Here is a 219,590-nt window from a genome sequence, read left to right as displayed (position 1 = left end):
ACCACGGCGCTGCGCACCTTCGCGCGGAAGGAAGGCGACAAGTACATCGTCAACGGCCAGAAGATCTGGACCAGCCGCGCCGAGCACTCCGACCTGATGCTGCTGCTGGCCCGCACCACGCCGCGCGACCAGGTGCAGAAGAAGACGGAGGGGCTTTCCACCTTCATCGTGGACATGCGCACCGTGCTGGGTAAGGGGCTGACCATCCGGCCGATCCGCACCATGATGAACCACAACTCCTGCGAGGTGTTCTTCGACAACATGGAGGTTCCGGCGGAGAACCTGGTTGGCGTCGAGGGCAAGGGCTTCCGCTACATCCTGGACGGGATGAACGCCGAACGGCTGCTGATCTCCGCGGAGTGCATCGGCGACGCCAAGTGGTTCATCGAGAAGGCCGTGAGCTACTCCAAGGAGCGGGTACTCTTCGGCCGCCCGATCGGAGCCAACCAGGGCGTGCAGTTCCCGATCGCCAAGGCTTACGCGCAGATGCGCGCGGCGGAGGCCATCGTGCAGAAGGGCCTGGGCAAGTTCGAACGCGGCGAGAACTGCGGCGAGGAAGCCAACATGGGCAAGATGCTCGCCGCGGAGGCGAGCTGGGCGGCGGGCGAGGCCTGCGTGCAGACCCATGGCGGCTTCGGCTTCGCCGAGGAATATGACGTCGAGCGCAAGTATCGCGAGACACGGCTTTACCAGGTGGCGCCCATCAGCACGAACCTGGTTCTGTCCTATCTCGGCCAGCACGTGCTCGGCATGCCCAGGAGCTACTAAGGATGGGAAAGGCAGGCAAGCCGCTCGAGGGGCTGCTCGTCGTCTCGATGGAGCAGGCGGTGGCGGCGCCGACCTGCTCGGTGAAGCTGGCCGATGCCGGCGCGCGCGTCATCAAGATCGAGCGCGCGGAGGGCGATTTCGCGCGCGGCTACGACAAGGCGGCGGCGGGGCAGGCCACCTATTTCGTCTGGCTGAACCGGGGCAAGGAGAGCGTCTGCCTCGACATCAAGCAGCCGGAGGACAAGGCGCTGTTGCAGCGGCTGGTGGCGAAGGCGGATGTGTTCATCCAGAACCTCGCCCCCGGCGCCATGGCGCGCGCCGGCTTCGGCAGCGCGGAGTTGCGCAAGCGGCACCCGCGGCTGATCACGGTCGACATTTCCGGCTACGGCGAGAGCGGCGACTACGCCACCATGAAGGCCTATGACCTGCTGGTGCAGGCGGAAAGCGGCCTCGCCTCGATCACCGGACACCCGGCGGGGCCAGGGCGGGTGGGCGTCTCGGCCTGTGACATCGCCTGCGGCACCATGGCGCATGCCGCCGTGCTGGAGGCATTGATCGAGCGAGGCATCACGGGGGAGGGAAAGGCCGTCGCGGTTTCCCTCTTTGATGCCATGGCGGATTGGATGAACGTGCCGCTTCTCTACTTCGAGGGCACGGGCAAGGCGCCGGAGCGGGTGGGGCTGGCGCATCCCTCCATCTGCCCCTACGGCGCCTTCGCCACCTCCGATGGCGCGCTGGTGCTGATCTCGATCCAGAACGAGCGGGAATGGGCGCAGTTCTGCGCGGGGTTCCTGCAGGAGCCTGACCTGCCGAAGCGCGAGGGGTTCCGCTCCAACGTGGAGCGCGTGGCGCATCGGCCGATGGTGGATGCGCATGTCGCAGCCACCTTCGCCAAGCTCACGCGCGACGAATGCGCGGCGCGGCTGCGTGCCTCCAATACCGCCTATGGCTTCGTCAACGACATGGCGGCACTGGTCTCGCATCCGGCGCTGCGGCGGCTCTCGGTGGAGACGCCGAACGGCAGCGTGGCGGTCGCCGCCCCGGCGGCGCGCTTCAACGATGGCGCGCCACGCAGCTATGGCGCGGTGCCGGCGCTGGGACAGCACACCGAGAGCGTGCGAAGGGAATTCGCGGGCTGACCGGACCGGCGGGAGGGAGGCGGTGCCCCCTCTCGCCGCGTATTTCAGCCGAGGTCCATTTTCAGGCCCTCCTTTCGGACAACGCCGCCCCACTTCGCCGTTTCGGCGCGAACAAAGGCGGCATACTCCTCCGGCGTGCCATAGGCGGGTACGCCGCCCATTTCGGCAAAGCGCTGCCTCGTCGCAGGCATTTCCAGCAACGCCTTGATCTCGGCGTTCAGCGCGTCCACCGCGGCGCGTGGCGTGCCGGCCGGATAGAAGGCGCCGAACCAGGTGTTGACGTCGTATTCCGCCAGTTCGGGAAGCGTCTCGCGCAGGGCCGGAAGATCCGGCATCTGGAAGCTGCGGTCGGCGCTGGTGACGCCAAGCGCGCGCACCCGGCCATCCTTGATCTGGCCGACCGAGCTGGTCAGGTTGTCGAAGCCGAAGTCCACGTCGCCGGCCATCATCGCCGTCATCGCCGGGCCAGCGCCGCGGTAATGGATGGCAGTGGCCTGCGTGCCGGTGAGCTGGTGGAACCATACGCCGGCCAGATGCGGCGACTGCCCCGGGCCGGAGGTGCTGTAGTTCAGCTTGCCCGGGTTCCCCTTCAAATGGCGGATGAACTCCGGCACCGTCTTCACCGGCAGGGAAGGGTGCACCATCAGCACGTTCGGGCCCCGGATCATGTTGGAAACCGGGATGAAGTCCTCGGCCTTGTAGGGCAGATTGCTGAACAGCGAATAGGCGATGGCCTGCGGGCCAATGTTGCTGATCAGGATCGTATGGCCATCCGGCTTCGCACGCATGACCTCGGCAGCGCCCAGCGTGCCGCCGGCACCGGACTTGTTCTCCACCACGGCAGGCTGGCCCCAGCGCTGCTGCAGGTGCGGCGCCAGAAGGCGGCCCATGATGTCGGTGGTGCCGCCAGCGGCGGCGGGAATGACGATGCGGACAGTCTGGCTCGGGCGCCAGGCAGGCTGCGCTCCGGCGCGGCGCTCCATCATCAGCCCGCCCATGGCGAGGGTTCCGGCGCCCAGCAGGGCGCGGCGCTTGAAGTGGATCACGGTTCGAGAGTTCCTCCTTGCCGCTCGCCTCACTGTCGGCGTCGAGCGCTGGAAGGAATTGAGCCTCATCCGGCCCAGCCTGTCATCCCTGATTCGGAATGCTATTCGGTATTCTGCAGCATTGCGCTGGCCGGGAACAGCGCACGGGCGGCAAAGCCGGCAACCTCGCGCAGTTCCCGCCCGAGTTGGCCGAAGATCTCCGGCGAATGCTGCCCGGCGATGGTGATGCCGCTCAGCCCGAAGCGCGGCTGGCCGTGCTGATCGGTGATCAGCGCGGCGATGGTGATGAGACCGCGGTAGAGCTGCCCGTTGTCCAGGCTCCAGCCGCTCTCGCGCGCCGCCTCGACGTCGGCGAGATACGCCTCGAAGCTGGGCGGTGCCTGCCAGCGCAAGGTGGCGAAGCGCCGCCGCAGCTCGGCCTGCGGAAGGTCGAGCGCGGCGGCGACGCAGCGGCCGACGGCGCCCACCAGCATCGGCAGGCGCAACCCGAGCCGCATCTCGACGCGCACGGCGGTGTGGCTGTGCGCCCGGTCGATCAGCACGATGTGCCCATCCTCCGTGACGCGCCAGAGCACGATCAGCATGTCGTAGTTCAGCGCCAGCCGCTCCAGCTCGGGCCGGATCAGCTCGGCATGGCTGACGCCGAGGAAGCCCGCCGCCAGCTCGGCCACCGCGAGGCCGAGCGAATAGGTCTTGTCCTGCTCGCGGAAGGCGACGAAGCGGGCCCGCGTCAGTGTCCGCAGGATGTTGAAGCAGGTGCTCGGGCTGATTCCGGTGCCGCGCGCCACCGCCGCCACGCCCAGCGGCCCCGTGGCCGCGGCCAGGTGCTGCAGGATGCGGATGGCATGAATGACCGCGCCGACGTCCCGCTGGCTGGACGGATCGCGCTCCCCTGCGGATGCCTGCGTATCCATTCGATATTCCGATTGCTTTCCTGAATACGGAATGTAGCCTGCCGCGCATCGGGCGCAAAGCGTGATGCCCTGCGGGGCGCTGGAGGGGACATGGCCGAACTGGCTGACGGCGCGCCGATGCGCGTCATCGAGGAGCGTGACGGTGCGGTCCTTCTGCTGACAATCGACTACCCGGCGCGGCGCAATGCGCTGGCCCCGGCGCTGCGGCAGCAGATGCTGCGGATCATGGATCGGGTGGAGGGGGATCCGGAGATCCGCGCGGTGGTCGTCACCGGCGCGGGCGGCACCTTCTGTTCCGGCGGCGACCTGTCGGGCATGGATGTTCGCAGCCCCCTGCAAGGCCGCGAGCGGTTGCGCGCGGCGCATGAGATGATCCGGCTGATGGTCGCCGGATCCACGCCCGTCATCGCGGCGGTCGAAGGCTGGTGCGCGGGTGCCGGCCTGTCGCTGGCCTGCGCCTGCGACACGGTGGTCGCGGCGGCGGACGCCAACTTCATCGCCGCCTTCGGCAAGGTCGGGCTGATGGCCGATCTTGGCTTGGCCTATACCCTGCCGCTACGGGTGGGGCATGCACGGGCACGCGAAATCCTGCTTTATGGCGAGCCGATCGCCGCCGAGGAGGCGGCGCGGATCGGCCTCGTGGACCAGCTCGCGCCGCGTGGCGCGGTCCTGGATGCCGCCATGGCGCGGGCGCGCATCGTCGCCGCGCAGGCGCCCACCGCCGTCGCGCTGACCAAGCAGATGCTTGCGGAAGGGCTGGATGCCGCGCTGAACCAGGAGCGCCACTACCAGTCACTGCTGTTCCTGACGCAGGATCATGTGGAGGGAAAGGCCGCCTTCTTCGGCAAGCGCCCTCCCTCGTTCAAGGGAGAGTGATGCAGGCGGGCGCCGCTCTCGCCTGGGGGAGAGGCTGGAGCGAGGCAGCGGCAGCCGCAACCTGTGCTGCGGCCGCCGGTTATCGCAGCAGGCGCCATTCGGCGCGGTTCAAAGCCAGCACAGGAATTTTTCACATGGCCGGCATCAAGTCCATCGACGACCTGTTTCTGCATACGCTGAAGGACGTCTACTACGCGGAGCGGCAGATCCTGAAGGCGCTTCCGAAAATGGCCAAGGCGGCGCAGAACGAGCAGCTTCGCGACGCCTTCATGCATCATCGCGAGCAGACCCAGACGCAGATCGAGCGGCTGCAGCAGGTGTTCGAGGCACTCGGCAAGCGGGCGCAGGGCATCACCTGCGAGGCGCTCAACGGCCTTGTCGAGGAGTGCGAGGAACTGCTGGACGAGGCGAAGGAGCCCTCGCCGGTGCGCGACGCCGGCCTGATCGCAGGCGCGCAGGCCATCGAGCACTACGAGATGGCGCGCTATGGCGCGCTGGTCGCCTGGGCCAAGGCGATCGGGAAGAAGGATATCGTTCAGCTTCTTGAGGAGACGTTGAACGAGGAGAAGCAGACCGACACGCTGCTGAACGATATGGCGAACAAGCAGATCAACCCGGCCGCCGCCAAGGCTGCCTGACAGCCGCCCTTGCCGCCGCTTCGCGCCGCACGGTCCAGCCGTGCGGCGCAACGCGTTTCAGGGCCGGCGGTAGGCCGAGCCATCCTCCGCGCGGGCGGCATGGCCGACATACCGGCCCTTCTTCGGCACCGCGACCGAATCGAAGTCGCGCGCCAGGTGGTGCAGCGCCTCGCGCATCCCGCTGCCCTTCAGCGCCTGCCCATGGCCCGTGAGCAGGCTCTCCGGCTCCAACGCGGCGAGCCGCCGCGCGGAAGCCCGCGCGGACTCCCAGTCCGGCGTGAAGTATTTCGGCGGTCCGTGCAGCTCGGTCTGTTGCGTCACGGCGCCATAGGCAGCTTCCTGGGCGGTGGTGATCACGGCGTCGCCGGCCAGCAGCAGGCGGTCGTTCTCACGCCAGAGCGAGACATGGCCGGGGGCATGGCCCGGTGTGTGCAGCCAGCGCCAGCCCGGCATGGGCGGAACGCTGCCATCCTCCGGCAGCGCGCGCAGCCTGCCGGCCACATCCACTGGGCCACGGGGAAAGGCCGGGGAGATCAGCGCCATCACCCCGCCGCCCACCCAGGGGTCCGGCGGCGGGTAGGAAGCCTGGCCGTTCAGATAGGGATGCTCCAGCGGATGCGCGTAGACCGGCACCTGCCATGCCTCGGCCAGCGTGGCCAGTGCGCCGGTGTGGTCAAAGTGGCCATGGGTCAGCACGATGGCGGCGGGCGCATGGTCGCCGAAGCGCTCCGCCGCGGCCCGCCGGATCAGGCCGGCCGTACCCGGAAGGCCGGCATCCACCAGCACCCAGCCCGGCGCGCCCGGCTGCCCCCAGAAGGCGACGTTGACGATGGCAAGCCGCTTATAGGCGAGATCCGGAGCAACCTCGCGGGTGCCGTCGTCCAGAACCGCACCGGTGGCAGCCGCCTCGTCAACGGGGATTTGCTGGGTCATCGGCAGGCTCCTTGTGCTTTCCACCAACCTCCCGCGCCCACGGCGGTTCCCGCCGCCACAAGGAAAGGGGCCCGGGGAGGATCCCCAGGCCCCTGCCGGAGCGTGCGATGGCAGCCAGGACGCCGTTCGGGCGCCCCGGCTCTCCGTCAGAAGGGCGGCCGCGTGGGACGGGGCGGCACCGAGCCGGAGGGCGGCGGCGTCACGGAGGCGGCGGGAGAGGTGGTCGAGACGGGCTTCACCTCGGCCCGCTCATTCTTCTCCGCCTTTTCCGTGCTCGTGCCTTCTCCGCTGGCCGTCTCGATGCCGTTCTTCGCTTCCTCTTTCAGCCCCTGCGCCGTGTCCGTGGCAGTCTTCTTCACCTCGGATGCGGCGCCGGTGACGACATCGGCCACCTTTTGGACGGACAGGTCGCTCTTGCGCAGCTCGTCCTGCGAACGATCATAGGTTTCCTGGAGCTTTTCCTTGCCGCGCTCAAGGTGCTCGCCAGCGGTTTCCTTGACCTGCTCGTAGCCTTCCTGCACCGCCTCGGTGACGCGGTCGGCAGCGGCGTCGCTGGCCTCGCCCATCAGGCGGTCCTCGGTCTGCGTGCGCGGCAACAGAGCGCCGAGCGCGGCGCCCAGGGCCAGCCCCAGCGCCCCGAAGAGCAGCGGCTGTTCCTGCGCGACGTAGTTCAGCCCGCCGCGTGCGCGGTCCGCCAGCATGGCGGCCTGGGACGAGGCGGCATCATAGCCGCGCGCCATGCTGTCCGTTGTATCGTGGTAGGTGGCGCGTACGGCGCGGCCTGCGCTGGTCAGCCCCTCGGAAGCCTGGTCCGCCAGGCTGGAGGCCGTGGCGCCCGCGCGTGACGCGGCATCGCCCACCGCGCCCGCAGCGCGGTTCGCTGCGTCCGCCCCTGCGGAATAGGCGCTGGAGGCAGTGTCGCTCACCGCGCCCGTTGCACGGCTGGCCATGCTGCTGCCGGCCGCATAGGCGCTGGAGGTGGTGTCGCGCACGGTGCCGGCACCGGAGGCCGCGCGGTCGCGCATCCCTGCCATCGTGCTCCGCGCGCCTTCGCCGGCATGGCGGGCCGCCTCGCCGGCGCGGGTGCCCAGGCCCGGAACGGAGCTATGCGGCGGCGGCGGCAGCAACGCCTGATGCGGTTCGGGCGCGCGGGTGGCCGGGTAGGTCACCGGGCGCTTGCCGCTGGAAAGCATCATCCAGCCGAGCCCGACGCCGACGAGCAGAAGCGGCAACGGGTTGTCGCGCACCGAGCTGCCGAGGTTGCGCATCAACTCCGGCCCGCCGGATTCACGGGCATAGTCCACCAGCTGGTCCATCACCTGGCCGGGGGACATGCGCTCCCGCAGCGCCTCGATGGTATCGGTGACGCGGGCCCGGGTGCGCTCGACATCCTCCTCGATCTCGGCGGGGGACTGGCCATTCGGGTTCGTGGTCTCGCTCATCGCACCTGTTCCTTGGCTGCCGACGCGTCACGGGAGAGCTGCGTCACGGTCCGTTGCGGGGTGAGGTTCGCGGCCTTCAGGCGGTTCAGCCCGGTGCGCAGCAGGATGTAGCCGATGATCGCGACGACCACGCCGACGATCAGCCCGGATACCCAGACGGACAGGCCGAGATAGACAAGAAAGGCGACCACCGCGTGCAGCAGCACGATGAGCGCCGCCAGCAGCAGCGCGCCGCCGGCGGCGATGCTGCCGGCCGAGGCGCCGACCTGGCCGACCTTCTCGCCCATCTCGGCGCGCGCGAGCTGTACCTCCTTGCGCACCAGGGTCGATGTCTGGTTGACAAGGTCGCCCAGCAGGTCAGGGACCGAGCGATTTGCTTCCGGCATCATCACGGCGTTCCTCCGGTCGGGCCCGGCATGCTGCCGGGGCTTGCGGTGCCCGGCTTGTGCGCGGCGGCGCCGCCCAGCGTGGCGGCGGGCATGGTGGCTGGGCGGAGCTCGCCGCTTTCCGCGGAGCCCTTCCGGTCGGTGCCGTCCGGCACCCAGCCTGGCGCCATTGTCGGGCTGCGGTTCGTGTCCGCGGCTGCGTAGGCGGGACGACCCGCGCGGTGCGCCATGCTCCCGCTTCCTGCCGTGCTGCGCGGCGGGTAGGTGTCGCGGGCGGAGCTGCGGGCGAACCGGGTCAGGGCGAAGCCCGCCACCATCGCCGCCCCGAAGAAGGCCACCGGCTGCCGGCGCGCGAACTCGTTCACCTCACCCACGAGGTCGCCGACGCTGCGCTCGCGCAGGGCGGTGGCGAGGCTGTCCACCGAATCCGCCGCGCTGCGCACGTGCCGCGCGATCTCCGGCGAGGCATCCTCCAGGTCCTCGGCAACGCGCCGCACGGCATCAGCCAGCTGGTGGCCCTGCTCGGCGCCCGCTTCCTTCTGCTGCTCGACCGCCTGTTCAGCTTTCGCCCGTGCGGTGGCGGCAAGGTCCTCCCCTTCAGCGCGCACCGCCTGCAGGGTTTCGCCCGCCTGATCGCGGAGGTTGCGTGCGGTTTCCCCGGCCTTTGCCTGAGTTTCGGACGCCGCCGCCTGAAGATCCGCCCTCGCATCGCGTGACGGCTCGCGGCGTTCTCCTGGCAGAGTAGGCTGATCACTCATGGCTCGCCTCCTGTCTTGTTCTGCTAAGCAGGCGCGACCTTGCGCACCCTCTCCAATCGGTCCGGCACATGGCTTAGCCATGGCCTGTCGGTCTGGATGCTTCGACAACACCGGGAGAGCGCATCGGTTCCGCTGAAACAGCGAGGTTTCTGCCGAAATGCGGTGGCCGGGCTGGTAGCCCTGGCGGCCAGGCGTGGCGCCTCATCTCCCTGCTTCGGTCGTGTCGCGCCTTGCCGATGGTCGGCCATGGCATCGGCCAAGCAGGAACCGCGCCCCGATCCTGCAGCCTGTTCCGCAAGGAACGGTGGATCGATGCGCGAAGCGCCGCCCCGCGGGCCTGAGATCCGCGCCTTGTGGCAAGCGGGCTGGACAGGCCGTGGCTCCCCCCCCTGGCTCCTCCCCCTGGCTCCCCCCTCCAGGTTTCACCGCCCGGCCCAGCATCAAAGGCCGGCAACGCGCCGGCGCAGGTGCTCCTGGGTCCGGGTGCGCCACGCGTGCGGGGTCCTGAGGCTGAGCTGGCATGGCTTCGCTCGCGCCCAGGAGGCGCCGGCGCGGACCGCATGCCCTGGCTCAAGCCGGATGGCTCGCCTTCCGAGCGGTTGTTCCGCACCTCGTTCCCGGAAGGCCTGACCGCGCGCACCCCCGCGGCCATCCGCGCCTCTGGCCGGCGTCGAAGCGCCACCCGCTGCACCCCGCGACTGCCCAAGGCCGGAGGGGCTGAGACTTGCCGCCGCTCTCGCAAGGCCCGGCGCGACGCCGGGCGAAGCAGGGGCGGATTCTGGGCGCCACTGCTGCCGGCCACCTCGCCCGAAGCGAGGCCAGCCCGAGCGACGCTTCCCAAGCGGGTCCCGGTGATTACCGGAAATTGCTACGCGCAAGACGCAGGGGGCAGGGAAACCTCCCGCGGCTTTCGGGAAGGCCGGCTACATCTTCTCCTTGGTGCCGCGCGCGATCAGCCACCAGTTCACTGGAAACGTGGTGGCGAAGCCCAGCACCATCGCGATCTGCATCATGAACCAGTAGGCCCACTGAGTCGGATCCGACTCCGGAAAGATCCAGGCGTGGAAACCCATCCAGGCGAACATCCCGACCTCGTAGGCGATCAGCGACAGCGTATCGACCTTGATCGCCGCCCAGATCCCCTGCCGCAGGCCGAGCCCACGCATGGGTGCGATGGTGAAATACTGGAAGGCGACGCCGAACAGGTAGGCCAGCACGAAGGCGAAGAGAAACTTGCCGAGCAACTCGGATCCGAACAGCGTGAAGCCGATCGCGAAAACCAGCCAGTCGCCCAGGAAATCGCCAAGGGCGCAGCCGGCGCCGCAATGCGTTGCCCCGCCGAAGGCGAACTCGCCCATGCTCTTGCGATCCTTCGGCTTGCGGCCGATGAGCCAGTAGAAGGGAAGGCCCAGCGGACCCCAGTAGAGCGCCGTCAGTGGCCAGACCACTTCCATGATCCACATCTTCTGCCGGCGCCCCAGCACGAAGATGTCGAGCGCCACATAAAGGGCGCTCAGAATGGAGAGGCTGCAGTAGTAGAAGGCGAGGGTTTGTAGCCAATCGGGGGGCATGAAGATTCCTCTCGGACGATGCACGCTGCGCGGAGCGCATGGCCTGATCAGCCCCGCGGGCAGGCACGGGGCTGCCACGGCGGCCGGGTGCATCGCCGCCGGGGACTCCTTCTGCCATGGCCCGCGGCGCGGACGCTGCGCACCCGGACCTCCCCAACGCACCGCCATCGCCCGATGGAGCGGTCCCGCGCACCCCTGCGGAAGCCAGGATATGCGAAGCGGTTTCGTGGCAAGGCGGTAATGAACCTCAGCGGGACGTGAGTCCGCGGCAGGACCATCGCCGCAGAAGCGTCCGGGCAGAGCAACCCCGGCGGCAACACGGCGTCTATTCGGCAGCCTTTGAGGAAGGCGGGCGGGAGCGGTGCGCCGGCGCCGTGGCCGCTTCGCGACCCCGCAGGGGCATCTCATCCAGCCCTTCCGGCTGCCCGAGCGAACCTTGCGGACGCTTCTGTCGGCGAGGCATCGGCACAGCCCCCAAGCCAGAGGGAACAGCATGATGATCGCGGAACCCTGGCTGCTGGTCTTCTGCGCCTTTGGCCTGCTGGTTGCGCTCGGCACCACCTCCGGGCTGCTCAACACCCGCCTGAGTGTTTCGGAGCCGCTGGCCTGCGCGCTGGCCGGAATAGCGCTGGGGCCGGTCGGCCTCGGGCTGGTCCACCTCGATCCCGGCACAAGCGAGCAGGCCGCCACCATTCTGCGCGAGGCTGCGCGCGTTGCGCTGGCGCTCGCCGTCACGGCCGCCGCCATCCGGCTGCCCCAGGGCTGGCTGTCGGCGCACTGGCGGGGCCTGGCGGTTGCGCTGGGTCCGGGGATGCTGGGCATGTGGCTCGCCAGCACCGCCGTCACCAGCCTGACGCTGGGCCTGCCGGTGGTCACCTGCTTCCTGATCGGCGCCGCCGTCGCGCCCACTGATCCGGTGCTCTCGGCCCCTATCCTGAACGGGCGGCTGGCGCGCTGGGCCATGCCGCGGGAGTTGATCAACGCGCTGAATGCCGAGAGCGGGATGAATGACGGGCTCGCCTTGCCGCTGGTCATGCTGCCCATCCTGCTGCTCGGGCATGGGCCGGAGGACGCGGGACTGGAATGGGTGGTGCACGTGCTGCTCTGGGAGGTCGGCTGCGCCGCCACCGTCGGGGTCGTCGTCGGGTGGCTGGTGCGCAGCGGCCTGCTCTGGGCCGAGGCGCGCCCGGACGCGGACCGCGCCTCGCTGGTCACGGTGGCGCTCGCCCTTTCGCTGGCAACGCTGGCTGGCGTGCGGCTGCTGGGCGGTGACGGCATCCTGGCGGCCTTCGTCGCCGGCGCGGTGCTGAACAGCGGCATCCCCTCGGAGGAGATCGCGGAACGCCAGGAACGCTTCAACGAAGCTTTCGGCCGCTTCTTCGACCTGCCGGTGATGATCCTGTTCGGCGCCGTGATTCCATGGCAGGACTGGGCCGGGCTCGGCTGGCGCGGCATCGCCTTCGCGGTGGGTATCCTCCTGCTGCGCCGCCTGCCGGTCTGGCTGATGCTCCGACGCTTCATGCCCTGGACGCGGGCCCGCCCCGAGGCGCTGTTCGGTGGCTGGTTCGGGCCGATTGGCGCGGCCGCCCTGTTCTACGCCATGGAAATCCAGGACCGGACGGGGCTGCAGACGATCTGGCCGGTGGTCAGCCTGGCGGTGGGCGCCTCCATCCTGGCGCACGGGATCACGGGCACGGTGTTCACCCGCATGTTCGGCCACTGGCAGCGCCGCGCCTTCCAGGCGGAACCTGGCGAGTAGCAGCCGGCCTCGGCGGTGTTTTGATACCTCACGCGCCCATTATATATGCATGCAGGCGCCCAGCCTGTCGGGCCTCGTGGCCGTGGCGTCTGGCCTGCGGCACCGGAAGAAAGCGATGGAGTCGGTCACCGGAAGCATTCCCCCCAGGGCGGCCGTGCCCCTTGCACGGAGGGCGGCGCAGGCGGCCAAAGCCGCGGGCATGCTGCGCCTGGTGATCCTGCGCCTGCTGATCGCGGGGAGGGAAGCTGCGGCCGGTGCCCTTGTCGAGCGCGCGGGCCTGTCGCGGCAGGCGCGGTCGCAGCGCCTTGCCAGGCCGTGGGAGGATGGATTGGTGGCAACCCGTCGCACCGGCACCACCATCCGCTCCGGCATCGCCGACCCGCGCGTGGCCAGGATCATCGCGACCCTGCACGACGCCTTCTGCCTGCCGGCCCCTTGAGCCGGCCGCCGCGTCCGCCGGAACCGCCCGCCCTCGCGGCGGCCGCGCCCGCGCTGCACCGTGCCGGGCTGCTGCAAGCCGCCGCCGCGTTGCTCTGGGTGCCGCAGGCGGCGCTGCTGGCGCTGGCGGTTGCGCGCCTGGCCAGAGGGGAGGGAATGGCTGGCGTGCTGGTCCCGGCCGCCCTGCTCGGGTTGGCCGGGCTGCTGCGCGCCGCGCTCGACGCCATGGGTGGCCGGATGGCCTTCCGCGCCGCAAGGTCCGCGCTTGCCGGGCTGCGGCATGACGCGCTGAGAGCCCTGGCGGCGCGCTCGCCGCTGGACGCGGGAAGGCCGGCCTCCGGCCTTGCCGCGGCGGCGCTGGCCGAGCAGGCCGAGGCGGTGTTGCCCTACCTGCTGCGCTACCGGCCCGCACGCCTGCGCGCGGTTCTGGTGCCGCTCGTGCTGCTGCTCGCGGTGGTCACGCAATCCTGGATGGCGGCGCTGATCCTGCTCTTCGCCGCGCCGCTGATCCCGCTCTCCATGGCACTGGTCGGCCTGCGCGCGAAGGAGGCGAGCGAGGCGCAGATGCTGGAAGTCGGCGGCATGAACGCGCTGCTGCTCGACCGCCTGCGGGGCCTGCCCACCATTCGCGCCTTCGACGCCGTGGAAGCGACGGCCGGACGTCTGCGCGCGGCGGCGGAGGCGCTGCGCGGCCGCACCATGGCGGTGTTGCGCATCGCCTTCCTTTCTTCCGCCGCGCTGGAGCTGTTCTCGGCGCTCGGCGTGGCGATGGTGGCGGTCTATGTCGGCTTCCACCTGCTGGGCATGCTGCCCTTCGGCACCTGGAGCGGATGGCTCGGGCTCGGGCCGGCGCTTTTCGTGCTGCTGCTCGCGCCCGCCTTCTTCGATCCGCTGCGCGACCTCGCCGCCGCCTGGCACGACCGCGCGGCGGGCGAGGCGGCGCTGGAGGCGCTGGCCCGGCTGGCCGCGGCGCCCACACTGGCGCTGCCAGGAGCGGGCGTCGACCCGGATCCCTCCACCGCAGCCACGCCGCCGCTGGCGCTGGCCGTCTCGGCGCTGGTCTTCCGCCATGGCGCGGCGGCGCGTCCGGTCCTCGACGGCTTCGCCATGCAGGTCGCCGCGGGCGAGCGTGTGGCGCTGTTCGGACCGAGCGGCTGCGGCAAGTCCACCCTGCTGGCCTTGCTTGCCGGCCTGGCGCTGCCGGAAAGCGGAAGCATCGCGCTCGGAGAAGTGGCGCTGACGGCGGAGAGTGCCGCCGTGCTGCGCGGCAGGATCGCCTGGGTCGGCCAGCAGCCGCATGTCTTCGCCGCCTCCCTGCGCGACAATGTCCGGCTCGGCCGCGCCGGGCTGGACGCGGCGGCGCCTATCGCCCGCCTGCTGCCCGCGCACGACCCGGCGCGCCGGGTGGGAGAGGGCGGCCTCGGCCTGTCCGGTGGCGAGACCTTGCGCCTGGCGCTCGCCCGCGCCATCGCCGCTCCGACGGTGGGCGTGATCCTGGCCGACGAGCCGACCGCGCACCTGGACCGCGCCACCGCCGCCGACGCCACCGAGGCCCTGCTGGCCGCCGCCGCGGGACGGACCCTGGTGGTGGCAACGCACGACCCCGTGCTTGCCGCCCGCATGGACCGCATCGTCAGGATGCCGGCATGAGCCGGTGGCGCGGCTTGCTGGACGTGCTGCGCCTGTTTCTTTCGGGACGGCGCGGGCGGCTGTTCCTGGGTGCGGTGCTTGCCGCCGTGACGGTGCTGGCCGGGGTGGCGCTGCTCGGCCTTTCCGGCTGGTTCATCACGGGAACGGCGCTGGCCGGCGCGGGAGCCGCAATCGCGCATTCCTTCGATGTTTTCCGCCCTTCCGCCGGCATCCGCTTCCTGGCGCTGACGCGAACCGCCGCACGCTATGGCGAGCGCCTGGCGACGCATGATGCGACGCTGGCCCTGCTTGCCGCCCTGCGCGAGCGGCTGTTCCGCGGCTACGCCGGCTCCGGCGCGGGACGGAGCCTGCTGGCGCGTCCCTCCAGGTTGCTCTTCCGCCTGACCGCCGAGGTGGACGCACTGGACAACCTTTACCTGCGCGTGCTCGTGCCGGGCGTCGCGGCGCTGGTGACGGCCTTGGCAACCGGCTACGGCCTTGGCCTGCTGGATGGCCGGCTCGGCCTGGGGCTGCTGCTGGCGCTGCTCCTCCCGGGCCTTGGCCTGCCCATCGCCCTGGCACGGGCGGCGGAGCGCATGGCGCGCCGCCGGGCATCGGCGCTGGAAGCGCTGCGGGCGCGTGGCATCGACGTCGTCGCTGGTCAGGCTGACCTGCTGATGGCGGGGCGGCTCGGCGCGCAGGTGGCGGCGGCCATGGCTGCCGAGCAACGCCTTGCCAGGGCGGACGACGAACTGAACCGCATGGAGACGACCGCCACCGTCGGCTTCTCCGTGAGCGGAACGCTGATCCTGACCGCCGCGCTGGTCGCCGCCGCCGGGCTGGTCGAGGCAAGCACGATCTCCGTTCCGCAGGCGGCTCTGGTGCTGCTGGTGGCCATGGCGGCGCTGGAGCCCTTCGCGGCCTTGCGGCGCGGGGCGCTGGAACTCGGCCGCACGGCCTTGGCCGCGCGGCGGCTGGCGCCGGCGCTGGAAGGGGAGCGAAGGCCGCCGCGCGTCGACGTGCCGCCAGGCGGAAAGGCGCTCTGCCTTCGGGAGGTGACCTTTCGCCATCCCAGCGCCGCGGAACCGCTTTTCGCCGGGCTTTCCCTCGATGTGGCGTGTGGCGAGCGGGTGGCGCTCATTGGCCCGAGCGGCGCCGGCAAGTCCACGCTGCTGGCGCTGCTGCAGGGAGAGGCGGCGCCCCAGTCCGGCGAAGTGGCGGCCGCGCGCCGCGCCGTGCTCGGCCAGCGAACGGAACTGTTCCAGGACAACCTGCGGGGCAACCTGCTGCTGGCGAATCCGCAGGCCGACGACGCGCGGCTCTGGCGGGCCCTGGAGGAGGCGCAACTCGCCGAGGTCGTGCGCGCCCTTCCGCAGGGGCTCGACACGCCGCTGGGCGAGGGCGGCGCCGGGCTCTCCGGCGGCCAGCGCCGCCGCCTCGCCCTGGCACGGATGCTGCTGCGCGATGCCCCCTTGTGGCTGCTCGACGAACCCACGGAAGGGCTTGATGCTGCGAACGCGAAGGCGATCCTGACCTGGATCAAGGCGCGCCCGCGCGGCATCGCTATCTTCGCCGTCACGCATCTGCGGCGAGAGGCCGAGATCGCCGACCGCCTGCTCCGCCTGGAGGAGGGGCGGCTGGTGGCGGGATGGCGGCGCGGCGAGCCCGGCTTTGACGCGGCGCTTGCCGCGCTCCGCCCCGACTGACCCCAGCGCCGGCCGCGACGGGCCGACGCCATCCCGCGCGGCCCGGGCATTGGCTGGGGAGCCGGCTTCGGGCCGGCGAGGACCGGCATGGAATCCGACGTCGTCCCGCTGTCGCGGCGGCAATTCGCCATGACGGCGCTGCACCACCTTCTCTTCGTCCTCCTGATGCTCGGCCCGTCCGCCGTCATCGGCATTATGGAGAGGGTGGATGTCGTGACGGGCCGGGTGATCTGTCGGGATGTGACCAAGTTCTAAAGCACGTGGTCCGGCATCAACTTCGTGCTCGGCGTGGCCCCCGGCATCACCATGGAATTCAGGTTCGGCATGAACTGGAGGCACGACAGCGACCATGTCGGCGACATCTCCGGCGCCCCGCTGGCGCGGCGTTCGATGGCGTAGGCGGCCTCTTTCGGCCTGCTGCCCTCGCTTTTCGTCGCGATGCTGGTGATGGGTGGCGTCGCCTCACTTTCCTTCAAGCCGGAAGGCGCAATGGCGCAGCGGGCACGGGGCTATGGCTCGCTGGCCGCGCTGGCGATCATCCTGCTCGCCGCGCCGGTGCGGGGCTTCCTCGGTGTGCTTCTGGTTTTCCCCGGCCTCCCGCCGGACGCCGTCTTCGCCGTGCTCAATGCGCTCTGGTTCGACCTGCATGAGAGCGGGCCGGTCGAGTCGCCGCAGGACACGAACTGAAAAAGTCGGCGAGAGGGATTTCCACCAGACCCCCGTCGTCTCGTTGTCAGTTTGGCGCCGCGCATCCCGCCCGCGCGGGAAACCCGAAGAAAAAGGAAGGGATCGACCGTATACACTCGATGGGGGAACTCATTCCTGCGGGCATTCCCTATCGTGGCGGAACGACAGGCCCGCCGTAACGGCTCGCCGGCACCGGCACCCCCAGGTGTTCGCGCAGCGTGCGCCCGCTGTAATCCGTGCGGAAGAGACCACGCCGCTGCAGTTCCGGCGTCACCATCTCGGCGAACTCTTCCAGGCCGAGCGGCAGCACCGCCGGGCAGATGTTGAAGCCATCCGCCGCCTCCGCCTCAACCCAGGCCTCCATCTCGTCCACGATCTGCTTCGGTGTGCCGATCAGGATGCGCGAGCCGAAGCCGGCGGCGATGGTGGTGTAGAGCTGCCGGATGGTGAGATCGTCGCGTCGCGCCAGGGCCAGCAGGTTCTTGGCGATGCTGCGCACCTTGGGGTCGTTCGGCTCGGGCACCGGGCCATCGAGCGGATAGGCCGAGAGGTCGCCCATCTGGCCATAGAGATAGGAGAGGCCCAGCTCTGGCGCGACCAGCGCGTTCAGCAGGTCGTACTTCTCGCGCGCCTCGGCCTCGGTGCGGCCGATGAAAGGGGTGATCCCCGGCATGATCTTCATCCCCTCCGGCGCGCGGCCGTGGCGGGCGAGGCGGGCCTTCAGGTCGGCATAATAGGACTTTCCGGTCTCCAGGTCGTGCGGCACGGCATAGACCACCTCGGCGCTCTCGGCGGCGATCTCCATGCCGGCCTCGGAGGCGCCGGCCTGCACCAGCACCGGGCGGCCCTGCGGGCTGCGTGCGACGCTCAGCGGTCCCTTCACCTTGAAGTGCTTGCCCTGGTGGCTCAGCACATGCAGCTTGGCCGGGTCGAAGAAGACGCCGCTTTCCTTGTCATGCCGGAAGGCGTCGGCGTCCCAGGAATCCCACAGGCCCTTCACCACCTCGACGAATTCGGCGGCGCGCTCGTAGCGCGTGCCGTAGTCCAGGTGCTGGTCCCGGTTGAAGTTCTGCGCCTCGGCATCGGACCAGGAGGTGACGATGTTCCACCCCGCGCGCCCACCGCTGATGCGGTCCAGCGAGGCATATTTGCGGGCGATGTGGAAGGGCTCGTTGTAGGTGGTGGAGGCGGTGGCCACCAGGCCGATATGCGTCGTCGTCGCGGCGAGGGCGGAGAGCAGCGTCAGCGGCTCCAGCTCGGCGGTCTGCGCGGAGCGGCAGAGCGAGCCTGGCGGATCGTCCTTGGCGCGGATGCCGATGCCGTCGGCCAGGAACACCATGTCGAACTTCGCCGCCTCGGCGGTGCGCGCAACATGCAGGAAGTGGCTGAAGTCGGAGGCTGCGCCGGGATCGGCCGCCGGATGCCGCCAGGCCGCGGCATGGTAGCCGAGATAGCGCATCGACAGCCCGAGGCTGATGGGCTTGCGGGTGCTCATGCGGGTATCCTCACATCGCGGGCCACGCTGCCGTGCACGGTGCCGAGCAGCGCGCGGGTGTAGTCGTGCTGCGGAGCCTCGAAGACCTGCTCGGTCGGGCCGATCTCCAGCAGCTTGCCGAAATGCATCACGCCGATGCGGTGGCAGAGGAAGCGCGCCACATGCAGGTCGTGGGTGATGAAGATCATCGCGAGGTTGCTGCGCGCCTGAACCGCGCGCAGCAGGTTCAGGATCTGCGCGCGCACGGAAACGTCGAGCTTCGAGACCGCCTCGTCCGCCACGATCAGCTCCGGCTTCAGCGCCAGGGCGCGGCCGATGGCGGCGCGCTGCAACTGGCCGCCGGACATCTGGTGCGGGTAGCGCTCCGCGAAGGCGGCGGGCAGCCCAACCTCATCCAGGATCTGTGCGACGCGCTCCGGCAGTTCCGCCCGGGTGCAGAGCCGGTGCAGCTTCAGCGGCGTGGCGACGGCGGTGCCGATGGTCTGGCGTGGATTGAAGGAGGAGAGCGGGTCCTGGAACACCATCTGCATGGCGCGGCGGTGCGGCCGCAGCGCCGCCTCGGAGAGATGCGTCAGGTCCAGCCCGCGCAGCAGAATGCGGCCGCCGGCAGGCTCGTGGAGCCGCAGCACCGTCTTGCCCAGCGTCGTTTTGCCGCTGCCGGATTCACCCACCAGGCCAAGGATCTCGCCAGGCTGCACGGTGAGGCTGACACCATCCACCGCGCGCAACTCGCCGCCGGGGCGGTGCGGGTCGGCGAAGCGGACAAGCAGGTTCTCGACCTGCAGAAGGGGCTCAGGCATCGAGCAGGCACCGGATCTGGCGGCCAGGGCCGACCTCGCGCAACGGCTGCGGCGCCTCGCAGCCATCCTGCGCCCAGGTGCAGCGCGGCCGGAACACGCAGCCCGAGGGACGCGCGCCCGGTGCCGGCAACTGCCCGGGAATTTCCGCCAGTTGCTCGGCCCGCGCAGCAAGGGCGTTGGCGGTGGCGATCAGGCCACGGGTGTAGGGGTGGCGCGGCGCGGCCAGCACCTCCGCCGCCGGGCCGCTCTCCACGATGTCCCCAGCATACATCACCGCCAGCCGGTCGCTGATCTGGGCGGCGATGCCGATGTCGTGGGTGATGAAGATGAAGGCCGCCGAGAGCCGCTTCCGGAGGTCGGCGAAGAGCGCCAGGATCTGCTGTTCGACGATGTTGTCGAGATTGGTGGTGGGCTCGTCGGCGACGATCAGGCCCGGCTCCAGCGCCACCACCATGGCGATGAGTGCGCGTTGCAGCATGCCGCCGGAAAGCTGGTGTGGGTAGCGTTCCAGCACCGCCTCCGGCCGGGGAATGCCGACATCCGCCAGCAGCGCCTTGGCGCGCGGCCGCCATGGACCTTTGGCGCCGAGCCGGTCCAGCGCGGTGCGCAGGTGCCATCCGATGCTCTTGGCCGGGTTGAAGGAGCCAACCGGGTCCTGGAACACCATGGCCATTTCCCGCCCGCGATAAGGGCGGAACTCCCGGTCCGGCAGGCTGGCAAGGTCGCGGCCGCGCCAGACCAGAACGTCAGCCTCCGCCTTCAGCCCCTCGGGGAGGAGGCGCAGCAGCGCGAGGCAGGTCACCGTCTTGCCCGAGCCCGATTCACCGATGATGCCGAGCGTCTCGCCGGGCCGCAGCGTCAGGTCGACGCCGCGCACCACCTCCAGCGGCCCCGCCTGGACGCGGAGGTTGCGCACCTCCAGCAGCGGCGCACTCATGGGCCCGCCGCCTTGCGCAGGCGGGGGTCCGTCAGGTCGCGCAGTCCGTCGCCCAGCAGGTTGAGGCCGAGCAGCGCCACGGAGACGACCAGGCCCGTCAGCGTCAGCACCCAGGGTGCGCGCTGGAAGTACTCGCGCCCGTCGGCGAGGATGGTGCCGAGCGAAGGCGTCGGCGGCTGCACGCCCAGGCCAAGAAATGACAGCCCCGCCTCCATGACGATGCCGAAGGCGATGCCGATGCTGGCCTGCACCAGCAGGGTGGAAAGGATATTGGGCAGGATCTCGAAGGGCAGGATGCGCGCAGGGCGCTGACCCATCAGCCGCGCCGCCTGCACGAAAGGTTCCGGCAGCAGCGCGCGCGTCAGATTGCGGGAGAGGCGGGCGAAAATCGGCAGGTAGGTCAGGGCGATGGCGATGATGACGTTCTGCACGCCGAAGCCGAGCACCACCATCATGAACAGCGCCAGCACAAAGCTTGGGAAGGCGAAGAGCAGGTCGCAGCCCGCCATCAGGATGGCCTCGTAGGTGCCGCCCCGCCAGGCGGCGCTCATCCCCAGGGCAACGCCCAGCGCGGCGCCGGCCAGCACGCCGCAGGTGCTGATGAGCAGGGAGACCTGCCCGCCGCTGAGCACGCGGGAGAGCACGTCCCGCCCGAAGGAGTCGGTGCCCAGCCAGTGGATGGCGTCGGGAGGCGTGAGAACATTGATGAAATCCATCTCCTCCGGCGCGAAGGGCGTCAGCCAGGGGCCGGCCAGGATGCCGAAGAGCACCAGCAGGGTGATCAGCAGCCCGGTCAGCAGGGTGCGGCTGCGCAGGGCGGAGCGGAGCAGCCCGCCCATCAGGCGCGCGCCTTGGGATCGAGGCGCATGCAGAGGAAGTCCACGAAGAGGTTGGTCAGCAGCACGATGACGAGGAAGGTGAGGGCGCAGGCCTGGATCACCGGGTAGTCGCGCCCGAAGGCGGCATCCACCATCAGCGAGCCGAGGCCGGGAATGCCGAAGACGCGCTCGATCACCACCACGCCACCAAGCAGGTAGCGCACCTGCAGGCCGATGATGGTGACGTAGGGGATCAGCGCGTTGCGCAGGATGGTGTGCAGGAAGACGAACGGGCCGGAATGCCCCAGCGAGCGCGCCACCTGCACGTAGGGCCGGTGCATCACCTCCAGCAGCGAGGCGCGCAGCACCCGGGAGAACACCGCCGCCATGGGCGCCGCGATGGCCAGCGCCGGCAGGAAGCCGGAAAGCAGCGCGCCGGGAAGGGATTCCGCCGGCGCGGTGAAGCCGTAGGAAGGAAAAAGCGGGAAGTTCAGCGCCAGAAAGAAGACCAGCACATAGCCCAGCCAGAAATCCGGCATGGAAACACCGAGCACCGCGAAGGAGGTCATCACCGTATCCGCCGCCTTGCCGCGCTGCAGGGCCGCGACGGTGCCGACCACCAACGAGATCGCCGCCGCCAGGACCAGCGCGTAGAGGCCGACGAAGGCTGTCACCGGCAAGCGGCTGGCGATCAGCTCGCCCACCGGCACGCCGCCCGCCAGGGTCAGCGAGCGGCCGAAGTCGCCCTGCACCGCGCCGGTGATCCAGGCCAGGAACTGCACGGGCAACGGCTTGTCCAGGCCGTGCGTGTGGCGGAAGGCCTCGACCAGTTCGGGGCGCGCGTTCTCGCCCAGCGCGGCGAGCGCCGGGTCGCCGGGCGTCGCCTTCATGGCGAAGAACACCGCCAGCGCCCCTGCCAGGACGGTCAGCAGCAGAATGCCGGCGCGGCGGAGCGCCCTGCGCAGGGCTGGTGATGACAAGGCGGCTTATCCGAGCGTGACCGACCCGAACTGGTCGCCGTAGTTGGAATAGGGAAGCTGCGTGAAGCCGCTCACGTTGGCGGCCAGCAGGTTATGGACGTTGGAGCAGAACAGCGGGACCACCGGCATGTCCTCGATCCAGAGGTTCTCGCTCTCGCGGTACAGCGCGCCGCGCCTGGCCGGGTCCAGCTCGCGCCGGGCCTTCACCAGCAGCTCGTCGAGCTTCGGGTTGCTGTAGCCGGCGAAGTTGCGCCAGCCCTCGCTGTGCAGCAGGTCGTAGGAATACTCGTCCGGGTCGATCATGCCGAGCCAGCCCCAGGTGCCGGCCTGGTAGTCACCGCTGCGGATGCGGGAGAACACCGTGTTCGCCTCGTTGACCTCGACGGTGAGCTGGGTGCCGAGCACCTGGTTCACCTGCGCCGCCACCACCTCGCCAATGCGCTTCCACCAGCCGGAGCCCCAGGTCAGGATGGTGCCCTTGGTGCCCGGCCCGTACTTGGATTTCGCCAGCTCCTCCTTGGCACGCTGCGCGTTGAAGCTGGAGAGCGGCTTCGGCGCGGGGTCGTAGGAGGCGGTGAGGGAGGGGGGAATGAGACCCGGCGTCGCCACGCCCTCGCCAAACAGGACGATGCGCACCAGCACGTCACGGTTAATGGCGAGCGAGACGGCGCGGCGGAAATGCACGTCGTCGAAGGGTGGCTTGCGGTTGTTCAACGTCAGGAAGCGGGTGTTCAGTCCCGGCTGCTTCAGGACCTTCACCTCGGGCCGCTTCTCCAGGTTCGGGATGTCGGCGAAAGGTGCGGTGCTGGTCAGGTCCACCTGCTTGCCAAGCAGGGCGGTGACGCCGCTGGTTTCCTCGGCGATCAGCGGGATCTCCACCTCCGGGATGCGGCCCTCGCGGCCATCGAAGGAGCCCGCGAACGCGGTGAGCTTCAACGCCTGGTTCGGTTGCCAGTCGCGCAGCATATAGGCGCCGGTTCCAACCGGCTTGCGGCCGAAGCCTTCCGGATTGGCGCTGAAGGCGGCGCGCGACAGGATCTGCGTGCCGGTGCGGGCGTTGCTCAGAAAGGTCAGCAATGGCGCGAAGGGTGCCTTTGTGCGCAGCCGCACCGTCAGCGGGTCCGGCAGCTCGATGCTGTCGATCGCGGAGACCTTGCTGCGGTTGGGCGACTGGGTGCTCTCGTCCATCAGGCGTTCGAGCGTGAACTTCACGTCGTCGGCGGTCAGGGTGCTGCCATCGTGGAACCTGACGCCCTGGCGCAGGCGGAACTCCAGCGCACCGTCTTCGCCGACCTTGAAGCTTTCGGCGAGGTCCGGCACCGGGCGCATCTGCGCGTCCAGCTTCAGCAGCCCGTTGTAAAGCGCCCAGATGACGTAGAACTCGGGGATCAGGGCGGCCTTGGCCGGATCAAGCGTGTTGATGACGCCGTAGCCGGTGATTGCGGCCCGCAGGGTGGCGGGGGCGGCCAGCGCCGCGCCGTGTGGCCAGCCAAGGCTCGCGGCGGCGCCGAAGCCTGCGCCGGCCGCCAGGATGCCGCGCCGGGAAAATCCGGCGCCACGCGATGACCCGATCATGTGAAGCCCCTGCCAGATTGTTCGTGTTTCGGATTTCAGTATACATCGTGAAATGCAATCTGGTGCAAGCATCGAAGTTCGGGCAAATTCTGCCCCAGGGTTGGGGATGCCTGCGCTTTGATGCCTCGCTGCCTGCAATTTCAGCATACCGAACGGCTTGCCGGCCATGGCTGACGACATCTTCTCCCGGCCTGAGGCGATACCCGCCCGCGGGCCTGATCTTTATGCGGGAATGAAGGCCGAGATCACCTCGCTCCGCTTCCCGCCGGGGACCCAGTTGCAGGAGGTGGCCCTGGGCCAACGCTTCGGGGTCAGCCGCACGCCGGTCCGCGAGGCATTGCAGCGGCTGCTGCGCGACGGGCTGGTGGAGCGCTTCGGCCGCTTCTACCGTGTTATCCGATTGACGGAGACCGAGGTGCGCGAGCTGTGCGAGCTCCGCGAGGCTCTGGAATGCATGGCTGTGGAACTTGCGGTCGTCCGCCAGCCAGGCTGCACCGGTAGGCTATCGGCGCTGATCGCCGCGCAGGAAGCGGCGCTCGGGCGCGAGGATTTCGACGCCTTCAACGACCTCGACGGCGAGTTCCATCTGCGCATCGGCCAGGCTGCCGGCAACACGGCGCTGCTGCGGCAGGTCGAGACCCTGCGCGACAAGGCCTGCCTGGTGCGCGGCATGGAGCAGCGCCGCCCGCACTGGACCGGGCGCGTCATCGCCGAGCACCGGCGCATCGTCAACGCCATGGAACGCCGCGACGCCGCCATCGCCGCCGCCGAGATGCGCTACCACATCCGCAGCGTCATCGCGCTGCGGCCGCCCGCCTGACGAAAGGGACACGCCCCGCATGACCTCGCCCCATCCCGCGGCACCGGAGGCCGCCGATGTCGCCATCGTGGGCGGCGGCATCGTCGGCTGCGCCACGGCGCTGGAACTGGCGCGCCAGGGCTTGCGCGTCGCGCTGTTCGAGCGGGGGGAGCCCGGGCGGGAGCAGTCCTCCCGCGCCTGGGGCTTCGTGCGCCAACAGGGCCGCCACCCGGCCGAGCTCCCGCTGGCGGCGGAGGCCAATGCGCTCTGGCAGGAGCTGACGGCGCAATACGGTGCCGCCGCCACCGGCTTCGAGACGGGCGGCATCCTGACTCCCGCCGAAACGGCCGAAGACGAGGCGCGGATCGTCGCCGCGCACCACGATGCCAGCGGCTTCGGCCTTCGCACGCGCATTCTCTCCGCCGCGGCATTGCGTGAGAAGCTGCCGCAGCTCGCCGGCTCCTGGCGCGGTGCCTTGCTGACCGACGGCGACGGCTATGCCGAGCCTGCCCTGGCCACCGGAACCATCGCCGCCGCCGCGCGCGAGGCGGGCGTGCGCTTCCACAGCCACGCACCTGTGCTGGATGTCAGCCTGCGAGCCGGCGCCGTGGAAGGCGTCGTGACGGCCGCGGGGCTGCACCCGGCCGGTGTGGTGGTGCTGGCCAACGGCGTTGGTGCCGCTTCCCTGGCGCGGCGCCTCGGCTTGGGCATGCCGGTGCAGGTGGTGCGCTCCACCGTGGCGCGCACCGTGGCGGCGGCGCCTTTCACGCGGCTGGCCATGTGGGGGCCGAAGGTGGCCTACCGGCCGCGGCCGGATGGCAGCTTCGTCATCGGCAACGGCTATCGCGGGGTCGGCGGCGATTACGACATCACTCCCAACTCCGTCCGCCACATCATGCACTTCCTTCCGGCCTACCGGCGCAACTGGCGCCTGCTGCGGCTGAGCCTGGGGCGGGAGTTCACGGCGCAGCTGCGCGCCACCGGCAGCGCCGCCGCGCCGGAACCGCCGCCGAACCGCCGCAAGGTGGCGCACAACCTCGCGGCCTTTCGCGCGCTTTTTCCCCATCTCGGCGCTCTGCCGCTGGACACCGCGTGGGCGGGGCGCATCGACCTGACGCCCGACGTCATCCCGATCATGGACCGGCCCTGGCCGGAGCGCGACCTCTACATCGCGGCCGGGTTTTCCGGCCACGGCTTCGCCCTGGCTCCGTCGGTGGGCAGGCAGATGGCCGGCTGGATCACGCGGGGACGTCCTGCCCTCGACCTTTCGCCCTTCCGCCTTTCGCGGTTCACGGATGGCGGCGCCACCTACGCAAGGCATTCTCTCTAAGCGCGGGGAAGCGAGGTCCCAGGCCTCCCCTCCTCCTGCCAGTTTTCCAACCGCCCGCCCGCGAGGCGTCGAAGGGCCGGTCGCACCAAGGCGGATCTGGCGCCTGGTGACCCTGGCGGCGCCGCCGTCAGGCATCGCCGACCAGCCGCATCCCCGAGGTCCTGGCGGAGAAAGGTCAGATGGACCCGGAGGGCGCGGTTGTGGCGCGGCGCGAGGCGGCGACGCTGAAGGCGCGGCTCCGTGCCGCCGCCGCGATGGGGGAGGGCGCGCGCTTCAACTGGCTGGCGGCGCCGGGTGCCGGCCCTTCGCCTTCGACATTCTCGCCACCTCCGCATGGGCCGAGGCGCGTGGCCTACCGCTGGAGGCGGTGGGGACGGCGGTGGCCAGCGCTCATCGTCGTGCTGGAGATCGCCCACCTCTTCGGCATACGATATCGGCCCATCACCTCGCGGGCCTGGCGGGGAGTGCTCGGCACCCGCGCGGTGCTGATCGGGGCAGGCACCCTTGTCGTGCTGCAGCTCGCCTTCACCGGCCCGCGGGCGCTGCAGACACGGTTTTCCATGCGGCCGCTCAACCCGCCGGCCGATGGCCTGCCCTTCCTGGCGAGCGGCGCCCTGCTGCCGGTGCTGCTGGAAGCCGAGACGCACCGCCGGCGGCGGCTCGCCCCGCGCCGGCGGTGAAACGCAACCGGAGCCGAGGGAGAGACCCGCGTGGATGTCGCCGTCTTCAGCACCAAGCCCTATGACCGCCGCTTTCTCGACGCCGCCAATGCCGCCGGTGGCGGGAAGCACCGCCTGACCTATCTGGAGGCGCGGCTCGCGCCTGACACGGCGGTGCTGGCGCGCGGCGCCCGTGCGGTCTGCGCCTTTGTCAACGACCGGGCGGACGCGGCGGCGCTGGAGGCCTTCGCGGGCATGGGCGTGCGGCTGCTGGCGCTGCGCTCGGCGGGCTTCAACCACGTGGACCTCGCCGCGGCGCGGCGCCTCGGCGTCACGGTGGCGCGCGTGCCGGCCTATTCGCCCGAGGCGGTGGCGGAGCACACGGCGGCGATGATCCTCGCGCTCAACCGCAGCATCCACCGCGCCTACAACCGCGTGCGCGAAGGCAATTTCGCGCTCGACGGGCTGCTCGGCTTCGGCCTGAAGGGCCGCACCGTCGGCATCGTCGGCACCGGGCGCATCGGCGTGGCGGTGGCGCAGACCATGCTCGGCTTCGGCTGCCGCGTGATCGCCCAGGATCCTTATCCCGACGCCGCGGTGGAGGCCCTGGGCGTCACCTACACCGGCATTCCCGAACTGCTCGCCGCCTCCGACATCATCACGCTGCACTGCCCGCTGACGCCGGAGACGCACCACCTGATCGATGCCGACGCGGTGCGGCGCATGCGGCGCGGCGTCATGCTGATCAACACCAGCCGCGGCGCCATCGTGGATACGCGCGCGGTCATCGCCGGGCTCAAGCTCGGCCAGATCGGCTATCTCGGCCTCGACGTCTACGAGGAGGAGGCCGACCTGTTCTTCCAGGACCTTTCCGGCAAGGTGATCCAGGACGACATTTTCGCCCGCCTTCTCACCTTTCCCAACGTGCTCGTCACCGCGCACCAGGCCTTCTTCACCGCCGAGGCGCTGACCGCCATCGCGGAGACCACCCTGGCCAACATCACCGCCTTCGAGGAAGCCGGACGCGCGCTGCACGAGGTCTCCACCGAGAAGCTGGCATGAACATGCGCGGCCGGGCCCTCCTCGTGGCCCTGGCGCTGCTGTTGCCCGGACCGCTGCCACGCTCCATCGCCGCCGAGCCCGCGCGCACCGCGCTGCTGCTGTCGGTGGAAGGCGGCATCGGCCCCGGCGTCGCGGGCTACGTCGAAGCCGGGCTGGCGCGGGCGGCCGGGGAGGGGACGGCGCTGGTGGTGCTGCGCCTGGACACGCCGGGCGGGCTGGATGCCGCCATGCGCCGGATCGTGCAGGCGATGCTGGCCTCGCCCGTGCCGGTTGCCGCCTGGGTGGCGCCGCGTGGCGCGCGGGCGGCCAGCGCCGGGCTGCTCATCCTTTCGGCGGCGCAGGTCGCCGCCATGGCGCCGGGCACCGCGACGGGCGCGGCCACCCCGGTCCTGCTGGGCGGCGGACAGGAAGGCGACCGAGACCCGATGCGGGCCAAGCGCGTCAACGACGCCGCCGCCTATGCCCGCGGCCTCGCCGAGTACCACGGCCGCAACCCGGACTGGCTGGAGAAGGCGGTGCGCGAGGCGGCCAGCGTCCCGGCCGAGGAAGCCGTGCGGCTCGGCGTCGCCGACTTCGTTGCCGCCGACCTTCCGGCCCTGCTCGCCACGATGGAGGGGCGGCGCGTGCGGATGCCGTCGGGGCCGCTGGTGCTGGAAACCTCCGGCCTCGCCGTGGAGCGCCTCGATCCCGGCTGGCGCGACCGGCTGCTGACGGCGATTTCCGACCCCAACATCGCCTATCTGCTGCTGATGATCGGCCTTGGCGGGCTGATCCTGGAAGTGGCCGCGCCCGGCTTCGGCCTGGGCGGGGTCGTCGGCGGCATCGCCCTGCTCCTGGGCCTCTTCGCACTCAACCTGCTGCCCGTGGACCTCACCGGCCTGGCGCTGATGGCCCTGGGGGCAGCCATGCTGGTGGCCGAGGCCTTCATTCCCGCCTTCGGCCTGCTCGGCTTCGGCGGCCTGGCCGCGCTGGTGCTTGGCGCCGTCATCGCCTTTGATTTCGGCACGCCGGGCTTCGCACTCTCGCCCGTGGTGGTGGTTTCTTCCGCCGCCCTGCTTGCGCTGCTGCTGGCCGCCACGATGTGGTCGGTGTTGCGCGCCCGCCGGCGGGCGGTGCGAACGGGTGCGCAGGGAATGATCGGCGCGGCCGGCCGCGTGCTGGAGTGGTCCGGCCGGAGCGGCACCGTGCTGGTCCATGGCGAGCGCTGGTCGGCCAGCGCCCCGGCGGCGCTGGCGCCGGGTCAGCCGGTGCGGGTGATGGCACGCCAGGGCCTGCGGCTCACGGTGGCGGCGGACGCCGCCGAACAGGAAGGAAAGACCCCATGATCGGCGACGCGGCGAATTTTGCGCCCTATCTCATGCTGTTCCTGCTCGTGCTGGCGCTGCTCTGGGCGGGCATCCGCGTGCTGCGGGAGTACGAGCGCGGCGTGATCTTCACGCTCGGCCGCTTCTCCGGCGTGCGGGGGCCGGGGCTGATTCTGCTGATCCCCGTCGTGCAGCAGATGCAGCGCGTGGATCTCCGCACCGTGGTGATGGACGTTCCCAGCCAGGACGTCATCTCGCGCGACAACGTCTCGGTGAAGGTCAATGCGGTGGTCTATTTCCGCGTGGTGGACGCCGACCGCTCGATCATCGAGGTGGACGACTACATGGCGGCGACAAGCCAGCTCGCCCAGACCACGCTGCGCTCGGTCCTTGGCAAGCACGACCTCGATGAGATGCTGGCCGAGCGCGACAAGCTGAACCGCGACATCCAGGAGATTCTCGACACCCAGACCGATGCCTGGGGCATCAAGGTCGGCAACGTCGAGATCAAGCACGTGGACATCGACGAGAGCATGGTGCGCGCCATTGCCCGCCAGGCCGAAGCCGAGCGCAACCGGCGCGGGCGCATCATCGATGCCGAGGGCGAGCTGCAGGCGGCGGAGAAGCTGGTGCAGGCGGCGCGCACCCTCGCCGCCGTGCCGGAGGCGATGCAGTTGCGCTATCTCTCGACGCTGCAGGGCATCGCGGGCGAGCGGAACTCGACGGTGGTGTTTCCGGTCCCTCTGGAACTGCTGCGAGGCCTGGGCAGCCTGGTCTCGGCTGCCCAGCCGGGCGCCGCCGGGGCTGGCAGGCGCGCCGCGCAACCGGACGCATGATGCGTCCAGAGAGGTGATGGCCGGCGGGCGGGTGGCTTTGATGCAGATCAAACCCCCGCCATCGCTCCCGTGCTGCATTCCGCCCGAAATGGTCAAAGCGGAAGGAAACGCGCGATGGCGCCTGCCCGGACAGATCCTCATCGCAACAGCCTTCCGTTGGAGCGCGATGCCGCCACCCGGCTCCAGCATGAGCTGCGGCAGGGGCTTGTTCAGCGGCTCGGATGCCGTACGGGTCCGCAGGAGAACCGGTGTGGCCCCGTTTCCCGGCAGGGGCGGGAGGAGGCCCATCGGCTCGGCCGATGAGCCTGACCCGGTCATTCCGGCAGGGATGTCCATCGGCGGCTGCGCTGGCAGGGGCAGGGCTGCGGCCGCTTTTCGTCACGCCAGGCCGCTTTCGAGATGCCGGCCCTCGAAGACGGGCGCATCTGCCTGCATCGAATCGCTCGGCATCCGGGATGTTCCGCAGGCCGGCGCGGAGAATGCCTCGCGCGGGGGAGATGGCGCTCCGCCCGGGCGGCGATGGCCGTCCTGAACCCGGCGACCCGCCCAGGGGAGAAGAGGCAGGCCTCAATCCATCCAGAGGCCGCGGCTGCGGTGCCAGTGCTCGACCGATTCCTCGGGGTACTCGCCGAAGCGGGCATCCTTCGGGCCGAACTGCGGCTCCACCCAGGGAGCCTTGGAGTTCAGCATCAGGTGCACCGAGCTGGGCGGCTCCGGCAGGGCGGAATCGATCGCCGAGGCGAAGGGATGCACCAGGTCCGGCCACTGCGCGTCATACATCCAGAGCGCGCTGGCGCATTCCGGGCAGAAGTGCCGCTCGCCGCCGCTGGTCTCGCAGTGGCCGCCCTCGTCGCAGATGCGGGCATGGTAGACGGCGGTCTTGCCCTTCACCTTCAGGGTGCCGGCATCGCCCATGATGTTGATGGCGTAGCCGCCTCCGCCCGCCGTCTTGCGGCAGATGCTGCAGTAGCAGCGCTGATAGGGATAGGGAGAGTAGCTCGCCACCGTGAAGCGGACGGCGCCACAGTGGCAGGAGCCTTCCAGGAGCATGGGCATGGGCGGATTTCCTCCTTCCTCGGGCGCGGGCTGGCGGTGCAACGCCGGCGACATGGCCGGGTTCCGCTCGCCAGGGCCCTCAAGATCACGCTGGCCTCTTGCCCAAGGATCGGGGCATCCGTATTCCTTTGGACGGAACGATATGCCGCAGCAGGGGACCCCCGATGGCCGAGGCGACTCATGAGATCGATTTCGTGGAAGTGAAGGCCGATGACATCCTGGCCGAGCGCGCGCGGGGCTGGGACCAGTTCACCACGGCCGCCAAGTGGGGCATCGGCGCCATCATCGTGCTGCTGCTGGCGATCTATCTCTTCTGGGGCTGAACCGCCCCGCACCGCCGCGAGCCCGCGGGCCGGCATGAAAAAAGGCGGCCCCGTCCGGGGCCGCCTGTTGCGTGCTTGAGGCGGCATGAGCCTCCCCGCACGCGCTCCTCAGCCGACGATCTCGGTGCCGGAGAAAAAGAAGGCGATCTCGGTCGCCGCGTTCTCGGCGCTGTCCGAGCCGTGCACGCTGTTGGCCTCGATGCTCTCGGCGAACTCCTTGCGGATGGTGCCCTCGGCCGCGTTGGCCGGGTTGGTGGCGCCCATGATCTCGCGGTTCTTGGCCACCGCGTTCTCGCCCTCGAGCACCTGCACAACCACCGGGCCGGAGGTCATGAAGCTGACCAGGTCCTTGTAGAACGGGCGCTCCTTGTGCACCGCGTAGAAGGCGCCGGCCTGCGCCTCGGAGAGCTGCAGGCGCTTCTGGGCGACGATGCGCAGGCCCTGCTCCTCGAACTTGGCGTTGATCTTGCCGGTCAGGTTTCGGCGGGTGGCATCCGGCTTCAGGATGGAGAGGGTGCGCTCAATGGCCATGGGGGCTTTCCTTCGCGATGCGGGCAGACGCGCGCCGGATAGGCGGGGATGCGCCGCAGCGCAAGGGGGAACGCGGCCCGCAACCCCGCTCCGGCCCACGCTTTAACCGGCCACCTCCGCCCCCGCCGGGCGGGGAGCTGGAGGGGAGCGCCGGATGTCGCGCAGAACGGTTTCGGTGGTGGTCCTGGCGGTGTTGCTGGTGCTGCTGTTCTGGCAATTGCCCGAGGTGCCGCTGCTGGTTTTCGCGGCGGCGCTGATCGGGGTCTTTCTTTATTCCGGGAGCAGCCTGCTCCGGCGCGTGGCGCCGGTGCCGCATGCCGTGGGCGTGCTGGTGTTCATCCTGCTGCTGCTGCTCGCCGCCGCCGCCTTCGCCTTTCTGGCCGCGGAACCGCTGGCCGAGCAGTTCAACGAGCTTTGGCAGCAGGTACCCCAGGCCCTGGGAAGCCTGACCGAGCGCCTGTCCCGGTATTCCTGGGGCCAGGAGATCCTTCGGCGGTTCCAGCCGCAGAACCTCTCCCTGCCCGCAGGCACCGGCACCTCCACGGCCTTTACCGCCATCAACACGACCTTCGGCATCCTCGGCAATGCGGTGCTGGTGTTGTTCCTGGGCGTCTATTTCGCCGTGGACCCCGGGCTATACCGGCGCGGCATCGAGCTGATGGTGGCGCCCTCCCTGCGGCCAAAGGCGCATAACGTCGCCGTCGAGGCCGCGCACACGCTGCGCGGCTGGCTTGGCGCGCAGCTTATCTCGATGACGGCGGTCGGGTTGCTGACGGCGCTTGGCCTCTGGATCATTGGCATCCCGCTGGCACTGGTGCTGGGCGTCATCGCCGGGCTGCTGGCCTTCATTCCCACCATCGGGCCGGTGATGTCGGCTGTGCCGGGGCTGCTGGTCGGGCTGTCGGAAGGCCTGTCGGGCGTGCTGCTCGTGGCGGGCGTCTACCTCGTGGTGCAGACCGTGGAGAGCTACCTGCTCACGCCCTATGTCCAGCGGCGGAGCGTCGACCTGCCGCAGGCGGTCACCATCATTGCGCTGGTCGGCTTCGGGCTGCTCTACGGCTTTCTCGGCATGATGCTCGCCACCCCCCTGGCAGCGGTGCTGCTGATGCTCGTCAACCGCCTCTATGTGGACGACTATCTCGAACGCGAGACCGCCGAGGAATGGCGGCTGCCCGTCAGCAAGTCCTGAGCGGCGGGAGCGGGCGGCGGCGGCCGGCTTGCTGGGAGCATGGCGGCGGACCTGGTGCGCCCCTGGCTGGGGTCTTCCACCGCAACATTCCCGCAAGGCGCATGGCCCCACGCAGAAGCCGCACCGGTGGGCGCCGCGTCTGCGAGATCAGAGGAACCAGGAAGTAGGAATTCAGAGGCAGCCAAGGAGAGAAACCAAAAATTACAATCCATGGTTGCAGTACAAATTTTTGCTTCAATGTCTATTTTACTTAAACTTTGCTCGGATATCGAATGACGGCCTGCCTAGAATGGTGCAGCCAGCGCTTGGGCGGAAGGCACCCGTTTGGGCTGCCCCAGGGTTGAGGGTGTGAGCAAAAGGACCGCCCTAAGCGTCGCAGATGGCTGTTGCGAAGCGAAGGATCGTGCCATGCAAGCCACTACGCCTTTGGGAACATTGATCGACGTCCCGGAATCAGACGAGGATGACGCCGCGGTCTTCAATGCTGCCGACATCGCCGGTGCTGTGCAGCACTACAAGCGCGAAGGCTACGTGGTCATTCGCGGCCTGCTGACGCCTGACCTCTGCGACAGGGTCCGCCAAGGCTACCGGGACGAGGTGCGCCCGTCCAAAACACCGATCCTCCGCCAGAAAAACATGCGCTACGAGCGGAACCGCTTTGACGAAGACGGTTTTCTCGCCAATCCGATCTTCAATGCGCAGGACCTCGAGAGCCGGCGCTTCGGGAGCTTCAAAACGGCCGCGCTGGACGCCGTGACCAACCCCGGCGTCGCGGCGCTCACCGCCGCCCTGCTGGGAACCCCGCGCACCAAGGTCATCCAGACCATGTTCTTCGAGGCGCCTGCGGGCACCTGGGCTCATCAGGACAGCTATTACCAGGATAGCGGTGCCGGCATCGGCCGCTGCACGGCGGGATGGTTCGCGCTGGAGGACATCGATGCGGGGGCGGGGCGGTTCTATGTCTGCCCGCGCAGCCACAGGCTGATGCCGCTGCTGCGGAACGCAGGAGAGCTTGATTTCGCCACCGGGCACCAGCGCTACCAGCGTGCGGTGCTGGAAGCCATCAGGCGGTACGAGCTCCGCTGGCATGCGCCCTGCCTGCGCAAGGGCGACGTGATCTTCTGGTCCTCCCTGACGGTGCATGGAAGCCTGGGCGCCGAGCGGCGAGGCGTTTCCCGCACCTCGCTCACGGCGCACTTCCTGCCGGAGGCGGATGAGATGCTGCAGTTCCACACCCGCATCCGGCCGCAGAAGCTGCTGCCGCACAACGGGATGGCCGTGGCGCGCCTGCACGATCAGGACGAGTGGCGGAACCGGATGGTGCGGCTGGCCGCCTCCAGCGCGCCGCGCGCCTATGCCGTGGTCCGGAAGACCGCCATGCGCGCGCTTTTTGCGGTGGGAAAGATGCGCAAGGGGCAGCACGCCGCGCCGATCCTGCCTCCCGACGCCATCGCCTGACGGAGCGGCGAGCGTCCAGCAGGGCTGGCGGGATGGACTGGGGCCGGCCTCCGCCCGCCACGCTGGCGCCTTCATCTGGAGGCCGCCCGCGCCTCGGCACGGGGTTCCGCCTCCATGCGCCGCTCTCCTCCGCCGGATCCCGCTGCGGCGAGGCCTTCCGCTCTGCCTGAGGCTGGCCGCCGCGGGGCTCGCCTCGGGCTGGCGCCTCAGCGCAGGATGTAGTTGGTGGTGAAGGTCAGCGTCGTGCTGTTCTGCTGCTCCACCATCTCCGGCGGGAAGGCGGGCCCCATCTGGTCCCGGAACAGGGACAGGCTGGCGGAATCCAGCCAGCGCGAACCGGAAGAGGTGGTGACGCGCACGGCTGAGATGCGCCCGTCCTTCTCGACGGTGACACGCAGCACCACCGCGCCGTCCTCCCCGGCCTGAACCGCCGCCCGCGGATAGAACATCCGCCGCTGCACCCATTGCTGAAAGGCGCTGCCCCAGTCCAGCGATGGCTTGGCGCCGGAGACATAGGAGAGCGGCGAGCCGATCGTGGGGCTGTCGCGCCGCGGCATCAGCGAGCGTTCAGGCACGGACCCGATGGCCATGTCCACCTGCCCGCCCGGCGGCGGGCGCCGGCGGGGCGCCGGCTGCGGGGCCTGGAGCATGGGAATGCTGCGCCCAAGATCGACCGTGCCGGCAAAGGGCGAGGCAGGGCGCGGGGGTGCCGTCGGCTGGGGCGGCGGTGGGGGCGGCGGGTTCAGCTCCAGCGGTGTTGGCGCCGTAAGTTCCGGAGGCGTGTCCAGTTCCGGCATCGGCTCTGGTGCCGGGGGCAGGCTGGCCTCGGGTGCCTGCGGCAGTGGTGGCGCGGGCGCGGGCGCGGGCGCGGGCACAGGAGCAGGCGCAGGAGCGGGCTGCGGCGGTGCTTCCACGGGCGGGGGCGGCGCTTCGGTGGCCGGGGCAGGCGCAGGGGGCGATGCGGCGGCGGGCGGCGGGGGAGGCGTCGCGGGAGGCGCCTGCGCGTCCGGCGGCTCCTGCGGCGCGGGAGCCTCGGCGGCGGGCGCGGACGGCGCCTCCTGCGGCGGCGTCTGGCTCTCGAACACCACCTCCACGCCCTCCGACATGCCGGGCGAGGGCAGTTGCCGCGGCCGGCCCCACAGCACCAGCGCAACAAGCAGCGCCAGATGGAGCGCGAGCGAGATCCAGGCAGCCGGGCGCCGCCAGGAGCGGCGTGGCCTTCGTGGTCCGCCCGGGAAGAGGGGCGGGGCGGAGGCGGTCAGGCTCATGCGTGAGGGCGGAACGGCAAGGAGGGTGGGCTTTCGGTGGGCGGAGCCGCGAGCCTGCGGCCGCCACAACCTAGGCACTTCGGCCAGGCAGGACCAGGGCGGCGGGCACGGGCCCGCCCGGCCTTTCCGAATGTGGTGCTTTCCGCCGGGGGCGCATCTGCACTACATCCGGAGGGCCATGACCGTTCTCGCCATCCGTGACCTGACCATCCGCATCGCCGGCCGACCCCTGCTGGAAGGGGCCGAGCTGATGGTGGACCCTGGCCGCAAGATCGGGCTGGTCGGGCGCAACGGCGCCGGCAAGTCCACCCTGCTGCGCGCCATCACCGGCCAGTTGCAGCCGGATGGCGGCGAGATCCGCCTCGCCGCGCGCGCCCGCATGGCGCATGTGGCGCAGGAGGCGCCGGGCGGCAGCCAAAGCCTGCTGGAGACCGTGCTGGCCGCCGACACCGAGCGCGCCGGCCTGCTCGCCCGGCTGGAGACGGAACGGGATGGCGCGCATCTCGCCGAGATCCACGAGCGGCTGATCGCCATCCGGGCCGACAGCGCCCCCTCCCGCGCCGCCACGGTGCTGGCGGGCCTCGGCTTCGACGCCGCCGCGCAGGAGCGGGCGGTGGGCGAGTTCTCCGGCGGCTGGCGGATGCGCGTGGCGCTGGCCCAGGCGCTGTTCCTGGAGCCGGACATCCTGCTGCTGGACGAGCCGACCAACCACCTCGACCTGGAAGCGACCCTCTGGCTGGAGGGCTGGCTGGCCCGCTTCGCCGGCGCCGCGGTGGTGGTCAGCCACGACCGTGGGCTGCTGGAGCGCTGCGTGGATGCCATCGCGCATCTCGACAAGCGCCGGATCACCCTCTACCCCGGCGGCTACGACAACTTCGTCCGCATCCGTACCGAGCGCGCGGCGCAGCAGGTGGCGCAGAACGAGAAGATCGCCGCCCAGCGCGCCCATATGCAGGCCTTCGTGGACCGCTTCCGCGCCAAGGCCACCAAGGCGCGCCAGGCGCAGTCCCGCCTGAAGGCGCTGGAGAAGCTGCCGCCCATCGAGGCGGTGGTGGAGGACGCGCCCACCCGCTTCGCCTTTCCCGAACCCGCCGAGCTGGCGCCCCCCATCGTCGGCCTCTCGCACGTGGACGTCGGCTATGACGGGCGGCCCATCCTGCGCGGGCTCGACCTGCGGCTCGACCAGGAGGACCGCATCGCCCTGCTCGGCGCCAACGGCAACGGCAAGTCCACGCTGGCGAAGCTGCTGGCCGGGCGGCTGGAGCCGATGGCGGGCGAGATGCACCGGGACCGCCGCCTCAAGGTCGGCTACTTCGCCCAGCATCAGGCGGAGGAGCTGGACCTCTCCGGCACGCCGCTGACCCATATGCAGGCGGCGCTCGGCGCCAAGGCCACCGAGACCCAGTGCCGAGCCCAGCTCGCCCGCTTCGGGCTGGACGAGGAGCGCGCCACCACAGGCATCGGCGCGCTCTCGGGCGGCGAGAAGGCCCGGCTTCTGCTCGCCCTCTGCACCCGCGAGGCGCCGCACCTGCTGATCCTCGACGAGCCGACCAACCACCTCGACCTCGACGCGCGCGAGGCGCTGGTCAAGGCGCTGGCCGAGTTCGGCGGCGCCGTGGTGCTGATCACCCATGACCCGCACCTCGTCACCCTCGCCGCCGACCGGCTCTGGCTGGTGGCCGATGGCCGCGTGACCAGCTTCGACGGCGACCTCGACGACTACCGCGCCTTGCTGGCCGAACGCGCCCGCGCCGCCCGTCCCGCCGCCGAGGCCACCGCCACCCGCCGCGACGAGCGCCGCGAGCGCGCCGAGAACCGGCAGGCGCTCGCCCCCCTGCGTCAGCGCATCGCCAAGGTGGAGACGGAAATGGCGAAGCTGCAGAAGGAGGCCGCCCTGCTGGAGAAGAAGCTTGGCGACCCCGACACCTATGCCCGCTTCAAGGCCGAGGACATCGCCTGGGCCACCCAGCGCCAGGGCGCCATCGCCAAGCAGGTCGCGGCCCTCGAGGAGGAGTGGCTGGACCTGCAGGAGAAGCTGGAAGCGGCGTGACGCAAGGCCGGGGGCNGCAGGAGAAGCTGGAAGCGGCGTGACGCAAGGCCGGGGGCAGGAATTCCCCCGGACCCCCATCTTCTTTTTGCCGGTTCGATGCTGCGCGGCCGGGAAGCGCCTCCAGAGGCCAAGTGGTTTGCCAGCAAACCTTCTCGGCGGGCCAGGAAGCGGCTAAGTAGGGCGCAACAACAACGCTGGTGCCGGCGCGCCAGGTGAGGAGGCGTCCATTCCCCTGGAATGGAGACGCTGATGGCCTTGGCGACACCCCGCGCTTCCCGATTCGCCGAACTGGCCCTGTGCCTCGGCGCCCTTTCCCTCGGCGTCAGCGAGTTCGCGGCCATGGGCCTGCTGCCGCAGATCGCGGCCGACACCGGCGTGAGCATGCCGAAGGCGGGACTCACCATCAGCGCCTATGCGCTGGGCGTGGTCCTGGGGGCGCCGCTGCTTGCCCTGGCCTTCGCCCGCTGTCCGCGCAGGCTGCTGCTGGTCGGCCTCGCGCTGCTGATCGCCTTCGGCAACCTGGCCAGCGCCCTGGCGCCGAACTTCCTGGGCGCCTTCGCCGCCCGTCTGGTCGCGGGCCTGCCGCATGGCGCCTATCTCGGCACCGCCGCCATGGTGGCCGCCTCCCTGGCGCCGCCGGACCGGCGGGCCAGCGCGGTGGCGCGGGTCATCCTCGGCCTCAGCATCGCCAACCTGATCGGCGTGCCGCTCGCCACCTGGATCGGCCAGCTCGCGAGCTGGAGGGCGGTGTTCGGCATCGTGGCGCTGATTGCGCTCGTCACCGCCGCCCTGATCCGCCTCTGCCTTCCCGTGATCGGCGCCGGGCCGGGCATCGGCGTCCGGCGCGAGATCAGGGCCATGCTGCGCCCGCAGGTGCTGCTGGCGCTCGGCACGGCGGCCATCGGCTTCGGCGGCATGTTCGCGATCTACAGCTACATCGTGCCCACGCTGACGGAGGTGACCGGCATCGCCAAAACGACCGTGCCCATCCTGCTGGCTGTCTTCGGCCTCGGCATGATCGCCGGCAATATGGCCGGCGGCTGGCTTTCGGACCGCGGCGTGATGCGCGCCATCGGCATGATGCTGGCCCTGAGCGTGGTGGCGCAGTTCGGCTTCCTCTTCACGCCCTTCAGCCTGCCGCTGGTCACGGTCAACATCTTCCTGATCGGCGCCACCAGCATGGGGCTCGGCCCGGCATTGCAGACGCGCCTGCTGGACGTGGCGCCGGATGCGCAGATGCTCGCGGCCTCGCTGAACCACTCGGCCTTCAACCTTGCCAACGCGCTCGGCGCCTGGCTCGGCGGCGTGGTGATCGCGGCCGGCTTCGGCTGGACCTCGACCGGGGCGATCGGTGCGGTGCTCACCCTGGCCGGATCCGCGGTCTTCGCCGCCTCCCTGGTGCTGGAGCGATCGGAGACGGCCGCCGCCACCTTCGAGGCCTGCTGACGCGCCGGCCAAGCCGGGGCGCCCTCCGACGGGCACCCCGGCTTTCTCCTCACACCGCCTCGTCCGCCGGCAGGTCCGCCAGCTCGCCGACCGTGATCGGCTTGTAGGGCGCGCGCGGACGCAGCACCCCGGCCTCCTCCATGCTGATGCCGCGCGTCCCGGCGATCAGCGCCGCGACGGTGGTGCCGCACATCCGCCCCTGGCACGGCCCCATGCCGGCACGCAGATAGGCCTTGGCCTGGTTCGGCCCGGTGGCGCCGAGCCGCGCCGCCTGCCGCACCTGCCCGGCGGTGATCTCCTCGCAGCGGCAGACGACCGTGGCGTCATCCGCCGGCGCCAGCACGGTGGGCGCGGGGGCGTAGAGCCGGTCGAGGAAGGGCCGCAGCGCCAGGGCGCCGTCCCGTGCCTGGCGATGCGAGGCGGCGCGGCGGTCGCGCTGCTCGGCCGGGAGCTTGCCGACACGGTGCGCGGCGTCCAGCGCGGCCAGCGTGCCGCCTTCCACCGCCGCCTGCCAGCCGCCGATGCCGCCGCCATCGCCCGCGACGGCGATGCGCGGATGGCTGCTGGCGCCCCATTCGTCCAGCGTTGGCCGCCAGCAGAGCTGCGCGCCGTCCCAGTCATGCGCCAGCCCGAGCGCGCGGGTGATGTGGGTCGAGGGAATCACACCCTCATGCAGCAGCAGCGTGTCGCAACCGGTGCTGCCGCCGTCCCAGGTCACGCCGCGCAGCGCGCCGTCGCCCTCGGCGCGCAGGTTGCGCACGCCGCGCACCACCTTCATCCCGGCGCGGCGGGCCTCCAGCATCAGCGTGGCGCCCTTGGCCAGCATGGCGCGGCCGCGCCAGAGCCCGCCGGCCCGCATCGCCTCGCGCAAGGCGCCGTGCGGGGTGGTTTCCAGCAGCAGGGCAGGGGCTGCCCCGGCGCGGGCGAGCTGCGCCGCCAGTAGCCAGAGCAGCGGCCCCTGGCCGGCCAGCACGGTGCGGCCCTTGGGCACGGCGCCGGCCTGCTTGAGCAGGATCTGCGCCGCGCCGGCCGTCATCACGCCGGGCAGCGTCCAGCCGGGGATCGGCACCGGGCGCTCCTGCGCGCCGGTGGCCAGCAGCACGCGCCCCGCCGTGATCGTCTCGCTGCCGCGCGCGCCGCGCAGGGAGAGCAGGCCGGTCTCGGCATCCATGTGCCAGAGCGTGGTCTCCGGCCGATAGTCGATGTTCGGCATGGCGCGGAAGCGGCGGGCCAGGGCGGCGCCGTCGCGCGCGTACTCGCCGGTCAGCGCCGGGTCGGCGGCGGCGGCTTCCACCGCGCGGAAGATCTGCCCGCCGGGCGCCGCCTGCTCGTCGATGATGGCCACGGAGAGGCCCAGCCCGGCCGCCTCCAGCGCGGCGCTCATGCCCGCCGGGCCGGCGCCGATGATGGCGAGGTCGTAGGAAAGGCTCATGCCGCCCCCTCCGGGCGATAGGCCTCGCGCGCACCACGCTGCGGGCGGATCTGCATGCCCGGCCGCACCGTCACCATGCAGGACTGCCGGTTGGCCACCCCGTCGATCTCGGCGAGGCAGTCGAAGCAGATGCCCATCATGCAGTAGGGCAGGCGCGGCGCGCCGGTGACGGGCGTTTCGCGGATGGCGGGCAGCCCGGCCAGCAGCACGGCGGCGGCGGCGGAAGCGCCCTCGGGGACGCGGACCGGGGTGCCGTCCACCAGCACTTCCACGGTGGCGGGGCGGATGTCAGGCCGCTGAGCGAACATTGAAGCGTCTCGCGCTGAAGGGGGCCATTCCGGGCTCCAGGGCGCCGGCGGCGATCATCGGCGCCAGGCGGTTGGCATGGGTGCCGGCCAGCGTCACGCCGCTGTGGCAGTTGGCGGTGAAGGCGCCGGGGAAGCGTTCGGACTGGTCGTAGATCGGCAGCCCGTCCGGCGCCATGACGCGCAGCGCCGACCACGCCCGCACGAGGTTGAGGTTGGCGATCCAGGGGAAGGAGAGCACGGCGCGTTGGGCGATCTTGCGCATCACCTCGGGCGACTGGCCGAGGTTGAAGCCGGCATCCTCCTTGCTGTCGCCCAGCATCAGGGAGCCTTCCTCGGTCTGCCGGATGGTGGTGGTGGGCATGGGCAACACGGTCTGCGTGCGCTCCGTCACCAGGATCTGGCCGCGCTCCGGCCGCACCGGGGCTTCGAGCCCGAAGCGGGGGGCGAGGTCGGCGTTGCCCAGCCCGGCCGCCAGCACCACGCGCGGAGCGCGGTAGCGCTGCCCGGCGGCCTCCACGCTGAAGTCGTTCGGCGCGGCGCTGCTGCCTTCAACGCGGGCGTTGGGCTGGTAGGTGCCGCCGGCGCCGGTGAAGCCGGTGTGCAGCGCCCGCAGCAGGTAGAGCGGGCTGGCATGGCCGTCATAGGGCGTCCAGCTCATGCCGACGACCTGGGGGCCGAGACCGGGCAGCATGTCGCGCGCCTCGGCACCGCGGACCATGCGGTATTCCAGCCCGAAGTTGCCGGCCTCGCGCTGCAGCCGGGCCATGTACTCGCCGCGCTTCCCGAACTCCTCCTCGGAAAGGCAGAGATGCACGCCGCCGGGCTGCTGCAGCCCGGTGCCGATGCCGGTGCGTTCTTTTAGCTCCGCCGCCAGCTTCGGCCATTCCTGCGCGGAGCCGCGCGTCCAGCGCTGGTAATGCGGCGCACCGAGGCCCTTCGACTGCACCCAGACCAGCCCGAAATTGCCGCGGCTGGCGCGGAAGGCGATGTCGCCCTCGTCCAGCAGCAGGGTGGCGAGGCCCTGTCGCTGCAGGCCATAGGCGATGGCCGCGCCAACCAGGCCACCTCCGATGACGATGGCGTCGAAGCTCTGGCGTGTCATGCGCGGCGCTCCCCGGTCAGCAGCCGGTCGATGGGGTAGAAGCGGTCCAGCACCACCAGCACCACCGCTGTCACCGCGATCAGCGCGGCGGAAACGGAGGCGACCAGCGGGTCGGTCATCTGGTCGATATAGGTGAAGAGCCGCACCGGGAGCGGCGTCGCGCTGGGCGAGGCGAGGAACAGGCTCACCGTCAGCTCGTCGAAGCTGGTGATGAAGGCCAGCGTCCAGCCGCCGGCGACGCCGGGCAGGATCAGCGGCAGGGTGATGCGGCGGAACACGGCGAGGCGGCCGGCGCCGAGGCTCTCGGCGGCACGCTCGATGCGCGGGTCCAGCCCCGCCAGCGCCGCCGTCACCAGCCGCGCCATGTAGGGCACCACCACCACCAGATGCGCCGCCGCCAGCGCCACGAAGGAGCCGACCAGCCCGAGCCCGGCGAAGAAGCGCAGCAGCGCCACGCCAAGCACCACATGCGGGATCATCAGCGGCGAGGCGAGCAGGGCCATCAGCGCCTCCCGCCCCGGGAAGCGGAAGCGCACGATGGCCAGTGCCGCCGGCACCGCCACCAGGGCCGCCAGAGTGGCGGTGACGAAGGCCAGTTGCAGGCTGAACCAGAAGCTCTCCAGGAAGCGCGGGTTGTCGCCGATCGCCCACCACCAGCGCAGCGAGGCGCCGCCGAAGGGCATGGCCAGGAAGCCCTTGTCGGTGAAGGAGACCAGCACCACCACCACCAGCGGCGCCAGGATGAAGGCGATGAACAGCAGGTGGAAGCCGATGGCCACCGCGCCGTTGCGGTCGTTGCGCGGCATCTCAGCCCACTCCCAGGCGGCGCAGCGCGCGGCGCTCGACAAGGCGCGTCCAGAGCAGCGTCACGGCGAGGATGGCGAGCAGCAGCAGCACGGCGATGGCGGCGCCAAGCGGCCAGTTCAGCGTGTTCAGGAACTCCGTGTAGGTCATGCTGGAGACCACCTTCAGGCGCCGCCCGCCCAGCATGGCCGGGGTGGCGAAGGCGGAGGCGGAGAGGCAGAAGACCATCAGCGCACCGGCCAGGATGCCGGGCATGATGTTGGGCAGCACCACGCGGCGGAAGGCGGTGAGGCGGCCGGCGCCCAGGCTCTCGGCGGCGCGGGCGAGGGCGGGATCGAGCCGCCCCAGGCTGGCCCAGACCGCCAGCACCACCAGCGGCACCATCACATGCACCAGGCCGAGGATGATGGCGAACTCGGTGAACATCATGCGGAAGGGCGCGCCGGGCACGCCGAGCGCGCGAAGCCCCTGGTTGATCAGCCCGTTGCCGCCGAGCAGCACCATCCAGCCGAAGGTGCGCACCACCACCGAGACCAGCAGCGGCCCGACCACCACCAGCAGCATCAGCCCGCGCCAGCGCGGCGCCATCCGGTGGATGATCCAGGCCTCCGGCACGCCGATGGCGAGGCAGATCACGGTGACGATCACGGCGATGCGGAAGGTTCGCGCCAGCGCCTCCAGGAAGAGGGAGTCGGTGGCCAGGGAGGCGTAGTTGGCGAGGTCCCAGCGCGGGATGATGCCCTTGTCGAAGTCGAAGCCCTGGAAGCTGAGCAGCGCGATGCCGCCGAGCGGCAGCAGCAGCGCCACGCCCAGCGCCAGCACCGCGGGCGCCGAGAGCGCGGCGGGGGCGAAGCGGGAGGCGCTCATGCCACCGCCTCCAGCCGCCGCAGGCTGTGCGCGTCCCAGTCCAGCGCCACGGCGGCGCCCTCCTCGGCGGGCGGGGTGCCGGTGTTCTGCACCGTCACCAGCATGTCGCCGCAGGGGGTCTCCACCCGCACCAGCCAGAAGCCGCCGAGAAACACGCGCGAATGCACCATGCCGGGCAGGCCGGGCTGGCCGGCGGGGAGGATGCGCAGCCGCTCCGGGCGGATCGCCAGCGCCACCTCGCCGCGCAGCGCGGCGAGCGGCGCGGGGAGGGGGAAGCGGTGGCCGGCGGCTTCCGCCGCGCCGCCATCGAGCTTCGCCAGCAGCCGGTTCGAGCGGCCGAGGAAATCGGCCACGAAGGGGTCGGCCGGCGCGTCATAGGCGCGCCAGGGCGCGTCGATCTGCACGATGCGGCCGCCCTGCATGACGGCGACGCGGTCGCAGAGCGCCATCGCCTCCTGCTGGTCATGCGTGACCAGGATGGTGGTGACGCCGACGCGCCGCTGCACCTCGCGCAGCTCCACCTGCATCTCCTCGCGCAGCTTGGCGTCGAGGTTGGAGAGCGGCTCGTCGAGCAGCAGCAGGCGCGGCTCGATCACCAGCGCGCGGGCCAGCGCCACGCGCTGCTGCTGGCCACCGGACATCTGGCGCGGGAAGCGGTCGGCCAGATGGGTGAGGTGCACAAGATCCAGCGCGCGCGCGACGCGGGCTTGCCGTTCCGGCTTCGGCACGCGGCGCATCTCCAGCCCGAAGGCGACGTTCTCCGCCACCGTCATGTGCGGGAACAGCGCATAGGACTGAAACACCAGCCCGATGTTGCGCTTGCTGGCGGGAATGCCCGCCAGCGCGCGGCCTTCGAGCAGGATCTGGCCGGCGCTCGGCGCCTCGAAGCCGGCGATCATCTGCAGCGTGGTGGTCTTGCCGCAGCCGGAGGGGCCGAGCAGGCCCAGGAACTCGCCCTGGGCCACCCGTACCGAGACGTCGTGCACCGCCTGGACGGGGCCGTAGCTCTTGGCCACCCCGTCCAGCACCAGGAAGTCGCTGGTGGAGGCAGTCGCCACCCTCAGCGTTCCACCTCGCGCTGCCAGCGGCGCGTCCAGTCCATGCGGTTGGCGTTGATCGTCTCCCAGTCCATCGCGATCAGCTTGCTCACCTGGTCCTCGCCGTAGATCACCGTGCTGGCCACCTCGGGCGACAGCTTGGTGTTCTTGTTGGTCGGGCCGGAGCCGTATTCCTTGGAGAAGATCGCCTCCACCTCGGGCGAGACGAGGTGCGCGACGAATTTCTGCGCCAGGTCGGGGCTGGGGCTGCCTTCCACCGCGCAGGTCGCGGTCATCAGCGCCACGCCGCCCTCCTTGGGGGCGATGAAGCCCATGGGGAAGCCGGCGAGCTGCATGGCGCGGGCGCGGGACGAGCCCCAGACCGCCATCCAGATCTCGCCGGACTGGAACATCTCGCTCATCTTGCCCGGGCTGCTCTCATAGGCCAGCACGTTCGGGTTCACCTTCTGCCGCATGGCGCGGAAGCCGGGGTCGATGTTCTTTTCCGAGCCGCCGTTGATGCGCGCCATCATGACGAGCGTGTGCACGCCATAGGTGTTGTCGATGCCGGGAATGGAGATGCGCTGCTCCAGGTCGGCGCGCTCCAGGTCCTTCCAGCTCGTCGGCGCCGGCAGGTTGCGCTCCTTGAACAGCTTCTCGTTCCAGGCAAGGCCGGTATAGCCGAAGCCGGTGCCAAGCGCCTTGCCGCCGCCGAGCACGGCGATCGGGTAGAGCGCGTCCTGCGCCGCCTTGTCCGTCACCTGCTGGCAGAAGCCGAGGCTGATCGCCTGGTACATCGGCCCGTCGTCGAGCACCACCACGCCGATCTGCTGGTTGCCCTTCTGCGCCTGCAGCTTCGCCAGGCTGTCGGTGGAGTTGCCGGCCAGGTAGTCCACCTGGACGTTGTTGGCCTTCTCGAAGGGCGGGATCACCTGCTCCCGCATCACCTTCTCGTAGCTGCCGCCATAGGCGGCGACCACCAGGCGCTGCTGCGCCAGTGCCGTGCCGGCCAGTTGCGGTGCGGCCATCAGGCCGAGCAGCGATGCCGCCGCCAGGAGCGCTTTTCTCATCTTCCCAGGTCCTTGCTCACCCTTTGCGGACGGGAGGAGCGTGGCATCTGCGCCGCCCGCGCAAGGCGCGGCCGTCCGTGTGCTGTGCCATTCAGGCTCCGGTCCCGCCCGGATGCCGGCAGGCTGGCATCCGTTGCCACCGCCGCGCAAATGCATAATTCTCCCGGTTTCATTCCTTCCGGTAGCGAAGTCGCACCACATGACGCCTGCCCGTCTCCGCCAGCTCGAAGCCTTCCTGGCCGTGCTGCGCGCCGGATCGGTGGGCGCGGCGGCGGAGCGGCTTTCGCTCTCGCAGCCGGCGGTCACCAAGCTGCTGCGCGCGCTGGAGGAGGAAACCGAGCTCGCCCTGTTCGACCGCAGCCGGCGCCGCCTGCACCCAACGCCCGAAGCGCGGCGCTTCGCGGCCGAGGTGGAGGGACTCTTCGCCGCCGCCCGCCGCGTGGAGCAGGTGGCGAGCGACATGCGCAGCGCCGGCGTCGGCGAATTGCGCGTGGCCAGCCTGCCGCTGCTCGGCGCCGAGCTCCTGCCGCGCCTGCTGGCCGGCTTCGCCGGGGCGCAGGGGCATCCGCGCCTGTCGCTGACGGTGGTCAGCTCGCACGAGGTGGTGGAACTGGTGCAGGCCGGCCAGGTGGAGCTCGGCTTCACCCTGCCGATGCCAGGACTGGCGGCGCTGGAGGTGGCGGCGCCCTTCCGTATGCCGGCGGTGCTGCTGCTGCCGCCGGGCCACCGCCTGGCAGGCCGGCGGGAGGTCGCGCCGCGCGAGCTGGAGGGGGAGCCCTGCGTCTCGCTCGGCCGCCAGTACCGGCTGCGCCATCTGGTGGACGAGCTGTTCGAGCGCCATGGCGTGACGCGGCGGATGGTGGCGGAGACGCAGAACGCCCAGGCCACCTGCGCCATGGTCGCGGCCGGGCTCGGCTTCACGGTGACCGATCCGGTGTCCGCCGCCGCGCAGGCTGGCCGTGCCGCGGTGCTGCGCCTGGTGCCCACGGCCGTGTTCCATATCCATGTGCTGGCACCGCCAGGCCGGCCACTTTCGCTGCTGGCGCGGCATTTCCTGGCCGGCGTGACCGCCGGGCTGGCGCCTTACGGCGTGCAGCCCGCCGGCGGGCGGCGGGGCGCCGTGGCGGGCCGGGCGCAGCGGGCGGCCCGGAGCGGCGATCCGTGACCCCGGCGCCGTCAGCGTCCCGCGAGAATTTCCGTGATGCGGTCGGCCAGGACATCCATGGCGAAGGGCTTGACGAGCAGGTGCATGCCCGGCTCCAGCCGGTCCGCGCTGAGCGTCGCGTTCTCGGCATAGCCGGTGATGAACAGCACGCGCAGCTCCGGCAGGAGCTGGCGGGCCGCATCCGCCAGCTGGCGACCGTTCATTCCGCCGGGCAGCCCGACATCGGTGACCAGGAGATCGATCGCAGGGCCGGATTGCAGCGCCTCCAGGCCGGAGGCGGCGTCGCCCGCCTCGATAACCACATGGCCCAATTCCTTCAGCACCTCGCCGGCCAGCATGCGGACCGTCGGCTCGTCATCCACCACCAGCACGCGCATGCTGCCCTGCGCATGCGGCGCCGCAGGGCGGCGGGAGGGCTTCATCTCCTCTTCCGCCACGCCTCCCCGGTAGCGCGGCAGGTAGATGCAGACCTGCGTTCCGGCGCCTGGCTCCGAGGCGATCCGCACCTGGCCGCCCGACTGGCGGGCGAAGCCGTAGATCATGGAGAGGCCCAGCCCGGTGCCCTGGCCCAGCGGCTTGGTGGTGAAGAACGGGTCGAAAGCGCGCTGCAGGACTTCCGGACTCATGCCGGTGCCGGAATCGGCGACGCGGATCACGACGTACTCGCCCGGCTGCATGTCGTGCTCCCCGGCATGCGAAGCGTGAAGGCTGGTATTGCTCGTCTCAAGCGTCAGGCGCCCGCCATCGGGCATGGCATCGCGGGCGTTGATGCAAAGGTTGAGGATGGCGTTCTCAAGCTGGCTCGGGTCGCAGAGCGTCGGCCAGAGATCGGGCGCCAGCCTGGAGCACAGCGCGATCTCCGGCCCGACCGTGCGCTGCACCAGGTCCGCCATGTCGCCAATCAGGCGGTTGGGATCGGTCGGCTTGGGATCAAGCGTCTGGCGGCGCGCGAAGGCGAGGAGCCGGTGCGTGAGCGCCGCCGCGCGCGAGGCGGCGCCCCGCGCGGCGGCGACGAAGCGCTGCAGGTTGTGCACCTGGCCGCGCGCCACCTGTACCTCCAGCAGCTCCAGGCTGCCCATGATGCCGGTCAGCAGGTTGTTGAAGTCGTGCGCGAGCCCGCCGGTGAGCTGGCCGAGCGACTCCATCTTCTGTGCCTGGAAGAGCTGCTCGCGGGACTGCTCCAGCTGCAGCTGCGCTTCGCGCCGCTCGGTGAGGTCGCGGGTGATCTTGGCGAAACCGAGCAGCCGGCCGTTCTCGCGGATGGCGTCGATCACCACGCCTGCCCAGAAGCGGGTTCCGTCCTTGCGCCGCCGCCATCCCTCCGCCTCGTAGCGCCCTTCGCGGCGGGCGGTGTCGAGGGCGCGCCAGGGCAGGCCGGCGCCGACATCCTCGGGCAGGTAGAAGCGCGAGAAGTGCTTGCCGATGACTTCGGCGGCGCCATAGCCCTTGATGCGCTCGGCGCCGGCGTTCCAGCTGGTGACGCAGCCCTCGGGGCTCAGCATGTAGATGGCGTAGTCCGTCACGCCCTCAACAAGCAGGCGGAAGCTGCGCTCGTTCTCCAGCGCCGCCAGTTGCGCCGCATGCTGCTCGGTCATGTCGCGCGTGATCTTGGCGAAGCCGACGAGCTGCCCCTCCTGCAGGATGGGGTCGATCACCACCATCGCCCAGAAGCGGCCGCCATCCTTGCGGCAGCGCCAGCCCTCGGCGGCGAAGCGGCCCTCCCTCACCGCGGTTTCCAGGGCCCGGCGGGGAAGGCCACTGGCCCGGTCCTCGGGCAGGTAGAACCGCGAGAAGTGGGCGCCGATGATTTCCTGGGCCGTGTAGCCCTTGAGCCGCTCGGCGCCCGGATTCCAGCTCATCACATGCCCTTCCGGATCGAGCATGAAGATGGCGTAATCCACCACCGCCTGGATGAGCATCTCGTAGGTCGTGGGCGCGTGAGGCGGCGCGCGCAGCGTCATGGGCTTGCCGGCCTCGCTGCCGGGGCCGGTGACGGCGCCGCCCGGAGCCGGCGGGGGGCGGCCACGGCGCCGCGCGACCGGAGACCGCCGGCCCGGCACCGCGCCCTGCCCGCCGGCCCGGCAGGCTCAGTCAGGACGCAACGCAAGCTTGTAGCCTTCATGGCTGCCGATGAAACCCAGCTTCTCATAGAAGCGATGTGCGCCGGCGCGGCTCTTGTCGGTGGTGAGCTGGACGAGGCCACAGCCGCGCGCCCGGCTCTCCGCGATGGCCCAGGCGATCATGCGCTGGCCGAGGCCGTTGCCGCGCCGCGATGCGGCGACGCGGACGGCCTCGATCTGCCCGCGCCATGCGCCCGCGCGGGAGAGTCCGGGGATGAAGGTGATCTGGAGGGTGCCCACCACCGCTTCGCCCTCGGCCGCGACCACCAGCATCTGGTTCGGGTCGGCCTTGATGGCTTCGAAGGCGGCCAAATAGCGCGGGTCCGGCGGGGTGCTCACCATCTCCCGCCCGCGGCCGAGCGCGTCCTCGGCCAGCAGCGCGATGATGGCGGGGAGGTCGGAAAGGTGGGCCGGCCGGAACGAGACCTGTTGCATCCAGCAAGAATATTCCCTTGGGCCGATCCACGCAAAGCCCTCCCTGCGCGGCGGGATTGCCGGGGTCAACAAGCCGCCCCTTTGCGCCTAAGATCACACGGTCCGGAGAGGCGGCGAGGAGGACCAGGCTCGTGCAGCTGCGATGCGTCGAATGCGGCCAGACCCATCCGCCCACCCTGCGCTACGCCTGCGCCATGTGCGGCGGCATCCTGGAGGTGGCGGGCAGTAGTGGCCTCGCGCCGCCGGCCGGTCCGGCGCTGGCCAACAGCATGTGGCGCCATGCCGCCCGGCTGAGCGTCACCGAGGCCGCCGCCATTGTCTCGCTGGGAGAAGGGGCGACGCCGCTGCTGAGGGCGCCCCGCGTCGGACGCGCCATTCCCGGCTTCAGGGGCGAGGTCTGGCTGAAGGACGAGACGCGCAACCCTTCGGGCTCGTTCAAGGACCGGCTGGTCAGCGCCGCCATCAGCAAGGCCATCGAGCTCGGTGCGAAGGGGGTGGTCTGCGCTTCCTCCGGCAATGCCGGCGCCTCGGTTGCGGCCTATGCGGCGCGGGCGGGGATGGGCGCGATCATTGTCGTGCCGGCGCACACGCCGGCCGGCAAGGTGACGCAGATCGCCGCCTATGGCGCCATCCTGCTGCTGGTGGAGGGGCACTACAGCCGCTCCTACGACCTCGCCGCGGCCCTGGCGGAGCGGCACGGCTTCGCCAACCTGACCACCACCTTCATCAACCCCTACGCGGTGGACGCCCTGAAGCTGGTGGGGCTGGAGCTGATGGAGCAGCTCGACGGCACGGCTCCCACCCATGTGCTGGTGCCCACCGGCAGCGGCCCGCTGGTCAAGGGCGTGGTGCAAGGCTTCGCGGAGGCGGGCGCCTGGCCGCGGGCCGTGGCGGTGCAGGCCGAGGGCTGCGCACCGATCGTGCGCGCCTTCGAGGCCGGCGAGGCGAAGGTCACCGCCTGGGGCATGCCGACCACCATCGCCTCCGGCATCAGCGACCCGCTGATCGGGTATGAGCGGGATGGCAGCTACACCCTGCGGCTGGTGCGCGAGACCGGCGGACTGGCGGTGGCCGTGAGCGACGACGATCTGCGCGAGGCCATGCGGCTGCTGGCGCGCGGCGAGGGCGTCTATGCCGAGCCGACCGGCGCCAGCCCCATCGCCGCGCTGCGCCGGCTGGTGGCGGAGGGGCGGATCGCCGCCGATGCGCGGGTGGTCTGCATGGTCACCGGGCACGGGTTCAAGGATGGCAAGGCTTACCAGGAAATGCCGGCGCGCACCTATCCGGTGCCGGCGCCGGAGGATGTGGCGGCGGTCGCGCGGCTCTGCGAGCGCGCCATGCGGGAGAGGGATTGAAGCGAGATGCGCATCACCGTTCTGGGGGCCGGCGTGATCGGCGTCGCCAGCGCCTATTGGCTGCAGCAGGCCGGGCACCAGGTCACGGTGCTGGAGCGGCGCGAGGGGGCCGGACTGGAGACGAGCTGGGGCAACGGCGCCATCATCCACGTTTCCTCCGTGCAGCCCTGGGCGGCGCCGGGCGTGCCGCTGAAGGTGCTGAAGTGGCTGGGGCAGGAGGAGGCGCCGATGCTGCTGCGCCTTTCCGCCGTGCCGCGCATGTGGCGCTGGGGCCTGGGCTTCCTCGCCGCCTCCCGTGCCGCGACGCACGATGCCGGCGCGCTGGCCAACCTGGAGCTGGCGCTGCTTTCCGCCCGCTCGATGGCCGAGATCCGCGAGGCGACCGGCCTGCGCTACGACGACGCCCGGAACTGCGTGATCAAGACCTTCGCCACCACCGCGGAATGGGACGCCGCGACCAGGGCGCATGAGGCGCTGGCGCCCTATGGCCTCGTCACCGAGCGGCTGGACCGCGCGGCCTGCGTGGCGCGGGAGCCGGCGCTCGGGCCGGTGCAGGAGAAGCTGGCCGGCGGCCTGTTCTTCCCGCAGGACGAGGTGGGGGATTGCAACAAGTTCAGCCATGGCCTCGCCGCCTGGTGCGCCGCGCGGGGCGCCACCTTCCACTACAACACCACGGTGCGCGACATCGTGCTGCGGAACGGCCGCGTGGCGGCGGTGGACAGCAGCGCCGGCGAGATCGAGTCGGACGCGGTGGTGGTGGCGCTGGGCAGCCATTCGCCGCAGATGCTGCGCCGGCATGGCATCGCCGTGCCGATCTATCCGGTGAAGGGGCTTTCGGTGACGGCGCCGCGCAGCGTCTGGCCGGAGGGGCCGCGCAACGCCATTCTGGACGACGGCCGGAAGTTCGCGCTGACGCCGCTCGGTGACCGCTACCGCATCGTCGGCTCCGCCGAGGTGGCGGACTACGACACCACGCCGTCACCGCTGCGGATCGGCGCGCTGATGCGCAGCGTCGCCACCCTTTTTCCGCAGCTGGAAGGCGCGGACTCGGCGCCCGGGGCGGTGCGCTGGGCCGGACTGCGGCCCATGGTGCCGAACGGCATCCCCCGCATCGGCGCCACGCGGGTGCCAGGCCTTTTTCTCAACACCGGCCACGGCCATACGGGCTGGACCATGGCCGCGGGCTCCGGGCGCCGCCTGGCGGGGATCATCGACGGGCGGTCCAACGCGAACGTCGCGGCGGCGTGACAAATGGCCGATTTCTTGCTCCCCTCTTCCCCAAGGACGTGCCGGTGAAGGCATGCCGAGGGGCAGAAGGGGATTCACGATGGACACCAAGGACAACAAGACCACCCGCATGGAGCGGCGCGGCCTGTTCGGCATCGGCGCCGCCGGCGCGGCGCTGGGCGGTGTCGCCGGTCTGATCGGCGCGCGGCCCGCCCGGGCGCAGACCGCCGGAAAGAGCAAGCTGCAGGTGGTGAAGGAGCGCGGGCACCTCATCGTCGGCACCGGCAGCACCAACCCGCCCTGGCACTTCGAAGGCGCCGACGGCAAGCTGCAGGGCATGGACATCGACCTGGCCAGGCTGCTTGCCAAGTCGCTCTTCGATGATCCGAACAAGGTCGAGTTCGTGCTGCAGGGCTCGGATGCGCGCATTCCCTCCCTGGTGACGGACAAGGTGGATATCGTGGTCCAGTGGATGACGATCACGCCGGGCCGCGCGCAGCAGGTGGAGTTCACCTATCCCTACTACCGGGAAGGCGTCGGCCTGATGGTGCTGGCCCGGGGCGGCAAGTACAAGAACTTTGACGAGTTGAAGAAGGCCGGCAAGGACCTCACCGTCGGCGGCATGCAGAATGTCTTCCTGGAGGAGTGGATCCACAAGGCCCTGCCGGATGCCAAGGTGGATGCCTTCGAGAGCCCGGACGCCACCCTTCAGGCCCTCAACGCCCGGCGCGTCGATGCCTACATGGCCGATCAGTCGGCAATGCGCTGGCTGATGCAGCAGGCCCCTGGCCGCTTCGTGGACGCCGGATACGGCTGGATGCCCAACTCCTACGCCTCCGCCGTCAAGCCGGGCGACCCGGTGTGGCTGAACTGGGTGAACACCGTCTACAAGGAAGCCATGATGGGGGTGGATTTCGACTACTTCGCCGCCTCCTACAAGAAGTGGTTCGGCATCGAGCTGCCGACGCCGAAGGTGGGCTTCCCCACCGAGTTTTCCTGATCGCCCGCGGCCAGGGAGGGCACCGCCTTCCCTGGAGCCCACCCGCCGGGGTGGCAGCGCCACCCCGGACCCTGCCATTCGTGGGTGCGCCGGACAGGACATGATCGACTACCATTTCGACTGGGGCGTGATCAGCCGCAACGCCGACAACCTCGTCAACGCCCTGCTGCTCGGCCTCGGCCTGGCTGTCGTGTCGCTCGCCATCGGCTGCGTCATCGGGCTGGTCACCGCCTATGCGCGCGTCTCCGGGCGCATCTGGCTTTCGGCGCCGATGCGCGCCTATGTCGAATTCATCCGCTGCACGCCGTTGCTGCTGCTGATCTTCTTCGTCTATTTCGGCCTGCCGGAATTCGACATCACCTTCCTCGACAAGACCGAGAGCTTCATCCTGACGCTCTCGCTCTATGCGGGCGCCTATATGAGCGAGGTCTTCCGCGCCGGCCTCGCCTCCATTCCCAAGCAGTATGTGGAGGCGGCCAAGGCGATCGGCCTCAGGCCCTGGCAGCGGCAGCGCTACGTGGTGCTTCCGGTGATGTTCCGCATCACCCTGCCCTCGGTCAGCAACAACCTGATCTCGTTGTTCAAGGACACCTCCCTCGCGGCCGCCATCGCGATCCCGGAGCTGACCTTCACCGCGCGGCAGATCAACGCCAATACCTTCCGCGTCATGGAGGTCTGGTTGACGGCGAGCGCGATGTACCTGGTCACCTGCTACACCATCGCCACCCTGCTGCGCCTGATCGAGCGCCGCTACGCCAGCATCCGCTGAGGGGAGAGGAAAGGCATGTTCGACACCTCGATGCAGCCTGGCACCTTTCTCTTCGAGGCCTGGCAGGCGCGCTGGTCCCTGATGAGCGGGCTGGGCGTCACGATGAGCAGCTCGGTGCTGACCATCATCATCGCGACGATCATCGGCACCATCTTCGGCGTCGCGCTGTCCTATGGCTGGTGGTGGCTGCGCGCGCTGATCCGCCTCTACGTGGACCTCCTGCGGGGCATACCCGTGCTGGTGCTGATCCTCTTCACCTATTACGGGCTGGCGCTGTTCGGCATCAACGTGCCGGCCTTCTGGGCGGGGGTGATCGCGCTTTCGGCCTTCGCCACGGCGCATGTGGCGGAGAACCTGCGGGGCGCCGTGCAGTCGGTTCCCGCGGGGCAGATGGAGGCCGCCAAGGCGATCGGGCTGCGCTTCGGCCAGCGCCTGCGCTACGTCATCGTCCCGCAGGCCTTCCGCCGGATGCTGCCGCCCTGGGTGAACACGGGCCTGGAAGTGGTGAAGGGCACGACGCTGCTTTCCGTCATCGGCGTGGTGGAGCTGCTGCTTTCCACCCAGCAGGTGGTGGCGCGGAACTACCTGATCATCGACTTCTATCTCCTGGCGACGGTGATGTACCTGGTGATCAACCTCATCATCGCCCAGCTCGGCGCGCTGCTGGAGCGCCGCTTCTCCTACCTGCGCTACTGAACGGAGCCGCACCCATGAGTGACCAACCGCTGTTGCAGGCGCGCGGCGTGCGCAAGAGCTTCGGCAAGACCGAGGTGCTGAAGGGCATCGACCTGGAGGTGCGGCAGGGGCAGGTGGTCTCGCTGATCGGCGCCTCGGGCTCCGGCAAGACGACTTTTCTGCGCTGCGTGAACCTGCTGGAGGAGCATGACGGCGGCGAGATCCTGCTCGATGGCGACCCGGTCGGCTACCGCATGGAAGGCGGCAGGCGCCGGCGCCTTTCCGAGGCGCGCGTTTCCGCCCAGCGGGCACGGATCGGCATGGTGTTCCAGCAGTTCAACCTCTTTCCGCACCTGACGGCGGAGGAGAACGTGATGCTCGGCCTGACCAAGGTGCTGGGCAAGGGCCGCGCGGAGGCGCGGGAGATCGCCTCCGGCTGGCTGGCCCGCGTGGGGCTGGCGGAGCGGCGGGCGCACTACCCCTACCAGCTCTCGGGCGGCCAGCAGCAGCGGGTGGCGATGGCCCGCGCGGTGGCGATGGAGCCGCGCCTGCTGCTGTTTGACGAGGTGACCTCGGCGCTGGACCCGGAACTGGTGGCGGAGGTGCTGGGCGTCATGCAGGACCTCGCGGCCTCCGGCCAGACCATGCTGGTGGTGAGCCACGAGATGCTTTTCGTCCGCGAGGTTTCCCACCACGTGGTCTTCATGGACCAGGGACGCGTGGCGCAGGAAGGGACGCCGGCCGAGGTGTTCGAGAACCCCGCCAGCGAGCGGCTGCGGAGCTTCCTCGGGAGGTTCCACGGGTTGCTGGGCGGACGTGCCGAATAGGCGTGCGGGTGCCAAGGCGAGGCCCCGGCCCGCTGGCGGGCGGCCGGGGAGGTGCCCGCCGGCGCGGCGGCTGGCCTGAAGATGGCGGGCTGGCCGACGGAAGGCTCCCTGCCGCCGGCCGGCCCCTGGGTCAGATCCGCTTTGCCGGCTTCGGCCGGTGTTCCGAGATCCACATCAGCACGAGGCTCAGTATGGCCGCGCAGAAGGCGGTTATGATGTGGAACTCCAGCACCGCCGCAAGGGCGCCCAGCAAGGCGAGCAGGCCGACGAACCTCCAGGGGGATTGCGCGATGAAGGCGCGCAGGGGAGCGAAAATCGCCCAAAGGGGTGCCAGGAGGGTGGACATGAGGGTTGTCTCCGCGTGTGGCGAGATCGCCACGCCCGGAATTCCATCACGATTCCAAAACAGTTATCGGTAAAATTACGGATACTTCATCCGATGGGGCAGCCCTCCTGCCCGCGCGCAGAAAAGGCCCGGGAATCGCTTCCCGGGCCTGAGGCTCACTCACATGCGGGCGCGCCTACTGCCCCGACGGCTTCACCCCCATGGCGACGGTGTATTCATCCGCCCGCGCCACATAGGTCATGCCGCCGCGCATCGCCCAGATGTTCTTCTGCATGTGCAGCGTAATCAGCGCGACGTCGTCCATCGCCACCCGCATCGCCTGCTTGAAGATGTCCTCGCGCTTCTCGTCGTCCGGCGTGCTGAGACCCTTCTCCACCAGCGCGTCCACCTCCTTGTTGGAGTAGCCGCTGAAGTTGACGGTGCCGAAGCCCTTCTCGGGGATGCGCGTCGTCAGGTTGCCGCGCAAGGCGGTGGAGGGCTCGCCCGCCGTCGCCCAGCCGATCAGCATGACCGAGAGGTCGTTCTTGGCCTGCCGCTGCGCCAGCACCGCGAAGGGGATGGCGTCCACCGTCGTCTTGATGCCCACGCGCTGCCACATCTGGCCGATGGCCTGGATGATCTGCGCGTCGTTCACGTAGCGGTTGTTCGGGCCGATCAGGGTGATGTTGAAGCCGTTCGGGTAGCCTGCCTCGGTCAGCAGCTTCTTGGCCATGTCCGGGTCATAGGCCGGTGGCTTGATGTCCTCGGCATAGCCATTGGCGCCGGGCGGCATCATCTGGCCGGCCGGCAGCGCCGCGCCCTGCATCACGCGGTCCACGATGCCCTGGCGGTTGATGGCGTGGGAAAGCGCCCTGCGCACCCGCAGGTCGCGCAACGGGTTCTTGTCCAGCGGCTTGCCGTTGTGGTCGGTGATGTAGGGCGAGACGTCATGCGCCACGTCCATCTTGAGGTAGATGCTGCGAAGGCTCGGGATCTCGGAAAAGCTGATGCCCTGGGTCGAGCGCAGTCGCGGCATGTCATTCGGCGGAACGACGTCGATGAACTGCACGTCGCCCGAGAGCAGGGCGGCCACGCGGACGCCATCATTGGTGATGAAGCGGTAGTTCACCTGCGCCCAGTGCGGCTTCTCGCCCCAATAGGCGTCGTTCCGCTTCATGATCACGCGGTCGTCCGGCGTGAAGGAGACGAGCTGGTAGGGGCCGGTGCCGATGACGGCCTTGCCGTTGTTGAAGTCGCCGGTCGAGACGTTGTCGCCCACGGAATGGGAGATGATGAAGACCTGGCTGAGGTCCTGCGGCAGCAGGGGATAGACGCCGCGCGTCTTGAACCGGATGGTGTGGGGATCCACCACCTCGGAGGATTCGACCCCCTTGGTGTAGATGGCGAAGGAGCCCGGGCTGTTGATGACGTTCGGCACCCGCTTCAGGGTGAAGATGACGTCCTCGGCCGTGAATTCATCGCCGTTGCTGAACTTCACGCCCTTGCGGAGCTTGAACTCCCAGGTGGTGTCGTCGAGCAGCTTCCAGGATTCCGCCAGGCCGGGAACGAGCTGCGCCTTGGCATCGCGTCCCACCAGCTTATCGAAGAAGTGTTCCGCCACCATGTTGTTGGGGGATAGCGTGTGGTAGTGGGGGTCGAGCGATGTCGGGGGGGCGGCCACCGCCAGGTTCAGGGTCTGGCTCGCCTGGGCGGCGGCCTCGCGGGAACCGCCCATGGAAAGCGGCAGGGCGGCCAGGAACGGCAGCGCCAGGCAGGACCGGCGGCGCAGCGGGGCGTGGGTGACGGTACGCAGCAAGACGACGTCTCCGGAAAGAGAGGGTGTGAAGGCATCCCATGCGGCCGCCTGTGCCCGGCGGCTCACGGCAGGATTGCTGCATGGGGCGCGGCGCAGGTCAACTGGCTGCGCGCGGTTTTGGCCCGGGGCGGAGCCGCGGCGCATCCCGGCGTGCGGCACGGCCTCGGCCGTGACATCCAGGGAGCCGGCGCCGGGCGCCCGGCCGGCCTGCCCGGTGGGGAGGTGATTCGAGCATGACCAATCCCAACACCTTCGAGGGCCGCCCCGAGAAGATGGCCCGCTGGGATGCGCGCTACATCGGCCTGGCGCATCATATCGCCCAGTGGTCGAAAGACCCGCGCGCCAAGGTGGGCGCGGTGCTGGTGAACCAGGCCCAGGCGCGCATCGTCGCCACCGGCTTCAACGGCTTCCCCTCCAACGTGGAGGACAGCGCCGAGCGGCTGGAGAACAAGGCGCGGAAGCTGCAGATGATCCTGCACGCGGAGCAGAACGCGCTGCTTCATGCGGGACACGACGCACGCGGCTGCGACGCCTATGTGGTGGGCAAGCCGGTCTGCAACGTCTGCGCCACCTTGCTGATCCAGTCGGGCGTGCGGCGGGTGGTGGCGGCGGCCCCGCGTGAAGGCACCAGCTCCTACTGGGACGGCGTCGGGCTGCTCGCCATCGAGATGCTGCGCGAGGCCAATGTGGAGTTCGCTCCGATCACCGAGGCGCAGATGCAGGTGCTGGGGCTGGATGCCGTGGAAGCCCGGCGGTCGCTCGACCCTTTCGCCGCCCACCAGGCCGAATTCGACTTCGGTGGCGCGCCCCCTGCCGGCGAGGAGGGCTGAGCCGGCGCCTCATCCCCGGCTCTGGTCGTAGTGAAATTCGGGCCGCTGCCTGAGCGTCTCGGCATTGCTGCCGGGCAGCACCCAGCGCTCGCTGTGCTGCAGATCCTGGAACGGGATCGCCACCAGCCGCTCGCCGATCCCGAACAGGCCGCCGCTTGAGAGAACGACCGTCAATCCGCCATCGCGGGTGAAGAGCAGGTCCTTCACCGAGCCCAGCTTGTTGTTTTCCGAGCTGTACACGTCGGCGCCCATCAGGTCGCTGGCGCGCCAGCGGAGGTTGTCGGCGGAGACCGTGGGGGAGGCGGGCAGAGGCGGGCCGGGCTGGCGCAGGGCCTCGGACGTCACGCTGGCCTCCGGCCGGTCGCGCTGCTGCGCCGCGGCGGGGCTGGCGGCGAATGCGGCCACGGCGAAGGCCAGGCAGGGAAGGGCAAGGCGCGGGATCATGGCGCGGGGGCCTCCCTCCAGGGGATGTCCGGTTGGGCGAAGGGCCGGGAGGGCGAGGCCCGCGGCCGAAGCCGCGAACCTCCCTCCCGGGCGGCTTAATCGTTGGTGTGCTCGGCGTACTTGAACTCGGGCCGGTTCTTCAGGCTGTCCTGGTTGGCGCCGGGCAGCATCCAGTGCTCGCCGTGCTGCAGGTCGCTGTAGGGGACGGAAACCAGCTTCTCGCCGATCCCGAGGAAGCCGCCCACCGAGATCACGGCCTGCATGTCGCCGCCGTTGCCGACCAGCAGGTCGTCGATCTCGCCGATTTTCTTGTTGTCGGCCCCGTAGATGTCGGCGCCGATCAGCTTGCTGGCGCGCCAGGGCTTGGAGGAGCTGGTGCTGGTGGCGGCGCTGCCCGCGCCGGTGCCCATGCGCCCGGCCTGGCCCATGGTGCCCGTGCCGGCGGCGGAGGAGCCGCCGGTCATCGGCGTGGTGGTGCTCGGGGGCGTGCTGTTCGCGCCGGGAGGGGTCTGGGTGCCCTGCGCCCAGGCGGGCGCGGCGGCAAGCAGGGCCAGGGCGGCGAGGGTCGGGGCGATGCGGCGTGTGGTCATGGCTGGCGACCTTTCTTGGAGGGCCCGGCCGGGGGGCGCGGGCATCTCTTGGGGGGACTCGGCGCGTGGCGCGAGCGTCGCAACAACCCTTGAAGGGGGCGGGAGGTTTCCGGCGCCGGACGCGCCGCGGGGTGGGTTTTACGGCGCCGCCGCGCTATATCCCGGCCACCCCCCGAGAGATGGCGTTTGGAGTGACGATGTCGGAGCAGCTTGTGGAGACCGCGACCAGCCAGACGGCCGCCGAGGCCGGCCGGCGGCGTACCTTCGCCATCATCGCCCATCCGGACGCCGGCAAGACGACGCTGACCGAGCAGCTTCTTCTTCTCGGTGGCGCCATCCAGATCGCCGGCGCGGTGCGCGCCAAGGGTGAACGCCGGCGCACCCGCTCGGACTGGATGAAGATCGAGCAGGACCGTGGCATTTCCGTCGCCACCTCCGTGATGACCTTCGAGTATGCCGGTCAGATCTTCAACCTCCTGGATACCCCCGGCCACGAGGACTTCTCCGAGGACACCTACCGCACCCTCTCCGCCGTGGACGCGGCCGTGATGGTGATCGACGCCGCGAAGGGCATCGAGGCGCAGACACGCAAGCTCTTCGAGGTCTGCCGCCTGCGGGACATCCCCATCGTCACCTTCATCAACAAGATGGACCGCGAGGCCCGGGAGCCGCTGGAGCTGCTCGACGAGATCGAGAAGACCCTGGCGCTGGACGTGACGCCCGCCACCTGGCCGATCGGCTCCGGCCAGCAGTTCGCCGGCGTCTATGACCGGGACGAGGCCAAGCTCCGCCTGCTGCGAGAGGGCGGCGAGCAGGACGTGGCGCTTTCCGGACCGGAGGACGGCCGCATCGACAGCCTCCTGCCGCATGGCCAGGGCGACGTGCTGCGCGAAGGCATCGAGCTGGCCTCGGTCTATCCGGACTTCGACCTCGCCTCCTTCCGCGAGGGGCACCTGACGCCGGTCTATTTCGGCTCGGCGCTGCGCGGCTTCGGCGTGAAGCACCTGCTGGACGGCCTGGCGCGCTTCGCGCCCCCGCCTTCGGCACGCAGCGCGGATGCCCGCATGGTGGAGCCGGAGGAGGAGAAGCTGACCGGCTTCGTCTTCAAGATCCAGGCCAACACCGACCTGCAGCACCGCGACCGCGTGGCCTTCCTGCGCGTCTGCTCCGGCCGGCTGCGCAAGGGCGCCCGGCTGAAGCAGGTGCGCACGGGCAAGAGCATCCCGGTCAACGCGCCGCTCTTTTTCTTCGCCAAGGAGAGGCAGGTCGCGGAGGAAGCCTGGCCGGGGGACGTGGTGGGCATCGCCAACCACGGCGTGCTGCGCATCGGCGACACGCTGACGGACGGCGAGGAGCTGAACTTCCAGGGCGTGCCGAGCTTCGCACCCGAGATCCTGCGCCGCATCCGGCTCGACGACCCGATGCTGGCCAAGAAGCTCCGCAAGGCGCTGGACCAGCTCGCCGACGAGGGCGTGGTGCAGGTGTTCCGCCCGCTGGACGGTTCGCAGCCCGTGGTCGGCGTGGTCGGCCAGCTTCAGCTCGACGTGCTGAGCAGCCGCATCCAGGCGGAATATGGCGTGCAGATCAGCTTCGAGCCGACCTCCTGGTCAACCATGCGCTGGATCGCGCCCAAGGAGAATGGACAGGACCGGGCGGTGCTGGAGCGTTTCCTGCGCACGGCTCCGAGCCAGATGGCGGAGGACCACGACAGCCAGCCCGTCGCCTTCTTCACCTCCGACTGGGGGCGGCGGCGCTCCGAGGAGGAGTGGCCGCAACTGCGCTTCCTGGCGCTGCGCGAGCAGCACGCCGTCGCGGCGGACTGACGCCGCCCGCGCTCCCGTGACCGGGGACGGAGTGGCTCAGGCCAGCCGCGGCGCGCCTTTCACGGCGCCCGGTCGGCGGAGCCCTCCGGCGGGGTGAGGTCGCAGAAAAGGCCCGCGGGCGCATGGGAATGGCGCTCCGGACGATGCACGATGGCGCGGGTGCGCCCCGCGCCGGAGAGGGCGCCGGCGGGGTGTCGAAGGATGGCCGGCTCGCATGCATCCGGCGCCGGAAATCACCGGAGCGGGTGGTTGAGCAGAAGGACGTCCTCTCTCCCCTATGACGCCGCCGCCGCGTCGGCTGTTCTCGCGCGGTATTCGGCCGCCGGCGTTGCGGGCGAAGAGGTCCACCTCGGCCAGGCATTCCGAAATGGCGGCCATGCCCGAGTGGCGAAGGCCGCGCCTCTCAGACGCTGGCGAGCAGGCCGGCGAACAGCCGCGCCCGCGGCACAAGGCTCGATACCAGCACATGTTCCTGCAAGGTGTGCATCCCGCCGCCCTGCACGCCCAGCCCGTCCAGCGTCGGGATGCCCATGGCCCCGGTGAAGTTGCCGTCCGAACCGCCGCCGGCGCTGGCATGCGGAAGCGTCAGGCCGAGCTTCGAGGCCAGGCCCTGCGCGGCGCGGTAGAGCGCCATGGTGTTGGCATCGGGTTCCCAGACCGGGCGGGTGACGCCGCGGGTCACCTTGAGCGTCACGTCGCCGCTGGTGCCGGAAAGGGCGAGCATCCGCTCCACCGCCTGGTCGAGGTCAGACTGGCGCTTCGCCATGGTCAGCGCCTCGGCATCGCAATGCGTGGCCACGCAGTTCACCCATTGCCCGCCGCGCACCACCCCCACCGAGAAGGTGGCGGCGTCGGTCGTCATGTCCTCGATGGCCAGCACCTGCCGGCACATCTCGCGGATGGCGCTGCGCCCCTCCGCCAGCGCGGCGCCGGCATGGCTGGGCCGGCCCGTGGTGCGCAGGTTGAAGCGGGCGATGGCGTAGCGGCCGGTCACCACTCCCCCGTCCGGCCGGCCAGGCTCGGGCACCAGCACGACCTCGTGCCGGCCGGCCTCGGCCTCGATCAGGTCGCGCGTGGAAGGGCTACCGACCTCCTCGTCGCTGGTAAGCAGGAAGGTGACCGGGCGGCGCAATGCGATACCGGCCTGGATGATCGCGGCCATCGCCTGCATGGCGATGTAGGTGCCCCCCTTCATGTCGCAGATGCCGGGGCCGAAGCAGCGCTCGCCTTCCAGCCTGAAGGGCAGGGCGCCGAGCGTGCCGACCGGGTGCACGGTGTCCAGATGCGCCAGCACGAGGATGCCCCCTTCAGCCTCGCCGTCGAGGTGCGGGAAGCGGGCGCGCACGCAGTCGCCAAAGCCCATCCGGCCGGGAATGCGCTCGATCCGGGCGCCAAGCAGCGCCAGGTCGCGGCTGGCCAGCGACATCATGCGGTTGACCGCCGCGGCATCGAAGGTGGGGCTTTCGCACTCCACCCAGGGGCGCAGCCCGTCCAGCAGCACGCCCGCGTCGAAAGGCAGGTCCAGGGCGCGCTGCGCCTCGCGCTGATCCGGCGTAAGGATCTCTTGCTCCATCGTGACGCTCCCATAACTTCCTTGGGGGGCTGCCGGGCGCCAGCCCGCTGAATGGCGTTGCGGCTAGCCTGCTGCCATGTCGCGGGATCGGCAAGGGGCCACGCGCGCAAGCGGGATGACGACAATCGGGTATCCTCTGCTAAACCCTTGGCCCAATGACCGAAGCGACCCCCCCGCGGCGTATCGCGCCGCAGACCGGCCCGCATCTCTGGAGCGGCGCCGCTCTCTCGCCGGCCGACTGGATGCTGCCGCTGGGCGGTGAGATCCGGGCCGAGATCGAAGCCGCCCCCGGCCTGCCGGTCCCGCGTCTGGACCCGCTGCTCGGGCAGATGGCGGAGCGGCTGGCGCATGGCCCGGGCTTCTGCCTGCTGCGCGGGCTGCCGCTGCCGGAGGAGCCGGCGGCGGTGCTGGGGCGGCTGGGCAGCCGCATCGGCCACCCCGTGCATGTCGCGCCCTCCGCGGGCCCGTACTACACCGAGCCTTGCGACGCGCTGCTGCTGCTCTGCCGCGAGGCGGGCGAGGTGGTGCTGCACTCCGCCGCCGCCCTGCACAACCAGCTCCTGCGCGCCGACCGGGCGGCACTGGAGGTGCTCTACCGTGCGCGGCAGGTCGGCACGGCGCCCGCGCTGCCGGTCTTCGCGGTGACGCAGGGCGTCTTCGCCGCGCGCTGCGACCACGCCGCGCTCGACCCCGCGGCTCAGTCGGCGCTGGCGGCGCTGGAGGAAGCGGCCGCTGCGCCCGGGCTGGCGCTGCGCATGGTGCTGCACCCCGGCGACCTGCTCTGCGTGAACCCCTTCCTGGTCTGGGCGTCCTCCACGCGCGGCCTGGCCACGCTGGCGCTGGTGACCGAGCCTTCCCGCCTCTCCGAGGGACCCTTCGCCGCGCTGCGGCCAGCGGAAGCCTGAGCGCCATGCGCATCCTGGTCGCGAACGCGAACACCACCGAAGCCATCACCACGCTTTGCGCCGAGGCGGCCCGCGGCGCGGCGGCGCCGGGCACCACCATCATCCCCGCCACGCCGCGCTTCGGTCCCGCCGTCATCGCGACGCGCCTGGAGAACGCCATCGCTGGCCACGCGCTGCTGGAACTGCTGGCCGGGCATGCGGGACAGGTGGACGCGGCGGTGCTGGCGGTCAGCCATGACACGGCGCTGGAGGCGGCGCGGCAGCTCATGCCATGCCCGGTGGTCGGCATGACGGAGGCGGCCTGCCTGACCGCCTGCATGGTCGGCGCGCGCTTCGGCCTGGTGACGCTCGGCGGGGTCGAGACCTATCGGGAGCTGATCGGGCGGCATGGCCTCGCCGCGCGGCTGGCCGGGCTGGAAGGCGTGGCGGCAACGCCCCAGGACGCGTTGCGCGACCCCGCGGCGGTGGAAGTGCTGGTGCTGGAGGGCGTCGGCCGGCTGGTGGCGGCGGGTGCGGATGCGGTGGTGCTGGGCGGTGCCGCCCTCGCCGGCATGGCGGCGCGGCTGGCCGCGCCTGTGCCGCTGCTGGACGGCATCGCCTGCGCGGTGAAGCTGGCGGAGGCGCTGGTCGGGCTGGGACTGGCACGCCCCAGGGCGGGTAGCCTGGCCCCGGCGCAGGGGCGGGTGAGCACCGGGCTTTCGCCGGCGCTCGCGCGGCTGTTGCGCGGCGCCTGAGGCGCCGCGCGGGAGGGGCTCAGTCCAGCTTGGCGCCGGAGATGCGCACCACCTCCTGCCACTTGGTGTTCTCCGCCTGGATGAAGCGGTCGAACTCGGCGGGGCCGAGCGGCCGCGGCTCGCTGCCGACGTCGCGCAGGCGGGTGACCACGTCCGGCTTCCTCAGGATGTCGAGGATGTGGTTCGACAGCCGCTCGACGATCGGGCGCGGAGTGCGGCCCGGAGCCTGGACACCGAACCACGCCTCCGCCTCGAAGCCTTCAATGCCGCTTTCGGCCACCGTGGGCACGTCCGGCAGGGCGAACCAGCGCCCCTTGCTGGTCACCGCCAGCGCCCGCAGGCGGCCTTCCTGGATGTGCGGCAGATAGGGCGGGATGTTGTCCACCGCGAGATCCAGCCGGCCGGCGAGCAGGTCCGGGATCACCGTGGCGCTGCCGCGATAGGGCACGTGGGAGATGTTGACCTTGGCGCGGGTCTTCAGCAGCTCGGCGCACATGTGGCCGGAGGTGCCGTTGCCGGGAGTGCCGTAGTTCAGGTTGCCCGGCTCGGCGCGCGCCATGTCGAGCAGGTCCTTCAGCGTCTTCGCCTTGCTCTCCGCCGGCACGGTGATCACGTTGGCCAGCGAGTTGGCCAGCGCCAGGTTGGTCAGGTCCTTCGCCGGATCGTAGGGCAGCTTGGAATAAAGGTACTGGTTGATGCTGGCGGTGCCGATCGTGCACATCAGCAGCGTGTGGCCATCCGGGTCGGACTTCGCCACGGCATCGGAACCCAGGATGCCGCCGGCGCCGGGACGGTTGTCCACCACCACCGGCTGCCCGAGCAACGGCGAAAGGTGCTCGGCAATCACGCGGGCGGTCACGTCGGTGGCGCCACCGCCGGGGAAGGGCACCACAAGGCGGAGCGGCCGGTTCGGAAAGGCAGGCTGCGCCCGCAGCAGGGCCGGGGCGGCGAACAGGCCAGCGCCGGCGGCCAGCACGAGACGGCGGGAAGAAAGCAAGGCCGGATCCTCTGAAGATGTGTCTTGCAGAGGTGCCTAGACGTTGGCGTGCTGCGGTGCAACCCGGCGGGGCGGCGGTCCTGGAAGCGTGCCCGATACTGCCGCCCCCCGCGCCGGGGGCGGCAGCGCCGCGCCGCTCAGTCCACCTTGGCGCCGGACCGTCGGACCACCTCGGCCCACTTCTTCACCTCGGCCTGAACGAAGGCCTCGAAGGCCGCCGGGGTGGTGCCGCCATCGGGCGTGAGGCCAGGTTTCATGCCGCCGAGATCGGCGAGCTTCGCCCAGGTCTCCGGCTCCTTCACGACAGCATCGATCTCGGCGCCCAGCTTCTCGATGATCGGCCGCGGCGTCTTCGCCGGTGCCTGCACGCCGAACCAGCCTGTCGCCTCCACGCCGGGAAAGCCGGCCTCGGCCGTGGTGGGCACGTCCGGCAGGGCGGGGCTGCGGGTGGCGGTGGTGACGGCCAGCGGGCGCAGCCGCCCGTCGCGGATATGGCCGATTGCGGAGGGCAGGTTGTCCACGCCCACCTCGACGCGGCCTGCCATGATCTCGGCCAGCATCGGCCCGGCGCCGCGGAAGGGCACGTGCGTCATCTGGATGCCGGCTTCCATCTTCAGCAGTTCGCCCGTCATGTGCAGCGAGGTGCCGGCGCCGGAGGAGCCGTGGTTCAGTTCGCCGGGCTTCTTCTTCGCCAGCGCGACCAGTTCGGCCAGCGTCTTCACCGGCAGCGAGGGCGTGACGAAGATGACGTTCGGCACCTTGATGAGCAGGCCCACGGCGGCGAGGTCCTGCGGCTTGTAGGGCATTTCCTTGCCATACAGCTCATAGTTGATCGCGCCCGAGGAGACCGTCTGCATCAGGATGGTGTAGCCATCCGGATCGGCCTTCGCGACAACGTCGGACCCGATGTTGCCGCCGGCGCCACCACGGTTCTCCACCGGGAAGGGCTGCCCGAGGCGCTGCTGCAGGCGGGTGGCCAGGATGCGTGCGGCGATGTCGGTGGTGCCGGCGGGCGCGAATGGCACCACGAAGCGCACGGGGCGGCTCGGCCAGCTGGTCGTGGCGCCGGGCTGAGCCAAAGCCGTGCCAGGGCGCAGCGCCGGGGCGAGTGGCAGGAGGGCGGCGGCGCCGAGCAGGGCACGGCGATGCAGCAGGGTCATCGGGTCGTCTCCTTCCGGGCGGCGCGGGTCTCGATCGCCGGCGCCTCGTCCGGATGGCCTGTTCCTGCCGCATCCCGCCAAGGTTCGGCAAGACATCCCGGTGCCGGTGCCGGTGCCGGTGCCGGTGTCGGTGCCGGCGGCGGCGGGCGCAGCGCCACCGCCTGCCTGGCCGCATCCCAGCGCCAGCAGGGCGCCCCGGCGGCGAGCCGGATGCCGCCGAGCCGGCGCGCGGGCGGGCGCAGTGGCGGCCGGTCGCGCCTCCTGGCCAGGCGGCACGGCCCGCCTCGGTCAAACACCGCTCCTCCCGCGCCCAGGTGATAGCCCCGCAGGTGACCCCTGCCGCGCGGCGCGCGCCAGGTCCTTGGCGCCCTTGCGTCGCGGGTCGAGATCGAGGCGGAACGGGAGCGCGGCGCGCGGAAGGGGCGCTTTAGTCACGGCGAGGGCCCGCTTTCTCAGGTCCGTGTTCGCGCGCGGACCGAAAAGGGGCGTCGCAGGAGGGTCCGCCAGGGCCGAGCGTCACGGGGGCAACCCTGACCCGGGCCGGGCGCCAGGAGCAGCCCGATCCTGGCCGCCTGTCAAGTGGCAGGAGCCGAAGGGTCCGGGGGGTGGAGACCCCCGGCCCTCCTTGCCTTACCGGACGGGATGAACGCCCATGGCCGTGGTCTGTTCGTCCACGCGCGGCGTGTAGGTCAGCCCCCGGCGCAGACCCCAGACGCTCTTCTGAGTGTGCAGCGGAATCACCGCGACGTCCTCCATGGCGACGCGCATCGCCTCCTGCAAAAGCTTCTCGCGCGCCTCGTCATCGAAGGTGGCAAGGCCGCGGTCGGTGATCTCGTCCATCTTCCCATTGGCGTAGCGGCCGTAGTTGGCGAGGCCGCGGCCGGGCTTGCCGCGCGAGCCCAGCACGGCGCGCAGCGAGGTGGAGGGCTCGCCGGTGCTGTTGCTCCAGCCCAGCAGGTAGGCCGAGGCGTCGAAGCGGTTCAGCCGGCCGATGACGGTGGCCAGCGGCTGCGCGTCCACGCTGGTCTTGACGCCGATGCGGGACCACATCTGCGCCACCACCTGCTGGATCTGCTCGTCATTGACGTAGCGGTCGTTCGGGCCGCGCAGGGTGATGGTGAAGCCGTTGGGATAGCCCGCCTTGGCCAGCAGCTTCCTGGCGCGCGCCGGGTCGTAGGGCGGCACCGGGATCGAGGGGTCATGGCCGAAGGCGCCTGGCGGCATGAACTGCCCGGCGGCGACGGCGGCATCCTCCATCACCCGGCTGACAATGGCGGGGCGGTTGACGGCAATGGACAGCGCCTCGCGCACCCGCCGGTCCTGCAGCGGGTTCTTGTCGAGCTTCTCGCCATTGGGTCCGCTGAGGTCGGGCGAGCCGTCCTCGCGGAACACGTCGAGCCCGATGAAGATCAGGCGCAGGCTGGTGCCCTCGACGACGTTGAGCCTGTCCTCCTTGCGCAGGCGCGCCAGGTCGGCGGTGGGCACGTTGTCGATCATCGCCACGTCGCCCGAGAGCAGCGCGGCGACGCGCGAACCGGCCTGGGTGATGATGCGGTAGTCCACCTTCGCCCATTGCGGCTTGCCGCCCCAGTAGGCGTCGTTGCGCGCCATCTCCACCCGGTCGTTCGGGCTGTAGGAGACGAAGCGGTAGGGCCCGGTGCCGATCGTCGCCTTGCCGCTGTTGAAGTCGGAGGAGGGTGGGTTCTCGCCCAGCGAGTGCGGCAGGATGAAGATCTGCGCGAGGTCGTTGGGCAGCAGCGGGTAGGGCGTGTTGGTCTTGAAGCGGACCGTGCGCGGGTCCACCACCTGCACGTCGCTGATCGCGCGGGTATAGACGGCGAAGGAGCTCGGGCTCTGCACCTGCGGCACGCGCTTCAGCGTGTAGGCGACATCCTCGGCCGTCAGCTTCTCACCGTTGTGGAAGGTGACGCCGTCGCGGAGCTTGAACTCCCAGGTGGTGTCGTCGATCAGCGTCCAGGATTCGGCGAGGCCGGGATGCAGGCGCGAGTTCTCGTCGCGCTCCACCAGCGCCTCGAACATGTGCGCCGAGAGCATGATGTTCGGCGTCAGCGTGTAGTAGTGCGGATCGATGCTGGCCGGCGGCGCGCTCACGCCCATGGACAGCGCCTGCGCCAGCGCCGGGCGTGCCGCCGCCGGCGCCAGGGCCAGCAGCGCCGCCCCCAGCAGGGTGGCCTTCATCCGGCTCATGCGCGCTCCTCCCGGGACCAGCCCAGCTCCTCCTGCACCAGGCTCGCCCAGTAGGCGGCGCCGAGAGCCAGGGCCTCGTCGTTGAAGTCGTAGAGCGGGGTATGGACGTTGTGGAAGCTGCCGTCCGGGTTCACCCCGTTGCCGATGCGCATGAACACGCCCGGCTTCTTCTGCAGCATGAAGGCGAAGTCCTCGCCGCCTGTGCTCATCGGGAACTCGCCGACCTTCGCCTCGCCAACCAGCGCGCCGGCGGCGGCGACCGCCACCGGCACCTTCTCGGCGGCGTTGACGGTGGGCGGGCAAAGCGCGTCGTAGGCGAATTCGGCGGTGGCGCCGTGCGCGGCGGCCAGGGTCTCGGCCAGTTCCTGCAGGCGGCGCTTGATCACCGCCTGCGCCTCCGGGCGAAAGTAGCGGGCGGTGCCGCGCACCACCACCTTGGCCGGCATGACGTTGGGCGAGCCGAAGGTGCCGCCCTCGACATGACCGACGGAAAGCGCCGCGCTCTCGGTGGGCTTCAGGTTGCGCGGCAGGATGGTCTGCACGGCCAGCAGGAACTGGCCGAGCACCACCGTCAGGTCCGAGGCCAGGTGCGGCGCGCCGCCGCCATGCCCGCCATTGCCGTTGAAGGTGACGGTCCAGAAGTCGGCGCCCGCCAGGATCGGGCCGGGGCGCGTGGCGAACTCGCCCACCGGCAGGCCGGGCGTGTTGTGCATGCCGTAGACCGAATCCACGGGGAAGCGGTCGAACAGCCCGTCCTTGATCATCGCCGGCGCGCCGGTGCCGGCCTCCTCGGCGGGCTGGAAGATGAAGTGCACCGTGCCGCCGAAATCCGGGTTCCTCGCCAGGTACCTGGCGGCGCCGAGCAGCATGGTGGTGTGGCCGTCATGCCCGCAGGCATGCATCTTGCCCGGCACCTCGGAGGCATAGGGCAAGCCGGTCTGCTCCTGGATGAACAGCGCGTCCATGTCGGCGCGGAGCCCGATGGCGCGCTGCCCGGGCCGCTTGCCCTTCAGCGTGCCGACGACGCCGGTCTTGCCGATGCCGGTCTCCACCTCCAGCCCCCATTCGCGCAGCTTGCCGGCCACCAGGGCGGCGGTGCGGACCTCCTCGAAGCGGGTCTCGGGGTGGCGGTGGATGTCCCGCCGGATCTCGACGAGTTCGGGCTCGAAGGTCTTGATGTCGTCCAGGATATCCTGTCGCACGGCGCGCGGTCCTCGGCGTGGAGAAAGCAGGCAAACTGATCCGCCGCCGCGACCGGGTCAACCCGCGCCAGGCGCGATGTTGGACAGGCGTCCATCATGGTGGATATACCGCCGCGTCCGAGGGAGCCATGCCATGCCCGAGATCCACGACGCCGCCGAGGCCGACCTGCCCGCCATCCTGGCCATCTTCAACGGGGCCATCCGCAGCACCACCGCGGTCTGGCACACCCAGGAGACGACGCTGGAGGCGCGCCGCGCCTGGATGCGGGAACGGCAGGGGCGCGGCCTTCCGGTGCTGGTGGCGGTGGAGGCCGGCACCGTCCGGGGCTTCGCCTCCTATGGCGACTTCCGGCCCTTCGCCGGCTACGCGCTGACGGTGGAGCACTCGGTCTATGTCGATCCGGCCGCGCAGGGGCAGGGCATCGGCCGCGCCCTGCTCGCCGCCCTGGTGGCACGGGCCGAGGCGGCCGGGCTGCACGTCATGGTCGGCGGCATCGAGGCAGAGAACCAGGCCTCCATCCGGCTGCACCGTGCGGCCGGCTTCACGGAGGCAGGGGTGCTGCGGCAGGTCGGGCGCAAGTTCGACCGCTGGCTGGACCTGCTCTTCATGCAGAAAATCCTCTCCGCCCCGGGGCGATGAGAAAGGCCCGGGGATGGAACTCCCCGGATGCCCATCTCGCTTCCTCGGCCTCAGGCGCCGCGGGTGAAGAGCGGGTCGTTCTCCAGCAGGATAGGCTGCCCATGCGGGGTGGCATGCGCGGCGCGGTCCCAGGCCGCCTGGCGCTGCGCCAGCAACGCGGCGCCGGCCACGCCCTTGCGGGCCACCATTGTTTCCAGGGCCAGGAGCCAGTGCCGGTAGTAGGTGTCGCCGAGGTCCGGGTCACCCTCGGCCTGCGCGGCGCGGATCGCCTCCCCCAGGCACTCCGCCCATTCGCTCCAGGTGAACAGGCCCCGCTGGTGCAGCGCCACCGTCATGGCGAAGGCCGAGGCTTCCCAGGGCTCGCGGAACACCGGCTCCTCGGCGCAGCGGGGCAGGGGAGCGACCGGCTCCAGCGCTGCCGTCATGGCGTTAAGCGGCTTCAAGGTAGCTTTCCCAGGCGTCGATGGAAACGGAAAGGCTCGGATCGGCTCCTTCGCCCCACAACTCCGGCCCGGTGAAGCGGACCGTGTAGAGCCATTGCGGGTGCTCGCCCTGCCGGTGGGCGTTGGTGTCGGGAAAGACAAAGACGCCGCGCACCGCCTCCACCACGCCCTGCTTGCCCCGGGCGTAGCGGGGCAGGCGGGTGTGATGCGCCGGGTGGAACACCCTGGTCCGCACCGCCGCACCAACGGCGAAGGCGGCGGGCGCCTCGGCCGGGCGCGCATACTGCGTGCCGGCAGCCAGGGTCCTGGCCACCTCCCCGGCATGCAGCACGCGCGGCACCGGCCGCGCGGGCGCCTCCGCCTGTCCGTCGCGGAGTTCCTCGCGGCTGACCAGCCCGTCCGCCAGGAGCTGGTTCGCCAGCGCCTTGGTCCAGATCTCATAGTAGGAGGAGGACAAATACTCGGCCGGCGGCAGGGATTCCCGCGTGTGCCGCATCGTGTCGATGTTCCACACGCCCATCGCCCCTGTGGCGAGGGTGATGGCCAGCGCCCGCTTCTCCCATTCGGCGTGGAAGCGCAGCTCCTCCGGCTCCGGCGTCACCGGGCCGAAGCCCATCATGCCGCCGAGATCCTGCGCGCCGTTCATGCCGCCACCCCGCCAGGCGCCCGGGCCAGTCCGGTGCCGATCATGGAGTCCCGCGTCACGAGGTCGGCCAATGCCTCCTCGCTCCAGCCCTCGGTGCCGGCGGGGCGCATGGGCAGCACGAGGTAGCGGATCTCGGCGGTGGAATCCCAGACGCGGAGGCGCGTCCCCTCCGGCAGGGTGACGCCGAAATCCGCCAGCACGCCGCGGGGGTCGATCACGGCGCGGGAGCGGTAGGCCGCGCTCTTGTACCAGACCGGCGGCAGGCCCAGCACCGGCCAGGGATAGCAGGAGCACAGCGTGCAGACGACGAGGTTGTGCTCTTCCGGCGTGTTCTCGACCGCCACCATGTGCTCGCCCTGCCGCCCGCCGAAGCCGAGCGAGGCGATGGCCGCCGTGGCATCCCGCCGCAGCCCGTCGCGGAAGGCGGGGTCGGCCCAGGCCTTGGCCACCACCCGCGCGCCGTTGCGAGGGCCGATGCGCGTCTCGTAGGTCTCGATGATGGCGTCAAGCGCGTCCGGCTCGACATAGCCCTTCTCGACCAGCACCGATTCCAGCGCGCGGACGCGCAGCGCCGTGTCCGAGAGCTCGCTGTGGTCGTGTTCGTGATGGTGCCCGTGCGGGCCGTCATCGGAAGCGTGCATGGCGGGAGCCTCCCGGCGCGGTGGGTCTCTGCCCCCCACTCTACCAGCCCTGCCGCCTTCGTCCATCGCGCCCGGCAGGCGGTTATTCCGGCGGGTAGATGTCGCGGCAGGCGTGCCAGGTGGCATGCCCGATCAGCGGCAGGGCGATGGCGAGGCCGAGGAACAGGGGCACCATCGCCAGGCCGGTGAACAGCACGATCAGCCCTGCCCAGAGCGCCATGGCGCGCCAGTTCAGCATCACCCCGTGCCAGGAGGCGATGATCGCCTCCGGGGTGGAGATGTCGCGTTCCACCAGCATCGGGATGGCGAGCGCCGAGATGCCGAAAGCCAGGGCCGCCAGCAGGAAGCCGCTGCCGGTGCCGACCAGCAGGAACGGCAGCAGCTTCTCGGCGCGAAGCATGGCCAGCGGCAGGGTCTCCAGCGGCGGCGCGAAGCCCGGGCCGAAGCAGAGCGCGAAGATCAGCCCGGCCAGTTGCACCCAGAACAGGTGCAGAAGCAGCAATGCGACGCCCATGAAGGCGAGTTGCCCGCCATGCCGGCGGAAGCCCTGCATCGCCTCCGCCCAATTCGTCTCCAGCCCCGCCTCCCGCCGGCGGGAGACCTCGTAGAGGCCGGCGGCGAGCAGGGGGGCGACGAGAAAGAAGCCGGCACTCAGCGGCAACACCAGCCACAGGGTCTGCAACCGCTGCGCCAGGAGTGCCAGCGCCCAGCCGGCAAGGGTGAGCGCCGCGCCGTGGGTGAGGCTGATCGCGGGCGAGGCCCAGAGGTCGTTCCAGCCGGCGGCGAGCCAGGCCCAGGGGCGGTCCTGCGCCACGCGGCGCGGTTGTGCGGCGGCGCGAAGAACGGGCGTGGCCTGGCTTTGCATGGCGATGACCTCCCTGCGGCTCCCGTAACCTAATGCAACCGGGCCGCTGAAAACTTGATCCGCGTCAAGGACAGGCCCGTGCCGCCTGGGCTTCCTTGCGCGCAATCCCGTGCATCGGCCTCGCCAAGCGCGGCCGCTGAGGGGCGGATTCCCCCACGACCAGACCGGAGACATCCCCGATGCCCGAAGGAGGCCACGCCGCCAGCCTCGCCGCACAGACCGGCGCCTGGCGGCAGGATTCGTACGTGGACGGGCCGATCCGCGCCATGGCGGTCGCCACCCTGTTCTGGGGTGTGGTGGGCTTCCTGATGGGCGTGCTGATCGCCTCGCAGCTTGCCTTCCCGCTGCTGAACCTCGACCTCGAATGGACCACCTTCGGCCGGCTGCGGCCGGTGCACACCAGCGCGGTGATTTTCGCCTTCGGCGGCAACGCGCTGATCGGCACCAGCCTCTACGTCGTGCAGCGCACCTGCCGGGCGCGCCTGTTCGGCGGTGAGGAGATGGGCTGGTTCCTCTTCGCCGGCTACAACTTCTTCATCGTCATGGCGGCGCTCGGCTACGTGCTCGGCGTGACGCAGGGCAAGGAGTACGCCGAGCCGGAATGGTACGTGGACCTCTGGCTGACGGTGGTCTGGGTCGCCTATCTCGTGGCGTTCGGCGGCACCATCCTGCGGCGCGAGGAGCCGCATATCTACGTGGCGAACTGGTTCTACCTCGCCTTCATCGTCACCATCGCCATGCTGCATATCGGCAACAACTTGGCGCTGCCGCTGCCCGGCCATGCCAAGTCCTACGGTCTCGCCTCGGGCGTGCAGGACGCGATGATCCAGTGGTGGTACGGCCACAACGCGGTGGGCTTCTTCCTGACCGCCGGCTTCCTCGGCATGATGTACTACTTCATCCCGAAGCAGGCGGAGCGGCCGGTCTATTCCTACCGCCTCTCGATCATCCACTTCTGGTCGCTGATCTTCCTCTACATCTGGGCGGGCCCGCACCACCTGCACTACACCGCGCTGCCGGACTGGGCGCAGACGCTGGGCATGGTGTTCTCCGTCATGCTGTGGATGCCCTCCTGGGGCGGCATGATCAACGGCCTGATGACCCTCTCCGGCGCCTGGGACAAGCTGCGCACCGATCCCGGCCTGCGCTTCTCCGTCACCGCCGTCGGCTTCTACGGCATGAGCACCTTCGAGGGGCCGGTGATGTCGGTGAAGGCGGTGAACAGCCTCTCGCACTACACCGACTGGACCATCGGCCACGTGCATTCCGGCGCCATGGGCTGGGTCGGCTTCATCACCTTCGGCGCCATGTACTGGCTGGTGCCGCGGCTCTGGGGAAGGACCGAGCTGTACTCGAACAAGCTCGCCGCCTGGCACTTCTGGGTCGCGACGCTCGGCATCGTCCTCTACATCACCGCGATGTGGGTGTCCGGCATCATGCAGGGCCTGATGTGGCGCTCCTACGACGAGCTCGGCTTCCTGCAGTACTCCTTCGTGGAGACGGTGGCGGCCATGCACCCCTACTACGTCATCCGCATGCTGGGCGGCGTGCTCTACCTGAGCGGCGCGCTGCTGATGGTCTACAACCTCTGGCGCACCGTGACGGCGCGGGCCGAGGAGGCGCCGCTCGCGCCGCCGCTCCCCGCCGCCGCCGCCGTGCCGGCCGAGTGAAGGAAACGGGCCGATGTTCCGCCGCTTCAGCCACGCGCTGATCGAGAAGAACCTGATCCTGCTCGGCGTGCTCACGCTGATCACCGTCTCCATCGGCGGGCTGGTGCAGATCGTGCCGCTCTTCGCCGTGGAGACCACCATCGAGCGCGTGCAGGGCATCCGCCCCTACACCCCGCTGGAGCTGATGGGCCGCAACATCTTCGTGCGCGAGGGCTGCTACACCTGCCACAGCCAGATGATCCGCCCCTTCCGCGACGAGGCGGAGCGCTACGGCCACTACAGCCTCGCGGCCGAGAGCATGTACGACCATCCCTTCCAGTGGGGCAGCAAGCGCACCGGGCCGGACCTGGCGCGCGTCGGCGGCCGCTATTCCGACGACTGGCACGCCGCGCATCTGCGCAGCCCGCGCGCCGTGGTGCCGGAAAGCGTCATGCCGCCCTACGCCTTTCTCGACCGTCCGCTCGAGTATGGCGACATCCAGGACCACCTGCGCGGCCAGCGCGCCGTCGGCGTGCCCTACACGGATGCGATGATCGCCAGCGCCAGGGCCGACCTGGAGGCGCAGGCGAAGCCGGACGAGGACCCCACGGCCTTCTCGCGCCGCTATGCCCGTGCGCGGCAGGCCGCCTTCGACGGCAACGGCCGCGACATCACCGAAATGGACGCGCTTATCGCCTATCTGCAGATGCTCGGCACGCTGGTGAAGTTCGGCGACGTCACGCCCGAGAGCGTGCGGCAGCAGTGAGGAGGGATTGATGGACCTGTTCGCTCTCTATCCGCTGCTGAAGGCCGCCTGGGTGGTGTGGTTCTTCGCGCTGTTCAGCTTCATCCTGTTCCGGGTGCTGCGTCCCGGCCGGCGCCAGGCCTACCAGATGCTGGCCGACATCCCCCTGCGTGACGAGGCGCCGCGCGCGCGGCAGCCGCAACGGAGCATCTGACGATGCCGACCAAGATCGAGAAGGATGCGGTCAGCGGCACGCTGACCACCGGCCACGAATGGGACGGCATCAAGGAGCTGAACACGCCGTTGCCGAAATGGTGGCTCTACGTGTTCTACGCCACCATCGCCTTCGCCGCCGTGTGGGTGGTGCTCTATCCGGCCCTGCCCATCCAGGGCGCCACCGGCCTCACCGGCTGGACCGCGCGCGGCGCCATCGAGCAGGAGATGGCCGAGCACGCGGAGCGGCTCGAGCCCCGGCTGGCTGCCATCCGCGATGCGGCGCCGCAGGAGATCCTGGCCGATCCGGAACTGCGCAACTTCGCGCTCGCCGGAGGCCGCGTCGCCTTCGCCAACAACTGCGCCGCCTGCCATGGCGCGGGCGGGCAGGGTGCGCAGGGCGGCTTCCCCAGCCTCGCCGACGACGACTGGCTCTGGGGCGGCAAGCTCGCCGACATCCGCCAGACCATCGCGCACGGCATCCGCAACGCCGAGGACGAGGCGGCGCGCACCACCATGATGCCGCGCTTCCTGGCCGACGGGCTGCTGAGCGCGGCGCAGGTGAACGAGGTGGCCGAGCACGTGCTGAGCCTCTCCGGCCGCGCCACCGATGCCGCCGCGGCGCGGCGCGGCGCCGCCGTCTTCGCCGAGAACTGCTCCAGCTGCCACGGCAATGACGGCCGCGGCAGCCGCGAGCTGGGCGCGCCCGACCTGGCCGACCAGATCTGGCTCTATGGCGGGGACAAGGCGGCCGTGGTGCAGTCCGTCTCCTACGCCCGTGCCGGGGTGATGCCGGCCTGGGGCGGGCGCCTGGACCCGGCGGTGGTCAACATGCTGACCGTCTATGTCCATTCCCTTGGCGGTGGCGAGCCGGAGTAAGGCACGATGAGCCGGATCGACCCCGGGGGTGTGGCGCACGTCGCCGGCGGCGAGGCGGGCTCGCTCTACGCCGCCGGCCAGAAGGTCTATCCCAAGGCGGTGCATGGCCCCGTGCGCCGCGCCAAATGGGCGATCCTGGCCGCTTGCCTGGCGCTCTACTACCTCGTGCCGTGGCTGCGGTGGGACCGTGGCGCGGGCATGCCGGACCAGGCGGTGCTGGTGGACATCGCCAACGCCCGCATCTTCCTGCTCTGGATTGAGATCTGGCCGCAGGAGATCTACTTCCTCACCGGCCTGCTGGTGCTGGCGGCGATCGGCCTCTTCGCCGTCACCAGCCTGTTCGGCCGCGTCTGGTGCGGCTTCGCCTGTCCGCAAACGGTCTGGACCGACCTCTTCCTCTGGGTGGAGCGGCGCATCGAGGGCGACCGCAACGCCCGCATGAGGCTGGATGCCGCGCCGACGACGCGCGGCAAGGCGCTGCGCAAGCTGGCGAAGCACGCCGCCTGGCTGGTCATCGCGGCCGCGACCGGCGGCGCCTGGATCATGTACTTCCAGGACGCCCCGACGGTGACGCGGGACATCCTGACCGGCGGCGCCAGCCTGGAGACCTATGTCTTCTTCGGCCTGTTCGCCGGAACGACCTACACACTGGCCGGCTGGGCGCGAGAGCAGGTCTGCACCTACATGTGCCCCTGGCCACGCTTCCAGGCGGCGATGCTCGACGAGAACTCGCTCGTCGTCAGCTATCGCGGCTGGCGGGGCGAGCCGCGCGGCAAGGCCAAGGCCGCGGGCGTCGGGGACTGCGTGGATTGCCGCGCCTGCCTGCATGCCTGCCCGACCGGCATCGACATCCGCGATGGCCAGCAACTCGAATGCATCGGCTGCGGCCTCTGCATCGACGCCTGCGACGAGGTGATGCGCAGGCTGAGCCGCCCGGCTGGCCTGGTCGCCTTCGAGACGCTGGCCAACCTCGCCGCCAGCGAGGCCGCCACCGCGGGGATCGCTCCCGGCCCGGCGCGCCAGGTCCGCGGGATGAAGGCGCGCCAGCCCGTCCGCTTCTCCCGCCCGCGCACCTGGCTCTATGCCGGCGTGCTGGGGGCGGTGGCGGCGGTGATGCTCGGCGCCTTCCTGCTGCGCCCGACGGCGACGCTGGCCGTGTTGCGCGACCGCGCGCCGATCTTCGTCCGCCTCTCCGACGGCGGCATCCGCAACGCTTATACGCTGAAGCTGGAGAACCGTACCCGCCCCGATGCCGCCCTCGCGCTGGTGTTGGACGCACCGGAAGGCTTCCGGCTCGTGGTGCAGGACAGCGCCGCCGATGCCGAAGCCCGGCCGTTGCTGGCGCTGCGGCAGGATGGCATCACGCAGTGGCGCGCGCTGGTCACCGCGCCCGCGGGTGCCGGCCTGCCGGAAAGCACGCCGGTCCGCTTCCGGCTGCTCGATGCCGCGGGCCATACGGTGCTGGCCGAGCGCAGCGTCTTCCTGGCGCCGAAATGAGGAAAACGCCGATGTCCGTGCTCCTGCCCGCCCAGCCCCGCCGCAGCGGCTGGATTCCCTGGGCCTTCGCCGGCGGCATGGGCGTGGTGCTGGCGGTCAACGCAGTGCTGGTCTGGGCGGCGGTTTCCACCTTCACCGGCGTCTCCGTCGGTCACGCCTATGACCGTGGGTTGGCCTACAACGACGTGCTCGCCGAGACCGCGCGGCAGCAGGCCCTCGGCTGGCATGCCAGCGTGGTGCTGGATGTGCGCACCCTCGTCGTCTCCGTCCAGGACGAGGACGGGAAGCCGGTGGCCGGCACGATCTCGGGCGTGCTGGTGCGGCCGGTGGAGGGCACGCGCGTGCCGCTCGGCTTCAGGTCGGTCGCACCGGGCCAGTTCCGTGCCGCCGCCGAGGTGCCGAGGCACGGGCAGTGGGAGGCGCAGCTGCGGCTGACCGGCCAGCAAGGCGACCGGTTCGACATCCGCGGGCGGGTCTTCGTTCGGTGATTGCGCTGGGTCGCATCCAGCCCGGCGGTGAAGAGGGCGACGCCGCTGGCGTGTCTTCGGCTCCCGCCGCGGCCTGCGCCCACTGCGCTGCGCCGTTGCGGGCCGGCGCGGCCTCTCGTTTCTGCTGCGCGGGCTGCGAGGGCGCGCATGCGCTGGTGGCCGGGCTCGGCCTCGATGCCTTCTACCGGCGGCAGGAAACCGCCGCCGGCACGCTGCGCCCGCCCGAGGCACCGCCGGAGACCGATTTCGCCGCCCTGGCCCGCCCCGGGAAGAGCGGCGAGCACAGCCTGGAACTGATGGTCGCCGGACTGACCTGCGGCGCCTGCGTCTGGCTGGTGGAGCAGGCCCTTGCCGCCGGTCCGGACATGCTGCGCGCCCGCGCCAGCCTTTCGGCCCGGCGCCTGACGCTTCTCTGGCGCGGCCCCGCCGCGCGCGCCAACGACTTTGTCGCGCTGATCGCCCGGCTTGGCTTCCGCGCCGCGCCCTGGTCGCCCGCCTGCCTGCGCGCCACCGAGGACGCCGAGGGGCGCGAACTGCTGCGCGCGCTCGGCATCGCCGCCTTCGGCATGATGAACGTCATGCTGGTCTCGGTCGCCGTCTGGGCCGGCGCGGACATGGGCGAGGCGACGCGCGCCCTGATGCACTGGCTGGCGGCGCTGATCGGCCTGCCGGTGGTGCTGGTGGCGGGCATGCCCTTCTACCGCTCGGCCTGGCGCACGCTGCGCGCCGGGCGGCCGAACATGGACCTCGCCGTTTCGCTTGGCGTGCTGGCCACGGCGGCCATGTCGCTCTCCGAGACGCTGCGCAACGGCGCCTATACCTGGTTCGACGGCGCCACGGCGCTGCTGGCCCTGCTGCTGGCCGGCCGCGTGCTGGACCGCGCCGCCCGCCGCCGCGCCCGCCAGGCGGTGGCCGAGCTGCTGGCCCTGCAGGAGGGCACGGTGCAGCGCCTGACGCCCGATGGCCGCGCCGAGCATGTGCCGGTGGCTGCCATCCGCGCCGGGGAGCGCGTGCTGGTCGCCGCCGGGGAGCGGCTGCGGCTGGACGGCGTGCTGGAAGGGGAGGAGGCGCTGCTCGACACCGCCGCCACCACTGGCGAGAGCCTGCCGCGCCGCGTTCCCGCGGGCGCGCCGCTGGCGGCGGGCGGCGTCAATCTCGGCAACCCCTTCACCCTGCGCGTCACTGCCGCCGCCGCCGACGGCTCGCTCGCCGCCATGGCGCGGCTGCTGGAGCGGGCGGAGCAGGCGCGCGGCCGCTTCGTCTCGATCGCCGACAAGGCGGCGCGCCTCTACGTGCCGGCCGCCCATGCGGTGGCGCTCGGCACCTTCCTGGGCTGGTGGCTCTGGGCGGGCGTCTCCTGGCAGGCGGCCCTGGTGCCAGCGGTGGCGGCGCTGATCATCACCTGCCCCTGTGGCCTCGCCATCGCCGTGCCGGCGGTGCAGGTCGTGGCCGTGGGCGCCCTGTTCCGCCGCGGCGTGCTGGTCACCTCGCCGACCGCGCTGGAGCGGCTGGCCAGCGCCGGGCATGTGGTCTTCGACAAGACCGGCACGCTGACCGAGGGCCGCCCGGTGCTGCTGGATGAGCCCGGCCGGCCGGCCTCCGCCCTGGCCGAGGCCGCCTCGCTCGCCCGCGCCTCCCGCCATCCGCTGGCGCGCGCCCTGGTCGCCGCCTGCCCCGATGCGCCGCCGGCTCCCGCTGGGGTGGTGGAGGTGCCGGGCCAGGGGATGCGCCGCGGCACGACGCGGCTGGGCAGTGCCCGCTTCGCCGGCGTGGCGGGGAGCGACGAGGGGCTGACGCTCTGGCTCGCGCGACCCGGCCTCTCCGCCGTGCCCTTCCGCTTCGCCGACCGCCTGCGCCCCGACGCGGCTCCCGCCGTGCGGGCGCTGCGTGACCTCGGCCTGGAGCCGGAGCTGCTTTCCGGCGACGGCCCGGATGCCGTCGAGGCGGTGGCCGAGGCGGCGGGCATCGGACCCTGGCAGGCCCGCGCGACGCCGGCGGGCAAGGCCGAGCGCATCGCCGCGCTGGCCGTCGCCGGCCGGCGGCCACTGATGGTGGGCGATGGCATCAACGACGCGGCCGCCCTGGCGCTGGCGCATGTATCCGCCGCGCCGCAGGGCGCCACCGACCTCGCCCAGACGGCCGCCGACCTGGTGCTGCGCGGCGAGGAGCTTGCCGTGCTGCCCTTCGCCGTGCGCGTGGCGCGGCGGGCGCAGCGGCTGGCGCGGCAGAACATCGGCCTGAGCCTGATCTACAACATGGTGGCGGTGCCCTGCGCCGTGCTGGGCTACGCCACGCCGCTGATCGCGGCGCTGGTGATGGCCTCCTCCTCCCTCCTCGTCATCCTCAATGCCCTGCGGGCGGGAAGGGCGCCGGCATGAACGCGCTGCTGCTGCTGGTGCCGATCGCGCTGCTCCTCGGCCTGCTGGCGCTGCTGCTCTTCCTTTGGACGCTGCGCACCCGCCAGTACGACGACCTGGACGGCGCCGCCGCCCGCATCCTGTTCGACGACACCCACCCCAAGCGAGGCCGCCGATGAGCCCCACCCGCGTCTTTTTCGTGATCTTTTCCGGGCTGATCGCCCTGGTCGGCCTGCTCGGCGCCGGCACCTCGGTGGAGGGGCCCTTCACCCTGTTCTGCCTGTCGCTGTTTCTCTTCGGCGTGCTCTTCGCCCTGTTCCTGGTGAAACGCAGCTTCGACGAGGCCGAAACCGCGCCGCGCGCCTGACCGGCCCGGCCGCCATGCGCGGCGCGTCCGGCAAGGCGCGGGGAGATGGTCCCTCCCAAATCCCCGCCGCCGCGACCGGACCCGTCGCGGGCGCGGCCGCATCCCTCCCTTGGCGATTTGGCAACCCTTTTGTCGTTGACGCCGCACGGCCGGCCCCCCAAGTTCCCGTGCCCTTTCCGCAACCTGGGAAAACCCGACTGATGCCTGCGATCACGTTGCCCGACCAGTCCGTCCGCGTCTTCGACGGAGCCGTGACGGGCACCACCGTGGCCGCCGCCATCGGGCCGGGCCTCGCCAAGGCGGCGCTGGCCATGAAGGTGGACGGCAAGCTGCGCGACCTCGCCGCGCCGATCGAGCAGGACGCCGAGATCCGCTTCATCACCCGCAAGGACCCCGAGGCGCTGGAGCTGATCCGGCACGACGCCGCGCATGTGCTCGCCGAGGCGGTGCAGGAACTCTTTCCCGGCACCCAGGTGACGATCGGCCCCGCCATCGAGAACGGCTTCTACTACGACTTCGCGCGCAACGAGCCCTTCAAGCCGGAGGACTTCCCGGCGATCGAGGCCAAGATGCGCGAGATCGTCTCGCGGGACGCGAGCTTCCAGCGGGAGGAGTGGCCGCGTGACGAGGCCATCCGCTTCTTCGAGGAACGGGGCGAGCGCTACAAGGCCGAGCTGATCCGCGACCTGCCGGAGAGCGAGGTCATCTCGATCTACCGCCAGGGGTCCTGGCTCGATCTCTGCCGGGGGCCTCACATGCGCTCGGCCGGCGATGTCGGCACCGCCTTCAAGCTGATGAAGGTGGCCGGTGCCTATTGGCGCGGCGACCACCGCAACGCCATGCTCAGCCGCATCTACGCGACCGCCTGGCGCGACCAGAAGGAACTGGACGCCTATCTCCACCAGCTGGAGGAGGCGGAGAAGCGCGACCACCGCCGCATCGGCAAGGAGATGGACCTGTTCCACCTCCAGGAGGAGGCGGCCGGCAGCATCTTCTGGCACCCCAAGGGCTGGCGCCTCTACACCACGGTGCAGAACTACATGCGCCGGCGGCTGGACGACGCGGCTTATCAGGAGGTGAAGACCCCGCAACTGGTGGACCGCCGCCTCTGGGAGGCCTCCGGCCACTGGGAGAAGTACCGCGAGCACATGTTCCTCGCGACCGTCGACGACGAGTCGGAGAAGGACCGCGTCCTGGCGCTGAAGCCGATGAACTGCCCCTGCCACGTGCAGATCTTCAACCACGGCCTGCGGAGCTACCGCGAGCTGCCGATGCGCATGGCCGAGTTCGGCTCCTGCCACCGCTACGAGCCCTCGGGCGCGCTGCACGGCATCATGCGGGTGCGGTCCTTCACGCAGGACGACGCGCACATCTTCTGCACGGAGAACCAGATCGCCGCCGAGACCGTGGAGTTCGTGGCGCTGCTCTCGCGGATCTACCGCGACTTCGGCTTCGAGAGCTTCCGCGTGAAGTTCTCGGACCGGCCGGAGAAGCGGGCGGGCGACGACGCGACCTGGGACCGCTCCGAGGGGGCGCTGAAGGAAGCCTGCCGCATCGCCGGCGTGGAGTACGAGCTGAACCCGGGGGAGGGCGCCTTCTATGGCCCGAAGCTGGAGTTCGTGCTGCGGGACGCCATCGGCCGCGACTGGCAGTGCGGCACGCTGCAGGTGGACTTTGTGCTGCCTGAGCGGCTGGACGCGGTCTATGTCGGCGAGGACGGCGCCCGCCACCGTCCGGTCATGCTGCACCGTGCGATCCTGGGCAGCTTCGAGCGTTTCCTCGGCATCCTGATCGAGGAGCATGCCGGGCGCTTCCCGCTCTGGCTGGCGCCGACCCAGGTGGCCGTGGCCACCATCGTGGACGAGGCCGCCCCCTTCGCCCGCGAGGTGGCCGCCGCCTTGCAGAAGGCCGGGCTCTCGGTCGAGCTGGACCTGCGCAACGAGAAGATCAACCGCAAGGTGGTGGACCAGATCGAGGCGCGCGTCCCGGTCCTGGCGGTGATCGGCCGGCGCGAGGCGGAGGAGGGCAAGGTGGTGCTGCGCCGCCTGCCCGGGCGCGAGCAGGTGACGGTGACGCTGGCCGAAGCGGTGGCCACCCTTGCAGCGGAGGCCACGGCGCCCGATCTGAAGCCCGTTGTAGAGGTTGCAGCGGCCTGACCGCTGTACCATAAGATAGACCCAAACCGTTTCGTTCCAACAGCGACAGGAGCCGACTCTGGCCCGAGGCCCTATTCCGAACCAGCTGCCCGCCCGCGATGGACCGCGGGTCAACGAAGATATTCGCGTCCCGCAGGTCCGCCTGATCGATCAAGACGGCGAAATGATCGGCGTGATGAGCGCGCGCGAAGCGCTGTTGCGCGCCTATGACCTGGGCATGGATCTTCTGGAGATCAGCCCGAATGCCGTGCCCCCGGTGTGCAAGATCACCGACTACGGCAAGTACAAGTACGAGCAGCAGAAGAAGGCCAACGAGGCCCGCAAGAAGCAGAAGATCGTCGAGATCAAGGAAATCAAGGTTCGTCCGAACATTGATGACCACGACTACGACGTGAAGATGCGCGCGGCCAAGTCCTTCATCGAGGAAGGCGACAAGGTGAAGGTCACCCTGCGCTTCCGCGGCCGTGAAATGGCCCACCAGGATCTGGGCGTGAAGGTTCTGGAGCGCATCCGCACCGAGCTGGCCGAGATGGCCAAGGTCGAGCAGATGCCGCGCCTGGAGAACCGCCAGATGATCATGGTGCTGGCGCCCAAGTAAGCGGGCCGGGCCGGAGGTCGCCCTCCGGCCAAGCGCGCTGGCGCGGCTTCTTCTTCCGCCCATGCTTCGGTCCCGCCCATGCTTCGGTCCCGGCCGAGGCATGCACCGCCAGCGGCTGCTATGATGCTCCTTCCATCAGGAGGTGAGCCTTCCATGAACCGCCTTTCCACCTGCTTTCGGACCCAAGGCCCGGATTGGGCCTCCACCGCGCCCAGGTCCTGGCGCGCGCGATGATCGCCGTCATTTTCGAGGTCTGGCCCGCTGAAGGGCGCCGGCAGGACTATCTCGACCTTGCCGCGGCCTTGCGAACGGAGCTGGAAAGCACCGAGGGCTTCCTGGGGGTCGAACGCTTCTCCAGCCTGAGCGAGCCGGGCAAGCTGCTCTCCCTCTCCTTCTGGCGTGACGAGGCTGCTCTCGTCGCCTGGCGCAACCGGCCTGCCCACCGTGCCAGCCAGGCCGCCGGCCGCGGAGGCGTGTTCGCGAACTACCGGCTGCGCGTGGGTGCCGTTCTGCGGGACTATGGCATGGGCGAGCGCGACGCGGCGCCAACGGACAGCCGCGCCGCGCTCGGCGCCTGAGGCGGGCTCAGCCCTCCGCCGGCGCCGCGCCGCCCTTGCGGTCGGGGAAGCGGAGGTCGAGACCGCGCGCGCGCCAGCCGGCCTCGATCAGCGCGCGGTCGGTCAGGCCGGCCGGGTCGGCCTTGCGCGGCGCGAAGGCCAGGGCGGGCGCGCGCTCCCGCCGCCAGATGCCGAGCAGCCGGCGCAGCTCGGTGAGGGGCACCGTATGGTCGTCCACCCGCAGGTCGAGGTCGGGAAAATCCTCGGTGGTGACCAGCTTCATCGCCGCCGACTGCCGGCCGCGGCGGTCGCCGCCGGCCGCCTCGCCGGCATCGAGCGCCAGCATGAGGCGCTCCGGCAGGGGCAGGGAGGCGGCGGAGGCGAAGGTGGCTGCCGTCTCGCCCACCACCGCCGGGCCGGACAGCATGTTGCCGGCGACGCTGAAGCCAGGGCCGGACTGGCTGCCCGCCCATTCGACGCAGCTCGCGCCGGTCCAGGCGGCGCTCTTGCCGTGGCGGTCCACGGCATGGATCTGCCGCAGGTCGCGCCCCTCGTCGCCGGCAAGCGCACCCTGGATGGCCGCCGCGGGGGAAAGGCCGCGCGCCATGCCGTCCAGCACCGCAGGGCCGAGGTAGCGATTGGTGAAGGACTGGGTGGAGACGGCGCCCACGCCGGCCCGGACGTAGGGACAGGAAGCCCCGACGGCGAAGGCGCAGGTGGTCACCGCCACGGCGAAGGCGCCGCTCTCTGGGTCATGCGCCACGATCGACCAGGTCATCGCCGACGGATTCCTTCCGGTTGCACGCCGCCAGGGTGGCGGCAGCCGCCCGGCGGGATCAAGTGGGCGCCCGCCGCAACTCTGTTGCGCGGCGCGAAAGTCTTGTCTTGGGCACGTTGTTGTGGTGCAAGCTGGCCCATGGCCGACCTCTCCTCCCACGACCGCATCCTGATCCTCGACTTCGGCAGCCAGGTGACGCAGCTGATCGCGCGCCGCGTGCGCGAGTCCGGCGTCTATTGCGAAGTCTGGCCCTTCACGGCCGATGCCGCGCGGATCCAGTCCTTCGCGCCCAAGGGCATCATCCTCTCGGGCGGGCCGGCCAGCGTGGCGGAGGAGGGCAGCCCCCGTGCCCCGCAGGTGGTGTTCGGGATGGACATTCCCGTGCTCGGCATCTGCTACGGCCAGCAGACCATGTGCGCCCAGCTCGGCGGCACCGTGGCACGGGGCGATCATCAGGAATACGGCCGCGCCTATGTCGAGGTGCGGGAGGCCTGCGCCCTGACGCGGGACGTATGGTCCCCCGGCGCGCGCGAGCAGGTCTGGATGAGCCATGGCGACTATGTCTCGGAACTCCCCGAAGGCTTCCGCATCGTCGCCACCAGCGAAGGCTCGCCGCTGGCGATGATCGCCGACGACGCCCGGCACTTCTACGGCATCCAGTTCCATCCCGAGGTGGTGCACACCCCGCATGGCGCCCAGCTCCTGAGGAACTTCACCCATGGCGTCTGCGGCTGCGGGGGAGACTGGACCATGGCGGCCTTCCGCGCCGAGGCCATTGCCCGCATCCGCGCGCAGGTGGGCGAGGGGCGCGTGGTCTGCGGCCTTTCCGGCGGCGTGGATTCCTCGGTGGCGGCGGTGCTGATCCATGAGGCGATCGGCGACCAGCTCACCTGCATCTTCGTGGACCACGGCGTGATGCGTGCGGGCGAGGCGGAGCAGGTCATTCGCACCTTCCGCGACCGCTTCAACATCAAGCTCGTGCACCGCGACGCCTCGGATCTTTTCCTTGGCCAGCTCGAAGGCGTCACCGACCCGGAAAAGAAGCGCAAGACCATCGGCCGGCTGTTCATCGAGGTTTTCGAGGAGGAGCAGGCGAAGATCGGCGGCGCCGAGTTCCTGGCCCAGGGCACGCTCTATCCGGATGTGATCGAGAGCGTCTCGGCCACCGGCGGCCCTTCCGTCACCATCAAGTCGCACCACAATGTCGGCGGCCTGCCGGAGGATATGCGGATGCGGCTGGTCGAGCCGCTGCGCGACCTGTTCAAGGACGAGGTGCGCGCCCTTGGCCGCGAGCTGGGCATGCCGGAGGAGATCGTCGGCCGGCATCCCTTTCCGGGGCCGGGCCTGGCCATCCGCATCCCCGGCGAGGTCACGCGGGAGAAGGTGCAGATCCTGCAGAAGGCCGACAGCATCTTCCTGGAGGAGATCCGCGCCGCCGGCCTCTACGACGCCATCTGGCAGGCCTTCACCGTGCTGCTGCCGGTGCGCACCGTGGGCGTGATGGGTGATGGCCGCACCTACGACCAGGCCTGCGCCCTGCGCGCCGTCACCTCGACCGACGGCATGACGGCCGATGTCTATCCCTTCACCATGGAGTTCCTGACCCGTGTGGCGGGGCGCATCGTGAACGAGGTGCGCGGCATCAACCGCGTGACCTACGACATCACCTCGAAGCCGCCCGGCACCATCGAGTGGGAATGAGGGGAGGACCGGCGGCAACCGCGCCGGCCTTCCTTCGCTGCCCGCGGTCGGCACCCGCTTTCCCGCGGCGACAGTTCCGGCGCGGCGAAGCGAGCCTGGGAGAATGCGGGGCCTTCGGGGCCTCGCTCGTGCCTTTGGAGAGTTCGGCCACCCCGCGCGCCTGACGGCCGCCGATGGCGCAGTGATACCGCCCGGCGCGGCGGCTCAGCTTTCCGGCCGCAGCCGTTCGGCCACGACGATGCCGACCGCGCCCGCCAGCATCAGGGCCGCCATCGGCCGCGCGGTACCGTCGGCGAAGTGGCTCAGCAGCACGCCGCTGGTGCCGGCGACGCTGAACTGCAGCGTTCCCATGAGCGCGGAGGCGGAGCCTGCCTGGATGGCGTGCCGGCTGAGCGCCCCCACGGCGGCGTTCGGCATCACCAGCGCGCAGCAGGACATCGCCACGAAGACGGGTGCGATGACGGCCAGCCAATGCGTCGGGCCGCTGAAGGCGATCGCGGTGAGCGCCAGGGCCGCCGCCAGGATGACGATGCCGGCCAGCCGCACCAGGCGCCGCGGCCCGAGGCGCAGCAGCAGGGGCGGGTTGAGCTGCGAGAAGAGGATGAAGCCGGCGGCATTCACGCCGAACAGGATGCCGAAATGCGTCGGCGCCATGCCGAACATGCCGACGAACACCGCTGCCGAGCCGCCGACATAGGCGAACATGAGAAACATGGCGGCGCAACCCATCGCCACATGGGTCAGGAAGCTGCGCTCGCGCAGGATCTGCAGGTAGCGCAGCAACTGCGCGGCGGCGCCGAGGCGCAGGCGGCGCTCGGCGGGGAGGGTTTCCGGCAGCAGCCGCCACACCAGCAGAAAGGAGCAGACGGAATACACGGCGCCGAACCAGAAGATCGGCCGCCAGCCGCCCACCGAGAGCATGAGGCCGCCCAGGCTGGGCGCCAGGATCGGCGCCGCGCCCATCACCAGCATCAGCTTGGACATCAACCTGGCGGCCGCGTGCCCGTCGGCCAGGTCGCGCACCACCGCGCGCGGCAGCACCATGCTCGCCGAGCCTCCGAAAGCGGCGACGCAGCGGAAGAACGCCAGCATCTCGATGCTTGTGGAGAGCGCGCAGCCGGCCGAGCCCAGCATGTAGACAGCCAGCCCGGCAAGCAGGGGGCGGCGCCGGCCAAGCCGGTCCCCCAGCGTCCCCTGCACCAGCTGACCCACGGCGAGGCCGAGGAACCAGGTGGCGAGGGTCAGCTCGGCCGAGCCGGCTGCCGTGCCGAAGCCGGCCTCGATGGCCGGAAAGGAAGGCAGGTACATGTCGGTGGAGAGCGGCCCGATCGCTGTCAGGAAACCGAGCAGCAGAGGTAGCCAGGCAGGCATGAACAGATCCGGCGAGGGGATGTGGCGGGGCAGGCGCAGCGACGTGCCGCGGTGCAGCGACGCCCAAGGATGAAGGGAGAGGAGCGGCATCGCCAGGGGCCGAGGGGCACAGTTGAAGGAGGCTTGGTGACCCGCTCAGGGGGAAGATCAGGTTCGAGAGGAGAACGATAAGCAAGAAAGCCGCAGCTTTGCCGCTTTGCCGCGCAAGTTCCGCGCCTTTCTGCTCTCCGCAACGTCGTTTGGTCCTTGCGGAAGCGGTTTTGTCCCTGAACACTGCGTTTCCTGCCGGTCTGCCATGCCGGCCTGACAACACAGGGAGAGCACCGTGTTCCGTTCCGTGCTTGCCGCCGCCGGCGGGGCCGCCGCCACTGCTGGGCTCGTTGTCGCCTCCATGCTGGTCTGCGCCAGCCCTGCGGCCGCGCAGTCTGCCCCTGCGCAGTCTGCGCCTGCGCAGTCCGCCTCCGAAACGTTGAACGCCATCCGCAGCCGGGGCACGCTGCTTTGCGGCGTGGCCGGGCAGGTGGCGGGCTTCAGCGCCCCCGACAGCCGCGGCGAGATGCGCGGGCTGGACGCGGATACCTGCCGCACCGTTGCGGCCGCCATCTTCGGCGACGCGAAGAAGGTGCGGTTCATCAACACGACCACGCAGAACCGCTTCACCGCCCTGCAATCGGGCGAGCTGGACATGCTGGCGCGCAACACCACCTGGACGCTCGGCCGCGAGGGAGCGCTCGGCCTGGAGTTCGCCTCGGTCAATTTCTATGACGGCCAGGGCTTCATCGTGAAGACGAGCTCCGGCGTCACCTCGGCGAAGCAGCTTGCCGGCGCCAGCATCTGCGTCCAGCCCGGCACCACCACCGAACTGAACCTGGCCGACTACTTCCGCACCCAGGGCCTGCAGTTCACGCCAGTGGTCATCGAGACGGTGGAAGAGGTGTACAAGGCGTTCATCGCCGGCCGCTGCGATGCCTACACCACCGACTCTTCCTCGCTCGCCGCCTTCCGGATGAGCCAGGGCCCGAATGCCAGCCAGTATCTGCTGCTGCCGGAGATCATCTCGAAGGAGCCGCTCGGCGCCGCGGTACGCAAGGGCGACTGGAAGTTCTTTGATGTTGTCCGCTGGACCCATTTCGCGACACTGATCGCGGAAGAGCTGGGCATCACCAGCAAGAACATCGACAGCTTCGCCGACAGCGACAACCCCGACGTGCAGCGCTTCATGGGCAAGACCGGCGACCTTGGGAAGATGCTCGGCCTGCAGCCGGACTGGGCCGTCAACGTCATCCGGCAGGTCGGCAACTTCGGCGAGATCTGGGAGCGCAACATCACGCCGATGGGCGTGCAGCGCGGCATCAACAACCTCTGGACCAAGGGCGGCCTGCAATACGCCCCGCCGATGCGCTGAGGGAGAAGGGCCGGGGAGGGGAGGCTACCCTTCCTCCGCCGCTCAGCCGCGGGGCGGGTGCGCGGCCAGGATGACGTCGAAGCGCTCCCGCCGCAGCCGCTCGTAGTGGCGGCGGTGGAAGCCGTCGATCTCGTCGAGCTTCGCCTCGGTGAGCGGCAGGAAGTCGTAGGTCTCGCTGCCGGCGATCCGCATCCGGTCGAAGCCCATGTTGCGGAAATGCTCGGGCGAGAAGGAGTTGCCGCGCTCGCCGATGTAGCGCCCGAAGGAGACGGTGGTCATCAGCCGGCTCAATCCGAGCTCCAGGCAGGCGATGCTCTTGGCCGCGTCCTGCGACGAAGCCTCGGTGGCGATGCTGAGTGGCCGGTAGAGCTCGAAGATCTGCCGGTGCGGCCTGTCGTTGTAGTCCAGGTCTCCGAGCAGCGCGTAATAAGGCGCGAGCCACTGCATGATCCGCAGCCAGGCGTGGCGCCGCAATCCGAAGCCCCAGTGGTGCTCCAGCGGGATGTACTTCACTTCCGGGCCGGGATAGTCGCGGCGGTGATCGCCATAGGCGGCGAAGTAGGCGACCCGATCGAAAGCGGCCGTGCGCAGGCGGAGCGCCTCCAGCGCGTACAGGTACCAGGGTCCAAGCTCCAGGTCGTCCTCGAAGAAGTAGCCGAGCTCCGCGCCCAGCTCCTCGAACACCAGCCGCTCGCCGCGCAGGATGTTGCGGGCCACTCCCAGGTTGTGCCTGCTTTCCCGCACCTGCCCTCGCGGGAAGTACCGGCGGAACACCGAGATGCTCTCGTCGATCGCCTGCGCATCGCCATGGCGCCGGCCCGTCCGCGCGGAGGTGGCGCCGTCCTGCAGCAGCCAGATTCTCCCCGGGTCGAAGCGCACGCCACGCTGGTCGGCGAGGGAGGCGCAGACACGTTCCAGATAGCCCGGCCGGTCGAAGGAATAGAGGATGATGGGCGTATCGATGTCGTGCATGCGGCTCACAGGGTCGGCGCGCGGCGGAATCCGGGGTCGGCCGGAGGATCGGCGAAATCCTCATCGATGGACTCGACGCGGGCAAGAGGAGGACCGGCGCGGCAGGCGGTCAGCAGGGCGCCCACAGCCGCCGCGTCGCCAGCCACCAGTGCCTCGACGCTGCCGTCGGCACAGTTGCGAACCCAGCCCTGCACGCCAAGACGCGTGGCTTCCCGCACCATCCAGTCCCGGTATCCGACACCATGCACCCGGCCGCGGATGCGGACCCGCTTGGCGTCCATCGTCATCTCCCTAGCGGCATGTCAGGCGCGGGCAAGCGCCAGAAGGCGCCCGGCGAGCTTCACATCCTTCACCACAGCCTCCTGCCGCGCCACTGCTTCCTCGTCCACGCCCCACAACTCCTGCTGAAAAGCCTCATCCAGGAAAGCCAGGCGGCAGGCCTCCTCCGCGTCCACCCTTTCCCGCGCCAGCGCCAGCCCCAGCACGACGCTGCCGAGGGCGGGCACGGCGACACCCAGCGCCGCCAGCTCCAGCACCGGCAACTCCGCCAGCGCGGCGCGCAACGCGGCCAGGGCTTCGGGCGCCTGCGCCACCGGCATGACCCCGGTGGTGGTCCGCATGGGAGCGTCAAGCTGCAGGGCGGCCCAGTCCAGCAGTGGCTGCCACGCCTCGGCCTGGCGGGCGGCCAGGGGTGGTTCCTGGGCGCGGTAGCAGAGCAGGTCGGTCTCGCCATATTTGGCGATCGCGGCGACGCTGGGCGCCGGGTCGGGCGCCATGCGCTCCAGGGCGGTGGTCACCACGCGGGTCAGCGGCACCTCTTCCAGCCGCATCTCGCCGCCCTGGGCACCGCCGGCCTCCTGCCATTCCAGGGCGATGGCCTCGGCCAGGGGAGCGCGCGGCAGCACCAGGCCTCCCCGGCCCGGCAGGCGCAGGGGGCGCCCATCCAGCAATACGGTGTAGCCGCCTTCTACCGGTGCGGCGGCAGCCCGGTCCCAGAAACGCTTCATGACCGGCTTATGTGGCGGCGGGATGGCTTCGCCAAGAGGGAGTCACTCCGACTCGTCGCGATCGTATTTCAGCATCTGCAAGCCCCTGAGGGTGGCGATGGTGGCGGCCGAGAGAACAACCGCCACGGCATAGGAGTGCAGCGCCGTGGCCACGCCGATGGCCCCCGTGACCCAGAGGCCCGCGGCGGTGGCCGTGCCATGCACCCGTTGCCCACTGCGAATGATGGCACCACCGCCGATGAAGCCGATCCCGGTGATCAGCCCTTCCATGACCCGCGCGGTGGCGCCGGCATCGCCGGAAATCAGCGGCTCGGCGGCCTGCAGGAAGCCGCAGGACGCCAGCGCCACCAGGGGGAAGGTGCGAATGCCCGCGCTCCGGTCGCTTCGCTCCCGGTCCCAGCCGATGGGAAAGGCCAAGGCATAGGCGATCAACAGATCGCGTGCCTGGCCGAGAAGGGTGGGTTCCTCCAGCACCATGCCGCCTCCGCCCTCTGCCGCAAACCAGGAATGCAGAACGGATTGCGCGGGCTGGGAGTTGCCGGACGACGATCTGGGGCGGTCCCGCCGCGCCGTGCTTCGCGGTATGGTTGAGCTTTCGTAAATCCGCCGGACGTGTAGATTAATCCGGCTGCAACACGACAGGCCGCGATGCGCAACGATTCGCTCAATATCGATGCCCTTTCCTCGCAGATCGACACCAAGGGGCCGGCCTACACCGCGCTGGCGGACACCATCTGGGGTTTCGCCGAGCTGCGCTTCGCCGAGCACCGTTCCGTCGCGGCGCAGATCGCCACATTGGAGGCCGAGGGCTTCCGCATCACCCGCAGCGTCGCCGGCCTGCCCACCGCCTTCATGGCCGAGGCGGGCGAGGGCGGCCCGGTGATCGGCTTCCTCGGCGAGTTCGACGCGCTGGCGGGCCTCTCGCAGCAGGCCGGCTCGGCCGAAGCCGCGCCGCTGGAGCCGGGCGGCAGCGGCCATGGCTGCGGCCACAACCTGCTCGGCGCCGGCGCGATGCTGGCCGCCGTCGCGGCCCGCGACAGCCTGGCCGCCGAGGGCCGCCCCGGCACCATCCGCTACTACGGCTGCCCTGGCGAGGAAGGCGGCTCGGGCAAGACCTTCATGGCGCGCGAAGGGGCCTTCAACGACCTGGATGCCGCCATCTGCTGGCATCCCGGTACCTATGCCGGCGTGATGTCCAGCCTCACGCTGGCCAATTTCCAGGTCTATTTCCGCTTCAAGGGCCGCCCCGCCCATGCCGCGGGCAGCCCGCATCTCGGCCGCTCGGCGCTCGACGCCGTCGAGATCATGAACATGGGCGTGAACTACCTGCGCGAGCATATCCCCTCGGACTGGCGGGTGCACTACGCCATCACCGATGCCGGCGGCGTCTCGCCCAACGTGGTGCAGGCGCAGGCCGAGGTGCTCTACCTCATCCGCGCGCCGAAGGTGGCGCAGGCGGAGTCGCTGTTCGCCCGCGTCCGCCGCTGCGCCGAGGGGGCGGCGCACATGACGGAGACGCAGCTCACCGTCAGCATCGACAAGGCCTGTTCCGAGGTGGTGCCCAACACGGTCCTGGAGATGACGATGCACGAAAACCTCCGCCGCATCGGCGCGCCGCGCTTCGACGCCGCGGACCTCGCCTTCGCCGAGGCGATCCGCGCCAGCCTGACGCCGGAGGACATCGAAAGCGGGGTGGAAAGCTTTGGCGCCCCGCCCGAGACCGGCGCGCAGGCCCTGCCGGAGGAGATTCTGCCCTTCGACGGCACCTCGCGCTTCAACGCCGGCTCGACCGACGTGGGCGACGTTTCCCGCATCGTGCCGACGGTGCAGTGCTGGGGCGCCAACTACGCCATCGGCACCCCCTTCCACACCTGGCAGATGGTGGCGCAGGGCAAGAGCCCGGCGGCGCACAAGGGCATGCTGCACGCCGCCAAGGCGATGGCCGCCACGGCGCTCGACGCCATGCGCGACCCCGAGCTGCTGGCCCGCGCCAAGGCCGAGCTGCAGCGCCGCACCGGCGGCAAGCCTTACACCTGCCCCATTCCGCCCGAGGTGAAGGCGCCACCGCTGCGCGCGGCCCGGAGCGCCTGACATGCTGGCCGGCGGACTGGACTCGCACCTTCTGTCGGCCACCTTCCCCGCCGTGACGATCTGCCCGGCGGGCGAGGGGCACCTGGCGGGCATCAGCGCCATCTTCAACGAGGTGGTGGCCACCAGCACCGCGGTCTACACCGAGCAGCCCGAGACGCTGGAGCAGCGCCTCCAATGGTGGCGCCAGCGCCGCGCGCGAGGCTTCCCGGTGCTGGTGGCGCTCGGGTGCCACGACAGCGACGTGCTCGGCTTCGCCAGCTTCGCCGAGTTCCGGGGCAACTGGCCCGGTTTCCGCCATACCGTCGAGCATTCCGTGCATATCCGCACGGATACGCGGGGACGAGGCGTGGGCTGCGCGCTTGTCACGGCGCTGGAGCATGAGGCGCGCATGCTCGACAAGCATGTGATGGTGGCGTCGGTGGACGCGGCGAACGCGCCCTCGTTGCGGATGCACGAGAAGCTCGGCTTCCAGCGCGTCGCCCTGATGCCGCAGGTCGGCTGCAAGTTCGGCCAGTGGCTCGACCTCGTGCTGCTGCAGAAGCGGCTGGGCGACACGCCGCCGCGCTGAGGCCCCCCTCCGCCTACCGCACCTCCGGCACCTTGGCCCAGACCCATGCGAGATTGGCGGCCAGCAGCACGGCGGTGACAAGAAACACCCAGTTCAGGCCCAGCGTGGCCGCGATGGCGCCGCCCGAGAGCGGCCCGAGCGACTGCCCCAGGAACATCGCCGAGGCGGTGACGCCATAGACCGAACCCCGGTCCCCTGCGGGCGCCAGGCGGCCGACCAGCGCATTGGCGGTGGGCAGGATGCCGCCGATGAACAGCCCCAGCGCGAAGCGCGCCGCGACGAAGCTCCAGTAGTCCGGAACGAAGGCCTGCGGCGCGCTGGCCAGGGCGGCGCCGCCCAGAGCGATCAGCAGCACGCGGCGATAGCCCAGGACGTCCGACCGGCGGCCCAGGAAGGGGGAGGCGATCAGGTCCGCCACGCCCGTCACGGAAAAGGCGAGCCCGCCCAGGGTGGCCAGGGCGGGCACCGGGCCGGCCAGTTGCTGCACATAGAGCGTCACCACCGGCTGCACCGCCTGCACGCCGAACTGCGCGAGCAGCAGCACGACAAACAGCGGCAGCAGCCCCGGCGAGCGCGCCAGGATCGCGAAGCTCTGGAGCAGCGACGCCTTGCTGGCACCCGCCTTGGGCGGGCTGAACCGCTCCTTCACCAGGACCAGCGCCAGAACGCCGCACAGCGCGCATATGCCGGAGGTGAACACGAAAGGCATCCGGTAGGAGCCGGTGACGTCGGCGACGAAGCCGCCCAGAAGCGGCCCGATCAGCGTGCCCACGAGCTGCCCGGTGCTGAGCCAGCCCAGCGAGTAGCCCAGGCGATTGGGCGGCACCTGGCTCGCGACCAGCGAGATGGTCGCCGCGTTGAACCCGGCGAAGACGCCCATCAGGGCGCGCAGCCCCATGAACTGCCAGACATTGGCGGCCAGGCTCATCAGGCCGATGAAGAGGGCGATGGCGAAGCAGGAGCGCAGCACCATCAGCTTGCGGCCCCGCCGGTCCGCCACCCGGCCCCAGAGCGGGGAGGCGAAGGCGGCGACCAGCGGCGTCACCGTCGAAAGCACGCCGGCCCACATGTTGACCGCCGCCTCCCCGCGCACTCCCAGCTCGGGCAGGAAGAGCGGCATCACCGGGCTCAGCACGGTGAAGCCCATATTCATGCCGAGCTGGATGCCGATCATCAGGAACAGGGTGCGCTGCCAGTTGGGCGCGGCGGCTTCGGCGGGGGGCGCTTCCGGCGCGGGACTCCGCGGGGCGTCGGCCCCTCTGGCATCAGCGTTCATCGCTTCTGCTTCCGCCCGGGCCGGCGGAAAGTAAAGCGGCCACGCATCAGGTCGGGAGAGGGCCGGCGGCATGGCCGTCCGCCCCGCCAGCGAGAACCTGGCAGCGAAGCGGAGCCGGGGGAGGCGCCTCCCCCGGCCTCGCGTCAGCTTCCCCGCTTCGCCTCGCGGCGGCGGCGGTGGAGGATGAACTCGGTATAGCCGTTGGGCTGCTTCGCGCCCTCGAAGACGAGGTCGCACGCGGCCTGGAAGGCCGGCCCCTCGAAGCCGGGTGCCATCGGGGTGTAGGCGGGGTCGGTGGCGTTCTGCTGGTCCACCACGGCCGCCATGCGGCGCAGCGTGTCGCGCACCTGCGACTCGCTGACGATGCCATGGCGCAGCCAGTTGGCGATGTGCTGGGCGGAGATGCGCAGGGTCGCGCGGTCCTCCATCAGGCCGATATCATTGATGTCCGGCACCTTCGAGCAGCCGACGCCCTGGTCCACCCAGCGCACGACATAGCCGAGGATGCCCTGGCAGTTGTTGTCCAGTTCCGCCTGCACGTCGGCCGGCGACCAGTTGCTGTCGCTCAGCGGGATGGTCAGCAGGTCGTCGAGCTTCGCGCGCGGGCCACCCTTGGCGATCTCGGCCTGCCGGGCGGCGACGTCCACCGCGTGGTAGTGCAGCGCGTGCAGCGTGGCGGCGGTGGGGGAGGGCACCCAGGCGGTGCTGGCGCCGGCCCTGGGGTGGCCGATCTTCTGCGCCAGCATGTCGGCCATCCGGTCCGGCGCCGCCCACATGCCCTTGCCGATCTGGGATTTGCCGCGCAGCCCGCAGCCCAGGCCGGCATCGACGTTCCAGTCCTCGTAGGCCTTGATCCAGGCGGCGCCCTTCATGTCGTTCTTGCGCAGCACCGGGCCGGCTTCCATGTCGGTGTGGATCTCGTCGCCGGTGCGGTCGAGGAAGCCGGTGTTGATGAAGGCGACGCGCCCCTTGGCGGCGGCGATGCAGGCGCGGAGGTTGACGGTGGTGCGTCGCTCCTCGTCCATGATGCCCATCTTGAGCGTGTTCCGCTCCAGGCCGAAGGCGTCCTCGATGCGGCCGAAGAGCTCATCCGCCCAGGCCACCTCCTTCGGCCCGTGCATCTTCGGCTTCACGATGTAGACGCTGCCGGCGCGGCTGTTCATCCGCCGGCCCTTGATGTCGTGCAGCGCGATGGCGACGGTGGTGAGCGCGTCGAGGATGGTCTCCGGCGTCTCCTTGCCGCCCAGCGTCACGGCGTCGGTCATCATGTGGTGGCCGACGTTGCGCACCAGCATCAGGCTGCGGCCAGGCAGCGTCAGCGTGCCGCCCTCGGGGGTGGTGTAGCTGCGGTCCGGGTTCAGGCGACGGGTGAGGGTGCGGCCGTCCTTCTCGAAGCTGGCCTCCAGGTCGCCCCTCATCAGCCCGAGCCAGGCGCGGTAGACCGCCACCTTGTCCTCGGCATCCACCGCGGCGACCGAATCCTCGCAGTCCATGATGGTGGAGACGGCGGATTCCAGCAGCACGTCGGCGATGCCGGCCGGGTCCTCGCGGCCGATCGGGTGCGCCTTGTCGAGCTTGACCTCCAGGTGGAGGCCGTGGTTGCGCAGCAGGATGGCGGTGGGTGCCTCCGGCGTGCCGGTGAAGCCCGCGAACTGCGCGGAGTCCCGCAGCGCCGTGGCACCGCCCTCCATCAGCGCCACCACCAGCACCCCGGCGACCACGCTGAGCCCCCCCACATCCGCCCAGGAGCCGCCGATCAGCGGCGCGGCCTCGTCGAGCAGGGCGCGGGCGCGGGCGATCACCTTTTCGCCGCGGGCGCGGTTGAAGCCGCCCTTGCCCCCTGCGCCCCGCGCCAGGTCGCCGTCCTCGGGGATGGCATCGGTGCCGTAGAGCGCATCATAGAGGCTGCCCCAGCGGGCGTTGCCGGCGTTCAGCGCGTAGCGGGCGTTGTTCACCGGCACCACGAGCTGCGGTCCGGCGATGCTGGCGATCTCCGGGTCCACATTGGCGGTGGTGACACCGACCGCGCCGGGATCGGGCAGAAGGTAGCCGATCTCCTCCAGGAAGGCGCGGTAGGCGGCGCGATCCACCGGTCTGGCCGGGTGCTTGCGGTGCCAGTCGTCGAGCCTGGCCTGCAGCCTGTCGCGCTCGGCCAGCAATTCGGCGTTGCGCGGCGCCATCTCGGCCAGGATGGCGCGGTAGGCGTCCCAGAAGGTTTCCGGCGCGATGCCCGTGCCCGGCAGCGCCTCGCCTTCAATGAAGGCCTTCAGCGGCGGTGCCACGTCCAGCGCCCTGGTCCTTCGCTTATCGGCCATCGGTCTCTCCCTGCCGCATCCGGCCGGCAGTTAACCCGCAAATGGCGGTGGAAGCCACAGGGGCAGGCCGGGCAGGGGATTGCCGTCGCGGCGCAACGGGTGGACCCTCGGCCCGTCGAAGCTGTTCGAGGACCGTCCCGATGCCGATCTCCTGCACGCCGCCGCCCTTCACCACCCAGCACTGGCAGGTGACCAAGCCGGCCGCGCGCGGCGCCCGGGGCATCGTCGCCAGCCAGAGCCGGGCGGCCGCAGAGGCGGGGGTGGCGGTGCTGGAGGCCGGCGGCAACGCGGCGGACGCGGCCGTCGCCACCGCCTTTGCGCTCGCCAGCATGGAACCCTGGAACTCCGGCCTTGGCGGCATCGGCTTCGCGGTGGTGCACAAGGCCGGCAGCCCGAACGCCGAGCTGGTGGATTTCGGCCCCGTCGCCCCGGCCGCCAGCAACCCGGCCGACTACCCGATGACCGGCAGGATGAAGCAGGACCTCTTCGCCTGGCCGGAGGTGGAGGGCGACCGCAACATCCATGGCCCGCTCTCCTTCGCCATCCCGTCCTCGGTTGCGGGATACGCCACCCTGGCCGAGCGCTTCGGCAGCGGCATCCCGCTGGCCGAGCTGCTGGGCCCGGCCATCGCCCTGGCGCGGCGCGGCCTGGCGCAGGACTGGTACACCACGCTGAAGGTGGCGAACTCCGCCAAGGTGCTGAAGCTCTATCCGGAGAGCGCGCGCATCTACCTGCCGGACGGGCTGCCGCCGGTCGCCCCCTACCAGGGTGCGCCGGGCTTCTTCACCCAGGGCCGCCTGCCCGAGACGCTGGAGCGCCTGCGCGACGCCGGCTGGCGCGACTTCTACGAAGGCGAGATCGCCGCCTCCATCGCCGCCGACGTGAAGGCGATGGGCGGCCGCCTCTCCGCCGCGGATCTGCGCGACTGCCAGGCTCGCATCCGGCCGGCGCTGTCGATCCCCTGGCGGGATGGCATCACCCTGCAAGGTGCCGGCGGTCTGACGGCGGCGCCCACCCTGGCGCGCGTGGTGGAGGAGATGGCGCGGTTCGACGCCCCCTTGAGGCCCGACGCCGCCTGGTTCAGCGCGCTCGCCCGCACCATGCGCAACGCCTATGCCGAGCGGCTGGAAGGGCTGGGCGCCGCCAGCACCCCGCCCGAGCCCTCCGAGACCTGCACCACCCACCTGACGGTGGTGGACGCCGCGGGCAACATGGTGGCGATGACCACCACACTGCTCTCCTCCATGGGCAGCCGCGTGGTGCTTCCGGGCACGGGCGTGCTGATGAACAACGGCATGATGTGGTTCGACCCGCAGCCGGGCTCGGCCAATGCCATCCGCCCCGGTGCCCGGCCGCTGTGCAACATGTGCCCGGTGACGGTCTCGGACGGGAAAGGGCCGGTGATGGCGCTGGGCGCCTCGGGCGGGCGGCGCATCCTGGCCTCGGTGTACCAGATGCTGGCCTTCAGCCTGGATTTCGGCATGGACCCGGTGGCGGCGGCGCACCACCCGCGCATCGATGTTTCCGGCCCGGAGGGCGCCACCGCCGATCGCCGCCTGCCGGCCGACGTGCTGGCGGCGCTGGAGGCGCAGGGCAGGCTGGCGGTGGTGGAGCACGCCGTGCTGCCGGTGAACTTCGCCTGCCCCAACCTGATCCGGAAGGAGGCCGAAGGCTTCGCCGGCATCAGCGACGTGATGACGCCCTGGTCGGCCGCCATCGCGGCGCACTGACGGTCCGGCGCGGGGAGGGCGCAGCCTTCCCCGCTTCAGGCGCCGGGCGCGGCCGCTGCCAGGCCCAGCCGCGCGCTCATGGCCGCCCAGTTCGGCGGCGCCAGCAGGTCGGCCAGCGTCCTGCCGTCCAGCACGGCCATGAAGGCGCCGAGCGCCTCCCCCAGCAGGGATTGCAGCCGGCAGGCATTCACCAGCGCGCAGCCCGCGCCCTCCGCCGACTGGAAGCAGGCCACCAGCGCCATGTCCTCCTCGGTGAAGCGCACCACGTCGCCGACGCGGATCTGCTCCGGCGGCCGCGCCAGTTGCAGTCCGCCACCGCGCCCGCGCACCGTCTCGATGAAGCCGCCGCGGCCAAGGTTGTGCACCACCTTCACCAGATGGTTTTCCGAAATGCGGTGCGCCGCCGCGATCTCCCGGATGGAGACGCGGCGCCCCGGCCGCAGGCCGAGATAGATCAGCGCGCGCAGGGCGTAATCGGTGTGCAGGGTCAGGCGCATTGAGAAGATGTAGCGCCTTTACATCTTTTCGCCAGGGTGCCTATAAGGTGCATCGTTCATACACCTTATGGAGCGGATGATGCCCCGCCAGCTCAGCGACACGACGGTTTCCCTGGTGAAGGCGACGGTGCCGGCGTTGCAGGCCCATGGCCTCGCCATCACGCGCCGCATGTACGAGCGGATGTTCCGGAACGAGGCGATCCGCGACCTGTTCAACCAGTCCCACCACGGAGAGACGGGCTCGCAGCCCAAGGCCCTGGCGAACGCCGTGCTGGCTTATGCGCAGAACATCGACAACCTCGGCGTGCTGACCGCGGCGGTGGAGCGGATCGCGCAGAAGCATGTCGGGCTGAACATCCTGCCCGAGCACTATCCCTACGTGGCCGAGGCGCTGCTCGGCGCCATCCGGGACGTGCTGGGCGATGCGGCGACGCCGCAGATCCTCGAAGCCTGGGGCGAAGCCTACTGGTTCCTCGCCGATGTGCTGATCGGGCGTGAGGCGCAGATCTACGCGGAGCACGCCGCCGCCCCCGGCGGCTGGGCCGGCTGGCGCGACTTCGTGGTGCGGGAGAAGGTGCGGGAGAGCGAAACCATCGCCTCCTTCATCCTGGCCCCCGCCGATGGCGGCGCCGTGCTGCGGCACCGGCCGGGTCAGTACCTGACCTTCTGGCTGGAAGTTCCCGGCCATGCGCCGCTGAAGCGCAACTACAGCATTTCCTCCGCGCCGGACAGCCGGCAATACCGCATCACCGTGAAGCGGGAGCCGATGGGCCTGGCCTCCAACTGGCTGCACGATGCGGTGCAGCCTGGCGCCCGGCTCAAGGTTGCCGCCCCGGCCGGCGAGTTCGTGCTGCCGGAGGGGGCGGAGCGCCCGGTGGTGCTGCTGAGCGGCGGCGTTGGCCAGACCCCGCTGATGAGCATGCTGGAAGCCCTTGCGGCGGCGCCCCGGGCGAGGCCTGTGCAGTTCGTGCATGGCACGCTGTCCGGTGCGACGCACGCCCTCGGCGCGCGGGCGAAGGCGCTGGCCGCCGCCTCGGGCGGCGCCATCCGCACGGTCGCCTTCTACGAATGCCCGCGGCCACAGGACGCGAGGGGCGCCACCTTCGACCTGGAGGGGCGCATCACCATGGATTGGCTGCGCGACAACACGCCGCTCGCCGAGGCCGACCACTTCCTGTGTGGCCCACGGCCCTTCCTCTCCGCCTTCGTGGGCGGGCTGCGGCAGGCCGGCGTGCCGGCCGGCCGGATCCACTACGAGTTCTTCGGGCCCGCCGACGAGCTGCTCGCCGCCTGACATCCCCCTGGCCCCGGAGGCGCGCGCCTCCGGGGCCTTCCGCCGGTCAGGCCGTGGCGAGCAGCACCACGCCGGCCGAGATCAGCCCGATGGCGGCGAGCTTCTGCAGCCCGAGCGCCTCCCCGAAGGCGAAATGCCCGATCAGCGCGACGATGATGTAGGAGGCGGCCGTGCAGGGCAGCGCCACGCTCATCGGCAGCTTGCGGAGGGCGACGATGTAGAGCATCGCCGCGCCGCCGTAGAAGCCGAGGCCGACGATGGTCTGCCAGCGGAACAGCTGGTGCAGGAAGTTTCCGCCGCCAAGCGTGCCCGCCTTCAGCAGGATCTGCCCGCAGAGCGAGGTGCAGATGGCGGCGGCGAGCACCAGCCAGGAGAGCATCATGCGTCCGGCGCCTGCTGCGGCCGGACCAGGGCCTCCTCCTGCGGCGCGCCGGTGCCGACGACCTCGCGCACCACCCCCTGCGGCTTGCCGTTGGCCGAAAGGAACGCGCGGCCGACATACTCGCCAAGCACGCCCAGGATCAGGAACTGCACCCCGGCCAGCAGCAGCATCATCGTCATCATCGAGGCCCAGCCGGACGGCGTGTCCTGCGTCAGGGCCTCGATGATGGTGAACGCGGCCCCCACCATGCCGAGCACGCCCATGCCGACCCCGGCGAACATCGCCAGCCGCAGCGGCAGGAGGGAGAAGTTGGTGGCGAGGTTGAGCCAGAGCCGGATCAGCCGGCGCAGCGTGTAGTTGGAACGGCCTTGCGCGCGCGCCAGGTGCATCACCTCGATGCTGTCGATGCGCTGCGTCACCTGCATGATCAGCCCGTCCACGTAGGGATAAGGGCCGGCGTAGCGCGCGACCTCCCGCGCCACGAGCGCCGACATGCAGCGGAAGGAGGAGAGATAGAGCCCCTTCGGCTTGTCCATCAGCTGGTCCGCCACCCAGTTGGCGAAGCGGGAGCCGAGATTGCGCCAGGGCTCGTGCTTCTTTTCGCCGTAGCGGGTATAGACCACGTCCCAGCCACCCAGCCGGGCATGGTCGTAGAGCCGCACAACCTCCTCCGGCGGGTTCTGCAGGTCGTCATCCATGGTGATGACGTAGCGCCCGCGCACATGCCGGAGCCCGGTCATGACGGCGTTGTGCTCGCCGAAGTTGCGGGCATGCTCGACATAGGTCAGCGGCACGGAGGCGCTGGCGGCGAGCGCGCGGCAGACCTCGCCGCTGTTGTCGGGGCTGCCGTCGTTGACGAGCACGATCTCGAGGCCGCCCGCGGGCTTCAGGGCGGAGAGCGCCGCAACCAGCTGGCCCACCGTGTCCGCGCCGCGATAGACCGGCACGACGATGGACAGGCCGATGGCGGCGGCGGGCTCGGGTGGAGAGAGAAACGTCATCTGCGGGATTCTCTACGGAACGGGTGCAGCCGTTTGCGGGCGGAAAGCGACGGCGAGCACCGATCCGCCCGCTGGAAAGCCCAGGCCGCGGCGGGCCAGGGCGGCCTCCATCTCGGTGGTCCGGAACAGCAGGGAATCGAGCCAGGGCCGAAACACGGCGACGTCGCTGGCGGCGTCTTTGCCGCGTGCGAGCAGTTTGCGCTGCGCCACCATCAACGGCAACAACAGGCTGTTCCAGTAGCCTACCTGGATAGGGGTCAGCCCCGCGCCATCCAGCAGCGCGCGGGCCTCCCGCGCCGTGTAGCGGCGGGAATTGTGCACGCGGCGGTCATGCGCGGAGTGCAGCCAGCGGAAGGCCGGCAGGTTCAGCACCAGCAGCCCGCCCGGCTGCAGGACGCGCCGCATCTCGGCCAGCGCCCTCGACTGGTCCACCGCATGGTGGCAGAGCACGTCGAGGCTGGTCACCGCGGCGAAGGCGGCATCAGGAAAGGGCAGGGCGGCGGCGTCCCCCGCCGCGACGGCGGCGCCGGACTTCGTGGCCGCGCGGCGCGCGGCGCGCGGGTTGTATTCCAGCCCGTGCAGCGCCTGGCCGGGAAAGGCCTGCGCCAAGTGGCGGAGCAGGCCGCCCGTGCCGCAGCCGACATCGAGCCACGGTCCCGCAGGCGCCGCCCCGGTGCGCAGCATCGCTTCGATTCGGGTGCGGAGGGCGCGGTACCACCACATTCCTTCCTCAGCCGAATCCATCAGGTCGTATTCGAGAGGATCCACAACATTGCTTGTGGCAGCGCCCGATCCTCGCCGCAATGGGATTGCAGAAGGCGGGTGCCAGGAGAAGGATGGCCGGTCCGTTCATGAAGCATCCGATGCAGTCCGCCGCGGGGGAGCAGGCCCTGCCCAACCCTGCCCTGGCGCTGCCGGCGCCACTCTCCCAGGCGGAGGCGCGCCGCGCCCGATTCGCGATGGTCCTGGCGCTGCTGCCGGCACTCGCCTTTCTGGGAACGGTGCTGGCGCCGCCGCTGAACCACGACGTCGCCGCCGTGCTGGACTTCACCGCCCGCATGTTCGGGCGGGAGCGGCTCTACGGGGACCTGATCGACGTCAATCCGCCCTTGATCTTTCTGCTGAACCTGCCCGCCGTCTGGCTGGCGCAGTGGACGCCGCTCACCGCGCCGCAGGCGCTGCGCCTGCTGCTGCTGGCCTTCTGCGCAATCGTCTGGGGGCTCTGCGCGATGCTGCGCGCCCGGCCGCAGGCGGCGGCCCGGCGCGAGGGGCCGGCGGAGCGCGCCGTGCTGGCCGCCTTGCTGCCCCTGCTGATGCTGGGCGCCGGCTACGACTTCGGCCAGCGCGAGCAGATCATGGCGGCCGCCGCGCTGCCCTATCTCTTTCTGGCCGAGCGGCGGATGGCCGGGGTGGCGACGCACCCGGCGCTTCTGGTTCCCGTCGCCCTTGTCGCGGCGCTGGGCTTCGCCCTGAAGCCGCATTTCCTCGCGGTGCCGGCGCTGGTCGAGGCGCTGGTCCTTCTTGTCCTTCTGCCCCAGCGTGGGGCCGCGGCCCTCCGTGACCCCGTGCCATGGCTGCTAGCCGCCGTCTGGGTGCTCTACCTCGCCGCCATCCCGCTCTTTTTCCCCGCTTATTTCGGCCGGGTCCTACCACTGGTCTGGGATTGGTATGTCGGCCTGGGCGGCGGCGACTGGTGGGAGGTGATGCTGACCGCCACCACGGGCAGCGCCACCGTCTTCGCGCTGGGCCTGGTCGCCCTCGCGGCCCTGGCGCCGCGGCTCGGCGGGCTGCCCCGGCTGGCGGCGGCGGCCACGCTGGGCGGGCTGGCGGCGGCGCTGGTGCAGCACAAGGGCTGGAGCTACCACCTTGTCCCGGTCTGGACATGGGGCGGGCTGGGCTGCGGCGCGCTGCTGGCCCGTGGCGCCGACCGGGCGCTGCCCGCCGCCACGGCCCACCGCGCCGCGCCGCTGCTGGCCGCCGGCATCAGCTTGGCCTTCGCCCTGTTCACCCTGCGGGGCGGCGACGCGCCCTGGACCGAGTTCGACTACGCCGAAAGTCGCGGCGGGAAGCTCGCCGCCTGGCTGGAGCACGAGGCGCGGGGCGAGCGCCTCCTGGTGCTCTCGCCCGACATTCCCGGCGTCTATCCGGCGGTGAACTATGCCGATGCGAAGCTGGTCCTGCCCTTCATGAGCACCTGGCTGCTGCAGGCCACCTACCAACACTGCGAGCCCGGTGCGCCCCGCTACCGGGAGCCCTGGGCGATGAGCCGGGCGGAGTTCCTGGTCTACCGCACCGTGGCGGAAAGCCTGGCGCAGGGGCGGCCGGCCGTGGTGATGGTTTCGCGCTGGAGCGGCATCCCCCCCTGCAACGGCGAATTCGACATGCTCGCCTATTTCAGCCGCAATCCGCTTTTCGCCGAGGCGTGGCGGCATTATCGCCCCGCAGGCGAGATTGACGGCTATATGCTCTTCAAGCGGGAGGAAGAATGATGCCCTACCAGGATTATCTCGGCCGCACCGAGACGCGCGAGGACCGGGTGGATCGCCGTCTGGTGGAGGGTCTCGCCGCCACGCTTTCCCGCCCCGTGCCGGAAGGCGCGCTGCCGCCGCTCTGGCACTGGATGCTGTTCCAGGACTGGCGGCCGGCCAGCGGCCTGGGGCCGGACGGCCATCCCGAACGCGGCGGCTTCCTGCCGCCGGTGCACCACCTGGAGCGGCGCATGTGGGCCGGCGGCAGGCTCAGCTTCCTGGGCGACCTGCGCACCGGCGACCAGGTGCGCCGCACCAGCACCATCCTGCGCATCGAGAGCAAGACCGGCGGCAGCGGCGAGTTGGTCTTTGTCACGGTGAAGCACGGGCTGGAAGGTCCGCGCGGCCCGGTGCTGGAGGAAGAGCACGACATCGTCTATCGCGGCGCCGGCGGAACGGCGGTGCGTGCCGCGCCGCCCGCGCCGGACTGGCCCGACGCCCGGCGCGCCCTGGTGATGCCGGACTCCGTGCTGCTGTTCCGCTATTCCGCGCTGACCGGCAACGGCCACCGCATCCATTACGACCATCCCTATGTCACCCAGGTCGAGGGCTATCCCGGGTTGGTGGTGCACGGCCCGCTGCAGGCAACCTGGCTGGCGCAGCACGCGCTGGACGTGGCGGGCGAGGGCGCGCGGCTGGCGCGGTTCCGCTTCCGCGGCCAGCGCCCGGCCATCGGCGGCGACCCGCTGACGCTGATGGCGCGCCGTGAGGAAAGCCGCATCCTGCTGGAGACCCGCGATCCCAGCGGCGCCACCTGCCTTGCCGCCGAGGCCGAGCTTGTCTGACCGACAACCTGCCGCGCCGGCGGCGGCTCCCGCCCTTGGGGCGGCGCTGCCCGGCGCCTTGCCGGCGCTCGACGACGCGGTGCGCGGCATCGCCCTGGTCGCCCTCGGCTACGCCGTCGTCGCCTGCGCCGATGCCTCGGTGAAGTGGGCGCTGCCGCAGGTCGGCCCGGCGGCGGCGATGATCTGGCGCGGCGTGTTCGGCGCCCTCGCCATCGCCATGCTGGCCCGCGGCGCCTCGCTGCGGCCGGTGAACCTGCGGCTGATCAGCGCGCGCTCGCTGCTGCACTGCGGCGTCACCGTCGTGTACTACATCGCCTGGGCGGGCGGCATGCCGCTGGCGAGCAGCTATGCCGTCGCCGCCGCCGCGCCGCTGCTGATGACGCTGCTGGCCATCCCGCTGCTGGGCGAGGCGGTGGGCTGGCGGCGCTGGACCAGCACGGCGGTGGGCTTCGGCGGGGTGCTGATCATGCTGCGCCCGGGCGGCGCGCTCTGGGGCTGGCCGGCGGCGATGCTGCTGGCCGCCGTCGGGCTGATGGCGCTGACCCGCATCTGGACCCGCCTGCTCGCGCGCACCGACAGCCCCGCCACGATCGCCTTCTGGCTGCTGCTGGCGCATGTGCCGGTCGGGCTGCTGCTGCTGCCCGCCTTCCCGCCGCCCGTCCTGCTGCCTGGCGCGCCTGTCGTGGCGGCGCTGGTCTTCCTGGGCTGCGTCAATGGGCTGGCCCATTTCCTTTTCGCGCGGGCCTTCGCGCTGGCGCCGGTCTCGGTGCTGGCACCCTTCGAGTACACCACCCTGGTATGGGGGCTGGTGCTGGGTCTGGCCATCTGGGGCGAGTTCCCGGCGGCCGGCACGCTGCTCGGGGCGGCCATCGTGATCGCCGCCGGGCTCTACAACCTGCACCGCGAGCGGGTGCGCGCCCGGACGGCACGCCGCGCCGCGACGGTGGGGGATGGCACGCACCGCTGATGCCGCTCCGCCACGATGTCCGCCGCGGTGCCCTGCTGATGCTGGGCGCCACCGCGCTTTTCACCCTGATGAACGCCCTGATCAAAGGCCTGGGGGACCACATCCCCTTTCCGGAGATCATGTTCTTCCGCAACCTGCTGGCCCTGCCGGTGGTGGCGGTGATCGCCTGGCGCCGCCATGTCACGCTGCGCACGCGGCGCTTCGGCGGCCATCTCACGCGCGCCATCACCGGGCTGTGCTCGATGGCCTGCTCCTTCTTCGCGCTGACCATCCTGCCGCTCGCCGAGCAGACGGCGCTGACCTATTCGACGCCCCTTTTCGTCACCATCCTCTCCATCCCCTTCCTCGGGGAGCGGCCCGGCGTGCATCGCTGGGGAGCGGTGGTGGCCGGCTTTCTCGGCATCCTGGTCATCGCGCTCGGCCAGGGAGCCTTCCTGGACGGCGGTTCCACCGGCTCCGGCATTCCCTCCTGGCTGCGCTGGGCGGCCTTCATCGCCGCCGCCTCGAACGGCTTCTTCTCCGGCCTGACCACCATGCTGGTGCGGCAGCTTTCCGGCACCGAGGCCAGCAGCACCATTGTCATGTGGCAGTCGCTGCTGATGACCGCCATCACCTTTCTGGCGCTGCCCTTTGTCTGGGTGACGCCGAGCATGGGGGAACTGCCGCTGCTGATCGGCCTCGGCCTGCTCGGCGGCCTGGCCCAGGTGCTCTCCACCGAGGCTTACGCAAGCGCCCAGGTTTCGGCGCTTGGCCCGTATTCGTACAGCGCGCTGCTCTGGGCCATCCTGCTGGGCTGGCTGGTCTGGGGCACGGTGCCGAGCGTGACCATGCTGGCGGGCGGGGCATTGATCGTCGGCGCCGGGCTCTACATCCTGCACCGCGAGATGCGTCGGAGGTCGGCATGAGCATTCCCTTTCTGAAGGACGACCCGCTACCGACCGGCGCGGTGGAGGAGCTGGGGCGACCCGGCGGGGTCCGGCTGCGGCGCATCCGCTGCGGCAATCCCGGCCCCTTCACCTTTCTCGGCACCAATACCTACCTGATCGGCGAGCGGGAGGTGGCGGTGCTCGACCCCGGCCCGGAGGATGCCGCCCACCGCGCCGCCTTGCGCACCGCCCTGGGAAAGGATCGGATCGGGCATATTGTGGTGACGCACACCCATCGCGACCATTCGCCCGGTGCCGCCGCGCTGAAGGCGCTGAGCGGTGCGCCCACCTACGGCTTCGGCCCGCACCAGACCCCGCCGGACGCCGAGTTGCGCGGCGGCGACCACGACTTCATCCCCGACCGGCGCCTGGCCGATGGCGACCTGTTGGAAGGTGCGGGCTGGCGGCTCCGGGCGCTGCATACGCCCGGCCATTGCGCCAACCACCTCTGCTTCGCGCTGGAGGGCGGCGGGGTGCTGTTCTCCGGCGACCACGTGATGAGCTGGTCCACCAGCGTGGTCAGCCCGCCGGACGGAGACATGGCCGCCTACATGGCCGGGCTCGCCCGCCTTTCAGCGCGGGAGGAGCAGTTGTTCCTGCCCGGCCACGGCGCCCCGCTGCCCGATCCCGCCCCCTTCACCCGCGCCCTGCTGGCGCATCGCGAGGCCCGCGAGGCGGCCCTGCGCGCGGCGCTCCAGCAGCATGGCCCGGCCAGTGTGGAGGCGCTGGTGCTGCGCCTCTACAGCCCGATCGACCCGCGCCTGCTGCCGGCGGCGGGACGCAGCCTGCTGGCGCATCTGCTGAAGCTGGAGGCGGAGGGCGCCGCCCGCCGGATGGGCGAGGACTGGGCGCCTGCCTGATGGCGGCGGCCGCGCCCCGGTGCAACCGGCTGGTGGCAGGGCCATTGCTGGAGGGTGTTTGGCCGCGGCGCCCGCGGTCCCTCTGCAACGGAGTTCCGCCGCATGCCACCCCGCGCCCCTCTGCTGGCCTTGCTGGCCCTGCCGCTCCTCTCCACGGCGGCGCTGGCCCAGCGCACCCTGCCGGACCCCAGCTACACCGTGATCAACAACACCGGGCAGACGCTGGAAATGCTCTTCGCCAGCCCGGTCGGCAGCCATGACTGGGGGCACGACCGGCTGGGCAGCGAGCCGGTTCCCTCCGGCACGAGCCGGCTGGTGCGGCTCGACCCGCGCGACGGCTGCCGCTACGACCTGCGCGCCGTGTTCCGCGACGGCACGGTGCAGGACATGCGCAACACCAACACCTGCGCCGCGCGGTCTTACCGGCTGGGCCCCGCGGCGCCACCGCCCGAGCCGCGCCTCGAACTTCGCAACGCCGGCCGCGAGCCGATCGTCGCCGCCTTTGTCTCGCCCGCCGGGGCGGGGGACTGGGGCATGGACCAGCTCGACGTGCACCCGCTTCCACCGGGCCGCAGCTTTCGCCTTGAGCTGCCGCCCGGCGCCTGCCGCTATGACGTGAAGGTACTCTATGCCGACAGCGCCAGCGAGGAGCGGCGTGGCCTTGACCTTTGCGCCAGCCCGGCGGTGCGCTTCCCATGAGGGCGGCGCGCCGCCTTCGCTGACAACAAGAACCCTGGAGGAGAGGCGGCGATGAAAGTGTTCCTGACCCACACGGAGGCGGCGTTCCCCCGCTATTACGGGGAGCGCGCGCTGGCGGCGCTGCGGCAACACGCTGAGGTGGTGCGCAACACCACCGGCCGCGTGCTGGAGGGTGCCGCCCTGGCCGAGGCGGCGGCCGGCTGCCAGGCGATCGTGGCGGACCGTGCCACGCCCGGCCAGGCCGCCACCTTCGCCGCCGCGCCGGACCTCGTCGCCTTTCTGCGCTGCGCAGTGGATATCAGCACCATCAACGTGCCGGCCGCCTCACGGCATGGGGTGCTGGTGACCCATGCGACGCCCGGCTTCACCGAGGCGGTGGCCGAGCTGGGCCTCGGCATGATGCTGGACCTCGCCCGCGGCATCTCGGAGGCGGTGGTCGCCGGCCGGTCGGGTCAGGCGCCCCAGCCGCGCCAGGGCCGGCAGCTGACCGGGGCCACGCTCGGGCTGATCGGCTATGGCCGGATCGCGCAGCGGCTGGGGCGGCTCGGCCAGGCCTGCGGCATGCGCGTGCTGGCCCATGATCCCCACGTGTCAGGCTTCAGCGAGGACGTCACCGGGGCGACCCTGGAGGAGGTGCTGGCGGAAGCGGATTTTGTTGTCTGCCTCGCCGTCGCCTCGCCGGAAACGGCGGAGATGATGAACGCCCGCACCTTCGGCCTCATGCGCAAGGGCGCCTTCTTCGTGAACCTCGCCCGTGGCGGGCTGGTGGACGAGGCGGCGCTGGAGGCGGCGCTCGACTCCGGCCATCTCGCCGGCGCCGCGCTGGATGTCGGCTCCGCGCCCGACCAGATGCCGCCCCCGCGGCTGGCGCGCCGGCCCGACGTGATCGCCACCCCGCATGTCGGCGGCCTGACGCGGGAGGCAACCGAGCACCAGGCGATGGACACGGTGCGGCAGGTGGCGGCCCTGGCCGAGGGCCGGCTGCCGCAGGGCGCCGCGAATGCCGACGCGGCGCACCGGCTGGAGCGGCTGCGGCAAGCATGAGCGGGGAGCGGAGAGGGATGGCGGATCCGGACGTGCGCGGCACGGCGGGCTATGGCGAAAACGCCGACGCCCTGGTGAAGCAGTACGAGGGCATCTCCTTCCACGACGTCCACCGCCAGGTGGCGCACCTGCTGCCCGAGCCGCCGGCGCGGGTGCTGGACGTCGGCGCCGGCACGGGGCGGGATGCCGCGGCGCTGGCGGCGAAGGGCTACACCGTCACCGCCGTGGAGCCGACGCGCGAGTTGCGGGAGCGGGCCCTGGCCTTGCATCCGGAACCCGGCATCGAGTGGCTGGACGACAGCCTGCCCGACCTCGACGCGCTCGCCGACCGGGCGGCGGCGTATGACGCGGTGATGCTCACCGCCGTCTGGATGCATCTGGACGAGGCGGAGCGGGCGCGGGCGATGCCGCGGGTCGCGCGGTTGCTGCGGCCGGGCGGGGTGATGATCCTGTCGCTGCGGCATGGGCCGGTGCCGGCCGGTCGCCGCATGTTCGAGGTGTCGGTGGAGGAGATGACGCGCACCGCCGCGGCCGAGGGCCTGGAGCGGGTGCTGCACCTGGAGCGCAAGGACGGGTTGTTCAACCGCGCCGAGGTGAGCTGGACGCGCCTCGCCTTCCGCAGGCCTGGCTGACGGATGTCGGGGTCCGGGGTGGTTCAGCCACCCCGGCGGGTGGGTTCCAGGGAGGGCGCCGCCCTCCCTGGCCTGCCTTCAGGCCGCCTTCCCCATGGCCACGGCCTTCCACACCACTTCCGGCGTGGCCGGCATGTCGAGCTGGGTGACCCCATCGGCGCTGAGCGCGTCGATCAGCGCGTTCATCACCGCCGGCGGCGAGCCGACGGCGCCCGCCTCGCCCGCGCCCTTCACCCCGAGCGGGTTGGTTTCGCAGGGGATTTCCATCAGCTCCACCTCGATATCCGGCAGGTCGCCGGCACGGGGCAGGGCGTAGTCGTTCAGGCTGGCGGAGAGAAGCTGCCCGCTCTGCGGGTCATAGGCGGTGCGTTCGAACACCGCCTGGCCGATGCCCTGCGCCACGCCGCCATGCACCTGCCCGCGCACGATCAGCGGGTTCAGCGCGTGGCCGACATCGTCCACCACGATGTAGCGGGCAACCGCCACCTCGCCGGTGTCCGGGTCCACCTCCACTTCGGCGATATGGCATCCGTTGGGGAAGGTGTGGGCGGGGATGGCGGCGATCTCGGCGGCGTCGAGCAGCGTCACCGTCTCGCCCTTCGCGGCGCGCTCGCGCTGAGCGGCGGCCAGTTCGAGGATGCCGATGGCGCGGTCGGTGCCGGCGATGGTGAAGCGGCCGCCGCCTGAGCCTGTGGGGGCGAACTCGATGTCGGCCGGCGCCGCCTCCAGCACCTCGCCGGCGGCCTGCTTGCCCTTCTCGATGACGCTGGTGGCGGTGGCGAGCAGCGCCGCGCCCTCGGAATAGAGGCTGCGCGCGCCGCCGGTGCCGCCGCCGCTCGGCAGGCCGTCGGAATCGCCCTGCAGCACGCGGATCTTTTCCATCGGAATGCCCAGCTCGTGGCTGGTGATCATGGCATAGGCGGTCTCGTGGCCCTGGCCGGTGGACTGGGTGCCGACCAGCACGTCCACCATGCCGTCCTCGGCGAAGCGCATGGCGGCGCGCTCGGAATCGTCGCCGCCGGTGGCCTCCAGGTAGTAGGCCATGCCGATGCCGCGGCGCTTGCCGCGCCTCGTGGATTCGGCGCGGCGCGCCTCGAAGCCGGCCCAGTCGGCCTTGTTCAGCGCCGCGTCGAGCACGGTGGAGAACTCGCCGGAATCGTAGGTCTGGCCGACCGGCGTCTTGTGCGGCATGGCCGAGGCGGGAACCATGTTGCGCTTGCGCAGCTCGATGCGGTCAACGCCGATCTCGCGCGCGGCGGCGTCGATCAGCCGCTCGACGAGGTAGTTGCTCTCGGGCCGCCCGGCGCCGCGATAGGCGTCCACCGGCACGGTGTTGGTCAGGATGCCCAGCACGTTGGCGTAGATGGCCTGGAAGCCATAGACGCTGGCCAGCACCTTGGTGCCGGCGCCGGTCGGGATGAAGGGCGCGAAGGTGGAAAGATAGCCGCCCATGTCGGCGATGTTGCGGGTGCGCAGCGCCAGGAACCTGCCGTCCTTGTCCAGCGCCAGCTCGCCTTCCGTCAGGTTGGCGCGGCCCTGGGTGTCGGACTGGAAGGCCTCCATGCGCTCGGAGACCCACTTCACCGGGCGTTGCAGCTTGCGCGCGGCCCAGCAGCACAGCGCGTATTCGCCGTACATGTAGAGCTTCATGCCGAAGCCGCCGCCGACATCGGGCGTGATGACGCGGAACTTCTCCGGCGGCAGGTGGAACACGGCCTTGCCCAGCAGGTCCTTCACCAGCCAGGAGCCCTGGGTGCCGGCATGCAGGGTGAAGCGCTCGCTGGCGGCGTCGTACTCGGCGAGCGCCGCGCGGGTCTCCATGCTGTTCACGACGATGCGGTTGTTCACCACCGTCAGCTTGGTGACGTGGGCGGCCTGGGCGAAGAGCGCGTCGGTCTGTGCCTTGTCGCCGGTCGCCCAGTCGAAGCAGACGTTCTTCGGCGCGCCGTCCCAGATCTGCGGCTGGTCGGCGTCCATGGCATGGGCCAGGTCGGTGCAGGCGGGCAGGATGTCGTAGTCCACGAGCACCGCCTCGGCGGCGTCACGCGCCTGCTGGTAGGTCTCGGCGACAACGAAGGCCACGGGGTCGCCCACATGCTTCACGGTGCCGACGGCCAGGCCGTAGCGTGGCGTCTCGGCGCGCGGCGAGCCGTCGCGGTTCTTCAGCGGGATGGCGCAGGGGATCTGGCCAAGGCCGTCGTCCAGCCAGTCCTGGCCGGTGAGCACGGCATGCACGCCGGGCATCGAGGCCGCGGCGGCGCTGTCCACCGAGAGGATGCGGGCATGGGCGTGCGGGCTGCGCAGCAGGTAGGCGTGCAACTGGCCGGGCACCGAGATGTCATCCGTGTAGCGCCCGCGCCCCTGCAGCAGGCGGGGGTCCTCGATGCGCCGCACCGGCTGGCTGAGGCCGAATTTCGCCATGGGTCTAGCTCCCCGGATGTTTCCCGGCGCCATCATTGGCCATGCCGGCGGTGAGGGGAAGGGGGAGGGCCGCCCTTCCACGCTCTCTCAGCGATGCACGAAGATGGGGCAGGGCATGTGGCGCAGCAGCCGGCCGGTCGAGGAGCCCAGGAAGAAGCCGCGCAGGCCGGTGTTCTCGTAGGCGCCCATCACCATCAGGCGGGGCCGGCCGTCGGTGGCCTCGGCGACCAGCAGGTCGGCCGCGTGCTCGCCCGCCACGCCGACGGCGCTGGCCTCCACGCCGTGCCGGCTCAGGTAGTCGGCGCCCTCCTCGGCGATGCGCTTCGCCTTCGCGCGGTCCTCGTCGCAGCAGAAGACCTTGGCGTGCGCCTCGCCCTCGGGCTTGAGCAGCGCGTAGAGCTGCAGCGCCCGCATCGCCGGCACCGAGGCGTCGTAGCCCACCAGCACCATGCCTGCCGGGTCGTAGTCCGCCATCTCCCGCCGCGGCGGCACCACCAGCAGCGGCCGGGCGCCGTGCCGCAGCAGCGCGTCGATCACCGGGGCGACGCCGTCCTCGGTGGCCTCCTGGCCGAGCGTGCAGTCGCGCCCGATCACGATCAGGTCATGCCGGGCGCTGGCCTTCAGCAGGGCCGGCTCCGGCGCGTCCTCCAGGCGCAGCGTTTCGAAGGGGAGGTCGCCGGCGGCGGCGGAGAAGGCGGCGAGGGCCTTCCGCGCCGCCTCCTCGGCGCGGCGGGCCAGCGCCTCGTTGCGGTGCTCCATGAAGGCGGCGCCGCCGACCGGCACGGGGCCGTGGGCATCGCGCGTGTGCGGCAGGTCGAGCACCGCGGCGGCGGTAAGCTTGACCCCGCCGCGCCGCGCCAGCGAGATGGCGAGGTCGCGCGCCGCCGCGGCGCCCGGCGTGTCGTCCAGCGCAACCAGGATGCTGCGGATCATCGGTGCCTTCCCTCTTCCTCAGGCGTGACTCGGCGCGATCCTACACCGGGTCGTGGCGCCGGCAGAAATCCTCGGCGGAGAGGGTGCGGATCTCGCACAGGGCCTCGCGCAGGCGGGCGTCCGGCCAGGTCCACCAGGCGATGCGCTTGAGGGCCGCCTGGATCCCGGGTGGGAAGCGGTAGCGCAGCACCCGGCCAGGATTGCCGACCACGATGGCGTAGTCCGGCACGTCCCTGGTCACCACCGCGCCGGCGCCGATCGCCGCGCCGGTGCCGACCGTCACGCCGGGGAGGATGATGGCGCCATGCCCGACCCAGGTGTCCGGCCCCAGCGTCACCGGCTTCGCGCGGCGCCAGTCGAAGAAGCCGGCCTCGTCATCGCCCAGACCATAGGCGCTGGCGCGGTAGGTGAAATGGTTCAGCGCGACGCGGTCGAGCGGGTGGTTGCCGGGGTTGATCCGCACCTGGGCGGCGATCGAGCAGAATGGGCCGATGGTCGTGTAGATGATGTCGCTGTCGTTCACGACATAGGCGTAGTCGCCCATGCTGCACTCGGCGAGGTGGGTGCGTGCGCCGACCTCGTTGAACCGCCCGAAGGTGCAGTCGCGCACCCGGGCGGTGGGGTCGATGAAGGGCGCCTCGCCGAGCTGCTTGCGGGCGGTGTCGGGGTCTTGCTGCATGCGCCGCCGTTGCCACGCGGGCGATGACGGCCGGATGGCAGCGGCGTGACATGCGCGTGACGGCTGCGCTCAGTGCCCGGGATGCGGGTCCACCGGCGCATCGGCGGGGGTGACGCCTTCGGTGTCCTCCGGCCGGCCGCGCAGCATGTGATAGACGATGATGGCGCCGAAGGTGGCGGTGCCGATGCCGCCCAGCGCGAAGCCGCCGAACTTCAGCGTCAGGTCGCCCGCGCCGGCGATCAGCGCCACCGCCGCGGTGACGAGGTTGCGCGGCTGCGAGAAGTCGGTGCGGTTCAGCACCCAGATCCGCCCGCCGGTCGCCGCGATCAGCCCGAACACCACGATGGCGACGCCGCCGATCACCGCGCCGGGAAGGGTCATGATCAGAGCGCCGAACTTGGGCGAGAAGCCGAGCAGGATGGCGAACAGCGCCGCCGCCACGAAGACGAGGGTGGAATAGATCCGGGTGACGGCCATGACGCCCATGTTCTCGGCATAGGTGGTGACGCCGGTGCCGCCGCCGCCGGCCGAGACCATGGTGGCGATGCCGTCGGCCAGGAAGGCGCGGCCGATCAGCGGGTCGAAGTCGCGGCCGGTCATGGCGCTCAGCGCCTTCACATGGCCGAGGTTCTCCGCCACCAGGATGATGGCGATGGGGGAAATCAGCACCATGGCCGGCCCGCTGAAGACCGGTGCCTCGAAATGCGGCAGGCCGAGCCAGGCGGCGGCGCGCACGCCGGAGAAGTCGATCGGCGCGCCGAGGCCCAGCAGGTTGGTGCAAACGAGGTAGAGGAGATAGCCGCTCACCGCGCCCAGCAGGATCGGCAGGCGCCGCGCCATGCCCCGTCCCCAGACCGAGATCAGCGCCACCGCGGCGACGGTGAACAGGCCGATGGTGGTGTCGAAGGCACTGCCGGAAATGCCCTTCACCGCGACGGGGGCCAGGTTGAGCCCGATGGCGGCGACGATGGCGCCCGTCACGGCCGGCGGCATCAGCCGCTCCACCCAGCCGGTGCCCGCCACCTGCACGACCAGGCCGATGGCCGCATAGACCAGCCCGGCCGCCATGATGCCGCCCAGCGCCACGGGAATGTTGGGGTTTGGCCCCGCCCCGGCATAGGCCGTCGCGCCGATCACCACGGCGATGAAGGCGAAGCTGGAGCCGAGATAACTCGGCAGCCGCCCGCCGGTCAGGGCGAAGAAGATCAGCGTGCCGATGCCCGAGAAGAAGATGGCGGTGTTCGGGTCGAAGCCCATCAGGATCGGCGCCAGCGCGGTGGAGCCGAACATGGCGACGACGTGCTGGATGCCCATGACCAGCGTCTGCGGCCAGGGCAGCCGTTCATCGGGGGCGACCTCGCCCGAGGTCTTCAGGGTCCAGCGGGTGGGGAAATAGCCCATGCGTTGCGGCTTTCATGGCGAGCTGGCGGGAGTTGGGCGCCCTTGAGCGCCGGGAGCGGCGGCCTGTCAACCACGCTGGGTTCCACGAGGGGTGGTCGCCAGAAACAGGGCGGTGCCGACCAGCACCGTGCCGCCGAAGAACGCGATGGCCGCGCCCGGGCCGCCCGAGGCCCCCACCGGCCCGGAGGCCGCCTGCAGCACCGCCCCGCCCAGGAAAAAGGAGAGGTTGGTGGCGGAGAGCGCCTTGCCCGCCTGGTCCGGCGGCACCGCCGCGCGCGTCATGGCGAAGAGCAGCGGCTGGATCGAGATCGCCATGCCGAAGGCGAAGAGCAGCGCCGTGTCGGCGGACACCGGCAGCATGGAAACCCCCGTGAGCCGTGACAGCCAGCCCCCCGGCGCGCCGCCCGCCACCAGCAGCAGGAGCAGCCCGGCCAGCGCGTGGCCCAGGGCGAGCAGGGTGCGCCGATGGCCGAGGCGGCGGTCCAGCACCCCCGCCAGCGCGGGACCGGCGATCAGCGAGAGGGTCATGAGGAACAGGGCGTTGCCGGCGGCGATGCGGTCCAGCCCCTTCACCTCCATCAGCCAGGGGCCGCCCCAGAGGCCGCGCACGCCGATGATGACGGCGAAGGAGGCGAAGGCGAGCAGGACGATGCCCCGCAGCCTGCGGCTCACGCTGAGCCCGAGCACCACGCGCGCATCCGTCAGCAGGCTGGGATGGGGGCCGTCGGCCGGGGCGGGGGCAGGCACGGCCAGCCGCACCAGCAGCGCCACCACGACAGCCATGGCAGCCGCCGCCCAGAATCCGGCGCGCCAGCCATGGTGCTCCACCAGCCAGGCCAGCGGACTGGCGGAAAGCAGCATGCCCACATTGCCGAGCGCCTGGATCAGCCCGGACCACAGGCCGAACTGCGCCGGGGTGAGCAGCTTCGCGGCCAGCGTCATCGGGCAGAGCAGCATGCCGCAGCAGCCGAGCCCAAGGACGACCTGCGCCAGCAGGAACCCCACCGGCCCGCCCACCAGCGCCGCCAGCACCGAGCCTACCGCCACCGTCGCCAGCAGCACCAGCGAGACGGGGCGGACTCCGAAGCGGTCCAGCGCCACGCCAAGGGGGATCTGCCCGGCGGCAAAGGCGAAATGGTAGGCGCCCGTCAGGCTGGCCAGCCCCTCGGGAGCGACATGCAGGTCGCGCGTCAGCACGTCGGCGGCAATGGCCGGCAGGGTGCGCAGCATGTTGGAAAGCATGTGGCCGAGGGCCAGCACCACCAGCGGCGCCATGAAGGCCGCCGATCCCTCGCGGGTGTTCATCGAGTCCGTGTCCGTTTCCGTCCCGCTGCGGGTTTGGCCCGGCCGGGCGTGGCGGCCAAGGGAAGAAAGGCCGAGGGAAGACATGCCGAGAGAAGGCACTCCCCCGGACCCCCTTCTTCTTTTTGTTGGAGAGGGCTGTCGAAGGACGTTAAAGAACGAGGATGGGGATGTGGGGGAATTCCTTTCCCCAGCCATTTTCTCGTCAGACTGCGCTCCGCTCCGGCGGAAGTCCCCGCCAGCACCACAGGCTGAGCAGCAGGATGCCTGCCGCGGAGCCCAGGAAGGCAAGCTGGTACCCGCCATGCGCCAGCAGGGCGCCGAAGGCGATGGAGCCGACGCCCTGGCCCAGGAACAGCGCCATGGAGAAGGCGGACATCGCGGTGGCGCGCGCCTCGGGCAGCACCTCGGTGGCGCGAGCCTGCAGCACCCCGTGGAACATGAAGAAGAACAGGCCGAGCAGCACCTGCGGCACCGCGACCATGGCCCAGCCCGGCGCCAGGGCGATGGCCAGCAGCGCCACCGACAGCAGCCCGCCGCCCAGCATCAGCAGCCGGATCTCGCCAAGCCGGCGCACCAGCCGCGCGGCGAGGCGCGTGTAGAGCAGCGAGCCCAGCCCGAAGCCGGCCACCACCAGCCCCGCCTGCCACGGCTCAAGGTGAAAGCCCTGGATGAGGTAGGAACCGATAAAGGGGAAGGCGCCGCCGAACAGCAGCGCTCCGTCGAGGAAGGCGACGGCCAGCAGCCGCCGCGCCGCCGGGCGGCGCAGCAGCATCCGATGGGTGGCGAAGCCGAGCTGCGCCTGGCCGGCTACCCCGGCGCGCCACAGCGAGCCCCCCAGGCGAAGCATGATGCCGATGCCGGTCAGCGCCGCCAGCGCGCCCACCAGCAGGAAGGCGCCGCGCCAACCCACCGCCTGCCCGACGCTGCCGGAAACCGGCCCGGTCAGCAGTTGCGAGAGCACGATGCCGGTCAGGAAGCGGCTGATGGTTGCCTGCCGCTCCTCGTAGGGCACGTTGTCGCCGATCCAGGCCATGGCGAGCGGGATGATGGCACCGCCCAGCGCTCCGGTGAGGGCGCGCAGCGCCACCAGCTGCCCCAGCGTTCCCGCCACGGCGCAGACGCCCATGGCCAGCCCGTAGAGCAGCACGCCCAGCACCAGTACGCGCAGCTTGCCGAACCGGTCGCCCAGTGGGCCGAGCAGCACCTGGCAGAGGCCGTAGGGAATGGCGAAGCTGGTCACCAGCACGGCCACCTCGGCCACCGTCACGCCCATGTCGTGTGCGATCAGCGGCAGCAGAGGGTCGAGCAGGCGGATGCCGCAGCCGGTGACGAAGCCGGCGGCGGCGAGCAGCGGCAGGACGGCGAGCGGCGCCTGCGCGGCGGCCGCCGATGCCGTCCCCCCGGCGCTCACGCCGCGTGGGCCTTGGCCGTCCCGGGGGCCGTCCCGGAGGCCGTCCCAGGGGCTGTCCCAGGAGCTGTCCCGGGGGCTCCCTTAGGGGCCGCCTCGGGGCGGGCGGCGCGGCGGCGCTCGCTTTCCGTCTTGAGCTGGCCGCAGGCGGCCAGGATGTCCCGCCCGCGCGGCTTGCGGATGGGCGAGGCGTAGCCCGCCTCCATCACGATGTTGGCGAAGCGGTGGATCGCGTTGTTCGAGGAGGTCTCGTAGGGGCTGCCGGGCCAGGGGTTGAACGGGATCAGGTTCACCTTGGCCGGCAGGCCCTTCAGCAGCCGCACCAGCTCGCGCGCATCGGCCTCGCTGTCGTTCACGCCCTTCAGCATGACGTATTCGAAGGTGATCCGCCGCGCGTTGGAGGCGCCGGGATAGCGGCGGCAGGCCGCCATCAGCTCCTCGATCGGGTATTTGCGGTTCAGCGGCACGATCTCGTCGCGGATCTCGTTGCGCACCGCGTGCAGCGAGACGGCGAGGCCGACGCCCAGCTCCTCCCCGCACCTGTCCATCATCGGCACCACGCCGGAGGTCGAGAGGGTGATGCGCCGGCGCGAGAGGGCGATGCCCTCGTTGTCCATGACGATGCGCATCGCCTTGGCGACGTTCTCGTAGTTATAGAGTGGCTCGCCCATGCCCATGATGACGATGGTGGAAAGCAGGCGCGGCGTGCCGTCGGTCGGGCTCGGCCACTCGCCATAGGCGTCCCGCGCCGCCATGAACTGGCCGACGATCTCGGCCGCGCCCAGGTTGCGCACCAGCTTCTGCGTTCCGGTGTGGCAGAACCGGCAGGAGAGGGTGCAGCCGACCTGCGTGGAGATGCAGACGGCGCCGCGGTCCTCCTGCTCGTCCGGGATGTAGACGGTCTCGACCTGCTGGCCGTCGCGGAAGCCGAACAGGAACTTCCGGGTGGCGTCGGTGCTGGTCTGCTCGGTCACCACGCCGGGCCGGCCGACCACGAAGCGCTCCGCCAGCTTCGCCTGCATCGGCTTGGCGATGGTGGACATCCTGGCGAAGTCGGTCACGCCCTGGTGGTAGATCCAGTGCCAGAGCTGCTTGGCGCGGAAGGGCTTCTCGCCGATGGCGACCATCTCCGCCGCCAGCTCCTCCCGCGAGAGGCCGACCAGATCGCGGCGGCCGTCCGGCAGCGTGGCGGCGGGCGGCGCGAACAGCGCGGCCTTGGCCAGGATGCGGGCGCGCTCGGCCTCGGAAAGCTCGGCCGGGGAGGCGGGGGCGGGGGTCTGGGTCATGCTGTTTCCTGGATCACCGGCGGCCGGCCGGGCACTCCTTGCTGATGGCCTCGTAGGCGGCGGTGAAGCCCGAGAGCGAGAAGGTATCGGTGGCGGTGCCACGACCCTGCGGGCCGGTGCCCTTGGCCACCGCGTTGGCTCCCGCCTTGAAGGCCCCGACGGCCTTGCCGCCGTTCCGCGCGAAGGCATTGTCCTGCGCGGTGTAGAAGTCGAGCTCGGTGTCGCCGACGTTCACCGTGACCTCGGCCTTGGGTGCATAGGCATAGCCCGAGCGCAGCGCCACCTGGTCCCGGCCCTGAGGCCGGTGCGTCACGGTGAGCATCACGTTCTGCCGGCTGCCGGCGCCCTCCGCCTTGCTGGCGCGCGTGAAGGCGTAGCAGACCTTGCTCTTGCCCTCCGTATATGTGGCGGCGGTCCAGTCCTGGAAGGTGCCGAGCGCCTGCGGGCGCTGCGCCAGGGCGGGGGCCGCGCTCATCACGGCGATGGGCAGGGCAAGCATCATCACGAAGGGGAGGAGCCGGTTCATGCGCGTCACATAAGGGTTATGAGTGCGGTGCCGCAACCGCGCAAAGCCGTGGCCGGCTGCGCGGGGGATGCAGATGTGATGGCACCCCGCCCGTGGCAGGGAAAGGGGAAAGAGGCCGGTGGCCGGTTACCGCGGCGGCGGCCAGAGCACCTTGTCCGCGTAGTTGCATTCCGTCCGCGCCACGCAGTGCCAGCATTCCGGCAAACGCGCCTTGCAGATGTAGCGCCCATGCAGGATCAGCCAGTGATGGGAATCCCGCAGCAGGTCGGGCGGCACCCGCTTCATCAAGCCTTCCTCCACCTCGCGCGGCGTCTTGCCCGGGGCCAGACCCGTGCGGTTGCCCAGGCGGAAGATATGCGTGTCCACCGCCATCGCCTCTTCCCCGAAGGCGACGTTCAGCACCACGTTGGCGGTCTTGCGGCCGACGCCGGCCAGCGCTTCCAGCGCCGCCCGGTCGGCGGGCACCTCGCCGCCATGCCGGTCCAGCAATTGCTGCGAAAGCGTGATCAGGTTGCGTGCCTTGGCCTTCCACAAGCCGATGCGGCGGATGTGCTCCGCCACGCCCTCCTCACCCAGCGCCATCATCGCCGCCGGGCTGTCCGCCACCTGGAACAGCGTGGCCGTGGCCTTGTTGACCGCGACGTCGGTGGTCTGGGCCGAGAGCATCACCGCCGCCAGCAGCGTGTAGGGGCTGGTGAAGCGCAACTCGGTTTCGGGCTTCGGGTTGGCGGCGGCCAGGGCGCGGATGAACCGCTCCGCCTGTGCCGCCGACATCTTGCGCGCGCGGCGCGGCGCCTCGGCGGTGCCATGCGGCGCCTTGCGCGCGGCGCGCCGGCGGAGGGTGGGCGCGGCCGACCCGGGCTTATCCGGGCCTGCGGCAGGAAAGGGGGCGGGTGGCTTCATGACCGGCGAATCGACATTCTGACGATGCCCCATCTGTGCTGCGGGCTGGAACAGCCTATGTTCTCCCACAATGCCAGCAACCCCTGAACCGCGCCCCGCCGATCCGGTGCTGTTCGAGGCGGTCAGCACACCGCCCCGCAGCCTGCGGCCGACCGCCTTCGTGGTGCTGGGCGCCCTCTGCGCGCTCTGGGCCATCGGTGGCGGCCTGCTGTTCGTGCTGATGGGCGCCTGGCCCGTGCTGCCCTTCCTCGGGCTGGAGTCCGGCCTCGTGCTGCTGCTGGTCTGGCTGCACCACCACTGGTCCGGCCGGACCTGGGAGGTGGTCTCGCTGACCCCGGCACGCCTCCTGATCCGCCGGGCCGATTGGCGCGGGCGGCGCGAGGAGGCCTCGCTCAATCCTTACTGGGCGCGTGTGGAATGGTCGGAGCGCAGCGGGCTTGCGCTGGTGCAGCGCGGCCGGCGGGTGGAAATTGGCCGCTTTCTCTCCGAGGAGGAGAAGCAGGACCTGGCGGCGGCGTTGCGCACCGCGCTGGCCGCTTACCGGCAACCGGAGTTCGACAATCCGCAGCTGCGCGAGGCCGATTAAGGGCGCGCGGCGCCGGAAAACCGCCGCATCGCGGCGGCGTTCTTCCTGCGAGGCCTTTCTTCCGGAGTATACAGGATGTCCCGTGCGTCGAATTCCGGCCCGCGCTTCGTGCGTCATGCGGGGAATGTCGTGACCCTGCTGACCTCCGCGCGGCAGGTGATGGATGCCAGGCTTTCCGCCGAGGAGGCGCAGGCGCGGGGCTCCCTCGCCACGGCCCTGGAGGTCGGCCGCATGGTGCCCGAGAAGGTGCTGGCTTTCTCCGCCTGTGGTGCGGCCATTGCGCAGGGTGCGGCCGAGCTGTCCCAACGCGCGATGGACTATGGCTGCGCCGAGATGGAGGCCGCGCATCGCGCCATGCTGCGCGCCGCCGCCAGCCCGACGCCGATGGGCTGGATGGCGGCACAGACGGAGTGGCTGATGGGCAGCATGAACCGTGCGGCCAGCTTCGGCATGGGCTTCAGCAATGCCGCGCTGGGCATGGCCGAGCGGTCGCTTCGGCCGGTGAGCCGAACCGTCTCGGGCAATCTGCGCCGTTTGCGCTGAGGCGCCGGCCCGCGCCGCGCAGCGGGGCTGGCGGCCGCGGGCCGGGCCGTTGCGCAGGGAGGCGTGCCCTGGAGGATGGGCGCGATCCCGCGTGCTGGCCGGATCACCGCCCCTGCGGCGTGGCAGCCCGGCGATCGAACGGCCGCGGCGGCGCATGGGATGGGCCGAGCGGCCACGCAATGAAAAAGGGGCGCCGGGATGGTTCCCCGCGCCCCCTTCCGCCGCTCAGGCAGGAAAGGCCGGCCTAGCCAAGCCGCTCGCCGTGCAGCGAGACGTCGAGGCCTTCCCGCTCGGACTCCTCGCTCACCCGCAGGCCCATCACCACGTCGATCGCCTTCAGGATGATGAACGTGCCGATGGCGGTGAAGGCCATGGTGGCCAGCACTGCGTAGAGCTGCAGCATGAACTGCCCGAAGGACCCCGCGATGCCGTTCGGCGAGGCCGGGGTGGCGGAGAGCGGCCCATAGGCGAAGATGCCGGTCAGCAGCGCACCGGCGATGCCGCAGATGCCGTGCACGCCGAAGGCGTCCAGGCTGTCATCGTAGCCGCACCAGTGCTTCAGCGCCGTGGCGCCCCAGAAGCCGGCCAGGCCCGCGATCACGCCGATCACCAGCGCCGCGCCCGGCAGCACGAAGCCGGCCGCCGGGGTGATGGCCACCAGGCCCGCCACCGCGCCGGAGATCGCGCCCAGCACCGAGGGCTTGCCCTTGGTGATCCACTCGGCCGCCGCCCAGGCCAGGGCCGCGGCGGCGGCGGCGAGCTGCGTCACCAGCATGGCCATGCCCGCGCGGCCGCCCGCCGCGCCGGCGGAGCCCGCGTTGAAGCCGAACCAGCCCACCCAGAGCAGCCCGGCGCCGATCACCGCCAGGGCCAGGTTGAACGGCGCCATGTTCTCGGAGCCAAGGCCCGTCCGCTTGCCCAGCACCAGCGCGCCCACGAGGCCGGCGACGCCGGCGTTGATGTGCACCACCGTGCCGCCGGCGAAGTCCAGCGCGCCCAGGCCGAAGATCCAGCCGTTCGGATGCCAGACCCAGTGGCAGATCGGGCTGTAGATCAGCAGCGACCACAGCACGGTGAAGACGCAGAGCGAGGAGAACTTCAGGCGGTCCGCCATCGCCCCCGTGGCCAGTGCCGGGGTGATGATGGCGAAGGTCATCTGGAACATGATGAAGACGGTTTCGGGAATGGTGAAGGCCACCGCGCCGTCGCCGCTGCCGAGCGTGAAGGGACCGTCCCAGCCTTCGGCGATGCCGGCGAGGAACAGCCGCGAGAAGTCGCCCACATAGGCGCCGCCCTCGCCGAAGGCCAGGCTGTAGCCCGCCACCATCCAGACCACGCTGACCAGCGCCGCCAGGAAGAAGGACTGCATCATGGTGGCAAGCACGTTCTTCTTGCGCACCATGCCGGCATAGAACAGCGCCAGGCCCGGAATGGTCATCATCAGCACCAGGGCGGTGCTGGTCAGCATCCAGGCGGTGTCGCCGGCGCTCACCGTCGCCGCGTCCTGCGCGCTCGCCGGGGCTGCGAGGAGCAGCGCCGGCAGCAGCGCGGCCGCGCGGCCAGCCCAGGGAACGATTCCGCGGGTGATCTCCCGCTTGGCAACAGCTCGTGCGATCGCTCGCATCATCCTCGTTTCCATTGTCTTCTGATGAAGGCTGAGCGGCATCACAGCGCCGAGCTGTCGGTCTCGCCCGTGCGGATGCGCAGCGCGCGCTCCACGTCGAGCACGAAGACCTTGCCGTCGCCGATCTTTCCGGTGCGCGCGGTGTTGGCGACGGCCTCGACCACCGCATCGACCATGTCGTCCGGAACCACCACCTCGATCTTCAGCTTCGGCAGGAAGGAGACGTGGTACTCCGCGCCGCGATAGATCTCGGTCTGGCCCTTCTGCCGGCCGAATCCCTTCACCTCGGTGACGGTAAGCCCCTGCACGCCGAGTGGGGTGAGCGCCTCGCGCACCTCGTCCAGCTTGAAAGGCTTGATGATCGCCATCACGAGCTTCATATGCCGCGCCCCCTTCTCTTCCGCCTAGCCGGGAGGGCTGATGCGAGCGCCGTGCCAGACCGGCTTTCCCAGCCGCGAAAAGCCAAGCGCAAGCTTTCACGATCCCCTCATGCACAAAATTTAGGCGATTGCCTCCGGGTCCGGCGGCGGGTGCCCTTCCTGCCGGGAAGCTGCCGGGGCAGAATGGCGCCATGAGCCCAACTCCCCTGTCTTCCCGGCGCGAGGTCGCTGTTTGCATCGTCGGCGCCGGTCCCGTCGGCGCCACGCTTGCCGCCACGCTCGCCGCCTCGGGCGTGCCCACCGCCGTCGTGGATGCCGCGCCCTTGCCGCCCATGGAGCTGCCGGAGTTCGACGGCCGCGCCTATGCCATCGCCTTGACCAGCCGGAACCTGCTGGAGGCCGGCGGCATCTGGGGGCATTTGCCCTGGGCGCCGGGGCCGATCACCCGCATCCGCTGCGCCGACGGGCTGCCGGGGGAGCGGCCCAGCCGGATGGCGCTGCATTTCGATGCTGCGGAAACCGGCATGGGCCCTTTCGGCTGGATGGTGGAGGCGCGGGCGCTGCGCATGGCGCTGAACGAGCGGATGAGGGAGCTGGCCCATCTTTCCATCCACGCGCCCGCCCATGCGGAGGTGACCCGTGGCCCGGAGGGGGCGGAGGTGCGCCTTTCGACCGGGGAGCTCATCGCCGCGCGGCTTGTGGTGGGTGCGGAGGGACGCCGCTCGCCGTTGCGGCAACTGGCGGGCATCGGCGCCGCGACCCTCGACTACCGCCAGATGGGTCTGGTCGGCGCCGTGGCGCACGAGCTGCCGCACGAGCAGCTGGCCTTGGAGCAGTTCCTGCCCAATGGCCCCTTCGCCCAGCTTCCGCTTGCGCCGACACCCGAGCACCCGAATGCCTCCGCCATCGTCTGGTCGGAGAAGCGGGCCATCGCCGAGCGCATGCTGAAGCTGCCGGATGCCGAGTACGGGCGCGAGATCCAGCGCCGCATGGGCGACCATCTCGGCAGGGTCACCCCGATCGGCCGCCGCTGGTCCTACCCGCTTACCGCCATGCACGCGATGCGCTACACCGATGCCCGCCTCGCCCTGGTGGGTGACGCGGCGCATGGCATTCATCCGATCGCGGGGCAGGGGCTCAACCTCGGCTTCCGCGACGTCGCCACCCTGGCCGAGCTGGTGATCGCGGCCCATGCGCGCGGCGAGGATGCCGGCGGGGCAGGGCTGCTGGCCCGCTACCAGGCGGCGCGCCGGCCGGATGCGCTGCTCATGCTCGGCGCCACGCACGCCCTGGAGCGGCTGTTCGGCAACAGCCTGCCACCGTTGCGGCTGGCCCGCCGCCTCGGTCTCGCGGCGGTGGAACGGATGCCCGCGCTGAAGGGCTTCTTCGCCCGGCGGGCCATGGGCTTCGGCCCGGTGACGGGCGGGCTGATGCTTGGCCGCCCCGCCGGGGAAGGCGCCGGCCTCCCTCCGGGGTGACGCCGCCACCCCGCCGGCGCGCGCGGGTCACTCGCTGAACAGCAGGCCGTCAATCAGGCTGCGGAGAAGGTTCACGCCCTCCTGCACGCCTTCCAGGCGCAGCGGCCGCCCGTTCTCGCTGCCGCCGGCCTTCGGGAAGGCGGCGCGGTCCTGCCCCAGCTCGGCGGCGGAAAGCTTGCCGTCGCCGTCGTAGTCCAGGCTCTCCATGGCGAACCGCGCCAGCGCCACGCCGGCCAGCACGCCGCCGCCGCCCGCCGCCGCCAGGTTTTCCGGCCCGGCGTCATCGGCCGCCGCCAGCACCCAGGTCATGCCGCGCACCAGCCGCGCGATCTCGGCCACGGACAGCAGGCGGTCGCCGGAGATGTCGCCTTCCGCCACCACGGCCTTCACGCAGTCGCCGACATTGGCGCCCGGCACGCCGCAGGCGGCCTCCAGCACTTCCAAGGAAGCAAGAAAGGCAAGCCCCTCGCCGTGCAGGGCGGCAAAGGAAGGCGGCGGTGCCGGACAGCGGTGCCAGGCCTGGACCGGGGTGGCGCCGGGAAGCTGGTCGTCGCGCAGCTTGGCGTCGGGCTCGGCCGTCTCCAGCTTCCCGGCATCGCCCCGCAGCAGCACCCGGGGTGCTTCCGCGCCGCGCCCGGTGCCCATGTGCCAGCCTTCCAGCGGGCGCGCCTCGGCGAAGCGGATCAGCCGCGCCGGCCCGTCCGCCGGCAGCCGCGCCACGGCACGCGCGGTGAGCTGCAGCATGGCCGTGGGGGCGATGCATTCGCCGGCGAACCAGGCACCTCGCAGCGGCGCGGCAATGGGCGGCATCTCGGCCGGCGCGGCGGCCGCCCCTTGGGCCGGCACCTGGGCCAGCGCGGAGCCGAGCGGCAGCAGCACCGCCAGCAGGCCGGAAAGCGGGAAGCGGGTCATGGCAGGGCCACCTCGGTGCCGGAGCAAAGGTCGAAACGCGGGCGGTCGATCTCCTGGCCGTTGCGGAAGACGACGCGCAGGTGCCCGGTGCAGCCCACCGCCTCGGGCGGCTGGAAGTCCAGCGTCTCGCCGCGGCCGAGGACGGTGCTGCCGAGCCGGTCCGGCCCGCGCGGCGCGCCGACCGGGTCCACGTAGATCTGCACGATCGGCGCCGGGCCGAGATTGCGCAGCCGTACGCTGCCTTCGCGTGGCGGCCCGGGTTCCACCGGTCCGGCGCCCTGGTCGAGCCGTTCCGCCAGCGTCCAGCCCGGCCGCAGCACGACGAGGCCGTTGTCGCAGATGTTGAGGCCACGCCGCTCCTCGGCGCCGCCATTGGCGAAGACCACCCGCAGGTCGATCTCGCAGGCGCTGCGCAGCACCAGCTCGGCGCGCCCGCCGCGCTCCAGCGGCGGAGCCTCCAGGCGGTTCCCACCCCAGTCGCTGTCGTCCACGCCGGAGGCGTAGACCTCCTGCAGCGGCGCGGGCTCGCGGTTCACCAGGATGAAGCTGCGCTCCGGCTGGCGTGGAATGCCGCTGCCGTCGAACACCACGCGCGGCTGCGTGCACAGGTCGGTGTTGAGCTTCTCCTCGGCGGTCTCGTCGTCATAAACGGCGCGCAGGTCCACCTGGCAGGTCCGGCTGCGCAGCCGCAGGCGCAGGCGGGCGCCGGGCTCAATGGTTGCCGAGCCGAGCCGATCGGTGCCCCAGCTCGTCGCCCCGGCGCGCTCGGCGCCGGGCGCGCCGGTGGCGGCGTAGAGATTGCGGATCGCATGGTCGTTGCCGTTGACCACCTCGGCCTCGCGCCAGGGGATGGAGGGGTCGCCGAAGGCGACGCGGCTGCGCCGGCAGAGGTCCACCCGGCGGCGCTCCTGCACCGAATCGTCCTCGAAGACGGCGGTGACGTCGTAGAGGCAGGCGCGGGCACGGCCGAGGCGCAGGGTCACGCTGCCCTCCGCCGGAACCGTTTCGGAGGCCAGCCGGTCGGGCCCGCGCTGCGGCGCGCCAGCCGGCATCGCGTAGAGCTCGCGCATCGCGAGGTCGGTGTCGTTCACCACGGTCGCCTCGCGCAGGGGCAGCGAGGGGTCGCCAAAGACGACGCGCCCGTTGCGGCAGATGTCCACGCCGCGCTTCTCCTCCTCGCTGCCGTCGGCCAGGACCGCCCGCAGGTCGAAAAGGCAAAGGCGCTGGCGGCCGAGGGAGACGCGCAGGGTGGCGCCGTTGGGCAGGGTGTCGCCCTCCAGCCGGTCGGTGCCCGGCTCGACGCTGCCGGCGGGGGTCACGTACAGCTCGCTCAGGCTCAGGCCGAGTTCGTTCGCCACCACCACCTCGCGCGTGGCGGGGCGCTGCGACGCGGCCGAGGGTACGGAGGCGCGGGCGGGGGGCTGTTGCGCCAGGGCGGCGGGAAACAGCGCCGCCGGGGTGAGGCCTCCTGTCCATGGTGCGGAGAGCAGAGCGAGCACCAGGCCCAAGCGTAGTCGCATCCAGAAACAATCCCCTTGCCGCCTCCAGAATGCGAGCGGCCATGGTGCGGCGCAAGCATTGCGCAACCTACGGAATAGACATTTGCGATTTGCCGACCGCCTCGCTATCGCGCAACTTCTGCCAAGGTAAAGAACCGTCCGAGGAGACGATCATGCTGCGCCGCCACCTCCTGTCCGCCGCTGTCGCCGGCGCCGCGCTGCCCCTGCTGGGGCGTTCCGCCCTGGCGCAGCAGCAGCAGCGCTTCGCCTCCATGCACGCATTCATCCCCGCCGGCCCGGGTGGCGGCTGGGACGGACTCGGCCGTGCCATCGAGCAGATCGCCCGCCAGGCCGGCATGGTCGGCAGCTTCCAGTTCGAGAATGTCGGCGGCGCCGGCGGCACGGTCGGGCTGCCGCGCTTTGTGGGCCAGCGCCGCGGCGACGGCAACAGCTTCATGGTCGGCGGCGCCGTGATGGTGGGCGCGGTGCTCGCCAACAAGACGCCGATCGGGCTGAAGGACGTCACGCCCCTCGCGCGGATGACCACCGAGCCGGGCATCATCGTCGTTCCCGCCAGCAGCGACCTGAAGACGCTGGAGGATTTCCTCGCCGCGCTGAAGAGCAACCCCGGCGCCACCTCGGTGGCCGGCGGCAGCGCCGGCGGCGTCGACCACATCCTGCTCGGGCTGCTGCTGAAGTCGCAGGGCCGTTCGGCGAAGGACGCGTCCTACGTCGCCTTCGCCGGCGGTGGCCCGGCGCAGGCGGCCATCCTCGGCGCGCAGGTGAAGGCCGGCATCTCCGGCGTTTCCGAATTCGCCGAGCAGATCAAGGCAGGCCGGATGCGGGCGCTGGCCACCAGCGGCGACCAGCGCAGCCTGCCCGACGTGCCGACCCTGAAGGAGAAGGGCGTGGACATCGTCCTTGGCAACTGGCGCGGCGTGTTCGGCCCGCCCGGCCTGAAGGCCGATGAAAAGACGAAGCTGGTGCAGTTCTTTACCGACCTGCACAACCTGCCGGCCTGGAAGGAACTGCTGGACCGCCAGGGCTGGGAGGACGCCTTCCTTGCCGGCGACGCCTTCGAGGCCTTCCTGAAGCAGGACGAGAAGGCGACCGCCGAGGTGCTGAAGGAAGTCGGCCTGATCTGACGGCCCTGGGCGGGAGAGCCGGAATGATGCGCGTGAAGCCCGGTGCGGGGCCCGACCTGGCGGTCGGATTGTTCGTGGTGCTGCTTGGCCTGCTCTGCCTTTGGCAGGCGGCGGCGATTCCGGTCACCCCGCTCTATGCGCAGGTCGGGCCGAAATTCATGCCCTACCTGGTGGGCGCGCTGGTTGTCGCGGTCGGGCTCGGCCTGACCGCGGTGGCGCTGCGCGGCGGCTGGTCGCGCGACCTGGAGGAGATGGCCGAGGCGCCGGCCACCAACTGGCGCGCGCTCGGCCTGCTCGGCGCCGGCCTGGTGGTCAACCTGCTGCTGATCGACACACTCGGCTTCGTCTTCGCGGCCACCGCGCAGTTCGTCCTGGTGGCGGCGGCCTTCGGCAGCCGCCATCCGCTCCGCGACCTGCTGATCGGCGTCGCCGTGACCTTCGGGGCCTTCCTGGCCTTCGACAAGCTGCTGGGCGTCAACATCGGCGCCGGCATCCTGGAAGGGATCCTTTGAGACCATGGATGTCTGGTCCGGCCTCTCCTTCGGCTTCAGCAACGCGCTCACCATCACCAATCTCGGCTGGGCGCTGCTGGGCTGCTTCCTCGGCACCGCGATCGGCGTGCTGCCGGGCATCGGCCCGGCGCTGACCATCGCGCTGCTGCTGCCCATCACCTTCAAGGTCAGCGCGACAGGCGCCTTCATCCTGTTCTGCGGCGTGTTCTACGGCGCGATGTATGGCGGTTCCACCACCTCCATCCTGCTCAACACGCCCGGCGAATCCGGCTCCATCATCACCGCGCTGGAAGGCGCCAAGATGGCGCGCAACGGCCGTGCCGGCCCGGCGCTGTTCACCTCCGCCGTCGGCAGCTTCGTGGCCGGCACCATCGGCACGCTCGGCATCTCCTTTCTCGGCCCGATCGTGGTGGAACTGGCCCTGAAGCTGGGGCCGGCCGAGTATTTCTCGCTGATGGTGCTGTGCTTCGTCACCGTCTCCGCCGTGCTCGGCGGCTCGGCGCTGCGCGGGCTGACCTCGCTCGGCTTCGGCCTGATGATCGGCCTCGTCGGGATCGACCTGCAGACCGGCCAGCCGCGCCTGACCTTTGGGGTCACGGAACTGCTGGACGGCGTGGACGTGGTGCTCGTCGCCGTCGCGCTCTTCGCCGTGGGCGAGACGCTCTACCTGGCCTGGCGGCACGTCGAGGGCAAGCAGGAGGTGCGCGAGGTCGGCAAGCTGATGATGTCGCGCGAGGACTGGAAGCGCAGCATCGGTCCCTGGCTGCGCGGCGCGCTGCTCGGCTTCCCCTTCGGCGTGATGCCGGCGGGAGGCACCGAGATGCCGACCATGCTGAGCTACTTCGCCGAGCGCAAGCTGGTGCGCGCCAAGTACCGCGAGGAGTTCGGCACCACCGGCGCCATCGAGGGCGTCGCCGGCCCGGAGGCGGCCAACAACGCCGCCGCCGCCGGCGTGCTGGTGCCGATGCTCACCCTCGGCCTGCCCACCTCGGCGACCGCGGCGATCATGCTCTCGGCCTTCCAGTCCTACGGCATCCAGCCGGGGCCGCTGCTCTTCGTGACGCAGGGCGAGCTGGTCTGGACGCTGATCGCCTCGCTCTACATCGCCAACATCATGCTGGTGGTGCTGAACCTGCCGCTGGTGGGCCTCTGGGCGCGCATCCTGAAGATCCCAACGCCGCAGCTCTATGCCGGCATCCTGGTCTTCGCCACGATCGGCACCTACGGCATCAGCAACAGCGTGGTGGACCTGGCGCTGCTCTACGGCATCGGGGTGGTGGCGATGTTCATGCGGCGCTTCGATTTCCCGCAGGCGCCGGTGGTGATCGGCATGATCCTCGGCCCGATGGCCGAGCAGGCGATGCGCCAGGCGCTGACCATCAGCCAGGGCGACTGGACGACCTTCATCACCCGGCCGATCTCGCTCTGCATCCTGATCCTGGCGCTGCTGGCGCTGCTTGGGCCGCGGCTCTGGACGATGGTGGCACGGCGGATCTGAGGGCTCCGCGCTGCCCGCCGGCGCGCGGCGGCAGGGAGGGAAGGACCGAGGTCCGGGGGAATTCCTTCCTCCGGACCTTTTTTTCATTGCGCAGGCACCAGATAGCCCGGCGCCGCCGCAAGCCACCGCGCATAGTCGGCATAGGCTGCCTCGGGAAGGAACGCCGGCGCATAGCCGAACTCGCCGCGCATGCGCCCGATGTCCTCCACCGCGCGGGGCCCATCGTCGTGAAAGGGCACCGTCACTTCGGACGGGTCCGCCGACTGCCGCCAGCGAAACCCGGGGTAATGATGCGCCAGGGTCTCCGCCCAAAGCAGGATGCGCGCACCCCATTCCACGCCTGAGGAGATGTTGTAGACGGGCCAGCGCGGCTGCGGCGCGTCGAGCAGCAGGAGCAGCCCGCGCGCGAGGTCGCGCGCATAGACCCAGGGGCGGGGAAACAGGGTGGCGGGCAGCACCGCCGCCTGGCCGCGCAGCGCCGCGACCGCGAGATGCATGTGCGGCGTCAGCAGGTCGCGCAGGCCGGTGTCGCGCTCCCAGGGACCGAAGACGCCGCCGATGCGGGCGCAGACCAGGTCGAGGCCCCAAAGCTCACGAAGCCGCAGCGCCATCCGTTCGCCGGCGTATTTGGTGATGCCGTAGACCGAGATCGGCACCGGCGGAGTGCTGTCCTCCCGCATCGGTCCTGGCAGGCGCTGGCTCTCGCCATAGACGGCGATGGAGGAGGGAAAGACGATCCGCCCCACCCCCGCATCGCGCGCGGCGCGGAGCTGGTTGACCGCGCCGATCAGGTTCACCTGGAGGATCGTCTCGGTCTGCTCGGCCTCGCGCCGCGGCCCGGCCGTGATGGCGGCGAACGGGAACATGGCGCTCACCCTGTGCCGGGCAAGGACGGCAGCGAGGGAAGCGGTGTCCAGCACATCGCCCTGCACGAGGTCGAGCCGGCCGGGCAAGGGGGCGAAGGCGGCGCCGGCGGCGGGCGGCAAGGCTTCCCGTCCGTAGACGAGGACATGCTCGCCGCGGGCCAGCAACGCCTCAACCAGGTTGAGACCGACGAAGCCGGCGCCGCCGGTCACGAGAATGGCCATGGTCGCCCCCACTGCACGCTGTTTCGCTCCGGTGAGGATCCGGCTCGCGGGCGGCGGGGGTCAAGGGGGCGCCCTTCGCGAACAGGGTTCCGCCGCGGGATGCGGCCACCTTGCTCGTTGGCCGGCGGATCGGGAAGGTGCTCAGGGCCAGTGCCGCTGGGCGCGGCCGGAAAGAGGCTGCCCTTCCGGCCTGGAGCGGCCTTGCCCGCGTCCAAGGCCAGATCGGAAGGGGGGCGCAGGGCGCCCGGAAGCCCAGGGGATCCTGCATGGATCCTGCATGGATCCTGGATGGGTCCTGCACGTCCAGGCCGACGGCCGCGCCTCAGGGGTGTTCCAGGCCAGAGGACAGGGTGGCCGCGCCATAGCGGGCGGCCTGGTTCCGCACCACGGCGCCGCGGCCATGCACCACCCGCGCAGGGGCGGGAAGGGCGGCCAGCCTGCCTGCGGGCGCCAGCAGACCCCCGCAGACGCGCCGGCGGAGGGGTGCCGCCATGCCGTTACTTGCCGAGGGCGCCGGCGATCCAGTCCTTCATGGCGCTGCGCGGCAGGGCGCCGACCTTGGTGTCCACCGGCTTGCCGTCCTTGAACAGGATCATGGTGGGAATGCCACGCACGGCATAGTCGTTCGGCGTCATCGGGTTCTCGTCGATGTTCACCTTCGCGACGGTGAGCTGGCCGGCATAGTCCTTGGCGATCTCGTCGAGGATCGGCGCCACCATCCGGCAAGGGCCGCACCATTCGGCCCAGAAGTCCACCAGCACGGGGCCGGAAGCCTCCAGCACATCCTGCTTGAAGCTGTCGTCGCTGACGGCCTTGGTGAGTTCGCTCATGTCCATTGTTTCCTCAGGGCGCCCTGGAAAGGCGCGTGGGTTCGGCCATGGAGAGTTGTGTGGCGTGAGCGCCGGGTCAAGCGTGGCGCGATGCGGCGCTGCCTTGCGCCCGCCGCGCCCGTCCTGCCGCCTGCACCAGGCTCAGGAGCGCCGCCTAATGCCCGTAGCCGGGAAGGCCGCGCCGCAGCGCATCCATGCGGCCATCGCGGGTCACCTCCCATAGGGGATTGTCCACCGAAAGCCGCTGACCGCCGTCGCGCTGGATGGGGCGGATCAGGGCGGTGCCGGCGGCGCGGCTCTGCCGGCCGAAAAGGTCCAGCGGAATGCGCACGTAGAGGCCCTTGTCGAAGGAGCCTTCTCCGAACTCGGCGGCGGAGACGTTGGTGAAGGTGGCGAAGCCGCCCACCTCGATGCCGGAGTCGAAGCGGCGGCCCAACTCGATGGTGGCGCCCCAGTCGCCGGCCAGGTAGCGGCCGGCGCGCAGGATTCCGTAGAGGTTCCAGACCGGGAGGTCGGCGTAGAGAGAGACATGGCCCGTCGCGACCGAGTAGTCGCGGAAGCCGAACTTTTGGTCGTAGTCGCGCTGCCGCACCCAGTTCAGGTCCAGGCCCAGGGCGAAGGCGCGGTCATGCGGCCGCCAGAGCACCTCCCCCGAGGCGCCGCCGAACATCGGTTCCAGGTATCCCGCCGTGGTGCGGGCAAAGACGTCCGGGGCAAGGTTCCAGATCCGCTCGGCGTAGAGGGCGGCGATCGCCGTTTCGCCCTCGCGGGCATACTCGGCATAGTCGGTGCGGACATGCGGCAGCACGCTGTCCGACGGCAGGCCGCCCGACAGGTTGCCGAACAAGGCCTGCTGCAGCGCGCCCGCCACGGCGAAGCCCGCGCCCAGCTCGATCCGCGCCCCCGCCGCGACCGAAGCCTGCCAGCGCAAGGTGCGGGAGGGGTCGCCAAGCTGCAGGTTCAGGCGCGGCGCCACCTCCCATTCCCAGAAGGGGCCGGGGTTGCGCAGGGTGCCGGGCGCGAGGTCGCCAGTGGCTGGCAGCAGCCGGGTGCCCAGCCAGGCCTCCTCCGGGCTGCCCTGGCCGGCGGCGATGGCCTCCAGCGCGCCGCGCGGCACGTCGAGCACGGCCACCTCCACCCCGGCCTGCCACCAGCGCAGGCGAAGCATGCCGGTCTCCGCCGGCAACACGCCGTTGGTGGCGCGCAGCACGCGCGCCGCCACCTGTGGCAGGGTGCGGAAGGCGCCGCCCTCGATGGCGATCTCCGCCACCACCCCCTCCTGGCGGTAGGCGAGCGGCCGAAAGCCGGCAGCGGCCAGCGCATCGAACACGGCCCGAGCCCGCGCGGCCTCACCAGCGGGGACTTCCGCGGCGCGGACGGGCATTGGCGGCGGTGCCGGTGGCGGGAGGGAAGGGGGTGCTGCGGGGTCCAGCCGCAGCGAAAGGCGGAACAGCAGGTCCGTGCCGTGCACCCAATGCAGCCCGGCATCCAGCCATTCGTTGGTCCATTGCAGGCCGAAGTTGAAGCGCGACTCCGCCTCGCCGCGCAGTCCCTGGAGGCGCGCGGGGTAGCCGCCGCGCTCGTCGCGCAGCGCGTCGCCCGACCATTCGGCCTTGGCGCGGAGTCCCTCCACGCGGCCCCAGGGCGTCTCGACGCCGGGCACCGACCACTCCACCCCGGCGAAGGGAGCCATGTCCTCCCCGCGGAACCAGTTGAGCTGAACGGTGCCGCCGCGCCCGACGTCGCGCGGGCGGCTGGCGAAACGGTCGTCGAGCGAGGCGAAGGGGTTGTTCCATTCGCCGCCCGTGCCGAGCCGGCCCCAGCCCAGGCCGGCCGTCAGGTCGAGCCCCCACCAGCGCTTGGAGGCGACGATGTACTCGCCGGAGTAGAGGCCGGTGCCGATGAAATCCTGCAGCCCGACCGCGACGGCGGGCAGATAATCGCTCTCCTGCAGCAGGCGCAGCTTGAGGTCGAAGGCGCGGTCGGTGGTCATGCCGGAGCCGGCGGTGGCGTCCAGCCGCTCGGTGAGGCGGAAGGTGGTTTCAAGGAAGGGCAGCGCCTGGAAGTTCAGGAACCAGAAGCGGCGCTGGTGGCGCAGGGCGGCGCCGGCCTCCAGCGTGCCGTCCTCGCGCATCCGGGCGTTGCGGGTCTCGACCAGCCCGACTCCACCGAAGTCGCTGCCGGTGGGCGGGATTTCCTCCGCACGCGCCGTGGCGATCCCGGCCAGCAGCAGACCGGCGAACGCGGTGGCTGAAGCGGCCTTTCTGGCTGCTCTCGCTGGTTGAGTCACGGTTTCGTGCTTCTAGGCCAATGCCGGAAGCTTCGCCAGGAAATTACGGCGCTTCGCGGCAAGGCGCCGCCCGGGGTGGCACTGCCATCCCCGTGGCGCTCCAGGGGCGGCGCCCCTGGGCCTCCGAACTAATCCATGCGGCGGAAGGTCAGGACGAGCACGTCGCGGTGGCCCGGGCGGGCGGGGTCGAGCGGCATCACGGGCGTGACGCCGTGCCAGACGCGATGGTCGTCGAGCATGACGCTGTCCAGCGGGTCCTGCAGGGTGAAGGTGGCCGCGTCCTCGTCGCGTCCGTCGATGCGGATGCCCGTGACACCGCCCGCGACGTTCTCGCGTCCAACCAGGGTGACCAGCACGAAATCAACGCCATCCCGGTGCATGCCTTCGGGGGTCGGCTTTCCAGCCTCGTCCGGGCGCGCCTGGATGCGGAACTGGTGCATCTCGACATGCCAGGCGGTGCCGGGGCGCAGCGCGTCGAAGATGGCGCGTGCGCCGCCGAGCAGCGCCGACAAGGCCGGGCCACCGCCCGTTTCTGGCGAAACCGGCTCGAACCAGCGCTGCACGCCACCATTCAGCGGGTTGTAGTCGAGGCCCTGATAGTGCGGCTGATGCGGTTCCCGCTCCAGTGCCGGGTCGCCGGCACGCAGCCGGAACACGGCATGGCGGCGCAGGCGATAGCGGCCGCAGTCGGCCATGTAGGTGTCGGGGCGCAGATCGTTCCAGGAGGCGGCGAACTCCGCCCAGGCGCCGCCGCCGAGACGCTCGCCCGCCGGGTCGAAGAAGCGCCGCGCCACCGCCGCCGGCAGCGAGACGAAGCCTTCTCGGGCGATGGCCTCGACTGGTTCCGGAAGGGAAATGCGGGAATTCATGGTCGTGTCGCCTGTTGAAGGAAACGCAGCAGTGCTGCCATCTCGTCGGGATTGTCCAGTACCTGCACGGGCATCCGCGTACCGGGCAGCACCACGTCCGGGCCGTGGGTGAAAAGCTCGGCCACGCCCTCCGGTGTCCAGACGCGATCACCGCGGCGAAGACGCTCGGAGTAGGGGTAGCCCGGCACGCTCCCCATGCGGCGGCCGAACAGCCCGGCCAGATGCGGGCCAGCCTTCAGGTCCGTCTGCCCGGCGGCGGGGGCGCTGAGGCTGTGGCAGGCGCCGCAGGCACGAAAGGCCCGTGCGCCGGCCTCGTCCAGTTCCGCCAGGCCCTCCGGCGGCGGGGGTGGCGCGGTGTCCATGGCGGTGCCGCGCCGCATGTCGAAGGCGCGCAGGCGGCGGTCGGCGCCGCCGGCGAAAAGCCGGCCGCCGTCTGGGCTGAAGCCGAGCGCCCACACCGCCTGGCCGGCGGAGGGCAGGCTGTGCCGCAGGCGTCCCGCAGGCAGCGTCCAGACGGAAATGTCGCCGGCCGGGCCGGCGGCGGCCAGCAGCGTGCCATCGGCGGAAGCGGCGAGCGCGGCAAGCGGCAAGCGGCCCGCCTCCAGCCGCCGCAGCGTGCCGTCGGGCGCCAGCAGCCGCACCACGCCGTCCACCCCGGCACTGGCCAGGGTGCCATCCGGCAAGGCGGCCAGCGCGGTCTGCGGCAGGCCGAACGCAGCGAGGGCGAGGGGGGCGGCGCCCGCCGGCCAGCCGCGCAAGGTGCCGTCGGCACCTGCCGTCACCGGCAGGCCGTCCGCGCGGAAGGCGGCGGCGGTTACCTGGCCGGCATGGCCCTCCAGGACCCGCACGCCGCCATCCGCCAGATTCCAGAGGCGTGCCGTGCCGTCCCAGGCGGCGGAGAGGAGAAGCCCGTCCCGCGCCGCCAGCGCGGCGATGGCGGACTGGTGGCCCTCCAGCACGCGCTCGGGGGAGGGCGCGCCGGCAACAGGCCAGAGTGCGATGCGGCCTTCCGTGTCGCCGCTGGCGAAGCCGCCGCCGGGAAGCGCCACCAGCGCCTGCACGGCGCCGCGGTGCCAGCGCGAGACCTGCAGCGGCCGCGACAGATCCGCAGGCCAGACGATCACGGCCTGGTCGAAGCCGCCCGAGGCGAGCCGGGCACCATCCGCCGCGACGGCCAGCGCCCGCACGGGCGCACCATGCAGCGGCACCTCCTGTGCCGGCGCGGGAACCGTGGCCAGGGCCAGCAGCAGCGCCAAATATGGCTGGAGCCTGAACATGAAGGCCAGCATGGAGCGCCAGGGCCGCAGTGAGAAGGGGCGCGCCGCCTCAGCGGCCGCGCGGGTGGCGCCCCCGGAACGCCATGGCCAGGGCGGCGACACCCAGCAGCACGAGCATGCCCAGGGGCGGCGTGGAGAATCCCTCCGGGTCCCAGAGCGGCAGCGCAACCATCAGGCCGAGCGTGACCGCGACCAGCAGCAGGTAGTTCAGCATGGCGTTCAGCCCAGATGCTTCTTGAGGAAAGGCAGGGTGCGCTGCAGCGCCTCCTGTGTCGCGGCCGGGTTGTAGGAGGCCCGCTCCTCGCAGGCGAAGCCATGCCCCGCGCCCGGATAGACAAAGACTTCGACCCCGGGCTGGGCGGCCCGGATGGCGTCCACGTCGGAGAGCGGAATGCCATGGTCCTCGGCGCCGAAGTGCAACTGCACGGGGCAGCGGGGCTTCTCGTCCCTGGCCGCGGCGATGCCGCCGCCGTAGTAGCCGACCGCGGCGGCGAAGCGCTGGCTGCGCGTGGCGCCGTGCCAGGCCACGGTGCCGCCCCAGCAATAGCCGATGATGCCCAGCCTGGCGTGCTGCGGCAGGCCGAGCGCGGCGGCCTCCACATCCAGCAGCGTGCAGGCGGGGTCGATGCGGCCGCGCAGCGCCCGGCCCTGCTGCACGTCCTCCGGGCCGTAGCCCAGCTCGACGCCAGGTTCGGCGCGGTCGAACAAGGCGGGGCAGACCACCGCGAAGCCCTCCTTGGCGAAGCCTTCGCAGACATGGCGCATGTGGTGGTTCACGCCGAAGATCTCCTGCACCACGACCAGGGCGCGGGAGGCATCCTCCGGCCCGGTGCGCCAGGCGGAAAGACGATGGCCGTCGGCGGCGGCGAGTTCGATCTGCATGCGGGCCCCTCGATCGTCCGGTGCTGCGTTCCTCCCGGCGGCAGGACGATTTCCCGCGGGCCGGTTCCGCCCTATCCTCCGAGCATGGCAGAGATCGTCAACCTCAACCAGCGGCGCAAGGCGGCCGCCCGGCAGGCGGAGGCCCGGCAGGCCACTGCCAATCGCGTAAAGTTCGGCCGCAGCAAGGCGGAAAAGGCGCGCGACGCCACGGTGGAGGCGCAACGTCGGGCATTGCTGGACGGCGCGCGGCGGGAAGCGCCGCCCCCGCCCGGAGAGGCGCCGGAGAAGGGCTGAGATCGCGCGGGCCGCCCGGCCTCAGGCGGGCTGGGCAGGCTTGGCCGCGGCCGGCTCGCTGCGCGGAGGCTGGGGCGGCGCGGGCGGGCAGGAATGGACCGGCTTGGCGGGGGTGGCCCCCGCGGCCGGCGCCGAAGGATCCGGTGCCGGCATTCCGCGCAGCACGGCATAGAGGTTGGCGCGGCTGACGGGCTTCGCCAGGCAGCCGTCCATGCCGGCGGCGCGGCAGGCTTCCTGGGCCTCCTCGGAGAGTTCGCCGGTCAACGCGATGATGATGGTCCGCGGCAGGCCAGGCTCCTGCGCCTCCTGCTTCCGGATGCGGCGGGCGGTCTCCACCCCGTCCATTCCCGGCATTTGAAGATCCATCAGCACCAGCTCGGCGCCGCGCTCGGCGAGCAGCGCGAGGGCGGCCTCGCCGCTGGCGGCCTGCCGCACGACATGGCCGCCACTCTGCAGCAGCGCCTGCACGACCATGCGGTTCACCGCGACATCGTCCACCACCAGGACGTCCCGCACCGGGGCCGCTGCCGGAGCCGCCGCGCCGGTGGCTTCCGCGGGCGCATGCGGCAGCGACAGATGCACCCAGAAACGGCTGCCCCGCCCCTCGGGACCGGCATCCACGCCGAGCGTGCCCTGCATGGCCTGCACAAGGGCGGCGCTGATGGCGAGGCCCAGCCCATAGCCCTCCTGCGCCGCTTCGCGGGCGGCGCCGGGCAGCCGGGTGAAGTCGCGGAACAGCAGGGCACGCTGGGTGGCCGAAATCCCCGGCCCGGTGTCGGTCACCGCGAGGCGCAGGCTGCCATCCGGCCAGCACTGCATCGACAGGCACACCTCGCCGCCTCGGGGCGTGAACTTCACCGCATTCGCCAGGAGGTTCAGCAGGATCTGCTGCAGCCGCCGGCCGTCCCCGCGCACGTTCGCCGGCAGGTCCGGGGCGATGTCCGTCCGCAGCCGGATGCCTTTCCGGGCGGCTTCGGGGCGAACCAGCGCCAGCGTGTTCTCGCGCAGGACGCCCAGCGGGACGGGCGCCTCCTGCAGGGTCAGGCGGCCCGCCTCCACCAGCGCCAGGTCCAGCACGTCGTTCACCAGCGCCAGCAGGTGCTGCCCGGCCTGCGCGATCACCGCGACCTGCTCCTGGGCCGAAGGCTGCAGGCTGCGGTTCTCCGAAAGCACCTGGGAAAGCCCGAGCACGCCGTTCAGGGGCGTGCGCATCTCATGGCTCATCCAGGCCAGGAAGCGGGACTTGGCGGCACTGGCCTGCTGCGCGGCGTCCCGCGACGCGGCGGTCGCTTCCAGCAGCTGCCGCTCGCCGCGCTCCCGGAACAGGGCCAGCAGGGCGAAGCTGGTGCCCACGCCGTGCAGGATGGACTCCAGGAGGATGATCTGCACCCAGACGTTGTCCGGCAGGACACTGGTCCGGGTCCAATCCGCCTGCAGGAGCATGACGGGAATGCGCAGCAGCGTCAGCCCGCCATGGAGAGCGAAGCCGCCGGACAGCAGCATCCGGCAGGCCAGCCCTTCAGGCCGGCCGCGCCAGAATTCCCAGGCGATGGCGAGCATCGGCAGCCCCGAGAGCACGGAGGCGACCACCACGCGGTACTCAACAAATTCCCTCGCCGGCATGCGCATCGCCGCCAGCCAGAGCAGGCCGGGCAGCAGCACGATCCAGGCCGGCGCCGTGCGCCCGTCGAAGCGCCGTGCCCCGCGCCAGCAGAAGCCGCCCCCGAGCAGGATCACCAGGTTGCCGATGTCGATGGAGAGCAGGTCGGGCAACGCCCCGCGCGCACCGAGCAGCATGGTGCCAAGGGCGAGGCAGAGCAGGGCCGTGCCCCACTCGCCCAGCCCCGTCGTCCGATGGCGGTGCAGCGAAAGGCCGAGCCAGATCGCCCCGAGCAGCGCGCCAAGGACCGCACTGAGCAGGAGAAGGGTGGTCGTATCGAGATGCAACGGCGGGCGACCGGAGTTTCGTCAGGGGGAAGAGATCGCGAACACTCTTCCCCTCCAGCGGACTAACGGATCACCGCCGGAACAGCAACTCCGGAGTGAAGACCCCGCAACGAACCCGCGCGCGAGGGTGCCTCGGCGGGCAGGCCCTCCCGGTTCAGACGTTGAACCGGAACAGCATGATGTCGCCGTCGCGCACGACGTATTCCTTGCCTTCGACGCGCATCTTGCCGGCTTCCTTGGCGCCCTGCTCGCCCTTGCAGGCGACGTAGTCGTCAAAGGGAATGGTTTCGGCGGCGATGAAGCCACGCTCGAAGTCGCCATGGATCACGCCGGCCGCCTGGGGGGCCTTCATGCCCTTGATGATGGTCCAGGCGCGGGCCTCCTTGGGCCCCACGGTGAAGTAGGTGATCAGGCCGAGCAGGCCGTAGCCGGCGGCGATGACGCGGTCGAGGCCGGAATCGCTGAGGCCCAGCGTCTCCAGGAACTCGGCGCGGTCCTCGGCGGCCATCTGGCTGATCTCGGCCTCGATGGCGGCGGAGACGACCACGGCCTTGGCGCCCTCGGCGGCGGCGCGGGCGAAGACCTTCTCGCTGTGGGCGTTGCCGCTGGCGGCGTTGGCCTCCTCCACATTGCAGACGTAGAGCACCGGCTTGGAGGTCAGGAGCTGGAGCCGGCGCACCGCCTCCTCCTCGCCCTTGGGGATGGAGGCGCGGGCGGGGCGGCCGTCGCGCAGGCCGGCGAGGATCGGCTCGATCAGCGACAGCTGGGCGGCGGCTTCCTTGTCGCCGCCGCGGGCGCGCTTCTGCAGGCCGGCGATGCGCTTCTCCAGGCTGTCCATGTCGGCAAGCATCAGCTCGGTCTCGATGGTGTCGGCGTCCCGCAATGGATCGACGCTGCCCTCGACATGGGTGACGTCGTCATCCTCGAAGCAGCGCAGGACGTGCACGATGGCGTCGGTCTCGCGGATGTTGGCGAGGAACTGGTTGCCCAGGCCCTCGCCGCGGCTGGCGCCGCGCACCAGGCCGGCGATGTCGACGAATTCCAGGCTGGTCGGCACGATCTTGGCGCTCTTGCCGATCGCCGCGATGGTGTCGAGGCGCGGGTCTGGCACGGCGACGCGGCCGACGTTCGGCTCGATGGTGCAGAAGGGATAGTTGGCGGCCTGGGCTGCCGCGGTCTGCGTCAGCGCGTTGAACAGGGTCGATTTGCCGACATTCGGCAGGCCGACGATACCGCAGTTGAAGCCCATGACCGTCCTCGGGAAGTCTGTTCCGCACTGATGGCGGGGGCCGGGGTGACACGGTTGCTCCCGTGGGCACCCCGGCGGGGGTTCAAAGGGGGCGGCGCCCCCTTGGCGGGTGGCGGAGCCGTTAGCCCAGCCCGGCGGCGATTTCCTGCGCGATCTGCGCGGCGGCGATGCGCGCCGCGGCGTCATCGGTCGGCAGGGCGAGGGCGGCGGCGCGAAGCTGCGTCACGGCGCTGCCGAGCGGTACGTCGAGCGCCTTGGCGGCGGCCGCGATCAGCCCGGCCCGCGCCTGCCCGCTGGCCTCCGAAACCACCTGGGCCATGGAAAGCGCCAGCGAGGCCCGCGCGGCGGCCGCCTCGATGGCGCCGACATGCCCGGTGTCGCTGGTTTCCAGCGCGGCGGCGGTGCTGGCGAGGGTATGGGCCTGGGCCAGCAGGGCGGCCGCCAGCGCGGCGGCGCCGTTCGCCATGTCCTCCGGGCCGGGGCCGCCGAATTCCGCCTCCAGATCAGCCGCCGCGTCTTCCATCGCCATGATCTCAGTTCTCCTGGGTCAACAGGGCCACGCGGGTCATGAAGGCTTCCCGCTCGCCGCGCGCCAGCATGGGCGCGGCATCCGCCACCGCATCCAGCATGGGCTCCAGCCAGGTGTCCACCTTGGCGAAGTTGCCGAGGACATGCCCCGTCACCTTCTCCTTCATGCCGGGATGGCCGATGCCAAGGCGCACCCGCCAGTAATCCGGCGTGCCAAGGCGGCGGTCGATGTCGCGCAGCCCGTTATGCCCCGCCGCGCCCCCGCCCAGCTTCACACGGATCCTGCCCGGGGCAAGGTCCAGCTCGTCGTGGAAGACGGTGATGTCGGCGGGAGGGATCTTGTGGAACCCGGCGGCCGGCTGCACGGATTCGCCGGAAAGGTTCATGTAGGTCTGCGGCTTCAGCAGCAGGAGCTTCTGGCCGCCGAGGCTGCCCTCGGCCACCAGGCCCTTGTAGCGGCTGCGCCACGGCGTGAAGCCGTGGCGGCGGGCGATGGCGTCGAGCGCCAGGAAGCCGATATTGTGCCGGTGCCGCGCCTGGCCCGGCTCCGGATTGCCGAGACCGACCCAGAGCAGCACCGGACAGTCTCCGCCTTACTTCTTGCCCTTGCCCTTCGGGGCGGGGGCGGGGGCCGCGACCGGAGCCTGGACCACCACCTCTTCCTCGACGGTGGGCGGCGCGATGGTGGCCACCACGAAGTCACGGCCGACGATCACCGGCTTGGTGCCCTTGGCGTCCGCCACGTTGGACCAGCGCAGGCTGTCGCCGATGGCGGCGCTGGCCAGGTCGATCTCGAACTGCTCCGGCACCTGGTCGGGGTCGGACATCACCTCCACCTCGCGGCGGACGACGTTCAGCACGCCGCCTTCCTTGATGCCCGGGGCGCTGTCCTCGTTCTGGAACACCACCGGCACCTTCACGCGGATCAGCTGGCCCGGGGCGAGCCGCTGGAAGTCCACATGGATGGGCGTGTCCTTCACGGGGTGGAACTGCACCTCGCGCATCAGGCAGCGCTCGGCCTTGCCGCCCACCGCCACCTCATAGAGGTGGGACTGCCAGCCGCCCTTGTGCATTTCCTTCATCACGTCGCGCGGGTCGAGGGAGAGGAGGGTGGCCTCCTCCTTCGCGCCGTAGATGACGGCGGGAACACGCCCACCACGCCGGGTCGCGCGCGCCGCCCCCTTACCGGCCCGCTCGCGCGCCTCGGCCTCGATCCGAATGGTCTGGACCATTGCTTCAGCTCCAATCAGCAAAGGCGCCGCGCCGGCCTGGCCGGGGCGCCGTGTCAATGTCCGCCTCCGGGCGGGTGCCCGAAAACAGTTGCGCCGGCCTCCAGGGGTGCCAGCGCAGCGGGGCGGGGATTAGCAAGAATGCGCCCCCCGCACAATGCCGCCGATGAGGGCCGGCGCGCGCAGGGCCGGCGCCGAACATTACGTAATTGACATTCATTCGCAATCATAGGAACAGCAGGCGCTGGCAAATCGCGGCAGATCCTCCGGGAGATTTCTGATGTTCCATCGGCTTGGGGCCACTTTCGGGGCGCTGTCCCTGCTTCTCTCCGCACAGCTCGCGCAGGCGGCGGAGGTGAACCTCTACACGACCCGCGAGCCCGGGCTGATCCGGCCGCTGCTGGATCGCTTCACCGAAACGACCGGCACCACGGTCAATACCGTCTTCGTGCAGGGCGGCCTCGCCGAGCGGCTGGCGGCGGAGGGCGCCCGCTCCCCGGCCGATGTCGCGATGGTGGTGGACATCGGCAACCTGATGGAGCTGGTGGACCGCGACCTGTCCCAGCCCACGCGTTCCGAGACGCTGGAGGCCGCCATTCCCGCCGGCCTGCGCGGCGAGGATGGCCGCTGGTTCGCCCTCTCCACCCGCGCCCGAGCCATCTATGTCTCGCGCGAGCGGGTGCCGGAGGCCGAAGGCGCGAAGCTGACCTATGCGGACCTCGCCGATCCCCGCTTCAAGGGGAAGGTCTGCATCCGCTCCGGCCAGCACCCCTACAACACCGCCCTGTTCTCGGCGCTGCTGGTGGAGCACGGGGAGGCCTGGCTGCGCGACTACCTAACGAAGCTGAAGGCCAACCTGGCCCGCCGCCCCGCCGGCGGCGACCGCGAGGTGGCACGCGACATCCGCGCCGGCATCTGCGACGTCGGGCTGGCCAACACCTACTATGTCGGCATCATGCTGTCCGGCCGCGGCGGCGAGGAGCAGAAGGCCTGGGGCCAGGCGATCCGCGTGGTGCTGCCGGACGATGGCGCCATGGTGAACGTTTCCGGCGCCGTGGTCGCCCGCCACGCGCCGAACCGTGCCGAGGCGGTGAAGCTGCTGGAGTTCCTCGCCTCGCCCGAGGCCCAGGCGCTCTATGCCAAGGTGAACTTCGAGTACCCCGTGCGCGCCGACGCCGAGCTTGACCCCATCGTGGCCGGCTTCGGCACGCTGAAGGTCGATGCCATCCCGCTGCCGAAGATCGCGGCGCAGCGCGCCCGCGCCAGCCAGATCGTGGACGAGGTCGGCTTCGACCGGTGAGGCGCAGCCGGTTCGGATGAAGGGTCTGCGACTGGCGGCCACCCTGGCCGCCGCCCCGGTGGCGCTGCCGGTGCTCGCCCTCGCCACGGCGGCGATGGCGGGCTCGGGCGCGCTCTGGCCGCACCTGCTGCGCTTCGTGCTGCCGCAGGCGGCGGTGGAGACCCTCTCGCTGCTGGCCGGCGTCGGCGTGGTGGTGGTGGTGGTCGGCACCGGCACCGCCTGGCTGACCTCGTGCTTTCGCTTCCCGGCCCGCCGCCTGCTCTCGGTCGGGCTGGTGCTGCCGCTGGCGCTGCCCGGCTATGTCGCCGCCTATGCCTGGCTGGACGTGCTGCACCCCGCCGGGCCGGTGCAGACGCGCCTGCGCCACCTTCTCGGCCTGACCGATCCGCGCGCCATCCCGCTGCCGGAGATCCGCTCGCTCGCCGGCTGCGTCCTGGTGATGGGAATGGTGCTCTACCCCTATGTCTATCTGGCCGCCCGCGCGGCCTTCCACACCCAGGGCACCGAGGCGCTGCGGGCCGCGCGCTCCTGCGGCGCGGCCGGGATGCTGCTGTTCCGCCGTGTGGGCCTGCCCATGGCCCGGCCGGCCGTGGCCGCCGGCGCCGCCCTGGCGCTGATGGAGGCGCTGAACGACATCGGCGCGGCCGAGTTCCTGGGTGTCCGCACCCTGACCGTCTCGGTCTACGTCACCTGGATCACCCGCTCCTCGCTGGAGGGAGCGGCGCAGATCGCGCTGGTGCTGCTGGCCCTGGTGGCGGGGGTGGTGGCCATGGAGCGCTGGGGCAGGGCGCGGGAGAGCCATGCCGCCACCCGCCCGGAGGCGCCGGAGCGCCAGGCGCTTCCATGGGCGGCGGGGCTCGCCGCCACCCTGGCCTGCACTTTGCCGGTGCTGCTGGGCTTCGTGGTGCCGGCCGCCTACCTGCTCTGGGCGGCCTGGAGGCGGGTGGCGGAGTTCGGCCTGCCACCGGACCTGCCGCGCTGGATCGCCAGCAGCGCGTCACTCGCTGCCATGGCAACGCTGCTGGCCCTGCTGGCCGCCCTGCCGCTGGCGCTCGGCGCGCGGCGCGACAGCCCGCGCCGCCCCGGCCCTGGGGCGGCGCTGCTCCGGCTCGGCATGCTTGGCTATGCCTTGCCGGGCGGCGTTGCCGCGGTCGGGCTGATCATCGCCTTCGGCTGGATCGACGATCTGCTGGGGCTGCTGGGCCGCTGGGCTCCCGCCGCGCTCTCGGGCAGCGTGGCGGCGGTGGTGGCGGCCTATGTCATCCGCTTCCTGGCCATTCCGGCAGGCGGGCTCGACGCGGCCTATGCCCGCATCCGCCGGGAGGTGGACTGGTCCGCCGAATCCATGGGCGCGACTGCCGGGCGGCTGCTCTGGCGGGTGCACCTGCCGCTGCTGCTGCCCGCGCTTTCGGTCGCGGCGCTGCTGACCTTCCTGGATGCGATGAAGGAACTGCCGGCCACCCTGCTGCTGCGCCCGCTGAACACGGAGACGCTGGCCACCGCCCTCTACGCCGAGGCCGCGCGCGGCACCTACGAGGAAGGCGCCGTGGCGGCGCTGGCGCTGGTGGTGGTGGGGCTGGCGCCGATCGTGCTGCTGGGCGCCGGCGGCCTCCGCAAGGTGGTGCCGCCGGCGCGCTGAGCCGTGGTCAGGCGCCCGGCATCCCGAGCGGCTCGAAACGCCACGCGGTCTCGCCGGGTGCCGGCGGCGTCACCCACATCGGCAGCGCATTGGGCGTGCGGACGTTGGGCGGCAGCCCGGCATCGGCACGGAAGGCGCGCCAGAGCGCACCATGCGCCACCACCAGCACCGGCCCTGGCAGGGCCAGGCAGTGGTTGATGGCCGCCGCGGTGCGGGCACGGAGCTGGGCGAAGCTCTCGGCGCCCTCGGGGGTGAAGCGGCCCTCCACCCAGTCGTCGAACCAGCCCGCCATGGGCTGGCCCTCCTGCACGCCGAATGACACCTCGTGCAGCGGCTCATGGATCTGCACGGGCAAGCCAAGCACCGCCGCCACAGCCTCGGCCGTGTTCCGGGCGCGGCCCAGCGGCGAGGAGACGATGGTGGCGATCTCCTTGCCCCGCAGCGCCGCCGCCGCCCGTTCGGCCTGAGCGATGCCGATGCTGTTCAGCGGGATGTCCACATTGCCCTGGGACAGCCCGCGCGCGTTCCAGTCCGTCTCGCCGTGGCGGAGGAACCAGAACGCCTTCTGCGTGAGCGGGGCGGCGTCCGGCATCAGGCCGGCAGGCCCTCGGTGGCGAGCGCCCGCTGCACCGCCGGACGGGCCAGCATGCGCTCGAAATGCGCCGCGATGCGCGGCAGCAGCGTCATGTTCATGCGCTTCACCGCCCAGTAGCAGACGAAGAACAGCGCCGCATCGGCCACCGAGTAGCCCGAGGCCAGCACCCATTCATCGCCGGTCCACCGCTTGTCCAGCACGGCGAAGCCCTTCTCCGCGATGGCGCGGCCCTGCTCGATGACCTTCGGATGATCGGCCTCGCTGGGCGCGAAGCGGGCTTGGTTGAACAGGCGGGTGAAGCCTTGCGGGTGGATGGTGCCGCAGATGTAGTCCATCGCCTCGTAGGCGCGCGCCTGCGCCTCGATCCCCTCCGGCCAGAGCTTCGACGCGGGGTTGCTCGCCGCCAGCCAGAAGGCGATGGCGGGCCACTCGGTCAGCACCGAGCCGTCGTCGCGCTGCAGGGCGGGCACCTTGCCCTTCGGGTTGATCGCCTGGAACTCGGGCGTGTTCTGCGCGCCCTCCTTGAGCGGCGTGCGCGCCGTCTCGAAGGGCTTGCCGATCTCCTCCAGCACGACGTGGATGCCGAGCGAGCAGGCGCCGGGGGAGTAGTAGAGCTTCATGTGTGCGGATTCCCTTTCTGGCCCTTGGGCCTTGGGCGGGGAGCATCGGCGGCGCAGGCGGGAGGCGCAAGGGGGGGCCAGGTCAGCGCAGCGGCTTGACCAGTTCGGTGGCGTAGGGAGCGTAGCCTTGCCGGCGATAGAGCGCCTCGGCGCGGTGGTTGCCGGCCAGCACGCCGATCATCAGCCGCTTCACCCCGCGCAGCCTCGCCAGGCGCTCGGCCTCGCGGAGCAGGGCGCGGCCGACGCCATGGCCACGCCAGCCCTCGCGCACGAAGAATTCCGCCACATGGCCGTGCTCTTCCTCGGCGATGCAGGGGCCCTGCCGTTCGAAGCTCAGGAAGAGGTGGCCGATCACGGCGCCGTCCACCTCGGCGACCAGGGCATGGCCGCCCTGGCCGGCAACGCGGCGCTCGGCCTCGCCCAGCGCCTCCGCGGCGCCCGCGAGATCGGTGCGGCGGTCGCCTGAGAGGGGCTGCTCATAGAGGTTCAGCCCCAGGAACTGCTCCAGCAGCGCCGCGCGGTCCGCGGCCGTGGCCGCGCGGAGCGTGAGGCGCATGGACGCCTCAGTTGAACAGCGTGGAAACCGAGCTTTCCTCGCTGATGCGCCGCACCGCTTCGGCCAGCAGCGGCGCGATGGTCAGCTGGCGGATGTTGGTCGAGACCCGCACGGCCTCGGTGGCCTGGATGCTGTCCGTCACCACCATCTGCTCGATCTGCGCGGCGCCGATCCGGGCCACGGCGCCGCCCGAGAAGACGCCATGCGTGACATAGACGCTGACCGACTTGGCGCCGTTCTTCAGCAGCGCGTCGGCGGCGTTGCAGAGGGTGCCGCCGGAATCGACGATGTCATCCACTAGGATGCAATCCCGCCCCTCCACATCGCCGATGACGTTCATCACCTCGGAGACGCCGGCGCGGGGGCGGCGCTTGTCGATGATGGCGAGGTCGGTGTGCAGGCGGGCCGCGATGGCGCGGGCGCGCACCACGCCGCCCACGTCGGGGGAGACCACCATCAGGTCACGGCCCTTGTAGCGCTCCAGGATGTCGCGCGCGAAGAGCGGGGCGGCGAAGAGGTTGTCCACCGGAATGTCGAAGAAGCCCTGGATCTGCCCGGCATGCAGGTCAAGCGTCAGCACGCGGTCGGCGCCCGCCTCGGTGATCAGGTTGGCCACCAGCTTGGCGCTGATCGGCGTGCGGGGGCCGGACTTCCGGTCCTGCCGGGCATAGCCGAAATAGGGGATGACCGCCGTGATGCGCCGCGCCGAGCTGCGCTTCAGCGCATCCAGCGTGATTAGCAGCTCCATCAGGTTGTCGTTGGCGGGGTAGGAGGTGGACTGCACCACGAACACATCCTCGCCGCGGATGTTCTCGTGAATCTCCACGAAGACCTCCATGTCCGCGAAGCGGCGGATGGAAGCCTGCGTAAGGGGGAGGTTCAGTGCGGCGGCGACCGCCTCGGCGAGCGGGCGGTTGCTGTTGCAGGCGACGATCTTCATGGGGCGCGACATCTCCGGGCAGCGGACCCTGCTGGAAGTCGGGCCCGGCGAGGAACGGGCGCGTGGTAGCAACGTGACGAAGATATGTCCATCGCCGTACGTCCGGCGGTCATGCCGGAAGCGTGATGCCGGGCTGCGTGGAGCGGAGGCCTCGCCACTCCGCCCAGCCCGGAGGATCTCAGCGCGCCGCGCGCAGGGTCTCTGGCGGCGCCTTGCCGGGCTCGGCCTGAGCGGCGGCCGGCTGGGCCGGCGCGGTGGCGTTGCGCAGCACGTCGCGGATGCCGTTCGCCGCCTGCTCGGCGGCCACATAGGCGACGTCGCCCCAGAGGCCGTTCAGCGAGCCGCGCGGCACCTCGTTGAGCTGCACCACGCGGCCGAGCTCGTAGCCATCCCGCCGCGAGACGATCCATTGCAGTTCGATGCGCTGCTTGTTGCCCGCCACCGGCACCGCGTTCACCACGCCCTGCACCGCATAGGTCGCGCCCTCCGCCGTATCCTGCGGCAGGTAGCCGAGCTGGGTCAGGAAGTCGCCCATGCGGTCGTTCAGGCTCTTGTTCCCGTCGCCCGGCGCGCCCTTCACGCCGGCCAGCCGGATGCGCAGCGGCCCTTCGCCGGCCAGCGCCTTCGGGTCGCTGGCCTTGCGGCTGGCCTCCACGCGGCCGAGCAGCGCGGCGATGGCGGGAGCGTCGCGGCTGGCCACCTCCTTGAACAGCGCCGGGTCCTCCAGCCCCCAGCCTTGCAGCGGCACCGGCTTTCCGGTGGCGGCGCCGAGGGATGCGCCGTCGGCGTCGCGCAACTCGTAATGCGGCACCACCGTCGCGCCCTGCCGCTCCACCCTGACGGCGAGCGGCCAGTCCAGCGGGTTGGATTCGGCGGCGGCGGCGGGCACCTCGGCCGCCCGCAGCGCCTCTGCGAGGGAGTCGGCGAAGGCGGTGGCCCCGGCGTTGCTCAGCAGCGCCTGCCCGGGCGGCGGCACGGCGATACGGTAGGCTGGCGGCAGCACCAGCCGCGGCGCGTCGCCGCCGGGATGGCCGGCATAGGGGCGGATGTCGCCGCAGGCGGCGGCCAGCAGCAGGAGCAGCGCCGGGAGGAGCCGGCGCAGACGGTCAGAGCATCGCAAAGCAGGACACCAGCATGGTCAGCACCATGAAAAGGAGGAACATGATCAAGTAGGGCATCGGATCTGCCCCTCGATCAGCCCGGCAGGGCGATGGCGGAGAGCTGGTGGCCGATCGGCCCTTCGCCCGCAAGGGTCCGTCGCCGGTGGCTGAAGAAGCTGCCGGCATCGGCGAAGGTGTCGGCGGCGAGCACCGCCACGGTGCCGGCGCCTGCGGCCACCATCCGCGCGGCGCAGTAGCCCGGCAGGTCGAACTGCCAGTGGCCCGGCCGCCGCCCCTCGATGAAGAAGCGCTCGCTGGCCGGATTCTGCGCGAGCACCGCTTCCCGCAGGTCCATTCCCACCTCGTAGGAGCTCTGGCGGATGCAGGGGCCGACCACGGCCGCGATGTCACCGCGGCGGGCGCCGAGCCGCTCCATGGCCGCCAGCGTCTCCTCCAGGATGCCGGCCACGGCGCCGCGCCAGCCGGCATGGGCGGCGGCCACCACGCCGGCCTTCTGGTCGGCGAACAGCACCGGCCCGCAGTCGGCGGTGACGACGCCCAGCGCCAGGCCGGGCCGGTTGGTGACCAGCGCATCCGCCTCCGGGCGGGCGTCGCTGGGGATCGGGGCCGTCACCTCGGCCACGGCGATGCCGTGCACCTGGTAGGCGCTGGACAAGGCGCCGGCCGGCAGGCCAAGCGCCGCCATGGCGAGCGCGCGGTTGGCCGCCACCGCCTCGGGCTCGTCCTGCCCGGAGAGCGAGCAGTTGAGCGTGGCGAAGCCGCCCTTGGACACCCCGCCGCGCCGGGTGAAGAAGCCGTGCGGCAGGCCGGACAGCGGGGTGGCGGTGAGGAATTCGGCGGTCATGCGCTTTCGAAACCGGGTAAAGAGGGCAGGGCAGGGTGGCAAAGCGCCAGGGCCTTGAACAGACGGCCCATGCCTTCCGGCGCGATCAGCCGCTGGGCGGCGGAAAGCTGGTGCCCGGCCTGGGCCGGAGCGGCACGGGCCAGCATGGCGGCGCGCGTCACCAGCCCGAGTGACTGCAGGAACAATCCCTGTGGCACCGGACCCCGGGCGGCGGCTCCGGCGGCACGGCCGGCCTCGGCCATTGCCTGGAAGTCCACATGGGCGGTGATGTCGGCGCTGCCGGGCTCCGCCAGGGGGTCGGCGGCACGGTGTGCCGAGAGCGCCTGCAGGCTTTCGCCGAACCCGCTTCGCGCCGGGCCGTAGTCGATGAACAGCGCCGCGCCGCCCTGCGCCGCCAGCCGCGCGCCCAACGCGGAGGCAAGGGCGCGGGCCGGCTCGCAGACCTCCTGCACCGCGCCCTCCGGTGCCTCCGCGGGGAGCGCCGGGGGCGACTCGGGGGCAGCCTCGACAAAGGCGCCGTCCTGCACGAAGCGCTCGCGCCAGCTTCCGCCATGGCGGACGAACTGGCGGATCGGCAGGGCGTCGAGAAACTCATTGGCCAGGATCAGCGCCGGGCCAGGCGGCAGCGTCCCGGCGCTGTGGTGCCAGGTGGGGTCGGCGCCGGGGAGGGCGGCAGCCTGGGCGGCGCGCAGTCCGGGGCTCTGCTCCACCAGATGGAGGCGGATCGCGGCGCGGAAGGCCGGCATCACTCCGCCAACGGCGCGCAGCGCGTCGGCCATCAGCGTGCCACGGCCGGGGCCAAGCTCAACCAGCAGCACCGGGTCGGGGCGGCCCATCTGTTGCCACGCCACCGCCGTCCAAAGGCCCAGGCACTCGCCGAACGCCTGGCTGATCTCGGGCGAGGTGATGAAGTCGCCCTTGGCCCCGAAGGGGTCGCGCGCGGCATAGTAGGCCGCCGCCGCGCGGGCCATGAAGCGGTCGAGCCGCTCGGGCGCGTTCACGCCGCGACCGGCCGCTGCACCGGCTCGGGCCGGGCCGCCAGCATCAGCGCGGCGCCAGCCAGGATCATCGGCACCGAAAGGATCTGCCCCATGGTGGCGCCGCCCCAGAGAAAGCCGAGCTGCGCGTCGGGCTGGCGGAAAAGCTCGCCGATGATGCGCGCCACCCCATAGCCGGCCAGGAAGGCGCCGGCGGTGAAGCCCTTGCGCGCCCTGAGCGCCGGGATGCGGACGATCACCTGCAGCAGCACGAAGAGGCAGATGCCCTCCATGAAGGCCTGGTAGAGCTGGCTGGGGTGGCGTGGCTCCGGCCCGGCATGCGGGAAGACCATGGCCCAGGGCACGTCGGTGACGCGGCCCCAGAGTTCGCCATTGATGAAGTTGGCGAGACGGCCGAAGAACAGGCCGATCGGCGTCACCGCCGTCAGCCGGTCCCCGAAGCGGCGGATGTCGAGCCCGCGGCTGCGGCAGAACAGGATGATGGCGAGGATCACCCCGGTGGCCCCGCCATGGAAGGACATGCCGCCACGCCAGAGGTAGAGCGCCTCCCAGGGGGCGGAGAGGTAGTGGTCCGGCTGGTAGAACAGCACATAGCCAAGCCGTCCGCCGAGGATCACGCCCAGCACCGCCCAGGTGACGAAGTCGTCCACCTGCTCGGCGCTGGCGGCGACCGGCGGCAGCGCGGCAAGCCGCCGCATCAGCCGCCAGCCGAGCAGGATGCCCGCGATATAGGCCAGCGCGTACCAGCGGATGGCGAAAGGCCCGAGCTCGATGAGCACCGGGTCGATCGCGGGAAAGGGGATGGCGAAAAGCATCCGGCCGCTCAGCGATACGGGTCGGGCTGGGTCAGGAAGTCCTGCACGTAGCGGCGCACGCCGTCCTCCAGGCTGGTTGCGGTGCCGGTGAAGCCGGCGGCGCGCAGGCGATCCATCTGCGCCTCGGTGAAGTACTGGTACTTGCCGACGAGATCGACCGGCATGTCCACGAAGGCGATCTCGGGCGGCTTGTCCAGCGCGGCGTAGATGGCGCGCGTCAGGTCCAGGAAGGACCGCGCGGTGCCGGTGCCGACGTTGAACAGGCCCGAGGCCCGCGGGTTGTCCAGCAGCCACAGCACCACGGCCACGCAGTCGTCCACGTGCACGAAGTCGCGCAGCTGCTCGCCATCGGCGATGCCCTCGCGGTCCGCACGGAACAGCGTGGCCGGGGCGCCGGTCATGATCTGGCGGAACTTGTGCAGCACCACGCTGGCCATGCGGCCCTTGTGGTACTCATTCGGCCCGTAGACGTTGAAGAACTTCAGCCCCGCCCATTGCGGCGGCGCCGGATTGCCGCGCGCCAGCAGGTCGGTGACGCGGCGGTCCGTCGCGTGCTTCGACCAGCCGTAAAGGTTCAGCGGCCGCAGGCGGGCGAGGTAGTCCGGCGCGGCGTCGTCCTCGAAGCCCTCGGTGCCGTCGCCGAAAGTGGCGGCGGAGGAGGCGTAGACCAGCCGCACCCCGTTCTCGGCGCACCAGCTCCAGAGCTGCAGGGTGAGGGAAAGGTTGTTCTCCACCACCAGGTCGCCGTCGCGCACCGTGGTGTCGCTGATGGCGCCCATGTGGATGATCGCCTCCGGCCGAGGCGATTCGGCCAGCCAGGACCAGAGCCGGTCCGGCGGCAGGATGCCGGCGATGCCGTGATGCGCCAGGTTGCGCCACTTCTCGCGCCCGGGGTCGCCGGCGCGCAGCCGGTCGCAGACCAGCACTTCGGAGCCCCGCTCGCAGAGCGCCGCGACGATGTTGGAGCCGATGAAACCGGCCCCGCCCGTGACCAGATACATGCAACAAGCCTTCCGCGAAGGTGAAAGCGGGAGGAGGGGTCGCCCCGCCGGGCGCGCCGGGTATAGGCGCCGGGCGGCGGGGCGGGCAAGTTGGGCGCGAGCTTCGGCGAACACGCCGCATAAGGAGATTGAGCAGATGGATACCGGTTCCGAGAGCGGCCCTGGCCGCCGCGGCCGCTTCTTCGACGACCTGGCCGGCATGGCCGGAGGGGCCTTCTCGGTGATGGCCGGGCTGCGCTCCGAGATGGAGGCCATGGCGAAGTCGCAGGTCGAGACGATCGTGCAGCGCCTGGAACTGGTGCGGCGCGAGGATCTCGACGCGGCGCTGGAGGTGGCCCGCCGCGCCCGCGAGGAAAGCGCGGCGCTGGCCGAGCGGGTGGCACAGCTGGAGGCGAAGCTCGCGGCCCGCACGCCGGGCGAGGCGCCCAAGCCCGGTCCGCTGCCGGAGCAGGATATCGGCTGACCCGCCGCCGGCGGGCATGGGAAAGGCCGGGGGGAGAAGCATCCCCCGGCCTTTCCATTTCCGGTGATCAGTAGCGGTAGTGGTAGGGCACCGGCCGCGGCCGGTAGTAACGGGGCGGCGGCGGCGGGTAATAGACCCGCGGCGGCGGCCGGTAGAACCGCGGCGGCGGCCCGTAGCCATGGCCGTAGCCATAGCCGTAGTGCCGTGGCGGGGGCTGATGCCAGCGCGGCGGCGGAGGTCCTGGGCGCCAGTAGTCATGCACCAGTACGACCTCATCCGCCCGGGCGGTCTCCGGTGCCGCGGTCATGCCCAGCGCGAGGCCGGCGGCAGCGGCGGCGGCGAGGGCCAGTTCACGCAAGCGGCGCATGGTGCGGTTCCTCCTCAACATGCTCAGGAAGAGAGCCCTGTGGTGAGGCAGAACGGTGGCGCCACCCGGGCGGCACCATGGCCGCCCGTCACGAAAGCGTGTGCCTCTCAGCCCTTTCCGAAGACGCGGGCGAAAATGGTGTCCACATGGCGGAAGTCGCGCTGCGGGTCGATCGCGCTGTCCAGCGCGGCGGCGTCGAGCTGGCCGGCCACTTCCTCGTCGGCCAGCAGGTTGTCGCGGAAGGACTTGCCGTCCGGGCTGCCCAGGTTGCTCCAGGTGGCCATGGCGGCGCGCTGCACGGCGCGGTAGGCGCCCTCGCGCGAGAGCCCGGCCTGGGTGAGCGCCAGCAGCACCTTCTGGCTGTGCACCACCCCGCCCAGGCTCTCCAGGTTGGCCTCCATGCGGGCCGGATAGATGGTCAGCTTGTCCATCATGCCGGTGAGGCGGGAAAGGGCGAAGTCCAGCGCGATGGTGGCGTCAGGGCCGATCACCCGCTCCACCGAGGAGTGGCTGATATCCCGCTCGTGCCACAGCGCCACGTTTTCCAGCGCCGGCACGGCATAGCCGCGCACCAGGCGGGCGATGCCGGTGAGGTTCTCGGACAGCACGGGGTTGCGCTTGTGCGGCATGGCCGAGGACCCCTTCTGGCCGGGGTGGAAATACTCCTCCGCCTCGCGCACCTCGCTGCGCTGCAGGTGCCGCACCTCGGTGGCCAGCCGCTCGATGCCCGAGGCGACCACGGCGAGGGCGCAGAAGAAGGCCGCGTGGCGGTCGCGCGGGATCACCTGCGTCGACACCGGCTCGACCTTCAGGCCGAGCTTCTCGGCGACGAAGGCCTCCACGCGCGGATCCACGGCGGCGAAGGTGCCGACCGCGCCCGAGATCGCGCAGGTTGCGATTTCTTCACGTGCGGCGACCAGGCGCGCGCGATTCCGGGTGAATTCGGCGTAATGACCGGCCAGCTTCAGCCCGAAGGTGGTCGGCTCGGCGTGGATGCCGTGGCTGCGGCCGATGGTCGGCGTGTACTTGTGCTCCTCGGCGCGGCGCTGCAGCACCGCGAGCAGCCTGTCCATGTCCTCAAGCAGCAGGTCCGCGGCACGGGCCATCTGCACGGAAAGGCAGGTGTCCAGCACGTCGGAGCTGGTCAGCCCCTGGTGCATGAATCGGGCGCTGTCGCCGATGCCCTCGGCCATCCAGGTCAGAAAGGCGATGACGTCGTGCCGCGTCTCGCGCTCGATGGCGTCGATCCGCTCCAGGTCCGCCGCCGAGATGCCGGCGGCACGCGGCTCGCCCTTCTGCCGGATGATGGCCGCATCCTCGGCGGGAATAGTGCCGAGCTGCCCCATCGCCTCGGCGGCCAGCGCCTCGATCTCGAACCAGATGCGATAGCGGGCCTCGGGCGACCAGATGGCGGCCATTTCGGGGCGGCTGTAGCGCGGAACCATGTGCGTTTTCCTGCGTGAGGCGAGAGGCCGGCACGCGGACGGCCCGGAAAGGGCGGGGAATGACCATCTTCCCCCGCCGCGTCAACCATCTGGAGAAGGCAAACGGGCTCGTCAACCAACATGACTGTTGTGCAATGTTGGCGCTGGCCTTAAGCGCCCTTGTACCGAACGGGAACGGGAAACAGGTTCATGGATTTGGCTGCCCTCATGCCGGAACTGATCGCACTTGGTCAGGTCCTGCTGATCGACCTGGTGCTGGCGGGCGACAACGCGATCGTGGTCGGCATGGCCGCGGCTGGCCTGGCGCCCGAGCAGCGGCGCAAGGCGATCTTCTGGGGCATCGCCGCCGCCACGCTGATGCGCATCGGCTTCGCCGCCATCACCACCCAGCTGCTGGCCATCGTCGGCCTGACGCTGGCGGGCGGCATCCTGCTGCTCTGGGTCTGCTACAAGATGTACCGCGAGCTGCGGCACAGCGACGTGTCAGCGGTGCAGGACGCCGAGGCGCAGGCCCTGGAGGGTGCCCGCGGCACCGGCGAGCGCAAGACGCTGCGCGGCGCCATCATCCAGATCCTGGTCGCGGACGTCTCGATGAGCCTCGACAATGTGCTGGCGGTGGCCGGCGCGGCGAAGGAGCATCTTTGGGTGCTGGTGGTCGGACTGGGCATCTCGGTGGTGCTGATGGGCGTGGCCGCCACCTTCATCGCCCGGTTGCTGGAGCGGTACCGCTGGATCGCCTGGATCGGCCTGCTGGTGATCCTCTACGTGGCGGTGGACATGATCTGGACCGGCAGCGGGGAAGTGCTGCCCTACATCAACGGAACCTCCAGCGGCGGCTGAGCACCGCTTTTCCAGGGCGGGAAATGCGGCCCCGGGCCGCCTTCCGGAAGGGGGCGGCCCGATTCGCGTGAATTTCCTGTCATCCCATCTTGCGAGGGCGGCGACGCCGCACCTGTCCGCCGCTTCACCCGGCCCGTGCCGTCCACTAGCGTGCCGCCGGCTTCGGGACCGGTCTGGCGGTCCCGGCCGGTCTGGAGAAAACGGGTTACATGGAAACGCTGACCAGCATGTTGCCGGCCCTGGCCGAGATCATGTGGCTGAACATCATCCTCTCGGGCGACAATGCGGTGGTCATCGGCCTGGCGGCCGCGGGGCTGCCGCCGCATCAGCGCGGCCGGGCGGTACTCTTCGGCGTTGCCGCAGCGGCGGTGCTGCGCATCGTCTTCTCGATCTTCGCCACCTACCTGCTGGCGCTCTGGTGGATCGACCTCGTGGGCGGCCTTGCGCTGCTCTACATCGCCTGGACCTTCTATCGCGAACTGCGGCACGGCGGCGAGGAAGCAGATCAGGATCACGCGGGGGGCCAGGAGAAGTCGCTTGCGCAGGCGCTCTGGCAGATCATCCTCGCCGACGTCTCGATGAGCCTGGACAACGTGCTGGCGGTCGCCGCGGTGGCGCGCGCCAACCTGCCGCTGCTGATCGTCGGCCTCGCCATCTCGATCGTGATGATGGGCCTGCTGGGCGGACTGCTCGCCAAGCTACTGGATCGCTTCAAGATCATTGCCTATGTCGGCGTGGCGCTGATTGTCTATATCGGTCTGGAGCTGCTGTGGGAGGGCGTGGTGATGGCGAATGCGGCACTTGGTCTGGGCCTGGGCCTGCCGGGGGCGGCGCATTGAAGGCTGCCGCCCGCTGGCCGGCCCTGCTGGCGCTGGGCGGCCTGCTTGCCGCCTGCGCCGCCCAGCCGCCCGGGAGTGATGCGGACGCCGCCGCCCGGCCGAACCTGGATGGGACGCTGGCGCGGCTGCCGGACTATGTTGTGGGCTTCAGCCGCGGCATGACCACCGACATGGAGGCGAGCCAGCCCGGGCAGGGCAGGGCGGTGGACTATGCCACCCCCGCCCATCCCGGCGTGGCGGCGCGCGCCGCCATCGCTTCGGTAATGGTCTATGACCAGGGCCTGCCGCCGCTGCCGGCCTCGACGCCGGACTCCGTGGTGACCGCCAAGCTCGACGAGGGCGTGCAGGAGGCGCTGGCCCCCGCGCCGGGGCGGTATCTGGCGGAAAGCGGCCGCCATGCCATGGCGATGGCGGGCGGCGGGCCGCTGCAATGCGCCGAGCTGCAGGGCACCTATGGCCGCACCGCGATGTGGCAGCAGGTTTGCGTCGGCGTGGCCGCCGGGCGGTTCCTCAAGGTGTTCGTCGCGGTTCCGACCCGGCAGAAGGACCTGCTGGGCCTGGATGCCGACGGCTTCACGCGGGCTGTTGCGCAGGCCGTGCGCGGCGTGCCGGAAGGCTCCGTGCCGCAACCCTGAGCGGCACCCTCCCCCTGAGCGGCACCCATGCACGGGGGAGGCTTCCCCCGTTTTCCTCCACGTCTCCGGAACGTCCGGGCTGCGATGCGGTCGCGCTCAGCGCTGCCGCGGCCAGTCCAGCTTCGGCTCGGCGCGGGACGGCCGGCTGGTCCCGGTCGGCCAGGCGGGGGGCGGCGGCACCGGAGGCGTGACGCGGGGCGGCTCCCGCTCAGGCAAGGGCCGCTGGGCCAGCGCGGGCGGTTCCGCCCAGGCCTCGGTGGCGGCGATCGGCCGCCGCGCCATGGCAGGGTCCTCCAGGCGCAAGGCCAGCGCGCGCAGTTCACCCTGGATCTCGTCGAGCTGCACTTCCAGCGCCTCCAGCCGGGCCTTCACGCCGAAAACGCTGAAGGGCATCAGCAGGAAGGCGGCGGCGCAGAGCAGGCCGAGCAGAAGGAGCAGCAGGCCGGTCCACTCCGGCATGCCCGGAATGGCCAGCGAGGTGACGAGGCCACGCAACCCTTCCATCGCCTCAGCCGCCCGTCACGCTCATGTGGCGCCCGACCGCCGGCCGGTTGTGGCGGCGGTCGATGACGAAGTCATGGCCCTTGGGCTTGCGGGCGATGGCGGCCTCGATGGCCGCGCGGAGCCCCTCCTCGTCCACCGAGGGGTCGCGCAGCACGGCGCGCAGGTCGGCGGCGTCTTCCTGGCCCAGGCACATGTAGAGCGTGCCGGTACAGGTCAGGCGCACGCGATTGCAGCTCTCGCAGAAATTGTGCGTCATCGGCGTGATGAAGCCGAGGCGCCGGCCGGTCTCCTTCACCACCATGTAGCGGGCGGGGCCGCCGGTGGCGTAGTCGGTTTCCTCCAGCGTCCAGGTCTCGCGCAGGCGGCGGCGCACCAGGGAGAGGGGAAGGTACTGGTCGGTGCGGTCCTCGCTGATCTCGCCGAGCGGCATGGTCTCGATCAGCGTCAGGTCGAAGCCGTGCTCGCCGCACCAAGCGATCAGCCGGTCGTACTCGTCCTCGTTGACGCCCTTCATGGCCACGGCGTTGATCTTGACCGCCAGGCCGGCGGCCTTGGCGGCGAAGATGCCGTCCAGCGTCTTCTCGATGTCGCCCCAACGGGTCAGCGCCTTGAAGCGTCCGGGGTCGAGCGAGTCGAGCGAGACGTTGATGCGCCTGACGCCGGCGGCATAAAGCCCCTCGGCATGCTTGGTGAGCTGGGTGCCGTTGGTGGTGAGGGTCAGCTCCCTGAGGCCGCCCCCCTGTTTCCCCTGGGCACCGATGCGCTCGCCCAGGCTGCGCACCAGGCGCATCACGTCGCGCCGCACCAATGGCTCGCCGCCGGTGAGGCGGATGCGCTCCACGCCAAGGCCGATGAAGGCGCCGCAGAGGCGGTCCAGCTCTTCCAGCGTCAGGATCTGCGCCTTCGGCAGGAACGTCATGTCCTCCGCCATGCAGTAGACGCAGCGGAGATCGCACCGGTCGGTGACGGAGACACGAAGATAGCTGATCCGTCGGCCGAACGGATCGATCATGCGGTCAACTCCCGCGGCAGGATGTGAAACAGGATCACCGCACCATTTGGGCCGCGCCACCCTGCCGGCGCAAGCCCCTTGCCTCAGCCAAGCAGCGCAAAACCTCCGGCGGCCATCAGCGCCATCAGCGCCAGCCGCTTGTACCAGCGCACGGGCACCACATGGAACATCCGCGCGCCCACCGGCACGCTGAGCAGCAGCAGCGGCAGCATCAGGCCCGTCATCATCAGTACCGGCGGGCCGACCAGCCCGCCCCAGACCGGAGGAATGACGGCCACGATGCCGATCAGGCCGAAATAAAGGATCAGGTTGGCGCGGTGCTGCGCCGCCGCCTCGGGGCCGGACAGCAGATAGAGGATGACCGGCGGGCCGGACATGCCGGTGGCGCCCTTCAGCAGGCCCGAGAGCAGGCCGACCAGCAGGTTCAGCCCCAGCGGCCGGCCGCCATGGTAGCGCCAGCCCGACATCATCAGCAGCCCCATGACCACCACGCAGACGCCGATGGCACGACGGAGCACCGAACCGTCGGCGAAGAACAGCACGTAGGCGCCGACCGGGGTGGCGAGCGCCGCGGCGCCGCCGATCGAGAGAATGACGCGGCGGTTGGCCTGGCCGATCGCGCGCGGGATCAGGTAGGCCGAGACGAACAGCTCCATCAGCAGGAGCACCGGCACCCCCGTGCGGGGGCCCCACAGCGTGGAATAGACCGGCGCCAGCAGGATGGCGGTGCCGAAGCCCGCATAGCCGCGCAGCAGTCCGGCCAGGATGGTGGAGAGCACGGCAACCGGCAGCTCCCAGCCTCCCAGCAGGGCGAGGCTGCCCTGCCAGGCCTGCAGCAAGGTGCTCAACGCGGGTCATCCACGATGTCGAGCGCCACCTGCGCGGCGTTGATCAGCAGCTTGCCGGCATGTTCGAAGTTGACGGTGACACGGTTGCCGATCACCGACTGGACCTGGCCGGTGCCCCAGTCCGGGCGGTCGGGGTGGCGGACATGCATGCCGGGTTCGAGCGGTGTGAGCATGGCGCAAACTGAGGCCGCCCGCGGCGCTACGCCAGAGGCAAAGGTGTTCACGGAAAGGTGAAAATTAGCATAATATCAAGCTGCCCCGCGCTATGCCGCCCGGGCAGCAACGGGAGAGCCGCATGGAAACCGACGCCAGCCTCGCGCAGGATCTTTGTGCCCGGCTCTGTCATGACCTCGTAGGCCCGCTGGGCACGGTCGCGGGCGCGCTCGACATGCTCGCCGACGACCCGGAGGCGGCGGAACTGGCAAGGGATGCGGCGGCGGAGATCCGGCGCCGATTGAAGTTCTGGCGCGTCGCCTGCGGTGGTGGCACCGGCCCGATCGCCGGGTCCGAAGTTCTGGCGCTGAGCGAGGGACTCGTGGCGGGCGGCCGGGCGCGCCTGGAGCTTGTCGGGCTGGCAGCGGAGGAAGTCTTTCCGCCGACACTGGCGCAGATGGTGCTGCTCGCCATCACGCTGACGGGCGAAGCCCTGCCGCGCGGGGGGGTGGTCCGGCTGGAGCGGAGCGGAGAGGCGCTGGTGCTCTCGGCGGAGGGAAGGATTGTCGCCTGGCCCGCCGGCCTGGCCACCGCGCTGGAAGGCGGGACCGGTGGGGGCCCGCGCGAGGCCATGGCGGCCCTGCTGCTGCGGCTGGCCGGCGAGGCGGGCTGGAGCGTGGCGCCTGCGGCGCCCGGACTGCCCGCGGGGCTGCGGCTTTCGCCGCCGGTGCGGGGCTGAGGCACCGGCAGGGACGAATCCGGCACAAGCTTTTACAAATTGTTCGCGGTCGGCCGCACAGGGTGAGGCAAATCCAGCCCGCCGGGGACCGCGATGGACGACCTTCTCGCCGACTTTCTGACCGAAACCAATGAGGGGCTGGCAGCGCTGGATGGTGCGCTGCTGAAGCTCGAAAAGGCGCCGGACGACCGCCAGACGCTTTCGGAAATCTTCCGCAACGTCCACACGATCAAGGGCACCTGCGGGTTCCTGGGCCTGTCCCGCCTGGAAAAGGTGGCGCACGCGGCCGAGAACGTGCTGGGCAAGTATCGCGAGGGATCGCTGAAGGTGACGCCGGAAGGCATCACGCTGATCCTGTCGGCGCTCGATTGCCTGAAGAGCATCGTCGCCGGGCTGGAGTCCACCGGAAGCGAACCGGTCGGCGATGACGCCCCGCTGATCGCCGCGCTGGATGCCGCCTGGCGCGGCGAGGTGCCGGTGGCCCCTTCCACCGCCCCGCGTGCTGCGCTGGCCGAGCCGGCGCCGATGGTGCCGGAGCCGGCGACGGCTGAGCCGGACCTTGCGGCCGCGGAAGCCCTGTTCGAGACGCATGTCGCGCCCGTGCCCGTGCCCGCGCCCGTGCCCGCGCCCGTGCCGGCGCCCGCCGCGAAGGCGGAGGCCGAACCCGAGGCGGCCGCCCCGGCGCCCGCCGCGCCCGCCGCCGGGCAGGGCGGTGCCGCGGCCGCGCCGCCGCAGACGATCCGCGTCTCCGTGGACGTGCTGGAAGACCTGATGACGCTGGTCAGCGAACTGGTGCTGACCCGCAACCAGCTCCTCCAGCTCGTCCGCGCCCGCAGCGATTCGGCGCTGACGGTGCCGTTGCAGCGCCTCTCGCACATCACCTCCGAGTTGCAGGAGGGAGTGATGAAGACCCGCATGCAGCCGATCGGCAACGCCTGGCAGAAGCTGCCGCGGATCGTGCGAGACCTCGCCAATGAGCTCGGCAAGAAGATCGAGCTGGTGATGAAGGGCGCCGAGACCGAGCTGGACCGGCAGGTGCTTGAACTGATCAAGGACCCGCTGACGCACATGGTGCGCAACAGCGGCGACCACGGGCTGGAGACGCCCGAGCAGCGTCGCGCCGCCGGCAAGCCCGAGATCGGCCGCGTCATGCTGAACGCCTATCACGAGGGCGGCCACATCATCATCGAGATCGGCGACGACGGGCGCGGCCTCTCGGTGGAGAAGATCAAGGCGAAGGTGCTGTCGCAGGGGCTTACCACCGAGGCCGAGCTGGCCGGGATGAGCGAACGCGAGATCCAGCACTTCATCTTCCGCGCCGGCTTCTCCACCGCTGCCGCCATCACCTCCGTTTCCGGCCGCGGAGTCGGCATGGACGTGGTGAAGACCAATGTGGAGAAGATCGGCGGCACCATCGAGCTGCGCTCGGTGGAGGGGAAGGGAACCACCTTCTTCATCAAGATCCCGCTGACGCTGGCGATCGTCTCGGCGCTGATCGTCGAGGCGGGCGGCGAGCGCTTCGCCATCCCGCAGATCGGCGTGGTGGAGCTGGTGCGCGCGAGCGGCAACGCCGAGGGCGCGCAGATCGAGCGCATCCATGACACGCCGGTGATGCGCCTGCGCGAGCGGCTGCTGCCGCTGGTCTCCCTTTCCCGGCTGTTGCAGCTCGAAGGCAGCGCGGCCGAGCCGGAGAAGGACGAGGGCTTCGTCGTCGTCACCCAGGTGGGCGCCAACGTCTTCGGCATCATCGTGGACAAGGTGTTCGACACCGAGGAGATCGTGGTGAAGCCGGTGGCGCCGATCCTGCGCCATGTGACGATGTTCAGCGGCAACACCATCCTGGGCGACGGCAGCGTCATCATGATCCTCGACCCGAACGGGATCGCCCGCGCCACCGGCGTCGGCGCCGACGGGCCTGCCGAGGAGCTCGCGCAGGCCGCCGCCGGGCTGCGCGGCACGCGCTCCTCCGAGCGCACCGCGCTGCTGCTGTTCCGCGCCGGCGACGACACACCCAAGGCCGTGCCGCTTGGCCTGGTCGCGCGGCTGGAAGACCTGCCGGTGGAGAGCATCGAGCATTCCGGCGGCAAGACGCTGGTGCAGTACCGCGGCAAGCTGATGCCGCTGGTCTCGATGTCCGGCGGCTGGGTACCGCCGGAGCCGGGCCGGCGCCAGGCCGTGCTGGTGTTCAACGACCGCGACCGCGCGATGGGGCTGATGGTGGACGCCATCCTCGACGTGGTCGAGGAGCACATGAACATCGAGGGTGCTTCCGAGCAGCCGGGCTTCCTCGGCAGCGCGGTCATCTGCGGCAAGGTGACGGACATCATCGACTGCGCCTGGTGGCTGCATCAGGCCGGCGACGACTGGTTCCGCCAGACCGGTGCGGCGGTGGCCCCCCGGCGGCTGCTGCTGGTGGAGGACAGCGCCTTCTTCCGCCACCTCCTGGTGCCCGGCCTGACGGCGGCCGGCTACGAGGTCACCGCCGTGGACAGCGGCGCCCAGGCGCTGCAACTGCGCGAGCAGGGCACAGTGTTCGACATCATCGTTTCCGACATCGAGATGCCGGACCTCGACGGCCTCGGCCTCGCGCGCGCGGTGCGCGAAAGCGGGCCATGGCAGGAGCTGCCGCTGGTGGCGCTGAGCGGCCGTGTGGATGGCGAGCGGATGCGGCTCGCCAGAGAGGCGGGATTCACCACTTACGTCGGAAAATCGGACCGTGAAGCGCTGCTCGCCTCGCTGCGCGAGTGCCTTGCCGCGCCCGGCATCGCCTGAGGAGCAAGAATGATGGAAACCGAGATGCGGGCAGCCGCCAAGGCCCGGAGCAGCGCGGCCGTGATGACCGACAGTGCGGCGGAGATGTTCCTGACGCTCACCGTGGCCGGCCAGCTCTGCGGCGTGCCCGTGCTGGCCGTGCGGGACATCCTGACCGCGCAGGCCATCACGCGCGTGCCGCTGGCGCCGCGCGAGGTGGCGGGCAGCCTGAACCTGCGCGGCCGGATCGTCACCGCGATCGACCTGCGTCGCCGCCTCGGCCTGCCGCCGCGGGCGGCCGGCGCGCCGGTGCCGATGAGCGTGGTGGTGGAGCAGGGGGGCGAACTCTACAGCCTGCTCTCGGACAGCGTGGGCGAAGTGCTGCCGCTGCGCGCCAGCGGCTTCGCCGGCAATCCGCCGACGCTCGATCCGGTGTGGCGGGAAGTCTCGCGTGCCGTGCACCGGCAGGACGACCGGCTGCTGATCGTGCTGGACGTGGACCGCATCCTGGCGATCGGCTGAGGGAGAGGGTGTGATGGAAAGTGAGATGACCTGCCTGGTGGTGGATGACAGCCGCATTGTCCGCAAGGCGGCGCGGCGCATCCTGGAGCGCCGCGGCTTCTCGGTGCGGGAGGCGGAGGATGGGCTGCAGGCGCTGGAGGCCTGCCGTGAGGCCCTGCCGCGGCTGGTGCTGCTGGACTGGAACATGCCGGTGATGACCGGGCTTGAATTTCTCCAGGCGGCACGCGCCGAGTTCGGCCCCGACAAGCCGATCATCATGCTTTGCACGACGGAAAGCGAGCTGGAGCGCATCGTCACCGCGCTCAGCGCAGGTGCGCAGGAATACATCATGAAGCCGTTCGATGACGAGATCATCACCGGCAAGCTGGTGCAGCTGGGCCTGCTGGAAGAAGCGGAGCCGTGATAACGCAACCTTCCCAGGCCGCCGCGCCAAAGGTGCGGGTGATGCTGTGCGACGACAGCAGCACCGTGCGGTCCGTCTTCGCGCGCCTCCTGGAGACCGACCCCTCGGTGCAGGTCGTGGCGCGGGCGGGCGATGGGCGGCAGGCGCTCGAAGCGCTGCGCGCGATGTCGCCCGAAACGCGCCCGCACGTCGTGCTGCTCGACCTCGAGATGCCGGTGATGGACGGAATGACGGCGCTTCCGCTGTTGCTCAAGGCGCAGCCGGGCCTCGCCGTCATTGTCGCCAGCGCGCTGACGCAACGCGGGGCCGAGGCGACCATGGCGGCCATGCGGGCCGGCGCGGCCGACTATGTTCCCAAGCCCTCCGCCGCGACGGGAGGCATGAACGACCCCACCTTCCGCGCGGATCTGCTGGCGAAGGTGAAGGGATGGGCGCGCATGCGGGGCGGCAACGCGGAGCGGCCTGCCAGCCCCCGGGCGCCGCTTCGCCCTGCACCGGCGCGGCCGGCCGCGGCGCAGCCGGCCGCGCCGGCACGGGCGACCTATGGCCTGCGGCGTCAGCCGAGATTGCTGGCCATCGGCTCCTCGACGGGCGGGCCGCAGGCGCTGGCGGCGTTTGTGCGGCGGCTGACAACGCCCGTGCCGGTGCCGATCGTCGTCGTGCAGCATATGCCGGCGGGCTTCACCGCCATGCTGGCGGACCATTTGGCGCGCCTCAACGGGCCGGCGGCGGCCGAGGCGAAGGATGGCGAGACGCTGCGGGCCGGGCGGATCTACGTCGCGCCGGGCGACCGGCACCTGCTGGTGGAGAGTGGCGCGGGCGGACTGGTCGCGCGGCTGAACAGCGATCCGCCCGAGAACTTCTGCCGCCCGGCCGTGGACCCGATGCTGCGCAGCGCTGCGGCAGCCTGCGAGGGGCGGGTTCTGGCGGTCATCCTCACCGGGATGGGGCAGGACGGCATGCTCGGCTGCAAGGCGGTGGCCGCCGGTGGCGGGATGGTGCTGGCGCAGGATGAGGCTTCAAGCGTTGTCTGGGGCATGCCGGGCGCCGTGGCGAAGGCCGGCCTGGCGGAGGCGTTGCTGCCGCCGGAGCAACTGGCCGAGAGGGTTTTGGCGCAATTCGGAGCGGCGGGGCTGACCGTCGCCGGAGGGCTGGCATGAACGCGGAAAGTTTTGCCTCGATCGCGGCGCTGGTGCGGGCGCGCTCGGGAATCGTGCTGACGCCCGACAAGGAATACATGCTGGATACGCGGCTGGCGCCGATCCTCAAGCAGGAGGGCATCGCCAGCCTCGACGCGCTGGCGCTGCGGCTGCGTGACGTCCGGGCCGAGCCGCTGGCCCGGGCCGTCACCGAGGCGCTGACCACCAACGAAAGCAGCTTCTTCCGGGATGGCAAGCCGTTCGACCATCTTCGCCGCCTGTTGCCGAAGCTGATGGCCATGCGGCCCGCCGGCCATCGCCCGCGCATCTGGTCCGCGGCCTGCTCGACCGGCCAGGAAGCCTATTCGGTCGCGATGATCCTGACCGATCTCGCGATCCGGCAGGCGGAGATCATCGGCACCGACCTGTCGCGGGAGGTGGTGGCGCGCGCCCGCGAGGGGCTCTTCACGCAGTTTGAGGTGCAGCGCGGCCTGCCCGTGCAGTACCTGGTCAAGCACTTCCGGCAGGAAAGCGGGAAGTGGCGCGTCGCGCAGGACCTGCGGAACATGGTGCGCTTCGAGGAGCGCAACCTGCTCGGAGAGCACCGCGCCCTCGGACGCTTCGACGTGATCTTCTGCCGCAACGTGCTGATCTACTTCGATCCGCCGACCAAGGGCAAGGTGCTCAACGCGCTGGCGGCGCAGCTCGCACCGGACGGCGTGCTGTATCTTGGCGGTGCCGAAACCGTTCTCGGGCTGACCGATCGCCTGACGGCGGTGCCGGGCGAGCGTGGGGTCTATGCCCCGGCCATCCAGCGCGCGGCGGCGAGCTGAGGCGGAAGAGGCGGGGCGCCGGCCATGGGCGGCACCCCGCCTGCCAGTTCAGGCCAGCACCTGCGCCCGGCTGAGGGCCGGCGCAACATTGCCTTCCGGCATCGGGAAGCGGCTGCTGAGGGCGGCCGGGTCACGCAGCACGTAGCCGCGGCCCCAGACGGTGCCGATCAGCTCGCCTGCGCCGGCCTGAGCCAGCTTCTTGCGCAGCTTGCAGATGAAGACATCGATGATCTTCGCTTCCGGCTCGTCGATGCCGCCATAGAGATGGTTCAGGAACACCTCCTTGGTGAGCACCAGGCCCTTGCGAAGGACCAGCAGCTCCAGAATGGCGTATTCCTTGCCGGTCAGGTGCACCGGGCGGTCGCCCACCCGGACCTCGCGCGAACCGAGGTTCAGCGTCAGCGGCCCGACGGCGAGCGTCGGCTGGCTGAAGCCCTTGGCGCGGCGGATGATGGCCTGCACGCGGGCCATCAGCTCCTGCTGGTCGAAGGGCTTGGTGATGAAGTCGTCGGCGCCCATGCCGAAGGCCTTCACCTTCGCCTGCGGCCGGGAAAGGCCGGAGAGGATCAGCACCGGCGTCTCGACGCGATTGCTGCGCAGCCGGCGGACCACCTCATAGCCCTCCATGTCCGGCAGCATGATGTCCAGCACCACGATGTCGTAGTCGTAAAGCGCGGCCAGTTCGAGGGCTTCTTCGCCGGTGCTGGCCGTGTCGGTGATCATGGATGCTGCGCGCAGCATCATCGCGATCCCGCGGGCGGTGGTGAGATCATCTTCAACCAGAAGAACACGCATCCTTCGCATCCCCACAATCTATGCGTGCATCTTTACCACTTTTGCGCGAGTCAGGAAGAGGTTTTTCACCTTTGAGACGTATCAAAAACAGATACAAAGTTCAGAAAACCTTTCTTGCTCCGGACGCCCTCGGCAAACGAGGCAAAGGCCAGGCAAGATGATCTATATTTTTGTGCAAGTATCAAAATATGAACATTCATTGCCGCTTGCGGTGTTGCGCGCGCGTGCCACCCTGCGCGCAAAGGTTGTGTGTCACGACGCGCGCATTTCCGCTGGTCCGGCCCTGTGGTTCAGGCTTTCCCGCCGGCGCGCAAAACGGCGCGTTCACGCCGGCAGACCGGGCGGCTGCGGCTTTGCGGGTCTCAATGGTAGCCTTCGCCGACCCGCACCTTTCCCCGGAACAACCAGTAGGTATAGCCGGTGTAGGCCAGGATGGTCGGGATCAGCACGGCTGCCCCAACCAGCAGGAAGGCCTGGGAAGCCGGCGATGCGGCAGCCTCCCAGATGCTGATGCCCGGTGGCACGATGTTCGGCCAGAGGCTGATGCCGAGCCCGGTATAGGACAGGAAGAACCAGCCCAGCACGTAAAGGAAGGGAGCGCCGTCCCGCCAGCGGAAGCCACGGCCGGTGGGGTCGCGCGGCGCCTCGGCCTCGCGGACCTCCGTGGCGTCGATCGCGCGGAAAAAGCGCCAAGCCAGGACCGCCACCAGGATCGGCACCGGCGAGGCCAGCACCATCCAAGGCAGTGTGAACCATCGCTGGAAAAAAGCGGGCTGCAGGAAGGGCATGATCAGGCTGATCAGGGCGATGAAGCCCAGCGTGGCCACGCCCAGTCGCCGTGCCATGTGGCGCGCCTTCGCGGCAAGTGCCCCTTCGCTCTTCCAGATCAGCCAGCAGGCGCCGAGCAGGCCATAGCCGACCAGCAGCGCGAGACCTGTCAGCAGCGAGAAGGGGCTCAGCCAGTCCCACCAGCCGCCGGCATAGGCGCGGTTCTCCACCCTGATGCCTTGCACCAGCGCACCAAGCGCGATGCCCTGGCAAAATCCCGCCACGTAGCTGCCCCAGGAGAAGGCGCGGTCCCACCAGGTCTGGGCGCGCTCGCTATGCGCCTTGAAGCGCATCTCGAAGGACACGCCGCGGAAGATCAGCGCCAGCAGCATCAGCATCAGCGGCATGTAGAGCGCCGGAAAGATGGTGGCGTAGGCCAGCGGGAACACCGCCAGCAGCCCGGCGCCGCCGAGCACCAGCCAGGTCTCGTTGCCGTCCCAGACCGGCGCCACGGAGTTCACCATGACGTCCCGCTCGTCCTTGTGGGTGAACCAGGGGAAGAGAATGCCCAGTCCGAGGTCGAAGCCGTCCATGCAGACGTAAAGGAAGACGGCGGTGGCGATCAGGATCGCCCAGATCAGGGGAAGGTGCTCTTCCATGGCCGCGTCTCCTCAGGGGCCTGCATGGTGACCGCCGGCGGCGTGCCGCATGGCCGGCGCCGGGGTGATGCCGCTGGTGCGGATGGGCTGATTCTCATCAGGGCCGGGCTCGGCCTCGTGCGGCGGCTGGCCAAACAGGCGGAACAGGTACCAGATGCCGGCGCCGAAGACGACGCAGTAGACCAGAACGAAGCCGAGCAAGGAGGCGGCGACCGCCGGGGAGGCCAGCGGCGAGACGCTTTCCGGGGTGCGGAGCAGCCCATAGACGGTGAAGGGCTGCCGCCCCGCCTCGGTGGTTACCCAGCCGGCGATGACGGCGAGGAGGCCGGCGGGTCCCATGGCCACCGCGGCGCGCAGAAAGAGCCGGGTGTCGTAGAGCCGCCCGCGCCAGCGGAGGAACAGGGAAACCAGCCCCAGCGTGGCCATCAGGGTGCCCAGCCCCACCATCACCCGGAAGGCCCAGAACACCAGCGGCACGTCCGTCGGCCGCTCATCGGGCGGAAAGTCCTTCAGGCCCGGCGTCTCGCCGTTCAGCTCGTGCGTCAGGATCAGCGCGGAGAGCTTGGGCACCTCCAGCAGCACATGGGTTTCCTCCGCCGCCATGTCGGGCTGGCCGAGCAGGATCAGCGGCGCGCCGCGCTGGCGTTCCCAGTGCCCCTCCATGGCCGCCACCTTCTGCGGCTGGTGCTCAAGCGTGTTCAGCCCGTGCATGTCGCCGATGAGGATCTGGATGGGCGCCACAATCGCCGCCATCCACATGGCCATGGAGAAACTCCTGCGGGCGCCCGCGTTGCGGCTGTCGCGCAGGAGGTGGAAGGCGCCCACGCCGCCGACAATGAAGGCGGTGGTCAGGTAGGCCGCGGTGACGGTATGCACGAAGCGGAAGGGAAAGGAGGGATTGAAGATGATCGCCCACCAGTCCTCGGGCATGAAGCGGCCATCGGGCGCGATGCTGTAGCCCTGTGGCGTATGCATCCACGAATTGGCCGAGAGGATCCAGAAGGCCGAGATCAGCGTGCCGAGGGCGACCAGGCAGGTCGCGGTGAAGTGCAGCCTTTTGCCGAAGCGCTCCAGGCCGAACAGCATGATGCCAAGGAAGCCGGCCTCCAGAAAGAAGGCGGTCAGCACTTCGTAGCCCATCACCGGGCCGATCACGTTGCCGATGCGGTCCGAGAAGGCGGACCAGTTCGTGCCGAACTGGTAGGACATGACGACGCCCGAGACCACGCCCATGGCGAAGGCGATGGCGAAAACCTTCAGCCAGTACCGGAACAGGTCGAGATAGACCGACCGCCCGGTCGCCAGCCAAAGCCCTTCCAGCACCATCAGGAAACTGGCGAGCCCGATGGTGAAGGCGGGAAACAGGAAGTGGAACGAGACGGTAAAGGCGAACTGGAACCGCGCCAGGTCCAGCGCACTCGGCAGGAATCCCCCGTCCATCACAACACTCCGTCACAGGGCGTCATTTGGAAGCGAGGCCGGAGCCGCCGGGCCGCAGCCATGCCGCCATGCCGCATCTAAGGTGAAGTTTGCACACCGGAAGGGCAGGCGGATAGGAAAGCGGCAGTCACAATTCGCGCCCCGGTGCCGGGCGCCGCACCGGAGGACGCCATGTCGGACGCCATGACCCTGCCCCGTACACCCTCGCTGCGCCTGGAGGGCCGGCGCGCGCTGGTCACGGGAGCGGGGCGGGGCATCGGCCTGGCCGCCGCGGCCGCGCTGGCGGAGGCGGGCGCGCATGTCGCCCTCGTGGCCCGCAGCGCCAGCGAAATCGAGGCCGCTGCCGGAGCCATCCGCGCCGCCGGTGGCTCGGCCGAGGCACTTCCGCTCGACGTGGCCGACACCACCGCCGTCGAGGCCACCCTGACGGCCCGCGAGCCGTTTGACATCCTCGTGAACAACGCGGGCAGCAACCGCCCTGCCCCCTTCCTGGAGGTGACGCCGGAGGATTTCGACGCCGTCGTCGCCCTGAACCTGCGAGCCGCCTTCTTCATGGCCCAGGCGGTGGCGAAGCGGCTGGCGGCGGTGGGCAGGCCGGGCTCCATCATCCAGATGTCCTCCCAGATGGGGCATGTCGGCGGCCCGCGGCGCAGCGTCTACTGCGCCACGAAGCACGCGCTGGAAGGCATGACCAAGGCCATGGCCATCGAGCTCGGGCCCTTGGGCATCCGCGTGAACACCATCTGCCCCACTTTCATCGAAACGCCGCTGACCCGGCCGTTCTTCGAGGAGCCGGCGTTCCGCGACTGGGTTCTGTCGAAGATCAAGGTCGGGCGCGTCGGGCAGGTGGAGGATCTCATGGGCGCGGTCGTATTCCTCGCCTCCGACGCCTCGGCCCTCATGACGGGCAGCGCCATGTTGCTCGATGGCGGCTGGACGGCCGAATAGGCCTCACGGGAAGCGTGATTGCATACGGATGCAAAGGCTCTTGCATCCGTATGCAAGACCGTTCCACACTGTTCCCACGCACGCCAGCCAAAGGGAAGGGAACGGCATGATCCGCTATCTCAAGAAGGGCGCCGAGGCGGCCGAGACCGCCGAGTACGACCGCAAGGTCCGCCAGACCGTTGAAGGCATTCTGGCCGATGTGGAGGCACGCGGGGACGTCGCGGTGCGCGAGCTGTCCGAGCGGTTCGACAAGTGGTCGCCCGAGAGCTTCCGCCTCTCCAAAGAGCAGGTCCAGGCGCTGATCGACAGCCTGCCGGCGCAGGTGATCGAGGACATCAAGTTCGCCCAGGCGCAGATCCGCCGCTTCGCCGAGGCGCAGAAGGCCTGCCTGAGGGACCTGGAAGTCGAGACGCTGCCGGGCGTGACGCTCGGCCACAAGAACATCCCCGTGGAGAGCGTCGGCTGCTACATCCCCGGTGGCCGCTACCCGATGGTGGCCTCCGCCCATATGAGCGTGCTGACCGCCAAGGTGGCCGGCGTGCCGCGAGTCATCGCCTGCACCCCGCCGCTGAACGGGCAGGCGCCGGCTGCCACCGTCGCGGCCATGGCGATGGCCGGCGCCGACGAGATTTACCTGCTGGGCGGCATCCAGGCCGTCGCGGCCATGGCGCTCGGCACCGAGACCGTCCAGCCGGTGGACATGCTGGTCGGTCCGGGCAACGCCTTCGTCGCCGAGGCCAAGCGCCAGCTCTACGGACGCGTCGGCATCGACCTCTTCGCCGGCCCGACCGAGACGCTGGTGATCGCCGACGACACGGTGGACGCCGAGATCTGCGCCACCGACCTGCTCGGCCAGGCCGAGCACGGCCCGACCTCGCCCGCCGTGCTGCTGACCACCTCGAAGAAGATCGCCGAGGGCATCGAGGCGGAGATCCAGCGCCAGCTCGGTGTGCTGCCGACCGCGGATATCGCCTCCGTCTCCTGGCGCGACCACGGGCAGGTGATCCTCTGCGACACCGACGAGGAAATGCTGCAGGTGGCGGACGACCTCGCCTCCGAGCATGTGCAGGTGATGACGCGGAACCCGCGCTGGTTCCGCGACAACATGCGCAACTACGGCGCGCTGTTCCTTGGCCCCGAGACCAACGTGGCCTATGGCGACAAGGTGATCGGCACCAACCACACCCTGCCGACCAAGAAGGCCGCGCGCTACACCGGCGGCCTCTGGGTCGGCAAGTTCATCAAGACCTGCACCTGGCAGGAGGTGAAGCCGGAGGCCAGCGCCATGGTCGGCGAGTACTGCTCGCGCCTCTGCGCCATCGAGAACTTCGCCGGCCACAAGGAGCAGGCGGATATCCGCGTGCGCCGCTACGGCGGCAAGAACGCAGCCTAAGATGGACACGCCGTCGCGCCTGGCCGGACCGCCGGCGGTGGTCACGGCGCGTGCGCTGGCGCGGCGACTGGGCGTTTCGCAGTCCATGGTGTCCCGGGCCTTCAGCCCGGGCGCCTCGATCGCGCCGGAGATGCGGGCGCGGGTGCTCAGGGCGGCCGAGGAACTCGGCTACCGGCCCAACGTCATCGCCGCCGCGTTGTCGCGCCGGCGCAGCAGCATCGTCGCCATCGTCATGGCGGAACTGACCAATCCCTTCTACCCCGCCGTGCTGGAACGTCTCACCGCGGCGCTGCAGGCGGCGGGACTGCAATCGCTGCTCTTCACCGTGCCGCCGGGGCAGCCCGCGGATTCCTGCCTGCCTTTGCTGCGGCAATATCACGTGGATGCGGTGGTCATCACCTCGGCCAGCCTCACCTCCGCCGGGGCGGCGGAATGGCTGGGGGACGGTCGCGCCGCCGTGCTGTTCAACCGCACCGCCGCCGGCCCGACGCCGCTCGACAGCATCGCCTGCGACAACCTGGCCGGAGGCCGCGCGGCGGCCGAGGCGCTGCTGGCGCAGGGCCGGAAGCAACTGGCCTTCGTGGCGGGCCGCGCCGATACCTCGACGAGCCAGGACCGCGAGCGGGGCTTCCGTGCGATGCTCGCGGAACGGGGGCTGCCGCCGCCCCTCCGGGTGGAGGCGGGCGACTTCTCCTACGAATCCGGCCACCGCGCCGCCCGGTCGCTGGCCGGACGGGCGGACGGCATCTTCTTCGCCAACGACATCCTCGCGCTCGGCGGGCTGGATGCCCTGCGGCATGACGCCGGCCTGCGCGTTCCGGAGGATGTGGCGGTGATCGGCTTCGACGACATTCCCATGGGGGCCTGGCCCGCCTATCGCCTCACCACCCTGCGGCAGCCCGTTCCGGCCATGGTTGCACGCACCGTGGAACTCCTGCAGGCCCGGCTGGGTGGCACCGCCGGGCCGCCGACCGGCGAGCGCCTGCCGGCGGAGCTGGTGAGGCGCGGCTCCGCCTGACCGACGCCGTCGCGCTCAGTCCGCGCGCACGCGGACGCGGTGCCAGGAGGCGCAGAGGTAGCCCTTGGCGTTCCACACCTCCTCCGGTGAGGCGGGCTGCGTCTGGCCGGCGGAGTCCCAGGCCCGCACCACCAGCTCGTGCTCCCCGGGGGAAAGCTCCAGCCGCGTTTGCCAGAAGGTCCAGCTCCACGGCGCGCCGGGTCGCCGCTCCAGTTCGGCCTGTTGCCAGCGCCGCCCGCCATCCGCCGAAACATCCACCCGCGTCACGCCACGCCCGCTGGCTGTGGCATAGCCGCGCAGCAGCGTCGGGCCGGCTGGCAGGGTGGCCTGTTCTTCCGGCTCGCAGATCGCGGAGGTCAGCGGCATCTCGTTGATCGTGAAGCCCCTTTCCCAGTCGAATGGCGGCGCGGCGATGTCGGGCGGCAACAGCTTGTAGTTCTTGCGCTGCATCGGGGTATCGGCCGGCTCGTCCTGCACGGTGATGCCGGTGACCCACTTGGCGCTGCGGATGCCGGCGAAGCCGGGCACCACGACGCGGAGCGGGAAGCCGTGCTCGGGTGTCAGGGCCTCACCGTTGATGGCGAAGGCAAGCAGGACCTCGCCGGACATCGCCTTGCCCATGGGAATGGAGATGCCGAAGCGGAAGCTTTCCTCACCCGGCATGTCGACCATGTCGCTGGCGCTGAAGGCGACGTGCAGTGCCTCGTCCGGCGCCGCGCCGGCGGCGCGCAGCACCTCGGCGAGCGGCACGCCGGTCCACTCGGCATGGCCGATCGCGCCGGGCGCCCAAAGATCGCCGGAAACCGGCCGCACCCGGTGCAGGTCGGAGCGGCGGTTGCCGGCGCATTGCAGCACGGCGGGCACCGTCCGATGCGGGAAACGCTGCCGCAGCTCGGCCATCGAGAGGTCGAGGGGCTGCGCGACGCGGCCGCCCACGCGCAGGCGATGATGCGCCTCGTCGAGCCGGGGCACCTCTCCATGGCTGCGCACGTAGAAGGTGGCCTGCGGGGTGACGAAGGCGGCGCGCAGATGCGGCAGCGGCGGCTCGGCGTTGAAGGGCTGTTCCGAGCGCACGATCAGCCCGGACATCGGCGGCGGCGGCGCGGACATGATCCATCTCCTCGTTGAACACCGGGTCCGGCAGGCTGCACCGGGCCCGGCGATGGATCAACGCGGCAGTCTCGCTGGCGGTTCCTGCCGCGCCGCCAGGGGCGGATCAGAAGCTGCCGAAGGCGCTGCCCAGCGCGATCACGGCCACCAGCGCCAGCACCGGGATCAACAGGTTCACGACGAAGATGTCGCCGTAGGATGTCTTGTGGGTGAGGCCGGTGATGGTCAGCAGCGAGATCACCGCGCCGTTGTGGGGCAGGGAGTCGAAGCCGCCCGAGGAGAGGGTGGCGATGCGGTGCAGCAGCTCCGGGTCGATGCCCAGCTCCGTCGCACGCGCCATGTAGGTGCTGCCCAGCGTGTCCAGCGCGATGGAAAGGCCGCCCGAGGCGGAGCCGGTGATGCCGGCCAGTGCGTTCACTGCGATGGCCAGCGAGATGGTGGGCGTGCCCGGCGCGATGGAGACCACCGCGTCCCGCACCACCGCGAAGGCGGCCAGCGAGGCGATGACGGCGCCGTAGCCCACCTCGCTCGCCGTGTTGAAGATCGGCAGCAGGGCGCCCATCGTGCCTTCGTTCAGCGTCTTCTGCGGGCTCTTGAGGTACTGGCGCTGCAGCAGCAGCACGGCCAGGATGGCGCCGACCAGCGCGACGATCAGCGCCCAGGTGCCGATCACGGCGGTGGGGGCGACGTTGCCGTAGAGCGGCTGGGACAGGTAGCCGAGGTCCACCCCGGGAAAGATCCAGAGCGAGAACAGCGCGTTCAGCCCGATCACCGTGGCGATGGGCAGCAGCGCCAGGGCGAAGCCGGGGCGGGCGCCATCCTCGAACTCCGGCAGGTTCTCCTCGTGCGCGCCATAGTTTTCGCCGGCCGCCTGGGCGCGGCGGGCGCGGGCCTGCAGCCAGGCCAGGCCGCCGAACAGCATGATGCAGCCGGCGATGATGCCGAGGCCCGGCGCGGCGAAGGTGGTGGTGCCGAAGAAGCGCGTCGGGATGGCGTTCTGGATCGCCGGCGTGCCGGGGAAGGCCGTCATGGTGAAGGTGAAGGAGCCGAGCGCGATGGCGCCGGGGATCAGCCGCTTCGGCACGCCGGCCTCGCGGAACAGCGCGGCGGCGATCGGATAGATGGCGAAGGCCACCACGAAGAGCGAGACGCCGCCATAGGTCAGCACGCCGCAGGCCAGCGTCACCGCCGCGATGGCGTGGCGGGCGCCGAGCCGCTGCACGATGGTGTGCGCGATCGTGGTCGAGGAGCCGCTGTCCGCCATCAGCTTCCCGAAGATCGCGCCGAGCATGAAGATCGGGAAGAACAGCACGACGTACTTGCCGAGGCTGCTCATGAAGATCTGCGTGTAGGTGGCGAGCAGCGGCCCGCCCTGCGCCAGCAGCACGGCGAAGGCGGCCATGATGGGGGCCAGGACGAGGACGTTCCAGCCGCGGTAGGCGAAGAACATCAGCCCCGCGAGCGAGAGGACGATGGCGATCGTGCCGAGCAAGGGATTCTCCTTGGAGGGGAATGAACCGGGATGCAACGCGCCCTTTGCGCTCCGGAGGGGCTCCGGCGCGGGTGAAGGGCGCGAGAAGGGGAGGGAAGGGTGCCTTCCCCGGCCGGCGGCTCAGGGAAGGCGGCGGCGCCTCAGCCCGGCTGGCCGCGCAGGTGCTTCACCAGCGCCATCAGGCGACGGTTGCGCCAGTCGGTGCGGGCCTCCAGCTGGTCGGCGGACAGGGTCTCGCGGCGCTCCTTCTCGGCGCGGGCGATGGCCTCGGCCGACCAGGGCCGCGGATCCTTCCGGGACAGCGCGATGCTGTGATAGAGCGGCGCCAGCCGGGCCGAGTAGTCGGCGATGCCACCGGGCGCGTTCAGGTCGATGGTCTCGAAGGGCCCCATGAAGGCCCAGCGCAGGCCGAGCCCGTGCGAGACGGTGCGGTCGATGTCGGCGGCGCTGGCCAGCCCGGCCTCGTAGAGCGCCCAGGCCTCGTTCAGCAGCGCGCCCTGGAGGCGGTTGAGGATGAAGCCCTCGATCTCGCCGTTCACCACGATGGGCGCCTGGCCCCAGCCTTCCATGGCGGCGCGCAGCACGGGCAGGATCTCGGGATCGGTCCAGGGCGCCGGCACCAGCTCGACCAGCGGCACCAGGTGCGGCGGGTTCACCGGATGCGCCACCAGAAAGCGCGCGCGGTTCTTCAGCCCGGCGGTGAAGGCCGAGGCCGGAATGCCGGAGGAGGAGGAGCCGACGATCGCCTCCGGCCGCATCGCCGCGTCGATGCCGGCGCAGACCGCCTGCTTGACCTCGACGCGCTCCAGCACGGATTCCTGCACGTAGTCGGCCGGGCCGACCGCCTCCTCCAGCGTGTCGCAGACGGTGATCCGGGCGAGCGCCTCGTCCACCGAACCCACCAGCCCGGCGCCGCGCATGTCCTCCAGCATGGTGCGGATGCGGCCGGGCATGCGGGCGCGCAGCGCCGGGTCGGCGTCGAAGGCGCGCACGGTGGCGCCGCCACGGGCGAAGACCAGCGCCCAGCCGGAGCCCACCAGCCCCGCGCCGACGATGGCGACCGTGTTGAGGGTTTGCGGTGTCATGCCTGATCCTCCAGTGCGGGGGCGGGAAGGGAAGGGGTGCCCGGCCGGGTGGTGCCGCGCACCACCAGCGTGCCGGGCAGGCGAAGGGTGCCCTGCGGCGGCGCCTCGCCGGCGGCGGAGCGGCATACCCAGCGCACGGCCAGCTCGACCATGGCGGGGATGGGCTGCCGCAGCGTGGTCAGGTCGTGCTCCGGCCAGGATGCCATGGCCACGTCATCGAAGCCGGCGATGGCGAGGTCCCGCGGGATGCGCAGGCCGAACTCGCGGCGCGCCGCCTGCATCGCGCCGATGGCCAGGATGTCGTTGGCGCAGAACAGCGCCTCCGGCCGCTCCGGCGCAGCGAGCAGGCGCTGCGCGGCGGCATAGCCGGCGGCATAGGTGAAGGCCCCCGCCGGCGCTTCCAACGGCGCGGGCAGGCCATGCGCGGCGCAACGCTCCAGAAAGCCGGCACGGCGCTCAGCGTGGGTCGAGGTGTCGGGCCGGCCGCCGAGAAAGGCGAGGCGCCGGGCGCCGCAGGCGACCAGGTGGTCGGCGACCGCCGCGGCGCCGGCGGCGTTGTCGCAGACCACCGCGCAAGCCTCCTCCTCCGCCGGGGCGCGGTTGAAGAACAGCAGCGGGGTGCCGGCCGCGCGGCAGGCCGCGGCGGCGCCGGTGGTCAGCGTGGTGGCCAGGATGACGGCGTATTCCGGCTGGTAGGACAGCAGCAGCCGCATCGCCGAATCCACCGAGCCCGAGGGCTCCGCCACCACCAGCATGACGTTGAGGCCCACCTGCTGCAGCGCCTCGGTGAGGCGGGTGAGCACCTGCGGGTAGAAGGGGTTCTCCAGGTCGGAGAGCACCACGCCGACGATCCGCGTGTGCCGCGTGATCATGCCGCGCGCCAGGGCATTGGGCTGGTAGCCCAGCTCGGCAGCGCGCTTCAGCACCGCCTGGCGCGTTCCTTCGGCGATGGTGCCGCCGCTGTGGAAGGCACGCGCCACGGTCGCGACCGACATGCCAAGGTCGCGCGCCAGGTCCTTGATCGTGATGCGGGCCAATGGTCTAGGCGGCATGGCGCGCCGCCCTGCGAATGTGCATGCGTCTCCTCAATGGCCCGTTTGCCGGCCTTCTTCCGCTGACAGAGAACGTTCTCTGTACCGGCCGCCCTGTCAATCGTGGGGCGATGACAGGAGCGTGACCGGAAGCTAGGCCTTCAGCCGGGGTTGCGCAGGCTTTCGCCGCTCGGCTGGGGGGCGGTGTTCAACACCGCGCGTCCATTCTCCAGCCGCAGTTGCCCGCTCGCCAGCCAGGCCAGGGCCGTGGGATAAAGGCGGTGCTCCTCGGCCAGGACGCGGCGGGCGAGGGCCTCCTCCGCGTCGGTGGCCAGGACGGGCACCGCAGCCTGCGCGACGATCGGCCCCTCATCCACCCCCGGCGTCACCAGATGCACCGTGCAGCCATGCAGCCGCACCCCGGCCGCCAGGGCGCGGGCATGGGTGTCGAGGCCGGGGAAGGCGGGGAGCAGGGAGGGGTGGATGTTCAGCATCCGCCCTTCCCAGCGCCGGGTGAAGCCCTCCGTCAGCACCCGCATGAAGCCGGCCAGGGCGATCAGCTCAACACCATGCGCCGCCAGCTCCGCCTCCATCGCCGCCTCGAAGGCGGCGCGGTCCTTGCCAAAACCGCGGGATGCCACCACGGCGGTGGGAATACCGGCCTCGACGGCGCGGGCGAGGCCGGCTGCGTCGGCGCGGTTGGACAGCACCAACGCGATCTCGGCGGGATAGGCGGGGTCGGTGGCGGCGGCGAGCAAGGCGGCCATGTTGCTGCCCCGCCCGGAGATCAGGATGGCGGTGCGCCGCCGCTGGCTCATGCGGCGGGCCAGTTCGGCGCGAGCTTCTCCACCCGCACCTCGGGCGCCGCGCCGTCGGTGCCGGCCTCGATGGCGCCAATGCGGAACACCGTCTCGCCCTGCTGCCGAAGCATTGCCGTGGCGGCCTCCGCGTTCTCCGGCGTCACCACCAGGCACATGCCGATGCCGCAGTTGAAGACGCGCAGCATCTCCTCCGGCGCCACGTTGCCGTTGCGCGCCAGCCAGGCAAAGACCGGCGGCAGGGTCCAGGCGGTGGCGTCCAGCACGGCCACGCTGCCCTTGGGCAGCACGCGCGGCAGGTTGCCGGGCAGGCCGCCGCCGGTGATGTGCGCCGCCGCCTTCAGCAGCCCCGCCTTGTGCAGGGCGAGCACGGACTTCACGTAGATCCGGGTCGGCGCCAGCAGCGCCTGGCCGAGTGTCTGGCCCGCCGCGAAAGGGGCCGGGCTGCCGACGCCCTGGCCGGCGGCGGCGAGGATGCGGCGCACCAGGGAGAAGCCGTTGGAATGCACGCCGGAGGCAGCGAGGCCGAGCACGATGTCGCCCGCCGCCACGTCGGGCTTCGGCAGCAGGCCGCCGCGCTCGGCGGCGCCGACGGAGAAGCCGGCGAGGTCGTAGTCGTCCTTGGCGTACATGCCCGGCATCTCGGCGGTCTCGCCGCCGACCAGGGCGCAGCCGGCCTGACGGCAGCCCTCGGCGATGCCGCCGATGACGGCGCGCGCCTGTTCGAGCTGCAGCTTTCCGGTGGCGAAGTAGTCCAGGAAGAAGAGCGGCTCGGCGCCCTGCACCACGAGGTCGTTCACGCACATGGCAACCAGGTCGATGCCCACGGCGTCATGCATATCGGTGTCGATGGCAAGCCGCAGCTTGGTGCCGACCCCGTCGGTCGAGGAGACCAGCACGGGATCGGTGTAGCCGGCGGCCTTCAGGTCGAAGAGCGCGCCGAAGCCGCCCAGGGAGCCCATGGTCCCGGCGCGGTCGGTGGCGCGCGCCAGCGGCTTGATGGCATCGACGAGGGCGTCACCGGTTTCGATGTCAACGCCGGCGTCGCGGTAGGTGAGACTGGTCATCAGGGGGCCCGATCGGCTATGCGCAAAGGCCCGGAAGGAGAGATCACTGTGCCGGGCATCCAAGGGGGCGGAATGCAACATTTTCGGCGCTTCGCCGCAACCATTGTCGTCGGCGGGCTGGCCGGGCTCGGCACGATGCAGGCTTGCGCCCAGGGGACCGGCGCCGTGCTGCCACCCGCGGCGGAGGCGAGCGGCGCCGAAAGCTCGGCCAATCCCTATTCGCAGCGCGGCGTCCCGGCGGAGGCGACCGCGGAGAACGCGGTGATCGCGCGCACCAAGGCCATCGCCTCCGCGCAGCGGCTCGCCTATCAGCGGATGGCGGGCGATCTTGGTCTGCCAACCGGGATCAGCGATTCGCAGATCGACCAGATGGTCAGCAGCATCATCGTCGAGGAGGAGCGCACCAGCCGCACCGGTTACAGCGGGCGGCTGACGGTGAACTTCAACCCCAACCGGGTGCCAGGCGCGGCGGGGCGCACGGTGGCGGGCGCCGGCGGGACCATGCCGCTCACGGGGAGCGATGCGGCGCCGCCGGTGATGCCCGGCGCCGCCCCGGCCGGCTACATCGAGGCCTCCGCGCGCTATGCCGGGCTGCGCGAATGGCTTGAACTGCGGCGCAGGCTCTACAGCAACCCCGAGATCGCCTCGGTGGACATCCAGGCCATCGCGGTGGATGGCGCGCGGCTGCGGCTCGGCCTTCGGCACGGCCCGGAAGTGGCGGCGCAGACCCTGCCGGCTGCCGGGCTCGCGGTTTCTGTGCCGCCGCGCGTTCCGACCTCGGCTCCTGGCCGGCTGGCGCCCCCGGTGCCCTTCGGCGCCGCACCGGCCGCCGCGCCGCAGGAGGGGGGCGCGAGCGGGCCGTGGCAAATCGGCCTTGCCGGCCGGTTCTGACGCCCTGCCGCCCGGGGGAGAACGGGGCGGGACGATCACCCTGCCCAACGCCATCACCCTGGCGCGGCTCTGCGCCGTGCCGGCCACCGTGTGGCTGATCCTGCATGGCCGGCTGGACGCCGCCTTCTACGTCTTCGCCGGAGCAGGCATTTCCGACGCGCTCGACGGCTGGCTGGCGCGCCGGCTGAACGCGCGCTCGGTGCTGGGGGCGATGCTGGATCCGCTGGCGGACAAGGCGCTGCTGGTCTGCACCTATGTCACCCTGGCGCTGGCCGGCGTGCTGCCGGACTGGCTCGCCATGCTGGTGGTCTTCCGCGACGTGCTGATCATGGGCGGCGTGATGCTGCTCAGCCTGCTCGGTGCACCGCCGCGCATGCAGCCGCTGTTCATCTCGAAGCTGAACACCCTGGCGCAGCTCCTGCTGGCGGGGCTGGCCCTGCTGCTTGCCGGCTTCGGCCTGCCGACGGAGCCCTGGTTGCCGCTGATGATCTGGGTGGCGGCGGCGACCACGATCCTCTCCGGCCTGGCCTACATGGTGCGGCTGCTGCGGCGGGAGGCGGCGCGATGAAGCCGAGCGCACCGCCGCCGGTCCTGCCGCCGCCGCCACCGGTCGTCCGCACCCGCGGCGAGCCGCGCCTGCCGCCGCCGCCCGGCCCCGGCCCGCGCACCGCCACGCGCGGGCAGCGCATGGCCCTGGTGCTTGGCCTGCTGGCGGCGGCCATGTTCCTGCTGTGGCTGTTCTCGGCCATTCTGACGCCCTTCGTGCTGGCCGCCTGCATCGCCTACTTCCTGGACCCGCTCGCCACCCGGCTGGCCCGGCTGGGCCTGCCGCGCGGCTTCGCGTCGCTGCTGCTGATCACCACCCTCATGGCGCTGGCGCTGATCGCGCTGCTGCTGCTCTACCCGCTGATCATCTCCCAGGTCGGCACGCTGCTGGCGCGCCTGCCGAGCTACATTGCCGGCGTCGGCAGCGCCGTGCAGGAGGCGCTGCAGGCGCTGGAGCAGCGCATCGGCCCCGAGATGCTCAACACGCGGCTGCGCGACCTCGCGGTGAGCCAGATCGGCGCCATCCTCTCCTTCATCGGCACGGCGGCGACGCGACTGATCGGCGGCGGCTACGCGCTGTTCAACGTCTTCACCCTGGTGGTGGTGACGCCGGTGGTGGCCTTCTATCTTCTGCGCGACTGGCAGGCGATCATGCTGCGCATCGAGAGCTGGCTGCCGCGCCGCTCCGCCGCCACCCTGCGGCAACTGGCGAAGGACACCGACCGCGTGCTCTCCGCCTGGCTGCGCGGCCAGCTCCTCTGCTGCGCGCTGCTGGCGGTATACTACGCGGTGGCGCTCTCAGGGGTCGGGCTGGAGCTCGGACTGATCGTCGGGCTGGCCGCAGGGATCCTCTCCTTCATCCCCTATGTCGGCTCGATGACCGGCCTGGGCACCGCGCTGCTGCTGGCGGTCGGCCAGTTCGGCACCTGGAACGGGGTCGGCATGGTGGCGGCGGTCTTCGTCACCGGGCAGGTTGTCGAGGGCTACATCATCTACCCCCGGCTGCTGGGGGACCGGGTGGAGCTGCACGCGGTCTGGGTGATCTTCGCCCTGTTTGCCGGCGGCGTCGCCTTCGGCTTCCTCGGCGTGCTGCTGGCGGTGCCGATGGCGGCGGCGCTCGGCGTGCTGGCGCGCTTCTGGCTGCGGCGCTACCTGGAGAGCCCGCTCTACCTCGACCCGCCGCGCACCGGCTCCTGATGGCCATCCCCGAGCCTGCCCCGCATCGCCAGCTCGCCCTGCCGCTCGACCTGCCGCTCGTCTTCCGCGGCCCCGTGCTGCCCGACCGCTCCAACGCCGAGGCGCGGGCCTGGCTGGGGCGGGTGGAGGCCTGGCCGGTGGGGCGGCTGGCGCTGTTCGGGCCGGCGGGGGTGGGCAAGTCGCACCTCCTCCAGCTTCAGGCCGAGGCCTGCGGCTGGCGCCTGCTTTCCGGCCCGGCGCTGCGGGGCGTGCCGGAGCCCGCGCCCACCGCGCTGGACGACGCCGATGCCGTCGCCGAGGAGGCGGCGCTGTTCCACCTGATCAATGCCTGCGCGGCGCAGGGGCTGCCGCTGCTGCTGGCCGGGCGCGCCCCGCCGGCGCGCTGGAACGTCGCGCTGCCCGACCTTGCCAGCCGGCTGCGCGCCACCGCCGCCGTGGGCATCGCGGAACCTTCGGAGGGGCTGCTGGCGACGCTGCTGGCCCGGCACTTCGCCGAGCGGCAGCTTCACGTGCCGGAGGCGGTGCAGGACTGGCTGCTGGCCCGCCTGCCGCGCGAGGCGGCCGCGATCGCCGATGCCGCCGCCCGCCTCGACCGCGCGGCGCTGGCCGCCGGCGGCGCGGTGACGCGCGGCCTGGCCCGGGCCGCCTTGGCCGACTGGCCGGGCTTCCGGGCCCTGGATGACGTTTCCATGGATCTGCTCGACGGCGGCTCGCCCTCCGCGCCTGCCTTGCTGTAGTCTGGCGGCATGGACGCCCTCGACACCCCCGGCCAGGCCCGCGAGCATGCGGCGCAGGAGCATGTCCCGAGCATCGCGATGAACGCTCCGGAGCGCTTCATCAACCGTGAACTGTCCTGGCTCGACTTCAACGCCCGCGTGCTGGAGGAGGCAACCAACCCGAACCACCCGCTGCTGGAGCGGCTGCGTTTCGTGGCGATCTCGGCCTCCAATCTCGATGAGTTCTACTCCGTGCGCGTCGCCGGTCTGGTGGGGCAGGAGCGGGCGGGCATCGCCGCCGCTTCGCCGGACGGGCTGACGCCGGGGCAGCAGCTCGTCGCCATCCATGCCCGCGCCGCCGCCCTCACCGAGGAGCAGCAGGCGGCCTGGCGCAGCCTGCGCGAGCAGCTTCGCGAGGCGGGGATCGGCGTCTGCGCGGCCGAGGACCTTTCCCGGGCCGAGCGGGGCTGGCTGGAAAGCTACTTCCTGGAGCGCATCTTTCCTGTCCTGACGCCGCTGGCGGTGGACCCGGCGCATCCCTTTCCCTTTATCAGCAACCTCGCCATCTGCATGGTGCTGAAGCTGGTGCGGGAGGAGGATGGCGGCACCATGCGGGCCCTGCTGCCGCTGCCCTCGCAGGTCGAGCGCTTCATCCGCCTGCCCGCCGCTGAGGACGCGCCGCAGATCACCCCCGGTACCGGCCCCATCCGCTTCGTGCGGCTGGAGGACGTGGTCACGCTGTTCCTGCCGCGCCTCTTCCCCGGCTACATCAACGCCGCGCAGGGCATGTTCCGCCTGATCCGCGACACCGACGTGGAGTTCGAGGAGGAGGCGGAGGACCTGGTGCGCTCCTACGAGAGCGCGCTGAAGCGCCGCCGCCGCGGCCGCGCCATCCAGCTCTCGGTCGAGGCCAACATGGCGCCCGACCTGGTGGATTTCGTGGTCGAGGAGCTGGACGCGCCGCGGGCCGAGATCTTCATGGTGGACGGGCTGCTCGGCCTCGCCGACCTGAAGCAGCTCCTGGTGGACGACCGGCCGGACCTGCTGTTCACGCCCTACACGCCACGCTTCCCCGAGCGCATCCTCGATTTCGGCGGCGACTGCTTCGCGGCCATCCGGGCGAAGGACATCGTCGTCCACCACCCCTACGAATCCTTCGACGTGGTGGTGCAGTTCCTGCGGCAGGCGGCGCGCGACCCGAGCGTGGTCGCCATCAAGCAGACGCTCTACCGCACCAGCCGCGACAGCCCCATCGCCCGCGCGCTGATCGAGGCGGCGGAACTGGGCAAGTCCGTCACCGCCATGGTGGAGCTGAAGGCGCGCTTCGACGAGGAGCGCAACATCGCCCTCTCGCGCGAGCTGGAGGCGGCGGGCGTGCAGGTGGTCTTCGGCTTCGTGGACCTCAAGACGCATGCCAAGGTCTCGCTGGTGGCGCGGCGCGAGTCGGGCTCGCTGCGTTCCTACGCGCATTTCGGCACCGGCAACTACCACCCGATCACCGCGCGCATCTACACCGACCTCAGCTTCTTCACGGCCGACCCGGGGCTGACGCGGGACGCGCAGAAGCTGTTCAACTACATGACCGGCTATGCCCGCCCGGAAACCATGGAGAAGCTGGCCTTCGCGCCGCTCACCGTCCGCCCCGCGCTGCTCGGCCTGATCGAGCAGGAGATCGCCTTCGCGCAGGAGGGCAAGCCGGCCGCCATCTGGCTGAAGATGAACAGCCTGGTGGACGAGGCGCTGATCGACGCGCTCTACCGGGCCAGCCAGGCGGGGGTGAAGGTCGACTGCATCGTGCGCGGCATCTGCTGCCTGCGGCCGGGCGTGCCGGGCCTGTCGGAGCACATCCGGGTGAAGTCCATCGTGGGGCGCTTCCTGGAGCACTCGCGGATCTGCGTCTTCGGCAACGGGCACCGTCTGCCTTCGCGGCGGGCGCGGGTCTTCATCTCCTCGGCCGACTGGATGGCGCGCAACATGGACTGGCGCGTGGAGACGATGGTGCCGGTCGAGAACCCGACCGTGCATGCGCAGGTTCTCGACCAGATCATGGTGGTGAACCTGAAGGACACGGTTCAGTCCTGGCAGCTGCGTCCGGAGGGCGGCTGGCAGCGGCTGCAGCCGGGCACGCAACCCGTCTCGGCCCACGAGTATTTCATGACCAATCCGTCCCTGTCCGGCCGGGGCAGCGCGCTGCACCGCGCGGCTGGCCGGGTTGCCGCGGCACGGCGGCGGCAGGACCGCGTCACCCAGGACTAAGCTAGCCGAGGGCCACTCACTTGGATCTTCATGTTGTGCCGGCCTCGGCCGGCCTCAGCCATCCGCCACGCTCGGGCATCGTGGACCTTGGCTCCAACTCCGTCCGCCTCGTGGTCTTCGAGGGGTGGGGGCGCAACCCGCTTGCCATCTTCAACGAGAAGGCGGTGCTCGGCCTTGGCCGCGGGCTGCAGAATACCGGGCGGCTGAACGAAGCGGCCGTGTCGCAGGCGCTGACCGTGATGGAGCGCTACCACGCCGTCGCGCGCGAGATGGGGGCCGCGCCGCTGGAGGTTTTCGCCACCGCCGCCGTGCGCGACGCCGAGAACGGCCCGGCCTTCGCCGCCGCCCTGGCCGAGCGCATGCCAGGCGTGCCGATCCGCATCCTTGAAGGCGAGGAAGAGGCGGCGCTCTCGGCGGCAGGGGTTCTGCTGGGCTTCGCGGAGGCGGACGGCATCCTGGGCGACCTCGGCGGTGGCTCTCTGGAGCTGGTCGAGCTGAGCCAGGGCCGCACCGGCGCCATCGCTTCCCTGCCGCTGGGCGCCATCCGCCTGGCCGACCGGGCGGGCGGGGACATCGTTCGCGCCCGTGCGATCGCCGAGGAGGAGCTGGGGAGGCTGCCCTGGCTCGCCCATGGCAAGGACCGCGACCTCTATCTCGTGGGCGGCGCATGGCGCGCGCTGGCCAAGATCCACATCGCGCAGACGGCCTATCCGCTCTCGATCGTGCACCATTATGTGCTGCGGCGAGACGAGGCGCGCGACCTCTGCGGCCTCATCATGGCGGCGACGAGGCGGACCCTGGAACGGCTGCCCGGCGCCCCGGCCAAGCGGCTGCAGGACCTGCCCTTCGCCGCCGTCGCGCTGCGCCGCCTGTTGCGCGCCACCGGCGCCCGCCGCGTGGTGTTCAGCGCGAACGGGCTGCGTGAGGGGTGGTATGCCCGCCAGCTTCCGGAAGCGGTGCGGCGGCAGGATCCGCTCCTCTGCGCCGGGCGGGAAATGGCCGAGCGATACGGCCGCGACACCGCCCTCCCGGCAGCTCTCCTCACCTGGACGGCGCCCCTCTTTCCCGGCGAGAGCGCCGCCGAGGCGGCGCTGCGCACGGCGGCCTGCTGGCTTTCCGACATCGGCAGCCACGACCACCCGGACTACCGGGCCGAGCAGAGCTTCCTGCGCGTGCTGCGCCAGCCCGGCATCGGGCTGGACCACCACGAGCGCGCGTTCCTCGCCCTTGTGGTCGCGCTGCGCTACGAGCCGGAACTGGAGGCGCCCTGGCTTGCCACGGCACGGGCGCTGCTCGACGGCGCCTCGCTGCGCCGCGCCGAGGTGCTGGGGGAGGCGCTGCGCCTGGCCTACACCCTTTCCGGTGGGACGCCGGGACTGCTCGCCGGCACCACGCTTGCGGTGGAGAAGGACCAGCTCACCCTGCGCCTCGTGGAAGGCGCCGGCGTTTTCGCCGGCGACTCGGTGCAGCGGCGCGTCGAGGCGCTGGCGGCCACGCTGCGGCTGCAGCCGGCGGTGGAAGTCGCGGCTGGCTGAAAGTCGCTCAGCCCTCGATCAGCTTCACCCGCCGGCCCTCGACGCCGAGCGCCAGCCGGCCACCCTTCAGCGCCAGCGCCGCCTGGCCGAAGACCTGACGCCGCCAGCCATGCAGCGCCGGCACCTGCGGCTCGGATTCGGCGGCCAGGCGCTCCAGCTCGTCGGCGCTGGCGATCAGGCGCGGAGCGACATGGTGCTCCTCCGCCTTGGCCGCCAGCAGTACCTTCAGCAGCGCGATCAGCGCCGGCGAGGCGGGCGGGCCCTGGCGGTTGTCGCGCGCCGGCTCGGGCAGGGCGCTGTCCGGCAACTCGCGCGCGGCGGCGAGCGCGGCGAGCAGGCCGGCGCCGCTCTTGCCCTCGGCGAAGCCCTTGCTGATGCCGCGCGCCCGGCCCAGCTCGGCCGGGGTGGCCGGGTTGGTGGCGGCGATCTCCAGCAGCGTCTCGTCCCGCACCAGCCTCTGGCGCGGGATGTTGACGCGTTGCGCCTCGCGTTCCCGCCAGGCGGCGGCGGCGCGCACGGCGGCCAGGAAGCGGCGGTTGCCGGAACGGGGCTTGAGGCGCTCCCAGGCGGTTTCCGGGTCCTGCCGGTAGGTGGCGGGGTCGGTCAGCTCGGCCATCTCCTCGGCGACCCAGGAAAGGCGGCTCTCCTGCGTCAGCCGGTCCACCAGGGCGGTGTAGACGCGGCGGAGATGGGTCACGTCGGCCGCGGCATAGGCGATCTGCGCCGCCGAGAGGGGGCGGGCCGCCCAGTCGCTGAAGCGGTGGGCCTTGTCGATCTGTGCCCCGGCCAGGGCGCGCACCAGGCTGTCATAGCTGGCCTGGTCGCCGAAGCCGGCCACCATGGCGGCCACCTGGGTGTCGAACAGCGGGCGGGGCGGGGCGCCGAAGCGCAGGATGCAGATTTCCACATCCTGCCGCGCCGCGTGGAAGACCTTCGTGACCTTGGGGTCCGCGAAGAGTTCGCCGAGCGGGGAAAGGTCCAGCCCCTCGGCCATGGCGTCGATGACCGCGACGTCCTGCTCGCCCGCGAGCTGCACGACGCAGAGCTCCGGCCAGTAGGTGCGCTCCCGCATGAACTCGGTATCGACCGTGACGAAGGGCTCCGCGCGCAGGCGCGCGCAGAGGGCGGCAAGCTCATCGGAGCGGGTGATCAGGACGGGTTCGGCGTCCTGGGCCTGGGGGCGTCGGCTCATGGCCGCAAGGTTCTAGCGAAGCGCGGCCCATGCGCAAAGTCCGCCCGATTCGGAGGCGCGATCATGGTCTCCCTTGACATGGGGCCTCTCGGCGCCCCTTCTGCGGCCCGTTTTCAGCATTGAGAAGCCCCGGGGTACTCCGACCGATGCACGCCTACCGCACTCACACCTGCGGCGCGCTGCGCGCCAGCGACGCGGGGCAGACCGCCCGCCTTTCCGGCTGGGTGCACCGCAAGCGCGACCATGGCGGGCTGCTGTTCATCGACCTTCGCGACCATTACGGCATCACCCAGTGCGTCTTTCCCGCCGGCTCGGAGGTCTTCCAGGCCGCCGAGGCGGTGCGGCCGGAGAGCGTGATCACCGTCACCGGCGAGGTGGTGCTGCGCGAGGCCGGCACGGTGAACGACAAGCTGCCGACCGGCGCCATCGAGTTGCGGGTGAAGGCGCTGGAGGTGCAGTCCTCGGCCGAGGTGTTGCCGATCCAGGTGGCGGGCGACCAGGAGTTCCCGGAGGACCTGCGGCTGCGCTACCGCTTCCTGGACCTCCGGCGCGAGAAGCAGCACCGCAACATGATGCTGCGCGCGGGCGTGATCGCCTCGATCCGCCGGCGCATGATCGAGCAGGGGTTCACCGAGTTCCAGACGCCGATCCTGACGGCCTCCTCGCCCGAGGGCGCGCGCGACTTCCTGGTGCCCAGCCGCAACCATCCCGGCACATTCTACGCGCTGCCGCAGGCGCCGCAGCAGTTCAAGCAGCTGGCGATGGTGGCGGGCTTCGACCGCTACTTCCAAATCGCCCCCTGCTTTCGCGACGAGGCGAGCCGCGCTGACCGCTCTCCCGGCGAGTTCTACCAGCTCGACTTCGAGATGAGCTTTGTCACCCAGGAGGACGTCTTCGCCGCCCTGGAGCCGGTGATGCAGGGCATCTTCGAGGAGTTCGGCCAGGGCCGGAAGGTGACGCAGGCGCCGTTCCCGCGCATCCCCTATGACGCCGCCATGCTCCATTACGGCAGCGACAAGCCGGACCTGCGCAATCCGCTCAGGATCACCGACGTCACCGAGCAGTTCCGCGACTCCGGCTTCGGGCTCTTCGCCCGCGTCGCCGCGGCGGGCGGCATGGTGCGCGCCATCCCGGCGCCGGGGGCGGCAGGCAACCCGCGCGGCTTCTTCGACAAGCTGAACGAATGGGCCCGCGCCGAGGGCGCCAGGGGCCTCGGCTACATCCAGTTCGCCGCCGAGGGGCCGAAGGGGCCGATCGCCAAGAATTTGGAGGCCGACCGGGTGGAGGCGATTCGTGCCGCCTGCGGCCTGAACCCGGGCGATGCGGTGTTCTTCGCCGCCGGCAACCGCGAGGAGACGCCGAAATTCGCCGGCAAGGTGCGGACGAAGCTCGGCGAGGAATTGGGCCTGATCGCGCAGGACGAGTTCCGCTTCTGCTGGATCGTCGACTTCCCGATGTATGAGCGCAACGAGGAGACGGGGCAGATCGATTTCAGCCACAACCCCTTCTCGATGCCGCAGGGGGGGCTGGAGGCGCTCAACAGCGTCGATCCGCTGGAGATCAAGGCGTTCCAGTACGACATCGTCTGCAACGGCATCGAGCTCTCCTCCGGGGCTATCCGCAACCACCGGCCCGACATCATGGTCCGCGCCTTCGAGATCGCCGGCTACTCGGCCGAGACGGTGGAGGAGCGGTTCGGCGGCATGCTGAACGCCTTCCGCTACGGCGCCCCGCCGCATGGCGGCTCCGCCCCGGGCATCGACCGCATGGTGATGCTGCTGGCCGACGAGCCGAACATCCGTGAGGTGATTCTCTTCCCGCTGAACCAGCAGGGCGAGGATCTGATGATGGGCGCGCCTGCACCCGTGGAGCCGGCGCGGCTCAAGGAACTCTCGATCCGGCTCGATCTGCCGCCGGCGAAGGGTGCCAGCGGGCCGAAGGCGTCCTAACTTCAGGGCGCGGGATGGTGCCTGGCGGGCGGCCCGCCCGGCATGCCCCCGCTCCCTGGGAGCCGCCGGACCCCGAGCCCCCGGCTGAGCCGGGCCGAGAAAAAGGATTACGCGATGCGCCTGCGCGACACCCTGGCCGGTTCCACCCTGCTGCCTGCCGCGGCGCTGATGCTGGGTCTGGCCCTGCCGGCGGACGCCGCCCCGGCACCAGGCTCCACCCCGGCGGCCGCGGCGCAGGCGGCGCCGCTCGTGATGGCCGCGCATCGCGCCGCCTACCGGCTGGAGCTCGACCGTGTTCGCCAGGGCGGCGACGTGGTGCAGGCGGACGGCGCCATGCTGTTCGAGGTGCTGGACGCCTGCGACGGCTGGACCACCCGCCAGCGGCTGAAGCTGAACGTGGTGGACCGCAGCGGCTCGGTGGTCGAGACCTCCTCCGACTACTCGACCTGGGAAAGCAAGGACGGCAAGCGGCTGCGCTTCACCCTGACGCAGATGGCGCAGGGCGCGGTGACGCAGCGCATCGCGGGCGAGGCCGAGGTGGAGGGGGAAAAGGGCGGCACGGTGCGCTACGAGGCGCCGGCGGCGCAGGAGGTGAAGCTGCCGCCCGGCACGCTGCTGCCGATGGCGCACACCATCCGCACCCTTGAACTGGCCCGCGCCGGCCAGCGCATGCTGCTGGTGCCGCTCTTCGACGGCACCAGCGAGGAGGGGGCGCAGGACACCACGACCATCCTCTCCTCCTGGCAGGCGCCGCGCGAGGATGTCCGCTATCCCCTGCTGAAGGGGCAGGGCAGCGCCCGCATGCGGATCGCCTTCTTCAGCAAGGAGGCAAGCGCCGGAGCCAACCTGCCGGAATACGAGGTCGGGCTGCGCTACTACGCCAATGGCGTGGCCGACAACATGAACATGGATTTCGGCGACTTTGCGATGAACGCGGTGATGCAGAAGCTGGAGGCGCTGCCCTCCGGCTGCTGAGGGCGAGGCTGATTAGGCGGCCTCCCGCAGCCGCCCCAGCAGACGGTTGAGGTTGTCGCGCAGGGTAACGCTCTGTCGCGCAACCTCGCCGGAGGCTCCGCGCACCGTCTCCACCGCGGCGGCCGCCTCCGTCGCTCCCCCGACCACGCCCTCGATCTCGCGCGCGGCGCCGCGGGTGTGGCTCGCTGCTGCGGCGGCGGCACGGGCGATCTCCTGCGTCGCGGCGCTCTGCTGCTCCACGGCCGCGGCGATTCCGGCGGCGATGTTGCTGTTCTGCTCGGCGGTGCCGCTGATGCCGTCCACCGCCTGAAGCGCCTGCCCGGCGGCTGCCTGGATGGCGCTGATCTGGCTGGCGATCTCCTCGGTGGCGCGGGCGGTCTGCGTCGCCAGCTGCTTCACCTCATGCGCGACGATGGCAAAGCCTTTGCCGCTCTCGCCGGCCCGCGCGGCCTCGATGGTGGCGTTCAATGCCAGCAGGTTGGTCCGGCTGGCGATGTCACGGATCAGGTCCACCACCGCGGCGATCTGCTGCGCACCATCAGCCAGGGTGCGCACCGTCTGGTCAGTCGTGCCAACCTGCTGCGCCGCTTGGCGCGCAGTGGCCGCGGCCTCGGTGACGCGCCGTGTGATCTCGTTCACCGAGGCGGCCATCTCCTCGGCAGCGGTGGCCACGGCCTGCACGTCTTCGCTCGCCCGGCCGGCTTCCGCCCGGGCGGAGCTTGCCATGCTGGCGGCGCTGTCCGCGGCGGCGCCGAGCTGACCGGAACTGCGGTCCAGCGCGGAGGCCGAGGTCCCGAGCTGTGCCGCCACCGCGCCCAGGGCTTCCTCCACCTGCTGCGCGAGGGCGAGTGTCGCCTCGCGCCGGCGGGCCGCCGCCGCCTGCGCGGCGGCGGTGGCTTCCTCCTCCAGCGCGCGAGCCCGCTGCGCCGCCGCGCTGAACGAATCCAGGCCCGCCAGCATGGCGCGGATTTCCGGCACCCGGCTCGGTTTCAGAGGCTGCGGCGCCAGGTCGCCGGAGGCCATGCGGTGCAGGGCGCGGGCGACGCCGGTGAGCGGCCTGGCCAGGCGTGCCGCCGCCAGCCAGGCCACCGGCCCAGCCAACAACAGCACGGCGCCGCCAACCAACAGAATGACCACCAACCCGCGCGTGCCTACCTCCTGCCAGGAGGCGAGGGGCAGCAAGGTGACGATAAGTCCCTGTGTCGCACCATCGGCGCCATGGATCGCCACCGGCACGGCGCGGAAGTCCTGGTTGCCCAGGCGCAGCAGACGTGGCTGCGCCGAGGCAGCGGCCTGCTGCCATTCGGCGGGAAGGGCGGTGCTCTCAACGGATGGCAGCGTGCTGGCGGCCATCCGGCCAGCGCCGAACAACAGGATCTCCGTGCGGGCGCGCCGGGCCAGCATGGCGGCGGTTTCCGCGTTGAAGGCACCGCCCACTTTCAGGGTGCCTAGCACAGGGCCGTCCGGCTGGACGCGCAGCGGCGCCACGGCGCCGACGGCCAGATGGCCGCTGCTCGGCGAGACCACGGCGCCATGGGCCAGCGTCCCCCGCAGCGCCTCCGCCACGTCGGGCACACGGGACTTGTCGTCGCCCGCCACGGCAGGGTTATGGCCGCGGATCAGGATCCGGCCGCGGGCGTCGGAGATTTCCAGCAGCGCCACCGTGGGGTCGGCGGTCCGCAGCACGGCCAGCGCCTCCACCGCCAACGGCCGCAGGGCGTCGGTCGTCGCGGGGCCGCCCTTCACGATCGTTGCCACCAGATCCGGCCGCAAGGAGAGGGCCGCGGCATAGCCGGCCATCCGGGTCTCCATCGCTTCCACGGCGAGCCGCGCCTGTTCGGCCGCCTGCTCGGCCGCCTGCTGCTCCAGGGGCGCGCGCCCGGTCCGGCCGGCCCAGTCTGCGCCGAAGGCCGTAAGGCCGACGCCGGCGATCAGCGGCAGCACCGCCAGCAGCAGCAACCGGCCGACGAGGCCGAGGGATTTCGACGTAGCGGGAGCGGGCATGGCAATTCACCAGCAGCGGAGAGCCATACCTTCCACAGAAGGAGGTTAAAACTCCGCCAAAGGCCGTGTGCGCGCCCGGGAAGGGGCGCACACGTCCCGTGCTTCAGCGGTACATCAGCGTGGGCAGCCACATCGAGAGCGGCTCCCAGAAGGTGACCAGCGCCAGGCAGAAGAACAGCGGGATCAGGAAGGGCGCGGTGGCCTTTGTCGTCTCCTCGAAGGTCATGCCGGAGACGCGGGCCAGGATGAACAGCACCATGCCCACTGGCGGCGTCAGCAGCCCGATCATCAGGTTCAGCACCATGATGATGCCGAAATGCACGGGGTCCACGCCGATCTTGGCCATCAGCGGCAGCAGCACGGGCACCAGGATGGTGATGGCGGCCACCGTTTCCAGGAAGCAGCCGACCAGCAGCAGGAACAGGTTGACCAGCAGCAGCACCGCCCAGCGCTCGCTGGTGATGGAAAGCACGAAGTCGGCCACGCCATCGGTGATGCGCGTCGTCGTCACCAGCCAGCCGAAGATGCTGGCGCCGGCCACGATCAGCAGCACCACGGCGGTGGTCTCGATGGTCTCCATGCTGACCCGCAGGAAGCCGCGCCAGCTCAGGCTGCGATAGACCACGGCGCCGAGGAACAGCGCGTAGAAGGTGGCGGCAATGGCGGCCTCGGTGGGCGTGAAGGCCCCGGTGGTCATGCCGCCGACCATCAGCACCGGCGTCAGCAGCGGCAGGAAGGCACGGCGGAAGGCGTGCCCGAGCCGCGGCAGGGAGAAGGCGGCGTCACGCGGGAAGCGCTTGCGGCGCGCCTCGACCGCCACCCAGACCATCAGCACGGCGGCCATGAACAGGCCGGGGATCAGCCCGGCGGCGAAGAGCTGTCCGACCGAGGCATTGGCCATGACGCCGAAGATCACCATCGGCAGGCTGGGCGGAATGATCGGCCCGATGGTGGAGGAGGCGGCGGTGATGCCGACCGAGAAGGGCAGCGGGTACTTGTGGTCCCGCATCGCCTTGATCTCGATGCTGCCGATGCCGCCCGCATCGGCGACCGCGGTGCCGGACATGCCGGCGAAGATGATGCTGGCCACCACGTTCACATGGCCGAGGCCGCCGCGCGCCCAGCCGACCAGCGCCACCGCGAAGCTGAAGATCCGCTCGGTGATGCCGGCCGAGTTCATCAGGCTGCCGGCCATGATGAAGAAGGGAATGGCGAGCAGCGGGAAGCTCTCGATGCCGCTGGCCATGCGGTGCAGCACGACCAGCGGCGGCAGGCCGCCATCCACCCAGACATAGATCAGCGAGGCGCCGCCAAGCGCCACCGCCACCGGGATGCCGATCAGCAGCAGGCCGCAGAAGCCGAGGAAGAGAAGCGCCGTCACAGCTGCACGCCTCCGATGGAGGGGTCGGTCGCCGTCGCGGACTCGCCCGCGCGGAAACGGCGGACGGCGTGCTGCAGGCTGCGAAGCGTGGTCAGCACCAGCCCGGCCAGAATGCCCCAGTAAATGACGGAGATCGGCCAGTCGATGGCGATCATCGGCTGGAACCGCATGGCCTCGGCCACCTGCAGGCAGAGCAGGACGCTGATGGCGAAAAAGGCGGCGGTCAGCAGCGCCACCCCCAGCCGGGCGAAGCGGCGGGCGCCGGCGGGCAGGATGTTCAGCAGGAACTCCACCGCGATATGCGAGCCGCGCCGCGCCGCCAGGGCGCTGCCCCAGAAGGCGAGCACCATCAGCATGTAGCTGGCGATCTCCTCCGTCCAGGCGATGCTGTCGTTCAGCACGTAGCGCGTGAAGAACTGCAGGAACACGATGCCGGACATGGCCCAGAACAGCACAAAGATCAGCCAGTCCTCCGGCGCCATCGGAAAGGGCGGGTCTGGCTGGGCGGCCTCCTCGGCGGCGAGGTCGGCGAACAGCCGCTCGGCATCCCGTCCTGGCGGTGCGGATTCTTGCACGTCGGTCTCCCCATACTCGTTGCCGGCACGGTATCCTGTCGGCGGCGAAGCGGGGAAGGGGCGTTGTACGATAAGCCGACCATATCTCAGTAGGTGGCGAAGATCCGCTCCACCTCGGCGGGATCATCCGTCACCGTGAGCGCGAGGGCGAGCAGAACGCGTGCCTTCTGCGGCGTCAGGTTGTCGGCAGCCAGGATGCCGCGGGCCCGCATCTTCTGGGTCCGTACCACCCGACCGCTGCCGACGCGGCTGGACTGCACCACCACCACGCCCTGTTCCACCGCCTCCGCCAGCGCATCCGCCTCGGCGGGCGTGGGGCTGCCGGGCGCGAATCCGGCGCTGATGATGCCGCGCGCCCCGGCGGCGACAAAGGCGTGGATCGCCGTCGCGTCGGCATCGGCGTGGGAATAGGCGATGTCCACGCGGGGCAGGGCGGCCAGCTTGCGGATGTCGAACTCGGTATCCGGCGCCACACGGCGCAGCGGGCGGCGGTAGAAGGCGACGCGGTCGCCATCGGCATGGCCGAGCGCCCCGAAATCCGGGGTGCGGAAGGTCTGCAGCCGCCAGGTGGAGGTCTTCGAGACCTCGCGCGCGGCATGGATCTCGTCATTCAGCAGCACCAGCACGCCAAGGCCGCGCGCCTCCGCACTGGCCGCCACGCGCACGGCGTTCACGAGGTTCATGCCCATGTCGCTGGAAAGCGCCGAGGCCGGGCGCTGCGCGCCGACCATCACCACGGGCACCGCGACCTTCAGGCCGAGGGAAAGGGCGTAGGCGGTCTCCTCCATGCTGGAGGTGCCATGCCCGATCACGATTCCGGCGAGGTCCGGGATCTCGGCCACCGCGCGGTCGCATTCACGGGCCAGTGCCTGCCAGTCGCGGAAGCCGATGCGGGAGGAGATGACGGCGCTGTAGGGGCGGGGAAGGACTTCGGCCACCTGCGCCAGCTCGGGAACGCGCGCCACGATGGTGGGCGCATCCATCACCTTTCCCTGTGCGCCGTAGTCCTGGATGTCGAGCCCGTCGCGGCCAAGCGAGGCCATGGTGCCGCCGGTGCCGATGAAGGCGACGCGGGGCTTGGGGGCGGTGGGGTCGGGCATGCTTCAGCGTCCTGCAGAGGGCGGAAGCCCAAGCTGTAGGACTGGCGCCGGCGAATGGCCAGCAGGGGCGCCCGCCTCAGCGCGAGGCGGGGTCGGGTGCCGGCCAGGGCGGTGCGCGGCCAAGCCAGGCCTGCATCGCCTGGAGCCAGAGATTTCCGGATGGAGCGGGCATGACGCGCCTCCTTCAGGCGATGGAGCGCCGGGCCGCCGACGGGTGGCCCGGGAAGCCCTGTCGTCCTGGTGCCGCCACGGCGTGGTCAGCGCCGGTTGTCCGCCATGGTGAGCGGTGCGGCCGGAGCGGGAAGGTAGACCACCGCGCCCTCCTGTCCGCCGGTGAACACCGGCAGGCCGCTTGCCTTCTGGCCCAGGGCGGGATCGGCATAGACGATGCGGCTGTTCCGGCCCTGGTCCACCACCTTGGCGAAGCCGCCGCCAAGAATGTTGCCGGTATGCTCCGCGGCATAGCTTACGGCGAAGTTCTCGCCGGTGCCGGTCACGGTGAGGGCGTCCTGCGCCTGCGCGAGAGTGCCGCTCATGCCCAGCAGGGCGGCCGCGGCGAACAGGGTGCGGGAAGCGGTCATGGCACGAACTCCTTTGTTGCGGGGTTGGAGGCGGGAGGTTCAATCCGCCGGTGACGGCGTTATGCGCCGCCCGATTCATCGCCGGAACTGCTGAAAATATGCGCATTATCAGCAGGGGAACTGATAGATGCTCGACCCAATGACGCTGGACCAGCTCCGCATCCTGGTCGCCGTGGCGGAGACAGGCAGCTTCTCCGCGGCTGCCCGCAAGTTGCAGCGCGTGCAGTCGGCCATCAGCCAGTCCGTTGCCGCGCTCGAGGTGACACTGCAGATCACCCTGTTCGACCGCACGCAGAAGCGGCCGCGCCCCACGGAGGCGGGGAAGGCCGTCATCGCGGACGCGCGCCGCCTGATCGAGGAGGCGCGCGTGCTGCGGGCAAGGGCGCAGAGCATGGCGGGGGGGCTGGAAGCGGAGCTGACCGTCGCGGTTGACCAGTTCTTCCCGGCCGATATCGGCATGCGGGTCCTGAAGGCGCTCGGCGAGCGCTACCCCTTGCTGCCGGTGAGCTGGCTGACCGAGTCGGTCGGCGCGCCGCTGCGCCACCTGCGCGACGGGAGCGCGCAACTCGCGATCTATCCCATCGAGATCATCGGCGCCTCGGACCTGGAAACGGAGTTCCTCACCTCCGTTCCCATGATCCCGGTGGCGGCGGCGGCGCATCCGCTGGCCCGGCAGCAGGGACCTCTCAACCGGGAAAGGCTGCGCGAGCACGTGCAACTGGTGCTGACGGATGCCTCCGCGCCCGGAACCTGGTCGCGCGGCATCATCGGCCACCGCATCTGGCGCTTCGCCGACGCCTATACGCGGATGAACTTCCTGCTCGGCGGCTTCGGCTGGTGCAACATGCCCGCCCATATGGTCGAGGCGCACCTGGCCAGCGGGGCCTTGCAGCGCCTGGAGCTGAAGGGGCAGGCACCTTTCAGCATCGCGCTGCATGTGGTGAGCCGTCGCGGCCACGCGCCGGGAACGGCCGGGCGTTGGATGATCGAGCAGCTCAGAAGGGAACTTGGCAGCACGGGCGGATGAAGAGGCGCTTGCCGCCCCATCATCCCGCGGGCGCCGCCGACCGCCGGCTTCAGTGCACCAGCGCGGCTTCCGGCGCGGCGGCCTGCCTGTTGCGAACGGCCGCCCAGGCTGCGACCGGGGCATTCGTGGCAGGCACGAGCTTCGCCAGCGTATTGAGCAGCTGTTCCCGCGCGCGTTGCGCACCGCGGCTCAGGCGCCCGGTGCCGCCCTCCGGCGTCAGCTCGACCTCGTGGCCTTTCAGCACCGCCTGGACCAGGCGGGCGATCTCGCCGCCCGCCAGGGAAAGGCGAAGGGCTTCGAAGTCGGCGCCGCGCGGGATCAGGCAGCGGATCACCAGACCCTGGCAGACAAGCGAAGGAACATCCCCTGTCTCGTCGAGCGCCGATTCGACCTCGACCGTCACGCCGTGGAGCGCGCCGATCTTCAGGTAGGCGACGCCTTCCATCCGGCGCACGTCGGTGAGATCGGGCGTCTCGTCCAGCATCGCTTGGTTGATGCCCCAGAGAGCATCGGTGAAGTCGGCAAGCTTCGGAGCCATTTTGGCGTCTCACCTTCACTCACGTTTTCGTGAATTAAGCTTATAGGGGAAGCCGCAGCTGAAATACACGGGAAAAACATGAAAGGATCGAAATAAATTATGAAGATGGTTTATGCTGCAGATATTAAACCTCTGGTTGATAAATCGGCGAACCATCCTTCCGCCGCACGGCTTAGTCTTAGTTTGGGCTGACCTGCGCTTCGCGAAGGGCAATGGCGTTCGGGTTGGCCAGTGCCGCCCACCGCAGCGTCATCAGCACGGCAACGCTGCCGAGCCCGCATGCCAGCCCAATCCAGATGCCACGCGGACCCAGCCCGGCCTCGAAGCCAAGACCGAGGCCGATGGGAAGACCAAGCCCCCAATAGCCGAGGGCGGCGAAGAGCATGGGCAGGCGCGTGTCTCTCAGGCCGCGCAGGGCGCCCGCCGCCACCGCCTGAACCCCGTCCGCCAGCTGGAACAGGCCTGCGACCATGAGCAGGGTGCCCGCCAGCTCGCGCGTCGCGACCAGTTCCGGCGCCAGGAACAGCGCGGCGATGGATTCGGGCGCCGCAAGCAGCAAGGTGGCGGTCACGGCCATGCAGCCCGCACTGAGGCCAATGGCCGTCCAGCCTGCCCGGCGAACCGCCTCGCCGTCGGCCGCGCCCGCCGCCAGCCCGACGCGCGCGGTGGCTGCCTGGCCGATGCCCATCGGCACCATGAAGCAGGCGCCTGCTACCTGCAGCGCCACGGCATGCGCCGCCACGGCGCTGGAGCCGAACCAGCCCATCACCAGCGCCGTGGCGCTGAAGATGCCGATCTCCAGCAGCATGCTGCCGGCGATGGGCAGGCCCAGCACGATGATCTCGCGCATCCGCTGCGGATCCGTACGCCAGAAGCGGCCGGCGAGACGGAAGCGGCGCAGGCGGTGGTCGAGTCGGACCCACAGCGCCAGGGCAAGGAACATGCCGAGATTGGACAGGGCGCTGGCCATCCCGGCCCCCAGCGTGCCAAGCGAAGGAAAGCCAAGGCCGCCGGCGACCAGCGCGTAGTCCAGCGCCGCGTTCAGCCCGATGCCGCCGGCCGCCACCCAGAGCGCTGGCGCCGGCCGCTCCAGCGCGGCAAGGAAGCCGCGCAGCAGCAGGAAGCCGTAGAAGGGCAGCATTCCCCAGAGCAGGGCGCGATTGTACAGCTCCGCCGCCGCGGCCAGCTCCGGCTCCTGCCCGGTGGCGCGCAGGATCGGCCCGGTGTGCCAGAGCGCCAGCGCGAGCACGGCGAAGGTGGGCAGCATCGCCCAGCTCGCCTGCCGCACGGTGCGGCGCATCTCGCGCACATGGCCGGCCACCCGGCCACGCTCCTGCGCCAGCATGGCGGAGGCGGCGAAGCCGAGGCCGAAAGGCAGCGCCATGGCGATGAAGTAGAGGTTGCCCCCCAGCGTCGCCGCGGCCAGCGGCACCTCGCCGAGCTGGCCGAGAAAGAAAGTGTCGGTCAGCACCAGCGCGATCTGCGAGAGGTTAGTCAGCGCCAGGGGCCAGGCCAGCGCCAGGGTTGCGCGCAGCTCCCGCCCCCAGCCTTGGCGCGGGGAGTTCTTCTTTCGGTCCGTGTGCATGGCAGGAAGGCGTTTAGCGCGGGCCGCCCGCCACGTCGCGCGACGTTCCTGTGTCCGGCGCGGGCGTGCCCGCTGCCATGCGCGGCGATCGGAGGACAGCGGCAGCCGGCACCCGCATGATGCGCCGCAACACCGACCGGAGGTCCGCATGAATGCGTCCGCCACTCTTGCGCCGGAGGCCGCCGCCGAGGCCGCCCTGCCATCCTGGCTGACCCTGCTGCTGGCGGGGGCCTGCGGCCTGATCGTGGCCAACATCTACTACGCCCAGCCGCTGATCGGGCCGATCAGCGCCGAGCTTGGGCTTTCCCCGGCTGCGGCAGGGCTGATCGTGACGATGACGCAGATCGGCTACGGCGCCGGGCTGCTGCTGGTCGTGCCGCTCGGCGACCTGGTTGAGAACCGGCGGCTGGTCCTGGCGGTGATGGGCCTGGCCGTGCTGGGCGTGGTTGTGGCGGCGGCGGCGGGCGCGGCGCCTGCCTTCCTGCTGGCCTCCCTGGTGATCGGCTTCGGCTCGGTCGCGGTGCAGATCCTGGTGCCCTATGCGGCGCACCTGGCGCCGGAGCGGATGCGCGGGCAGGTCGTCGGCAACGTGATGAGCGGGCTGATGCTGGGCATCATGCTGGCGCGCCCCCTGGCCAGCTTCGTCACCGCGCTGTGGTCCTGGCACGCGATGTTCTGGATCTCGGCTCTTGCCATGCTGGCGCTTGGTATGGTGCTTCGGCTGGCGCTGCCGCCCCGCCGTCCGAACCCGGCCCTGGGCTACGCGGCGCTGCTGCGTTCCATGGGAAGGCTGGCGCGCGGCAATCTCGTGCTGCGGCGGCGGGCGCTCTACCAGGCCGGGCTGTTCGGTGCCTTCAGCCTGTTCTGGACCGCCACCCCGCTGCTGCTGACCGGCCCGCAGTTCGGACTGACACAGCGCGGCGTCGCGCTGTTCGCCCTGGCCGGGGTGGCAGGCGCCATCGCGGCGCCGATCGCCGGGCGGGTGGCGGATCGCGGCTGGACCCGCCCGGCAACCGGCTTGGCGATGCTGGCGGTGGCCTCCTCCTTCCTGATGACGCGTGTTGCCGAGCCGGGCTCCCCCCTGGCGCTCGGCCTGCTGGTCGCGGCGGCGGTGCTGCTCGATTTCGGCGTCTCGGCCAATGTGGTGCTGGGCCAGCGGGCCATTTTCTCGCTGGGCGCCGAGTTCCGCAGCCGGCTGAACGGGCTCTACATGGCCACCTTCTTCACCGGCGGCGCGCTGGGCTCGGCGCTCGGCGGCTGGAGCTATGCCACGGGTGGCTGGCCGCTCACGGCCTGGGTCGGGCTCGCGTTGCCGGTCCTTGCGCTGCTCTACTACGCGACGGAACGGCGCAGCGGCTGAACCGCTCGCCAGAACTTGCCCCTTCTCCAGTTGCGGCGGGAGAGGAAAATCCCCACATTGCCAGCATCGACTGTTTTGGTTCGGCTTGCCTGTCCAGCTCGCCCACCCCGTGCCCGCACGGGTTCGTCGCGTGCCTGGTGCCCGTTCCCATTCAAGATTGATCCGCCGGGCATGTCGCACGGCGGTAACGTATCCTGACGGAGCACCGCGATGCCCATCGGTACCGTGAAGTGGTTCAACCCGACCAAGGGTTATGGTTTCATTCAGCCGGAGGACGGCTCGAAGGACGTGTTCGTGCACATTTCCGATGTGCAGCGGGCCGGCCTGCAGGGTCTGCAGGAAGGCGAGCGCGTGGAGTTTGAGCTGCAGCGCGGCCGCGAAGGCAAGCTTTCGGCCGGCAATCTGAAGCAGGCCTGATCCTTCGGGATCGGCTGGCGAGCGGGGCGCCATGGCGCGCCCCGCGATTTTCGCTGACCGCATGGGCTGGAAGTCGGCCGGGGCTCCCATCCCCGGGCGTTGCCCCCGCATGCCCAGTGCGGAGGGGCATGGCCCGCGGAGTCGAGTTTTCCCGGCTTGATGCCTTCGGACCGCCTTGCCGCTGGTCCAGCCATGTTTTTCTTTGTCGCCGCCAGGACGACCGGCTGGCGCCGGGAGCAGCGCGGATGCCTGCGCCGCCGAGCCGCTGCCTCTCCTCGGGTCAGCGCCGGCTGGCGGTGGAACAGACACCAACGGAGGAGCCGGATGGCACGCACGCCCAACTACGGCCAGCAGCGGGCCGAGCGTAACCGCGCCAAGCAGGCCAAGGCGGACGCGAAGGCGCGCCTGCGCGAGGAAGCCCGCGCGCAGCGGAAGGCGGCGATCGAGGCTGGCGAGGACCCCGATCTGGGTGAACCCGTCACGCTGCCGCCCGAGGACGAGACGACCACACCTTAGTCGCGGCCCGGAGCACCCGGGCGGCAGGAGTATCCTGATGGCCACGCGCCATACCGGCACCTATGTGCTGTTCGATGTTGTCTATAAGGACGGCTCGCGCCGCTCGAACCGGAAGGTGCCCAGCGAACTGCTTGGCGGGTTGGACGGCGACGAGCCGGCGCGCAGCCTGATCGAGGCGCAGGACGAGGAAATCGCCAAGGCGTCGGGCAATCCGCGCCCTGTGATTTCGCAACTGCAGCGCACGCCGGTGTCCAAGCCGGCAAAGGTGCCCTTGAAGGGCCGCAGGTAGGACGCGCAAGGGGGAGGGGCCTGACAGCGCCGCTCCCCCCCCCGTTGACAGCGCCCCACTTCGCGGCGGACCCTTCGCCCGCTAAGGGAGAAGCGGGACGCAGGCGATGGACCAGACCAAGAAGACTTTCAAGCTGCGCAGCCAGCGCTGGTTCGATGACCCGGAAGACCCGGGCATGACCGCGCTCTACATTGAGCGCTTCCTGAATTTCGGCCTCACCCGGGGCGAACTCCAGTCAGGCAAGCCGATCATCGGCATCGCCCAGACGGGCAGCGACATCGCGCCCTGCAACCGCCACCACATCGCGCTGGCCGAGCGCGTGAAGGCGGGCATCCGCGATGCCGGCGGCATCCCCCTCGAATTCCCGATCCACCCGATCCAGGAGACCGGCAAGCGCCCGACCGCGGCGCTGGACCGCAACCTGGCCTATCTCTCCCTGGTCGAGGTCCTGCACGGCTACCCGCTGGACGGCGTGGTGCTGACCACCGGCTGCGACAAGACCACGCCGGCCTGCCTGATGGGCGCCGCGACGGTGAACATCCCGGCCATCGTGCTCTCCGGCGGCCCGATGCTGGACGGGCACTGGAAGGGGCGGCTCTCCGGCTCCGGCACCATTGTCTGGGAGGCGCGCAAGCTGCTCGCGGCCGGCGAGATCAACTACGACGGCTTCATGCAGATGGTGGCCAGCAGCGCCACCTCGGTCGGGCACTGCAACACCATGGGGACCGCCCTCTCCATGAACAGCCTGGCCGAGGCGCTGGGCATGTCGCTGCCGGGCTGCGCCTCGATCCCCGCCGCCTATCGCGAGCGCGGGCAGATGGCGCACGCCACCGGCATGCGCATCGTGGACATGGTGCGCGAGAACCTGCGCCCCTCCGACATCATGACGCGCGAGGCTTTCGAGAACACCATCGTGCTGGCCAGCGCCATCGGCGCCAGCTCGAACTGCCCGCCGCACCTGGTCGCCATTGCCCGCCACATGGGCGTGGAGCTGACCACCGAGGATTGGCAGACCGTCGGCGCCGATATCCCGCTGCTGGTGGATTGCCAGCCTGCCGGCCGCTTCCTGGGCGAGATGTTCTACCGCGGCGGCGGCGTGCAGTCGGTGATGAAGGAGCTGGCCGATGCCGGCAAGCTGCACACCGGCGTCCGCACCGTCACCGGCCAGACGCTTGAGGAGGACCTGAAGCGCGCGCCCTTGCCGGACCGCGAGGTGATCCGCCGCTACAGCGAGCCGCTGAAGGAGCAGGCCGGCTTCGTCGTGCTGAGCGGCAACCTGTTCGACAGCGCGGTGATGAAGGTCAGCGTCATCGACAAGGCCTTCCGCGCGCGCTTCCTATCGGACCCGGAGGACGTGTTCGAGGGCAAGGTCATCGTCTTCGAGGGGCCGGAGGACTACCACGACCGCATCGAGGACCCGGAGCTCGGCGTCGACGACCACACCGTGCTGGTGATCCGCAACTGCGGCCCGGTGGGCTATCCCGGCAGCGCCGAGGTGGTGAACATGCAGCCGCCCGGCGCCATGATCAAAGCCGGGCTCGACAGCCTGCCCACCATGGGCGATGGCCGGCAGAGCGGCACCTCTGCCTCGCCCTCCATCCTCAACGTTTCGCCGGAGGCGGCGGTGGGCGGCGGGCTCGCGCTGCTGAAGTCGGGCGACCCGATCCGCATCAACCTCAAGACCCGCAAGGTGGACGTGCTGATTCCCGAAGAGGAGCTCGCCGCCCGCCGCGCCGCCTGGACGCCGCCCAAGTTGCTGCACAAGACGCCATGGGAGGAGATCTACCGTTCCATGGTCGGCCAGCTCGGCACGGGCGGCTGCCTGGAGCCGGCGACGCTCTACCTCAACATCCTCGAGACGCGCGGCGAGAGCCGCCACAACCACTGACGGGAGGCGAGGGCATGGCAGGACGGCTGGCGGGCAAGGCGTGCTTCGTGACCGCGGCGGGGCAGGGAATCGGCCGTGCCGCCGCCCTCGCCTATGCCGCCGAGGGTGCGCGGGTGGTGGCGACGGATCGGGACGCCGCCAGGCTCGCCGGGCTGGAGGCGCAGGGCATCACCACCCAGGCGCTGGACGTGCTGGACGATGCCGCGGTGAAGGCCGCCATCACCGCGCATGGCCCGCTCGACGTGCTGTTCAACTGCGCCGGCTTCGTGCACCAGAACGACGCGCTGACCTGCACGGACGAGGAATGGGACTTCGCCTTCGCGCTCAACGTGCGGGCCATGTGGCGCACCATCCGCGCCGCTCTGCCGGGCATGCTGGCGCAGGGCGGCGGGGCGATCGTCAACATGTCCTCCGCTGCATCCAGCGTGAAGGGGGTGGCCAACCGCTTCGTCTATGGCACCAGCAAGGCCGCCGTGGTCGGCATGACCAAGAGCGTCGCCGCCGACTATGTGGCCAAGGGCATCCGCTGCAACTGCATCTGCCCGGGCACGGTGGACACGCCCTCCCTCGGTGAGCGGATCGCCGCCAACGCGACGGCCGCCGGCGGGCTGGAGGCGGCGCGCGCCGGCTTCGTGGCGCGGCAGGCGATGGGGCGGCTCGCCACGGCGGAGGAGATCGCCGCGCTGGTGGTCTATCTCTCGGCGCCGGAATCGGCTTTCGTCACCGCACAGGCCATCGTCATCGACGGCGGCTGGACCAACTGACAAGGAAACGCTGAACCATGAAGCTTCTGCGCTTTGGCGCGCCGGGCCAGGAGAAGCCGGGCCTGCTGGATGCCGACGGCACCATCCGCGACCTCTCCGGCGTGCTGCCCGACCTGGCCGGCGAGGCGCTCTCCCCCGAGGGCCTCGCGAAGCTCGCGGCGCTGGACACGTCCAAGCTGCCGGCCGTGAGCGGCTCGCCGCGGCTCGGTTCGCCAGTGGCGCGGATGACAAACTTCGTCTGCATCGGCCTGAACTACGCGGACCACGCCGCCGAGACCGGCGCCGCCATCCCGAAGGAGCCGATCATCTTCCTGAAGTCGCTCGGCGCCCTCAGCGGGCCGAACGACGACGTGGAGATTCCCGCCGGCAGCACCAAGACCGACTGGGAAGTGGAACTCGCCATCATCATCGGCCGCCGCGCCAAGCGCGTCTCCGAGGCCGAGGCGATGGACCACGTGGCCGGCTACGCCGTCTGCAACGACGTCTCCGAGCGCGAATACCAGATCGAGCGCGGCGGCACCTGGGACAAGGGCAAGGGCTGCGACACCTTCGGGCCCCTTGGCCCCTGGCTGGTTACCAAGGACGAAGTGCCCGACCCGCAGAACCTCGCCATGTTCTGCGAGGTGGACGGCGAGCGCTACCAGGACGGCTCGACCCGCACGATGATCTTCGGCGTGACGAAGCTGGTCTCCTACGTCTCGCAGTTCATCACCCTGCACCCGGGCGACGTGATCTCCACCGGCACCCCGCCGGGCGTTGGCATGGGGCAGAAGCCGCCGAAGTTCCTGAAGGCGGGGCAGACCATCCGGCTCGGGATCGAGGGGCTGGGCGAGCAGACGCAGCGGACCGTCGAAGGATAAAGGAAAGAAAGGCCGGGGGAAGGAATTCCCCCGGGCCCCCGTCTTCTTTCTGTCAGTTGGCGTTGCGCGGGGCAATGCCGCCGGAGCGCAGGACGAAATCCGCGATCTCCGCCACGCCCTGGTTGGCCTTCAGGTTGGTGAAGATGAAGGGGCGCTGGCCCCGCATCTTCCTCGCGTCCCGATCCATCACGCCGAGATCGGCGCCCACCAGAGGCGCGAGGTCGGTCTTGTTGATCACCAGCAAATCGGAACGCGTGATGCCGGGGCCGCCCTTGCGCGGGATCTTGTCGCCGGCCGAGACGTCGATCACGTAGATCGTCAGGTCCGCCAGCTCCGGGCTGAAGGTGGCGGCCAGGTTGTCGCCGCCACTCTCGATGAACAGCACCTCCAGTCCCGGGAAGCGGGTGTTCATCTCCGCTACCGCGGCGAGGTTGATCGAAGCATCCTCGCGGATCGCGGTGTGCGGGCAGCCGCCGGTCTCGACGCCGATGATCCGATCCGGCGCCAGCGCATCATTGCGGGTGAGGAACTCGGCGTCCTCGCGCGTGTAGATGTCGTTGGTGATGACGGCGATGTTGAGCCGGTCGCGAAGGTGCTTGCACAGGCGCTCGGTCAGCGCCGTCTTGCCCGAGCCCACCGGGCCCCCGATGCCGACGCGGAAGGGGCCGTTGGCCGAAGGATTCATGAGCGGAAGAGCCTCGTGTATTGCGTCTCGTGGCGCATGGAGAAGAGGTCGAGAACCGGCGTGGCGGTGCCGATTGTGTCCAGCTCGGCGGCGAGCCCGGCCTCGGTGGCGGCTTCCAGCCTAGGCAGGAGTGTGGCGGTGGCGATCTGCCCGTCCGTCTGGCCGAGCGGCACCAGCCGCACCCCCGCCGAGACGAGGTTGGCCGCGAAGGCCGAGAGGAAGCCGAACAGCGCCGGGCGCAGCGGAATGCCATGCCACGCCGCCGCCGCGCCGAAAGCCACGGGATGCGCGACACCTCCGGCATGGCGCTCAGTGAAGGCGGCCAGCCGTGCATCGGGCCAGGCGGCGTTGGTGACCTTCAGGAAGGCGCTGCCCTGGGCCATGGTCTCCAGTGCGGTTTCCGCCGTGCCACGCCAGGCGGCGGCAAGGTCGGTTACCTCGTCCAGTCCGGCCGCGTCCTCCGCCTGGGCGGCACGGAAGGCTGCGGCGAGGAGCGCGGCGTCGATCCGCCCGGCCCCGGCCTCCAGCACCGCCTCGACATAGGCAACGAGTGTCGCCCGGTCGTGCACCGCGCCGTCCTCCACCGCCATTTCCAGCCCGTGGCTGTAGGTATAGGCGCCCACCGGGTAGGCCGGGGAAAGCCAGGTCAGCAGCCGCTGGAGCGTGGCCCCAGGCGGGGTGTCAGTGGTGATGGTGGCCGTGGTCATGGGCGCCGTCCCCGTGATCATGGGCGTGCTCGTGGCCGTGGTGGTGGCCCTCATGGCGGTTGTGCTCGCCATAGGCGCCGCCCTCCGGGTTGAAGGGCGCCTCCACCTTGGCCAGGGTGGCGCCCAGCCCCTCCAGCATCCGCACGATGACGTGGTCGTCGCGGATCAGGATGCGTCCGGCGTCGAGCTCGGCGGGCAGATGCCGGTTGCCGAGATGCCAGGCGAGCCGCATCAGGTGTTGCGGATTATGCCCACGCACCTCGACGAGCGGCTCCGGCGCCGCCTGCACCAGGATCACGCCGCCGCCTTCCAGCAGAAGCCCGTCGCCGTCGCGCAGCACGCGCGCCTCGGGCAGGTCCAGCAGGAAGGCGAGGCCCTGCCGGCCCGTGTAGCGCTTGCGGCGGCGGTGGCGGTCGTCGAAGTCCACCACCACCACGTCGCGCGCCGTGCGCGCCTGCCATTCCCCGACGGCGAGCACCTGGGTGGCGCGGGGGAGGCTTTCGTCACTCATGGCTCGCTCTCCGGCGGCGTTCAGAACAGGAAGTAGCGCTGCGCCATCGGCAGCACCGCCGCCGGCTCGCAGATCAGTAGCTCGCCATCGGCGCGGACCTCGTAGGTCTCCGGGTCCACCTCGATCCTCGGCAGCGCATCGTTCAGCACCATGTCGCGCTTGCCGATCCTGCGCGTGTTGCTCACCGGCAGGAGTTGGCGCGCGAGGCCGAGCCGCCCGGCGAGGTCGCCGGTCTCCAGCGAGGCGGCCGAGACGAAGGTCACGGAACTGGCCTGCATCGCCCGGCCGAAGCCGGCGAACATCGGGCGGTAGTGCACCGGCTGCGGCGTGGGAATGGAGGCGTTGGGGTCGCCCATGGGCGCCATCGCGATGCTGCCGCATTTCAGCACGTAGTCCGGCTTCACGCCGAAGAGGGCAGGCGTCCACAGCACCAGGTCGGCCAGCTTGCCGACCTCCACGCTGCCGACATGCGCGCTGATGCCCTGCGCGATGGCGGGGTTGATCGTGTACTTGGCGATGTAGCGGCGGATGCGCAGGTTGTCGTTCTCGCCCTGCTCACCGGGCAGGCGGCCGCGCTGCACCTTCATCTTGTGGGCGCACTGCCAGGTGCGGATGATCACCTCGCCGACGCGGCCCATCGCCTGGCTGTCGGAGGACATCATGGAGATGGCGCCAAGGTCGTGCAGGATGTCCTCGGCGGCGATGGTCTCCTTGCGGATGCGGGATTCCGCGAAGGCCACGTCCTCGGCGATGCGTGGGTCGAGGTGGTGGCAGACCATCAGCATGTCGAGATGCTCGTCCACGGTGTTCACCGTGTAAGGCATGGTCGGGTTGGTCGAGCTGGGCAGGAAGTTGGCCTCGCCGACGACGCGCAGGATATCCGGCGCATGCCCGCCGCCGGCACCCTCGGTGTGGAAGGCCTGGATCGCGCGGCCCTTGATGGCCCGGATCGTGTCCTCGACGAAGCCGCTCTCGTTCAGCGTGTCCGTGTGGATGGCGACCTGGATGTCATAATCGTCAGCGACGCTGAGGCAGGTGTCGATGGCCTTGGGCGTGGTGCCCCAGTCCTCGTGCAGCTTGAGCCCGCAGGCGCCGCCGCGGATCTGCTCCTCCAGCCCGGCCGGAAGGGCCGCGTTGCCCTTGCCGAGGAAGCCGAGGTTCATCGGGAAGCTTTCCGCCGCCTGCAGCATCCGCGCCATGTGCCAGGGGCCGGGGGTGGCGGTGGTCGCCAGCGTGCCATGCGCCGGGCCGGTGCCGCCGCCGAACATGGTGGTGATGCCGGAGGCCAGCGCCTCCTCGATCTGCTGCGGGCAGATGAAATGGATATGCGGGTCGATGCCGCCCGCGGTGAGGATGCGCCCCTCGCCGGCGATGATTTCCGTGCCCGGCCCGATGACGATGTCCACGCCCGGTTGGGTGTCCGGGTTGCCGGCCTTGCCGATGGCCGCGATGCGCCCGTCCCTGAGGCCGACATCGGCCTTGAGGATGCCGGCGTGGTCGATGATGAGGGCGTTGGTGATGACGGTGTCCATCGCCCCCTCGGCGCGGGTGCGCTGGGACTGGCCCATGCCGTCGCGGATCACCTTGCCGCCGCCGAACTTCACCTCCTCGCCATAGGTGGTGAGGTCGCGCTCCACCTCGGCGAAAAGCTCGGTGTCGGCAAGGCGGATGCGGTCGCCCGTGGTGGGGCCGTACATGCCGGCATAGGCGGTGCGGGAGATGCGCGCCGGCATGTCAGAGGCTTCCTTCCGTCTCGCCACGGAAGCCGTGCACGATGCGCGCGCCGGCGAAGGGAACCAGCTTCACCTTGCGGCTCTGCCCGGGCTCGAAGCGCACGGCGGTGCCGGCGGGAATGTCGAGCCGCTTGCCGCGCGCCGCGCCGCGGTCGAAGGCGAGCGCGGGGTTGGTCTCCTGGAAGTGGTAGTGGCTGCCGACCTGGATCGGCCGGTCGCCGGTATTGGCCACCTCGACCTCGGTGACGTCGCGGCCCGCGTTCAGCACGATCTCGCCGGCGGCGGGGATGATCTCACCCGGAATCATGGCGCGCTCCTCAGCGGATCGGGTTGTGGACGGTGACGAGCTTGGTGCCGTCGGGGAAGGTCGCCTCCACCTGGATCTCGTGGATCATCTCGGGGATGCCCTCCATCACCTGCTCGCGCGTCAGCACGGTGGCGCCGTCGCGCATCAGCTCAGCGACGCTGCGGCCGTCCCGCGCGCCTTCCACCACATGGTCCGTGATCAGCGCGATCGCTTCAGGATGGTTCAGCTTCACGCCACGCGCCAGGCGCCTGCGCGCCACCTCGGCGGCCATGGCGATCAGCAGCTTGTCCTTCTCGCGGGGGGTCAGGTGCATCGGGCCATCCTGCGGAGCGTGTTGCGGGTCATTCTGCGGCCGGGGCGCTCAGCTCGTCCACAGCCGCGGCAGGCGGGGCGGCAGGCCGAGGGCGGCGGCGCGAAGGGCGGGGATGGCGGCGGCGAGTGCCTCGCGCACCGCGCGCGCCTCGCCCAGAAAGCGGGCGACCAGCAGGCCTGGGCGGGCGAGGGTGGCGGCATGGCCGGCCTCCCGCAGCACATCCCGGCCTGCCGCCGCTTCCGCGTCGCTGCCGGCCAGAAGAAGAATCGCCGCAGCCTCGGCGCCGCCGAAGCCGAAGGCGGTCTCCAGGCTGGCGACGGGCTCGGAGAAGAGGCGGGTGGCATCGGCCCAGTGCAGCCGGCCGCCGCGCCACAGCCGCCAGGAGTCGAAGAGCGCGCCACCCCGCAGCCGTTCGCCGCGTGCGACGCGGCCGAAGACCAGCATCTCGGCCGCCAGCAGGCGCGCGGTGGGGGCGAGACGCACCTGCATCCGCCGCTCCAGCCGCGCGCCATCGAACAGGATCGTCTCCTGCGGCAGCCATTCCAGCGTGGCGCCCTCGGCCAAGGTCAGCGAAGTGGCGAGGCGGGTGGCTGCGTCGAGGCTGCGGTAGACCTTTTCCGCCGCCGGCGTGGTCAGGCTGGCGGCGGCGCCTTCCCCGAGCGAGACGACGGTGTCCAGGGAGTCGCCGCCCGCCAGGCCGCCCCCCACATTCACCAGCGCCGCGACCGGAAGGTCGTCCGGCTCGGGCGTCGGGAACAGCACGCGCAGCGGCGCGGCATGGAACAGGTGCCGCAGGCTCGTGCCGCGCGGGCCGTGCGCGAAGGCGAGTTCCGCCCGGCCGTGGGCGCGCTGGTGGCGGGGAAGGGGGGAAGCGGACATGGGCGGCGCTGTCATGCAAGGGGCGGGCCAGAGCCGAAGGCAGGCACCGCCATGGAGGGATCACCCTTTCCCCACGCCGCACCATCAGGCCGTGGCATCAGCCGCCACCCAGCACGCGCACCGCCAGGGCCGCCGCCGAGGCACGGTTCTCCACCCCCAGCTTGCTGAAAATTCCCTCCAGGTGCTTGTTCACGGTGCGCGGGCTCATCACCAGGATCTCGGCGATGTCGCGGTTCGACTTGCCGCGGCCAAGCCAGAGCAGCACCTCCGCCTCGCGGGCTGTCAGCCCGAGCCGTTCGCGCAGCACCGCCTCCTCGCGCCCCGGATCGGCGGCGCTGATGCGCAGCAACAGCTCATCCGCCTCGATCTGCCCGACATGCTGGAACTCCACGCGCCGCCCATCCGCCAGGGCGACCGGCGCGAGGCGCGGCGCCTCGCCCGCCGCCAGAGGCGCCCAGTTCGGGATGCGCAGCCCGGTCAGTCCCGCCTCCTCGTCCTCAGGGCCGGACGGGTTGGCGTCGCGCAGCAGCGCAGCGGCCTGCGGTGTCGCCCAGAGCACCGCGCCCTCGCGGTCCACCGCCAGCAGGTAGCGCCCGGCCACATCCAGCGCCGCATGGGCGCTGCGCGTCAGCCGGGCATTGGCGAGATGCGCGCTGATGCGCGCCACCACCTCGTCCGGCACCACGGGCTTGATGACGTAGTCCACGCCGCCGGCATCGAAGCCGCGCACCACGTCCTCGCTCTCCGTCAGCCCGGTCATGAAGATCACGGGCACCGAGATCAGCGCCGCGTCGCGCTTCATGCGACGGCACGCCTCGAAGCCGTCCATGCCGGGCATCACCGCATCCATCAGCACGATGTCCGGCGTGATGCGCTCGATCACCGTCATGGCGGCGGCGGCCGACTGCGCCACCAGCACCATGTAGCCGGCGCCTTCAAGCGTATCGTTCAGCAGGCCGAGGGTGCCGGGGGCGTCGTCCACCACCAGCACGATGTCGCGGCGCTCCATGGTCCTAGGTCGCTCCGCCAAGGGTGTCGGGCTCCTCCGGCAGGGCGGCGAGGAAGGCATCCAACCGGTAGTCGGCGATGTAGCCGCGCAACTCGGCGATGGCGGGCCGCGCCTCGGGCGTCTCGGCCTCCAGCGCGTCCAGCCGCTCGCGGATGCCGCCGACATAGCCGATGGCGGCAAGCTGGCGCAGGTTGGCCGCCTGTTCCAAGGTCAGATGTGCGGCGGCAGCCAGGGGGGGAGGCGGCGCCGGGTCGGCGAAGGTCCAGGTTACGCCGAGCAATTGTCCGATCTTCTCCAGCAGCGTGGCGAGCGAGAGCGGCTTCGGCAGCACGTCGTCATGGTGCTGGCCTTCTCCGGGCGGGCCGAGTTCCAGCGCATTGGCCGAGACCATGATGATCGGCGCCGTTTGCCCATCTTCGCGCAGCCGGCGCACCAGGTCCCACCCGGTCATGCCGGGCATGGCGATGTCGAGCAGGAAAATGTCGGGCGCCATCTCGGCCGCCGCGTCCAGGCACTCGGCGCCGTCCATGGCCTGCCGCACCGTGAAGCCCAGCGGCTCCAGCAGGTCGGCCACCAGGGCGCGATGCGTGGCGTCGTCATCGGCCACCAGCACGCGGAGCGGGCGCGTCGCCTCCGCACGGCCGGTGATGCGCCGCTCCACCTCGGCGGGGCCGCCGGTCCTGCCGGAGAGCAGCAGGCGCACGCGGAAGCGGCTGCCCTCGCCGAGCCGGCTGCTGACCGAAATCTCCCCGCCCATCACCTCCACCAGCGTCTTGCAGATGGTAAGGCCCAGGCCGACGCCGGGCGTCGAGGGCGCATGCGAGTTGGCGCCGCGCTGGAAGGGTTCGAAGATGCGGCCGAGGTCCGCCTCGGCGATGCCGATGCCGGTGTCGATGATCTCGAACTCCGCCACTTCCGAGCGGAAGCGCAGCCGCAGCGTCACGCCGCCCTGGCGGGTGAACTTGATGGCGTTGGACAGCAGGTTGATGAGGATCTGCCGCAGCCGCCGCTCGTCGGTATAGGCCAGCTCGGGCATCCGCACCGGCGCGTCGAAGGCGAAGGCGATGCTCTTCGCCTCCGCCTGCAGGCGCAGCATCTGCACGATCTGATCGAGGAACTCCGGCAGGCGAATGGCGTCGCGGTAAAGCTCGATCCGCCCGGCCTCGATCTTGGAGATGTCGAGCAGCCCCTCGATCAGCGCCGCCAGATGCTCGCCGGAGCGGCGGATGGTGCGCAGCCCGTCCCGCCGGCGCTCCGGGATGGCCGGGTCGCGCTCCAGGAGCTGCGCATAGCCGAGGATGGCGTTCAGCGGCGAGCGCAACTCGTGGCTGATGCCGATGACGTAGCGGCTCTTGGCCTGGTTGGCGGCCTCGGCGGCCTCCTTGGCCTTCTGGAGCGCGGCGTCGGTGCGCTGGTGGGCACGGATCTCGCTCAGCAGGAGGCTGGTCTGCCGGCGGGTCTCCTCCTGCGCCACCTTGCGGCTGCCATGCGCCAGGACCAGCGCCCAGGCGACGATGCCGCCGATCACCGCCAGCACGAAGAAGGCCTTCCAGAAGGCGGCGTCGAGGTCGGCGCTTGCCGGGGCCTGGGCGAGGATGCCGAGGAAGACCAGGCTGATGGTGGCGACGAAGAGCAGGAAGACCACCATGAAGGAGCCGACCGGCGTGCCCAGCGCGCGCAGCACGGGCGCGGGCAGGGCGCTCCGCAGCGGCGTCATGATCTGCGCGGAAAGGCGCGCATGCGGCTTGCAGCCGTCGCCGCAACGGGCATCCAGCGAGCAGCAGAGCGAGCAGATCGGGCCGGTATAGACGGGGCAATAGGCCATGTCGCGCGGCTCGAAGCGGTGCTCGCAGATGACGCATTGCAGGTTGGAACTGCCCGCCCAGGCGGCTCGCGGCTTGCGGGCGAGGTAGTAGCGGCCATCCGTCAGCCAGGCGATGGCCGGCGCGGCGGCGAAGGCTACCCCGAAGGCGATGAAGGTGGACATCGCCTGCGCCAGCGGGCCGAGGAAGCCGTAATAGGCCAGGAAGGAGGCGGCGACGGAGAGCGCCATGCTGCCGACGCCCACGGGGTTGACGTCGTAGAGATGCGCCCGCTTGAACTCGATGCCCGGCGGGCTCAGGCCGAGCGGCTTGTTGACGGCGAGGTCGGCCACCAAGGCGCCCATCCAGGCGGCGGCGACGTTGGAATAGACGAACAGCACCTGCTCGATCGTGTTGTAGACGCCGAGCTCCATCAGCAGCAGGGCCACGGCGATGTTGAACACCAGCCAGACCACCCGGCCGGGATGGCTGTGCGTCAGCCGCGAGAAGAAGTTCGACCAGGCGAGCGAGCCGGCATAGGCGTTGGTGACGTTGATCTTGATCTGCGACAGCGCGACGAACACCGCCGTCACGACCAGCGCGAGGGCGGGCGAGGCAAGCAGGGTGCCGAAGGCGAGGCGGTACATCTCCGCCGGCTGCACCGCCTTGGCGGCGGAAAGCCCGGCGCGCAGCGCGGCATAGGCCAGGAAGGAGCCGGCCAGCAGCTTCAGCACGTCGAAGGCGATCCAGCCCGGGCCACCGGCCAGCAGCGCGCCCCACCAGACCCAGCGCCGCTGCGTCGCGCGCGGCGGGAGGAAGCGGATGTAGTCCACCTGCTCGCCGGTCTGGGTGATGAGGGCGAAGAGGATGGAGGCGGCGGCGCCGAAGGCCAGCAGGTCGAAACCCTCTGTGCCGTGGGTGCCGCCATACTCGGTCCATCCGGCCAGCCAGTCCGGGTGCGCCACCATGAGGGCGAGCAGGGGCAGCACGTTCAGCACCAGCCAGACAGGCTGCGTCCAGGTCTGCACACGGCTGATGAAGGTGATGCCATGCGTCACCAGCGGCACCACCACCGCGGCGCAGAGGATGTAGCCGAGCCAGAGCGGCACGCCGAGGAAGCTGTCCAGCATGGCGGCGAGGATCACCGCCTCAATGCCGAAGAAGATGAAGGTGAAGCTGGCATAGATCAGCGAGGTGATGGTCGAGCCGATATAGCCGAAGCCGGCGCCGCGGGTGAGCAGGTCGATATCCACCCCCGCTTGCGCCGCATGCAGGCAGATCGGCAGGCTGGCGGCGAAGATCAGCAGGCTGACGAAGAGGATGGCGGCCACGCTGTTGGTGAAGCCATGCGCCACCGTCAGCGTGCCGCCGATCGCCTCCAGCGCCAGAAAGGAGATCGAGCCCAGCGCCGTGTTGGCGACCCGGAAGGCGGACCACTTGCGGGCGCTCTCGGCGGTGAAGCGGAGGGCGTAGTCCTCCATCGTCTCGTCGGCGACCCAGCGGTTGTAGTCGCGCCGGATGCGCAGGATGCGCTGGCGTGTCGCCATGCGGGGCGTGGTCCTCGGCTCTGCCGACCGGAAGGGGAGGGCGAGAGTGGGGCCGCGCCGGCGGCAGCGTCAAGGAGGCCGTGGCTACGTCATTTGACGTATTCGCCCGCCGATGGACCGCGCCGAGACTGGCTTCCATGCAAGGCGGCCCTTGCCGCGCCAGGAGACGAGCCATGACCCTCGGGACCCCATTCTCGCGTCGCGCCCTGATGGCCGGCGCCGCCGGCGCGCTGGCCCTGCCGGCCCTGCGCCCCGCCTTCGCGCAAGCTGCGCCGATCAAGGTCGGCGTGCTGCACTCCCTTTCCGGCACCATGGCGATCAGCGAGACGGCGCTGCGTGACACCGTCCTGATGATGGTGGACTGGATCAACGGCAAGGGCGGACTGCTCGGCCGCAAGGTCGAGGCGGTCGTGGTGGACCCCGCCTCCAACTGGCCGCTCTTCGCCGAGAAGGCGCGCGAGCTGCTGCAGGTCCACAAGGTGGACGTCACCTTCGGCTGCTGGACCTCGGTGTCCCGCAAGTCGGTGCTGCCCGTCTTCGAGGAGCTGAACGGCCTGCTCTTCTACCCCGTGCAGTACGAGGGCGAGGAGCAGTCCCGCAACGTGTTCTACACCGGCGCGGCGCCCAACCAGCAGGCGATCCCGGCCGTGGACTACCTGATGAGCGCCGATGGCGGCGAGGCGAAGCGCATCGCCCTGCTCGGCACCGACTACGTCTATCCCCGCACCACCAACCGCATCCTGCGCGCCTATCTGAACAGCAAGGGCGTGAGCGACGCCGACATCATGGAGGAGTACACGCCCTTCGGCCATTCCGACTGGCAGGGCATCGTCTCCCGCGTGAAGCGCTTCGCCGGCGAGGGCAAGCGGGCGGCGATCGTCTCCACCATCAATGGCGACGCCAACGTGCCCTTCTACCGTGAGCTGGGCAACCAGGGCATCAAGGCCGAGGACATTCCCTGCGTCGCTTTCTCGGTGGGCGAGGAGGAACTCGCGGGAATCGACACCAAGCCGCTGGTCGGCCACCTGGCGGCCTGGAACTACTTCATGTCCGTGGACACGCCGGCGAATGCCGAGTTCAAGAAGATGTGGCGCGCCTACATCAAGAACGACAAGCGCGTGACCAACGACCCGATGGAGGCCACCTACACCGGCTTCCGCATGTGGGCGCAGGCCGTTGCCCAGTCCGGCACCACCGCGGTGGATAAGGTGCGCGAGGCGATGTACGGCCAGAAGGTGGAGGCGCCCTGCGGCTACACCGAGCAGATGTGGCAGAACCACCACCTCTCCAAGCCGGTGATGATCGGCGAGATCCAGGAGGATGGGCAGTTCAACGTCGTCTGGAAGACGCCGGACGCCATCAAGGCCGAGAACTGGTCCCCCTACATCCCTGAGAACGCCAACCGCAAGAAGTAAGGAGGGAGGCCGCGGCGCGCCCTGCAGGGAGAGCGCCGTGGCCGAACACCCATGCGACGCATCCTGCTCCTGCTGATCCTGCTGCTGCTTTCCGCCACGTCGCCGGCATCGGCGCAGGATGCCTTCACCAATGCGCTGGCCGGGCTTTCCGGCGGCTACGGCGCACAGGCCGAGGCGGTGGAACGCCTCGGCGCGCTGGGCGACCCGCGCGCCCTGCCGATCCTGCAGGCGCTGGCCGAGGGGCGCCTCCAGAAGCGCGCCGACGGCGCCCTGCTGGTCGAGCAGGGCGGCGCGGTGCGCGAGGCCCTCTCCGGCGCCGCCGCCACGCCGGGCGAGACCATCCGCATCAACAACCGTGTGCGTGCCGCGCTGCGCGGCGCCTTGGGCCGGCTGCAATTGGCCGCGCCCGAGGCGGCGCAGCGGCGCGTCGCCGCCGAGGCGCTGTTCCGCAGCCGCGATGCCGCCAACATTCAGCCGCTTGAGCAGGCGCTGGCCC

Annotated in this window: 216 protein-coding genes and 1 pseudogene (2 of these 217 cut by a window edge); 100 read left to right on the top strand and 117 right to left on the bottom strand. The window is 70.9% G+C overall.

Features of this window, described 5'->3' with window-relative positions; all coding sequences use genetic code 11:
* Positions 1–768, top strand: the 3' portion of a protein-coding gene (locus E0493_RS03905) for an acyl-CoA dehydrogenase family protein (protein WP_160935592.1). The gene continues 393 nt to the left of window position 1, outside the view; 768 of the gene's 1,161 nt are visible here — the last part of the coding sequence; its start codon lies beyond the left edge, outside the window; its stop codon occupies positions 766–768.
* A gap of 2 nt (positions 769–770) precedes the next feature.
* Positions 771–1,907, top strand: coding sequence for a CaiB/BaiF CoA transferase family protein (locus tag E0493_RS03900; protein ID WP_160935591.1), 1,137 nt, complete (start codon positions 771–773; stop codon positions 1,905–1,907).
* A gap of 44 nt (positions 1,908–1,951) precedes the next feature.
* On the opposite strand, the gene E0493_RS03895 is transcribed toward E0493_RS03900, so the two are convergent.
* Both E0493_RS03895 and E0493_RS03890 read right to left on the bottom strand, forming a co-directional pair.
* Positions 1,952–2,953, bottom strand: coding sequence for a Bug family tripartite tricarboxylate transporter substrate binding protein (locus E0493_RS03895; RefSeq protein ID WP_367614449.1), 1,002 nt, complete (start codon positions 2,951–2,953; stop codon positions 1,952–1,954).
* A gap of 101 nt (positions 2,954–3,054) precedes the next feature.
* Positions 3,055–3,867, bottom strand: a complete 813-nt coding sequence (locus E0493_RS03890; protein ID WP_160935589.1) for an IclR family transcriptional regulator — start codon at positions 3,865–3,867, stop codon at positions 3,055–3,057.
* 90 nt (positions 3,868–3,957) lie between these two features.
* Between E0493_RS03890 and E0493_RS03885 the strand changes: the two genes are divergently transcribed.
* Together E0493_RS03885 and E0493_RS03880 are read left to right on the top strand one after the other, a co-directional pair.
* Entirely contained in the window at positions 3,958–4,743 is a 786-nt protein-coding gene (locus E0493_RS03885) for an enoyl-CoA hydratase/isomerase family protein (protein ID WP_160935588.1), read from the top strand.
* 134 nt (positions 4,744–4,877) lie between these two features.
* Complete coding sequence (locus E0493_RS03880) at positions 4,878–5,381, top strand: YciE/YciF ferroxidase family protein (RefSeq protein WP_160935587.1); 504 nt, start codon at positions 4,878–4,880, stop codon at positions 5,379–5,381.
* 57 nt (positions 5,382–5,438) lie between these two features.
* Here the strand turns inward: E0493_RS03880 and E0493_RS03875 are convergent, their stop codons facing one another.
* The 4 genes from E0493_RS03875 to E0493_RS03860 form a co-directional block, all read right to left on the bottom strand.
* Positions 5,439–6,314 (bottom strand): MBL fold metallo-hydrolase, encoded by an 876-nt coding sequence (locus E0493_RS03875; protein WP_160935586.1) that lies wholly within the window; start codon positions 6,312–6,314, stop codon positions 5,439–5,441.
* A gap of 146 nt (positions 6,315–6,460) precedes the next feature.
* Entirely contained in the window at positions 6,461–7,756 is a 1,296-nt protein-coding gene (locus E0493_RS03870) for a DUF3618 domain-containing protein (RefSeq protein ID WP_160935585.1), read from the bottom strand.
* Positions 7,753–8,145 carry a phage holin family protein gene (locus tag E0493_RS03865; RefSeq protein WP_160935584.1) on the bottom strand — a complete coding sequence of 131 codons (393 nt, stop codon included), beginning with the start codon at positions 8,143–8,145 and terminating at the stop codon, positions 7,753–7,755. The genes E0493_RS03870 and E0493_RS03865 overlap by 4 nt, the downstream gene beginning before the upstream one ends.
* Positions 8,145–8,639, bottom strand: coding sequence for a hypothetical protein (locus tag E0493_RS03860; protein WP_160935583.1), 495 nt, complete (start codon positions 8,637–8,639; stop codon positions 8,145–8,147). Before E0493_RS03860 ends, E0493_RS03865 begins: the two co-directional genes overlap by 1 nt.
* A 15-nt stretch (positions 8,640–8,654) precedes the next feature.
* On the opposite strand from E0493_RS03860, the gene E0493_RS03855 reads away from it, so the two are divergent.
* Entirely contained in the window at positions 8,655–8,858 is a 204-nt protein-coding gene (locus tag E0493_RS03855) for a hypothetical protein (protein ID WP_160935582.1), read from the top strand.
* Between the two features lie 965 nt (positions 8,859–9,823).
* Here E0493_RS03855 and E0493_RS03850 read toward each other — a convergent pair.
* Entirely contained in the window at positions 9,824–10,471 is a 648-nt protein-coding gene (locus E0493_RS03850; RefSeq protein WP_160935581.1) for a DUF4396 domain-containing protein, read from the bottom strand.
* Positions 10,472–10,964: 493 nt separating this feature from the next.
* On the opposite strand from E0493_RS03850, the gene E0493_RS03845 reads away from it, so the two are divergent.
* From E0493_RS03845 to E0493_RS03820, 6 genes and pseudogenes are all read left to right on the top strand, one after another.
* Positions 10,965–12,230: a cation:proton antiporter domain-containing protein gene (locus E0493_RS03845; protein ID WP_160935580.1), complete on the top strand. Its 1,266-nt coding sequence runs from the start codon at positions 10,965–10,967 to the stop codon at positions 12,228–12,230.
* A 199-nt stretch (positions 12,231–12,429) separates the two neighbouring features.
* Positions 12,430–12,669 (top strand): helix-turn-helix domain-containing protein, encoded by a 240-nt coding sequence (locus E0493_RS03840; RefSeq protein WP_235913567.1) that lies wholly within the window; start codon positions 12,430–12,432, stop codon positions 12,667–12,669.
* A complete protein-coding gene (cydD, locus tag E0493_RS03835) occupies positions 12,666–14,318 on the top strand; it encodes a thiol reductant ABC exporter subunit CydD (protein WP_235913566.1) in 1,653 nt (550 codons plus the stop codon). The genes E0493_RS03840 and cydD overlap by 4 nt, the downstream gene beginning before the upstream one ends.
* Positions 14,315–16,003: a thiol reductant ABC exporter subunit CydC gene (gene cydC, locus E0493_RS03830; RefSeq protein ID WP_160935579.1), complete on the top strand. Its 1,689-nt coding sequence runs from the start codon at positions 14,315–14,317 to the stop codon at positions 16,001–16,003. The genes cydD and cydC overlap by 4 nt, the downstream gene beginning before the upstream one ends.
* A gap of 87 nt (positions 16,004–16,090) precedes the next feature.
* Positions 16,091–16,402, top strand: a pseudogene (locus tag E0493_RS03825) (cytochrome ubiquinol oxidase subunit I).
* 90 nt (positions 16,403–16,492) lie between these two features.
* Positions 16,493–16,690 (top strand): hypothetical protein, encoded by a 198-nt coding sequence (locus tag E0493_RS03820; protein ID WP_160935578.1) that lies wholly within the window; start codon positions 16,493–16,495, stop codon positions 16,688–16,690.
* Positions 16,691–16,838: 148 nt separating this feature from the next.
* Here E0493_RS03820 and E0493_RS03815 read toward each other — a convergent pair whose 3' ends face one another.
* From E0493_RS03815 to E0493_RS03790, 6 genes are read right to left on the bottom strand one after another with little or no spacing between them, the layout of a single operon-like run.
* Positions 16,839–18,185, bottom strand: a complete 1,347-nt coding sequence (locus tag E0493_RS03815) for an LLM class flavin-dependent oxidoreductase (protein ID WP_160935577.1) — start codon at positions 18,183–18,185, stop codon at positions 16,839–16,841.
* Positions 18,182–18,985 carry an ATP-binding cassette domain-containing protein gene (locus E0493_RS03810; protein ID WP_160935576.1) on the bottom strand — a complete coding sequence of 268 codons (804 nt, stop codon included), beginning with the start codon at positions 18,983–18,985 and terminating at the stop codon, positions 18,182–18,184. The genes E0493_RS03815 and E0493_RS03810 overlap by 4 nt, the downstream gene beginning before the upstream one ends.
* A complete protein-coding gene (locus E0493_RS03805) occupies positions 18,978–19,922 on the bottom strand; it encodes an ABC transporter ATP-binding protein (RefSeq protein ID WP_160935575.1) in 945 nt (314 codons plus the stop codon). The genes E0493_RS03810 and E0493_RS03805 overlap by 8 nt, the downstream gene beginning before the upstream one ends.
* Complete coding sequence (locus tag E0493_RS03800) at positions 19,919–20,761, bottom strand: ABC transporter permease (RefSeq protein WP_160935574.1); 843 nt, start codon at positions 20,759–20,761, stop codon at positions 19,919–19,921. The genes E0493_RS03805 and E0493_RS03800 overlap by 4 nt, the downstream gene beginning before the upstream one ends.
* Positions 20,761–21,720, bottom strand: coding sequence for an ABC transporter permease (locus E0493_RS03795; RefSeq protein WP_160935573.1), 960 nt, complete (start codon positions 21,718–21,720; stop codon positions 20,761–20,763). Before E0493_RS03795 ends, E0493_RS03800 begins: the two co-directional genes overlap by 1 nt.
* A 6-nt stretch (positions 21,721–21,726) precedes the next feature.
* Positions 21,727–23,295: an ABC transporter substrate-binding protein gene (locus E0493_RS03790; RefSeq protein ID WP_160935572.1), complete on the bottom strand. Its 1,569-nt coding sequence runs from the start codon at positions 23,293–23,295 to the stop codon at positions 21,727–21,729.
* 166 nt (positions 23,296–23,461) lie between these two features.
* Between E0493_RS03790 and E0493_RS03785 the strand changes: the two genes are divergently transcribed.
* From E0493_RS03785 to E0493_RS03760, 6 genes are all read left to right on the top strand, one after another.
* Complete coding sequence (locus E0493_RS03785) at positions 23,462–24,115, top strand: GntR family transcriptional regulator (protein ID WP_160935571.1); 654 nt, start codon at positions 23,462–23,464, stop codon at positions 24,113–24,115.
* Positions 24,116–24,134: 19 nt separating this feature from the next.
* Positions 24,135–25,424 carry an NAD(P)/FAD-dependent oxidoreductase gene (locus E0493_RS03780; protein ID WP_160935570.1) on the top strand — a complete coding sequence of 430 codons (1,290 nt, stop codon included), beginning with the start codon at positions 24,135–24,137 and terminating at the stop codon, positions 25,422–25,424.
* 179 nt (positions 25,425–25,603) lie between these two features.
* Positions 25,604–26,104, top strand: coding sequence for a hypothetical protein (locus E0493_RS03775; protein WP_160935569.1), 501 nt, complete (start codon positions 25,604–25,606; stop codon positions 26,102–26,104).
* A gap of 30 nt (positions 26,105–26,134) precedes the next feature.
* Positions 26,135–27,145, top strand: a complete 1,011-nt coding sequence (locus E0493_RS03770; RefSeq protein WP_160935568.1) for a 2-hydroxyacid dehydrogenase — start codon at positions 26,135–26,137, stop codon at positions 27,143–27,145.
* 2 nt (positions 27,146–27,147) lie between these two features.
* Positions 27,148–28,470 carry an NfeD family protein gene (locus E0493_RS03765; RefSeq protein WP_160935567.1) on the top strand — a complete coding sequence of 441 codons (1,323 nt, stop codon included), beginning with the start codon at positions 27,148–27,150 and terminating at the stop codon, positions 28,468–28,470.
* Entirely contained in the window at positions 28,467–29,285 is an 819-nt protein-coding gene (locus tag E0493_RS03760; RefSeq protein ID WP_160935566.1) for a slipin family protein, read from the top strand. Before E0493_RS03765 ends, E0493_RS03760 begins: the two co-directional genes overlap by 4 nt.
* 567 nt (positions 29,286–29,852) lie before the next feature.
* Here the strand turns inward: E0493_RS03760 and E0493_RS03755 are convergent.
* Positions 29,853–30,341: a GFA family protein gene (locus tag E0493_RS03755; protein WP_160935565.1), complete on the bottom strand. Its 489-nt coding sequence runs from the start codon at positions 30,339–30,341 to the stop codon at positions 29,853–29,855.
* A gap of 164 nt (positions 30,342–30,505) precedes the next feature.
* Between E0493_RS03755 and E0493_RS03750 the strand changes: the two genes are divergently transcribed.
* Complete coding sequence (locus E0493_RS03750; RefSeq protein ID WP_160935564.1) at positions 30,506–30,664, top strand: preprotein translocase subunit SecE; 159 nt, start codon at positions 30,506–30,508, stop codon at positions 30,662–30,664.
* Between the two features lie 108 nt (positions 30,665–30,772).
* On the opposite strand, the gene ndk is transcribed toward E0493_RS03750, so the two are convergent.
* Positions 30,773–31,195 (bottom strand): nucleoside-diphosphate kinase, encoded by a 423-nt coding sequence (gene ndk / locus E0493_RS03745; RefSeq protein ID WP_160935563.1) that lies wholly within the window; start codon positions 31,193–31,195, stop codon positions 30,773–30,775.
* A gap of 154 nt (positions 31,196–31,349) precedes the next feature.
* Between ndk and E0493_RS03740 the strand changes: the two genes are divergently transcribed.
* Both E0493_RS03740 and E0493_RS03735 read left to right on the top strand, forming a co-directional pair.
* A complete protein-coding gene (locus tag E0493_RS03740; RefSeq protein ID WP_160935562.1) occupies positions 31,350–32,384 on the top strand; it encodes an AI-2E family transporter in 1,035 nt (344 codons plus the stop codon).
* 348 nt (positions 32,385–32,732) lie between these two features.
* Complete coding sequence (locus E0493_RS03735; RefSeq protein ID WP_160935561.1) at positions 32,733–33,842, top strand: phytanoyl-CoA dioxygenase family protein; 1,110 nt, start codon at positions 32,733–32,735, stop codon at positions 33,840–33,842.
* 206 nt (positions 33,843–34,048) lie between these two features.
* Here E0493_RS03735 and E0493_RS23690 read toward each other — a convergent pair whose 3' ends face one another.
* Entirely contained in the window at positions 34,049–35,110 is a 1,062-nt protein-coding gene (locus E0493_RS23690) for an energy transducer TonB (protein WP_160935560.1), read from the bottom strand.
* 178 nt (positions 35,111–35,288) lie between these two features.
* Between E0493_RS23690 and E0493_RS03725 the strand changes: the two genes are divergently transcribed.
* Together E0493_RS03725 and E0493_RS03720 are read left to right on the top strand one after the other, a co-directional pair.
* On the top strand, positions 35,289–37,160 hold the full coding sequence (locus E0493_RS03725; RefSeq protein WP_160935559.1) for an ABC-F family ATP-binding cassette domain-containing protein: 1,872 nt from the start codon (positions 35,289–35,291) through the stop codon (positions 37,158–37,160).
* 249 nt (positions 37,161–37,409) lie between these two features.
* Positions 37,410–38,606 (top strand): MFS transporter, encoded by a 1,197-nt coding sequence (locus tag E0493_RS03720; RefSeq protein WP_235913565.1) that lies wholly within the window; start codon positions 37,410–37,412, stop codon positions 38,604–38,606.
* 49 nt (positions 38,607–38,655) lie between these two features.
* Here the strand turns inward: E0493_RS03720 and E0493_RS03715 are convergent, their stop codons facing one another.
* Genes E0493_RS03715 through E0493_RS03685 form a run of 7 tightly spaced genes read right to left on the bottom strand, consistent with a single transcriptional unit; the run spans position 38,656 to position 45,226 of the window.
* Positions 38,656–40,038 carry an NAD(P)/FAD-dependent oxidoreductase gene (locus E0493_RS03715; RefSeq protein ID WP_160935558.1) on the bottom strand — a complete coding sequence of 461 codons (1,383 nt, stop codon included), beginning with the start codon at positions 40,036–40,038 and terminating at the stop codon, positions 38,656–38,658.
* Positions 40,035–40,346 (bottom strand): (2Fe-2S)-binding protein, encoded by a 312-nt coding sequence (locus E0493_RS03710; protein WP_160935557.1) that lies wholly within the window; start codon positions 40,344–40,346, stop codon positions 40,035–40,037. The genes E0493_RS03715 and E0493_RS03710 overlap by 4 nt, the downstream gene beginning before the upstream one ends.
* On the bottom strand, positions 40,327–41,448 hold the full coding sequence (locus E0493_RS03705; RefSeq protein ID WP_160935556.1) for an NAD(P)/FAD-dependent oxidoreductase: 1,122 nt from the start codon (positions 41,446–41,448) through the stop codon (positions 40,327–40,329). Before E0493_RS03705 ends, E0493_RS03710 begins: the two co-directional genes overlap by 20 nt.
* Positions 41,445–42,254, bottom strand: coding sequence for an ABC transporter permease (locus E0493_RS03700; RefSeq protein WP_160935555.1), 810 nt, complete (start codon positions 42,252–42,254; stop codon positions 41,445–41,447). Before E0493_RS03700 ends, E0493_RS03705 begins: the two co-directional genes overlap by 4 nt.
* A 1-nt stretch (position 42,255) precedes the next feature.
* Entirely contained in the window at positions 42,256–43,119 is an 864-nt protein-coding gene (locus tag E0493_RS03695; RefSeq protein ID WP_160935554.1) for an ABC transporter permease, read from the bottom strand.
* Entirely contained in the window at positions 43,116–44,177 is a 1,062-nt protein-coding gene (locus tag E0493_RS03690; protein WP_160935553.1) for an ABC transporter ATP-binding protein, read from the bottom strand. Before E0493_RS03690 ends, E0493_RS03695 begins: the two co-directional genes overlap by 4 nt.
* Before the next feature lie 2 nt (positions 44,178–44,179).
* Complete coding sequence (locus E0493_RS03685) at positions 44,180–45,226, bottom strand: ABC transporter substrate-binding protein (protein WP_160935552.1); 1,047 nt, start codon at positions 45,224–45,226, stop codon at positions 44,180–44,182.
* A 199-nt stretch (positions 45,227–45,425) separates the two neighbouring features.
* Here E0493_RS03685 and E0493_RS03680 point away from each other — a divergent pair, with 199 nt between their 5' ends.
* Positions 45,426–46,391, top strand: coding sequence for a LysR substrate-binding domain-containing protein (locus E0493_RS03680; protein ID WP_160935551.1), 966 nt, complete (start codon positions 45,426–45,428; stop codon positions 46,389–46,391).
* 11 nt (positions 46,392–46,402) lie between these two features.
* On the opposite strand, the gene E0493_RS03675 is transcribed toward E0493_RS03680, so the two are convergent.
* On the bottom strand, positions 46,403–48,352 hold the full coding sequence (locus E0493_RS03675; protein ID WP_160935550.1) for a hybrid sensor histidine kinase/response regulator: 1,950 nt from the start codon (positions 48,350–48,352) through the stop codon (positions 46,403–46,405).
* A gap of 126 nt (positions 48,353–48,478) precedes the next feature.
* Positions 48,479–48,946 carry a GNAT family N-acetyltransferase gene (locus E0493_RS03670; protein WP_160935549.1) on the bottom strand — a complete coding sequence of 156 codons (468 nt, stop codon included), beginning with the start codon at positions 48,944–48,946 and terminating at the stop codon, positions 48,479–48,481.
* A 131-nt stretch (positions 48,947–49,077) separates the two neighbouring features.
* On the opposite strand from E0493_RS03670, the gene thrC reads away from it, so the two are divergent.
* The 6 genes from thrC (at position 49,078) to E0493_RS03640 (ending at position 54,799) form a co-directional block, all read left to right on the top strand.
* The gene (thrC, locus tag E0493_RS03665) at positions 49,078–50,301 is read left to right on the top strand and encodes a threonine synthase (protein ID WP_160935548.1); all 1,224 of its coding nucleotides are present in this window, start codon (positions 49,078–49,080) and stop codon (positions 50,299–50,301) included.
* Positions 50,302–50,307: 6 nt separating this feature from the next.
* A complete protein-coding gene (locus tag E0493_RS03660; protein WP_160935547.1) occupies positions 50,308–51,549 on the top strand; it encodes a D-amino acid dehydrogenase in 1,242 nt (413 codons plus the stop codon).
* Between the two features lie 79 nt (positions 51,550–51,628).
* The gene (locus E0493_RS03655; protein WP_160935546.1) at positions 51,629–52,528 is read left to right on the top strand and encodes a transporter substrate-binding domain-containing protein; all 900 of its coding nucleotides are present in this window, start codon (positions 51,629–51,631) and stop codon (positions 52,526–52,528) included.
* 100 nt (positions 52,529–52,628) lie between these two features.
* Positions 52,629–53,297, top strand: coding sequence for an amino acid ABC transporter permease (locus E0493_RS03650; RefSeq protein ID WP_202396878.1), 669 nt, complete (start codon positions 52,629–52,631; stop codon positions 53,295–53,297).
* Positions 53,298–53,312: 15 nt separating this feature from the next.
* Complete coding sequence (locus tag E0493_RS03645; RefSeq protein WP_160935545.1) at positions 53,313–53,993, top strand: amino acid ABC transporter permease; 681 nt, start codon at positions 53,313–53,315, stop codon at positions 53,991–53,993.
* 14 nt (positions 53,994–54,007) lie between these two features.
* A complete protein-coding gene (locus E0493_RS03640; RefSeq protein WP_160935544.1) occupies positions 54,008–54,799 on the top strand; it encodes an amino acid ABC transporter ATP-binding protein in 792 nt (263 codons plus the stop codon).
* A 130-nt stretch (positions 54,800–54,929) separates the two neighbouring features.
* Here E0493_RS03640 and E0493_RS03635 read toward each other — a convergent pair whose 3' ends face one another.
* Entirely contained in the window at positions 54,930–55,145 is a 216-nt protein-coding gene (locus E0493_RS03635; protein ID WP_160935543.1) for a hypothetical protein, read from the bottom strand.
* 175 nt (positions 55,146–55,320) lie between these two features.
* Positions 55,321–56,940 carry an ABC transporter substrate-binding protein gene (locus tag E0493_RS03630; RefSeq protein ID WP_235913564.1) on the bottom strand — a complete coding sequence of 540 codons (1,620 nt, stop codon included), beginning with the start codon at positions 56,938–56,940 and terminating at the stop codon, positions 55,321–55,323.
* Positions 56,941–57,173: 233 nt separating this feature from the next.
* Between E0493_RS03630 and E0493_RS03625 the strand changes: the two genes are divergently transcribed.
* Positions 57,174–57,770, top strand: coding sequence for a deoxycytidylate deaminase (locus tag E0493_RS03625; RefSeq protein ID WP_160935542.1), 597 nt, complete (start codon positions 57,174–57,176; stop codon positions 57,768–57,770).
* Between the two features lie 9 nt (positions 57,771–57,779).
* Here E0493_RS03625 and E0493_RS03620 read toward each other — a convergent pair whose 3' ends face one another.
* On the bottom strand, positions 57,780–58,214 hold the full coding sequence (locus tag E0493_RS03620; RefSeq protein WP_160935541.1) for a PRC-barrel domain-containing protein: 435 nt from the start codon (positions 58,212–58,214) through the stop codon (positions 57,780–57,782).
* Positions 58,215–58,309: 95 nt separating this feature from the next.
* On the bottom strand, positions 58,310–58,804 hold the full coding sequence (locus tag E0493_RS03615; protein ID WP_202396877.1) for a PRC-barrel domain-containing protein: 495 nt from the start codon (positions 58,802–58,804) through the stop codon (positions 58,310–58,312).
* Positions 58,805–59,001: 197 nt separating this feature from the next.
* On the opposite strand from E0493_RS03615, the gene E0493_RS03610 reads away from it, so the two are divergent.
* The gene (locus tag E0493_RS03610) at positions 59,002–60,627 is read left to right on the top strand and encodes a peptide chain release factor 3 (RefSeq protein ID WP_160935540.1); all 1,626 of its coding nucleotides are present in this window, start codon (positions 59,002–59,004) and stop codon (positions 60,625–60,627) included.
* Positions 60,628–61,030: 403 nt separating this feature from the next.
* Here E0493_RS03610 and E0493_RS03605 read toward each other — a convergent pair whose 3' ends face one another.
* Complete coding sequence (locus E0493_RS03605) at positions 61,031–62,200, bottom strand: M20/M25/M40 family metallo-hydrolase (protein WP_160935539.1); 1,170 nt, start codon at positions 62,198–62,200, stop codon at positions 61,031–61,033.
* 155 nt (positions 62,201–62,355) lie between these two features.
* Between E0493_RS03605 and E0493_RS03600 the strand changes: the two genes are divergently transcribed.
* A complete protein-coding gene (locus tag E0493_RS03600) occupies positions 62,356–63,105 on the top strand; it encodes a Fe(II)-2OG oxygenase family protein (protein ID WP_160935538.1) in 750 nt (249 codons plus the stop codon).
* 5 nt (positions 63,106–63,110) lie between these two features.
* On the top strand, positions 63,111–63,839 hold the full coding sequence (locus tag E0493_RS03595) for an aspartate/glutamate racemase family protein (protein WP_160935537.1): 729 nt from the start codon (positions 63,111–63,113) through the stop codon (positions 63,837–63,839).
* 19 nt (positions 63,840–63,858) lie between these two features.
* On the opposite strand, the gene E0493_RS03590 is transcribed toward E0493_RS03595, so the two are convergent.
* From E0493_RS03590 to E0493_RS03575, 4 genes are all read right to left on the bottom strand, one after another.
* Positions 63,859–64,836 (bottom strand): Bug family tripartite tricarboxylate transporter substrate binding protein, encoded by a 978-nt coding sequence (locus tag E0493_RS03590; RefSeq protein WP_160935536.1) that lies wholly within the window; start codon positions 64,834–64,836, stop codon positions 63,859–63,861.
* A gap of 137 nt (positions 64,837–64,973) precedes the next feature.
* Positions 64,974–65,996: a Bug family tripartite tricarboxylate transporter substrate binding protein gene (locus E0493_RS03585; protein ID WP_160935535.1), complete on the bottom strand. Its 1,023-nt coding sequence runs from the start codon at positions 65,994–65,996 to the stop codon at positions 64,974–64,976.
* A gap of 630 nt (positions 65,997–66,626) precedes the next feature.
* Positions 66,627–68,204 (bottom strand): ABC transporter substrate-binding protein, encoded by a 1,578-nt coding sequence (locus E0493_RS03580; protein WP_160935534.1) that lies wholly within the window; start codon positions 68,202–68,204, stop codon positions 66,627–66,629.
* Positions 68,201–69,406 (bottom strand): M20 aminoacylase family protein, encoded by a 1,206-nt coding sequence (locus tag E0493_RS03575; protein ID WP_160935533.1) that lies wholly within the window; start codon positions 69,404–69,406, stop codon positions 68,201–68,203. The genes E0493_RS03580 and E0493_RS03575 overlap by 4 nt, the downstream gene beginning before the upstream one ends.
* 133 nt (positions 69,407–69,539) lie before the next feature.
* Between E0493_RS03575 and E0493_RS03570 the strand changes: the two genes are divergently transcribed.
* Positions 69,540–70,046: a GNAT family N-acetyltransferase gene (locus tag E0493_RS03570; protein WP_160935532.1), complete on the top strand. Its 507-nt coding sequence runs from the start codon at positions 69,540–69,542 to the stop codon at positions 70,044–70,046.
* A gap of 50 nt (positions 70,047–70,096) precedes the next feature.
* On the opposite strand, the gene E0493_RS03565 is transcribed toward E0493_RS03570, so the two are convergent.
* From E0493_RS03565 to E0493_RS03550, 4 genes are all read right to left on the bottom strand, one after another.
* Positions 70,097–70,489, bottom strand: coding sequence for a nitrile hydratase accessory protein (locus E0493_RS03565; RefSeq protein WP_235913562.1), 393 nt, complete (start codon positions 70,487–70,489; stop codon positions 70,097–70,099).
* A complete protein-coding gene (gene nthB, locus E0493_RS03560) occupies positions 70,476–71,135 on the bottom strand; it encodes a nitrile hydratase subunit beta (RefSeq protein ID WP_160935531.1) in 660 nt (219 codons plus the stop codon). The genes E0493_RS03565 and nthB overlap by 14 nt, the downstream gene beginning before the upstream one ends.
* The gene (gene nthA, locus E0493_RS03555; RefSeq protein WP_160935530.1) at positions 71,132–71,776 is read right to left on the bottom strand and encodes a nitrile hydratase subunit alpha; all 645 of its coding nucleotides are present in this window, start codon (positions 71,774–71,776) and stop codon (positions 71,132–71,134) included. The genes nthB and nthA overlap by 4 nt, the downstream gene beginning before the upstream one ends.
* Positions 71,777–71,858: 82 nt before the next feature.
* On the bottom strand, positions 71,859–72,641 hold the full coding sequence (locus E0493_RS03550; protein WP_160935529.1) for a DUF2189 domain-containing protein: 783 nt from the start codon (positions 72,639–72,641) through the stop codon (positions 71,859–71,861).
* Positions 72,642–72,820: 179 nt separating this feature from the next.
* On the opposite strand from E0493_RS03550, the gene ccoN reads away from it, so the two are divergent.
* The 12 genes from ccoN to E0493_RS03490 all read left to right on the top strand — a co-directional run bounded on the left by ccoN (position 72,821) and on the right by E0493_RS03490 (position 84,168).
* Positions 72,821–74,311, top strand: a complete 1,491-nt coding sequence (gene ccoN / locus E0493_RS03545) for a cytochrome-c oxidase, cbb3-type subunit I (RefSeq protein WP_160935528.1) — start codon at positions 72,821–72,823, stop codon at positions 74,309–74,311.
* A gap of 13 nt (positions 74,312–74,324) precedes the next feature.
* Complete coding sequence (ccoO, locus tag E0493_RS03540) at positions 74,325–75,056, top strand: cytochrome-c oxidase, cbb3-type subunit II (protein ID WP_160935527.1); 732 nt, start codon at positions 74,325–74,327, stop codon at positions 75,054–75,056.
* A gap of 10 nt (positions 75,057–75,066) precedes the next feature.
* The gene (locus E0493_RS03535) at positions 75,067–75,249 is read left to right on the top strand and encodes a cbb3-type cytochrome oxidase subunit 3 (protein ID WP_160935526.1); all 183 of its coding nucleotides are present in this window, start codon (positions 75,067–75,069) and stop codon (positions 75,247–75,249) included.
* Between the two features lie 2 nt (positions 75,250–75,251).
* Complete coding sequence (gene ccoP / locus E0493_RS03530; RefSeq protein WP_160935525.1) at positions 75,252–76,127, top strand: cytochrome-c oxidase, cbb3-type subunit III; 876 nt, start codon at positions 75,252–75,254, stop codon at positions 76,125–76,127.
* Between the two features lie 6 nt (positions 76,128–76,133).
* Positions 76,134–77,624: a cytochrome c oxidase accessory protein CcoG gene (gene ccoG / locus E0493_RS03525; protein ID WP_160935524.1), complete on the top strand. Its 1,491-nt coding sequence runs from the start codon at positions 76,134–76,136 to the stop codon at positions 77,622–77,624.
* Positions 77,625–77,635: 11 nt separating this feature from the next.
* Positions 77,636–78,112: a FixH family protein gene (locus E0493_RS03520; protein WP_160935523.1), complete on the top strand. Its 477-nt coding sequence runs from the start codon at positions 77,636–77,638 to the stop codon at positions 78,110–78,112.
* Positions 78,113–78,267: 155 nt separating this feature from the next.
* Positions 78,268–80,490, top strand: a complete 2,223-nt coding sequence (locus E0493_RS03515; protein WP_367614448.1) for a heavy metal translocating P-type ATPase — start codon at positions 78,268–78,270, stop codon at positions 80,488–80,490.
* Complete coding sequence (gene ccoS / locus E0493_RS03510; protein ID WP_160935521.1) at positions 80,487–80,648, top strand: cbb3-type cytochrome oxidase assembly protein CcoS; 162 nt, start codon at positions 80,487–80,489, stop codon at positions 80,646–80,648. The genes E0493_RS03515 and ccoS overlap by 4 nt, the downstream gene beginning before the upstream one ends.
* Positions 80,645–80,836 (top strand): hypothetical protein, encoded by a 192-nt coding sequence (locus E0493_RS03505; protein WP_160935520.1) that lies wholly within the window; start codon positions 80,645–80,647, stop codon positions 80,834–80,836. Before ccoS ends, E0493_RS03505 begins: the two co-directional genes overlap by 4 nt.
* 200 nt (positions 80,837–81,036) lie before the next feature.
* Positions 81,037–82,992 carry a threonine--tRNA ligase gene (thrS, locus tag E0493_RS03500; protein ID WP_160935519.1) on the top strand — a complete coding sequence of 652 codons (1,956 nt, stop codon included), beginning with the start codon at positions 81,037–81,039 and terminating at the stop codon, positions 82,990–82,992.
* 85 nt (positions 82,993–83,077) lie between these two features.
* Entirely contained in the window at positions 83,078–83,590 is a 513-nt protein-coding gene (gene infC, locus E0493_RS03495; RefSeq protein ID WP_160935630.1) for a translation initiation factor IF-3, read from the top strand.
* A gap of 230 nt (positions 83,591–83,820) precedes the next feature.
* Positions 83,821–84,168 carry an antibiotic biosynthesis monooxygenase family protein gene (locus E0493_RS03490; RefSeq protein WP_160935518.1) on the top strand — a complete coding sequence of 116 codons (348 nt, stop codon included), beginning with the start codon at positions 83,821–83,823 and terminating at the stop codon, positions 84,166–84,168.
* Positions 84,169–84,175: 7 nt separating this feature from the next.
* Here E0493_RS03490 and E0493_RS03485 read toward each other — a convergent pair whose 3' ends face one another.
* A complete protein-coding gene (locus E0493_RS03485) occupies positions 84,176–84,925 on the bottom strand; it encodes a DUF1028 domain-containing protein (protein ID WP_160935517.1) in 750 nt (249 codons plus the stop codon).
* A 138-nt stretch (positions 84,926–85,063) separates the two neighbouring features.
* Here E0493_RS03485 and guaA point away from each other — a divergent pair, with 138 nt between their 5' ends.
* Positions 85,064–86,626, top strand: a complete 1,563-nt coding sequence (gene guaA / locus E0493_RS03480; protein WP_160935516.1) for a glutamine-hydrolyzing GMP synthase — start codon at positions 85,064–85,066, stop codon at positions 86,624–86,626.
* A gap of 204 nt (positions 86,627–86,830) precedes the next feature.
* Here guaA and E0493_RS03475 read toward each other — a convergent pair whose 3' ends face one another.
* Positions 86,831–87,997: a multidrug effflux MFS transporter gene (locus tag E0493_RS03475; protein ID WP_160935515.1), complete on the bottom strand. Its 1,167-nt coding sequence runs from the start codon at positions 87,995–87,997 to the stop codon at positions 86,831–86,833.
* Positions 87,998–88,322: 325 nt separating this feature from the next.
* On the opposite strand from E0493_RS03475, the gene E0493_RS03470 reads away from it, so the two are divergent.
* A complete protein-coding gene (locus tag E0493_RS03470) occupies positions 88,323–89,402 on the top strand; it encodes an amino acid ABC transporter substrate-binding protein (RefSeq protein WP_160935514.1) in 1,080 nt (359 codons plus the stop codon).
* A gap of 42 nt (positions 89,403–89,444) precedes the next feature.
* On the opposite strand, the gene E0493_RS03465 is transcribed toward E0493_RS03470, so the two are convergent.
* Genes E0493_RS03465 through E0493_RS03450 form a run of 4 tightly spaced genes read right to left on the bottom strand, consistent with a single transcriptional unit; the run spans position 89,445 to position 91,858 of the window.
* Positions 89,445–90,374, bottom strand: coding sequence for a glycosyltransferase family protein (locus E0493_RS03465; protein ID WP_160935513.1), 930 nt, complete (start codon positions 90,372–90,374; stop codon positions 89,445–89,447).
* 5 nt (positions 90,375–90,379) lie between these two features.
* Positions 90,380–90,655 (bottom strand): acylphosphatase, encoded by a 276-nt coding sequence (locus E0493_RS03460; protein ID WP_160935512.1) that lies wholly within the window; start codon positions 90,653–90,655, stop codon positions 90,380–90,382.
* A gap of 21 nt (positions 90,656–90,676) precedes the next feature.
* Positions 90,677–91,381 carry an ATP12 family chaperone protein gene (locus E0493_RS03455; protein ID WP_160935511.1) on the bottom strand — a complete coding sequence of 235 codons (705 nt, stop codon included), beginning with the start codon at positions 91,379–91,381 and terminating at the stop codon, positions 90,677–90,679.
* Between the two features lie 42 nt (positions 91,382–91,423).
* Complete coding sequence (locus E0493_RS03450) at positions 91,424–91,858, bottom strand: MgtC/SapB family protein (protein ID WP_160935510.1); 435 nt, start codon at positions 91,856–91,858, stop codon at positions 91,424–91,426.
* Positions 91,859–92,029: 171 nt separating this feature from the next.
* Here E0493_RS03450 and E0493_RS03445 point away from each other — a divergent pair, with 171 nt between their 5' ends.
* Positions 92,030–93,472, top strand: a complete 1,443-nt coding sequence (locus tag E0493_RS03445; RefSeq protein ID WP_160935509.1) for a M20 family metallopeptidase — start codon at positions 92,030–92,032, stop codon at positions 93,470–93,472.
* Position 93,473: 1 nt separating this feature from the next.
* Positions 93,474–94,040, top strand: a complete 567-nt coding sequence (locus tag E0493_RS03440; RefSeq protein WP_160935508.1) for a GNAT family N-acetyltransferase — start codon at positions 93,474–93,476, stop codon at positions 94,038–94,040.
* A 13-nt stretch (positions 94,041–94,053) separates the two neighbouring features.
* Here the strand turns inward: E0493_RS03440 and E0493_RS03435 are convergent, their stop codons facing one another.
* The gene (locus E0493_RS03435) at positions 94,054–95,316 is read right to left on the bottom strand and encodes an MFS transporter (RefSeq protein WP_160935507.1); all 1,263 of its coding nucleotides are present in this window, start codon (positions 95,314–95,316) and stop codon (positions 94,054–94,056) included.
* Between the two features lie 143 nt (positions 95,317–95,459).
* Positions 95,460–97,631: a malate synthase G gene (locus tag E0493_RS03430; RefSeq protein ID WP_160935506.1), complete on the bottom strand. Its 2,172-nt coding sequence runs from the start codon at positions 97,629–97,631 to the stop codon at positions 95,460–95,462.
* Between the two features lie 140 nt (positions 97,632–97,771).
* Between E0493_RS03430 and E0493_RS03425 the strand changes: the two genes are divergently transcribed.
* Positions 97,772–99,361 (top strand): gamma-glutamyltransferase, encoded by a 1,590-nt coding sequence (locus E0493_RS03425; RefSeq protein ID WP_160935505.1) that lies wholly within the window; start codon positions 97,772–97,774, stop codon positions 99,359–99,361.
* 35 nt (positions 99,362–99,396) lie between these two features.
* Here E0493_RS03425 and E0493_RS03420 read toward each other — a convergent pair whose 3' ends face one another.
* A complete protein-coding gene (locus E0493_RS03420) occupies positions 99,397–99,858 on the bottom strand; it encodes an RrF2 family transcriptional regulator (RefSeq protein WP_160935504.1) in 462 nt (153 codons plus the stop codon).
* Between the two features lie 79 nt (positions 99,859–99,937).
* On the opposite strand from E0493_RS03420, the gene hmpA reads away from it, so the two are divergent.
* A complete protein-coding gene (gene hmpA / locus E0493_RS03415) occupies positions 99,938–101,152 on the top strand; it encodes an NO-inducible flavohemoprotein (protein ID WP_160935503.1) in 1,215 nt (404 codons plus the stop codon).
* A gap of 46 nt (positions 101,153–101,198) precedes the next feature.
* Here hmpA and E0493_RS03410 read toward each other — a convergent pair whose 3' ends face one another.
* The 3 genes from E0493_RS03410 to E0493_RS03400 are packed head-to-tail and all read right to left on the bottom strand — an operon-like array spanning position 101,199 to position 103,279.
* Entirely contained in the window at positions 101,199–101,534 is a 336-nt protein-coding gene (locus tag E0493_RS03410; protein WP_160935502.1) for a DMT family transporter, read from the bottom strand.
* The gene (locus tag E0493_RS03405) at positions 101,531–102,535 is read right to left on the bottom strand and encodes a glycosyltransferase family 2 protein (protein ID WP_160935501.1); all 1,005 of its coding nucleotides are present in this window, start codon (positions 102,533–102,535) and stop codon (positions 101,531–101,533) included. Before E0493_RS03405 ends, E0493_RS03410 begins: the two co-directional genes overlap by 4 nt.
* Before the next feature lie 12 nt (positions 102,536–102,547).
* Complete coding sequence (locus E0493_RS03400; protein ID WP_202396876.1) at positions 102,548–103,279, bottom strand: class I SAM-dependent methyltransferase; 732 nt, start codon at positions 103,277–103,279, stop codon at positions 102,548–102,550.
* 107 nt (positions 103,280–103,386) lie between these two features.
* Between E0493_RS03400 and E0493_RS03395 the strand changes: the two genes are divergently transcribed.
* The 8 genes from E0493_RS03395 to E0493_RS03360 all read left to right on the top strand — a co-directional run bounded on the left by E0493_RS03395 (position 103,387) and on the right by E0493_RS03360 (position 110,976).
* Complete coding sequence (locus E0493_RS03395) at positions 103,387–105,024, top strand: hypothetical protein (RefSeq protein ID WP_235913560.1); 1,638 nt, start codon at positions 103,387–103,389, stop codon at positions 105,022–105,024.
* Positions 105,021–105,848 (top strand): FAS1-like dehydratase domain-containing protein, encoded by an 828-nt coding sequence (locus tag E0493_RS03390; protein ID WP_160935499.1) that lies wholly within the window; start codon positions 105,021–105,023, stop codon positions 105,846–105,848. Before E0493_RS03395 ends, E0493_RS03390 begins: the two co-directional genes overlap by 4 nt.
* A complete protein-coding gene (locus E0493_RS03385) occupies positions 105,841–106,815 on the top strand; it encodes a DMT family transporter (protein ID WP_235913558.1) in 975 nt (324 codons plus the stop codon). The genes E0493_RS03390 and E0493_RS03385 overlap by 8 nt, the downstream gene beginning before the upstream one ends.
* Positions 106,815–107,720 (top strand): DMT family transporter, encoded by a 906-nt coding sequence (locus tag E0493_RS03380; RefSeq protein WP_160935498.1) that lies wholly within the window; start codon positions 106,815–106,817, stop codon positions 107,718–107,720. The genes E0493_RS03385 and E0493_RS03380 overlap by 1 nt, the downstream gene beginning before the upstream one ends.
* Entirely contained in the window at positions 107,717–108,601 is an 885-nt protein-coding gene (locus E0493_RS03375) for an MBL fold metallo-hydrolase (RefSeq protein ID WP_160935497.1), read from the top strand. Before E0493_RS03380 ends, E0493_RS03375 begins: the two co-directional genes overlap by 4 nt.
* Positions 108,602–108,703: 102 nt before the next feature.
* Positions 108,704–109,300, top strand: coding sequence for a hypothetical protein (locus E0493_RS03370; RefSeq protein WP_160935496.1), 597 nt, complete (start codon positions 108,704–108,706; stop codon positions 109,298–109,300).
* Positions 109,301–109,351: 51 nt separating this feature from the next.
* On the top strand, positions 109,352–110,344 hold the full coding sequence (locus E0493_RS03365) for an NAD(P)-dependent oxidoreductase (protein WP_160935495.1): 993 nt from the start codon (positions 109,352–109,354) through the stop codon (positions 110,342–110,344).
* 17 nt (positions 110,345–110,361) lie between these two features.
* Positions 110,362–110,976 (top strand): class I SAM-dependent methyltransferase, encoded by a 615-nt coding sequence (locus E0493_RS03360; protein WP_160935494.1) that lies wholly within the window; start codon positions 110,362–110,364, stop codon positions 110,974–110,976.
* A 78-nt stretch (positions 110,977–111,054) separates the two neighbouring features.
* Here E0493_RS03360 and E0493_RS03355 read toward each other — a convergent pair whose 3' ends face one another.
* The 9 genes from E0493_RS03355 to nth all read right to left on the bottom strand — a co-directional run bounded on the left by E0493_RS03355 (position 111,055) and on the right by nth (position 121,709).
* Positions 111,055–113,397, bottom strand: coding sequence for a xanthine dehydrogenase family protein molybdopterin-binding subunit (locus E0493_RS03355; protein WP_160935493.1), 2,343 nt, complete (start codon positions 113,395–113,397; stop codon positions 111,055–111,057).
* 87 nt (positions 113,398–113,484) lie between these two features.
* Entirely contained in the window at positions 113,485–114,330 is an 846-nt protein-coding gene (locus tag E0493_RS03350; protein ID WP_160935492.1) for a universal stress protein, read from the bottom strand.
* Positions 114,331–114,370: 40 nt separating this feature from the next.
* Positions 114,371–115,009, bottom strand: coding sequence for an LbetaH domain-containing protein (locus E0493_RS03345; protein WP_160935491.1), 639 nt, complete (start codon positions 115,007–115,009; stop codon positions 114,371–114,373).
* A gap of 69 nt (positions 115,010–115,078) precedes the next feature.
* Positions 115,079–116,410, bottom strand: coding sequence for a solute carrier family 23 protein (locus tag E0493_RS03340; protein ID WP_160935490.1), 1,332 nt, complete (start codon positions 116,408–116,410; stop codon positions 115,079–115,081).
* 66 nt (positions 116,411–116,476) lie between these two features.
* Complete coding sequence (locus tag E0493_RS03335) at positions 116,477–117,715, bottom strand: MFS transporter (protein WP_160935489.1); 1,239 nt, start codon at positions 117,713–117,715, stop codon at positions 116,477–116,479.
* Between the two features lie 202 nt (positions 117,716–117,917).
* Positions 117,918–119,126, bottom strand: a complete 1,209-nt coding sequence (locus E0493_RS03330; RefSeq protein ID WP_160935488.1) for an MFS transporter — start codon at positions 119,124–119,126, stop codon at positions 117,918–117,920.
* Positions 119,123–120,409, bottom strand: a complete 1,287-nt coding sequence (gene rlmN, locus E0493_RS03325; RefSeq protein ID WP_235913556.1) for a 23S rRNA (adenine(2503)-C(2))-methyltransferase RlmN — start codon at positions 120,407–120,409, stop codon at positions 119,123–119,125. Before rlmN ends, E0493_RS03330 begins: the two co-directional genes overlap by 4 nt.
* A gap of 13 nt (positions 120,410–120,422) precedes the next feature.
* Positions 120,423–120,935 carry an invasion associated locus B family protein gene (locus E0493_RS03320; protein ID WP_160935487.1) on the bottom strand — a complete coding sequence of 171 codons (513 nt, stop codon included), beginning with the start codon at positions 120,933–120,935 and terminating at the stop codon, positions 120,423–120,425.
* A 126-nt stretch (positions 120,936–121,061) separates the two neighbouring features.
* On the bottom strand, positions 121,062–121,709 hold the full coding sequence (nth, locus tag E0493_RS03315) for an endonuclease III (RefSeq protein WP_160935627.1): 648 nt from the start codon (positions 121,707–121,709) through the stop codon (positions 121,062–121,064).
* A gap of 199 nt (positions 121,710–121,908) precedes the next feature.
* On the opposite strand from nth, the gene E0493_RS03310 reads away from it, so the two are divergent.
* A complete protein-coding gene (locus tag E0493_RS03310; RefSeq protein WP_160935486.1) occupies positions 121,909–122,424 on the top strand; it encodes a DUF2244 domain-containing protein in 516 nt (171 codons plus the stop codon).
* 75 nt (positions 122,425–122,499) lie between these two features.
* Positions 122,500–122,967, top strand: a complete 468-nt coding sequence (locus E0493_RS03305) for a hypothetical protein (protein WP_160935485.1) — start codon at positions 122,500–122,502, stop codon at positions 122,965–122,967.
* A 244-nt stretch (positions 122,968–123,211) separates the two neighbouring features.
* On the opposite strand, the gene E0493_RS03300 is transcribed toward E0493_RS03305, so the two are convergent.
* Complete coding sequence (locus E0493_RS03300) at positions 123,212–124,591, bottom strand: ammonium transporter (protein ID WP_160935626.1); 1,380 nt, start codon at positions 124,589–124,591, stop codon at positions 123,212–123,214.
* A gap of 41 nt (positions 124,592–124,632) precedes the next feature.
* Positions 124,633–124,971 carry a P-II family nitrogen regulator gene (locus tag E0493_RS03295; RefSeq protein WP_160935484.1) on the bottom strand — a complete coding sequence of 113 codons (339 nt, stop codon included), beginning with the start codon at positions 124,969–124,971 and terminating at the stop codon, positions 124,633–124,635.
* A gap of 191 nt (positions 124,972–125,162) precedes the next feature.
* Between E0493_RS03295 and E0493_RS03290 the strand changes: the two genes are divergently transcribed.
* Positions 125,163–126,449, top strand: a complete 1,287-nt coding sequence (locus E0493_RS03290; protein WP_160935483.1) for a UbiH/UbiF/VisC/COQ6 family ubiquinone biosynthesis hydroxylase — start codon at positions 125,163–125,165, stop codon at positions 126,447–126,449.
* A 27-nt stretch (positions 126,450–126,476) separates the two neighbouring features.
* On the opposite strand, the gene E0493_RS03285 is transcribed toward E0493_RS03290, so the two are convergent.
* Positions 126,477–127,361, bottom strand: a complete 885-nt coding sequence (locus E0493_RS03285) for a hypothetical protein (RefSeq protein ID WP_160935482.1) — start codon at positions 127,359–127,361, stop codon at positions 126,477–126,479.
* The gene (locus tag E0493_RS03280; protein WP_160935481.1) at positions 127,358–128,881 is read right to left on the bottom strand and encodes a hypothetical protein; all 1,524 of its coding nucleotides are present in this window, start codon (positions 128,879–128,881) and stop codon (positions 127,358–127,360) included. Before E0493_RS03280 ends, E0493_RS03285 begins: the two co-directional genes overlap by 4 nt.
* Before the next feature lie 152 nt (positions 128,882–129,033).
* Between E0493_RS03280 and E0493_RS03275 the strand changes: the two genes are divergently transcribed.
* The 3 genes from E0493_RS03275 to E0493_RS03265 are packed head-to-tail and all read left to right on the top strand — an operon-like array spanning position 129,034 to position 132,015.
* Complete coding sequence (locus E0493_RS03275) at positions 129,034–130,005, top strand: Bug family tripartite tricarboxylate transporter substrate binding protein (protein ID WP_160935480.1); 972 nt, start codon at positions 129,034–129,036, stop codon at positions 130,003–130,005.
* Between the two features lie 23 nt (positions 130,006–130,028).
* Complete coding sequence (locus E0493_RS03270; protein WP_235913554.1) at positions 130,029–130,517, top strand: tripartite tricarboxylate transporter TctB family protein; 489 nt, start codon at positions 130,029–130,031, stop codon at positions 130,515–130,517.
* A 4-nt stretch (positions 130,518–130,521) separates the two neighbouring features.
* A complete protein-coding gene (locus tag E0493_RS03265) occupies positions 130,522–132,015 on the top strand; it encodes a tripartite tricarboxylate transporter permease (protein ID WP_160935479.1) in 1,494 nt (497 codons plus the stop codon).
* 83 nt (positions 132,016–132,098) lie between these two features.
* On the opposite strand, the gene E0493_RS03260 is transcribed toward E0493_RS03265, so the two are convergent.
* The 8 genes from E0493_RS03260 to E0493_RS03225 all read right to left on the bottom strand — a co-directional run bounded on the left by E0493_RS03260 (position 132,099) and on the right by E0493_RS03225 (position 139,251).
* The gene (locus E0493_RS03260; RefSeq protein WP_160935478.1) at positions 132,099–133,103 is read right to left on the bottom strand and encodes an NAD-dependent epimerase/dehydratase family protein; all 1,005 of its coding nucleotides are present in this window, start codon (positions 133,101–133,103) and stop codon (positions 132,099–132,101) included.
* 322 nt (positions 133,104–133,425) lie between these two features.
* Complete coding sequence (locus tag E0493_RS03255; RefSeq protein WP_160935477.1) at positions 133,426–133,596, bottom strand: hypothetical protein; 171 nt, start codon at positions 133,594–133,596, stop codon at positions 133,426–133,428.
* Between the two features lie 4 nt (positions 133,597–133,600).
* Positions 133,601–133,933 carry a thioredoxin TrxA gene (gene trxA, locus E0493_RS03250; protein ID WP_160935476.1) on the bottom strand — a complete coding sequence of 111 codons (333 nt, stop codon included), beginning with the start codon at positions 133,931–133,933 and terminating at the stop codon, positions 133,601–133,603.
* A gap of 154 nt (positions 133,934–134,087) precedes the next feature.
* Positions 134,088–136,223 carry a YjbH domain-containing protein gene (locus E0493_RS03245; RefSeq protein WP_160935475.1) on the bottom strand — a complete coding sequence of 712 codons (2,136 nt, stop codon included), beginning with the start codon at positions 136,221–136,223 and terminating at the stop codon, positions 134,088–134,090.
* Between the two features lie 128 nt (positions 136,224–136,351).
* On the bottom strand, positions 136,352–137,092 hold the full coding sequence (locus E0493_RS03240; RefSeq protein ID WP_160935474.1) for a 2OG-Fe dioxygenase family protein: 741 nt from the start codon (positions 137,090–137,092) through the stop codon (positions 136,352–136,354).
* Complete coding sequence (locus tag E0493_RS03235) at positions 137,089–138,369, bottom strand: c-type cytochrome (protein WP_160935473.1); 1,281 nt, start codon at positions 138,367–138,369, stop codon at positions 137,089–137,091. The genes E0493_RS03240 and E0493_RS03235 overlap by 4 nt, the downstream gene beginning before the upstream one ends.
* 49 nt (positions 138,370–138,418) lie before the next feature.
* Entirely contained in the window at positions 138,419–138,583 is a 165-nt protein-coding gene (locus E0493_RS03230) for a hypothetical protein (protein ID WP_160935472.1), read from the bottom strand.
* Positions 138,584–138,588: 5 nt separating this feature from the next.
* A complete protein-coding gene (locus E0493_RS03225) occupies positions 138,589–139,251 on the bottom strand; it encodes a dienelactone hydrolase family protein (protein ID WP_160935471.1) in 663 nt (220 codons plus the stop codon).
* An 84-nt stretch (positions 139,252–139,335) separates the two neighbouring features.
* On the opposite strand from E0493_RS03225, the gene E0493_RS03220 reads away from it, so the two are divergent.
* Positions 139,336–139,545 (top strand): DUF4169 family protein, encoded by a 210-nt coding sequence (locus E0493_RS03220; RefSeq protein ID WP_160935470.1) that lies wholly within the window; start codon positions 139,336–139,338, stop codon positions 139,543–139,545.
* A gap of 21 nt (positions 139,546–139,566) precedes the next feature.
* On the opposite strand, the gene E0493_RS03215 is transcribed toward E0493_RS03220, so the two are convergent.
* From E0493_RS03215 to E0493_RS03195, 5 genes are all read right to left on the bottom strand, one after another.
* Positions 139,567–141,492 (bottom strand): ATP-binding protein, encoded by a 1,926-nt coding sequence (locus tag E0493_RS03215; RefSeq protein WP_160935469.1) that lies wholly within the window; start codon positions 141,490–141,492, stop codon positions 139,567–139,569.
* Between the two features lie 154 nt (positions 141,493–141,646).
* The gene (ychF, locus tag E0493_RS03210) at positions 141,647–142,741 is read right to left on the bottom strand and encodes a redox-regulated ATPase YchF (protein ID WP_160935468.1); all 1,095 of its coding nucleotides are present in this window, start codon (positions 142,739–142,741) and stop codon (positions 141,647–141,649) included.
* Between the two features lie 121 nt (positions 142,742–142,862).
* Positions 142,863–143,270 carry a hypothetical protein gene (locus E0493_RS03205; RefSeq protein WP_160935467.1) on the bottom strand — a complete coding sequence of 136 codons (408 nt, stop codon included), beginning with the start codon at positions 143,268–143,270 and terminating at the stop codon, positions 142,863–142,865.
* A gap of 4 nt (positions 143,271–143,274) precedes the next feature.
* Positions 143,275–143,847, bottom strand: a complete 573-nt coding sequence (pth, locus tag E0493_RS03200; RefSeq protein ID WP_160935466.1) for an aminoacyl-tRNA hydrolase — start codon at positions 143,845–143,847, stop codon at positions 143,275–143,277.
* A gap of 15 nt (positions 143,848–143,862) precedes the next feature.
* On the bottom strand, positions 143,863–144,501 hold the full coding sequence (locus E0493_RS03195) for a 50S ribosomal protein L25/general stress protein Ctc (RefSeq protein WP_160935465.1): 639 nt from the start codon (positions 144,499–144,501) through the stop codon (positions 143,863–143,865).
* A gap of 277 nt (positions 144,502–144,778) precedes the next feature.
* Between E0493_RS03195 and E0493_RS03190 the strand changes: the two genes are divergently transcribed.
* Together E0493_RS03190 and E0493_RS03185 are read left to right on the top strand one after the other, a co-directional pair.
* Positions 144,779–145,798, top strand: coding sequence for an extracellular solute-binding protein (locus E0493_RS03190; RefSeq protein ID WP_160935464.1), 1,020 nt, complete (start codon positions 144,779–144,781; stop codon positions 145,796–145,798).
* Between the two features lie 16 nt (positions 145,799–145,814).
* Entirely contained in the window at positions 145,815–147,437 is a 1,623-nt protein-coding gene (locus tag E0493_RS03185; protein WP_202396875.1) for an ABC transporter permease, read from the top strand.
* 7 nt (positions 147,438–147,444) lie between these two features.
* Here the strand turns inward: E0493_RS03185 and E0493_RS03180 are convergent, their stop codons facing one another.
* The 9 genes from E0493_RS03180 to rfaD form a co-directional block, all read right to left on the bottom strand.
* A complete protein-coding gene (locus E0493_RS03180; protein WP_160935462.1) occupies positions 147,445–148,029 on the bottom strand; it encodes a histidine phosphatase family protein in 585 nt (194 codons plus the stop codon).
* Positions 148,029–148,652, bottom strand: a complete 624-nt coding sequence (locus E0493_RS03175; protein WP_160935461.1) for a glutathione S-transferase family protein — start codon at positions 148,650–148,652, stop codon at positions 148,029–148,031. The genes E0493_RS03180 and E0493_RS03175 overlap by 1 nt, the downstream gene beginning before the upstream one ends.
* 82 nt (positions 148,653–148,734) lie before the next feature.
* Positions 148,735–149,208, bottom strand: coding sequence for a GNAT family N-acetyltransferase (locus tag E0493_RS03170; protein ID WP_160935460.1), 474 nt, complete (start codon positions 149,206–149,208; stop codon positions 148,735–148,737).
* Between the two features lie 7 nt (positions 149,209–149,215).
* A complete protein-coding gene (locus E0493_RS03165) occupies positions 149,216–150,148 on the bottom strand; it encodes a ribose-phosphate pyrophosphokinase (RefSeq protein ID WP_160935459.1) in 933 nt (310 codons plus the stop codon).
* Between the two features lie 178 nt (positions 150,149–150,326).
* Positions 150,327–151,268 (bottom strand): hypothetical protein, encoded by a 942-nt coding sequence (locus E0493_RS03160; RefSeq protein ID WP_160935458.1) that lies wholly within the window; start codon positions 151,266–151,268, stop codon positions 150,327–150,329.
* A gap of 74 nt (positions 151,269–151,342) precedes the next feature.
* Entirely contained in the window at positions 151,343–152,113 is a 771-nt protein-coding gene (pgeF, locus tag E0493_RS03155) for a peptidoglycan editing factor PgeF (protein ID WP_160935457.1), read from the bottom strand.
* Positions 152,110–153,114: a class I SAM-dependent methyltransferase gene (locus E0493_RS03150; RefSeq protein WP_367614447.1), complete on the bottom strand. Its 1,005-nt coding sequence runs from the start codon at positions 153,112–153,114 to the stop codon at positions 152,110–152,112. The genes pgeF and E0493_RS03150 overlap by 4 nt, the downstream gene beginning before the upstream one ends.
* The gene (lgt, locus tag E0493_RS03145; RefSeq protein ID WP_160935456.1) at positions 153,111–153,926 is read right to left on the bottom strand and encodes a prolipoprotein diacylglyceryl transferase; all 816 of its coding nucleotides are present in this window, start codon (positions 153,924–153,926) and stop codon (positions 153,111–153,113) included. Before lgt ends, E0493_RS03150 begins: the two co-directional genes overlap by 4 nt.
* Before the next feature lie 8 nt (positions 153,927–153,934).
* On the bottom strand, positions 153,935–154,927 hold the full coding sequence (gene rfaD, locus E0493_RS03140) for an ADP-glyceromanno-heptose 6-epimerase (RefSeq protein WP_160935455.1): 993 nt from the start codon (positions 154,925–154,927) through the stop codon (positions 153,935–153,937).
* A 136-nt stretch (positions 154,928–155,063) separates the two neighbouring features.
* Here rfaD and E0493_RS03135 point away from each other — a divergent pair, with 136 nt between their 5' ends.
* Positions 155,064–155,390, top strand: a complete 327-nt coding sequence (locus E0493_RS03135; RefSeq protein WP_160935454.1) for an accessory factor UbiK family protein — start codon at positions 155,064–155,066, stop codon at positions 155,388–155,390.
* Positions 155,391–155,457: 67 nt separating this feature from the next.
* Here E0493_RS03135 and E0493_RS03130 read toward each other — a convergent pair whose 3' ends face one another.
* Both E0493_RS03130 and purB read right to left on the bottom strand, forming a co-directional pair.
* The gene (locus E0493_RS03130) at positions 155,458–155,757 is read right to left on the bottom strand and encodes a hypothetical protein (protein WP_160935453.1); all 300 of its coding nucleotides are present in this window, start codon (positions 155,755–155,757) and stop codon (positions 155,458–155,460) included.
* Between the two features lie 107 nt (positions 155,758–155,864).
* Positions 155,865–157,202, bottom strand: coding sequence for an adenylosuccinate lyase (gene purB / locus E0493_RS03125; protein WP_160935452.1), 1,338 nt, complete (start codon positions 157,200–157,202; stop codon positions 155,865–155,867).
* A gap of 189 nt (positions 157,203–157,391) precedes the next feature.
* On the opposite strand from purB, the gene E0493_RS03120 reads away from it, so the two are divergent.
* The 3 genes from E0493_RS03120 (at position 157,392) to E0493_RS03110 (ending at position 159,516) form a co-directional block, all read left to right on the top strand.
* Complete coding sequence (locus E0493_RS03120) at positions 157,392–158,042, top strand: TerC family protein (RefSeq protein ID WP_160935451.1); 651 nt, start codon at positions 157,392–157,394, stop codon at positions 158,040–158,042.
* Positions 158,043–158,251: 209 nt separating this feature from the next.
* Entirely contained in the window at positions 158,252–158,881 is a 630-nt protein-coding gene (locus E0493_RS03115) for a YjbE family putative metal transport protein (protein WP_160935450.1), read from the top strand.
* Positions 158,878–159,516, top strand: a complete 639-nt coding sequence (locus E0493_RS03110; protein WP_160935449.1) for a hypothetical protein — start codon at positions 158,878–158,880, stop codon at positions 159,514–159,516. Before E0493_RS03115 ends, E0493_RS03110 begins: the two co-directional genes overlap by 4 nt.
* 96 nt (positions 159,517–159,612) lie before the next feature.
* Here the strand turns inward: E0493_RS03110 and E0493_RS03105 are convergent, their stop codons facing one another.
* The 4 genes from E0493_RS03105 to E0493_RS03090 form a co-directional block, all read right to left on the bottom strand.
* A complete protein-coding gene (locus E0493_RS03105; RefSeq protein WP_160935448.1) occupies positions 159,613–160,020 on the bottom strand; it encodes a hypothetical protein in 408 nt (135 codons plus the stop codon).
* A 4-nt stretch (positions 160,021–160,024) separates the two neighbouring features.
* Positions 160,025–161,032, bottom strand: a complete 1,008-nt coding sequence (gene moaA / locus E0493_RS03100) for a GTP 3',8-cyclase MoaA (protein WP_160935447.1) — start codon at positions 161,030–161,032, stop codon at positions 160,025–160,027.
* 83 nt (positions 161,033–161,115) lie between these two features.
* Positions 161,116–161,880, bottom strand: coding sequence for a sulfite exporter TauE/SafE family protein (locus tag E0493_RS03095; RefSeq protein WP_235913553.1), 765 nt, complete (start codon positions 161,878–161,880; stop codon positions 161,116–161,118).
* Positions 161,877–162,053 carry a DUF3553 domain-containing protein gene (locus tag E0493_RS03090; RefSeq protein ID WP_160935446.1) on the bottom strand — a complete coding sequence of 59 codons (177 nt, stop codon included), beginning with the start codon at positions 162,051–162,053 and terminating at the stop codon, positions 161,877–161,879. Before E0493_RS03090 ends, E0493_RS03095 begins: the two co-directional genes overlap by 4 nt.
* Positions 162,054–162,175: 122 nt before the next feature.
* On the opposite strand from E0493_RS03090, the gene E0493_RS03085 reads away from it, so the two are divergent.
* The 6 genes from E0493_RS03085 (at position 162,176) to E0493_RS03060 (ending at position 168,420) form a co-directional block, all read left to right on the top strand.
* Positions 162,176–162,772 (top strand): histidine phosphotransferase family protein, encoded by a 597-nt coding sequence (locus E0493_RS03085; RefSeq protein ID WP_160935445.1) that lies wholly within the window; start codon positions 162,176–162,178, stop codon positions 162,770–162,772.
* A 93-nt stretch (positions 162,773–162,865) separates the two neighbouring features.
* The gene (locus E0493_RS03080; RefSeq protein ID WP_160935444.1) at positions 162,866–165,544 is read left to right on the top strand and encodes a hybrid sensor histidine kinase/response regulator; all 2,679 of its coding nucleotides are present in this window, start codon (positions 162,866–162,868) and stop codon (positions 165,542–165,544) included.
* Positions 165,545–165,553: 9 nt separating this feature from the next.
* Positions 165,554–166,045, top strand: coding sequence for a chemotaxis protein CheW (locus tag E0493_RS03075; RefSeq protein WP_456316339.1), 492 nt, complete (start codon positions 165,554–165,556; stop codon positions 166,043–166,045).
* Between the two features lie 13 nt (positions 166,046–166,058).
* On the top strand, positions 166,059–166,448 hold the full coding sequence (locus E0493_RS03070; protein WP_160935443.1) for a response regulator: 390 nt from the start codon (positions 166,059–166,061) through the stop codon (positions 166,446–166,448).
* The gene (cheB, locus tag E0493_RS03065; RefSeq protein ID WP_456316338.1) at positions 166,445–167,608 is read left to right on the top strand and encodes a chemotaxis-specific protein-glutamate methyltransferase CheB; all 1,164 of its coding nucleotides are present in this window, start codon (positions 166,445–166,447) and stop codon (positions 167,606–167,608) included. Before E0493_RS03070 ends, cheB begins: the two co-directional genes overlap by 4 nt.
* A complete protein-coding gene (locus E0493_RS03060) occupies positions 167,605–168,420 on the top strand; it encodes a CheR family methyltransferase (RefSeq protein ID WP_160935442.1) in 816 nt (271 codons plus the stop codon). The genes cheB and E0493_RS03060 overlap by 4 nt, the downstream gene beginning before the upstream one ends.
* Before the next feature lie 48 nt (positions 168,421–168,468).
* On the opposite strand, the gene ctrA is transcribed toward E0493_RS03060, so the two are convergent.
* From ctrA to E0493_RS03045, 3 genes are all read right to left on the bottom strand, one after another.
* Positions 168,469–169,215 carry a response regulator transcription factor CtrA gene (ctrA, locus tag E0493_RS03055; protein ID WP_160935441.1) on the bottom strand — a complete coding sequence of 249 codons (747 nt, stop codon included), beginning with the start codon at positions 169,213–169,215 and terminating at the stop codon, positions 168,469–168,471.
* A gap of 362 nt (positions 169,216–169,577) precedes the next feature.
* On the bottom strand, positions 169,578–170,642 hold the full coding sequence (gene cydB, locus E0493_RS03050; RefSeq protein WP_160935440.1) for a cytochrome d ubiquinol oxidase subunit II: 1,065 nt from the start codon (positions 170,640–170,642) through the stop codon (positions 169,578–169,580).
* Between the two features lie 12 nt (positions 170,643–170,654).
* The gene (locus E0493_RS03045; RefSeq protein WP_160935439.1) at positions 170,655–172,082 is read right to left on the bottom strand and encodes a cytochrome ubiquinol oxidase subunit I; all 1,428 of its coding nucleotides are present in this window, start codon (positions 172,080–172,082) and stop codon (positions 170,655–170,657) included.
* Between the two features lie 171 nt (positions 172,083–172,253).
* Here E0493_RS03045 and E0493_RS03040 point away from each other — a divergent pair, with 171 nt between their 5' ends.
* From E0493_RS03040 to E0493_RS03030, 3 genes are all read left to right on the top strand, one after another.
* The gene (locus E0493_RS03040) at positions 172,254–173,030 is read left to right on the top strand and encodes an SDR family NAD(P)-dependent oxidoreductase (protein ID WP_160935438.1); all 777 of its coding nucleotides are present in this window, start codon (positions 172,254–172,256) and stop codon (positions 173,028–173,030) included.
* Between the two features lie 106 nt (positions 173,031–173,136).
* Positions 173,137–174,423: a histidinol dehydrogenase gene (hisD, locus tag E0493_RS03035; RefSeq protein ID WP_160935437.1), complete on the top strand. Its 1,287-nt coding sequence runs from the start codon at positions 173,137–173,139 to the stop codon at positions 174,421–174,423.
* Between the two features lies 1 nt (position 174,424).
* A complete protein-coding gene (locus E0493_RS03030; protein WP_160935436.1) occupies positions 174,425–175,441 on the top strand; it encodes a LacI family DNA-binding transcriptional regulator in 1,017 nt (338 codons plus the stop codon).
* Between the two features lie 15 nt (positions 175,442–175,456).
* Here E0493_RS03030 and E0493_RS03025 read toward each other — a convergent pair whose 3' ends face one another.
* The 6 genes from E0493_RS03025 to purM form a co-directional block, all read right to left on the bottom strand.
* Positions 175,457–176,551 (bottom strand): sulfite oxidase, encoded by a 1,095-nt coding sequence (locus E0493_RS03025; protein WP_160935435.1) that lies wholly within the window; start codon positions 176,549–176,551, stop codon positions 175,457–175,459.
* 106 nt (positions 176,552–176,657) lie between these two features.
* On the bottom strand, positions 176,658–178,043 hold the full coding sequence (locus tag E0493_RS03020; RefSeq protein WP_160935434.1) for a GntP family permease: 1,386 nt from the start codon (positions 178,041–178,043) through the stop codon (positions 176,658–176,660).
* 140 nt (positions 178,044–178,183) lie between these two features.
* Positions 178,184–179,128, bottom strand: a complete 945-nt coding sequence (locus E0493_RS03015; RefSeq protein WP_160935433.1) for a 3-hydroxyacyl-CoA dehydrogenase — start codon at positions 179,126–179,128, stop codon at positions 178,184–178,186.
* On the bottom strand, positions 179,125–180,180 hold the full coding sequence (locus tag E0493_RS03010; RefSeq protein WP_160935432.1) for a LacI family DNA-binding transcriptional regulator: 1,056 nt from the start codon (positions 180,178–180,180) through the stop codon (positions 179,125–179,127). Before E0493_RS03010 ends, E0493_RS03015 begins: the two co-directional genes overlap by 4 nt.
* A gap of 140 nt (positions 180,181–180,320) precedes the next feature.
* Positions 180,321–180,977, bottom strand: a complete 657-nt coding sequence (gene purN, locus E0493_RS03005) for a phosphoribosylglycinamide formyltransferase (RefSeq protein ID WP_160935431.1) — start codon at positions 180,975–180,977, stop codon at positions 180,321–180,323.
* The gene (purM, locus tag E0493_RS03000) at positions 180,974–182,044 is read right to left on the bottom strand and encodes a phosphoribosylformylglycinamidine cyclo-ligase (protein ID WP_160935430.1); all 1,071 of its coding nucleotides are present in this window, start codon (positions 182,042–182,044) and stop codon (positions 180,974–180,976) included. Before purM ends, purN begins: the two co-directional genes overlap by 4 nt.
* 72 nt (positions 182,045–182,116) lie before the next feature.
* Here purM and E0493_RS23245 point away from each other — a divergent pair, with 72 nt between their 5' ends.
* The 6 genes from E0493_RS23245 to E0493_RS02975 are packed head-to-tail and all read left to right on the top strand — an operon-like array spanning position 182,117 to position 189,185.
* Positions 182,117–182,935: a hypothetical protein gene (locus tag E0493_RS23245; protein ID WP_235913552.1), complete on the top strand. Its 819-nt coding sequence runs from the start codon at positions 182,117–182,119 to the stop codon at positions 182,933–182,935.
* Positions 182,919–183,503, top strand: coding sequence for a CDP-alcohol phosphatidyltransferase family protein (locus E0493_RS02995; RefSeq protein WP_235913551.1), 585 nt, complete (start codon positions 182,919–182,921; stop codon positions 183,501–183,503). The genes E0493_RS23245 and E0493_RS02995 overlap by 17 nt, the downstream gene beginning before the upstream one ends.
* Positions 183,500–184,678 carry an AI-2E family transporter gene (locus E0493_RS02990; protein WP_235913550.1) on the top strand — a complete coding sequence of 393 codons (1,179 nt, stop codon included), beginning with the start codon at positions 183,500–183,502 and terminating at the stop codon, positions 184,676–184,678. Before E0493_RS02995 ends, E0493_RS02990 begins: the two co-directional genes overlap by 4 nt.
* Positions 184,678–185,415, top strand: a complete 738-nt coding sequence (locus E0493_RS02985) for an HdaA/DnaA family protein (RefSeq protein ID WP_160935428.1) — start codon at positions 184,678–184,680, stop codon at positions 185,413–185,415. Before E0493_RS02990 ends, E0493_RS02985 begins: the two co-directional genes overlap by 1 nt.
* Before the next feature lie 9 nt (positions 185,416–185,424).
* Positions 185,425–187,650, top strand: coding sequence for an RNA degradosome polyphosphate kinase (locus E0493_RS02980; RefSeq protein ID WP_160935427.1), 2,226 nt, complete (start codon positions 185,425–185,427; stop codon positions 187,648–187,650).
* A gap of 20 nt (positions 187,651–187,670) precedes the next feature.
* Positions 187,671–189,185: a Ppx/GppA phosphatase family protein gene (locus tag E0493_RS02975; protein ID WP_202396874.1), complete on the top strand. Its 1,515-nt coding sequence runs from the start codon at positions 187,671–187,673 to the stop codon at positions 189,183–189,185.
* Between the two features lie 7 nt (positions 189,186–189,192).
* Here E0493_RS02975 and rnd read toward each other — a convergent pair whose 3' ends face one another.
* Positions 189,193–190,377, bottom strand: coding sequence for a ribonuclease D (rnd, locus tag E0493_RS02970; protein ID WP_160935426.1), 1,185 nt, complete (start codon positions 190,375–190,377; stop codon positions 189,193–189,195).
* A 146-nt stretch (positions 190,378–190,523) separates the two neighbouring features.
* Between rnd and aspS the strand changes: the two genes are divergently transcribed.
* Positions 190,524–192,326 carry an aspartate--tRNA ligase gene (gene aspS, locus E0493_RS02965; protein WP_160935425.1) on the top strand — a complete coding sequence of 601 codons (1,803 nt, stop codon included), beginning with the start codon at positions 190,524–190,526 and terminating at the stop codon, positions 192,324–192,326.
* A gap of 114 nt (positions 192,327–192,440) precedes the next feature.
* Positions 192,441–193,301: a cell envelope integrity EipB family protein gene (locus E0493_RS02960; protein ID WP_160935424.1), complete on the top strand. Its 861-nt coding sequence runs from the start codon at positions 192,441–192,443 to the stop codon at positions 193,299–193,301.
* 12 nt (positions 193,302–193,313) lie between these two features.
* On the opposite strand, the gene E0493_RS02955 is transcribed toward E0493_RS02960, so the two are convergent.
* The 5 genes from E0493_RS02955 to E0493_RS02935 form a co-directional block, all read right to left on the bottom strand.
* Positions 193,314–195,305 (bottom strand): methyl-accepting chemotaxis protein, encoded by a 1,992-nt coding sequence (locus E0493_RS02955; protein WP_160935423.1) that lies wholly within the window; start codon positions 195,303–195,305, stop codon positions 193,314–193,316.
* Positions 195,306–195,408: 103 nt separating this feature from the next.
* Complete coding sequence (locus E0493_RS02950) at positions 195,409–196,686, bottom strand: TRAP transporter large permease (RefSeq protein WP_160935422.1); 1,278 nt, start codon at positions 196,684–196,686, stop codon at positions 195,409–195,411.
* Entirely contained in the window at positions 196,683–197,261 is a 579-nt protein-coding gene (locus E0493_RS02945) for a TRAP transporter small permease (RefSeq protein ID WP_160935421.1), read from the bottom strand. Before E0493_RS02945 ends, E0493_RS02950 begins: the two co-directional genes overlap by 4 nt.
* A gap of 86 nt (positions 197,262–197,347) precedes the next feature.
* Positions 197,348–198,361, bottom strand: a complete 1,014-nt coding sequence (locus E0493_RS02940; protein WP_160935420.1) for an asparaginase — start codon at positions 198,359–198,361, stop codon at positions 197,348–197,350.
* A gap of 257 nt (positions 198,362–198,618) precedes the next feature.
* Positions 198,619–198,942, bottom strand: coding sequence for a hypothetical protein (locus tag E0493_RS02935; RefSeq protein ID WP_160935419.1), 324 nt, complete (start codon positions 198,940–198,942; stop codon positions 198,619–198,621).
* Between the two features lie 127 nt (positions 198,943–199,069).
* On the opposite strand from E0493_RS02935, the gene E0493_RS02930 reads away from it, so the two are divergent.
* Positions 199,070–199,969, top strand: coding sequence for a LysR family transcriptional regulator (locus E0493_RS02930; protein ID WP_160935418.1), 900 nt, complete (start codon positions 199,070–199,072; stop codon positions 199,967–199,969).
* Positions 199,970–200,018: 49 nt separating this feature from the next.
* Here E0493_RS02930 and E0493_RS02925 read toward each other — a convergent pair whose 3' ends face one another.
* Both E0493_RS02925 and E0493_RS02920 read right to left on the bottom strand, forming a co-directional pair.
* A complete protein-coding gene (locus E0493_RS02925) occupies positions 200,019–200,507 on the bottom strand; it encodes a hypothetical protein (RefSeq protein ID WP_160935417.1) in 489 nt (162 codons plus the stop codon).
* A 178-nt stretch (positions 200,508–200,685) separates the two neighbouring features.
* Complete coding sequence (locus E0493_RS02920) at positions 200,686–202,092, bottom strand: MATE family efflux transporter (protein WP_160935416.1); 1,407 nt, start codon at positions 202,090–202,092, stop codon at positions 200,686–200,688.
* Between the two features lie 148 nt (positions 202,093–202,240).
* Here E0493_RS02920 and E0493_RS02915 point away from each other — a divergent pair, with 148 nt between their 5' ends.
* The 7 genes from E0493_RS02915 (at position 202,241) to E0493_RS02890 (ending at position 208,186) form a co-directional block, all read left to right on the top strand.
* On the top strand, positions 202,241–203,452 hold the full coding sequence (locus tag E0493_RS02915; protein WP_160935415.1) for an MFS transporter: 1,212 nt from the start codon (positions 202,241–202,243) through the stop codon (positions 203,450–203,452).
* 210 nt (positions 203,453–203,662) lie between these two features.
* Positions 203,663–203,869 (top strand): cold-shock protein, encoded by a 207-nt coding sequence (locus E0493_RS02910; protein ID WP_160935414.1) that lies wholly within the window; start codon positions 203,663–203,665, stop codon positions 203,867–203,869.
* Between the two features lie 324 nt (positions 203,870–204,193).
* Positions 204,194–204,385, top strand: coding sequence for a hypothetical protein (locus E0493_RS23030; protein ID WP_202396873.1), 192 nt, complete (start codon positions 204,194–204,196; stop codon positions 204,383–204,385).
* A 37-nt stretch (positions 204,386–204,422) separates the two neighbouring features.
* Positions 204,423–204,674, top strand: a complete 252-nt coding sequence (locus tag E0493_RS02905) for a hypothetical protein (RefSeq protein ID WP_160935413.1) — start codon at positions 204,423–204,425, stop codon at positions 204,672–204,674.
* Between the two features lie 106 nt (positions 204,675–204,780).
* On the top strand, positions 204,781–206,562 hold the full coding sequence (locus E0493_RS02900; protein ID WP_160935412.1) for an IlvD/Edd family dehydratase: 1,782 nt from the start codon (positions 204,781–204,783) through the stop codon (positions 206,560–206,562).
* Positions 206,563–206,576: 14 nt separating this feature from the next.
* Positions 206,577–207,326: an SDR family oxidoreductase gene (locus E0493_RS02895; RefSeq protein WP_160935411.1), complete on the top strand. Its 750-nt coding sequence runs from the start codon at positions 206,577–206,579 to the stop codon at positions 207,324–207,326.
* A 17-nt stretch (positions 207,327–207,343) separates the two neighbouring features.
* The gene (locus tag E0493_RS02890; protein WP_160935410.1) at positions 207,344–208,186 is read left to right on the top strand and encodes a fumarylacetoacetate hydrolase family protein; all 843 of its coding nucleotides are present in this window, start codon (positions 207,344–207,346) and stop codon (positions 208,184–208,186) included.
* 52 nt (positions 208,187–208,238) lie between these two features.
* Here the strand turns inward: E0493_RS02890 and ureG are convergent, their stop codons facing one another.
* From ureG to E0493_RS02845, 9 genes are all read right to left on the bottom strand, one after another.
* Positions 208,239–208,871, bottom strand: a complete 633-nt coding sequence (gene ureG / locus E0493_RS02885; protein WP_160935409.1) for an urease accessory protein UreG — start codon at positions 208,869–208,871, stop codon at positions 208,239–208,241.
* Positions 208,868–209,578 carry an urease accessory protein UreF gene (locus E0493_RS02880; protein WP_202396872.1) on the bottom strand — a complete coding sequence of 237 codons (711 nt, stop codon included), beginning with the start codon at positions 209,576–209,578 and terminating at the stop codon, positions 208,868–208,870. The genes ureG and E0493_RS02880 overlap by 4 nt, the downstream gene beginning before the upstream one ends.
* Positions 209,553–210,089, bottom strand: a complete 537-nt coding sequence (locus E0493_RS02875) for an urease accessory protein UreE (protein ID WP_160935407.1) — start codon at positions 210,087–210,089, stop codon at positions 209,553–209,555. The genes E0493_RS02880 and E0493_RS02875 overlap by 26 nt, the downstream gene beginning before the upstream one ends.
* Positions 210,090–210,109: 20 nt before the next feature.
* Positions 210,110–211,822 carry an urease subunit alpha gene (ureC, locus tag E0493_RS02870; RefSeq protein WP_160935406.1) on the bottom strand — a complete coding sequence of 571 codons (1,713 nt, stop codon included), beginning with the start codon at positions 211,820–211,822 and terminating at the stop codon, positions 210,110–210,112.
* Between the two features lies 1 nt (position 211,823).
* Positions 211,824–212,129, bottom strand: a complete 306-nt coding sequence (locus tag E0493_RS02865; RefSeq protein WP_160935405.1) for an urease subunit beta — start codon at positions 212,127–212,129, stop codon at positions 211,824–211,826.
* Between the two features lie 10 nt (positions 212,130–212,139).
* The gene (locus E0493_RS02860; RefSeq protein WP_160935404.1) at positions 212,140–212,442 is read right to left on the bottom strand and encodes an urease subunit gamma; all 303 of its coding nucleotides are present in this window, start codon (positions 212,440–212,442) and stop codon (positions 212,140–212,142) included.
* 48 nt (positions 212,443–212,490) lie between these two features.
* On the bottom strand, positions 212,491–213,321 hold the full coding sequence (locus tag E0493_RS02855) for an urease accessory protein UreD (RefSeq protein ID WP_160935403.1): 831 nt from the start codon (positions 213,319–213,321) through the stop codon (positions 212,491–212,493).
* A 97-nt stretch (positions 213,322–213,418) separates the two neighbouring features.
* Complete coding sequence (locus tag E0493_RS02850) at positions 213,419–214,351, bottom strand: response regulator transcription factor (RefSeq protein ID WP_367614446.1); 933 nt, start codon at positions 214,349–214,351, stop codon at positions 213,419–213,421.
* Entirely contained in the window at positions 214,335–217,679 is a 3,345-nt protein-coding gene (locus E0493_RS02845; protein WP_160935402.1) for a hybrid sensor histidine kinase/response regulator, read from the bottom strand. Before E0493_RS02845 ends, E0493_RS02850 begins: the two co-directional genes overlap by 17 nt.
* Before the next feature lie 173 nt (positions 217,680–217,852).
* On the opposite strand from E0493_RS02845, the gene urtA reads away from it, so the two are divergent.
* Positions 217,853–219,094 (top strand): urea ABC transporter substrate-binding protein, encoded by a 1,242-nt coding sequence (gene urtA / locus E0493_RS02840; RefSeq protein ID WP_202396871.1) that lies wholly within the window; start codon positions 217,853–217,855, stop codon positions 219,092–219,094.
* Between the two features lie 51 nt (positions 219,095–219,145).
* Positions 219,146–219,590, top strand: the beginning of a protein-coding gene (gene urtB / locus E0493_RS02835) for an urea ABC transporter permease subunit UrtB (protein ID WP_160935401.1). The gene runs 1,121 nt beyond the window's last position; the window shows 445 of its 1,566 coding nt (coding positions 1–445); its start codon is at positions 219,146–219,148; its stop codon lies beyond the right edge, outside the window.

Source organism: Teichococcus coralli (assembly GCF_009829925.1).
Classification (GTDB): Bacteria; Pseudomonadota; Alphaproteobacteria; order Acetobacterales; family Acetobacteraceae; genus Pseudoroseomonas; species Pseudoroseomonas coralli.
This window is presented reverse-complemented; position numbering and strand designations above follow the sequence as displayed.

What these genes read in the sequence shown, in the direction of transcription:
- E0493_RS03550 (WP_160935529.1), bottom strand. Translation starts at nt 72,641, where the DNA reads ATGCAAAGCCAGGCCACGCCCGTTCTTCGCGCCGCCGCACAACCGCGC.
- E0493_RS03885 (WP_160935588.1), top strand. Translation starts at nt 3,958, where the DNA reads ATGGCCGAACTGGCTGACGGCGCGCCGATGCGCGTCATCGAGGAGCGT.
- guaA (WP_160935516.1), top strand. Translation starts at nt 85,064, where the DNA reads ATGGCCGACCTCTCCTCCCACGACCGCATCCTGATCCTCGACTTCGGC.
- E0493_RS03595 (WP_160935537.1), top strand. Translation starts at nt 63,111, where the DNA reads ATGCGCATCCTGGTCGCGAACGCGAACACCACCGAAGCCATCACCACG.
- E0493_RS03635 (WP_160935543.1), bottom strand. Translation starts at nt 55,145, where the DNA reads ATGTCCACCCTCCTGGCACCCCTTTGGGCGATTTTCGCTCCCCTGCGC.
- E0493_RS03290 (WP_160935483.1), top strand. Translation starts at nt 125,163, where the DNA reads ATGAGCCCAACTCCCCTGTCTTCCCGGCGCGAGGTCGCTGTTTGCATC.
- E0493_RS03380 (WP_160935498.1), top strand. Translation starts at nt 106,815, where the DNA reads ATGCCGCTCCGCCACGATGTCCGCCGCGGTGCCCTGCTGATGCTGGGC.
- ureC (WP_160935406.1), bottom strand. Translation starts at nt 211,822, where the DNA reads ATGCCGGCGCGCATCTCCCGCACCGCCTATGCCGGCATGTACGGCCCC.
- E0493_RS03810 (WP_160935576.1), bottom strand. Translation starts at nt 18,985, where the DNA reads ATGCCTGAGCCCCTTCTGCAGGTCGAGAACCTGCTTGTCCGCTTCGCC.
- E0493_RS03135 (WP_160935454.1), top strand. Translation starts at nt 155,064, where the DNA reads ATGGATACCGGTTCCGAGAGCGGCCCTGGCCGCCGCGGCCGCTTCTTC.
- E0493_RS03255 (WP_160935477.1), bottom strand. Translation starts at nt 133,596, where the DNA reads ATGGCGGCACCCCTCCGCCGGCGCGTCTGCGGGGGTCTGCTGGCGCCC.
- E0493_RS03520 (WP_160935523.1), top strand. Translation starts at nt 77,636, where the DNA reads ATGTCCGTGCTCCTGCCCGCCCAGCCCCGCCGCAGCGGCTGGATTCCC.
- E0493_RS03740 (WP_160935562.1), top strand. Translation starts at nt 31,350, where the DNA reads ATGTCGCGCAGAACGGTTTCGGTGGTGGTCCTGGCGGTGTTGCTGGTG.
- E0493_RS03805 (WP_160935575.1), bottom strand. Translation starts at nt 19,922, where the DNA reads ATGAGTGCGCCGCTGCTGGAGGTGCGCAACCTCCGCGTCCAGGCGGGG.
- E0493_RS03295 (WP_160935484.1), bottom strand. Translation starts at nt 124,971, where the DNA reads ATGAAGCTCGTGATGGCGATCATCAAGCCTTTCAAGCTGGACGAGGTG.
- E0493_RS02985 (WP_160935428.1), top strand. Translation starts at nt 184,678, where the DNA reads ATGGCCATCCCCGAGCCTGCCCCGCATCGCCAGCTCGCCCTGCCGCTC.
- E0493_RS02860 (WP_160935404.1), bottom strand. Translation starts at nt 212,442, where the DNA reads ATGCACCTGACCCCCCGCGAGAAGGACAAGCTGCTGATCGCCATGGCC.
- E0493_RS03285 (WP_160935482.1), bottom strand. Translation starts at nt 127,361, where the DNA reads ATGACCCGCTTCCCGCTTTCCGGCCTGCTGGCGGTGCTGCTGCCGCTC.
- E0493_RS03850 (WP_160935581.1), bottom strand. Translation starts at nt 10,471, where the DNA reads ATGCCCCCCGATTGGCTACAAACCCTCGCCTTCTACTACTGCAGCCTC.
- E0493_RS03880 (WP_160935587.1), top strand. Translation starts at nt 4,878, where the DNA reads ATGGCCGGCATCAAGTCCATCGACGACCTGTTTCTGCATACGCTGAAG.
- E0493_RS03015 (WP_160935433.1), bottom strand. Translation starts at nt 179,128, where the DNA reads ATGACACCGCAAACCCTCAACACGGTCGCCATCGTCGGCGCGGGGCTG.
- E0493_RS03460 (WP_160935512.1), bottom strand. Translation starts at nt 90,655, where the DNA reads ATGGACGCCAAGCGGGTCCGCATCCGCGGCCGGGTGCATGGTGTCGGA.
- purN (WP_160935431.1), bottom strand. Translation starts at nt 180,977, where the DNA reads ATGAGCCAGCGGCGGCGCACCGCCATCCTGATCTCCGGGCGGGGCAGC.
- E0493_RS03120 (WP_160935451.1), top strand. Translation starts at nt 157,392, where the DNA reads ATGGATTTGGCTGCCCTCATGCCGGAACTGATCGCACTTGGTCAGGTC.
- E0493_RS03725 (WP_160935559.1), top strand. Translation starts at nt 35,289, where the DNA reads ATGACCGTTCTCGCCATCCGTGACCTGACCATCCGCATCGCCGGCCGA.
- E0493_RS03870 (WP_160935585.1), bottom strand. Translation starts at nt 7,756, where the DNA reads ATGAGCGAGACCACGAACCCGAATGGCCAGTCCCCCGCCGAGATCGAG.
- E0493_RS03370 (WP_160935496.1), top strand. Translation starts at nt 108,704, where the DNA reads ATGCCACCCCGCGCCCCTCTGCTGGCCTTGCTGGCCCTGCCGCTCCTC.
- ccoP (WP_160935525.1), top strand. Translation starts at nt 75,252, where the DNA reads ATGCCGACCAAGATCGAGAAGGATGCGGTCAGCGGCACGCTGACCACC.
- E0493_RS03220 (WP_160935470.1), top strand. Translation starts at nt 139,336, where the DNA reads ATGGCAGAGATCGTCAACCTCAACCAGCGGCGCAAGGCGGCCGCCCGG.
- E0493_RS03465 (WP_160935513.1), bottom strand. Translation starts at nt 90,374, where the DNA reads ATGCACGACATCGATACGCCCATCATCCTCTATTCCTTCGACCGGCCG.
- E0493_RS03045 (WP_160935439.1), bottom strand. Translation starts at nt 172,082, where the DNA reads ATGGACGGGGGATTCCTGCCGAGTGCGCTGGACCTGGCGCGGTTCCAG.
- E0493_RS03280 (WP_160935481.1), bottom strand. Translation starts at nt 128,881, where the DNA reads ATGCGACTACGCTTGGGCCTGGTGCTCGCTCTGCTCTCCGCACCATGG.
- E0493_RS03610 (WP_160935540.1), top strand. Translation starts at nt 59,002, where the DNA reads ATGTCGGAGCAGCTTGTGGAGACCGCGACCAGCCAGACGGCCGCCGAG.
- E0493_RS03695 (WP_160935554.1), bottom strand. Translation starts at nt 43,119, where the DNA reads ATGAGCGCCTCCCGCTTCGCCCCCGCCGCGCTCTCGGCGCCCGCGGTG.
- E0493_RS03605 (WP_160935539.1), bottom strand. Translation starts at nt 62,200, where the DNA reads ATGGAGCAAGAGATCCTTACGCCGGATCAGCGCGAGGCGCAGCGCGCC.
- nthB (WP_160935531.1), bottom strand. Translation starts at nt 71,135, where the DNA reads ATGAACGGCGCGCAGGATCTCGGCGGCATGATGGGCTTCGGCCCGGTG.
- E0493_RS03105 (WP_160935448.1), bottom strand. Translation starts at nt 160,020, where the DNA reads ATGGAAGGGTTGCGTGGCCTCGTCACCTCGCTGGCCATTCCGGGCATG.
- lgt (WP_160935456.1), bottom strand. Translation starts at nt 153,926, where the DNA reads ATGCTTTTCGCCATCCCCTTTCCCGCGATCGACCCGGTGCTCATCGAG.
- E0493_RS03420 (WP_160935504.1), bottom strand. Translation starts at nt 99,858, where the DNA reads ATGCGCCTGACCCTGCACACCGATTACGCCCTGCGCGCGCTGATCTAT.
- E0493_RS03700 (WP_160935555.1), bottom strand. Translation starts at nt 42,254, where the DNA reads ATGCCGCGCAACGACCGCAACGGCGCGGTGGCCATCGGCTTCCACCTG.
- E0493_RS03580 (WP_160935534.1), bottom strand. Translation starts at nt 68,204, where the DNA reads ATGAGCCGGATGAAGGCCACCCTGCTGGGGGCGGCGCTGCTGGCCCTG.
- E0493_RS03750 (WP_160935564.1), top strand. Translation starts at nt 30,506, where the DNA reads ATGGCCGAGGCGACTCATGAGATCGATTTCGTGGAAGTGAAGGCCGAT.
- ctrA (WP_160935441.1), bottom strand. Translation starts at nt 169,215, where the DNA reads ATGCGTGTTCTTCTGGTTGAAGATGATCTCACCACCGCCCGCGGGATC.
- E0493_RS03840 (WP_235913567.1), top strand. Translation starts at nt 12,430, where the DNA reads ATGCTGCGCCTGGTGATCCTGCGCCTGCTGATCGCGGGGAGGGAAGCT.
- E0493_RS03455 (WP_160935511.1), bottom strand. Translation starts at nt 91,381, where the DNA reads ATGAAGCGTTTCTGGGACCGGGCTGCCGCCGCACCGGTAGAAGGCGGC.
- E0493_RS03670 (WP_160935549.1), bottom strand. Translation starts at nt 48,946, where the DNA reads ATGCAACAGGTCTCGTTCCGGCCGGCCCACCTTTCCGACCTCCCCGCC.
- E0493_RS03130 (WP_160935453.1), bottom strand. Translation starts at nt 155,757, where the DNA reads ATGCGCCGCTTGCGTGAACTGGCCCTCGCCGCCGCCGCTGCCGCCGGC.
- E0493_RS03435 (WP_160935507.1), bottom strand. Translation starts at nt 95,316, where the DNA reads ATGAACGCTGATGCCAGAGGGGCCGACGCCCCGCGGAGTCCCGCGCCG.
- E0493_RS03180 (WP_160935462.1), bottom strand. Translation starts at nt 148,029, where the DNA reads ATGCCGGACGCCGCCCCGCTCACGCAGAAGGCGTTCTGGTTCCTCCGC.
- E0493_RS03235 (WP_160935473.1), bottom strand. Translation starts at nt 138,369, where the DNA reads ATGTTCAGGCTCCAGCCATATTTGGCGCTGCTGCTGGCCCTGGCCACG.
- ureG (WP_160935409.1), bottom strand. Translation starts at nt 208,871, where the DNA reads ATGAATCCTTCGGCCAACGGCCCCTTCCGCGTCGGCATCGGGGGCCCG.
- E0493_RS03300 (WP_160935626.1), bottom strand. Translation starts at nt 124,591, where the DNA reads ATGCGAGCGATCGCACGAGCTGTTGCCAAGCGGGAGATCACCCGCGGA.
- E0493_RS03900 (WP_160935591.1), top strand. Translation starts at nt 771, where the DNA reads ATGGGAAAGGCAGGCAAGCCGCTCGAGGGGCTGCTCGTCGTCTCGATG.
- ccoS (WP_160935521.1), top strand. Translation starts at nt 80,487, where the DNA reads ATGAACGCGCTGCTGCTGCTGGTGCCGATCGCGCTGCTCCTCGGCCTG.
- E0493_RS02865 (WP_160935405.1), bottom strand. Translation starts at nt 212,129, where the DNA reads ATGATTCCGGGTGAGATCATCCCCGCCGCCGGCGAGATCGTGCTGAAC.
- E0493_RS03875 (WP_160935586.1), bottom strand. Translation starts at nt 6,314, where the DNA reads ATGACCCAGCAAATCCCCGTTGACGAGGCGGCTGCCACCGGTGCGGTT.
- E0493_RS03360 (WP_160935494.1), top strand. Translation starts at nt 110,362, where the DNA reads ATGGCGGATCCGGACGTGCGCGGCACGGCGGGCTATGGCGAAAACGCC.
- E0493_RS03085 (WP_160935445.1), top strand. Translation starts at nt 162,176, where the DNA reads ATGGAAACCGACGCCAGCCTCGCGCAGGATCTTTGTGCCCGGCTCTGT.
- E0493_RS02910 (WP_160935414.1), top strand. Translation starts at nt 203,663, where the DNA reads ATGCCCATCGGTACCGTGAAGTGGTTCAACCCGACCAAGGGTTATGGT.
- nth (WP_160935627.1), bottom strand. Translation starts at nt 121,709, where the DNA reads ATGTCGGCGGCACAGGCGGAGCGGTTCATCCGCGCCCTGGCCGCCGCC.
- E0493_RS03225 (WP_160935471.1), bottom strand. Translation starts at nt 139,251, where the DNA reads ATGCAGATCGAACTCGCCGCCGCCGACGGCCATCGTCTTTCCGCCTGG.
- E0493_RS03780 (WP_160935570.1), top strand. Translation starts at nt 24,135, where the DNA reads ATGACCTCGCCCCATCCCGCGGCACCGGAGGCCGCCGATGTCGCCATC.
- E0493_RS03760 (WP_160935566.1), top strand. Translation starts at nt 28,467, where the DNA reads ATGATCGGCGACGCGGCGAATTTTGCGCCCTATCTCATGCTGTTCCTG.
- E0493_RS03365 (WP_160935495.1), top strand. Translation starts at nt 109,352, where the DNA reads ATGAAAGTGTTCCTGACCCACACGGAGGCGGCGTTCCCCCGCTATTAC.
- rfaD (WP_160935455.1), bottom strand. Translation starts at nt 154,927, where the DNA reads ATGTATCTGGTCACGGGCGGGGCCGGTTTCATCGGCTCCAACATCGTC.
- E0493_RS03205 (WP_160935467.1), bottom strand. Translation starts at nt 143,270, where the DNA reads ATGGCGATGGAAGACGCGGCGGCTGATCTGGAGGCGGAATTCGGCGGC.
- E0493_RS03395 (WP_235913560.1), top strand. Translation starts at nt 103,387, where the DNA reads ATGAAGCATCCGATGCAGTCCGCCGCGGGGGAGCAGGCCCTGCCCAAC.
- E0493_RS03260 (WP_160935478.1), bottom strand. Translation starts at nt 133,103, where the DNA reads ATGGCCATTCTCGTGACCGGCGGCGCCGGCTTCGTCGGTCTCAACCTG.
- E0493_RS02925 (WP_160935417.1), bottom strand. Translation starts at nt 200,507, where the DNA reads ATGGCTCCGAAGCTTGCCGACTTCACCGATGCTCTCTGGGGCATCAAC.
- E0493_RS03820 (WP_160935578.1), top strand. Translation starts at nt 16,493, where the DNA reads ATGGCGCAGCGGGCACGGGGCTATGGCTCGCTGGCCGCGCTGGCGATC.
- E0493_RS03060 (WP_160935442.1), top strand. Translation starts at nt 167,605, where the DNA reads ATGAACGCGGAAAGTTTTGCCTCGATCGCGGCGCTGGTGCGGGCGCGC.
- ccoG (WP_160935524.1), top strand. Translation starts at nt 76,134, where the DNA reads ATGAGCCGGATCGACCCCGGGGGTGTGGCGCACGTCGCCGGCGGCGAG.
- E0493_RS02980 (WP_160935427.1), top strand. Translation starts at nt 185,425, where the DNA reads ATGGACGCCCTCGACACCCCCGGCCAGGCCCGCGAGCATGCGGCGCAG.
- E0493_RS03785 (WP_160935571.1), top strand. Translation starts at nt 23,462, where the DNA reads ATGGCTGACGACATCTTCTCCCGGCCTGAGGCGATACCCGCCCGCGGG.
- E0493_RS03075 (WP_456316339.1), top strand. Translation starts at nt 165,554, where the DNA reads ATGATGGAAACCGAGATGCGGGCAGCCGCCAAGGCCCGGAGCAGCGCG.
- E0493_RS03505 (WP_160935520.1), top strand. Translation starts at nt 80,645, where the DNA reads ATGAGCCCCACCCGCGTCTTTTTCGTGATCTTTTCCGGGCTGATCGCC.
- E0493_RS03600 (WP_160935538.1), top strand. Translation starts at nt 62,356, where the DNA reads ATGACCGAAGCGACCCCCCCGCGGCGTATCGCGCCGCAGACCGGCCCG.
- E0493_RS03165 (WP_160935459.1), bottom strand. Translation starts at nt 150,148, where the DNA reads ATGAAGATCGTCGCCTGCAACAGCAACCGCCCGCTCGCCGAGGCGGTC.
- E0493_RS03585 (WP_160935535.1), bottom strand. Translation starts at nt 65,996, where the DNA reads ATGACCCTGCTGCATCGCCGTGCCCTGCTCGGCGCCGCCGCCCTCCTG.
- E0493_RS03190 (WP_160935464.1), top strand. Translation starts at nt 144,779, where the DNA reads ATGTTCCATCGGCTTGGGGCCACTTTCGGGGCGCTGTCCCTGCTTCTC.
- E0493_RS03390 (WP_160935499.1), top strand. Translation starts at nt 105,021, where the DNA reads ATGATGCCCTACCAGGATTATCTCGGCCGCACCGAGACGCGCGAGGAC.
- E0493_RS03680 (WP_160935551.1), top strand. Translation starts at nt 45,426, where the DNA reads ATGACGCCTGCCCGTCTCCGCCAGCTCGAAGCCTTCCTGGCCGTGCTG.
- rnd (WP_160935426.1), bottom strand. Translation starts at nt 190,377, where the DNA reads ATGAGCCGACGCCCCCAGGCCCAGGACGCCGAACCCGTCCTGATCACC.
- E0493_RS03475 (WP_160935515.1), bottom strand. Translation starts at nt 87,997, where the DNA reads ATGCCTGCCTGGCTACCTCTGCTGCTCGGTTTCCTGACAGCGATCGGG.
- E0493_RS03030 (WP_160935436.1), top strand. Translation starts at nt 174,425, where the DNA reads ATGGACACGCCGTCGCGCCTGGCCGGACCGCCGGCGGTGGTCACGGCG.
- E0493_RS03305 (WP_160935485.1), top strand. Translation starts at nt 122,500, where the DNA reads ATGTCCCGTGCGTCGAATTCCGGCCCGCGCTTCGTGCGTCATGCGGGG.
- E0493_RS02915 (WP_160935415.1), top strand. Translation starts at nt 202,241, where the DNA reads ATGAATGCGTCCGCCACTCTTGCGCCGGAGGCCGCCGCCGAGGCCGCC.
- pgeF (WP_160935457.1), bottom strand. Translation starts at nt 152,113, where the DNA reads ATGACCGCCGAATTCCTCACCGCCACCCCGCTGTCCGGCCTGCCGCAC.
- E0493_RS03490 (WP_160935518.1), top strand. Translation starts at nt 83,821, where the DNA reads ATGATCGCCGTCATTTTCGAGGTCTGGCCCGCTGAAGGGCGCCGGCAG.
- E0493_RS03115 (WP_160935450.1), top strand. Translation starts at nt 158,252, where the DNA reads ATGGAAACGCTGACCAGCATGTTGCCGGCCCTGGCCGAGATCATGTGG.
- ccoN (WP_160935528.1), top strand. Translation starts at nt 72,821, where the DNA reads ATGCCCGAAGGAGGCCACGCCGCCAGCCTCGCCGCACAGACCGGCGCC.
- E0493_RS03275 (WP_160935480.1), top strand. Translation starts at nt 129,034, where the DNA reads ATGCTGCGCCGCCACCTCCTGTCCGCCGCTGTCGCCGGCGCCGCGCTG.
- ccoO (WP_160935527.1), top strand. Translation starts at nt 74,325, where the DNA reads ATGTTCCGCCGCTTCAGCCACGCGCTGATCGAGAAGAACCTGATCCTG.
- E0493_RS03405 (WP_160935501.1), bottom strand. Translation starts at nt 102,535, where the DNA reads ATGACGTTTCTCTCTCCACCCGAGCCCGCCGCCGCCATCGGCCTGTCC.
- E0493_RS03650 (WP_202396878.1), top strand. Translation starts at nt 52,629, where the DNA reads ATGATCGACTACCATTTCGACTGGGGCGTGATCAGCCGCAACGCCGAC.
- E0493_RS03815 (WP_160935577.1), bottom strand. Translation starts at nt 18,185, where the DNA reads ATGAGCACCCGCAAGCCCATCAGCCTCGGGCTGTCGATGCGCTATCTC.
- E0493_RS03450 (WP_160935510.1), bottom strand. Translation starts at nt 91,858, where the DNA reads ATGGTGCTGGAGGAACCCACCCTTCTCGGCCAGGCACGCGATCTGTTG.
- E0493_RS03425 (WP_160935505.1), top strand. Translation starts at nt 97,772, where the DNA reads ATGCCGATCTCCTGCACGCCGCCGCCCTTCACCACCCAGCACTGGCAG.
- E0493_RS02940 (WP_160935420.1), bottom strand. Translation starts at nt 198,361, where the DNA reads ATGCCCGACCCCACCGCCCCCAAGCCCCGCGTCGCCTTCATCGGCACC.
- E0493_RS03675 (WP_160935550.1), bottom strand. Translation starts at nt 48,352, where the DNA reads ATGACGCTGCGCGCGCCGCCTCACGCGCCCACGACCTACGAGATGCTC.
- rlmN (WP_235913556.1), bottom strand. Translation starts at nt 120,409, where the DNA reads ATGACCCAGACCCCCGCCCCCGCCTCCCCGGCCGAGCTTTCCGAGGCC.
- E0493_RS02845 (WP_160935402.1), bottom strand. Translation starts at nt 217,679, where the DNA reads ATGGCGACACGCCAGCGCATCCTGCGCATCCGGCGCGACTACAACCGC.
- trxA (WP_160935476.1), bottom strand. Translation starts at nt 133,933, where the DNA reads ATGAGCGAACTCACCAAGGCCGTCAGCGACGACAGCTTCAAGCAGGAT.
- E0493_RS03310 (WP_160935486.1), top strand. Translation starts at nt 121,909, where the DNA reads ATGCCAGCAACCCCTGAACCGCGCCCCGCCGATCCGGTGCTGTTCGAG.
- E0493_RS03400 (WP_202396876.1), bottom strand. Translation starts at nt 103,279, where the DNA reads ATGGATTCGGCTGAGGAAGGAATGTGGTGGTACCGCGCCCTCCGCACC.
- E0493_RS03195 (WP_160935465.1), bottom strand. Translation starts at nt 144,501, where the DNA reads ATGGTCCAGACCATTCGGATCGAGGCCGAGGCGCGCGAGCGGGCCGGT.
- E0493_RS03340 (WP_160935490.1), bottom strand. Translation starts at nt 116,410, where the DNA reads ATGGGCTATTTCCCCACCCGCTGGACCCTGAAGACCTCGGGCGAGGTC.
- moaA (WP_160935447.1), bottom strand. Translation starts at nt 161,032, where the DNA reads ATGATCGATCCGTTCGGCCGACGGATCAGCTATCTTCGTGTCTCCGTC.
- E0493_RS02905 (WP_160935413.1), top strand. Translation starts at nt 204,423, where the DNA reads ATGGCCACGCGCCATACCGGCACCTATGTGCTGTTCGATGTTGTCTAT.
- E0493_RS03240 (WP_160935474.1), bottom strand. Translation starts at nt 137,092, where the DNA reads ATGAATTCCCGCATTTCCCTTCCGGAACCAGTCGAGGCCATCGCCCGA.
- E0493_RS03865 (WP_160935584.1), bottom strand. Translation starts at nt 8,145, where the DNA reads ATGATGCCGGAAGCAAATCGCTCGGTCCCTGACCTGCTGGGCGACCTT.
- cydC (WP_160935579.1), top strand. Translation starts at nt 14,315, where the DNA reads ATGAGCCGGTGGCGCGGCTTGCTGGACGTGCTGCGCCTGTTTCTTTCG.
- E0493_RS03655 (WP_160935546.1), top strand. Translation starts at nt 51,629, where the DNA reads ATGGACACCAAGGACAACAAGACCACCCGCATGGAGCGGCGCGGCCTG.
- E0493_RS03320 (WP_160935487.1), bottom strand. Translation starts at nt 120,935, where the DNA reads ATGAACCGGCTCCTCCCCTTCGTGATGATGCTTGCCCTGCCCATCGCC.
- E0493_RS03570 (WP_160935532.1), top strand. Translation starts at nt 69,540, where the DNA reads ATGCCCGAGATCCACGACGCCGCCGAGGCCGACCTGCCCGCCATCCTG.
- E0493_RS02990 (WP_235913550.1), top strand. Translation starts at nt 183,500, where the DNA reads ATGAAGCCGAGCGCACCGCCGCCGGTCCTGCCGCCGCCGCCACCGGTC.
- purM (WP_160935430.1), bottom strand. Translation starts at nt 182,044, where the DNA reads ATGACCAGTCTCACCTACCGCGACGCCGGCGTTGACATCGAAACCGGT.
- E0493_RS03270 (WP_235913554.1), top strand. Translation starts at nt 130,029, where the DNA reads ATGATGCGCGTGAAGCCCGGTGCGGGGCCCGACCTGGCGGTCGGATTG.
- E0493_RS03720 (WP_235913565.1), top strand. Translation starts at nt 37,410, where the DNA reads ATGGCCTTGGCGACACCCCGCGCTTCCCGATTCGCCGAACTGGCCCTG.
- E0493_RS03335 (WP_160935489.1), bottom strand. Translation starts at nt 117,715, where the DNA reads ATGAACACCCGCGAGGGATCGGCGGCCTTCATGGCGCCGCTGGTGGTG.
- E0493_RS03170 (WP_160935460.1), bottom strand. Translation starts at nt 149,208, where the DNA reads ATGCGCCTCACGCTCCGCGCGGCCACGGCCGCGGACCGCGCGGCGCTG.
- E0493_RS03025 (WP_160935435.1), bottom strand. Translation starts at nt 176,551, where the DNA reads ATGTCCGCGCCGCCGCCGCCGATGTCCGGGCTGATCGTGCGCTCGGAA.
- E0493_RS03620 (WP_160935541.1), bottom strand. Translation starts at nt 58,214, where the DNA reads ATGATCCCGCGCCTTGCCCTTCCCTGCCTGGCCTTCGCCGTGGCCGCA.
- E0493_RS03070 (WP_160935443.1), top strand. Translation starts at nt 166,059, where the DNA reads ATGGAAAGTGAGATGACCTGCCTGGTGGTGGATGACAGCCGCATTGTC.
- E0493_RS03645 (WP_160935545.1), top strand. Translation starts at nt 53,313, where the DNA reads ATGTTCGACACCTCGATGCAGCCTGGCACCTTTCTCTTCGAGGCCTGG.
- E0493_RS03265 (WP_160935479.1), top strand. Translation starts at nt 130,522, where the DNA reads ATGGATGTCTGGTCCGGCCTCTCCTTCGGCTTCAGCAACGCGCTCACC.
- E0493_RS03445 (WP_160935509.1), top strand. Translation starts at nt 92,030, where the DNA reads ATGCGCAACGATTCGCTCAATATCGATGCCCTTTCCTCGCAGATCGAC.
- E0493_RS03765 (WP_160935567.1), top strand. Translation starts at nt 27,148, where the DNA reads ATGCGCGGCCGGGCCCTCCTCGTGGCCCTGGCGCTGCTGTTGCCCGGA.
- E0493_RS03715 (WP_160935558.1), bottom strand. Translation starts at nt 40,038, where the DNA reads ATGAGCCTTTCCTACGACCTCGCCATCATCGGCGCCGGCCCGGCGGGC.
- aspS (WP_160935425.1), top strand. Translation starts at nt 190,524, where the DNA reads ATGCACGCCTACCGCACTCACACCTGCGGCGCGCTGCGCGCCAGCGAC.
- E0493_RS03790 (WP_160935572.1), bottom strand. Translation starts at nt 23,295, where the DNA reads ATGATCGGGTCATCGCGTGGCGCCGGATTTTCCCGGCGCGGCATCCTG.
- E0493_RS02855 (WP_160935403.1), bottom strand. Translation starts at nt 213,321, where the DNA reads ATGTCCGCTTCCCCCCTTCCCCGCCACCAGCGCGCCCACGGCCGGGCG.
- urtA (WP_202396871.1), top strand. Translation starts at nt 217,853, where the DNA reads ATGACCCTCGGGACCCCATTCTCGCGTCGCGCCCTGATGGCCGGCGCC.
- E0493_RS02890 (WP_160935410.1), top strand. Translation starts at nt 207,344, where the DNA reads ATGAAGCTTCTGCGCTTTGGCGCGCCGGGCCAGGAGAAGCCGGGCCTG.
- hisD (WP_160935437.1), top strand. Translation starts at nt 173,137, where the DNA reads ATGATCCGCTATCTCAAGAAGGGCGCCGAGGCGGCCGAGACCGCCGAG.
- hmpA (WP_160935503.1), top strand. Translation starts at nt 99,938, where the DNA reads ATGCCCCGCCAGCTCAGCGACACGACGGTTTCCCTGGTGAAGGCGACG.
- E0493_RS03615 (WP_202396877.1), bottom strand. Translation starts at nt 58,804, where the DNA reads ATGACCACACGCCGCATCGCCCCGACCCTCGCCGCCCTGGCCCTGCTT.
- E0493_RS03010 (WP_160935432.1), bottom strand. Translation starts at nt 180,180, where the DNA reads ATGCCGCCTAGACCATTGGCCCGCATCACGATCAAGGACCTGGCGCGC.
- E0493_RS03430 (WP_160935506.1), bottom strand. Translation starts at nt 97,631, where the DNA reads ATGGCCGATAAGCGAAGGACCAGGGCGCTGGACGTGGCACCGCCGCTG.
- E0493_RS02955 (WP_160935423.1), bottom strand. Translation starts at nt 195,305, where the DNA reads ATGCCCGCTCCCGCTACGTCGAAATCCCTCGGCCTCGTCGGCCGGTTG.
- E0493_RS03890 (WP_160935589.1), bottom strand. Translation starts at nt 3,867, where the DNA reads ATGGATACGCAGGCATCCGCAGGGGAGCGCGATCCGTCCAGCCAGCGG.
- E0493_RS03625 (WP_160935542.1), top strand. Translation starts at nt 57,174, where the DNA reads ATGACCAATCCCAACACCTTCGAGGGCCGCCCCGAGAAGATGGCCCGC.
- E0493_RS03440 (WP_160935508.1), top strand. Translation starts at nt 93,474, where the DNA reads ATGCTGGCCGGCGGACTGGACTCGCACCTTCTGTCGGCCACCTTCCCC.
- E0493_RS02875 (WP_160935407.1), bottom strand. Translation starts at nt 210,089, where the DNA reads ATGAGTGACGAAAGCCTCCCCCGCGCCACCCAGGTGCTCGCCGTCGGG.
- E0493_RS02920 (WP_160935416.1), bottom strand. Translation starts at nt 202,092, where the DNA reads ATGCACACGGACCGAAAGAAGAACTCCCCGCGCCAAGGCTGGGGGCGG.
- E0493_RS03410 (WP_160935502.1), bottom strand. Translation starts at nt 101,534, where the DNA reads ATGATGCTCTCCTGGCTGGTGCTCGCCGCCGCCATCTGCACCTCGCTC.
- E0493_RS03775 (WP_160935569.1), top strand. Translation starts at nt 25,604, where the DNA reads ATGGACCCGGAGGGCGCGGTTGTGGCGCGGCGCGAGGCGGCGACGCTG.
- E0493_RS02880 (WP_202396872.1), bottom strand. Translation starts at nt 209,578, where the DNA reads ATGACCACGGCCACCATCACCACTGACACCCCGCCTGGGGCCACGCTC.
- E0493_RS03375 (WP_160935497.1), top strand. Translation starts at nt 107,717, where the DNA reads ATGAGCATTCCCTTTCTGAAGGACGACCCGCTACCGACCGGCGCGGTG.
- E0493_RS03350 (WP_160935492.1), bottom strand. Translation starts at nt 114,330, where the DNA reads ATGATCCGCAGCATCCTGGTTGCGCTGGACGACACGCCGGGCGCCGCG.
- E0493_RS03185 (WP_202396875.1), top strand. Translation starts at nt 145,815, where the DNA reads ATGAAGGGTCTGCGACTGGCGGCCACCCTGGCCGCCGCCCCGGTGGCG.
- E0493_RS02930 (WP_160935418.1), top strand. Translation starts at nt 199,070, where the DNA reads ATGCTCGACCCAATGACGCTGGACCAGCTCCGCATCCTGGTCGCCGTG.
- E0493_RS03485 (WP_160935517.1), bottom strand. Translation starts at nt 84,925, where the DNA reads ATGACCTGGTCGATCGTGGCGCATGACCCAGAGAGCGGCGCCTTCGCC.
- cydB (WP_160935440.1), bottom strand. Translation starts at nt 170,642, where the DNA reads ATGGAAGAGCACCTTCCCCTGATCTGGGCGATCCTGATCGCCACCGCC.
- E0493_RS02900 (WP_160935412.1), top strand. Translation starts at nt 204,781, where the DNA reads ATGGACCAGACCAAGAAGACTTTCAAGCTGCGCAGCCAGCGCTGGTTC.
- ndk (WP_160935563.1), bottom strand. Translation starts at nt 31,195, where the DNA reads ATGGCCATTGAGCGCACCCTCTCCATCCTGAAGCCGGATGCCACCCGC.
- E0493_RS03175 (WP_160935461.1), bottom strand. Translation starts at nt 148,652, where the DNA reads ATGAAGCTCTACTACTCCCCCGGCGCCTGCTCGCTCGGCATCCACGTC.
- E0493_RS03080 (WP_160935444.1), top strand. Translation starts at nt 162,866, where the DNA reads ATGGACGACCTTCTCGCCGACTTTCTGACCGAAACCAATGAGGGGCTG.
- nthA (WP_160935530.1), bottom strand. Translation starts at nt 71,776, where the DNA reads ATGCACGCTTCCGATGACGGCCCGCACGGGCACCATCACGAACACGAC.
- E0493_RS23245 (WP_235913552.1), top strand. Translation starts at nt 182,117, where the DNA reads ATGCAACATTTTCGGCGCTTCGCCGCAACCATTGTCGTCGGCGGGCTG.
- E0493_RS03355 (WP_160935493.1), bottom strand. Translation starts at nt 113,397, where the DNA reads ATGGCGAAATTCGGCCTCAGCCAGCCGGTGCGGCGCATCGAGGACCCC.
- E0493_RS02935 (WP_160935419.1), bottom strand. Translation starts at nt 198,942, where the DNA reads ATGACCGCTTCCCGCACCCTGTTCGCCGCGGCCGCCCTGCTGGGCATG.
- E0493_RS03345 (WP_160935491.1), bottom strand. Translation starts at nt 115,009, where the DNA reads ATGCAGCAAGACCCCGACACCGCCCGCAAGCAGCTCGGCGAGGCGCCC.
- E0493_RS02960 (WP_160935424.1), top strand. Translation starts at nt 192,441, where the DNA reads ATGCGCCTGCGCGACACCCTGGCCGGTTCCACCCTGCTGCCTGCCGCG.
- E0493_RS03685 (WP_160935552.1), bottom strand. Translation starts at nt 45,226, where the DNA reads ATGAGAAAAGCGCTCCTGGCGGCGGCATCGCTGCTCGGCCTGATGGCC.
- E0493_RS02895 (WP_160935411.1), top strand. Translation starts at nt 206,577, where the DNA reads ATGGCAGGACGGCTGGCGGGCAAGGCGTGCTTCGTGACCGCGGCGGGG.
- E0493_RS03705 (WP_160935556.1), bottom strand. Translation starts at nt 41,448, where the DNA reads ATGACACGCCAGAGCTTCGACGCCATCGTCATCGGAGGTGGCCTGGTT.
- E0493_RS03640 (WP_160935544.1), top strand. Translation starts at nt 54,008, where the DNA reads ATGAGTGACCAACCGCTGTTGCAGGCGCGCGGCGTGCGCAAGAGCTTC.
- E0493_RS23030 (WP_202396873.1), top strand. Translation starts at nt 204,194, where the DNA reads ATGGCACGCACGCCCAACTACGGCCAGCAGCGGGCCGAGCGTAACCGC.
- E0493_RS03755 (WP_160935565.1), bottom strand. Translation starts at nt 30,341, where the DNA reads ATGCCCATGCTCCTGGAAGGCTCCTGCCACTGTGGCGCCGTCCGCTTC.
- E0493_RS23690 (WP_160935560.1), bottom strand. Translation starts at nt 35,110, where the DNA reads ATGAGCCTGACCGCCTCCGCCCCGCCCCTCTTCCCGGGCGGACCACGA.
- E0493_RS03660 (WP_160935547.1), top strand. Translation starts at nt 50,308, where the DNA reads ATGCGCATCACCGTTCTGGGGGCCGGCGTGATCGGCGTCGCCAGCGCC.
- E0493_RS03800 (WP_160935574.1), bottom strand. Translation starts at nt 20,761, where the DNA reads ATGGGCGGGCTGCTCCGCTCCGCCCTGCGCAGCCGCACCCTGCTGACC.
- E0493_RS03845 (WP_160935580.1), top strand. Translation starts at nt 10,965, where the DNA reads ATGATGATCGCGGAACCCTGGCTGCTGGTCTTCTGCGCCTTTGGCCTG.
- E0493_RS03040 (WP_160935438.1), top strand. Translation starts at nt 172,254, where the DNA reads ATGTCGGACGCCATGACCCTGCCCCGTACACCCTCGCTGCGCCTGGAG.
- E0493_RS03230 (WP_160935472.1), bottom strand. Translation starts at nt 138,583, where the DNA reads ATGCTGAACTACCTGCTGCTGGTCGCGGTCACGCTCGGCCTGATGGTT.
- E0493_RS03710 (WP_160935557.1), bottom strand. Translation starts at nt 40,346, where the DNA reads ATGTTCGCTCAGCGGCCTGACATCCGCCCCGCCACCGTGGAAGTGCTG.
- ychF (WP_160935468.1), bottom strand. Translation starts at nt 142,741, where the DNA reads ATGGGCTTCAACTGCGGTATCGTCGGCCTGCCGAATGTCGGCAAATCG.
- E0493_RS03535 (WP_160935526.1), top strand. Translation starts at nt 75,067, where the DNA reads ATGGACCTGTTCGCTCTCTATCCGCTGCTGAAGGCCGCCTGGGTGGTG.
- purB (WP_160935452.1), bottom strand. Translation starts at nt 157,202, where the DNA reads ATGGTTCCGCGCTACAGCCGCCCCGAAATGGCCGCCATCTGGTCGCCC.
- thrS (WP_160935519.1), top strand. Translation starts at nt 81,037, where the DNA reads ATGCCTGCGATCACGTTGCCCGACCAGTCCGTCCGCGTCTTCGACGGA.
- E0493_RS03090 (WP_160935446.1), bottom strand. Translation starts at nt 162,053, where the DNA reads ATGCTCACACCGCTCGAACCCGGCATGCATGTCCGCCACCCCGACCGC.